We start from the raw sequence: 230,686 nt of genomic DNA, 5'->3' as shown, positions 1-230,686 counted from the left end.
TCCTAAAATAACTTGTAAATCAAAGCGTTCTTGTAGTGATTGCAGTTTGTCATGATCTTCATCAACGACAGTAACATCGTTTTGTTTTTCGGTAACCAGATACTCAGCTAATGCACTGCCGGTTTGTCCTGCACCTAGAATAATAATTTTCATAACAGACCTATCATCGTTAAATGACTTTACTACGCTTGCTATCTTGTGACAAGCGTACTTATGTCAATTAATATTGTTTAAGTTTACCCTTAATTTGCGCTATTTATTCGACTCGCTATTAAACAAAACCGATTACATCGTATACTTTTTTCAAGGTCGGCTCGGCTTTAGCGCGCGCTTTTTCAGCGCCTTCACGCATAATAGAAAATAGATAATTTTCATCGTTGCGATACTCATGATAACGGGCTTGTAATGTTGTTAACATATCGATCACTTGCGTTGCTACTTCCGTTTTCAAATGACCATACATCTTTCCTTCAAACTCTTTTTCAAGCTCTGCTATCGGTTTACCTGTAACGCCAGTTAAAATATCTAACAAATTAGAAACGCCGACTTTATTTTTTAAGTCATAGCGAACTACTGGTGGTTCGTCAGAATCGGTCATCGCTCGTTTGATCTTTTTCTCCACATCTTTTGGATTTTCAAGTAGACCGATCACGTTATTGCGGTTTTCATCAGATTTAGACATTTTTTTAGTTGGTTCTTGTAATGACATCACTCTTGCACCAACTTTAGCAATAAATGGCTCTGGTACAGTAAAAACATCACCATAAAGTGCATTAAATCGCATAGCAATATCACGTGTTAGCTCAAGGTGTTGTTTTTGATCATCGCCAACCGGTACTAAATTGGCTTGATATAGCAAAATATCAGCAGCCATAAGCACAGGATAATCAAATAGACCAGCATTAATGTTTTCTGAATGACGTGATGATTTATCCTTAAATTGCGTCATGCGGCTAAGTTCACCAAAATAGGTATAGCAGTTTAACGCCCAACCTAATTCTGCATGGGCAGGAACATGAGATTGTACAAATATAGTGCTTTTTTGTGGATCGATACCGCATGCCAAATATAATGCCATTGTATCTAGCGTTGCTTTGCGTAATTTTTGTGGATCTTGTCTTACGGTTATCGCATGTTGATTGACAATACAGTAAATGCAGTCATATTCGTTTTGTAGCGCAACCCAATTTTTTAAAGCACCTAAATAGTTGCCAAGTGTTAGTTCTCCTGAAGGTTGTGCACCACTAAATACAATCGGTTTACTCATAATTTATTCCTAATTTATTTATGCTCTGTTTTTTGCTAATTATTTTTTTGCATCAGCTTTGGGATGAGGTAATAACGTTAATATATCTTTAAAATCATCAAATAAGAAATCGGGATCACTTGTTGCAATCGATATTCCATAATTATAACCATAGCTCAATGCTACAGTAGGGCAATGTGCGTTTTTAGCTGCCATAATGTCATTTTGAGAATCACCCACAAATAATAATTGATCACTAAATAGACCGAAGGCCGCCATCACTTGATAAAGTCCAGCTGGATGAGGTTTTAATTTGATCACATCACCACCACCTAAGACTAACGAAAAGTATTCTTTTATTCCTAAAGAAGTCAGTAAATCAGGCAAAAATTGTGCAGGTTTATTGGTGACTAAAGCAAGTGGATAGTGGTTGTCATGTAATGCTTTTAAGGTTTGTTTGACGTGTGGAAATAACTTAGTTTCTACATCCATAACCTTATCGTAATGTCGATTAAAGAGTGCCTTGGCTTGTGAAAACATTTCATTAGAAGGTTGGACATTGATAGCTTTAAATATGCGTTCTAACATCACATCAATGCCATTACCTACAAAGTTTTTTACTTGCTCATTGGTTATCGTATTTAATTTTAAATCGGCAAGCATATGTTGGGCTGCAAGCGCAAGTCCAGGAACACTATCCACTAGTGTTCCATCCAGATCAAAGGCGATGGCTTGAATATCGTCGAGTTTAGGCATGAGTTACTCCTGATAGCGCTTTACGCATTGCATCAATCACTGTTTTATAATCTGGTTGACTAAATATTGCTGAACCTGCAACAAACATATCTGCACCAGCTTTAGCAATTTCGGCAATGTTATCAACTTTTACACCACCATCAATTTCTAAACGAATATTTTGTTTAGATTGATTAATACGCTCTCTTACTTGTTGTAGTTTTTTCAATGTTGATGGAATAAATGATTGTCCACCAAAACCAGGATTTACGCCCATTACTAAAATAATATCGACTTTATCCATCACATAATCTAAGTAGCTTAAAGGTGTAGCAGGATTAAGCACAATACCCGCTGTGCAGCCATGATCTTTGATTAATTGTAAAGAACGATCTAAGTGGATGGTCGCTTCAGGATGAATAGAAATATTCGTTGCACCTGCTTTAGCAAATGAAATAATCAGCTCCTCAACTGGGGTAACCATTAAATGGACATCTATCGGTGCTGTTATACCAAAATCACGCAGTGCCTTACAAAACATACTGCCCATGGTAAGATTGGGAACAAAGTGATTGTCCATTACATCAAAATGGACAACATCTGCTCCTGCATCAAGTACTTTTTGAGTATCCTCACCAAGGCGAGCAAAGTCAGCAGATAATATTGATGGTGCTATAATAAATTCTTTCATGATAAAACCTCTTGTGCTAAAAGCTCATCCCTGTCGTTTAAGATTTTTGATATAGTGCTAAAATCTCGTCAATTTTTTTTCGCCCTTCACCAGCGCAGCTAATCGAACGACGCATTTCGGCCCGATAAAGATGGCGTGCTTTTTTATATAAGCTTCTTGTATAAGAAGTATCATGATTAGATACAAGAACCGGAATATCATTTTGATAGGCGATATTTTCAGCAAGTTGCGATAACTTTTTATGTTCTTCAAAACCAAAATTATTCGAATAATAGGCTGTAAAACCCGCCGAATTACCCGCTGAAAGGTAAGGGGGATCACAATAAATTACTGAATTTTGTTTAGCTTTTTTCATTACTTCATAATAAGGAGCACAAATAAATTGGGCATTTTGAGCTTTTTTAGCAAAAAAATAGAGTTCTCTTTCTGGAAAATAGATAGTTTTATAACGACCAAATGGCACATTAAAAAAACCACTATTATTATAACGACATAAGCCGTTGTAACCATGTCGATTTAAATAGACAAATAATAGTGAACGTATATATTGATCTTTACTATGATTAAATACATCGCGCAGTTGATAAAAGGCATCAGACTGGTTGTTCTGATGAGTAAATAATAATTTAAGATCATTAATAAATTGATCTGGGCTGGATTTTAACAAGTTAAATAATGCAATCAGATCATGATTGATGTCAGCTAAAATATAGCTTTTATAATGTGTATTTAAAAATACTGATCCAGCACCAACAAAAGGTTCAATTAATTGATCACCTTCAGGGAGATATCGCCTAATTGTGTCCACAAGCTCATATTTTCCTCCTGCCCATTTTAAAAAGGCTCGTTGCTTTTTCAACGGTTACTCCTAGTTTTTCTTTGTAGTCGGATAAATGAACGATATCCTTTAGTTGTTTGCAATTTTCTCTTTGTTAATAGCGGCTCCAGATTTAACCCATGGTTTATCTTTTTGGAGTACTGCTGGTAAAGATTTCATCGCTTTATGAGCTTCATCTCTTGATGAATAATTGCCTTTGATTAAAATGAACCACGTACCATTTTTATGCTTAGTTTCATAAATATGATAATCAGTAATATTATTTTGTTTTACAAGTTTCCTTAAACCTTCAGCCGATTTAGAAGCGCTAAGCTGAATTGCGTAACGATCGTTTCCTATCTTAGCGTTTTTAGCTGTATTGGTTTTTTCGTCTTTTTTATTAGTTGATTTTCGATTATGACTATCTGTTTGGTGTGAAACATGGGTTCTACCGTTAGTGTCATTAATTGTTGTCGTTCTATTCGTTGACGTTGTTATATCACGATTAACTGAAGGAGCAGTTGGCGTATTTGTATTTGCTAAGTCGCTACCTGTATCGCTAGGAATATCCAGTTGTTGTTGCGTATTTGTTTGATTTAACGCACTTTCAGTTGGTGTCTGATTTGCAACGCCAGCGCTTTCTGTTGGCATTGCATTTGTCGCTGGACTGTTTAGTCCGTCAGTTATAGGCGTAGTATTGGCGTCAGCTGAACTTACACTATTTACTTCAGGTGGCGTTACAAGCGTTGGTTCATTTTTACGTGAAGAAGATCGAAAGATAATTAAACTAAGCAATAACAGAATAATAACGATTGCCAAACCAAGAATAATTAATTTTTTTCTTGGAAAATCTTGTAAAAAACTTGGCAATGTCAACGAGGGCTTAGCGTCCTTACTAGGTTGTTCTGTTATATAACGGTCATCTCTATCTACACGCATACTTGCTCCTTAACCTATCCAAAAGGTTTATTGCTTTATGACTAACCATTATTGTTAAAATAAATGGCTTAAATTTGCTCTATTTTTTCAATGATATAACCCGCAACACCTTTGGCACTTTGTTCATCTGTTTTAATTGTGATATCCGCAATTTCTTCATAAAGAGGTTCACGTTCTCCCGCTAACTCTTCATAAAGTTCTCTTGGAGTATTACCACCTTGTAATAATGGGCGACGTTTGTCTTTTTGCGTCCTTGCCATTTGTTTTTCAATAGTTGTTTCTAAATAAACAACAATACCACGTGCTGATAATCGATTACGGGTCTCTTTTGATAATACTGAACCACCACCGGTAGCTAATACTACACCTTGTTTTTCAGTTAATTCATTAATAACTTTTTCTTCTCTGGCTCTGAATCCGTCTTCACCCTCTAAATCAAAAATCCATGCAATATCAGCACCAGTACGTTTTTCAATCTCTTGATCAGAGTCGAAAAATTCCATGCCCAACTGTTGTGCAATTTGTCGGCCTATAGTGCTTTTTCCAGCCCCCATTGGGCCAATTAGAAAGATATTTCGCTTTTCTGCCATTGTAGTTTCATCATCTATTAATTTTGGTTAAAATATACAACACAATGTTAATGTTTATGACTGATTGAATCATTTACCTCATTAACTGTGTAACTTTTCTTGGATCTCCGTCTAACGACAAAAATTTAGGTCGGTAATTATCTCAATAGATAGTACCTTTTTGCAATAAGTATTTGTAATAGTTTTCTAGCTTATTCCTGCTTGGTGTAAATCATGAATATTTAACGCACCGACTAATTCACCTTCGCTATTTACAACGGGTGCAGCTGTAATATTGTGGTCATTAAATGATTTTAAAGCCTCTACTGCTTTCCAATTTTCAGGTATTTGATATCCTGGGCTGGTCATCACGTCTGTAATGCTGTCTTGCAATGTCCCATTTTTGAGTAATAAACGGCGTAAATCCCCATCAGTAAATACACCAACAATTTTATTATTATTTTTGCAGATTGCAACTATACCCACACCAGTTCGGCTTAATTCTAACATAGCATCAAATACGGTAGCCGTTTGTGGTACTTTGGGAATTAAATCGCCCTGTCGCATAACATCTTTCACATGATTGAGTAATTTAGCGCCTAAACTCCCCGCAGGATGAGAGCGCGCAAAATCTTCTTCTTTAAAACCCCGAGCACGCATAACAGCTATGGCAAGCGCATCGCCCATTAATAAAGTATTGGTCGAACTCGAAGTCGGTGCAAGTCCCATAGGGCAGGCCTCTTTTTCAATTGAAATATCAAGCACAGCCTGAGCAGATTTAGCTAATGGTGAATCTAATCCACCTGTAATTGCAATAATAGGCACATTCATTGCTGTAAGGATAGGGATAATAAAATTAAATTCTTTTGCCCGACCAGAATAAGAAATCAAGATAACAACATCGTTTTCGGTCACCATGCCTAGATCACCATGTAATGCTTCGGAAGGATGCATGAAAAAAGCTGGACTACCAGTGCTGGCAAGTGAGGCCGCAATTTTTTTACCAATATGCCCAGATTTACCAATACCTGATACAACAACTTTGCCTTTTGTTGTTAAAATCAGCTGACAAGCTTTGATAAAATCTTGCCCGAGTCGGTTTGGTAGTTTTTGAGCTTCGTGAAGTTCTAATTCAAGTAACTCACGACCATATTGTAATAATTTGTCCATTTTCAACAAGCCTAACGCATTTAATATGAATAAAATGAATTTATAATCGGTGATAACAACGTAAAATGATTATAAAGAGTCGGATTACTGATATTTTATCAATTAACGATCGAATATTCAAAAAAGAAAGGTGTGACATTAAAGCATTTGTGGTATTTCAAGCCTTTAAACATCAATACATAATAATTTATAACCCAAAAGCCACTTTTATGCCCAATGTGATTAAAATTACCCCCAATAATTTATCGATAATTAATTGCATTTTAAAATAGTGTCGTTGAACTGCTTGTGTTTGAAAGATGAAAACCACAAATGGCCACCATAATACGGCTTCTATCCAAATGATGAATGCAACTAACAATTTGTCGGTGGTTGACGAGTTAGCATTTAATACTTGGGTAAAAATAGCTAGAAAAAATAAGGTTGCTTTAGGATTAAGTAAGTTACACAATAACCCTTGTATAAACGCGGATTTAGCGGACATTTGTTTGTCAATTAATTGTTGACTGACATAAGTAGTATTGGTCTGTTTAGCAAGTAATGCTTTAATGCCAAGCCATAATAAGTAAGCGGCACCTGCATAACGTAATACATTATACAGTAATGGTGTAGCAGCAATCAGTACTGCCACACCGGCTACACAATAACTCATATGGATTAATATTGCAGTGATGACTCCCAAACACGTCAACAGCGCTATTTTTCGGCTATAAGTTAAGCTGTTTTTCAAAACCAAAAAAAAGTCAGGACCAGGCGAAATCATGCCAAGACAACTGATGGTTGACACTAAAAGTACGGTATCAAGAGTCATAATTATGCCTAATTCAACAAGTGAGCAGCTTGATTTAAACTAGCAATGCCGGAATTTTGCTTAAATAATGAAGCGAAAATAAAATTAAGTCGCAAAAGAGGTAAAATAACAAAGGTAGATAAAGGCATAAAAACGCGTTACTTGGCAATCAATATTTCCATAGTATATATGTATTCTTGAAAAAATAAAAAAGTTATCCCAACAAGTTTATCATTTTCTTTACATAATAATCAAAATAGAGTTTATTGAGGTACTTATTACAAGTGAAGTATCCGCTCGAAAATGCTTAATAGATAACGTTGATAGTTATTTCGTTGCGCAACGTCAAATTAATTATATCGATGATGGTAATTAATTTTCTTAATAGATTGGCTTTATGTGAAACGATTTCATTCTTATGATCTCACACAATTAATTGGGGTGATAAATGGTTTAGAGCTTTATCATTTAAGTTAAATAATAAGCTTGATAAGTATACAGTATGTATCGACCTTTTTGAGTTCAAACAACAAACCTGCAAATTATTATCAGCTATCATTAAAGTAGACTTTACAATTATTAACTATTTTATCATTGATGAGTTTGATTGTTTTTTTTATACTGCTTTCCATATAATATTATTGAAAGCATATGGTATTTGTTCAAAATTTAGTATAAAAAACAAAGGACTATTTAAAAAGGATTAAAAATATGTTAAAATACAGTTGTTTACGGAGCCAGCCAGCCAGCCAGCCAGCCAGCCAGCCAGCCAGCCAGCCAGCCAGCCAGCCAGCCAGCCAGCCAGCCAGCCAGCCACATATAGAATAATTCACTTTTTTAGCGCGTTCGTTAGCGTTATTATTCCCGCCAGAAATTCCTTTTTATTATTTTATTTTTTCATTAATCAATTTGTTGGTCGGTTAAAATTAGCCGTTTTATCCAAATTAGACTTATTATTAAAATTATTTATAAAACGACGTTTATTGTTAGTGTTTTTGTTATGTCCGGTGCTGTTTAGTATGCCCGTTTATGGATTAAGTTCACAAACAGCAAAGTCGATTAATGGTAGTAGTCCGTATTTAAGTTTTGACAATGGTAAGAGTGCTTCATCAACAATAATGCCGTTGTTATCTATTACGCTACCGAATAAAGTAGTCATTTCGGCATTGCAAGACAATTCAAGTGCGACAAACCCTATTGTGATAGATAAGGCGCCATCGACATTTAGTGATATTGTGACAAATATGCCGTTTGCAAATTATCCATCAACGACCTTAGCCAATGTGGTTGTGACAAATAATTATTGGCGCGATCCGGATGGTGATAAATTATTTACGATAACGGGTAATATGCAAATAAAGTGGGAAAATGCGGCAGGAGAAGATATCACCAATTATGTAAAGTCAAATCCGAATAGTGAATTAGATGCGTGTAAATCTCCCTATAAATTAACACTCAGTGCTGATGATGGTGCTTTAGTAACCAGTTATGGTATACCGGATATAGGTCAATTTACCGGAGGCAGTCATAGTTATTATTTTTATCCAAGTCCGCCTAAAGTATGTTATGTACAACCTAATGTAGCAATGGATTCAAGCTCCTACCCCTATCCAGGTGTTAATCTTAGTGATTTAGATGGCCCTGATTGGGTTGGAGGGAAAGGGTTTGTGCCTAAAAATCCAGCATCATCGAGTAGTAATTTTCCTTCAACTGGTGCAAATAATATGGAATTTTATTTAATTTTGGGTGGTATAACGCCTGAAACAGTACTGTCAATCAATGGTTCAACAGTAACCTACGACGGTAGTAGCACCTCAATGAATGCCTATGCTCGATTATCTGTACAAGACACGCCAGGTTGGGGCAATAGTGCCAAGCAAAAAGCAATAAAAGTGGTACTAAAATCTCCGGGTACTAATGGAGCCGTGTTAAAGGATGGTGTACGACCACCATCATTTCCTATCTTTAAAATTTATTCTGATACGGCAAAGAAAAATATATTGTACAGTTTTTATTTGCGACGTTGGTATGTACCTTTAACCCCAAGAACATATAGTTCTGCCTATTCAACTTGTAAAAGTTTAGCTGGGCCTTATCGTTTAGCTCGAATGGAAGATTACACAAATGCAAATAATGTTGATATAAATTGGAATGGTGGCATACCTGGTCGAAGCGTTAATATTTATCGTCGACAATTGAGTTATAAAGTCAATGGTAAATGGATTGGCGGTATATTTAATGAATGGGGTAGAACAGATAATGCGCCTGAAAATTACCCAAATAGTGCCTGGTTACCTACTTATTATTGGGCTGCATCTGATGATGGCGTTACAACTTCGCCTTATGATGTATGGTCTGGGGCTGGGAATGTACACTATTGGGATCAAACTATTAATTCACGTAGAGCAGCATGTGTTTTAGATTTTTACTAAAAAATGTATTAATTTTCAATATACTGATACGTTTTTTACAATGTTAGTCCAAGGATGGATGAATCTTTTACTAGCTGAATACAAAATGAGCATTACTGATTTGATTAAAATTCATAATCACTATTGATTAGATAAAGGTTAAATGTAGTATGGATATAATTGATAAATTAGAGAAAAGTAATAGTCGCACTAGTATTTATTTTTTCAAGCAAGGAATATTTGCGCAATTGTATGGCATGTCGCTTTATTTGGCTAGAATTGAATTAAATCTTTTGGTGAAAGTATGCGGTGTTCGTCATAAAAAAAGTGGTGGCGATCTTATTCTACGAGGTGGATTACCGGTTTCAACCTTAGAAAAACATTTTGGTCGTAGATTAATTCATCATGAATATGGTTATGAAATAAAGTTAACACATGAAATAGAGGATTTGACAGATTATAACAGTTGGTATCTCAAGCAAAAAAATTATCTACTAAAGAAGGAAGAAATCGAGCGAAAAAATGAAACAGAGCTAGTAGAGGCTGAAAAAAACTTAGAAGTATCGGCTTTGAGCAGAAAGTTAGCAGCCAGCAGGCAGCTAACACTCAGCGAGCAAGAGTATTATTTTTTAATGAATTGGCGACAGGATAAATATCCATCATCAATAGAATCGGGTTTTATCCGAGGTTTGAAGGAAAAAATTTTATCACAGGGGCGAAGCCGTCTGAGATAAAATTTCTAGTATAAAAAACATGCATTTTTATTTTTTAAAATAATGTAAAATCTCAACACACTTTTTTGAGAAAAAGTTATTCACACAATAATGAAATAGCCGATATCAAGTCGGCTAAGTATCTAACCAATCAACAAGTTAATTTAATACCTGTGTAAAAATAGCTAGAAGAAATAACGTTGCTTTAGGATTAAGTAAGTTACACAATAACCCTTGCATAAACGCGGATTTAGCTGACATTTGTTTGTCAATTAATTGCTGATTTACATAAGTGATATTGGTCTTTTTTGCAAGTAATGCTTTAATGCCAAGCCATAATAAGTAAACGGCACACGCATAGCGTAATGCATTATACAGTAATGGCGTAGCAGCAATCAGTACTGCCACACCGGCTACACAATAACTCATATGGATTAATATTGCAGTGATGACTCCTAAACACGTCAACAGCACTATTTTTCGGCTATAAGTTAAGCTGTTTTTCAAAACCAAAAAAGTCAGGGCCAGGCGAAATCATGCCAAGACAACTGATGGTTGACACTAAAAAGTACGGTATCAAGAGTCATAATTATGCCTAATTCAATAATTGAGCAGCTTGATTCAAACTAGCAATATTCGGTTTATTTTGTTCAATATACTGTTTTTTATCTAAATTTGGTTGAGTTAAATAATCGGTTAAAAATTTAACATTACTGTTAATTTGAGCACCATTTAAAATGAGCCTTGGCAAATCAATCTGATAAATGGTTTGATCGGGTGTTTTTTGTAAATCAGCTGTTTGTGCATTTGTGAGCAAATAAAGCTTACGTTCTTTTTCTGCAAGATGTTTTATCGTTGGGGTTGCCGCACCCATCATTAAGTGATCGGGAAAGATATAAAACACGGTGTTTTCAAGTAGTCCTTGATCTTTTAACTGCTTAATAAACTGACCAACATTATAGTCTAACGAAGCAGCAACAAATGACATATTATCGTCTTTCGGTGCAATCACCGATCGCATTCGTTCGTCATAAAAACCATTTGGCGCATGCGTTGAAATGGTTGAAATAAATAGCGCGAAGGGTTTACCTGAGCTATGCAAACTCGTTACCTGTTTGTGGGCTATATCTAATATATCTTTATCATATAAACCAAAAGGCGCATTAGGATATTGACCAGCATAGTTTTTCTCAGAAACGACTTGCATGCCTAACAGCTCGGCTATGTGTCCAATACCCGCAAATTCAGGGCCAGCCATAACATAGCGCGTTTCATAGCCTGCTTGTTTGAGTACGTCCCCCAAACTGACTAACTGTGTTTTATTTGCGCTGGCCAGCGGTGATGTCGAATATTCACCAATTAAAAATGGCATACCAGTCATATAAGTATACATTGAAGCTGTTGTCCAACTGCTACCAGCGCTCATTGGCATATTAGCAAAGAAGGTATAGTCTTGCCGTAGTTGGCGTAAATGTGGCGTAATATCAGTAAAATCAAAAAAACCTTGTTCAAACGATTCTAAAGATAGAACAATAATATTTTTACCTTTTTCACTAGTGATTTGTTGCTTAGTTGGATAATTGTCCATGTTTAATGCGTGTAGTGCCTGCTCAAATGATCGTTTAGGTGCACAGGTCACTTGATAGATCTCGTATATTCGGCTAAATGGACCGTTTTGATAACTTAATGAGATAATTGCTATTACACCAATTAATATTCGGATCGATAATCGACATTTATGTTGGCACAAATTAGCTAACTTTGTCAGCAAATATATCAATATAAAAAATACCGCAATCACAAGTACGGCTTGTAATTTAAAGATAAACAGCCCTTCAATAATATCATTAACATTTAAATTAACGTAAAACTGATAATCGATAAATCCACCACTAAAATAGATCGAGGTCAGTTCCATCACAATAAAAACTGTCATTAATACTATGATCAATAGTTGCCATTTTTTTTGTTTAAATAATGAAGCGAAAAGAATAGTTAGTAGCAAAAAAGGTAAAATAACAAGGGTAGATAAAGGCATAAAAACGTGTTACTCAGCAATTAACTTTGCCACAGTATATACGTATTCTTGAAAAAATAAAAAAGTAACCAAGGGTGGTATAACGAACATTATATTCCATTATTGTTGGCCACTCAGCATTGGCGGTTAAAGTTATTAAAAAAATTAACAATCTTTTTTTTATTTTTTTGATATTAAATTAATAGGTTAATAAAAAAAGCAAAAATAATATGAAGAATTTCACTGTTTTGTTGCTATTGGTTTTTTTACTTACTTCTGTTACCAAAGATTCTGACTATTATGCGTGACCTATAAATTTGACAAACATGTGGATGAAAATAACATTGTCTATTAGAGGTTAGATGTATCGAAAACTAAAATAACTTAACTTGTTTTTGAATAAATAAAAAAAGATTATATAAACACAGTTATCATTCTGTTATTTTCTGAAAATAAAATAAAGCTTATGAAGTGATTGCTACTGGTGAAGCATCTTTCCGATCTGATCTATACAGTTTAATTTAAGCAATAAGATCGATAACGATACGGTATGTATTCACTTTTTTAATAAACAACAAACCTGCAAATTATTATCAGCTATTATTAAAGTAGACTTTACAATTATTAACTATTTTATCATTGATGAGTTTGATTGTTTTTTTTTATACTGCTTTCCATATAATATTATTGAAAGCATATGGTATTTGTTCAAAATTTAGTATAAAAGAACAACGGATTATTTAAAAAGGATTAAAAATATGTTAAAATACAGTTGTTTACGGGGCCAGCCAGCCAGCCAGCCAGCCAGCCAGCCAGCCAGCCAGCCAGCCAGCCACATATAGAATAATTCACTTTTTTAGCACGTTTGTTAGCGTTATTATTCCAGCCAGAAAATCCTCTTTATTATTTTATTTTTTCATTAATCAATTTGTTGGTCGGTTAAAATTAGCCGTTTTATCCAAATTAGACTTATTATTAAAATTATTTATAAAACGACGTTTATTGTTAGTGTTTTTGTTATGTCCGGTGCTGTTTAGTATGCCCGTTTATGGATTAAGTTCACAGACAGCAAAGTCGATTAATGGTAGTAGTCCGTATTTAAGTTTTGACAATGGTAAGAGTGCTTCATCGACAATACTACCGTTGTTATCAATCACTTTACCAAAAAATAAGGTGATTTCGGCATTGGAAGACAATTCAAGTGCGACAGATCCTATTATGATAGATAAGGTGTCGTCGACATTTAGTGATATTGTGACAAATATGCCGTTTGCAAATTATCCATCAACGACCTTAGCCAATGTGGTTGTGACAAATAATTATTGGCACGATCCGGATGGTGATAAATTATTTACGATAACGGGTAATATGCAAATAAAGTGGGAAAATGCGGCAGGAGAAGATGTCACCAATTATGTAAAGTCAAATCCAAATAGTGAGTTAGACACCTGTAAATCGCCTTATAAATTGACACTCAGTGCAGATGCAGGTTCGTTAGCAACAAATTATGGGATCCCCTCAATAGGAAGCTTTACGGGAGGCAGTCATAGTTATTATCTTTACCCAAGTACGCCTAAAGTATGTTATGTTAAACCAAGCCTTGCATATGGTCGTCATTTCAATGATGAGGGTCTAGGTGGAGAGATTGCCGGTCCACCTAATATTTGGAATCCAGACCATGGTTTTCTTGTTCAATCTATCACGCCCGAGTCATATGGCATTAACTTTCCGACTACGGGTGCTGACAATTTATATTTTGATCTTGATATAAGCGGGACAGGAGCATTAAATTGGCCTGTAGTAACACATGGGGGGATCACAGCCACAATGATTCCAAATAGTAGTGGTACCAGTGTGCGAGTGACACTGACTGGACCTGTTGCAAGTGAGGCTCAAAAGCAAGCACTTACCCCTGGTATTATTCCAAAACCGAACTTACCTGCAACATTTGAATTAGTGGGTAAAGATAATCAAGGTAAAGAAGTAATAAAATATGGGTTTGTGTTAAAGCAGTGGTTTGTTAATAGGGGACAAAATAAAGTTAATTACGATAACGCAAAAACTTGGTGTGATAGCATAGGTTATCAGCTTCCAACAGTAAAAGATCTTACTAACGGCTATTGTCCATTTCCAGATGATCCAACTTGTCAATCAGCTGTACCAACATCGGATTTCTCACCTTATCAGCGTTACATTGGGGCAAGTTTTTTAGCTGAGTGGGGCAAAATGGGAAATTATCCAAATGCAGATTTTAATAATAGCGAAACATGTCTATATTGGACAAGAGATCGTGGACAAAGTGATAGTTATTATCGTGTTTTCTTCGACGATGGAGTTATCTACGCTTTTGGTGGACATCTTTCTGTCTATTCAGTATGTGTAGCTCCTTAGCAATCATTTATGTCGAGCATGTGTTTTAGATTTTTAAAAATTTGGGTTTAAAAAAGCAATAAAATTTAGGATGATAATACTGTTTTTTTATAATGTCTGTTTAATGAACAATAGTGTTTTCATTGAAATAAGGCTTATGTTATGGCATACACATGTGCGTATTATTTAGTGAATAAATATATCAAGTAACTTTATGGATGGATGAATTTTTTACTAGCAGAATACAAAATGAGCATTACTGATTTGATTAAAATTCATAATCACTATTGATTAGATAAAGGTGAAATGTAGTATGGATATAATTACTAAATTAGAGAAAAGTAATAGTCGCACTAGTATTTATTTTTTCAAACAAGGAATATTTGCGCAGTTGTATGGCATGTCGCTTTATTTGGCTAGAATAGAGTTAAATCTTTTAGTGAAAGTATGCGGTGTTCGTCATAAAAAAAGTGGTGGCGATCTTATTCTACGAGGTGGATTACCGGTTTCAACCTTAGAAAAACATTTTGGTCGTAGATTAATTCATCATGAATATGGTTATGAAATAAAGTTAACACATGAAATAGAGGATTTAGCAGATTATAACAGTTGGTATCTCAAGCAAAAAAATTATCTACTAAAGAAAGAAGCAATCGAGCGAAATAATAAAACAGAGCTAGTAGAGGCTGAAAAAAACTTAGAAGTATCGGCTTTGAGCAGAGAGTTAGCAGCCAGCAGGCAGCTAACACTCAGCGAGCAAGAGTATTATTTTTTAATGAATTGGCGACAGGATAAATATCCATCATCAATAGAATCGGGTTTTATCCGAGGTTTGAAGGAAAAAATTTTATCACAGGGGCGAAGCCGTCTGAGATAAAATTTTTAGTATAAAAAACATGCATTTTTATTATTTAAAATAATGTAAAATCTCAACACACTTTTTTTGAGAGAAAGTTATTCACACAATAATGAAATAGCCGATATCAAATCGGATAAGCATGAAAACAATCCGCTAGTTAATTAACGATTTCACTCAACCAATCACTATTTATTCACATTTTTACTTATTATTTTATCAACGAGTTAATACCTAAGCGAAACTGACCTATCAATTCCTTTAGTGAGTGAATAATTAAAACTGTAGACCAAAATAGCAAATCTCTTTTTCAGCATTTTTCATATAAATATTACTTATAATGATTAAAAAAAGATTGAAATTGCTGGTTAATTAAGTAACGATAATCGAACACGATTTTTTTTGAACATATTAATACAACAATTAGCCGCAAGGTCAATGTGATTGACAACAAGGAGCCAACATGTTTAGTAAAGAAATGACAATTGCCGATTATGATAAGGATTTGTGGGATGCGATTAAAGGTGAAGAACAACGACAAGAAGATCATCTCGAACTTATCGCATCAGAAAATTACACCAGCCCTCGTGTTATGCAGGCTCAAGGCTCTCAACTGACCAATAAATATGCGGAAGGTTATCCCGGTAAACGATATTATGGCGGTTGTGAATATGTTGATATTGTTGAGCAATTAGCCATAGATCGTGCTAAAGCATTATTTGGCGCCGATTATGCTAATGTACAGCCCCATTCTGGATCACAAGCTAACTTTGCTGTTTATACCGCACTTTTACAGCCCGGTGATACTGTTTTAGGCATGAATTTATCTGAAGGCGGTCACTTGACGCACGGCGCACCTGTTAGTTTTTCAGGTAAACTTTATAATATTGTTGCCTACGGTGTTGATGCTACCGGTCATATCGATTATGAGCAATTAGCTAAAATCGCTAAAGAGTCGCAACCTAAAATGATTATTGGTGGTTTTTCAGCTTATTCAGGTATTGTTGATTGGAAACGTATGCGTGAAATAGCTGATAGCGTAGGGGCATACTTTTTTGTTGATATGGCCCATGTTGCAGGTTTAGTTGCCGCAGGTGTTTACCCAAATCCAGTGCCTTATGCGCACGTTGTAACAACAACGACACACAAAACGCTTGGCGGTCCACGTGGTGGATTAATTTTAGCTAAAAATGGTAGTGAAGATCTTTATAAAAAATTAAACTCATCGGTCTTTCCTGGCGCGCAAGGTGGCCCTTTAATGCATGTTATTGCAGCAAAAGCAGTTGCACTGAAAGAAGCGATGGAGCCAGAATATAAAATTTACCAACAACAAGTCGTGAAAAATGCACAGGCTATGGTTGAAGTTATTTTAAAACGTGGTTATAAAGTAGTTTCTGGCGAAACTAAAAACCACCTATTTTTAATTGATTTGGTTGATAAAAATATCACAGGTAAAGAAGCGGATGCTGCTTTAGGTAGTGCAAATATTACAGTGAATAAAAATAGTGTTCCTAAAGATCCACAAAGCCCATTTGTTACCTCTGGTGTGCGTATTGGTACGCCGGCAATTACCCGACGTGGTTTTAAAGAAGCCGAATCACGAGAACTCGCGAATTGGATGTGTGATGTGCTAGATAATATTGATGATGAGCAAACTATACAAGCAGTAAAAGAAAAAGTGCTAGCTATTTGTAAGCGACTACCGGTTTATCAACATTAATTTTAAATGATATTCGCCGACCGCTAAGTCGGCGAAATTAATCATCATAAATATATTTTATTTATGCTTTTATTTTTCTGAAGTTGTTGTGGTATTTTTTTGAACTGAAGACTTTTCCGGTTCTAAATATTGATTGAAATACCCTTTATACCAAAGCCATCCTCCACTTATAGCTATGCCAAGTACAATGGCTAACCAAAATGCTATAGTTAATTTTTTATTTCTTCTTTTTAATGGATCGCGTAAATTTCGTTTAGCGTTATCCGGTAGTTCTGCTTTGCTGGTAAGTAATCTTCCTAATAATAGATTGATTTTTACTTGCCCGTTAATTGCCCAGCCGGATGCTTCAAGTAAAGGACCAAGTGTTCTACGCCTTAATTTTAACCAAGCTAAAACAACAGAAGGACCTGAAATAATTAAAAACAGACCGATAAAAACCAGTGGAAATTGCCACCAAGTAAGTGAAAAAATAGCTTGAAATAGTGTGGCTAGTGCAGTACCTATGGCGCCGACAGCTAAGCCTATAGCAGCAAAAATTCCGACACTTTTACCAATATCAAATTTTGTTTCTGGCTGTTGGATGACTTTTTCACTGGATTTTTCGATATCAGCATCTTTGCTTGTTGCCCATTTGTTAATTTGTTCCGTAATTAAACGCCCTATACGTTGATAAGGTGCCCATATTGCTTGTTGAATACTAATGGGTTTAGTTATCATTTTAACTACATTGGCATCCCAGTCATTGCCATCGTTGTCGATAAATACACCATTACGCCCCTCTATTAATAGATCACCTTGCCCCGCTGTGATTGCTGCTGCAATAGTCTGTTTTTCGCCTAGTCTGGTACATTCACAATAAAGTAGACATAACTCGGAGTAATTGGCCATCGTTGAGTGTTTAGCTATATTTTCTACCGCAACACATAATGTGGCACAACGACCGTCAATATAAAGTTTTCCTAATTGAAATGCGGCTCTTTTTTCCAGTGAAAAGAAATCAGCAAATGAAGCAAAGTTAACTAATAAACGATAAAGGTGTTTTTGAAAAAGCACCAGTTTTTCTAACACTAATACATCTGATGCTGAAATTGGTGTTTTACTGTCTTGTTCAATCATTTTTTCAAATTCAAGCAATAAATGATCGATTGTCGAATCATTGATGAGTTGATTTGGTATATCCTCTATACTTTCCGTTGGGTTGGTTGTGACATTTAATTTCACCATTTCCGGTTTAGAATTAATCAATGTAGCGTAGCCTTCCAAGCTATGTTGTATCGCTTTCCATTCTGATTGACTAAGTTGATTTGGATTAGTCAATGAAGTTGCAACTAATGTTTTAAAACGGCTAATTTTGTCTTTCCAAAGCGGATTAAGACCATTGACTAAGTCAAGCGTTAGGCTGTTATCAATTTTAGATAAAGGTAATTGAGCGAGTGCTTCATTTGATAACAGTCCATTTTGATTTGGTACAATATACTTCTCATCAACATTAAGTACTGATTGTGCTTGGGGCGCATATTGCGCCAGTTCAACACGTAAAAAATAATCATCAATTTTAGGTTTAAGTAATTGGATTAATTTCCATATTTCTGCACTATTTGCACCAAAAGGTGTTTGGGTATTACTAATATCTGTTTGCCATTGTTGCCATATCTTGATATTGCTTACAAAAGTTTTAGCGATGTCGAGCGTTATACCATCTTGTCCACTCATATCTTTTTCTGCACCAACAGTTTTAATGGCAGATTCAATAAAAGATTGCATTTGAGTTGGTAATTGAGCAGATGCAGGAAAAATCAAATCGCCATTATAGAGTTTACTTGCATTTATTTTAAACGATTGTTGTACATCATCTTGCGTCAAAGACTCCGCTTGATTTTTACCTAGATTGGCTAAGATACTACGAGCGGTTATTAATAATTTTTTACCTTGTTCGGTCGATGTGTTGATCTCTGATAAAGGTAAGGTCGGCCGGCTTGTTAAAATATTATCAAAAGATACTATTTTGTCTTTTATCCAATTAATTGCATTTAAAATGTCAGGAATACGAATTCGCCCATCTTTATCATCATCTAATAACGCAAGTGTTCTTTCGTCAAAATCTAACCCTGTTGTAGGGCAACTTAATGCCACCCATAATTTGGGATCTAATTGTGGTAAATCAATAATATCGTCAGCACTTTTAAAAACGACTTGATCTAATCCACCTACACGTTGAAATGTCCACATATGGCTCATCATAACCTCCATAATGAAATATCATTGATAGTGATAAATAGTAAAAATATCGCAGTATTTATTTTTTAAAAGAAGAGCATTGAATGCTCACCATAGTGAAGCCTTTAACTACAACTTTGAAAATTGAATTTAGTTGCCTATTACAACTTTGTGATAGAATAACGCTTTATTATTTAATATCCAAATAAAACCAAAAATATGTCATTAATTAACCTTACAAATGCTTATCTTTCATTTAGTGATGCACCACTGCTTGATCATATTGATCTGTCGATTGAAGCAAATGAACGAGTTTGTCTTGTTGGACGTAATGGGGCAGGTAAATCGACGTTACTTAAAGTCCTTAATAAAGAAGTGCCTTTAGATGAAGGACAAATTATTTATGAAAATAATGTTATTGTTTCACGCCTTCAACAAGATCCTCCTAGAGATATTCAAGGTAATGTATTTGATTTTGTGGCAGAAGGATTAAAAGATCAGGCGCAATTATTACGAGATTATTATGATTTATCTCATCAAATTGAGCAAAATCCAACAGAAAGTAATTTAACTAAGTTGGCAAAAATTCAAGAGCAACTCGATCATCAAAATGGTTGGCAACTAGATAATCGTATTCGTAATGTGATTTCATCACTTTCTTTAGATGGTGATGCATTATTATCATCATTGTCGGGTGGATGGTTACGTAAAGCCGCTTTAGCCAAAGCGCTGGTTTGTCAACCAACAGTTTTATTACTTGATGAGCCTACCAATCATTTGGATATTGAAACGATTAAATGGTTAGAAGAGTTTTTAAAAAGTTTTAATGGCAGTATTGTTTTTATTTCTCATGACCGATCTTTTATTCGACAAATGGCGACGCGTATTATTGATTTGGATCGCGGTAAGGTTGCATCATGGGGTTGTGATTATGATAGTTATTTAATTGGCAAAGAAGAAGCATTACGGGTTGAAGAACTACAAAATGCGGAATTTGATAAAAAATTAGCTCAAGAAGAGGTTTGGATTCGTCAAGGTATTAAAGCACGCCGAACACGTAACGAAGGCAGAGTACGCGCCTTAAAAGCAATGCGGCAAGAGCATCGCGAGCGCCGTCAAGTGATGGGCAGTGCTAAGATGCAAATCGAAGAAGCATTAAGATCAGGTAAAATTGTTTTTGAACTTGATGATGTCAGTTATCAAATTGAGAATAAACAATTAATTAAAGATTTTACCGTGCAAGTCTTAAGAGGTGATAAGATCGCCTTAATTGGACCTAACGGAGTGGGTAAAACGACATTACTAAAATTAATGTTAGGTGATTTAATCCCAACATCCGGTCATGTTCATTGTGGAACCAAGTTAGAAGTTGCGTACTTTGATCAGTATCGATTAGAACTCGATCCCGAAAAAACCGTAATGGATAATCTTGCTGAAGGTAAGCAAGAAGTGATGGTAAATGGGCGCTCAAGGCATGTTTTAGGCTATTTACAGGATTTTCTATTTCCACCCAAACGAGCACGTACACCAGTAAGAGCATTATCCGGTGGTGAGCGTAATCGTCTGTTATTAGCAAAACTCTTTTTAAAACCAAGTAATTTATTGGTACTTGATGAACCAACCAATGATCTTGATATTGATACGTTAGAATTACTAGAAGAACTTGTTAATGATTATCAAGGAACGGTTTTACTTGTTAGCCACGATAGGCAATTTGTGGATAATGTTGTCACACAATGCTGGTTTTTTGAAGATCATGGTCATATTGGTATTTATGCAGGTGGTTATAACGATGCTTTACAACAACAGCAACAAGCCAACCCCGTTAAAGCACAAATACCCCTTAATCAGTCGAGTAAATCAACTAACAATGAAGCTAATCTAGTTGTTGATAACAAAGATCAAACCACTAAAAAGAGAGGCAAACTGAGTTATAACGAGCAACGTGAATTGACTCAATTACCAATTAAGATTGAGCAACTAGAAGTGGCTATTAGTGATTTACAAACACAAATAGGTCATAGTGACTTTTTTAACCAACCTCATGACGTTACTAGCAAAATATTACAAGATTTGGCCGATAAAGAAGCTGAATTAGAAACTGTATTTACACGCTGGGAACAACTTGAATCGTTAAGCCAATAAGCGCTTGTTTAGCGCTTATTTTGCTAATAACCAAATTCGTTTGGATAATAAAAAGAATAAAAGTAATGCAATAACAACAAAAATTGAGCCAACAAAGCCAATGTAATGGGTTGAGAGTACAACTAAAACTTGGCTACCGACAAATGCGCCGCCACCAATTCCGATATTGTATATACCTGAATAGACCGATGTGGCAATATCTGCGGCATCAGGTGCAGCGTCAATCACTTTGCTTTGCATTACCATACCAATAATAGTTATCGAAAGACCCCATAACATACTTTGCATAATTGCAGTATAAAGACTTAAAGCACAAACATATAAAGACAATAAACAAATTATTAGCCCTATCATGGGTAAGACGAGAATCGCAATAGGGTATTTGTCAGCATAGCGAGCAAAAAGTATGCTACCTATCATGCCTGAAAATCCAACAGCTAATAATATAATGACAATAACATGTTGACTAAAACCGCCCACTTTCATCATAAATGGTGTGATATACGTGTAAGCAGTAAAATGACCCGTGATAATTATCGCCGTCAATAAATAGATATTCAAAAGAACAGGGCGTTTTAACACTTTTGGAATGTCTTTAAGTGAAATAACATTTAAGCTGGGTACTTGAGGCAATAAGTAGAGTAATAACACCATAATTGAAAATGCAATGATACTGATGCATAAAAAGGTTGCTCGCCAGCCCACGAGTTGTCCTATCATTGTACCAATTGGAATACCTAAAACGGTAGCCATTGATGTACCTACAACAATAAAACTCATTGCCTGTGCCCGTTTGCCATTTGGCGCTAATCGAACTGCTAATGGCGTAGTGATAGCCCAGAAAACGGCATGCGCACAAGCAATACCAATTCTAGCCACCATCAAACTATAAAAATTCCAAGCAAAACCCGCTAAAATGTGACTACAAATAAACAAACAAAAAAGTCCTGCTAATAATTTTCGTCTTTCCATTTTTGAGGTCAATACCGTCAATGGCAAAGACAATAACGATACCGCCCAAGCATAAATGGTTAATAAAAGCCCGGCATGAGCAACATCCATCGAAAAACTTTCAGCAATGTTGGGTAGTAATCCAACGGGAACAAATTCAGTGGTGTTGAAAATGAATCCAGCAAAAGCCAGACAAAGTATCGACGACCAAATTCGAGACCGTTTATTGGCATTATTCATGATATAACTTTATTGAAGGGATAAATTGATTTTGAATAATTATAACTGAATATTGTTAGTTATTAAACGGATAGGTAGCATAAATCTTGCTTAGCTATGCCATCTATGATCTTTAGATGACATAGCTTTCATAATGGGTAAAATTAGTTTGTTAACGCTGTGACTGCGGCTAACACTTTATCGTAATTAGGTTCGTCCGACGTTTCTTTAACATATTCAACATAAGCGATTTTATCATCTTTATCAACGACAAACACAGCCCTTGTAAGTAATCGTTTTTCTTCTATAACAACACCATATTTTAAACCAAAATCCAGATTTTTATGATCTGATGTCACTTTTACTGCATCAATTCCTTCAGCCGCGCAGTATCGATTTAATGCAAATGGCAGATCGACACTGACAGAGAATATTACGACATCTTTTAATTTTGCAGCTTCAACATTAAAACGGTGAACTTGCGCACTGCACACAGAAGTATCAATTGATGGTACCGAATTAATTATTCTAATCTTGCCTTTAAAATCCGATAATTTTATCGGCTCCATTTTACTATTTTCAACAGTAAAATCTGGCGCAGTATCACCAATTGTTATTTTTGGTCCTAGCAAAGTAACAGGCGTTCCTTTCATCGTGACTTCATTAACTCGTTTTTGCATAACTTTCTCCTAATTTTTAGTGTCACATTAACTTAACAGTAGTAGAAATAAGATGGAAAGGTGAGGATAGAAAAACTTTCTTTACTATAAAGCTAGATTAAATAATCATCAATAGTATCACAGGGTGAATAATGATGATTTACCCAATTAATAAAATTGCTAAAAACATTGCGATTTAAACGCAATGGTTATTTATCCATTTTGCAGCTTTATTAGGTGTAGGTATATAATGTTATTTCCTTTTCTAATACTTTATTGATCATTATGAGCCAACTTCTTATCACTGTGTGTTTACTTACTTTTAGTAATATTTTTATGACTTTTGCTTGGTATGGACATTTACGTTTTTTACATAATCAAGCTTGGATAGTTGCTGTTTTTATAAGTTGGGGTATTGCATTATTTGAATATTTATTACAAGTCCCTGCTAATCGAATTGGTTTTCAAGTCGCGACCGCGGGTCAGTTAAAAATTATTCAAGAAGTGATTAGTTTGTCTGTGTTTATTCCATTTTCAATTTACATTTTAAAAGAACCATTCAAAACCGATTATATTTGGGCCGGTTTATGTTTGCTTGGCGCTGTATTTTTTATGTTTCGAGATAAACTCTTTGCTTAATAGACTTTCACAACCTGAATAAATATTGATAAATACGATTTGGTTAAAGATAAAGCAAATAGGTTTGTTAAAAAATTTTCTGCTCAACACAAACAAAATCGCATTTATCAATATGTGACACTTATCACATAACAAAAATCCGACTGTTTATTCCAAAAATAATTCCATTTAAGATTGGCTGACTGTGAAGTAGTCAATCTGATCAAATAGCGTTTTAGCAACGCATTATCAAAATTTTTTATTACTTAAAGGAACTAACAAGGCAATTTGTTTCACAGACTATATTGATAGTGTAATGCCAAGTTTAGTAAGGAGATGTATATGAAACAACTTTTTGTCAAAAGTATTATCATTGGTTGTTTATTTTGTGCAAATGCTTTTGCGGCAGGCGTGAAAGATGTCACTACCGATCCGCAAGATTTTTATCTTAAAGAAGATCAAGCACCTGATAGTCTATTATTGCTACCACCCCCACCATCTTATAATAGTATTGATTTTTTAAGAGATAAAGCTCAATATGATTGGGGAAAATCTATGCGTAATACTGAGCGAGGCCATCAAGCCTATTTAGATGCTGACTCCAGTAAAGATAATGTTACTAAACAGTTTTCGCCATCTTTTGGTCACGAAATATCAATCAAAACAACTCCTGAGATTTATAAACTAATTACCACGATGAAAGAAGATGCGGGGGATCTCGCCACACGTTCAGCGAAAAACCATTATAATCGCGTTAGGCCGTTCTCTTTTTTTAACGAACCAACTTGTCGACCAGAGGATGAAAAAACATTATCCACTAATGGTTCATATCCGTCAGGCCACACCACAATGGGGTTTGCTATTTCACTAGTGTTGGCTGAGATAAATCCTGAGCGTCAAAATGAAATTTTAAAACGTGGTTATGAGATTGGTGAAAGTCGGGTAATTTGTGGCTATCATTGGCAAAGTGATGTGGATGCCGCTAAAGTGATGGCAGCAGCAGTTGTCGCGCAATTACATACTAACCCTGCATTTAATCAGCAATTAGCTAAAGCTAAAGCGGAATTTAGTCATTTAAAAAATCATTGATCTAAAATTTAACTTAGCGTTATTAAGTTGTAATTTATAATTAGCATTGAAATTGGCTTTTCATCATAAAAAGCCAATTGATTAACTCTTATACTGCTTTGAATGATATATCTGGCAAAATAGTTTCCCCTTGCCAATAAAGTTCACTAGCAATTAAGCTGGCTATTTGACAATAAAGTTGTGTAAATTCACTTTCGGGGTGACTAATTACAGTTGGTTTGCCAGAATCAAGATCTTGCCGTAGCATTTTATGTAGGGGTATTTGGCCCAATAATTTAGTGTGATATTGCTCGGCTAAATGCTTAGCACCACCTTCTCCAAAAATAGCTTCATGATGACCACAATTTTCACAGATGTGATAACTCATATTTTCAACAATTCCCAGCGTTGGAATGTTGACTTTGTTGAACATGGTAATGCCTTTTTTAGCATCAATTAAAGCAATATCTTGCGGAGTTGTAACAATAACCGCTGCTGTCACAGGAATACTTTGTGCAAGTGTTAATTGTATATCGCCAGTGCCTGGTGGCATATCGATAACTAAATAATCGAGCTCGGGCCAAAGTGTATCTTGTAAAATTTGTAACAATGCTTTACTTGCCATTGGGCCTCGCCATACCATAGCACCATCAGCATCAACTAAATAACCAATAGAGTTACTCACCAGTCCATATGCCATAATAGGGCTCATATGTTTATTATCTGGGGTTAATGGTTGCTGTTTTTCTGTGCCTAACATTGTTGGAATAGAAGGACCATAGATATCAGCATCTAAAATGCCAACTTTAGCGCCTTGCGCTTGTAATGCAAGGGCTAGATTAATTGCTGTTGACGATTTACCAACCCCGCCTTTTCCTGAGCTAACAGCAATGATATTTTTAATATTTTTAACAGCATGTTGACTATTGGCGCGTTTTAAAGTGGCTATGTTATAGTCAAGCTGCCAATTCACATTTTTAACATTATCTAACTTAAGTAACTCAGGCGTTAACTTAGCTTTTAATTCTTCAAAAGCAAGTCCCCAAGCAAATGGCATGGTTAAATGAATTGTGAGGGACTCATCAACATATTCACATCGCTTAACCGCACCAAGTGCAACTAAATTTTTTTGTAAAGTAGGATGCGTAAATGTTTCAAGAATCTGTTTTGCTTCCATGTTTTTTTGACCTTAAATTTTGTGTACCAGCTTTCTACTTATATTGTTTTAAATTATTAGTATTTCAAGTACGATGACAAACAGTTATCTAATCGATAAATTAAGTATTGCCATTTTATATGATTAATTATGCCTATTACACTTTGAATTCATGTTGAATTTGAGAGAAATGTTATTAAATTATGGCATAAATCTAGCGATAATCCCACGATTGATGTACTATTTCCGCCATTATGTAATAAAAGGTAATTAATCGACATGACAACAAAACGCAAAATATTGGTGACTTGTGCGCTTCCTTACGCAAATGGTTCAATTCACTTAGGGCATATGCTTGAGCATATTCAAGCTGATGTTTGGGTACGTTATCAACGTATGCGTGGTAATGAGATCTATTTTATTTGTGCTGACGATGCGCATGGTACGCCAATCATGCTTAAAGCTCAGCAATTAGGTATGACACCAGAGCAAATGATTGCAGACGTTAACATCGAGCACCAACGAGATTTTGCTGGTTTTAATATTAGTTACGATAATTACCACTCAACGCATAGTCCTGAAAATCGTGAAATATCAGAGCAAATTTATAAAAAGCTAAAAGCCAATGGCTATATTAAAACTAAAGTTATTTCACAATTATTCGATCCTGAAAAAAAGATGTTTTTACCAGATCGTTTTGTGAAAGGGACTTGCCCACGTTGTAAATCACCAGACCAATATGGTGATAACTGTGAAGTTTGTGGCGCAACCTATAATCCGATTGATTTAATCAATCCGCAATCAGTGGTGTCAGGTGCGACGCCGATCATGAAAGATTCTGAGCACTTCTTTTTTGACTTGCCTGCGTTTTCAGATATGTTACAAGCGTGGATTCGTTCAGGTACATTACAAGATCAAGTAGCTAATAAAATGCAGGAGTGGTTTGAAGCAGGATTACAACCATGGGATATCAGCCGTGATGCGCCTTATTTTGGCTTTGAAATTCCAGACGCACCAGGTAAATATTTTTATGTTTGGTTAGATGCACCAATCGGTTATATGGGCTCTTTCCTCAATTACTGCAATAAACATAATAAACCGATTTTTGATGAGTTTTGGAACAAAGACTCAACAACTGAACTTTACCATTTTATCGGTAAAGATATTGTTTATTTCCATAGCTTGTTTTGGCCGGCAATGTTAGACGGTAGCGAACATCGTAAACCTTCCAATATTTTTGTACATGGTTATGTGACAGTCGATGGCGCTAAAATGTCTAAATCACGTGGCACCTTTATCCAAGCAAGCACCTATTTGAAACATTTAGATCCTGACTGTTTGCGTTACTATTATGCAGCGAAATTATCGCCACATATCGATGATATCGATTTAAACTTAGAAGATTTTGTGCAACGTGTAAATAGTGATTTAGTTAATAAAGTGGTGAATATTGCCTCGCGTTCGGCAGGTTTTATCAGCAAACGTTTTGACGGTAAATTGTCTGATAATCTTGCTGAACCCGAACTTTATGCGTTATTTGTCGAAAAATCAATCGTGATTGCTGACTACTTTGAACAACGTGAATCAGGGAAAGCAATACGTGAAATCATGGCACTGGCTGATGAAGCCAATCGCTATATTGATGAAAAAGCGCCATGGGTAGTTGCTAAACAAGAGGGGCAGGAGCAAACTCTACAAGATATTTGCTCAATGGGTATTCATCTATTCCGTATTTTGATGACTTATTTAAAACCAATCGTGCCGTCATTAGCACAGCGCACCGAAGAATTTTTAGGTAGCCAATTAGCGTGGGATTCGATTAATCAACCTTTAATTGGACACACTATTAACCGATTTAAAGCCCTATTTAACCGTATCGATATGGATAAAATTACTGCTATGATTGACGAAACAAAACAACAAGCTGCATTAGCGACGCCAGCTAAAGAAAAAGTTGCCGAACCTATTGCTGAAACTATCAATTTTGATGATTTTGCCAAAGTTGATATGCGCGTTGCCTTAATAAAAAATGCAACTGTAGTTGACGGCTCTGATAAGTTATTGCAGTTAACACTTGATATTGGTGACGAAACTCGCAACGTATTTTCGGGCATTAAACAGTTCTATCCTGATCCATCGGTTTTAGTTGGTAGATTAACTATTATGATCGCCAACTTGGCTCCGCGTAAGATGCGCTTTGGTATCTCAGAAGGGATGGTACTTTGTGCAAGTGGTAAAGACGATAGCGAAGGTGTTTACTTATTATCACCAGATAGCGGAGCAAAACCGGGTATGCGAATTTCGTAACTGTTTATATTATTCACATCTTAACAAGTTAAACGTAAAAGCTTGTTAAGATGTTTTTAAGTAGATATTTAAATGAAATTGCACCTCACTACGATGGTTAGTTGAATTATAAGTTTTTACTTAACCAGCTATCGTGCAACCATTTTTGTGTTTGACGACCCGCACGAATAAAGTCCCATTCAACATCCCTTTCAAAAACCATTACTGTTTCGTCTGGTGCAATAATTGTCCAAAAGTAAAGACCTGTATTTAAATCACGGCATTTTACCTTCATACCTGTCAACGTCACTTTTTTTCCGTCAACGATGATTTGTTCATCATGCGTATCTATCCAATTATTGTTAAAGTTGTTTAATAAATCGGGTGCATAAGTTTCTAGAAATTTAAGTGTTATTGATAATGCTTTATCTTTATCTACTTGCGTTTTAGATGATTGATATTTCGGCAATAATCTAACAAATCCTTCTAATTTCCCAGTATTATTATCCAATAAAAATGAGATATGCTGGTTATTAAGTTGCATGGTTTCTTGCGGTTCAAAACGATATAGTGTCACTGGTTGTTTGTTGTGCTTTGCTTCAATAGTTAAAACTAACTTAAAATCACGTTCATTATTATCTAATAATTGTTGTAAATTGGGTGCAGCTTGGGTACTAATGTTTGTTAACTCGGTTAAGGCCATCGTATTTTCCTTTGTTTGGTGCAATTGTTGAGCATAGCATGTTGAATAACAAAAACTAAAAATTAGTGTCAGTTTGATTAATCGTTTTATCATAAATCAATTCCTAATGATGAGGGTTAAATTGATGATGAGTTGGATTGCGCAGAGTAAAAGTAAAAGAGAAAGCGCGGTTATTAGTATAAAAGGGTTAATTAAAGACGGTAAAAATGCCCCAAGACTTACACCAATAAACAAAATACAAGTATATAGTGATGTTGCAATACCTCTATCTTTAATCTCTGATTGTGTTGCTACATATACAATCATAGAAGGAATAGCATAAGCAAGACCAATGATGAATATGAAATGAGAGAGATAGAGGAAAAATAACGTGTTAATTTGATCATTTATAAAAAATGCCTGTATCAATAATGTTAATGCCATTAAGCAAAGCGCTATTGCTAGCACATATGCGGGTTTGATCACTTTAAATAGATAACTTGCGGTTAAACTAAATAGCATAGCAACAATACCAATGCTTCTTAAAGTTGGAATATGGCTGATAAGCGAGCTACGATATAATACGGAATAAAGTGCAACAAAACCGAGTAAAACGAATAATGAGCAAAGATATACTGGAAACAATTTTTTATTGATCAGTATAGTTGGTAACTTAGACAATATTGAAATAAGCGTTGTACTTGGTACGGCCAGATTATTTTTTTCGCTTTTTAAGTGATAGACGTAAAAAATAGTGGCACCACATGCATAAATACCGCCTAAAAACCACATTGCATAGAACAGTGAGTTTGAAATCAATAACGACCCTAACCATTGCCCAATTGTTGCTGCAAGTAAAAATGCACAACTAATTATTGATATCGCTTTAGATTTTGAGCTGTCAGGCAAGTTAATCGAAATCCACGCTAAAGCAACAGGCGGAAACGAGGCGGCGCAAAATCCCTGAGCTGAACGAGCAAGCAGTAGTAAATAGTAGTTTGGTAACAGTGGTAAGATAAAACTAACGCAGGCAAGTAATAGCAGACCAATGATTAAAGTGAGATCCTTGCCGATTTTGTCTGATAAACTTCCCCAGACAATCAGTCCGATAGCGTAGAAAATGCCAAAAAAGGTGGTTAATAATCCAATATTATCGGCACTTGCGTGAGTAACAAAAAGTAGTAGATTGGTTGAGACAGGCATTAATATATAAAGTTGACTCACAACGGCCAGTGCAATAAGAGGAATGTAAAAGGTACCTATAATTAATTTATATTTCATGTTAAGCTCTAAATATTCAATAATTGTAGTTAAAGTACAATTATTGAATTATAGAGTCATTTTTATCTTAAATGCAACATTATTTGTTGTTTAAAGAAATTGTGCCTTATAATAAGCGTTTATTTTGAATATAAGCAGGTTTTCGACATGGGTGATAATTCATTAAAAAATACGTATGATGACTTTTTATCAACTGTGATTGTTGGTATTGGGGAAGTTTCTGAAATGACTAAAATTCCAGTAAGGAAATTACGTTATTGGGAAGAAAAAGGCATCATTAAAACAGTTGACCCGCAATCTAAATCTCGCCAATTTGATTTAGCCAATATTAAAAAGATAATTCTTATTCAAGAATTGATTGATGATGGATATTCATTAGATGGCGCAGCTAAGAAAGTTGAAGAAAGGTTTGCTAAAATTGGCTCACTGATGAATTTAATTCAGATGTAACAATAGGTTTTTTAGGCATTAGCTGTTTAAGATACCATTTATTTAAATTAGATTTAAAAAAACTCAAAACGATAACAATGTTATGGTTTTGAGTTAGTTTTTATTCAAATATCATTCAATAGTAATATGGCATCATCTTACTATTTTTGATTTTCAGCTGGATTGCCTGAATATGGGAATATGCTATCTTTAAGTGAAAATGAAAAGTCTTTAGTGCTAATTTCACCAACGACTTTATCACTATCGTATAACGCCAACAAAAATTGTGCCATTTGTTCGGCTGAATGATATTTTGCAAAGCTTTTATTGTAGTCATAATCGGTGACATTGTTAGCTTTTTGTCCAAACTCTGTTTTGGTTGCAGCAGGCGCAAGGACTTTAGCTTGTAATGGCGCTTTAGCTTGTTTTAATTCGTGAGCTAAACCTTCAGTGAATGCACTAACATAAAATTTAGTTGCACAGTATGTGACTGCATTTGGTACTATTGTGTATCCGCCTCTTGATGAAAGATTAATTATTTGAGTATTCGCTTGATCTTGGTATTTACGCACATAAAGTGTTGATAGAATTGTTAATGCTTCAATATTTAAATGTAGCATTGATTCTATTTTATTTAAGTCCTGCTCTTTAACACTTCCATAATTGCCAAAACCCGCATTGTTAATCCAAGTCTCGATAAAATATTGATCAAGATCTTGAAAAAGTGAATGTACATTACTGGCTACGGATAAATCACATAATTTTATAATGACATCGACCGCTGGGTTGGTCTCTGCAATTTTGTTTTTAAGATCAATTAATTGTTCTTCCCTTCTTGCAATAAGAATAAGGGATTTATTGCGTTTAGCAAATTCAAGTGCTGTTGCATAACCTATACCAGAACTCGCACCTGTTATAGCTGTGTATCTTTTATCTGTCATATTCATATTTTATTTCCATTAAAACGATTATTAAATTTAATTTGTCTAGTAATTAAATAAAACGGTTAATTGCCATTTTTTTTAATATTAAAGCATTAAAGATAATTGAATTGTATCCCTTAATTTAAGATTTCCATGAATTATGTGGTAATTCACCTTCTTTGGTCGCTTTTGCTAAAGCTTCTTTTAATTGTTCACGATTAAGTGAAATGCAATAAGCAGGTTTAGCTCGTTCAAATCGCCAGCTTTCTGATAAATTGCCAACATCAATATAATCATAGCCAATTTGGTCAAGCAACTGACAAACTACCTGTTTGCTTGGCATATCATTACCAGCGACAGGCAGCGCTCTTCTGTTAACTTTATCATTTGGTTTAGCATCTTTAACGATATCTTTTGCAAGAATAGCATTAAATGCTTTGACTACTTTCGATTGGTTAAGGTGTTGAGCGACAAGTTCGCTGGTTGTTATTTGATGATTATCCAATAACTCAAAATGACCATCCCTATCAGGATAGTAGTTCATGGTATCAATAATAATTTTGTTACTTAGCAAATCTGTTGGTAACTGTTTATAGTTAGCAAAAGGTATTGCAGTTACGATAATATCACTAAATTCTATGGCTTCTTGTTGGCTGCCGATTTGACAACCTATCGAGCTTGCTACGCTGAAAAGTGTATTTTTTCCTCTTGAGTTGCTTAGCATAACTTGATACCCAGATTCTATAAATAATTTTGCACAAGCTTGACCAATAAAGCCCGCGCCAATAATTGATATTTTTTTCATTTTATATTTCCTCTGAATAAATAAAGTAGTTGTATTATCTTTATAAAATAATAGATAATAAATACGATAATAATTGATTTATTAACAACTAGGAGTTGATAATTGGATTTGTTAAAGTGCATGGAAGCGTTTGTTGTGACAGTAAAAACAGGATCTTTTGTTGCTACATCTGTTTCGTTAAATACTTCACCTCAAATGGTCACTAAATATATTTCTTACCTAGAAAAATACATTGGTTTAAAGCTACTTAATCGAACAACACGTTCACAGCATTTAACTGAATTTGGCAAACAGTATTATGAGCGGTGTTTGTTTATTCTTGATGAAGTTAAAGCAACAAAAAATCTTGCCCAGCAATTTAGTGAAGAACCTAATGGTCGATTAAGGATCAGTGCGCCAGTCAGTTTTGGTCATTTCAATTTAATTCCAGTTATTAGCTGTTTTATGAAGCGTTATCCCAAAGTAAATATTGATCTTCAATTAAGTGATCGCTATGTTGATTTAGTGCAGGATGATTTTGATGCTGTATTTCGTATCGGGGTATTAGATGATTCAAGCCTAATTGCTCGTAAACTCAAATCTTTTCAACTTATTTTTGCTGCTGCGCCAAGTTATTTGGCTCAATATGGAATACCATCAGTACCCAATGATATAAAAAAACACCAATGTTTAATTTATCAATATGTTAATCCAACAAGAAAAGATCATCTTTGGTCTTTTAAAGTCAATGGTCAAGTGATTAATCTTCCTATATCCGGAATGTTACAAAGTAATGATACCTTTGCGTTAGCACAAGCCGCAATTCAAGGATTGGGAGTAACGATGTTACCTGAGTCAATGCTAAGTGAAGCAATTAAACAACATAAATTATTACCCATTCTACAGGAGTATTTACCACCACCTAGAGAAGTTCATCTACTTTATACAGCGGATAAACGCCAGTTGTTGAAATTAAAGATGTTTATTGAATTTATAGTGGATAAGATGGCTTAGCTTATTCGATGTTGTTTACTATATGTATATTGGTCGATATAACTGAATCTAAGTGGGATAATATAATCACTAGTTAAAATATTGATAACAAAAAAAGGCGACTTAGTCGCCTTTTTAGTTAATAGTTTAAACGGATTTAAACTACTATTTATTTGATTGTCACTGTTGTGCTTAATTCTTTTCCTAACATATTGTTAAGGTAAACTAAGTCATCAGCAGTTAATGTTCCAACTGCATACTTCAACTGCAATAAACTCGTTAAATAAGTATATTTAGCATCAGATAAGTTGCGCTTAGAACTATAAAGCTGAGTTGTGGCATTTAATACATCAACAATAGTACGTGTTCCAACTTGGTATCCTGATGTGGTTGCTTCTAATGAACTTTCCGCAGAGACAACCGCTTGTTGGTAAGCTTTGATTGCACTGATAGATGACGAAATATTGTTATAAGAAGAACGAACTTGATTGATCACGCTACGATTGGTGCTTTCAAGTTTTTCACTAAAACTGACAAAGTTGTGTTGCGCTTGTTCAACTTGAGACATGGTTGCACCGCCCGAGAAGATTGGCATACTAACACTCACGCCAACATAGTTACTGCCTGAATAACTTTTACCATTACGGGCAGCAGGTGTGCCAGCAGAACTATAATTACCATATCGGTCGGTTTTATTGAGATTTGTCGATGCATCAACACTTGCTGTTGGCATATAACCAGATTGTGCTAACTTGATTTGATCGCGCGCGATATCTTGATTTAATTTCATTGTTAATAAATTCAGATTTGATGTTTCTGATTGTTTTAACAATGCGCCGATTTGAGTTGGCATTTCAGTTTTAAACGTATTGGTATTAATACTTGCTAACTGGGAATAAAAACGACCGCTGACTTGCCGTAAGTCTTCAATGGCGTTATTTAAATCATTTAAAGCATTAACTTGTTGTGCAACGGTTAAATCATAATTAGCTTTAGCATTTTGTACATCTGTAATAGCTACTAAACCCACTTGATGTTGTTGCTGGGTTTGTTCTAATTGACGACCAATGGCTTTTTTCTGAGCTTCGATAAAGCTTAATGCATCAAGCGCTTTTAACACATTAAAATAAGCAACTGAAGTATTTAAAATTAATGTTTGCCCTTGGTATTGATAGGTGATATCCGCAATACTCGCTTGTTTTTTTGTAATATCTAAATTTTTCCAATTAGCAAAATTGAATATACTTTGTGATAAAGTGACTTGATATAAATTACCACTTTTGCTTTTTTGTCCACTAGTATCACGGCGACCATGTGTTACACCGTAAGAAGCACTTAACCCAACTTGTGGTAATAAACTTGCTCGAGAGCCAGAAATTGCTGAATAAGCTTTGTCTTTATCGGCTAATGAACTTCGTAGATCTGGGTTCGTTTCTTTGGCTTGTTCATAAACCTGAACCAAATTTTCAGCAAAAACTGCTTGGCTTAATGTTAAGCCGATTAGAAAAGTTAGCGTTTTTTTCATCAATTATCTCTTTTAAGAAACATTAAAATATAATAGTACGTTGATTTAAGTGATTTTAACAGATAATTAGCATATAGTAAGCATAGTTTATGTAACATTCGCACTTTTTATTAAAATTTAGCTTAAAATTGAGAAACAATATGAAAATTATCAATAATCCTGTCCATTTCAACAAAAACGATGTGTTCAATCTAACCAAACGAGTTTTGTATAAGGGTTTTTTTTCATTACTTGAATATCGTTTTCAATACCGCAAATTCGATGGTTCTGTTAGTGAATTTGTCACTAGAGAAATTTTAGAACGTGGTCACGCTGTCGTGTTATTAGCTTATGATGTTAAACGTGATGAAGTTGTTTTAATTGAACAAATTCGTATTGCTGCTATTGAAACTCAAGATACACCATGGATGTTAGAGCTGATTGCCGGCATGATGGATCATGAAAATGAATCTTGTGAAGATGTTGCAAGGCGCGAAGCTATGGAAGAAGCCGGGATTGAAGTTGGTCGTTGTATGCCAATTACAAGTTATCTGGCTTCACCTGGTGGTCTAACTGAAAAATTGCATATTTTGGTTGGTGAGGTTGATTCAACGACAGCAAAAGGCGTTCATGGATTAGCTGAAGAAAACGAAGATATTAAAGTCCATGTAGTGAGCAGAGAACAAGCTTACCAATGGGTAGAAGATGGTTTAATTAATAATGCGGCTTCGATTATTGCACTACAGTGGTTACAACTTAATCATCATCGATTAAAAAATGAGTGGATGTAATGAGTATTGTTGATCACATTTAATTATTTCTTTCATTAAAATGTGATCTATTTTACACTTTAATATAACGCTAGGATTTATAATAAAAATTATATCACTCGCTACACCCCTAGGTTTTACTATTTCCGTCATTAACTGTAATGTATTAATGAATAATTGAGGTGAATTTTGGAATCACTTTTACAGCTTCCAACACAAAATAAACAACACGCCAAAATATTACAAATTACCGATATGCATCTTTTTTCAGATGATAATAGTGCATTACTTGGCGTAAATTCAAATGCCAGTTTTTTAGCGGTGTTAGATGAAATAAAAAGTACGAAAAGAAAGTATGATTTAATTGTAGCAACTGGTGATTTTGTACAAGATGGATCAAAAACTGCTTATCAACGTTTTGCAGAGCAAATTATAAGTTTAAAAACGCCTTGTGTATGGTTAGCTGGCAATCATGATAACTATGGCTATATGCAGTCTGTTTTTGCCGATTATAATTTAGCTGATAATAAGGTTGTATCACTTGGTGATAAATGGATAATCATTCTTCTTAATAGCCAAGTTGAAGGGCAAGCTTATGGCTTTTTAAGCAATATAGAGCTTGAATTTTTACAACATACTTTAGCCCAATACCCAGATAAGAATGCATTGGTTTTTTTGCATCATCATCCTATATCCTCCAGTTGTCATTGGCTTGATCAACATATATTAAAAAATAGTCATCAATTGGAACAAATTATCCAATGTTACCAACAAATAAAAGGGGTGGGATGGGGGCATATTCATCAAGAGCAAGATCATTTATGGCATCACTGCTTAGCGTTTTCAACACCATCAACTTGTGTTCAATTTAAACCAAATAGCTATGATTTTCAGTTAGCAGATAAAGATGCGCCAGGCTGGCGCGAAATTAAATTAAAAGATGATGGCTCAATTAGCACGTCTGTTTTTCGGATTGGCGACAATCGATTTGTACCTGATTTATCACAAAATGGCTATTAAATTACTGTAATTAAATATAACCAATTACAGTAATGGAGCAAAAAAGTAAAAGAGCCGTTCAACTACGTGCTGCCAAATTGGTCGTTGTTTCCACGTTTCGATATTTACTTCGTCTGATTGCGCTAAATATTTTTGTAAAAGGTTAGATAACGATTGGGCAAATTCAGCATCATCAATGACGGTGGTAATTTCAAAATTTAACCATAAACTGCGCATATCTAAATTTACAGTACCAACTAAGCTTAACTGGTTATCAATTAACACACTTTTTGTGTGCAATAAGTTATTATTAAACTGATATAGCTTTACACCACCATCGAGCAGTTCTGAAAAGAAAGCTCGACTTGCCCATTTGACCATTAATGAATCATTCTTTTTAGGAACAATGATAATTACTTCAACACCTCTTTGTGCAGCAGTACAAACTGCATGTAAAATATCATCGCTTGGTACTAAATAAGGTGTGGTGAAAATAATTTGCTCTTGTGCTGAATAAATAGCAGTAAGTAGCACCTGATGGATCATGTTTTCCGTATAACCAGGGCCAGAAGCAATAAGTTGCATGATATGCTTTTTCTCTTCTGGCGGCTCTGCAAAGTCGGTAATTTGCGGTAAAGCTAAATCTGTACCGGTTTCTAATTCCCAATCACTAGCATAAATTGCGCCCATTAAGGTCGTTACAGGTCCACGCATTCTTACCATGACATCGACCCATTCACCAACATGTTTATTTTGTTTAAAAAAGCGTGGATCAACAATATTCATACTACCTGTGTATGAAATATAATTGTCAATGATAGCCACTTTACGATGTTGGCGAAGATCGAGCCGTCTAAACATAAAGCGCAGTAAATTAACTTTAAGCGCTTCAACAATTATAATACCAGCAGCTCGCATTCTTTTGCTTGCATTAGTTTTAAGAAAATGGCGGCTACCAGCTGAATCAACCATTAAACGACATGTTACACCTCGTTTTGTGGCAGAAATCAGTGCGCTTTCAACATCATCTGCTCGACCGCCTTCGTTCCAAATATAAAAAACCATTTCAATATTAGAAGTGGCTTGATTAATGTCTTCAATGAGTTTATCAAATATGGTATCGGTGTCACTAAGCAGTTCGATATGGTTACCGTTTATACCATCAAGTCCGGTTTGATGTTTACAAAGTTGGAAAATGGGTTTACTTACTTGGCTAACTTTGGTGGTAAAAATATCAGAAAATACACTAATTCGATTGATAAAATTAGCAATGATTGGTCGCATTTTTTGCGCACGTTTAACGCGTTGTTGGCCTAAATGTGCTTCACCAAGTGAAAAATAAAGAATAATTCCAACGATAGGTAAGATGTAAATGACCAGCATCCAAGCAATGACATAAGTTGTTGGCCTACGCTTAAACACTATCCGTAAAGTTACTGCAACGATTATCAACCAATAAACGAAGAAGATTAATGAACTAATTAAGGCATGAAATGAAGTATATTGCATATTAGTTAACTATTGCTTAAGTTTAATTGACTAATGGGATCTTTGCTACAATCATAATGCTGAAAAATTTCAGGTAATGGCTTAGGATTGTTATGTTTATCAACTGATACATAAGTAAATACTGCGTCAGTAATACAAAAACGTTGAGGGGTGTCTGATGTGTCGAGTACTTTTTTTACCCAAACCTCAATGCCTATAGTGATTGAGGTTTTACCTGTTTTAATACAATGAGCATAACAACAGACAACATCGCCTACCATTGCCGGTTTATAAAATGTGATACTACTTGCATTGACTGTTACTACACGGTTTCTGGCGATCTCTTTTGATAAAATTCCGCCAGCTAGATCCATTTGTGACATAATCCAACCACCAAAAATATGGCCATGTGGGTTTGTGTCAGCAGGCATCGCAAGTGTTCTTAATACCAATTGTCCTTTAGGATTAGTTGTGTCTTGTTTCATGATGAAAGCCTTAGTTATAACATTTTACTCGGTACTAGCGTTTTTATTTAAATTTCGATAAATATAGATACCAGATATTAATGATAATAGTAAAGAGGCACCGGGTAAAATAAATACTTTGAAAATCCAAAAAAATTCATCAGGAGCATAATAAGTTGTGATTAAACTGATGACTCCACACGAAATGAAAAATACTATCCATAACAAATTTAGTCTGTTCCAGACAGCTAAATTTAATTGCAACTCTTTACCAAGCATTTTCTGTAAAAGATTTTTTTTAAAAATAAATTGGCTAATTAATAAAGCAGAAGCAAAGATAAAATTAATGATTGTCACTTTCCATTTAATGATATTGGGTTCACGAGTATATAATGTAAAACCACCAAAAATCATGATCATCAGGTATGATAACAACTCTACTTTATCTATTTTTCGATAAATAACGAGAATAATAAGAAAAGCAATGGTTGCTGAGATCATGAGTGCTTGAACGCCAGCAAAAATATCATACATTGTTAAAAAGACAAAAAAGAAAATCAGTGGAATAAAATTCAAAAGTTGTTTCATGTAATTATTAACCTGATAGATGAGATACTTATTAAGAGTTAAATAAGAAAAAAAGCCTATTAATAATAGGCCTTATTTTTTGGTATGAAGTTCGGGATGTGCTTTACAATTTCCTGATTGGCAATGACCGTAAAGATACAAACTATGGAACGTTAATTTAACGCCATATTGTTCGGCAATTTCTTTTTGCCTAGTATTAATAATTTCATCACGAAATTCAAATACTTCGCCACAATCTAAACATATTAAATGATCATGGTGTTTTTGAGTTGCGAGCTCAAAAACCGCTCGTCCACCTTCAAAATTATGACGTGTAACAATACCCGCATCATCAAATTGATTTAAAACACGGTAAACTGTGGCAAGTCCAATTTCTTCACCCATATCAAGTAACTTTTTATAAAGATCTTCGACTGTGATATGTTGACATGAAGGATCACGCAATAGCTCTAAAATTTTTAATCTTGGTAAAGTAACTTTCAAACCTGCGCTTTTTAGCGCAGCGTTATTATCGTTATCATGATTTGTCATATTGCATTCCAGTTTAGTTAGTTAATCAGTTGTATTATAAGATTAAGTACGGAAAATAAAATAAATCACTTTGATAGGTTAAATGTTCATTTCACTTTTTACTTGATTTACCCAAGTTGAAATACGTTGCTCAGTCAATTCAGGTTGACGATCTTCATCAATCGCTAATCCAACAAAATGGTTGTCGTCAACTAAACTTTTAGACGCTTCAAAGTTGTATCCGTCAGTTGGCCAATGCCCAACAATTTTGGCGCCTTTAGGTTCAATAATATCGCGTATTGTTCCCATTGCATCACAAAAATATTCAGCATAATCTTCTTGATCACCACAACCAAAAATAGCAACGGTTTTACCATTAAAATCAATTTGTTCTAGATTAGGAAAAAAATCATCCCAATCTGCTTGTGATTCACCATAATACCAAGTCGGAATGCCGAAAAAAAGATAATCATATTTTTCTATATGTTCTTTGGTGGTTTTTGCAATATCAAAAAGATCTGCTTGTTCACTTCCTAAAATGAGTTGGATTTGTTTAGCTACATTCTCTGTATTACCTGTATCACTACCAAAAAAAATACCGACGTTTGCCATATTTGTACCTTCACTGTTTTACAATATAAAAAATATTTTTTGAGTATATCATTGTCACCTGTTATCAGCAATAATTCTCAATTACAATCATCATACCATATTATTTTTCTACACAATTGATTGATCTTGGATTAGAATTGTTGAAAATTTAATAATAACTTAAGTTATGGAATTTATTTATGAACCTGCACGAGTATCAATCAAAATATCTTTTTAAGCAATTTAATTTACCTGTTCCAGAAGGTTATGTTTGTAACTCAATTGATGAAGTACAAGATACCTTAGCTAAATTGGCGTCTCAAGCAGATATTCAAGCTTGGGTGGCTAAGTGTCAGGTTCATGCTGGTGGTCGTGGTAAAGCAGGTGGCGTGATTTGTACACAAAATTTTAGTGAGATAAAACAGTTTGCTGAAAAGTGGCTGGGTAAGCATTTGGTGACTTATCAAACTACCTCTACAGGTCAACCGGTTAATCAAATTCTCATTGAAAAAGCATCGAATATAGATAAAGAACTGTATTTAGGTGCAGTAATTGATAGAAGTTCTAAACGAGTAGTTATTATGGCCTCTACAGAGGGCGGGGTTGATATTGAAAGTGTCGCTGAAAAATCACCCCATCTAATTCATAAAATTTCACTTGATCCTTTAACCGGACCTTGTGCGTATCAAGGTCGTGAACTTGCATTTAAATTGGGTTTATCAGGTAAGCTGATTAATCAATTTGCTAAATTATTTGTCAATTTAGCTACACTTTTTTTAGAAAACGATGTGTCTTTAGCTGAAGTGAATCCTTTAGTGATTACTGATTCTCAAGAGTTGATTTGTTTAGATGCAAAAATTGTTATTGATGATAATGCGCTTTTTAGACATCCAAATTTAAATGTGCTAAGAGATACCACACAAGAAGATGAACGCGAATCAATTGCAGCCAAACAGGGAATTAGCTATGTATCTTTAGAAGGTAATATTGGCTGTATGGTTAATGGTGCTGGTCTTGCCATGGCTACTATGGATATAATCAAATTATATGGCGGTGAACCGGCTAACTTTTTAGATGTCGGTGGTGGCACGACTAAAGAGCGTGTATCTGAAGCATTCAAATTAATTTTATCTGATAAAAATGTTAAAGCAATTTTAGTCAATATCTTTGGTGGTATTGTTCGATGTGATTTAATTGCTGATGGAATTATTAGCGCAATAAAAGAAATAGGTCTTGCGGTTCCCGTTGTTGTCCGCCTTGAAGGTAATAATGCAGAGATTGCTCGAGATATATTAGCTGAAAGTCAGCTAAATATTATTACTGCAAAAAGTTTAATAGATGCTGCACAAAAAATAGTTGCTGTTGCATAATAAGAAAGAGTGGAGAACGGAAATTATGTCAATTTTAGTTAATAAAGATACCAAAGTTATTTGCCAAGGATTTACTGGCAGCCAAGGAACCTTTCATTCACAGCAAGCACTAGCCTATGGCACTAAATTAGTTGGTGGTGTAACACCAGGGAAAGGCGGAACTCAGCATTTAGGTTTACCCGTTTTTAATACCGTAAAAGAAGCAGTTGCAACCACGGGAGCTACTGCAAGTGTTATTTATGTACCAGCCGCATTTGGTAAAGATTCAATTTTAGAAGCAATTGATGCCGGCATTAAATTAATTGTCTGTATTACAGAAGGTATTCCAACCTTAGACATGTTAATAGTTAAAGAAAAACTAAAACAAACCGATACTGTCATGATTGGACCTAACTGCCCGGGAATTATTGTTCCTGATGAATGTAAAATAGGTATTATGCCGGGGCACATTCATTTAGCCGGTAAAATAGGCATTGTTTCCCGTTCGGGTACTTTAACTTATGAAGCAGTTAAACAAACTACCGACATCGGGTTAGGTCAATCAGTTTGTGTCGGGATTGGTGGTGACCCTATTCCGGGTAGTGATTTTATTTCAATTTTAAAATTACTTGAGCAAGACCCTAAAACAGAAGCTATTGTTATGATTGGTGAGATTGGTGGTAGCGCCGAAGAGGAAGCCGCTGAGTATATTAAAAAACATGTCTCTAAACCTGTTATTGGTTATATTGCAGGGGTATCTGCACCATCAGGTAAACGTATGGGGCATGCTGGTGCAATTATTTCGGGTAATAAAGGCACTGCTGAAGAAAAAACCAGAACGCTACAAGCTGCCGGTATAACTGTTGTTAGTAGTTTGGCTGATATCGGTGATGTTGTAAAAAAACAATTTAATATGTAGTTTTTTGATATCCGTCAAATTATATTTTAAAATATTGATGTACAATATCGAACAATAACGATATTAATTTAGTGAGCATTTATGGAGTAGGGAGCAAATATGTTTGATATAGTTGAACTATCACGCCTCCAATTTGCACTTACTGCAATGTATCATTTCATCTTTGTACCATTAACGCTTGGTTTAGCGTTTTTGTTAGCAATTATGGAAACAGTATACGTTGTAAGTGGTAAGCAAGTTTGGAAAGATATGACCAAATTCTGGGGAAAACTCTTTGGTATTAATTTTGCCGTTGGTGTTGCCACAGGTTTGACAATGGAATTTCAGTTCGGCACGAACTGGTCATATTACTCACACTATGTGGGGGATATTTTTGGTGCGCCACTAGCTATTGAAGGTTTAATGGCATTTTTCCTAGAATCAACAATGGTTGGTCTATTCTTTTTTGGTTGGGATAGATTAAGTCGAGGTAAGCACTTATTGGTTACTTGGTGCGTTGCTTTTGGTTCAAATCTTTCTGCATTGTGGATATTAGTGGCTAATGGTTGGATGCAATTCCCTGTTGGTTCTGAATTTAATCCTATCAATGCTAGAATGGAAATGGCGAACTTTTTTGAGTTAATTACCAATTCTGTTGCGCAATATAAATTTGTTCATACTGTTGCAGCAGGTTATTTAACTGGTGCTATTTTTGTTTTAAGTATTAGTTCATACTATCTACTTAGAAAACGTGATGTTGCTTTTGCCAAACGTTCTTTTGCTGTGGCGGCAATGTTTGGTTTTATCATGTCGATTTTAGTTGCGTTTATGGGTGATGAAGCTGGTCACGAAATGACTACTGTTCAACCAACTAAACTCGCTGCGATTGAAGGTGAGTGGGAAACTCAACCTGCACCAGCATCATTTAATGTTATAGCTTTTCCTTCTCAAAAAAATAAAGAAAATTTATTCGCTATTGAGATCCCATATGTTATGGGCATTATGACGACACGTTCATTAGATACTCAAGTTATTGGTTTGAAAGACATCTTAAATACCAATGAAACTAAGATTCGTAATGGTGTTTTGGCCTATACAAACTTGGAAAAAATTCAAAAAGGTGATCAAGATCCTGCCGTATTAAAAGCTTTTGAAGATAATAAAGCTGATTTAGGTTATGGCTATTTGGTTAAACGCTTTACTGATCGTGATAATTTAACTATTCCTGAAGCAACAGAACAACATATTAAAGCTGCTGCTGAGGATTCTATTCCTACCGTTTGGCCGCTATTTTGGGCATTCCGTGGTATGGTTGGTCTAGGATTATTGATGATTCTTGGTACTGGTTTTGCTTTGTGGACCACTTATAAAAATAAAATTACAGAAAGACGCTGGTTACATCGCTTATTAATGTTGTTTTTACCATTTCCATGGCTTGCTTGTGAGTGTGGTTGGTTTGTTGCTGAATACGGTCGTCAACCTTGGGCTATTCAAGATATTTTACCAACAGGTGTAGCAAATTCGTCATTAACTCCAGGTGAAGTATTATTTACAATGATATTGATTTGTGGTCTTTATACCTTATTTTTAGTTGCTGAAATGTTCTTAATGTTTAAATTTGCACGTTTGGGACCGAGTTCTTTAGGTACAGGCAACTATCATTATGAAAAAACACAACCGGTAACAGAATAGGGCATAGGGAGTATACACAATGATTGATTACGAAATTGTACGCTTCATCTGGTGGGTGCTGATTAGTGTTGTTTTAATCGGTTTTGTTGTCACAGATGGATTCGATATGGGGGTGGGTATTTTGCTACCATTTATCGGAAAAACTGATACAGAACGCCGTATTATGATAAATGCCATTGCACCTCACTGGGATGGTAACCAAGTATGGTTAATTACTGGTGGAGCAGGTATATTTGCAGCTTGGCCAATGGCTTATGCTGCTTCATTTTCTGGCTTTTATATTGCGATGATTTTAGTGTTATGTGCGCTATTTTTTAGACCAATTGGTTTTGATTATCGTAGTAAATTAGAAAATTCAAAATGGCGTAACTTATGGGATGGCGGTATCTTTGTTGGGAGTTTTGTTCCTGCATTGGTATTTGGCGTTGCATTTGGAAACTTACTAGAAGGTGTTCCGTTTAGATACGACAATACTTATCGTGTATTTTATGATGGTAACTTTTTCGGTTTGCTTAACCCATTTGCTCTATTAACTGGCGTCGTTAGTTTAATGTTAATAGTTGCTCATGGCGGAGCATGGTTGCAAATGAAAACCTCTGGTGAGCTTTATTTGCGCGCAAGAAAAGCGACTCAAATTGCGAGTTTGATTTTAGTCATTGCTTTTGTTTTAGCTGGAGTTTGGGTGGCTTTTGGTATTCATGGATATGAAGTGACAAGTGTTATTGATCACAATGCAGCCTCTAATCCATTAGCGAAGACTGTATCTACCGATACATCATGGTTAACAAATTATATGAATTATCCAATTTTATGGTTAGTGCCTGTTTTAGGTGTAGTTTTGCCATTGTTAACTATCCTTTGTTCTGGTTTAAATAAAAACGCATTAGTTTTCATTTTATCGTCATTAACAATTGCATGTGTATTATTTACTTATGCTATCGCGACATTCCCATTTATTATGCCATCAAGCATTATGCCAAATGCAAGTCTAACTATATGGGATGCAACATCAAGTCAATTAACACTTAATATTATGTTTGTAGTGGTATTAATCTTCTTACCAATAGTGCTTTTATATACTATCTGGTCATATATTAAAATGTTTGGACGACTTGATAAAAATCATATTGAAAATAATAAACATTCTCTTTATTAAGGAACAGATATGTATTATGTATTATGGTTTGTAGGCATTATTGCAGCTTGTATGTTATCTGCCGTTACTGGATTATGGGTAGAACATATTAGTAGTGATAAAGAGTCAAATAATCAGTAAGTTAGTAGTATAAAGTTAATTAAAAAGGTGGCTTATCGTCACCTTTTTTTAATTTAAAAATTGTCACTATAATCGAATTAGTCACAAATGATAATTGTTTTCATTTAAGTAATTTTATATCATAGTGCGGCGAATTTTATATTTAGATATAATAGTAACAAATTTTTTTACGTGATATTTGGATATGAAACAATTTAATTGGAATGCAAGGGTTTATTATGAAGATACCGATGCAGGTGGAGTTGTCTATCATGCTCGGTATCTTGCTTTTTTCGAACGAGCTAGAACCGAAATGCTAAGACAACTTGATATTAGTCAACAAAAGTTATTACAAGAAGGTATTGCTTTTGTTGTAAAAAAGATGGATATTAGCTACCTCTTTCCAGCTCGTTTAGATGATATGCTAACAATTAGCAGTAGCATTGAGCAAGTTCGCAAGGCGTCTATTATCTTTAAACAGACTATTTTTAATCAAAACAAGCAAGCTATCAGTACTGCTGATGTGATTATTGCATGTGTAGATATGACTAAAATGAAGCCATGTGGGCTTCCTAAGTTATTAGTTTCGGAGTTTATATAAGTGGAAAATCTTAATATTATTGATTTGTTTTTACAAGCAGGTTTATTAGTACAATGTGTGATGATATTGCTACTGAGCTTTTCTGTTATGTCTTGGGCTATTATTTTTCAACGTAGTAAAATTTTAGGAAAAGCTAAAAAACAAGTTGATCAATTTGAAAATAGTTTTTGGGCATCTGATGAATTAAATGTTTTATTTGATAAAGCAAAATTCAATAAAGAAGATATTAGTGGTACAGAACATATTTTTTATTCGGGTTTTAAAGAGTTTTCTCGACTATATCAAATTAATCCAAATATGCCAGAAGCGGCATTAGATGGTGCATCTCGCTCAATGCGATTGGCCATGAATCGTGAACTTGATAATTTAGAATTACATATTCCTTTTTTAGGAACGGTTGGTTCTATCAGTCCATATATTGGTTTATTTGGTACTGTTTGGGGGATAATGCACGCATTTATTTCATTAGGTGCAGTTAAACAAGCAACACTTCAAATGGTTGCACCAGGTATTGCAGAAGCATTGATTGCAACCGCTATAGGGCTATTTGCTGCTATTCCTGCGGTGTTGGCATACAATCGTTTATCATTAAGCGTCAGTAGAATAGAGCAAAGTTATTTAAACTTTATTGATGAATTTTCAGCTATTTTACAACGTCAAGCTGTTGCTGTTAGGAAGTAATTAATTATGAGCAGACGTTCACGTTATTCCACAAAATCCGAAATCAATATAGTTCCATTATTGGATGTACTATTGGTATTGGTATTGATTTTTATGGCAACTGCACCCATTATCAGTCAAAGTGTTGAAGTTGATTTACCTGAAGCGTCGGAATCAAAAACAGTTTCACCTTCAGATAATAAACCAATCATCATTGAAGTGTCTGATGTTGGCGTTTACGCATTGATCATTGATCAAGATCGTCAATCAAATTTACCTCAAGAGCAAATTGTTGCCGAGGTTAAGCATCAAATTTCACTTAACGAAAAAGCTGTTTTTTTAGTTGGTGGTGCTAAAAATGTTCCTTACGAAGAAATTATAAAGGCGTTGAATTTATTACAATCTGCAGGCGTTAAATCTGTTGGATTGATGACTCAACCAATTTAATTAAACATAATAATACGTTAAAAATGTCAGCAATGTCTTATAAGCCAAATTCTCAATTAAGCGTACCAATTGTAATATCTATTTTATTGCATTTAATATTAATTATCATTCTTGGCTATAGAGCTATACAGGATGATAATGCTAATTATGGTAGTATTAATGGCCAATCAATTGATGCGATTATGGTTGATCCATCGGTTATGACTGAACAATATCAAAGGCAATTACAAGCTCAAACCAGTCAACAAAAGGCGGATAAACAAAAACAACAACAATTAGAAAATCAAGCTAAAGAGTTACAAGAAAAGCAATTAGCTGAACAGCAACGGTTAAAGGATCTTGAGAAAGAGCGTTTAAAAATTGCTGAACAACAAAAACAGCAAGAGGCAGAAAAAGCCGCTGCTGAAAAAGCTGCAGCAGAGAAAGCTGCCGCTGAAAAGGCTGCAGCAGAAAAAGCCGCTGCTGAAAAGGCTGCAGCAGAAAAAGCTGCCGCTGAAAAGGCTGCAGCAGAAAAAGCCGCCGCTGAAAAGGCTGCAGCAGAGAAAGCCGCCGCTGAAAAGGCTGCAGCAGAGAAAGCCGCCGCTGAAAAGGCCGCAGCCGAGAAAGCTGCCGCTGAAAAGGCCGCAGCAGAGAAAGCTGCTGCTCAAAAAGCTGCGGCAGAGAAAGCCGCTGCTGAAAAGGCTGCAGCAGAAAAAGCCGCCGCTGAAAAGGCCGCAGCCGAGAAAGCTGCCGCTCAAAAAGCTGCGGCAGAGAAAGCCGCTGCTGAAAAAGCCGCAGCCGAGAAAGCTGCCGCTGAAAAGGCCGCAGCAGAAAAAGCCGCCGCCCAAAAAGCTGCGGCAGAAAAAGCTAAACAAGCTAAAAATGATAAAGCATTAAATGATCTGTTAGGTGGATTAACTTCATCAGGTGCGCCAAGTACTTCAAATGCTCAGGGATCAACCGCTAGTCGTAAAGGCGTATCGGATGGTGAATTAGACAAATATAAGTCATTAGTACAAAATGCAATAAGTAATAAATTTATTAATCCTCCTAATGTTTATAGTGGTCAACACTGTGTTTTGCAGATTCAAATTGCCCCCGATGGATTATTACTTAATGTAATTTCAAAAGGTGGGGATGATGCTTTATGCCGCGAAGCGCTTGCCGCTACCAAACTTGCGGTGATACCAAGACCTGCCAATAATCTGTATAATGAAGTAAAAAATATGACTCTTGAATTCCAACCAAAATAACTTAATGCTCAAATTTTGTTCTTCATAAAATAAATTTTCAACATCTTTCACTGAAAGATGTTGAAAACGAATTAAACGTCCCAATATATTCTCTATTCATTCCAAATTTAGTTATTGTAAGTAAGAGAAGGAGCAGAATATGACAACAATAGTCAGTGTTCGCCGTGAAGGGCAAGTGGTTATTGGTGGTGATGGGCAAGTGACACTTGGTGAACGTATAATTATGAAAGGCAATGCCCGTAAAGTTCGTCGATTATATAATAACAAAGTAATTGCAGGATTTGCAGGTGGTACTGCTGATGCGTTTACGCTTTTTGAGTTATTCGAGCGAAAACTTGAGATGCATCAAGGTCACTTAACTAAATCAGCAGTAGAATTAGCTAAGGATTGGCGAACCGATAGAATGTTACGTAAATTGGAAGCATTGCTTGCTGTTGCCGATGAAAGTGCCTCATTAATTATTACTGGTACAGGTGATGTTATTCAACCAGAAGACGATTTGATTGCTATTGGTTCGGGAGGACCTTATGCTCAAGCGGCAGCACGTGCGCTACTGGATAATACTTCATTATCTGCACATGATATTGTGCAAAAGTCATTATCAATAGCGGGAGATATTTGTGTATATACCAATAACTTCCAAACAATTGAAGAACTTAATTATTAATTAATCCGATTTAAGAGAAATTTATTATGTCTGAAATGACTCCTCGCGAAATAGTAAGCGAATTAAACCAACATATCATTGGTCAAGATAAAGCAAAACGTTCTGTTGCTATTGCATTGCGTAATCGTTGGCGTCGTATGCAGCTTGATGAAGCGTTACGCCATGAAGTAACACCCAAAAATATATTAATGATTGGACCAACAGGGGTAGGTAAAACCGAAATTGCTAGAAGGCTAGCGAAATTAGCCCATGCTCCATTTATTAAAGTCGAAGCGACAAAATTTACAGAGGTCGGTTATGTTGGTAAAGAGGTTGATTCCATTATTCGTGATTTAACCGATTCTGCTGTCAAAATGATTCGCCAAGAAGCGATAGAAAAAAATCGCAATCGTGCACAAGAGTTAGCTGAAGAACGTATTTTAGATGTACTGGTTCCACCAGCGAAAGATGGATGGGGACAGGTTGAAAATAATAACGATTCAACAGCTAGACAAGCTTTTCGAAAAAAACTGCGTGAAGGTGCACTTGATGATAAAGAGATTGAAATTGAAGTGGCAGGCGTAAATATTGGTGTCGAAATCATGGCGCCTCCTGGCATGGAAGAAATGACAAATCAATTACAATCGATGTTTCAGAATTTAGGTGGTCAAAAAACTAAACCACGTAAAATGAAAATTAAAGATGCATTTAAACAGTTAATTGAAGAAGAAGCAGCTAAATTAGTTAATCCTGAAGAACTCAAACATCAAGCCATAGAAGCTGTTGAACAAAATGGTATTGTGTTTATTGATGAAATTGATAAAGTTTGTAAGCGTGGTAACTCTTCTGGTCCAGATGTGTCTCGTGAAGGGGTGCAGCGTGATTTATTACCTTTAGTTGAAGGATGCACGGTATCAACTAAGCATGGTTCAGTAAAAACTGATCATATTTTATTTATTGCTTCTGGTGCATTCCAAACAGCAAGCCCATCAGACTTAATACCGGAACTTCAAGGGCGTTTACCAATTCGAGTTGAATTACAAGCATTAACCAGTGAAGATTTTGAGCGTATTTTAACTGAGCCAAATGCATCACTCACTGTACAATATAAAGCACTTATGGCAACAGAAGGTGTAAATATTGATTTTACGACAGATGGTATACGTAAAATAGCTGAGTCTGCTTGGCAAGTAAATGAGCAAAATGAAAATATTGGTGCTCGTCGATTACATACCGTGCTCGAACGTTTAATGGAAGAAGTTTCGTTTGAAGCGAGTGAACTTAATGGGCAAACAGTTACAATTGATGCTAAGTATGTCGGTGAGCATTTAGATAAACTCGTTGCAGATGAAGATCTTAGCAAGTTTATTTTGTAGCTTTATTTTTAATTGCTAAACAAAAAAGGTGAGTATAATACTCACCTTTTTTGTTATTCATTTGTCTTATTTTTTATTTAGTTAGTAAACCTTCTAAAAGATCTACTGCTTTTTGTTTAGAATTTGATTTAGAGTCATCTTTTGAATTACGTCCTTCAAGTTTATTGCGTAGCTTATCTAACTTGTCTTGCAACTTATCACTGAATAAATCCTTAATGACTTGTTCTAAATCAATTTGGTAATGCAGATTAGCAAATTGCCCATAAATATGTAACGGTATAGTTAGCTTTTGTAGTTTTGCAATGGTTTCATTTTTACCATTCCAGCCACCTAAGAGTTTAATATTCATGTTAACATCTAAATCTTTTTTAGTCATACCAACTCTGCCTGATCCAGAGGTGACATCAAGTGTTTGAGAATTAGCGCCTAACGTTGTTAGTTCTAAATTACCATTACTTAAATATCCATTAGCTGTGATATTAGAAAATTCAGTATAGTTTTTTTGATTTTCTGGATTAGAGATATCTTTGGTATATTTTGCCGCTGCATTTTGAATAATATTATTGATATTAATATTATTTAACCTGGCATTGGTCACATTGATTGCTACGTTACCCTTGATACTTTCTAATAGTCGATTACCGATTAATGTGTTCGCTTCTAAATCACCATTTGCATTAAATGATCCTTGCAAATCATTAGGTGTTTCTATTTGGGTAAAGAAAGTATTCAGATCAACATTACTAATTTTAGGACTTAATTTAATTAGTGTATTTTTTTGCTTACCATTTGCGATACCTGTTGCCATTACATGGCCTTTAGCAAAGTCAAAATTGATATCATTAAAGGTGGCAACACCATCATTATTGACCATATTTACATTGATATTATTCAATATGATTTTATTAGCATCTAATTGTTTTAAATTGAGTTTAAGTTTAGCATTAAAGCTATTAAGAAAATTGAGCTCATTCTCAATTTTTTCAACGTTTGATACAACAGGTGGGGTTTGTTGTATAGTGATATTGTCGTTTACTTTTTTATCATTGGTTAAAAAAGTCGATAGGTTTAGTTTATCTGAGTTAAGCTGTAGATCAATATCAGGTTTGTTGTCTAAAATAGCAGTAAATGCACCATTAAAATTGTTTTCATTGATTGAAAAAGATAAATTTTTACTACTTATTTGCATTGGATTTGTTTGTTGATAATTAAATAGTCCATTTATATTGCCTTTTAGAGCTTTGAACGATGAGGTAATGCCTTTATAAGTATATTCAAACTTCTTCAAGTCAATCAGTGCGCTATTAGGATATTGCGTTAAATCCACATCAGCATTAGCAGCATAATAAAGATCTTGTTGATTACGATCAACATTGCCCTTTACATCAATTGTCATTTTTCTATCTGATTTTTGCTCGATCGCTAAGTTAATATTGCGAAAGTTAATCAAATCATCTTTATGTTGAATAACAACAGTACTATCAGTTACTTCAAGCTTATTAAATGTAAACGCCCAGCTCGATGGTTTTGCTGGTTGTTTAGTTTGTGATATTTCACCGTTAGAAGTGTTTGGCTTGTTAGCTTCTTTGTTCTCAAAAACTAATCCTTTACTTTCATCGGTAATATTAATAATAGCCGATTTTATAAATACATTTTTGACAGTCAATTTTTTAGAAAACAGTGGGAATAATTCCACATCTAAACGCATATTATCTGCTGTTAGGATAGGTTTTTTGGCATCCTGATCAGAAAGCTTAACCGAATCAGTCAAGATACTGACTTGTGGCCAAATGTGCCAACGTAAATTTCCCTCGATAGTTAATTCATAGCCTGTTTTATCTTTGACGGTATCGGTTATAAATCCTCGAAAATTATTTGGGTCAACAAAAACGATTAATGAGACAATGCCGATTGAAATAATGAGGATTAAAATTAAAAGCGTAACCAATATTTTTTTGATCATATTAATGTTCCTTTAGAATATAAGCTACTAAGCGTGCTAGTCTTTATCAATACGACTGGCAACTGCACCTTGTTGATCTTTATATTTTGCATCTTTTCTGCTGTTGTAAGGTCTTGCTGCTTTTCCAGTTAATGTTTCAAAACTTAATGCACCAATTGTCATTCCTGGTCTAAGCGCTAATGGAATTTTTCCAGAATTGTAAAACTCTAATACAATTTGTCCTTGCCAACCAGGATCGATACGGTGAGCGGTCACATGTACCATCAATCCTAATCTTGCCAGTGATGAACGGCCATCTAGCCAGCCAACTAAGTCGTCAGGAATAGTGACGGACTCTAACGTGACGGCTAAAGCTAACTCACCGGGATGAAGATAAAAAGCATCGCCTTCTGCAAGGACCATTTCTTCACTCATTACGCGTTCAAGAACCGCTGATACTTGTTCTTTAGGACCACTTAAGTCTATATAAGGTGTAGTATGTTCCCGAAAGGTACGAAATTTATTACCCAATCTAACATCGACGGTTGCACCATTGATGCAATGAGTTGTTGGTTGCGGTGTAATTTTTAGTTTACCACTTTGTAAATACGCTTCGATATCTCGATCGCATAATCTCATGAGTTATCCTTAAATATACTGTTATTTGCTTATTCTAACAGGTTCTAACGATGCCGTCGATGTTGATAATTTAGGGTTTGATGACCCATGCGCGGCCATAATGATTATAGTATCCGGCTAATTTTCCTGGTTTATCACCAATTCCTAAATAAAGATCAAAATGTTGTCCTTTAATTGCGCCACCAACATCCAACGCGACCATCAACCGCGTTTCACGGCGACCTCGATATTGACCATCGTTATCAAGTAAGGGAACATCCACTAACACAACTGAGCCAATAGGAATAAGTGATTTATCTGATGCTACCGATGCATTGGCAACCAGTGGTACCGCTGCTGCACCTTTTACCTCAGCATTAGGTTGAGGTTTGAAAAAAACAAATGAACGATTTTGAATTAATAACGCTTTGACTTGTTTTTCACTTTTGTTTTTAGCCCAATCTTTAATGGCTTGAATCGACATTTTGTCTTTATCGATTTCGCCTTGTTCGACTAATAAGCGTCCTATGCTTGAATAACCATGACCATTTTTACCACCATAACAGAAGAAAACTAAAGGGGTACCATCTTCAAAATCAATGTAAGCACTTCCTTGTACTTCCATAATAAAATTATCCATTAAGGAATTACTGTAAGCAATTTCAAGGCCCTTTCCGGACAGAGCGCCATTATAAATTTGTTCGCGATTTGGTAATCTTCCAGTACTTTTTGCAGGCATTTTATAAATAGGGTATTTGAACTCTGCATTTGGTTGGTGTCTTGCTTTGATGACAGGGGTATAGTACCCCGTTAAATGGACATTACCATAACCATCTTGACCTGCCATTTCATAACTATTTAGCCCAACTTTGTTAAATTCATCCGCCCCTAACGAACGGTTAATCCAGTTATCTATTGCTTTATAAATATGTTCATTTTTTCGATATAAAGATGGGGATGTAGATTTAATTTTGTTAACCTGAAGCACATAATCGGTAATATTGACTGGGATCCCGAGATCTGGATGACTAACATTCAGTGGTGAACTCAGTTTACCATCTTTGTACAGTTGTCCTTGTTTAAATTGACGTTTTGCATTACTTTGACATCCAGTTAAAACGGTAAGTACAAATAAAATGCATACAATATATGTTCGATAATAGCGGTTATTTTCTTTCATCTTAATTAATCATTATAATACGTTATAAAATTATAGGTGGTTATGCTACACAATTCTATTATAAGAAACTACCACTAAATGTGATGTTACCATAAAAAGTTTTCATAACAATTAAGCTTGCGGTTTGACGGTATAAACTTTATAGTCCTACACTACGGATAGTAGTGTGAAATTTTGAAACTTAAAGGTAATCAATGCGATGAGCGATACATCTTCAAACAGTGATCTTAAACGAAATCTTTCCAATCGACATATTCAACTAATCGCAATCAGTGGTGCTATTGGTACCGGCTTATTTATGGGGTCAGGTAAAACGATCAGTCTTGCAGGACCATCGATTATTTTTGTGTATATGATAATTGGCTTTATTTTATTTTTTGTTATGCGAGCCATGGGTGAAATCCTTTTGTCTAACTTAAAATATAAATCCTTTAGTGATTTTGCCAATGATCTGTTAGGCCCTTGGGCGGGGTTTTTTACAGGATGGACTTATTGGTTTTGCTGGGTAATCACTGGAATAGCTGATGTTGTTGCTATTGCTGGTTATGCGCAGCATTGGTTTCCTCAATTACACGCATGGATCCCAATGCTATTGACGGTAATTGTGTTATTAACGTTGAATTTATTAACAGTGAAAATGTTTGGTGAAACCGAATTCTGGTTTTCAATGATTAAAATTGTTGCAATTTTAGCATTGATTGTTGTTGGGCTTGTTTTGATTTTGACAGCCTTTCACTCAGAACAGACCAATACTACAGCTTCTTTTGCCAATTTATGGAATTATGGTGGGTTTTTCCCTCATGGTTCAATGGGCTTTTTTGCTGGTTTTCAAATTGCAATCTTTGCTTTTGTTGGTATTGAATTGGTGGGTACTACAGCCGCTGAAACTGTTGATCCAAATAAAAATCTACCTCGAGCAATCAATTCGGTACCCGCTCGTATTATTTTCTTTTACGTTTTTGCGTTAATTATTATTATGAGTGTCACACCTTGGATTTTAATTTCGCCAAATAAAAGCCCGTTTGTTGAGTTATTTACCTTAATTGGTTTACCCGCCGCCGCCAGTGTTATTAATTTTGTAGTTTTAACTTCAGCTGCATCTTCTGCCAATAGTGGAATTTACTCTACCAGCCGAATGTTATTTGGGTTAGCCAAAAAACAAGATGCTCCAGAACCTTTTGGAAAATTATCGCGTAGATCTGTCCCTGCCAATGGTTTACTGTTTTCATGTACCTGTTTATTTGGTGGTGTAGTTTTAATTTATTTAGTGCCTGACGTAATGGCAGCTTTTACCATTGTTACTACCATTTCCGCTATTTTATTTATGTTTATTTGGTCGATGATTCTGATTTCTTATATTGCCTATTATCGAAAAAAAGCGGATTTACATCAGCAATCTAAATTTAAAATGCCTGGTGGCGTTTTAATGTGTTATGTATGCTTGGCATTTTTTGCTTTCGTAATTGTATTATTGACGTTTGAAACAGATACCCGCCAAGCGCTTATAGCAACACCAATTTGGTTTGTTATTTTAGCGGTAAGTTATTGTGTTCGTGGTTTAAAAAGACAGTAAAATCTAACATTTAGGCAGGTTTTTCACCTGCCTAATATTATGAATTGTTTGCGGGTTTATTCTTTTTAGGCCAGATAAAACTTGCAATAATACCTAAAGCTAATAGACCTAACACAATATATAAACTCATTGTTGGGGTTATGTCGATTCCGTATCCGAACAAATGGTTGCTAGCATTCAGAGCCAATTTGATAGCGATAAAAAATAATAAGCAAATAACAGCTTTACCTAAATGTACTAGATATTGTTGCATCGCTTCTAATACAAAGTACATTGTTCTTAAACCTAAAATAGCAAATATCATTGCACTATAGACAATTAAAGGTTCTTGGCTCACCGCGATAACTGCTGGCACGGAGTCAAAAGCAAACATGACATCACTTAGCTCAATAACGACAATACATAAAAAAAGCGGTGTTGCATATAACGCTTTATTCGTATTGATATTGCTTAAATTTTTATTTTCTGGTTTAGTCAATTCATTTTGCACTTGTTTTCGTGACAAAAAAAAGTGATGGCCAACCAGTTTGGGATAGGTTGGAAACAGACGATTAGCAATTCGGTAAGCGATATGGTGTGAGTAATCTTTGATAGTTTGGTCATGATTTTGATTTTTTAACATCATTATGCCACTGTAGGCAACAGCGACGGAGAAAACCAATTCCATCCAAGGCCCTAGGGCTAATAATTCTGTACCAATGATGACAAAAATAGCTCGGAAAATAATTGCGCCTATCACGCCTAAGTAAAGTAATCGATGACGATAATTTTCAGGAATGCTGAACCACGAAAACAGTGCCATAATGACAAATAAATTATCGATTGAAAGCGCCTTTTCAAGCACATAACCTGTTAAAAATAAGCTTGCTATTTCAGCGCCGTGATGAATATATAAAAATAGCGCAAAACATAATGCAATAACAATCCAAAAAATAGACCAGATTATAGCATTGGTTAGACTAATAGGCTTATCATTATGATGAGCATATAAATCAATACTTATTGCTACAATTGCTAGTATAATAAAAACTAAAATGGTTTCTATAGGGAAACCTAATGAGTTGTGAATCATAGTGACATTACCTAATATTCAGATTGATTTATGACATAATGTAAGTATTGTTTTGAGTTGCATCAAACATCATCATAAAAATGATTGAGTATATATTGATAGCAAAACCAAAAAAAGATATATTTATCAAATTCTTTAAACTGTCTTTGTTTATTAAACTTTCGAGCAAACTTCCATGCTAAATTTTCGGCTATTTATCTTATTTATTATCGCTTTTTTTTCCAGTCTACTCCAAGCACAATCTGTTGAACCTTATATTTCTACTTTACCCAAGGGCAGTGATATATCAATTTTAGTACAGACGGTTGAGAATAATCCTAAACTTTTAGCTAAATATAAAAGTGATCAATTCAAGCAACCGGCTAGTACGCAAAAAGTGATTACTGCTTTAGCAGCCGAACTTGAGTTAGGTAGCGATTTTCGGTTTATTACGCGAATGCAAACTAATGGAACAATAAGCAATAAGCAATTAAATGGTGATTTAATTATCCAATTAAGTGGTGATCCAACGTTTTCGCGTGAAAAATTACGCAGTATGCTTATTGCTTTACGCCAAAAAGGGATTGAAAAGATTGCAGGTAATATAATTTTAGATACCTCGATTTTTACCAGTCATGATAAAGCACCAGGCTGGTCATGGAATAACTTAACGGCTTGCTATAGCGCACCTTCATCAGCCGCAACAATTGATGATAACTGTTTTTACGCAACAATTACACCGAGTAAAGTTGGGGCAATTGCATCTGCTTCTGTTGCCGCTAGTACTCCAGTGATAATTACCAGTGATGTGCGGACTGTTGCTGCAAATAGTAAAGATTTAAATGATAAATATTGCGAACTTGATGTGAGCTATTCAGATAAAAATCGATATTATTTGTCTGGGTGTATCTCAGCTAGTGCCGATAAAACACCATTAAAGTTTGCCGTTCTTGATAGTATTGAATATTTTTCAACGATTTTAAAGAATGAACTGAAAACACAAAAAATAAGTTATACCGGTGGCATAATAGAAAAAAACAAAAAAATTAACTCACAACTTACCTTGTTAACCTCAAGTCAGTCAGCTCCTTTGTCTGATTTATTAACAGTGATGTTGAAAAAGTCTAATAACTTGTATGCTGATGCTATATTTAGAACTCTGGGTGCTCACTATTTTAATATCTCTGGCACCTGGCGTAATGGAAGTGATGCGGTAAAGCAAATTTTACGCAAAAAGGCAGGAATTAATTTAGAGAATCTTGTCATTGCGGATGGTTCAGGATTGTCTAGATTAAATTTAGTTAGTGCCGATAAATTAATGGAAGTATTACAATATATTGCAGCTAATAATGCACGGTTAGGAATAATTGAAAAACTGCCCATTGCAGGAATAGATGGCACTTTGCAGTATCGTAAAAGCTTTAGCCAACCACCGTTTAAAGAAGCTATCATTGCGAAAACTGGTTATATACAAGGTAGTTATAATTTAGCTGGATTTATTCAAAAATCAGATGGTCGTTATATTGCCTTTGTTCAGTTACTGTCAGGATATCAAGCTGAAAGCCAAAATGAGCCTAAAAGTGCAATTATGAAATTTGAATCTGAATTTTATAAGAATTTTGTTAACTAATGTGTATTACAGGAAGATTATACTTGCGCGTATATTCTTCCTTTTTTAATCGATAATTCGCTAAAGGTTATCACCCAAAAAGCCGCCACTTTGATGTTTCCAAAGCTGCGCATATAAGCCATTTTTATTTAATAACTGTTGGTGGGTACCTTGCTCAATAATTTTACCTTGATCTAATACCACTAATCTATCCATTGCTGCAATGGTGGATAAACGATGGGCTATCGCAATAACGGTTTTTCCTTCCATTAAGGTATATAAACTTTCTTGAATGGCTTGCTCTATTTCAGAATCAAGTGCACTTGTTGCTTCATCCAAAAGTAAAATAGGGGCATTTTTTAAAATGACTCTAGCAATTGCGATACGTTGTCTTTGCCCTCCTGATAATTTTATACCTCGCTCGCCTACATAGGCGTTATAACCTGTTCTTCCTTTAGCATCGACTAATGTTTGAATAAAGTCATCGGCATGGGCTTTTTTCGCCGCTATGATCATCTCTTGATCACTGGCTTGATTATTACCATAAAGTAAATTTTCTTTTACTGAACGATGCAGTAGTGAGGTATCTTGGGTGACCATACCAATTTTGGCACGTAAGCTTTCTTGGGTAACATTGGTAATATCTTGACCATCAATAATAATTTTACCACTTTGTAAATCATAAAAACGTAGCAGCAAGTTAATTAGTGTCGATTTACCAGCACCAGAACGACCAACTAATCCAATTTTTTCACCAGGATTGATAGTAAGATCTAAATTCTCGATTACCGCATTCAACCGTTTTTTATCATAATTAAAATCTATATGCTGAAATTCAATTTTACCTTGATTGACTTTAAGCTCAGTTGCATCCGGTTTATCTGTGACAGCTTGAGTCGCTGAAAAAGTTTTTATTCCATCTTTAACAACACCAATGTTTTCAAATAAGGAGGCTATTTCCCACATGATCCAATGTGAAAAACCATTTAATCGTAGTGCAACTGCGGTTGTTGTGGCAATCGCACCCACTCCGACTAATTGCTGGCTCCATAGCCATAGTGAAATCGCTGTCGTACTTAAAATCAGTGAAATAGAAAGCAAATGATTCACAATTTCAAAACTGCTCACTAGGCGCATTTGTTTATTAACTGTAATTAAAAATTCATCCATCGACTCTTGGGCATATTTAGCTTCATTGCCAGCATGTGAAAAAAGTTTTACTGTCATAATATTGGTATAAGCATCTGTCACCCGACCTGTCATGGTTGATCTGGCGTCTGCCTGCATACTCGCCACTTTACTTAAGCGTGGAATGAAATAGTACATAGCTATGCCAAAAAGGACACACCAGCCAAAAAAAGGTAATAAGAACCAAGGATCGAGTTGTCCAATAATTGCTGCCATAGTGATAAATGAGATAAGCACATAAACTAAAATATCTGCTACTAAAAAACAGGTATCTCGAACGGCAAGAGCTGTTTGCATGACTTTTGCTGATATTCTGCCTGCAAATTCGTCTTGAAAAAATCGCATACTTTGATTTAGGACTAAGCGATGTAGATTCCAACGTAATCTCATTGGAAAATTACCAGCTAGTGATTGATGCTTAATAATGGTTTGTAAGCCAATAATCAACGTGCTTGCTAGAATGATTAAGCTAAATAAAATTAAGGTACTTTTTTCTTGTTGCCAAAATTTACTTGGCTCAATGACAGCCAGCCAATCAACTACTTTACCTAGAGCTGCAAATAAGAAAGCTTCAAAAGCGCCACTTAAACCACTAAGTATAATAAGTGATAATATAAATATGCGAATTCCCTTTGTGGATTGCCAAATAAATTTAAAAAAGTTTTTAGCGGTAGGTTGTGCGTCATCTTTAGGATAAGCTGACACCAATTTTTCAAAAAATCGATACATAATTGACCCAATAATTAGTAAGGTTAGCCATTGATTTTTTATCAATGATCAATAGAAATATGCGGGTAATAGTTATAGATATAAATTATCTAAACACTAAATTGTTGAGTGATATTTTTAGATGAACATTATTTAGCTTTCTACCTGATGTAGGAAAATTATACCTATTAGTAAATTAATGAGGAAATTACAGGTTGTAAATTTCCTCATGTTTAAATTATAGCCTGAACTAATTTGGATTGCTACTTATGGTGTTAAAAAACATCTTTAATAATTTGTACTGCACGACCCACAATATTGTATTTTTCGAAATGAGCTTTCGGAACCTCAATAGTGGGATATTGGTTATTGTTACAAATTAAGATCCAACTGCCCAGTGTTAATCGTATTTTTCTAAGCAAGGTAAAATTTTCATATTCGATTAAATAAATGGCACCATCAATAAGTTCACTTTCTTGTGTGTTGATGATAACCCCATTATTATTTTCAATGTCTGGCGCCATTAGATCGCCTTTAGCCCAATAAATTATTAATTTTCGGATATCTAGGCCTCGATGAGCTGCCCAACCCTCAACAATAGGATAATTCATCACTGGTGGGGTTTCACGAACATAACGCTGAGTTTGCGCTTCTTCTTTAGTGGGTAACTGTTTTTTATAAACAGGAATTCGATAAATATTTTCGTTATAAATACCATCATCTTCGTCTTTAGGATCGAAAACTTCTAATTTATAACCGGTAGCAAGCCAGTTGAAAGATACATTACATTTTTCTGCAATGACTTCTAAGCGTGTAAGAGATGGATATGTTTTACCTGATAAGTAGTCTCTGATAACAGTCTCTGACATATCACATTTTTTAGCAAAGGCAGAAACAGATAAACCTTGCATAGAGCTATATAATCTATCTTTAAATGTTTTAACATTTTTATTTTTAATCATATTTATTTCTGTCTACTTTTTATTTTCATCCGTTTACTAATTATAGAGCATATTTTTTTAGTTTTATACATATGATTATCAGAATAGTTTGTATTTAAAAATGTTTTTTCTTAATTTTGGTTAAATTATTCGTTTTATATTCTGATTTTTTTTTAATTTTACGTTTTAAAATTAGAGTTTTTAAAAAAATGATGATGTGTTTTTTTCTGTTTTAAAAAAGTTATTTTATACGAAAAATAAAGTATTTTTATAATTTAATATGTTTTTTTTAATAATTTTTGATTTAAGTTAAAATATTTAAAATGAAATAATTAAGTGGTTATTATATTGTATTTTACTGATTTTATTTGTTTTATTTTTAATTTTGCACCCTTTCTTTAAATAAACAAGAAAGCAAAGAAAAAACGTTGACTAAAACGAAAAAAAATGGATAATAAGCAGGGTAAGGATTTTTCATTGTTTTCTTTCCTTATATTCCTTATATTTCATGTTGGCCTGTATATTTATATACAGGTCTTTTTTTTATTCTGAAATAACTTGTTGTGAAATCCCTTAATAAAAAGAGTATAATTGAGCCAATACTATAAGCGCTGTTTTGTTGTTTTGGATCAAGCATAGCAGTAATACTTTTTAAAAGAGGATTTTCATATGTCATTTAGCATTCCACACCTTTTAGTGTTTCTTGCTGTAGTCATTTTATTATTTGGCACAAAAAAACTACGTAATTTAGGGTCTGATTTGGGTTCAGCTTTAAAAGGGTTTAAAAAAGCGATGAATGATGATGACACTGAAGTCAAAAACGATAATAAACTTGATAATAAGTAGCGATATTTGTTGGTATGAATAAAAATTTTGATATTGCTATTGTTGGTGGCGGATTAGTTGGTTTAGCAACTGCTTGCGCACTTAGTCAACATGGTTTAAACATTGCGCTTATCGATGTTAACATTCATCAGCATCAACAATTATTTTATGATGAGATAGGTATTCGAGCGTCTGCAATAAATAATGCTAGTCAGCGTTATTTTGCGCAAATTGGGATATGGGATGATTTATTAGCAAGTAAACGAGTACAAGATTTTTCTGAAATAGGTGTTTGGGAAAAAAATGGTCAAGCACATTTAGCTGCTCATGCCAAAGATTATGGTTATACTAATCTTGGTTATATCATTGAAAATGATGTAATATCTCACTATCTTTATCAATACGCATTATCACGTACTAACATCACCATTTATCATGATCAAGCAATTAATAGTGAGTTTAGCCAAGATTACGCTTGTCTAACATTATCTAATGAAACTGTATTATATGCTAAATTAGTTATTGGTGCCGATGGTGCTCACTCTTGGATTCGCAAGCAAGAAAACATTTCTGTTTTTGAGCGTAATTATATTCATCATGCTGTAATAACGACAGTTGAAACGAGTTACCCACATCAATCTTGTGCAAGACAGATTTTTTATCCGAACGGTATTGTCGCTTTTTTGCCTCTTTGGCAACAAAATAAAAGTTGTTTGGTTTGGTCAACCAAGCCTGATAATGCGGCAATGCTATCTTCAATGTCAGAATCAGATTTCTGCAATGAATTATTTCATTTAACGGGTGATAAAGTCGGTCAATGTCAGTTAATCAATCCAAGAATGGTTTTTCCGTTGAAAGCGCGTTTAGCAAGACAATTTATTAAACATCGTTTAGTGTTAATTGGTGATGCTGCTCATACCATTCACCCTTTAGCAGGGCAAGGCGTCAATTTAGGATTTCAAGATTCAGCATTACTGGTTACAACAATTAAAAAATTAATTAATCAACAAAAAGATTTTGGATTAGTTGATAATTTAAAATTGTTTCAATTTATGCGTCGAAAAGATACCTTAGTGATGTTAACTGCTATGCGAACCATACAGGATATGTTTAACGGTGATAACCTTGTTAAAAAATTAATAAGAACAGTTGGTATGAATACTATTGATCATTGCTCTCCTATCAAAAAACAGTTAATTAAATATGCTATGCATATTTAAGTGAAATTTATTACTTCATTACCCTTAAGCATGACTTGATGGATAATGAAGTATAAAACTGAGTTATTTAAAAGCTACAGCATAAGAGCTTGGTATAAATGGTGAGGATGGGATATGTAAAGCCCAATATGGATCGCGTAATAACCCTCGTCCAATGCCAATAAGATCAGCATCTTTAGTACTTAATACATAATCAGCTACATAAGGATCTTCGAGCATACCTACAGCGATAATCGGCAAATTTGTTATTTTGCGAATGCTTTGCGCTAAATAAACTTGATAACCAGCATGAAATTCAGGGGTATGTGCTGGATCTAACTGCCCATCACCCCCACCACTGACATCTAATACGTCTGCTCCAGCATCAGCAAAGCATTTGGCCAACTTACGCCCATACTCAACATCATAGCCGTCCTTTCCATATTCTTGGGCTGAAAAACGAACAATTAAAGGCATATCCGATGGCATTACTGATTTGACGGCTTTGATAACTTGCTTAGCAAATAATAATTTATCTTGGCCATATTCATCAGTCCGGTGATTACTTTTTGGTGAGCAAAATTGATGGATCAAATAGCCATGTGCCGCATGTATTTCAATCGCGTCAAACCCAGCTGCAATTGCTCTTTGGGTCGATTGTTTGAATTTTTCAATTATCTCGATGATTTCATCTTTCGACAATTCGCGAGGTGTTTGGTATTGCCATTTTTCCATGGCTTCGTTAGCGCCATCATATTTAATTGGTGAGCAGGAAACAACATCAGATGTACCTAATGCTTTGCGTCCGGCATGGGCAATTTGGATAGCGATTTTGCCATTTTGTGCATGTACCGCATCAACAATTCGTTTGAATTGATCTTTTTGCTCATCATTCCATAAACCCAGACAATTTGGCGAGATTCGACCATTTGGTGCGATATTAGTCATTTCTACAATAATTAATCCAACACCCCCTACCGCACGCGATACATAGTGAACAAAGTGCCAATCATTAGGCACGCCATCCGTTGCTTGATATTGACACATTGGCGGCATCACAATACGATTTTTTAGTGTTAATTTTTTTACAGTAAATGGCGTATTAAGATATGAAATTTTTGCCATAAATGACTCCTTAAGTATTGAGTAATTGGATCATTAAACCGTTTTTTATTTAAAAATATTGATGGTATCTTTATGATTATTAACTATTAATGAAAGCATTTTAGTGATGATTACGACCATAATGGTTGCTTTAATTTATAGAACAACGATGTACTTTTCAATATTAACTGCTATTGAGCTGTTGTATTATAAATAATCTTATTCTAAGCAAGAAGAGGATTATTTAGTTTCACCTTGTTATGTGCAAAAGGGTATAGTATTAGTTTTTACTCTATTTAATGATATGAACGATATCAATTTTTATTATTTTCAATTCGGATTAATCCTTGTGCCAAGAATCTTAATTAGGCCAATCTATAATAAAATCAAGAGTTAATTATGGTTATTTAATCGATCATCTTAAACAATCAACAATTCGGTTTGTTTAAGCAGAAGAAAAAATAAGATTATAAACAATGCGTAAAACTTTATTAACTAAAGCTCAAATATTTTTATTAAAAAATAGGGTTGAGCTATTTTATGATATTAATGAGTTAGATCTAAATGATTGAACTATTTTTTATTATTGTAAATATACCAACTGATGATACCAAACAAACCCAATAGCGTTCCGGTAATGGCTATCGATACCCAACCGTAGTGGCTAAATAAGTAGGTTGAGGTAACCGAGCCCAGCATGCCACCTATAAAATAGCAAACCATATAACCCGTGTTCATTCGACTGCGGGCTTCAGGTCTAATTTGATAAATAGCACTCATATTAGAAACATGGGTAACTTGTACCGAAAAATCGAGCAATATTACGCCTAAAATTAGCGCTATGATTGAATACTGCGCTAGTGAAAGTGGTAGCCAAGATAGTAGTAATAAACATAAACCAATGGTTGTCGCTAGTGTGCCTTTACCTATATCGGATAATTTTCCGACAATGGGTGAGCCAAGAGCACCAGCTGCTCCTGCTAAGCCAAACAGGCCAATAATAAAATCAGAATAATGGTAGGGCGCGTCAGTCAATAAAAACGCAAGTGGCGTCCATAATAGTGAAAATAGGGCAAAAGAAATAATTGCCAGTAGCGAACGAATTCTTAGTATTGGTTCTTGCTTATAGAGTGTGCCGATTGATAATAATAGTTTGAAATAATTAATATTAATGGTATTGCGATAGGTAGGTAAATAAAAACCAAGTAACACAGTGACAGTGATCATAATAGTTGCCGCAATCCAATAGACATAATGCCAGTCGGCATTTGACGAAATAGCCCCTGCAAAAGTTCGACCTAATAATATACCTAATAACATACCGCTCATTAATGTACCAACCACCTTTCCTCGATGCTCAGGTTTTGATAAGGTCGCAGCGAATGGAATTAATACCTGGGCGACAGTTGAAAAGAGTCCTGTCAAAGCGGTTCCTAGTATTAGCATCCATAAATTAATCGATAAAGCGCTAATAATAAGACCACATGTTGATAAGATCATTAAAATTAGTATCAATTTTTTACGTTCGAGTTTATCACCTAGCGGCGTAATAAATAATAAGCCGACAGCATAACTAAACTGTGCAGTCATAATGATCGCCCCTGAGTGTTCAACTGCAATGTTTAAATCATTGGTAATAGAGTGTAACAGAGGTTGTGCATAGTAATTACTAGCAATAGTAATACCTATTGCAAATGCCATTAAAAAGATTAACCATTTAGACAAAGCTTGATTTTGTGTATTGTTCATTAGCTATTTTAAATAAAAATAATCGGCAATTATATACGAAAAATATAGGTAGAAAAACTTGGCTTGAAATTAAACGAATTGTTTTAGTAAATTATAAATTGGCGTTGCCAAGCCAATTTTTGCATTCTCAGTTTTTAAATTATACCAATAACCATTGCTCTCATCTAAACACTTTTTATGATTAGTGATAATACATTTCATCGGTATAATATCTAAGTGAAAATGGCTAAAAGTATGTCGAAACGAAACTAATTGCTCTAGCGGCGTGGTTTCAATTCCCCTTTGGATTAACCAATCTTGTAATGCTTGTTGATTTGCAAATTCGGGTAAGCAATATAAGCCTCCCCAAATTCCTGATGGCGGTCTTTTTTCTAACCATATTGCGTGTTGATATTCTAGTATCAAAAAATAAGCGGTTTTTTCAGGAAGCGTTGATTTTGGTTTTTTAGTTGGAAAATGTTGCCAACTTTCGGTTTTGTAAGCTATACACCCATCATTGAGTGGACATAAGCTACACTTTGGTTTAGAACGCGTACAAACTGTCGCGCCTATATCCATCATAGCTTGATTAAATTTTGCCACATCGTGTTTTGGCGTAACTTGTTCACTCAACTGCCATAGCCTATTTTCGATAGTTTTGTTGCCAGGCCAGCCATCTACAGCAAAATAACGAGTCAGTACTCGTTTAACATTACCATCTAAGATAGCAAAACGTTGATTTTGTGATAATGACAAAATAGCACCGGCAGTAGAGCGCCCGACTCCTGGTAATGCTACAACATCATCAAAACGAGTTGGAAATATACCTTTAAATTTGTCATTTACAATTTGTGCGGCTTTATGCAAATTACGCGCACGAGCATAATAACCAAGTCCAGTCCAAAGATGTAGAACATCGTCAATAGGTGCATGAGCAAGATCAGAAATCTTAGGAAAATGCGCAATGAATCGTTTAAAGTAGGGAATAACTGTGGCAACTTGGGTTTGTTGCAACATAACTTCCGACAACCAGACATGATAGGGGCTTTTTTCTATTTGCCATGGCAGCGTCTTTCTACCAAATTGCTCATACCAGCGAATGACCGCTTGAGAAAAATGTTGCATCATTTTCACTAGTTAGACTATAGCCGCAACCGAGTCACTTGGGTAGCAACCTAATACTTTAGTATAGAGTGTTATGGATGCTAACTCTTTTAGTGCTGTTTGCATTTCATCTGAATGGATGTTGCCTTGTAAATCGATGTAAAACATCTCTTCCCATGGGGTACCATGAATAGGTCGTGACTCAAGTTTAGTCATCACAATATTATGATTACGTAGTACTAATAGTGCATCAACTAACGCCCCTGCTTGTTGACCAGTCTTCATTAAAATTGTCGTTTTAGCCGGAATTTGATCGGATACGTCAATCGGTTCTCGTGCAAGTACAATAAAGCGAGTGATATTTTGCTTTTGGTTGGCAAAATTATGTTCAAGCATTTTAAGTCCATATAACTCTCCACCATCTTTATTGCCTATCGCTGCAACATTAGGCTTATTTAATTTAGCAACGGTTTCCATTGCTGATGACGTACTATCACAGTAAACGATTTTCCAATGCGGATAATTTTCTAGAAAATTACTGCATTGTTGAAAAGGTTGTGGATGGCTGTATATGGTATCAATTTTATCAAGCTCAGTATTTGGTATAGCAAGGATGCAGTGATCTATAGGTAATGACAATTCTGCAATAATATGTAAATGTGTTTTTTGCAGTAGATCATAAACTTCATTTATTGATCCTGAACTCGAGTTTTCAATCGGAAGTATGCCATAATCTACCAAATTATGTTCAATTTTTTCAAAGACATCTTTAAACGTTGAGCAACTTGATTCAACCATCTGCTCTAAATTAGCGCTAGCATAACGACGAGCAGCGGAATGCGAATAGGAACCTTTAGGTCCTAAAAAAGCCACTTTTGCACTAGTAACACAATTTTGGTTTAGATTCTCTTGTAAGATTTTTTGTTGCAGTAAAACTGAATCTTCAATAATGATTTGGTATAAACGCCTGATCAGTAAATCATCAAGGTTATGGTTTTTTCCTTGATTTATCAACGCTTTTACTAGCGAACGTTCACGTTCTAAATCACGTACTGGAATATTCGCTGCAATTTTAGTTTGAATAACGTTGGTTGAAAGTTCGCGTCGTTTAGCAATGAGTTCAAGAAGGTTTCGATCAATTTCGTTAATTTGGTCACGTAAAGGCAACAAAGGATTTACAGTCATATTTATTCATTATATAAAAAAAGTTAGTTATATTATAACAAGCAAAAAAATAAAGGCACTATCAAAGTGCCTTTTTCTTATATTTCAATAAATAATTAATTACAACTCTTCTTCAATAACAGCGCCTTTTATACTATCACAAGCACGTCTAGATTCACTTTTATGTTGAATTTTATTAAGTTGTTTTTCAAGTTTTTCAATAAGGGCATTAATTGCTGCATACATATCGCTATGTTTTGCCGAAGCAACTAAAGGGGAACCTTTAGTTGCAATAGTTGCATCAATTATAAATCCATCGGGTTCTTTCGATAAAATAAAATGAGGGTTGATTAACAGTGCTCTCCATTTATCTAATTTCGAAAACTTATCTTCAAGATAGCTACGAATTGCTGGAGTAATGTCCATTTGCTTACTGGTAATACTTAAAGTCATGATTGACCTCCACTTTGATTACTTACAAATTGAGCAAACACTACTATGTGTTTATTTATCTACATTGGCAAATTATTTTTATTTCGTCAATAGGTTATTTGTACTCAAAACAAATTTTTGTGATTATTGTCCAGAAAAATCTTATATTTGTATAAAATCAAACAATAGTCAAACTGCAATTTGTAACATTTTTACTATATACTAATTGTTAATATGATCTAACAATAGTTTTATTTTTTACGAGGATGATGTGAACATTTTAGATAAAGTAAAAATTGTGCTAGTCGAAACTTCTCATACCGGTAATATGGGATCTGCGGCTAGAGCAATGAAAACCATGGGACTATCGAATCTTTGTTTAGTCAATCCAGTGATAAAACCCGATTCGCAATCAATTTCGTTAGCGGCTGGTGCTAGCGATATTATTAAAAATGCGCAAATTTTTACATCACTTGAGCAAGCGATAGCCGATTGTCGTTTAGTTATTGGTACGAGTGCCCGTCCACGTAGCTTACAGTGGCCCAATTTAACGCCTAAAGAGTGTGGCGATAAAATAATTCAAGAAGCAACCGAGAATGCAGATGTCGCATTAGTTTTTGGACGTGAGCGTGTTGGATTGACCAATGATGAACTGCAAAAATGTCATTATCATGTTGGTATTCCTGCCAATCCCGATTACAGTTCATTAAACTTAGCAATGTCAGTGCAAGTGTTATGTTATGAGATTCGCATGTCGCTGTTAAATAGCCAAACGGATTTAACTAACCAAAGTGATGATTCAATTATACAATTCCCAAAGGATGAAGATATTGAACGGTTTTATCAGCACTTAGAACAAACTTTATTACAAACAGGTTTTATTAATGCAAATCATCCTGGGCAAATTATGGGGCGTTTGCGTCGATTATTTACTCGTGCGCGAATTGAGCAATCAGAGTTGAATATTTTGAGGGGAATTTTAACTTCCATTGATAAAAAGTTATAAAGCCTAAAGATACCTCATACAAGGATATGGGGTATCTTTAGATGAACTACATTATTTAACTCTTTTTACGCCAAGTGGTTCCTGTGGCGCCATCTTCGAGCACAATATTCATGGCATTTAGCTTATCTCGGGCTTCGTCGGCTAGAGCCCAATTTTTAGTGGCACGGGCTTCATTACGTTGTTTAATTAACGATTCAATTAATTCAACATCTACTGCGTCTTGATTATCGCCTTGTAAAAATTTTATTGGATCTTGTTCTAACAAACCAAGTACTTTGGCTAAATAACGCAATTGAGCTGCTAATTGATTAGCCAATGTCGTATCATTTTCAGCCTTAGCTTTATTAATTTCGCGAGCTAAATCAAATAAAGTTGAATAAGCTTCTGGCGTATTAAAATCATCATTCATGGCATCGCAAAATTGACCATAATATTGGCTATCTGTTGATAATGTATAAGGATAATTGATATCAGTATCGCGTAAAGCTGTATATAATCGCTCTAAAGCCATTCTTGCTTGTTTTAAATTTTCTTCGCTATAGTTTAGCTGGCTACGATAGTGACCTGAAAGTAGAAAATAACGTACAGTTTCCGGATCATAATGCTTTAAAACATCACGAATGGTAAAAAAGTTATTAAGTGATTTTGACATTTTTTCTTGGTCGATCATCACCATACCGGAATGCATCCAGTAATTAACATATTCACCATTGTGTGCACAAGTTGATTGAGCAATCTCATTTTCATGGTGTGGGAACATTAAATCAGAACCGCCACCATGGATATCAAAATGATGACCTAATTGATAACTATTCATTGCTGAACATTCAATGTGCCAACCTGGGCGGCCTTTACCCCAAGGGGAATCCCAACTAGGTTCGTTAGGTTTGGACATTTTCCAAAGTACAAAATCCATTGGATTTCGTTTGACATCAACAACATCTACTCGAGCACCAGCTTGTAATTGTTCAAGATTTTGACGTGATAAAATACCATAATTAGCATCACTTTCGACCGAGAACATAACATCACCATTATCAGCAATATAAGCATGATCTTTTTTAATTAGCTCTTGCACTAAATCGATAATTTGTGGCATATGATGAGTAGCGCGAGGTTCAACATCAGGACGTTTAATATTAAGTGCATCAAAATCGGCGTACATTTCTTTCAACATTCGTTCAGTTAGCTGATCACAGGTTTCGCCATTTTCGAGTGCTCGTTTTATAATTTTATCATCAACGTCGGTAATATTACGAACATAAGTTAAATCATAACCTAAAAAACGTAAATAACGGGTGACCACATCAAACGCGACAAAAGTACGACCATGACCAATATGGCATAGATCATAGATAGTAACACCACAAACATATAGCCCAACTTTATTTGGTGTAATTGGTTTAAATATTTCTTTCTCACGAGATAATGTATTAAATATTTTGAGCATTTGATCCTGCAGAATAAATTTGATAAATTTTAGTGTTTAATATAACAAAAAACTAGAAGTGGCGAAATTATTTCTTATTATCTCATTAAATAAATTAAATGGAATTAATTGATGATATCACAAATTTGGGGAATAACTTTTTTGTATAGTTTTATTGTAATATTAATGGCTATTGAAGTTATTAGTTTTGTAATGGAAATTGAATTTAATAATCGCTTTAAAAAATTACTATTTTGGCTTGCGTGGATTTTTTTAGCAATATTATTATTTGTGGAGGCTGTTAACAGGAGGTTAGGTGGCTTTGGCGATATAGGATTTTATAAGTTTATTGCACTTTTTGTTATTTTTTTAGTATGCCTTTTAGGGGCTTTGGGTGCTTTACTAAGCATTATCTTATGTGTATATATATTAATTTGGGTACTTAAAAAGCTACTAAAATTAATAGGTTTTAAACATTAATATAAATGAAAGAACTTTAGTTGGATAGATAAGTGAAAATTGGCGAGTTAACTCGCCAATTTAGATTTAAGTAAGAATATTATTTCAGTAAACGATAAATATAAATAAGCAATATTGCCCCTAATACTGAAATTAACAGACTATAGAAGTTAAAACCATTGACGCTTCCTAGACCGAAGAAAGTACTGATGTAGCCGCCAACTAGCGCGCCTGCAATACCCAGAATAATCGTTTTAATGACACCCACTTTACCTAGTGGCATAAAAAATTTGGCGATCCAACCAGCAAGTAATCCTAAAATAATCCAACTTAATAGACCCATAATGAATTTCCTTTGTTTGATTAAGTTTAAATGTATGATGACTATCAGTGTATAAAAAAATTAATAAATAACGTTTGTAATTTAATAAATTAATTTAATTGATTGAACTTAACATCTTATTAATAGTAAGAATATGTAGATAAAAGAAATAGCAAGTAGATACATTAGTAACAAATGATTAAATAAGTTGTTATATTGAAGAGGGTTATTCATCTAATCATTTGTAATATAGTTTACAATTATTTTTAGTTAGATACTAGGTTTTTATACCGTTTGTTTTATGAGCTAATTTATCGATGTGATAGGTTTGAAGCAGGTTAATAGAAACAAGGAAGGCTATGAACCTTCCCTTGCTAGCGGTATCTATTCAAAAATTGTTTTATGTAAAATTTTTATGATGGATTCAGCATCGTGACTTCTGGCTAAGAGACATAAGTTATGTGTACTTGCACCATAACAACACAGTCGAATAATATAGTCATCTAAAGCACCAAAGACTTCTTTAGCTATCCCTTTGGTTGAGGTTAATTGATTACCAATAATTGCAATAAGCGCTAAATCTTCTTCAACATCTACATGACATAAACCAGAAAGCTCATCAAACAACTCTTTAGTTAATAAACTGCCACCGTTGGTGTTGGTGCCGGTAGTATCAATCGTTAAGGCAATACTTACTTCAGATGTTGTGACTAAATCAACCGAAATATTGTGTTTAGCCAAAATAGTAAAGACATTAGCCAAAAAACCTTGAGCATGTAACATATTTAAACTTGTTAATGTTACAAGGGTTTGTTTTCGACGAAGTGCTAATGCTCTAAAGGAAGGTAGATTTGATTCGATGCTATGGGTATTGTAAACAATAGTTCCCCCTTCTTGTGGCGCTTTACTCGAACCAACAAATACCGGAATATTACTTCGAACAGCTGGTACCAACGTTGCTGGGTGCAAAACTTTGGCACCAAAGGTTGCCATTTCAGCGGCTTCGGCAAACGATATTTCATCAATACGTTTGGCTGTTGGTGTAATTCGTGGATCTGTTGTATAAATACCGGCAACATCCGTCCAAATATCAATTTGACTCGCATTTAATGCTTCACCAAGTAACGCTGCTGTATAATCACTTCCTCCTCGTCCTAATGTCGTTGTTTTACCGCTAGCTTCACTACCAATAAAACCTTGTGTGACAATCAATGCATTACCATTTAAGGATTTAAGATGAGCGCAACAAAGTTGCTTAATTTCGTCAATTTTAGGTTGAGCTTTACCAAAATTATCATCAGTGCGCATAACTTTGCGAACATCAAACCACATGGCATTTTTTTGTTTTTCTCGTAATATTTCGACAAATAATTTTGACGACATAATTTCGCCATGACTGACTAGTTCGTCGGTTAAAGCCGCTGAGGTTGCAAGGCTAGCTGCTTCTGATAAAGAGGCAATATTTGCGATGATTTGATCTATTTCAGCTCTTAAGGTTTGGTTTTCGGGTAGATTTTCTAAAATGTTATATTGAATAGATTGGATCTTTGCAATGTGCTGTGCTCTAACTTCTGCATCACGACCTTCGGCTAAAGCGACCAGTAAGTTTGTAATTCCAGCCGATGCTGATAACACAACAACTTTTACATTAGGGTTAGCAATAACAATGTTAGCGCTATTTACCATTGCTGAATAATCAGCAACACTAGTACCACCAAATTTGGCAATGACAAATGATGTTTCCATGAATTCCTCATATTAAAAATTTAATTTTTAACAGAGATAGAGCGAGGGTATGTGCTATTTACATTCTCGTTAAAAAAGTACAGACCGGGAAGCGCTCCACCTGCTTAGGTGACAACCCAAGGGATTCAGCCCTTGTAGTCGATCTGGTTAATTTCTGGAAGCTTAACCAAACCTCGGCATTACATCCCCTCAATTATTTATAACAGGTTCCAGAACCTAAAATAATTTACCTGAGTAATGCGCCTCTTCTTTATATGTAACTCGAGTTACAATAGTGTCGCTATATAGAATTAACGATTCTGTCATATCTGTCAATAGGTTAAGTGCGAAATATTAATATAGTAATGTTTAATCATTGATTATAATTCTTGTTCAAATAGTTGAATAATAGTTTGATATAAATGTTTAACAGAACAAGATTTAGTTGGTGTACTAAAGATAGTATCATCACCAGCTATTGAACCTAAAATGCCTTCTGACTTGCCAATGGAATCAAGTAATCTGGCAATAAGTTGAGCGGCTCCAGGGCTGGTACGAATCACCACCATCGAACTATTATAATCAATATCAACGACTAAATTTTTTAAAGGACTGCTGGTTGTTGGAACGCTCATTTCAGCAGGTAGACAATAAACCATTTCGGATTTGGCATTACGAGTTCTAACTGCGCCAAATTTGGTTAACATTCTGGAAACTTTGGATTGGTTAATATTATCAAATCCTTGTTCTTGTAACGCTTGCACAATACTAATTTGAGAACTAAATTTTTCTTGCAGCAGCATTTCTTTAAAAGTTTTAGTCAGATCGTCTTGTTTCATAATTCTCCTTAGGAATTCATTTATGACGGTTGTTTTATTGAAAATAACGGTAATGTTTTTGTGCTGCTTTTATTTTAACATTATTCACATAAACTTATTGGTAAATATGTTGAAAACCGTTATATCAAAGGTTGTTTCAGCACCTCATATTCAATGAGTGTAAAGCATATTGTTCATAATTATGCATAATCTTTGCATAAAATCAATTATCTGATTTTATGCTGCTTTTGGGTCTAAACGATTTGACGATGTGTTCATGCGTTTCAATATAAGGCCCTTCAAGAAGATCTATACAGTAAGGAACACTGGCAAAAATTCCATCAACTAGGCTATTGCCATCACTATCTTTAACGCCTTGTAGTGTTTCTTGGATGGATTTTGGTCTACCGGGCAGATTTAATATTAAGCATTTTTTACGAATAACGCCGACTTGTCTTGATAAAATCGCTGTTGGCACAAAATGCAAACTAATTTGACGCATTTGTTCACCAAAGCCCGGCATGATGCGATCGGCAATGGCTAATGTTGCATCCGGCGTGACATCCCTTAAAGCCGGACCAGTACCGCCAGTGGTTAAAATTAAGTGACAACGAAAATTATCAACTAAGTCACATAATGTGTTTTCAATCAAAGGTTGTTCATCAGGAATAACGCGTGTTTCGGTTTCAAACGGGGTTATCAGTGCGGTTTTGAGCCATGATAACAAAGCCGGTATCCCTTCATCTGCATAAATACCTTGCGATGCCCGATCTGATACTGAAACCAGTCCAATTTTAATCATATTCTTTATTCCTTCAAATTTAAAACTCACCTATCAAATCTTAGTATTTAAGCAATTTGCGTTAGATCTGGTGTCATTTGTTCTTTGTTATATCCTAAATAATACTAAAAAGACCTTTACAACTAAAGATTAAATTGTCAATATTTCCCCCTCTAATAAATGCAATAGCATAATGTAAATAATAATCTATTTATTTAGGATATTTTCATGTCATCAATACCTGCACTAGAGTTAATTGAACTTAAAAAGATTTATAAAAATGGTGTGCAAGCGTTAAAAGGCATTAATTTGACAGTACAAGCCGGTGATTTTTATGCATTACTCGGTCCTAATGGTGCGGGTAAGTCAACTACTATAGGCATCATTAGCTCACTGGTCACTAAGACATCGGGCCAAGTTAAAATATTTGGTTATGACTTAGATAATGATATCGTTAATGCAAAAAGACAATTGGGGCTAGTACCCCAAGAGTTTAATTTTAATCAATTTGAAGAAGTACTACAAATAATAACTAACCAAGGTGGTTATTATGGATTGCCGCGTAAATTGGCATTAGAACGTGCTGAAAAATATTTACGGATTTTAGATTTGTGGGATAAACGCCATAGCCGCGCTTGCATGTTATCAGGCGGGATGAAAAGGCGATTGATGATAGCTAGAGCATTAGTGCACGAACCTAAACTTTTAATTTTAGATGAACCCACCGCCGGCGTTGATATTGAATTAAGACGTTCAATGTGGGATTTTTTACGCGAGATTAATCGCCAAGGCATTACAATTATTTTGACCACTCACTACCTAGAAGAAGCGGAAATGCTATGTCGGCATATCGGTATTATTCAACATGGTCAATTGATTGCCAACTCTTCTATGCGGGATTTGCTCGCTAATAGTCAATCTGAAACAATTATTATTGATTATATTCCAACCAAAGAACCAATTACCTTAGAGGGTTATCAATTTTCAAATATTGAATCAGGCATGTTAGAAGTAAAAGTTAATAAACAGCTTGGTTTAAATCAATTATTTGAACAGCTTAATCAACAACACATCAAGGTGATAAGTGTGCGAAATAAAGCAAATCGATTAGAAGAGTTATTTGTCGATCTTTTGCATCATAGTGAGCAGGGATAGGGGAAAGCTAAATGAATCATTTATATTGGATTGCATTAAAAAGTATTTGGCGTAAAGAAGTCACTCGGTTTTTAAGAATATGGGTTCAAACTTTAATTCCGCCGGTTATTACAATGTCGCTTTATTTTATTATTTTTGGTAACTTAATTGGTTCGCGTGTTGGTGATATGGGCGGATTTAATTATATGGCATTTATTGTGCCGGGACTTATTATGATGTCTGTCATTACTAATTCATATACTAATGTCTGCTCGTCATTTTTCAGTGCCAAATTTCAACGAAATATCGAAGAGTTATTAGTTGCCCCTGTGCCCACCCATATTTTAATTTGGGGATACGTTGGTGGGGGCGTTATGCGTGGGATTTTAACTGGCATATTAGTGACAATCGTATCGTTATTTTTTGTTCGCTATCAAGTTCATTCTTGGCTTTTTGTTGTATGTACGTTGCTGTTAACGTCAATTTTATTTTCACTTGCAGGACTATTAAATGCCGTGTATGCAAAAACCTTCGATGATATTAGTATTATTCCTACTTTTGTGTTAACACCATTAACTTATCTTGGCGGCGTATTTTACTCAATCAGCATGCTACCTATTTTTTGGCAATGGGTATCAAAACTAAATCCTATTGTTTATATGATTAATGGTTTTCGCTACGGCTTTTTAGGGGTGACAGATGTATCATTATGGATCACCTTTTCAATGCTAATCTTATTTGTAACAGTACTTTATATCATGGTATGGAATTTGATTGAAAAAGGAAAAGGATTACGGAGTTAGTTTGATTGTCTTTATTAATTAACCGCCGACAATTTGTCGGCGGATTAGTATCTTATTGTGCACCAGCAACTGCTTGTTGTGCCATTTCAGTAATTTTAGCAAATTCACCTTTTGCTATTGCATCAGTTGGAATAAACCATGTTCCACCAACACACAGTACATTATCAAGGGCTAAATAATCACGATAATTTTTCGGATTAACGCCACCGGTTGGACAAAACTTCATATATCCACAAGGTCCAGCAAAAGCTTTTAATGCCGCTACGCCGCCATTGATTTCAGCTGGGAAAAACTTCAATGCAGTTAATCCATACTCTTGAGCAGTCAGTAGTTCAGAAATGGTTGCAATACCTGGAATAACTGGAATTGGTCCTTCGACTGCGGCTTTTAAAATAGCGTCGGTAATACCGGGTGTAATGACAAACTCAACACCTGCATCGGTAACTTGTTTGAGTTGTTCAACTGTTGTAACCGTACCTGCACCAACGACCGCTTCGGGTACTTCTTTGATTATTTTCTTAATGGCATCAAGAGCACAAGCCGTTCTTAATGTTACCTCAAGCACTTTTACCCCACCAGCAATTAATGCTTTGGCTAGTGGTACCGCATCTTCTAAGCGCTCGATAACAATAACAGGTACAACCGGACCGAGTGTTAAAATATCTTCGGCGCTTTTTTTCCAGTTTTTCATTTACTTCACCAATTCTTTATCAATATAAAATATGACACTAATCGCTAAGAAGTTAGCGATTAGTGTTTACTACTCATAAATACCTAATTTTTTTTCTAAATAATGAATATTAGTGCCACCTTTCAAGAAGCCTTTATCATTCATAATTTCGATATGCAAATCAATATTGGTTTTTATGCCATCAATAACTAATTCAGCTAAGGCGTTTTTCATACGTGCAATTGCAACTTCACGCGTTTCACCATAAGCGATTAATTTACCGATCATTGAGTCATAATAAGGTGGGACAGTGTAGCCAGCGTAAATATGAGATTCCCAACGAATACCAAAACCACCTGGTGCATGAAAACGCGTAATTTTACCTGGTGAAGGCATAAAGGTTTTTGGATCTTCAGCATTGATACGGCATTCAATGGCATGACCAGTAATATGAATATCACTCTGTTTTAATGATAGTGGCTGACCTGCTGCAATTGAAATTTGCTCTTTAATCAAATCTATACCCGTAACCATTTCGGTAACAGGATGTTCAACTTGAATACGAGTGTTCATTTCAATGAAATAGAATTCACCATTTTCAAATAAAAACTCAAATGTACCCGCACCACGATAGCCAATTTCAATACAGGCATTAACGCAACGTTCACCAATGAATTTGCGCATTTTAGGCGTAATACCTACAGCTGGCGCTTCTTCAACAACTTTTTGATGGCGTCTTTGCATTGAACAATCTCGTTCACCCAAGTAAACAGCGTTACCTTGACCATCAGATAGCACTTGTATTTCAATATGGCGTGGATTTTCTAGGAATTTTTCCATATAAACCATATCGTTATTAAAAGCTGTTTTTGCTTCTAATTTGGTCATTTTAATTGATTGTTCAAGATCTTTCTCTTCTCTAACAATGCGCATACCACGACCACCGCCGCCACCTGATGCTTTAATAATGACAGGATAACCAATTTTTTTAGCAATTTGTTTATTGGTATTCATATCATTACCTAGTGGTCCATCAGAACCTGGCACACAAGGTACACCTGCTTTTTTCATAGCATGAATTGCCGACACTTTATCACCCATTAAACGAATGGTATCAGCTTTAGGTCCTATAAAAATAAAGCCTGAACGCTCAACTTGTTCAGCAAAGTCGGCATTTTCTGATAAAAAACCATATCCAGGATGGATAGCTGCCGCACCCGTTACTTCAGCGGCAGAAATCAATGCTGGAATGTTAAGATAGCTTTTAGCAGAAGCTGCAGGACCAATGCAAACGGTTTCGTCTGCAAGCAAAACATGTTTTAAATCTTTATCTGCTGACGAGTGAACTGCAACAGTTTTAATGCCCAGCTCTTTACAGGCTCTTAAGATACGTAGAGCGATTTCGCCACGATTAGCTATAAGAATTTTATCAAGCATATTCAATCTCTTAATTTTTTTAATGAATATTATTCAATGATGAATAGTGGCTGATCAAATTCAACTGGTTGACCGTTTTCAACTAAAATAGCTTTAATTGTGCCTGCTTTTTCTGATTCAATTTGGTTCATCATTTTCATCGCTTCAACAATACAAAGTACATCACCAACATTTACAGTTTGACCCACTTCAACAAACGCTTTCGATTCTGGGCTTGGTGTGCGATAAAAAGTGCCTACCATTGGCGATTTTATAGTCGTGCCAGTAGGAGTAATAGGATCAGCTTCAGTAACAACATCCGCTGCTGCACTAGGAGCAACAACAACTGGAGCTGCTTGAGGAATTTGAATATTTTGTATTGGCGCAGAATAGTTTGTAGCGGGAACAGAACGACTAATTCGTACTGACTCTTCACCTTCAGAAATTTCAAGCTCTGAAATACCTGATTCTTCAACTAATTCAATTAATTTTTTAATTTTGCGTATATCCATGAATTACACCGTGTTTATTTGATATAAGTAACAATTATTTTAATGCATCCTTAATATCTTAAAAGAGATCTTTTAAGTCGATAATAAGGCAGTAACTCAACATTAACGCGGAAGCATACACTGTAAAACCGATTTTGTCATTATATATCTCCTTTACGATCTGTTGTTATACTATTTTCTAGGTATTATTTTATAATTGCGATACAATAGTAACACTTAATTATTATTGAAGCTGGTGGTGTTTTAAAAGCATCAAATAGTATATTATTTAGCCTAATGTTGCTTTAAAAATATATAATTTATACAATGCGTTGCTTCAAATACTCACTAACATTTAAACACGATTAATTCTAGGAAGAGTTTTCATTATGTTCAAAAAAGTTCGCGGCATGTTTTCAAATGATCTATCGATCGATTTAGGTACAGCTAATACTCTTATTTATGTAAAAGGTCAAGGTATTGTATTAAACGAGCCTTCAGTTGTTGCTATTCGCCAAGATCATCGTACTGGCACACCTAAAAGTGTTGCTGCTGTTGGGCATGCTGCGAAACAAATGTTAGGACGTACGCCTGGCAATATAGCAGCGATTAGACCAATGAAAGATGGCGTAATTGCAGACTTTTCTGTGACTGAAAAAATGTTACAGTATTTTATTCGCCAAGTGCATAGCCATAGTTTCTTACGACCAAGCCCGCGCGTGCTTGTTTGTGTTCCAGTTGGCGCAACGCAAGTTGAACGTCGTGCTATTCGTGAATCAGCTTTGGGTGCTGGTGCGCGTGAAGTCTATTTAATTGAAGAGCCAATGGCAGCAGCAATAGGTGCTGATTTACCAGTTTCTGCACCAACCGGTTCAATGGTGGTTGATATCGGTGGTGGTACAACCGAAGTTGCGGTTATTTCATTAAATGGCGTTGTTTATTCTGCATCTGCACGAATTGGTGGTGACCGCTTTGATGAAGCAATCATTAATTATGTTCGACGTAATTATGGTGCACTAATTGGTGAAGCAACTGCTGAACGTATTAAACATGTTATTGGTAGTGCTTATCCAGGTGATGAAGTGCTTGAAATTGAAGTTCGTGGCCGTAATCTTGCTGAAGGGGTGCCGCGTAGCTTTACATTAAATTCTAATGAGATTTTAGAAGCACTACAAGAACCATTGAGTGGCATTGTTAGCGCGGTTAAAGTTGCCTTAGAGCAATGTCCTCCAGAACTAGCGTCTGATATTTCTGAGCACGGTATGGTATTAACCGGTGGTGGGGCATTATTACGTAATATCGATAAACTATTATCAGCTGAAACAGGCATTCATGTTGTTGTGGCTGAAGACCCACTAACATGCGTTGCGCGAGGTGGTGGTAAAGCATTAGATATGGTTGATATGCATGGTGGTGATCTATTTAGTGAAGAGTAAAAGTTCAAACAATGTTAACTCACTCTTAACTAATGAAATGATTAGTAAATATACCTCTCATTTTTCCGCCGACATTGTCGGCGGAGTCATATATTAAAATAATTAGATTTTGAGTCTATTACAGGTAAGTACTGAACAATGAAATTGCTTTTTTCTAAACGTTCGCCTCTTAGTGTACAATTATTTATGTCTTTGGCTATGTCGTTAGCTTTAATTGCATTGGATATAAATTATCGTCCTTTTAAAGAAGTTCGTTATTATTTAGATACAATTATCTCCCCTTTATATTACATTTCAAATGCACCCCAAGCTACGCTTGATGGGTTTTATGAAATGTCAAAAACACGAGAAACATTAGAAGCAGAAAATGTAAAACTGAATAATTTGTTGCTTGAAAAAAAGGCAGATTTATTATTATTTGATCATCTAAGACATGAAAATAATCGACTGAGAGAATTACTGGGATCTCCGCTCAGACATGATGAACATAAAATGGCGGCACAAGTTTTATTAGCAGACACAGATCCATATGTTTATCAAGTCGTTGTAAATAAAGGTCAAAATGATGGGGTTTATGTAGGTCAACCGGTAGTTGATGAAAAAGGGATTGTTGGTCAAATTTATCAGACCGCGCAGACGACTAGCCGAGCGATTTTAGTGTGTGATTATCAACATGCCATTCCGGTACAAGTATTAAGAAACGATATATCTATGGTGGCGGTAGGTAATGGTTGTAGCAATGATCTAACGCTCGATTTTTTACCTAACAATGTTGATATTAAAGTTGGCGATGTACTTGTCACTTCAGGACTTGACGGTCGCTTTCCTGAGGGATATCCCGTGGCTGTGGTGAGTTCTGTTAAACTCGATATTAATGATTCAACGCCAATTATTTCGGCAACACCAACAGCGGATTTAAAACGATTACGTTATCTACTATTATTATGGGGAGATCAAGGAGTAAAACATGAGGGGTCATAATGGCATATTATTTATTTGGCTAACATTATTTATTGGATTATGTTTACAAATTATACCATGGCCACCAGCATACAACATGTTCAAACCCCATTGGTTTATGTTAATTTTAGCTTATTGGTTAATTGCACAACCTTACCAAGTCGGTATTGGCACCGCTTTTTTATTTGGTCTAATGATAGATTTATGTTCGGGTACTTTTTTAGGTGTACACGCGTTTATTTATTCATTTATAGCTTATTTGCTTGTTTTTAAATATCAGTTACTTCGTAATTTAGCATTGTGGCAACAATCCTTTATAATAATTGCGGTTTCTGTTTGCTATAATGGATTAGTGTTTATATTTCAAGTCAGTATTTATCATATAATTTCTATGTCACCTTATATCTTATTATCGAGTTGTGTGGATGGCTTTTTATGGATATGGATATATCTACTCTTACGACGAATAGCACGGAACTTTGCAATTAATTAAAGGAAACTCTCTTTATGTCTGTTGAATTATTAATGAATGTGACACCGTCAGAAACTCGTGTAGCTTATATTGAAGATGGTGTTTTGCAAGAAATTCATGTCGATCGTGAATCACGCCGTGGTATTGTCGGTAATATATATAAAGGTAAAGTCATTCGAATTTTGCCAGGTATGCAAGCTGCATTTGTTGATATTGGTTTAGAAAAAGCTGCTTTTCTACATGCTTCAGATATTATGCCGCATACTGAATGTGTTTCTTATTCTGAGCAAGAACAATTTCAAGTTAAGGATATTTCTGAGCTGGTTCGCCAAGGTCAAGACTTAATGGTACAAGTCGTCAAAGACCCGTTAGGTACAAAAGGGGCAAGACTGACAACTGATATTACATTACCTTCGCGTTATTTGGTATTAATGCCGGGGCAAAATTCAGCGCATGTTGCCACTTCACAGCGTATTGAAAGTGAAACAGAGCGAGAAAGACTTAAGCATATTGTAGAACAATATGTTACGCCAGAAGGGGGCTTTATTGTTCGCACCGCAGCTGAAGGCGCTAACGCACATGAACTAGAACAAGATGCTAATTTTCTAAAACGGTTGTGGAAAAAAATTCAAGAACGAATGGCTCGCCCGATTAGTAAAAATTTAGTGTATGGTGAACTTGAACTATCACAACGGGTATTGCGTGATTTTGTCGGTGATCCAATAGAGCGAATATTGGTCGATTCAAAGCAAACCTATGATTTACTTATTGAGTTTACTCAGGAGTTTATGCCCGAAGTGACAGATAAATTATCTCACTATCGTGGCAGTATCCCGATTTTCGATCTTTATGATACTGAAAACGAAATACAACGAGCATTAGATCGCAAAGTTAAATTAAAATCGGGTGGTTATTTAATTATTGACCAAACTGAAGCCATGACAACCATTGATATCAATACAGGTGCATTTGTTGGTCATCGTAATTTAGAAGAAACGATTTTTAATACTAATATTGAAGCAACTATTGCCATAGCTCGACAGTTACGCTTACGTAATTTAGGCGGAATTATTATCATTGATTTTATTGATATGCAAGAAGACTTGCACCGTGAGCGCGTATTACAATCTTTACAAGATTTTTTATCGAAAGACAGGGCAAGAACAACAATTAATTCGTTTTCGGCATTGGGTTTGGTTGAGATGACACGTAAACGGACTCGTGAAAGCATCGGTCACATTTTATGTGAGGAGTGTCCAGCATGTAAAGGCAGAGGCATGGTCAAGTCTGTTGAAACCGTCTGCAATGAAATTTTACGTGAAATTGTTCGTGTCTATAAAGCTCATCGTTCTGAATACTTTTTGGTTTATGCATCATCGGCTGTCGCGAATGCTTTAACTACAGATGAATCACATGCTCTAGCCGAAGTTGAAATATTTGTTGGTAAGCGAGTGGAAGTTAAAGTTGAACCGCTTTATATTCAAGAGCAGTATGATGTGGTATTGATGTAATAATTGATATTTCATCACAATACTAACAGTCATCATTCTTGTGTTTTAAGATAACGATTTGAAATGTGCAATAATAGCCCCATTATAAACAAAGATGAAAAACAATTAGCTAAATAACTAATGTGATAAAGTACAGATAAAGGAATTTATGATAATTACTCAAGTGAGTGAACGGTTACTCAATCCCAATAACCTAAGCCACCAAGATCTTTTGAATTTGCTTGATATATTAAGTTCAAGACAAATAGATTTTGGTGATTTATATTTTTTGTCTGGTTACTATGAAAGTTGGTCGCTTGAAGATCGAATTATTAAAAATGCTTCTTTTCATCGCGATCAGGGAGTCGGCGTTCGTGCAATCGTAGGTGAAAAAACTGGATTTGCTTATACAGATCAACTCTCTTTAAACCGCCTAGAGCAAAGTGCTTTAGCCGCTAATTCAATCACTAAACAGCAGACTCCAATTGTTGTAACGCCGTTTAAACAAGCAGAAACCGTTGCGATCTACCCAGCTATTAATCCAATTAACTCCTTTTCACAAGAACAAAAAATAGCGCTATTAAAGCAAATTGATGCATTAGCACGTTCAATCGATCCAAGGGTTATTGAAGTTTCCGCGAGTCTAATTGGTAGTTATGAAGATATTTTAATTGCAGCAACAGATGGATCGTTGTGCGCTGATGTTCGGCCGTTAGTGCGTTTATCTGTTTCAGTAATAGTTGAAAAAGATGGTAAACGAGAGCATGGCAGCAGTGGTGGTGGAGGGCGTTTTGGTTATGAATATTTTTTAACAACCAATCCTCAAACCGGTGAAAGTATTGCCGATAGCTACACTCGCGAAGCTGTTAGACTTGCGTTAGTGTCGCTTTCGGCAAAAGCTGCGCCAGCAGGTACAATGCCTGTTATTTTAGGTGCCGGTTGGCCTGGCGTGTTGCTACATGAAGCGGTAGGGCATGGTTTAGAAGGTGACTTTAATCGTAAAAATAGCTCCGTGTTTTCTGGTAAGATAGGTGAGCAGGTCACTTCAGAACTTTGTACGATTGTTGACGATGGTACAATCGAAAACCGACGTGGTTCACTTTCGATTGATGATGAAGGTACACCAACTCAAAAAACGGTTTTAATTGAAAATGGTGTTTTGAAAGGTTATATGTTTGACAAACTAAATGCTAAGTTAATGGGATGCCATTCTACCGGCAACGGTCGCCGTGAAAATTATGCTTGCTTACCTATGCCAAGAATGACCAATACTTACATGCTAGCGGGTAATTCAACATTTGATGAAATCATTAGTAGTGTAGATTATGGGCTTTATGCACCTAACTTTGCTGGTGGACAGGTTGATATTACATCAGGCAAATTTGTATTTTCAGCATCAGAAGCATACCTCATTGAAAAAGGCAAAATTACGCATCCAGTTAAAGGCGCGACACTAATTGGATCGGGCATTGAAACCATGCAGCAAATTTCAATGGTAGGTAATGATTTATCACTTGATTCCGGTGTTGGTGTTTGTGGTAAAGCTGGGCAAAGCGTACCTGTCGGTGTTGGACAACCCACTTTAAAAGTGGATAATTTAACGGTTGGTGGTACTATAAATTAGTCATAACTAAATCAGTGAGATATAAAAATAGATGGAAACAATCATTACACTTTATCAAGCATTTGTTCATATGGACATTGCAACACTTTCAAATCCCAACGTGTTATGGATATTATATGGCATGCTGTTTGTCATCATCTTATTAGAAAACGGTGTTTTACCCGCGGCATTTTTACCGGGTGATAGTTTACTGTTTTTAACCGGTGTATTGATAAGTCTTGATGTTTTTCATTTTGGTCTTATAAATTTAATTTTGATTGCTGGCGCCGCTTTTGGCACATGGCTTGGTTATGCACAAGGACGTTGGTTGGGTAATACCAAAATTGTGCAAAATTGGATGGCGCATTTGCCAGAAAAATATCACCATAAATCAGAAGTACTATTCCATAAATATGGTTTACAAGCTTTATTTATCGGTCGATTTATTGCTTTTGTTCGAACACTATTACCAATGATGGCTGGTTTATCGGGTTTACATAGCCGTAAATTCCATATCTACAATTGGATTAGTGCAACATTATGGATATTTTTGATTGTCACATTAGGTTATTTATTTGGATTATCACCAATTTTTAAAACCTATGAAAAGCAGTTCATGTCTTTATTAATGCTAATACCAGTATTTTTATTGGTGCTTGGTTTAGTCTTTTCGATTTGGTTAGCGGTAAAACGTTGGTTAAGCAATAAAAAACAAGCAAAGCAAGACTGCAAAAAATAAAAGTTGAAATTAACCGATAAGCCGGGTTCTGTCGTGGACAATCATTCCTCTAGGCTAATACTCACGCATTAGCTCAAGCAGTCTACCCGGATTCAACGCGGGCCGCGCCAATGAATCCCTATTTGACCTTGCTCCGAGTGGAGTTTACCGTGCCACAACTGTTACCAGTTGCGCGGTGTGCTCTTACCACACCCTTTCACCCTTACCTGATCTTATTTAAACAATAAGCCATCGGCGGTATACTCTCTGTTGCACTAGTCGTGAATGTTCGCTCTCGCCAACATCCCCCAGGTGTTACCTGGCACTCTGCCCTATGGAGCCCGGACTTTCCTCCCCTCTGTTTGTCTCCTTTAAAAAGGACTACAACAAAGCAGCGATTGTCTGGTTAATTTCGTCCATGAGTATAGCCTAATGCATAATTTTGTCCAGCTCTGTCTTGGACTTGATTAAATAGATGTTGAATGTTTAGGCATTTAAAAATGTTTAACGAATAAACAGGCCTAATAACAAGGCGTTAATCAATAGAAGATAGCGTGTGGAATATTGGAATTACTAGCACATCAAAAAGATGCACTAGTTTTTGTATAAAGGTAAATTAATTACCATTTTTTCTGTCTTTCATTTTCGTCGTAATTAAACCAACTTACAACACCGTTAGAAATTAGCACATCAAGTGTTCCTTCAAGAATATTATATTGGGTTTCGCCAATGAGCATATGACTGGTAGAGCTTTTTTTAGTATATTTATAGGTCCACTGAGTCTCATTAGCATTAATTACCTTTCTACTCGTTGGTTCGCCAAATAATGAAATTATCTGTGATTCGGTGGTTGCACCTTCAACGATGTGACTGACTTTTTCTTTACTTAATGGTGTGCCTTGTTCGACAAAATTCTTTTGACTACAGCTTGAAAGGATAATAATTGAAAATAGTGCGATAATGAATTTACTTATATTTTTCATGGTATTGTTACCTGACAACTAACATAATTTTTGAAGTGTCAATAATAACACATGCTCGTCAACGTTCAAGATGAGCGCATTTTTTAATTTTGAAAAAATCAAATTATCATTAATCAAAGAAATTGGTCGATTTTATGTAAATATGGAAACTATATGTGTTTAACTGTTTCCATATTTTCCACGTATTTGTTATTAATGTACAATAATTATTATTTTTAGTCTTTATTTTGTCTTAGGACGCGTTTTATTGGTTGGTTTGTATTTGAATTAATATAACGACTAGGCCAGATCTCATGAGGTTGTAAATTGAGAGCTTGAGCTATAATAACTTCGCCTTTAGTCCAGGGTCTAACTAACGCATTACTCAATGTTGATGAACTCAAACCCGATTGTCGGGATAGATTTGCCAGGGTCGTTCCTTGTTTTTTTAAGGCGGCAATAATGTCTGCAGGGTGCCAATCACTAGACTTTATTTTCATTTTTTATTTCCTCTTAGTTTATAACCTTGTGCATCTATGTTATGCTTTGATGTTACTAAAACAAGTAAGTTTATAATTGAACTTTAGTTATTAATAATTATGTTTCTTAATTTATTGTATCAAAGTTTCTTTAATTTCTGTAATTTTTTCTTATTGTGCTAAAATAGGATAGTGAAAATGAAAGAATGGTTCTCGTCAAAAGAGCTATCAAGCATTGCAGGGATGCCATCAACGATACAAGGCGTCAATCGAAAAGCTAGAGCTGAAAAATGGACTTCACGAAAAAGAACGGGTGTTCGTGGTAAAGCGCTAGAGTATCATATTGCCAGTTTACCGTTAGTTGTCAAAAAAGCACTATATGCAGAAGAAGAAAGTGCAAGCTACGTCGTATCGCCTATCGAACCTTTTCAACTATGGATGATTGCATTTGAACAATTATCGGATGATGAAAAATCTATCGTTGCATCTTGGTTGATGCGTAATGGTATTAAAGATTTTATTACTTTTATTAATAAACAGAAAAAAGATAATTAGTGTTATTGTTTAAGCTGAGATATACTTTAACGCTAGTAAAATTCAATTTAGTTGCGAATGGAATTACCAATGGAAAGTCAGTTTCAATTAACAAATAGTAAAGAGATTATTGCATATTTAGTCGAACAATTCCCTAATTGTTTTACGCTTGAAGGCGAAGCTAAACCACTCAAAATTGGGATATTTCAAGATATCCTTTCTCGTTTGAGCGAAAGTGACGTTCTTAGTAAAACCAAACTTCGTGTGGCACTGCGTGCTTACACGATGAGCTGGCGTTATTTATATAGTATTAAAGAGGGCGCTAATCGAGTTGATTTAGATGGAAATCCTGATGATACTATTAATAAAGAACAAGAACAATACGCCCAACAACAGCTAAAAGAAAGTAAACAAAAAGCCAAAGAAAGAGCAAAAGAAAAACGTAAAAATTCTCGCCCACCAATCAAAAAACCGAAGGCTTTAAAAGTGGGTGACTTTGTTAAAGTATTATTAGGCAATAAACCATTAAGAGTTCAAATCATTAATATTGAAAAAGAACATATTAAGGTGAATGTCGGCTCTGGCATGGAATTAACTGTTAAACCTGAGCATATTATTACCAAATAGAGAATTTGCATGAATAAATTACTCAAAGTTGTTATCAAATTAAGCCTTGTTTTATGTATCGTTAGCCAAAGTACGCAGGCTAAGCAGGTTAATAACGAGCAAATACCTGCTCTTAAACAAGATGATATACATCAAGTTGTGGCGAGAAGAGTTACTAACTATTTCACTCAATCGCATTATCGTAATTTTGCTTTAGATGGTGCTTTTTCAGCTAAAATTTTTGATCGCTATTTCAAAATGCTTGATGGTAGCAAAGCAATATTTATTCAAAGTGATGTGGATAGTTTTCGAAATAGGCAAGATTCGCTTGGACAAGAATTATTAGATGGTAATTTGAAAACTGCTTACGATATTTATAATCTCGCTTTGCAAAAGCGTTATGACCGTTATAAATATGCTCTTGAGGTTTTGCAGCGCCCAATGGATTTCACCAATAATGACGAAATTGATTTTAAACGTGAAGATATTGCCTGGCCAACTTCTGAAAAAGAACTTGATACCTATTGGGATAAACGTGTTAAATATGACGAACTCAGTTTATCTTTATCTGGTAAAAATGAAACACAAATCCGTGAAGCACTAACCAAACGATATAATCGTGTGATAAAAACCATTTTACAATCCAATAATGAAGATGCATTTCAAGTGTTTATGAATGCATTTGCGCGTGAAATTGATCCTCATACCAGTTATCTAGCACCGCGTTCAAAACGTGATTTTGATTCTGAAATGAGTTTATCTTTTGAAGGTATTGGAGCAACGCTCAGCCAACAAGATGATTATACGGTCATCATGTCTTTTGTCACCGGTGGGCCTGCTGAAAAAAGTAAGTTGCTCGCTGTTGGTGATAAAATTATCGGTGTTGGTCAAAAGAATTCAGCTATCGAAGATGTTATCGGCTGGCGCTTAGACGATATTGTCGATAAAATCCGTGGTCCAAAAGGTACAGTAGTTAGATTAGAAATTTTACCAGCCGGTAACAATAGCAAATCTAAAATTATTGAACTAACCCGAGATAAAATTCATTTTGAAGATCGCGAAGCCAAATTAAAAATCATCAATAATGAACGAGGCAAAGTAGGTGTTCTTGAAATACCAAGCTTTTATATGGGATTAACTGATAAAGTTCACGATCTATTATTGCAAGCTAAAAACGAACAATTGCAAGGGTTAGTTATTGATTTACGTGATAATGGCGGCGGTTCATTAGCTGAAGTAATTACCCTAACCGGATTATTTATTGACAATGGACCTGTAGTACAAGTTCGTGATAATTTACAAAAAGTTGCCGTTTATGACGATAAAAATAAAGGCGTTGACTATGCAGGCCCTATCGTTGTAATGGTTAATCGATATAGTGCTTCGGCTTCTGAAATTTTTGCCGCAGCAATGCAAGATTATGGACGCGCTGTAATTGTTGGTGAAACAACTTATGGTAAAGGCACGGTACAGACTTCTCGTAATATTGCTTATCCTTCTGATTCAAGATTACATCCAAATTGGCCTGAACTTGGTGGTGTGCAATATACTGTACAAAAATTTTACCGTATAAACGGTGGTAGTACCCAACTCAAAGGGGTTGAGCCTGACATTGAAATGAGTAAAACCAAATATATGGACGAAACAGGTGAGCGTTTCTTAGATAATGCTATGCCATGGGATAAAATTCCTTCGTCTGAATATTTGACTGTTGCTAATGTTAAACCGCTTTTACCTGATTTAACAGCTAAGCATTTAACCCGAATAGCTAAAAATCCTGAATTTATCTATCTTGAACAAGATATCAGTGATTTTAATAACAAAAAGGATCGTCAGTACATTGTTTCATTAAACAAAAAATCGCGTGAAGCAGAGCGAAAAGTTAATGATGAGCGTGATTTAAAAAGAATGAATGAACGTTTAGCTCGTGAAGGAAAACCAGCTATAGCTAAATTAGAAGATTTACCAAAAGACTATAAAATACCCGATGCTTATTTAAATGAAGCGGTTGAAATTCTATTGGATTTAGCCCCTAAGTATCCAAAAATTGATGCTAGCCAAAGTATTAGTAAGGTTATTTCATTAAATGAATCAATTAAATAAAGCTGAATTTGAAAGAAAATAATTGGAGATAATAAAAAATGTGTACAAATTTAAAATTTGCTTTAGTTACTGTTGTAGCAATATTAGCTGTTTTAGCCACATTTGGTACCATTGTTATAATGAACTAAAAAGCTTGATTAATTAGCTTGTGATCATTATAGTATGCAACCTGCTTTAATTAGCGGGTTGAGAAATTTTGGTGAGGTGTCCGAGTGGTTGAAGGAGCACGCCTGGAAAGTGTGTATACGGCAACGTATCAAGGGTTCGAATCCCTTCCTCACCGCCATAAATTTTATTATTTAGTCATTGAAGGATAAAAGCCGTCAGGTTTTAACTGTCAGGAGTGACTTTCAATGTTACTTTGACAATATGCATTCACGTTAACAAGACCGAAAGTGACGAGTAAAACCTTCCTCCTCCTAGAATATTTGGAGCCATTATGGAAAACTTACGCACTGTTCAGGACTTTATACGCTGGACAACCTCCCAATTTAGCCAGTCTGAAATCTATTTAGGTCATGGAACTGATAACCCGATTGATGAAGCCAAGCAGCTTATTTTAACGACACTAGGTTTATCATTATTTATTCCGCCAGAATTTTATGCCAGCAGTCTTACTGAGTCTGAAAAACAACAATTACTTGAACTGATTCAAAAACGGATTGAAGATCGTGTTCCAACGCCTTATTTAACTAATCAAGCTTGGTTTTGTGGTCACCAATTTTACGTTGATGAGCGGGTGTTAATACCGCGCTCACCAATTGGTGAATTAATTGATAATCACTTTTCCAACTTGTTAACAACTGAGCCAAACTCAATATTAGATATGTGTACAGGTAGCGGTTGTATTGGTATTGCCTGTGCTTATGCATTTCCTGATGCGCAAGTTGATATTTCTGACATATCATTAGAAGCGTTAGATGTTGCGCAAACGAATATTGAATTACATGAGATGCAATTTCAAGTAACGCCGATATTATCGGATTTATTTGATAATCTGCCGGTTAAAAAATATGATGTTATTGTCTCAAATCCTCCGTATGTTGATGACGAAGACATGAGTGATCTCCCTGATGAGTTTTTATATGAACCTAAATTGGCATTAGAAGCAGGCGTTGATGGCTTAGATTTGGTTAAAAGAATTTTACGTGATGCTGTCAATTATCTAACACCAAATGGTGTTTTAATATGTGAAGTAGGAAATAGTTGGATCAGTTTGCAAGAACAATATCCTGATATTCCATTCAATTGGATAACGTTCGAACATGGTGGACTTGGCGTGTTTTCAATATCGTGTCAAACCTTAATAGAATTTCATCACTATTTTAAATAATGTGTTATTAATCATTGGAAATAAAATTTATGTCTGGAAACTCGATCGGTAAGTTATTTAAAGTCACCACTTTTGGCGAATCACATGGCATAGCATTAGGATGTGTTGTAGATGGCGTACCGCCGGGACTTGCTTTAACTGAATCAGATATGCAGCACGATCTCGATCGACGCCGTCCTGGTTCTTCTCGTTATACCACGCAGCGCCGCGAAGCAGATCAAGTTAAAATATTATCAGGTGTTTTTGATGGTGTCACAACCGGCACCAGTATCGGTTTGTTGATTGAAAATACCGATCAACGTTCACAAGATTATAGCAAAATTAAAGATATCTTCCGCCCTAGTCATGCTGACTACACTTACCAAAAAAAATATGGCATACGTGATTACCGAGGTGGCGGTCGATCATCGGCGCGTGAAACGGCAATGCGTGTTGCGGCAGGTGCTATAGCAAAAAAATATTTAAACGAAAAACTGGGCATTACTATTCGTGGTTATTTAGCTCAAATGGGTGATATAGAATGTCAATTAAGAGATTGGCAACAAGTTGAACAAAATTCCTTTTTTTGTGCTGATGAAAGTAAACTTGAGCAACTTGATGAATTATTAAGAAAATTAAAAAAAGAGGGTGATTCAATTGGTGCGAAAGTCACTGTTGTCGCTGAAAATGTACCGGTTGGGCTGGGTGAACCAGTTTTTGATAAGTTAGATGCTGAATTGGCCCATGCATTAATGAGTATTAATGCAGTTAAAGGGGTCGAAATAGGTGATGGCTTTGCTGTTATTACTAAACGTGGTAGCGAAAATCGCGACGAGATCAGCCCACAAGGATTTTTATCCAACCACGCCGGTGGCATCTTAGGTGGTATCAGCTCTGGTCAAACCATTTTAGCCAACATTGCCTTAAAACCTACCCCAAGCATTGAAATTGCAGGTCGATCGATTAATGTACAAGGTGAAGCCGTTGAAGTATCGACGCATGGTCGGCATGATCCATGCGTGGGTATAAGAGCAGTTCCCATCGCTGAAGCAATGGTTGCTATTGTTTTAATGGATCACTACCTTCGTTATCGTGCTCAATGCAGTGATGTGGATCCGCGATGAATTACGAACTTCTTATTCTGCTATTTGCCATAGCAGTTTTAGCGGGATTTATCGACTCAATTGCCGGTGGAGGAGGGTTACTTACCGTGCCGGCACTATTGGCAGTCGGTTTACCGCCGGCTAGTGCCTTAGCGACTAATAAGTTACAAAGTTGTGGTGGATCATTCTCGGCTAGTCTCTACTTTATCCGTGAGCGCATGGTCAACCTTAGAGAACAAAAAATCGCAATTATCTTCGCCTTTATCGGCTCCGCAGTTGGTACTGTTTCGGTGATGCATATCCAAGCCGATTTTCTAAGACTATTATTACCGATATTAACGATCAGTGTTGGGTTGTATTTCCTACTCTCACCAACAATCGGAGAACAAGACCGCAAAAGCCGCCTGACCACCCTACAATTTGCCCTTATTCCGGCGTTAGCAATTGGTTTTTATGACGGCTTTTTTGGACCCGGTGCCGGTTCCTTCTATGCTTTAGCCTATATTACCCTTGCCGGATTTAATCTGACAAAAGCAACTGCTCATACCAAAGTCCTAAACTTTACCTCAAACTTAGCGGGATTGTTATTTTTTATTATGGGTGGACAAGTGGTCTGGTCGATAGGTTTAGTCATGTTAGTCGGACAATTCATCGGCGCAAGATTAGGCGCTAAAATGGTTATTGCGAAAGGAAGAAAATTAATAAGACCGATGTTGATTATTGTTTCTACAGTTATGAGCATTAAGTTGATTTATGAGAACTTCTTCTGATGATTAGATTTTGCTTTTGATTGTTAGCTAACCGTAATTGATGATAAATTTTGTTTTAATATATTTAGCTAATAAAGCGTGGAACACAAAAGATTCAGAATATTAATCATAATAACATAAATATATTTAAGCTAAACTAATAGAACGACTTCAACAATTTCAATACTTTTGCAGTAAGCGATCTTAATATACCTAATGCACTGTTTCAATGTAATGGTCATAATGTGCAGCTATCCATATAAACTCAAAGCTAACAAGAATATTTGACACACTCCCTTAACGTTGCGATTTAAAGTATATTTTTGTTTATCAATGGTAGTTGTTACTGTTTTGAATAAAAAGCAATTGATGTATTTTTAATATTGTTAAATAAATTGTCGAGCAGAGTAATTATAAATTGTAATTTGTTCGCATTAGATTTCAAACAGCCTGTTTCAAGTCAATATCATTGAAACATTATCAATAATTACCTACTTATTTTTACCCTTTTTTTTCGCTAGATTTAAAGATTAATAAAATCAAAGTATTAAAAAACAGTTAAAAAAAAGGGTTTTTAAGTAATAAAACAATATTTACCTTTATGCCAAAGGCGATTATAGTATGTGCTGTTCTAGCTCAATACCGTGTAGGTAGTTTAGAAACGAAGCAGAAACCAAAAACTAATCTTTTAACTGCTCAATACCGTGTAGGTAGTTTAGAAAATTTGACATGAAAGGAAAAGAGTTACACGAGAGCTCAATACCGTGTAGGTAGTTTAGAAAATCCGCCGATTTATAGCTAATAAAGAACTGATGCTCAATACCGTGTAGGTAGTTTAGAAAATTTATGCCGGGTAAACGAATTGTGGCAACCAGCTCAATACCGTGTAGGTAGTTTAGAAACAAGATCCTCGGATCTGTTCTAGCATCCACTCGCTCAATACCGTGTAGGTAGTTTAGATAGTTCATTATAACCCGTCTTTTAAAAATAAAAGGCTCAATACTGTGTAGGTAGTCAAAAAAAGCAAAAATTTGAGGAAGTAGATTTTTACAGTTTAATAGCCTATCCGCAGGAAGCCTTTAGTTTAAGCATATAAAAATGCCCTAAAGTATTTTATTAAGATAAATGGGTTAAGTATGAAATTGTAATTATGTGCCTTTATTTCAACTTTATATCAACTATCACCTAGCTTGTTTCAGCTAATAGCCACACATAAACAGACATTTTGATGTGCTTTAAGCAACACACAATTAATACATAGGCCCTTAACATTCGCGGCATATATTCTTTTTTTGTATTCAGACAACTCAATCTTGTTAAGTTCAATATAGTAAAATATCTGCTCAAAAATTCTGTTTAGACTGATTATTAAATACCTTTACCACAGCTTATTTTTACAATTTATAAAAACAAGAAAGATTAAGCTTTATTAACAATGAAGGTAAAATTTTTGTCTGTTTGTTAAGTATTGCTAAAATGTCTTAGGTAGTTGAATGATAAAAATCAACAGTTAATTGATTAACCATATGTTATATTGTCAGTAAGCTATAGTGATACATAGCGTGGTTCAATAATACCAATAGAGGCTAATTAACTTACGGATATAAGTATCGAATAAGGTGAGCATAAAATGAAAATAATTGTACTTGCTATAAAGTTTGAATATAACGGTATTGAGCAGATAATTAATCCTGTAATTATACAAGATGATAGTCATATGATATTAATTGATGCGGGGTATCCTTGTCAGTTTGAGTTATTTGAAGCAGCAGCAAAAAAGAGTGATCTTGATTTAAATAAGTTATCTCATATTATCATTACGCACCATGATTTTGATCATATAGGTTCGTTAGCAGAATTTAAGAAAAGATTTCCTCATATTCAAATATTGTCATCAAGTATAGAAAAAGCCTATATAGAAAAGCATAAAAAACCATTGCGTTTAGAGCAAGCAGAAAAAAGATATCCTTTCTTGTCGGATAATGATAAGCAACAAGCACTGATCTTCCATAAAATATTAGAAAATATAGAAGGTGTTGAGGTAGATGATATTTTGCACAACCATCAAGTTTTACCTATTGGTAAAGGGGTAGAGGTTATTTTTACGCCTGGGCATACCCAAGGTCACATATCATTATATATAAAGGAAAATAAAACCCTGATAGCGGGTGATGCACTTGTTCTGGCTAATGGTAAATTAGTTATACCTTTTCCAGAGTTTGCTTATGATTTAGCTCAAGCCCAAAGTTCTATAAAAAATCTAATGAATTATGAGATTGATGAGATGATTTGTTATCATGGGGGCAGTTATAAAGGTAACTGGCAAGATATACTGATTTTAGACAATGAGTTAATCGAAAATTCATAAACACAAGCATAATGTTTAATATTGATACCTAGATTCTAAATATAAAATACGCGGTGTTAGCTAGTACTTTTTAATTAAAATGTGAATGATGAGTTGCCAAAGTCTGCTATGCATTATGTGGATGAAAAAATTAATGGTAGGTAATTTATTGCGTGTTTTTCATTAGTAGGATGATGTTTTAAGAACATTTTAGATAAAAATGAACTAATAATTATTTGATTTAATTTTTTAAGTTTGTCTATCTTATAATCATTAATATCTGTTATATTCTAAATCATATCAAGGCAAATGATGTGCTGAAAAAACTTAATTAATTCACGTTATGAAATTACAACAATTACGCTATATTTTAGAAATTGCTCGATCAGGGTCTATTAATGAAGCGGCTAAAAATTTATATATTACCCAACCTAGCTTGTCGACAGCGGTTAAAGAGTTAGAGGCCGAATTTGGCATTGAAATTTTTGTACGTACTTCAAAGGGAGTATCTTTATCAACCGATGGTGTAGAGTTCTTGGGGTATGCCAAACAAGTATTGGATCAAGCTGAGTTATTAGAACAGCACTATGCTAAAAAGGCGCCATCAAAGCAACTATGTAGCATTTCGACCCAACACTATGCGTTTGCTGTGAATGCATTTGTTAATTTAATCAAGAAGAATCATACTGACGAATATGAATTTACCTTACGTGAAACGCGAACTTACGACATTATTACCGATGTGGCTAATTTACGTAGTGAAGTGGGTATACTCTATTTAACTGATTTTAATCAAAAAGTCATATTGCGGTTACTTAAAGAGCATCGTTTAACGTTTAATCCTCTGTTTGAAGCTGATCCACATGTGTTTATTAGTACCCATCATCCTTTAGCTGCGATGAAATCCTTAACCTTACATGATCTGGAAGATTATCCGTATTTATCATTTGAGCAAGGTGAATATAATTCGTTTTATTTTTCTGAAGAGATTTTAAGTACGGTCTATCATAAAAAAAGCATTCATGTGAGTGATAGGGCAACACTATTTAATTTATTGCATGGGTTAAATGGTTACACAATTAGCACAGGGGTTTTAAGTACCGATTTGAATGGTTCGGATATTTTATCAATTCCCCTTAATGTTAATGAAAAAATATTGATTGGTTGGATCACCTCTCAAAAAGTGCAATTGAGTATGTCGGCACAAAACTATATAGAAGCACTAAAAAAACTGATACAAGAAGAATATGGTTTTAAGCTTAAATAGCAGGGGATTATTACCATAATTCAAATTGCTATTTTGATAAATTTGAGTATAATTGCGCACAATTCATATATTGATTATATGAATATCGAGGAGTGTCTGAATTAGAGATCGGTCATTCCATCATTAATATTAATTTTAAGAGGTTTATTATGTCTCTAACTGTAGAAGCGAAAGCGAAAATTGTTGCCGAATATGGTCGTGGTACTAATGACACAGGTTCAACTGAAGTTCAAGTTGCTCTTTTAACTGCACGTATTAATGACTTACAAGGTCATTTTTCAGCGCATAAAAAAGATCACCACAGCCGTCGTGGTTTATTACGTATGGTTTCTAGCCGTCGTAAATTATTAGATTATTTACGTCGTAAAGATATCGAACGTTACAACCAATTAATTCAAAAATTAGGCTTACGTCGCTAATAACTTATCTACTTGGAAAGAGGCTTAGGCCTCTTTTTCGTTGTGAAAAATTAGGACTCTGATATAATATCGAGCTCGGAAAAATAAAAGATTGTATCTCATGTTTCGCGCGACTAATGAGAGCTCTATAGTTTATAGATTTGTCATTAGTCGTGACAGTGAAATAATCTTTTGTTTGATATCCCCACACTGTTGAAGTGAGTAGCGTAATTCGTGTTATGTTACTTTTTGTTCAAATTCAAACTTCAACACACAAAATACAAGAGGAAATTGTTTTGTTTAATCCGACACATCAAAAATTTCAATATGGTCGTCATACCGTAACTTTAGAAACAGGTATAATGGCTCGCCAAGCAACAGCTGCAGTAATGGTTAATATGGATGATACGGCTGTTTTTGTTACCGTTGTTGCTGATAAAAAAGTGAAAGAAGGTCAAGACTTTTTTCCTTTAACTGTTAATTATCAAGAGCGTAGTTATGCAGCGGGTCGTATTCCTGGTGGCTTTTTTAAACGTGAAGGTCGACCTAGCGAAGGTGAAACACTCATTGCTCGTTTAATTGACCGACCACTTCGTCCACTATTTCCAGAAGGATTTGTTAACGAAATTCAAATTATCGCAACAGTTGTTTCTGTGAATCCTGACGTGAGTCCTGATTTAGTTGCCATGATTGGTGCTTCAGCTGCACTTTGTTTATCTGGCGTGCCATTTCATGGTCCTATTGGTGCGGCTCGAGTTGGTTTTATCAATGATGAGTTTGTTCTTAATCCATCAGTTAAAGAATTGGCACATAGCCGTTTAGACCTAGTAGTAGCTGGGACAAAAAGTGCAGTATTAATGGTTGAGTCTGAAGCGGATCTTCTTTCAGAAGATCAGATGCTAGCAGCTGTGGTATTTGGCCATGATCAACAACAAGTTGTCATTGATAATATTAATGAATTTGTTGCTAAAGCAAATTGTGAAAAATGGGATTGGGTTGCGCCAGCTAAGAACGAAGCTTTATATAATGCTGTTGTCGAATTGGCTAAAGATCGTTTAGGTGAAGCTTATCGAATTACTGAAAAGCAAGCACGTTATGCACAAATTGATCTAATTAAAGACGATGTGTTAGCAACCTTAAAAGCACAAAATGAAGAGCTTGATGAAAACCAAGTCATTAACATTATTGTTGACTTAGAAAGTCAAATTGTTCGCCAACGTGTTATTGCTGGCGAACCGCGTATTGATGGTCGTGAAAAAGATATGATCCGTGCGCTAGATATTCGTACTAATGTGTTACCAAGAACCCATGGTAGTGCATTGTTTACTCGTGGTGAAACGCAAGCACTCGTTACTGCAACATTAGGAACAGAGCGTGATGCGCAGATTATCGATGAGTTAACAGGTGAATATACAGAACGTTTTTTACTCCATTATAACTTCCCGCCATATTCAGTTGGTGAAACAGGTATGGTCGGTTCACCAAAACGTCGTGAAATTGGTCATGGGCGCTTAGCTAAGCGTGGTGTTGCAGCTGTAATGCCAAGTAAAGAAGAGTTTCCATATACTGTGCGCGTAGTGTCTGAAATTACTGAATCTAATGGTTCATCTTCAATGGCTTCTGTGTGTGGTGCTTCACTTGCATTAATGGATGCAGGTGTGCCAATTAAATCCTCAGTCGCTGGTATCGCGATGGGACTCGTGAAAGAAGGTGATAATTTTGTTGTTCTTTCGGATATTTTGGGTGATGAAGATCATCTTGGTGATATGGATTTTAAAGTTGCAGGTACACGTGAAGGTGTAAGTGCGCTGCAAATGGATATCAAAATTGAGGGTATTACTAAAGAAATAATGCAAATTGCACTCAATCAAGCTAAAGGTGCACGTTTACATATTTTAGGTGTGATGGAACAAGCAATTAATAAACCTCGTCAAGAGATTTCTGAATTTGCACCTCGCATTTATACCATGAATGTCAATCCAGATAAAATTCGCGATATCATTGGTAAAGGTGGAGCAACGATTCGTGCCTTAACCGAAGAAACGGGTACTACAATTGAAATCGCTGATGATGGTACTGTAAAAATTGCCGCTTCTGATGGTAATAAAGCTAAAGATGCAATGAATCGTATCAATAATTTAGTTGCTGATGTTGAATTGGGTAAAATTTATACTGGCAAAGTGACACGAATTGTTGATTTTGGTGCTTTTGTATCAATCATCGGTGGTAAAGAAGGTCTTGTGCATGTTTCTCAAATTGCTGATCATCGCGTTGAGAAAGTTTCTGATTACTTGAAAGTTGGACAAGAAGTGAATGTTAAAGTATTAGAAATAGATCGTCAGGGTAGAATTCGTTTAAGCATGAAAGATGCTGTTGAGCCTGCTGCTGATGTAGCACCAGTTACTGAATAAAATATCATTCACTAGGAGTTAAAATGAGACTATACAACCTGAGAATTATCTGCTTTTTGCTAGCTGTTATTCTTTTATCAGGTTGTTCTAACTCTTTACCTGTACTGGCTGTTCCTGAGCAAGTTTCTTATGAAGATGAATTGAAAATTGCTCAGCTCAGTCAACAGTTATCACAAAATGATATTGATACCATTACGCGTATGCAGCTCATTTTTGAGCGAGGTATTGTCTACGATTCATTAGGTTTTAAAGCTTTTGCATACAGTGATTTTACACATTTGTTAAGCTTTAATCCTGAAATTCCAGATTTGTATAATTTTTTAGGTAATTATGCACTTCGCGATGGTGACTTCGATTCGGCTTTAGCATCGTTTAATACTACCTTAGAGCTCGATCCAGCTTATGCTTTTGCCTACTTAAATCGTGCAATTACGTTGTACCGTACTGGGCATTATGAATCAGCAGATCGTGATGCGTTGCAATTTTATCAATATGATGTGAATGAACCAATTCGAATTTTGTGGCTTTATTTGATCGAAAAAGAAATCGATAATAAAGTTGCACAGCATGAGCTACAAAAACGTTATGATCTACTCAACGATAAAACGATTTATAGTAGCGATATTGTTGCATTTTATTTAGGTAAAATTAATGAATCTAAATTAATGCAAAATCTTCAACAAGGTGTAGAAAGTAATCGGCAATTAGCTGAGCGCCTATGTGAAGCCTACTTTTACTTAGGTAAATATTATCAAAGTAAAGGTGATAATGAGCGTGCCAAAATGTTATTTAAATATGCTTTAGCGAATAATATTTATAACTTTGTTGAACATCAACAGGCACTCTATGAAATGAAGTTACTTGAAGAAAAAGAAAAGTAACAAGGGTCATGCCAGTTTAAAAGTGAAAATATTGTTATAGCGTAGTTCTGATTTGCCAATAATATACTCCTGAATTTTAATGATTTGATTATTTTGCTTTATCTATTTTATGATAAAGCACTAATCATCTTTAAATTTTGCTGATTAATTATCGATAGTATTAATATTGGCAGTTAGTTATTGGGGTGAGTTGTAAATTTTCAATTTAGTGAGCTGGCATAAATTTATCTATTCTTGGTTTTATTAAATTAGCCATGGCACATTGCCAATATTAAGTTGTGCTTAATATTGTTAACAGTGCAAAGACCTGTCTAGATATACTAAAATTTATAAGCGAGTTTACATGACAAAAGAAGTTTCTTTTATTGACCTTGGTTTATCCGAGGATATCCTTAATGCATTAAATGATCTTGGTTTTAGCAAACCATCACCGATTCAAGCTGAATGTATTCCTTTATTGTTAGCAGGTAACGATGTATTAGGAATGGCACAAACAGGCAGTGGTAAAACCGCAGCGTTCTCTATCCCATTTTTAATGAATATTGATGCTAATTTAAAAGCACCACAACTGTTGGTTTTAGCACCAACACGCGAGTTGGCTATTCAAGTTGCCGATGCATGTGCTGAATATGCAAAATATATGAAAGGCGTAAAAGTTTTAGCATTATATGGTGGACAACGTTACGATGTACAATTACGCGCTTTAAAACAAGGCCCGCAAATTGTAGTTGGAACACCAGGTCGATTACTTGATCATTTAAACCGTAAAACGTTGGATCTGTCTAACCTTAAAGGTTTGGTGCTTGATGAAGCTGACGAAATGTTAAGAATGGGCTTTATTGATGATGTTGAAAGTATTATGGCAACGATACCTGAAAATCATCAAACAGCACTATTTTCAGCAACAATGCCAGCACCTATTCGTCGCATTACTAAACGTTTTATGCAAAATCCTAAAGAAGTGCAAATTAAAGGTACTAATCAAACCGCACCTGATATTGATCAGAGTTATTGGTTAGTCAGAGGGATGCGTAAAAACGAAGCAATCATTCGTTTTCTAGAAGCTGAAGATTTTGATGCTGCAATCATTTTTGTTAGAACCAAAACAGCGACGTTAGATGTTGCCGACGTTCTTGAAAAACATGGTTATAGCTGCGCAGCATTAAATGGTGATATGACACAGCAATTACGAGAGCAAACTCTTGATCGTTTAAGAAATGGTCGTTTAGATATTCTTATTGCAACCGATGTTGCAGCACGTGGTTTAGATGTTGAACGTATTAGTTTAGTAATTAACTATGATATTACGCTAGATTCTGAATCTTATGTTCATCGAATAGGGCGAACCGGTCGAGCAGGTCGTGCTGGACGGGCGATTTTATTTGTCGATAGCCGTGAGCGCCGTTTACTTAAAAACATTGAACAAACGATTAAAAAACCAATTCCAGAAGTCGCATTACCTTCAAAAGAATTGATTGAAAAACGTCGTTTAGCAAAATTTACTGAGCAAGTACAAAAGCAGTTAGAAAGTTCAGATCTTAACCAATATCAAGCACTTTTATCACAAATTCAAGCTAGCTGTGATACAGATTTAGAAACGATTGCTACTGCGATTTTAAAAATGGCTCAAGGCGAGCGCCCGTTAATATTACCACCAGATCCAGTGATAAAACCATCTCGTGACAGTCGCGATCGTGATAATCGCAGTGGTGAGCGTCGTTTGCGCGGTGACAATCGTGAAACACCAAAACGTCGAGAACGCCGTGATGTTGGCGATATGGATATGTATCGAATCGAAATTGGTAAAGAGAATGGCGTTGAAGTTCGACATATTGTTGGTGCTATTGCTAATGAAGCTGATATAAGTAGTCGTTATATTGGTAATATCAAACTTTATGAAACTTATTCAACTGTTGAATTACCTAAAGGTATGCCTCAAGACATTCTTAAACACTTCGAAAAGGTAAGAGTGCTTAATCAACCGATGAAAATGAGTTTAGTAAGTAATGCTTCATCTGATAATAGACGTGGTGGACGTAGAAATAGTAAATCTGAGTCGAATGATAAAGGATTTTCGAAAAAACGAGGCCGTTCGTCAGCACCAAAATTTTAATTAAATCAACCTCTGCCTTAAGGCAGAGGCTTTTCTTGGTTATTTTATTCCTCGCACATTATCACCAGCATTTTTAGGTAGTGTAATAAAATCAATCATAGCAATGATTGTCAGCCCTGCAACCATCAATAAAGCAAATTGAAAGTCTTCAACACTTAACACTGTTTTATTATGATCATGGTAACAAGATGCAATAAATAAGAATAATGCTCCTAGTACAATTCCAAGAACATTATTGAGTTGCTGTGCTAAAGTAGATAAAATATTGGCACTTTGAACTTCACTTTTTTCGATTTCAGAAAAGCCTAGCGTATTTAAGGTAGTAAATTGGATTGATCGTGCCCCTCCTGATAGGAAAAGAACGATAATCATAGTAATAATCGAGGTTTGCTCTGTAAAAAATGCACATAAAATAAAACTCGCTGATAAAACTATTCCGTTAATAATGAGTATATTTCGGAAACCAAATCGTTGAATTAACGGTGTATTGATCAATTTAAAAAGAATATTACCAACAAATAGCGCCAGCAATAAAGCACCTGCTGTTAATGGTGAGTATCCAAATCCAACTTGAAACATCAAAGGTAAAAGAAATGGGGCACTGCTTAAAGCGATTCGGATTAAGGATCCCCCAAAAAACATGGTTCTAAATGTACGTTTAGAAAACGCCTGTAAGCTAATAAGAGGATTTGTGATGTGAGTTAAGTGATAACATGCCATTGTTAAAATTACGCAGCCAAGCAAAACAATTGAAAGGCTTATCCATATACTCTTTTGTGAATGTGAAATCATTTCAAGTCCATAAACAAAGAGCAATAAACCTAATCCACACAAAACAAAACCAATGCCATCAAATGCACGTATTTGCGGTAGTTCTTTTGGTAAAAGTTTGAATGCATAAAAAAGGGCAATAAATCCAAGTGGAATATTCAAAACGAAAATCCAATGCCATGTTAGATATTGCGCAAAAAATCCGCCAATCACAGGTCCCATGACCGGAGCGATTAATCCTGGCCATACCAGTATTGATATAGTATTGACTAAATTTTGTTTTTCGGTCCGGCTAAGTACTACCGTGCGGCCAACAGGGACCATTAACGATCCTGCCAATCCTTGGCATAATCTTGCCAGAGTAAACATGGTTAGATTAGTTGAAAGTGCACATAGTAAAGATGCTAACATAAACAAAACAATCGACATTGAAAAAATTCGATGCGCAGTAAAACGATTAGCCAACCAACCGCTTGCAGGTAAACCTATAGTAAGGGCTAACATATAGGCACTAATTCCAACTGAGATATCTTGAGGATTAACTGAAAATGATTTTGCGATATTCGGAATAGCGGTAGTAATAACTGTCGCGTCTAAATTTTCCATAAAAAATGTTGCGGCGACTAAAATTGCCATTTTCTGGACTTTATTACTTTGCTGCATAAAAAACACCAATAAAAATAAATACTGCAAATATTATATATTACAAAGAGAAAATGCTAACACAATAATTATTTTGATAAATAACCATTAATTACAAAGGTTACTTTAAATAAACTTCTATTTTTGATTGATAAAAAACGTTTTTTTACGTTAGTTATTAGGTTGTTAAAAAAATGTTAGAACTTTGCCCTTAAGTTTGATTGAGAGTATACTATGTCAAAACTAAATGATTAATAGAGGTACAGGATGACAGATTCACTAAATAAATGTAAAGCAAATGAAACGCCAGCATGTTGTTGTGTTGATGTTGGAACAATTATCGATAATGAGGATTGCACAGCAGAATACGAACACGTTTTTGCGACAGAATCAGAAGCTCAAGCTAAATTAGTATCATTAACACAAGCTGCAAAAGATGCAGCAACTGAGCCATGTGAAATTAATAGCAGTATCGACAAAGTTGCAAATGGTTTCAAATTAACTGCCAAATTTACTTTTTGTTGTGGCGCTGAGTGCTTAATTTTCCAATTAAAATTACGTTAATTGTCATTAATGAAAATTTGTATTATGAGACATGGTGAAGCAGGGTTTTCTGCTTCATCTGATGCAAGTCGACCGCTTACTGCTTATGGCATCGAACAAGCGAATCAAGTAGGTCAATGGCTTCAACAGCAACACTTTAAATTTGACTTAGGTTTAGTGAGTCCTTATTTACGAGCAGAACAAACTTTTGCCCAACTATCCTCTCATATCCCTATTTTAAAAGTAAAAACAGAAAAGCTTTTGGTACCAGGTGGAAGTGCTGCTTCTATTGCTGATTTTTTAATGACACTCATATCACAAGATGTTAAGCAAGTGATTATAGTTTCACACCTTCCATTAGTCGGCTATTTAGTCAATGAGCTTTGTCCTCATATTTCGCCACCGATGTTTCCAACAGCTGCAATTGCATGTATTAACTACTCAATTGGCACCGCAGGAAATCTTGAATGGTTTCATCAAGCGGAGTAAAAAAACTTAATCTTTTTGATTTACCGTTAACCGGACGTACCTTAATTGAAGCCTCGGCCGGAACAGGTAAAACCTATTCACTTGCCTTTATCTATTTGCGATTGTTATTAGGCATAGGAAAAAACAGTTATCCCAAGCCACTTAGTATTAATCAAATTTTAGTTGTCACCTTTACTAAAGCGGCAACGCAAGAGCTGCGTTCACGTATTAGAGCAACTATACAAGAATTAAGAATAGGGTTATTGCAAGGTAAACATTCAGATCCGATATATCAACAATTGATTGAATTAATTGATGATCCTCAGGCTGCGATTCAAAAATTGACTGAAGCCCAACAATCAATGGATGATGCTGCTATTTATACTATTCATAGTTTCTGTCAACGGATCTTGACTAGTCATGCATTTGAATCGGGTGTACTTTTTGAACAAAAATTAATTACTGATGAGCAGCAATTACACTTACAAGTTACTCAAGATTTTTGGCGTCATTATTTTATTCCTTTAAATAAACCGCTTGCTCAGATAGTTTTTGCAACTTGGCAAGATCCAGACGCCTTATTAGCTAGTATTAAACCTTATTTGGGTTTTGATTTTAACCAAAACACAGATGACAATATCGATCTTGTGAATATTATTAATGATTTTTATCAGCAAAATTTTCACAACATCGAAATGTTAAAAAAGGCTTGGTTAGAATCAGTAAATGAATTAACCGATATTATTATTCAGTCAGGCGTCAGTAAACAATCTTATAGTAATCGTTATTTACCTAATTGGATTGCCAAAGTTTCTGCTTGGTGCCAAACACCAACAACGACGTTTAAGTTACCAGCTGAACTTGAAAAGTTTAGTCAAGTTGTATTGATTGAAAAAACAAAAGCCGATAAAACGGCCCCCCGACATTTAGTTTTTGAGCAAATAGCAGAACTTTATACAAGCCAACTGGATTTACGCAATGAAATTTTGATGCACATTGTTAAAATTATACAAAAAGGCATTTATTATCAAAAGATTAAACGTGCCGAGATGAGTTTTAATGATCTTATCTGGCAACTTAATAGGGCCTTGCAAGCTAAAAATGGTCATCGATTAGCACAAAGTATTGCAAAAAAATATTGTGTTGCTTTAATCGATGAATTTCAAGACACCGATCCAGCACAATATCAAATTTTTGATCGTATTTATAATAAACAGCGAGTAGATACAGGTTTATTGTTTATTGGTGATCCCAAACAAGCAATTTATAGCTTTCGTGGCGCTGATATATTTACTTATTTAAAAGCAAAACAATCCGCAGGTGAAAACAATTTTACCATGTATGTTAATCATCGATCTTCTTCTGAAATGGTAAAGGCTGTAAATCAGTTATTCGCTAATCGTCAACATCCTTTTATTTTTGATCGCATTCCCTTTTTACCTATGGAAAGTGCAACAAGAAATAATCAAAAAACGTTGATAATCAATGATCAAGAGGCAAATGCTTTAACGACTTATTTATTACCTGAAACTATAACAACAATTACAGATTATCAAGAACATATGGCGAATTGTTGTGCCAAAGAAATTGTTTCATGGTTAACGGATAGTTCAATATTCATCTGTGATAAAGATGGCAAACGCCCTGTGACTACTAGCGATATTGCAATTTTAGTGCGCACTGGACAAGAGGCTGAAATAATTCAACAAAAACTGGCGATTTATGGGGTTAAAAGCGTTTATTTATCCAGTCGAAATAGCGTATTTTCGTCAAACGAAGCACAGGATGTACTTTCTCTATTGCAAGCTGTACTCATGCCAGAAAATGAGGCCGCATTACGTTTAGCGTTAATGACTAGGTTATTAGGTCAAACCATGACAGAACTTGAGCAATTGATTGATGATCAAGATCAGTGGGAAAATTTAGTAGAGGAATTTAAACAATATCAGATTATTTGGCAACACTATGGGGTATTAGTGATGTTACGTCGTTTGATGAAACGGCGACACTTAGCTGAAAATCTTTTAGCTTGCCAGAATGGAGAACGAATATTAACTAACTTCATGCATTTAGGGGAATTACTACAAGCAGCTGCTGATGAGTTAGATAGTTTACCAGCTTTAGTTCGTTGGTTGACTAAGCAAATAGTTAATCCTGATTTAAATTTAGAAAATCACGAACAACGTTTAGAAAGCGATGAAAATTTAGTCAAAATTATCACAATACATAAATCTAAAGGGTTAGAGTTTCCAATAGTTTGGTTGCCATTTGCGGCTAAATATCGCCTTGCTAATAGCCAATTTTATCACGATAAAAATAATGATTATCAGCCAAGCTATGCGTGGTTATTAACCGATGAAATCAAGCAACAAATTGAAGATGAACATCTGGCAGAAGATTTACGTTTGCTGTATGTGGCAATGACTCGCTCCGTTTATCACTGTAGTATTGGTTTAGCTTCTTTGAAAAAAAATCAATCAGCGATTAATTATCTTTTAAATGATGATTTAAGGTCGATAGCCAAATTTTCAAACTTAATTGAGGTTGAATTACCTATAGTCGGTGAACAGTATATTTCACCAAAAACAGCAAACAGCACGTTGTCTGCGAATGTATTTAAGCGTAAGCTTTCGAATTGTTGGCGTGTTACAAGTTATACTGAACTTCAAAAGCATAATGGTAGTTCAATATTTAATTATGATATCTTCGATGATTGGGATGAATCTCAATCAAATAATCAAGAGCAACAGTTAGAGCAATTATATGATATTCATCATTTTCCAAAAGGTGCTTATGTGGGTACGCTTATGCATAAAATGATGGAAAATGTTGCAGCGAATAATATTGCTCAATTATGTGATGAGATGATAAAAAAACTCAATTTAGAGGCAGTCTGGACCGATGTTGTAAGTAATTGGATGCAACACGTGCTTAGCACAAAACTTAATCAGCAAGGGCTTACATTAGCGCAACTATTAAGTGGAAAATGTATTCACGAGCTTCAATTTTATTTACCTATTCGTCAAGCGGTGTCTAGCTTGCAATTGGACTCTTTATGTAAACAATATGACCCTTTATCTAAACAATGCCCAGAATTAGATTTTGAAACAGTACAAGGTATGTTGAAAGGTTTTATTGATTTAGTGTTTGAATTTGAAGGTAAATATTATATTGTTGATTATAAATCGAATTGGTTAGGTGATTCTGCCGCTTATTATCAAAAGCCTGCATTAGAGCAGGTAATGTGTGAACATCGTTATGAATTACAATATCAACTCTATTGTTTAGCATTACATCGATTTTTAAAAAGTCGTTTAGCCAATTATCAATATCAAGACCATTTTGGTGGTGTTTATTATCTTTTCTTACGGGGTATGCCCGAACACGGGATTTTTTATTGCCAACCAGCAAAGCAGTTCATAGAGCAACTTGATGAGTTATTTGACGGTGATAATAATCTCAAAATTTAATCTGTTAATCTTAGCACTTGATGGTTTAAGCTATTTTTTCCCTTAGAATTTGACAGATTTTTATGTTGACATGTGGATATCTAAACGAAATACAGAAGGTATCGAATAATACCTTCTGTATGACTTATTGGTTAGTAATAGTTAAATTTTATGAACATTTAAAAACCAATTGATAACTGTAATGCTTTTTGGTCAGTAAAAATTCTTTATGGACATTTGGGGTCCAAGAATCATCACCACCAATTCCCATATGAAATGCATCAATGCTGACATAAGCGCTGTGTTCTGGTTGCAATAAATGCCGATGTGATTTTTCCATTAACTGTTTTGTACCATATTGATTAATATTAAATTTAAATTCATGGCCAGTAACGGTTAATTGATTGAGTTGTAATTTTTTTACATCGCAACGTAAACCATTTTCACAAGGAAAAATATATGGCGTGTAAAGTTGGGAGAAAGGTAAACACCAGTCACTAAAGATTGCCGACGTTTTACGATCTGGATAATTTTCGTGTGGGCCTAAACCCAACCATTTTACCTTTTTTGGTATCTGTTTTAATTGAAATGTTAACCCTATACGTGCAGGCGGTGGCATATTATTCGCAATATCAATTTGTACAGATAATGTTAGTTGTCCTTGCTGATCAAATTGGTATAACCATTTACTTTGAATCACTTTTTGGTTGTTGACAAAATAACCATGTAAAACTTCGATGATAATTTTATTAATTGATTGGCTCACCTCAATGCCTAAGCATTGATGCGTTAAATCGTAGTAACCAGCTGACCTCCATTTTTCTACCCAAGCATAAGGGTTATTGTCAAGACCACTACTAATACCAATATCATTATCAATTGGTGCACGAATAAATTGATCAGCAAAAGCCGATTCTAATAATGGCTTATTGCCTTTAAACCATTGTTCTAATCGACCCGTTGCTTTAGTTAATTGCCAACGTTGATTTTTATAATTTATGAGATAATTATTCTGATTTTCGGTTAATTTAAGCGAACTTTTATCTTGATTAAAAGTCAGTGATGGAATAAAAGCGTTGGTTAACTTCCACTGTTCCCATGCGACAAGATGTCCGGCAGCGGACCATGGCGTAGCTTTGCTTTGAATAATTTTGACTAATAAATGCAAATCTTCACAGTTAAAATCATTACCGACATCATCACACAAAACCATTTTTATTGTGCTATTGGCTTTAATGTCCAGTTTGGTTTTGCTGTATTTCCTTTTTTTACCCTCGACTAATAACTCCCATTGTAAAACCTCATGATTGGTATGATGAAATAAATACTCGCTGGTTATCTCAATCACTAATGGTTTTTGACTGATTAATTTAAATTGATAGGGTTGCTGTAATTTTTTAGCTTCGATTAAACTAGGATGAGGTTTGCGGTCGGGAAACACTAATCCATCTAAGCAAAATTGTCTATCATGATATGCTTCACCAAAATCTCCACCATAGGCCCAATAACTTTCACCCGTTTGAGTTTGACAGCGAATACCATGATCTGCCCATTCCCAAATAAATCCACCTTGCAAACGAGGGTATTGCCTAAATGCTTGCCAATACTTATAAAACGCACCTAAACTATTACCCATGGCATGAGCATATTCACATAAAATCAGTGGCCTGTGTTCATCAGGCATTGAAATCCATTTTGTTATTGCCCATTTAGGGACTGTTGGATGCGGTTGATCTTGTTCAACACGTGCATACATAGGGCAAATGATATCGGTAGCAGCTGTATTAGCACCACCACCTTCGTATTGTACAGGTCGCGTTGGATCATTGCTTTTAATCCAAGCATAAAGTGCATCATGATTAGCACCATGACCGGATTCATTTCCTAATGACCAGATTATAATTGAGGGATGATTTCGATCACGTTGTACCATGCGCGTGACGCGTTCGCTATACGCTGCAAACCAACGAGGATCATCCGATAAACGGGACATAGGAAACATACCATGTGACTCAATATTGGCTTCATCCACTAAATACAGCCCATATTGGTCACAAAGTTCATACCATCTTGGATCATTAGGATAATGACTACATCTAACTGCATTAAAATTGTGTTGTTTGATGAGTTTTATATCATGCAACATCGCTTGTTCTGTTACGGCATACCCCATATCAGGATAAAATTCATGCCGGTTCGTCCCTTTTATGAGTAGAGCTTTACCATTTAAGCAAAGCTGACCATGTTTGATTTCGACTGTCCGAAAACCGACATTGTAGGCTTCTGATTCTATCAACCCTGTTTGTTTATGATATAAACTGATAACCACACGATAAAGATTCGGCGTTTCCGCGCTCCATAATTTGGGGCTGGTGACTGGTATATGGCAGTCTAAGCGATCGTGATATCCGCCTTTTTCGTCAACAGCATCAGTACCAATGCTTTGAGAATGCTTAGTCATTAATTTATTTTGTTGCCATAATTCAATATCAACATTGAATAAATCTGTGTCACCATCAAGATTGACATCAATCTGTAGTGAAAGCGTGGCATTTTGATAAAGTGCATCGAGTTGGGTTTGAATTTTTATGTCACGTAAATGTGATTTCGGTTTATTTAATAACCAGACTTGGCGAAAGATACCGCTCAATCGCCACATATCTTGATCTTCAAGATAACTACCATCGCACCACTTTAATACTAATACAGCAATGCGATTTTCACCGGCCTTTAAAAAAGGGGTTAAATCAAATTCTGCCGCAATACGACTATCTTGAGAGTAACCAACCCATTGACCATTACACCAAAGATGAAACGCTGAGCTGACACCATCGAATATAATTCTGGTATTTCCTTGCGCCAGCCATTGTTGAGTAATATTGACATAGCGAGAATAACAGCCTGTGGGATTTTGCTCAGGTACAAAAGGTGGATTATAAGGAAAGGGATAGCGTATATTGGTATAAACCGGTTTATCATAACCCTGCAATTGCCAATTAGATGGAACAGCAATAGTTGTTTTGGCTAACTCATTTTTTAACCATGATTCTGGTACTTGATCTGGGCTATTGTAATAGCTAAAAAACCAATCGCCATTTAGTGACATAATGGTGTCTGATTTCAGATTGTTTTTAGCGCTCTGTTTATCTCGCCAACTGTGAAATTTAGCATGCGTATCGAGTCTATTCATACTTAACACAGATAAGTTATTCCAATCATGGCGGTTAATTATTTCATTGAAAGAAGGGGTCATATATTCTCCATTTACTGTTCTGTTAACCACTATTTTTTATTGATCGTAGTTAATGGCATGAGCATTAATTGTTATAGATTATAAGTAACAGGTGATTTAAAACAGTGATCTAGGTAACATTCATGTAACCGAATACATCTTTTTTTTAAATGGATAGATTTGTGTGTATTTTTTGTTTGTGATTTTCGATTACATCCCCTTTTGCATATAAATAGATGAATATTACTGTGATATAGGTCACAGCTTAGACATTTAATTTATTTATCATTATTTTTATTTGTTATATTAAAAAACGATAATTATTCTTCAAAGGATTGTTACCGCTGTATAACGGGCAAAACCTAAAGAATAGCCATAAAAAGCTATTCTTTAGGTTTTTTTTTGCCTCGAATTTACGAGGCTTCATTATGTTTTATAAAATAATGAGTAGGTAAAAATGAAATATTTAACAAATAAGGTTGTAAAAGTCATATCCAAACTAAAACGAATTGCGTTAATTGCGATGTTAAGTTTATGTTATTTGCCAAATGTTATGGCCGCAACGTCAGAAGAGTTAGAAGCAAGGATAACAATTTTAGAGCAGAAGTTACTGGAGATCAGTAAAGACTCAGCGGATTTAAAAAAGCAAGTTGTTGAGTCAAACAAGCAAATTGCTCAATTAAATAATAATATTCAAAAACAACAAGTCGTTATTAACAATCAACAAAGACAATTAAAAAATCAGACAGCCTCACTCACCAATTCTAAAAAATCGGCTAGTTCACCACAAATTAATACAAATAATAACGTAAGTGATAATCAAATCGTGTTAGTTAATGATGCTAAAACTTCTTCCTCATCAGACGAAGGTAGTTCTGCAAAAAAATCTTTTACCCTATCTGAATTTAAAGATTATATTAAAGATGAAATTGGGTTTTCTTATAACGGTTATTTCCGTGGTGGATGGTCAACATCAAATAATGGTAAACCTAAAAATTATGCTGAAGGTGCGTTAGGTCGATTCGGTAATGAATATGGCGGTTGGTATGATCTTATTTTTAAACAAAAAGTTTATGATCAAGATGGGCGTAGAGTCGATGCTATTGTCATGATTGATGGGAATGTGGCAACCAATAAGGCTGCGGGTTTATTTAATATCCAAGATGATAATATTATGCAATTCTCTGATATTTATTTAGCTACTAAAGGATTTGTACCTCGTTTCCCTGATGCAACATTATGGATTGGTAAGCACTCATTACCTTACAACGAAATTCAGATGCTTGACTGGAAAACGCAAAAAACACCTGCTGGTGGTGGGGTAGGGATTGAAAATCTTGCCGTTGGTGTTGGTGTGCTTGATTTAGCTTTAGTTCGAGCTGATGTGAATGTAAAAAGTAAAAAAGCTGATGTGGTTGGTGTTGATGAAAATGGTAATCAGATTACCCGACATAAAAAAGAGGACGTTGATCTTAATGAAATCGAATTACGTTATCATAACATTCCATTGTGGAAAGATGCTCTGTTTGGCATAAATGCACGTTATTCAGCACCGAATAAATCCAAAATTCAAGACAATGTAGAAGTCAAAAATGCATGGCTTGGTAGTTTTGTCTTACGTCAGAATGAATTTTTTGGTGGATTTAATCAGTTTACACTACAAGCAGCGACAAATTCAGTTGCTTCACAATTAGCCAACATTAATACTAATAATCCAGAGTTTGCAGCTAATGCTGATAATGATTATATTGGTGAACATACTGGTGGTAAAGCTTATCGCTTGGTTTCTGAAGGTGAAGCTTATTTAGCTGATAATGTTATTGTTGCCCATGCATTGGCGCTAACTACGGGTAATGATGTTTATTCTTATGATCTACATCGTGCTCATACTGATTTTTCTAGTTTTAAATCAGCGGTAAGACCTGCATATATATGGGATACCTATAATCAGAGTGGTGTTGAGCTAGGCTATTTTAGACAGAAAAATAAAACCAATAGTAAAACTTATGTTGAGGAAGGTTATAAAACAACGCTTTATCATTCTTTCAAAGTCGGACAAAGTATTTTATCTTCTAGACCTGATATTCGTTTCTATGTTTCATATATTGAATCATTGCAAAATGATATTAGTAAGTTTGATTTTAATGGTAAGAATCACCAAATTAGTTTTGGGGTACAAACAGAGGTGTGGTTTTAGCTAATATCTTTTAATCTAGAGGGATAATACAATACGATTATCTGAGCTAATATTATGCATTAAAAATCATTAATTAAGCTCAGATAAGTAGTGATTATCCTCTATTTTTGATAGTTTTAATAAACAAAGATGTTATTGGTCGTTAATAATCATGTTATTTGATTAAATTGACAGAATAACGTTTAGTTAGCGTAGGTATAAATATATTAACTAAATTAGCGGGTGGCGCTTCACCTTTAGCTAGTTTTAATGCTAGTTCAGCAGCTTGTTCTGCCATAGTTTGTAATGGATAACGTATAGTTGTTAATTTAGGGTGTAAGTACCGAGCAAGAAGTAAATCATCAAAACCTATAATAGAAATGTCGGTTGGAATTTTTATATCATTATCATATAACACTGACATTGCACCAGCCGCCATAGAGTCATTATAACAAGCTATTGCGGTAATTTGACGATTGCGTTCGAGTAATGTCATCATTGCTTGTTCGCCGCCGATTTCGTTAGGTGAGGCAAAAGCTATAAGTTTTTCATCAAGCTCGATATTATATTCAGCTAAAGCATCTTTATAGCCTTGCAAACGGTCAGATGCATCTGAGATATCATGGTTTGAACATAAATAACCAATTTTAAGATGTCCATGTTGAATTAAATGTTTCACCGCTAAGTAGGAGCCATAACGATCGTCGAGTGCAATACACCGTTTTTCAAAGCCGCTAACTACGCGATTGATTAATACCATTCCTGGTACTTGTTGCATTAATTTTTTTAATATACTGTCGGGCAAAACCTTAGCATGAACAACTAATGATGAGCAGCGATGTTCGATGAGTTGGGTTATTGCATTATATTCTTGATCATGTTGATGATAGCCATTTCCGATTAATAAAAAATTGCCTGTTCGATGAGCTACTTTGTCAACGGTACTTACCATCTCACCAAAAAAAGGGTCGGAAACATCGGCAACAACAATGCCTATGGTATTTGAATTTTGTTGGGATAACGCGCGAGCATTGGCATCAGGATAGTAATTTAATTTTTCCATAGCTTTTTTTACAATTTCACGTGTATTTTCGCTAACATTGTTTGCATTATTAATAACACGAGATACTGTTGCCACTGAAACTTTGGCTAATCGTGCAACATCTTTTATTGTCGCCATAAAACTACCTTTTAATTGATTACTACTAATTATTTATATCCATATTTGATACTTTATGTTTGTCCATATAGAGTTTTGTAAGATTACCAATGATTCAAGCAAAAGGGCTCGCAGTTTGGGAGGAATCCTGTACTTAAAATCTTTAAGTGAATTCAGTATGTAATACTCTGAATATATGAGCCAACGCATTATAATACGAGAAAATTTTGCTTTTGCCAATTGCTCTCTGGTTTGTCGAATCGATTCAGTTTAAATATATTAACTAAGAGGGATTTATGCTGTTGAAATCCCTCCTGAGTCGCTAAAAAATTCAGTCTCTTTGCTAAACAATTTATACCGATGTGATCTTGATCAGCATTGCAGTTGCGGGATCTAGTACTGGTAGGGGTAACCCAATATTCATTAACCAATCACCCGATAACGTTGTGCTTTTTACCATCCAATTAGGTAGGGCTTTCATGACATGTCCATTCACTTTAGGATCAATATTATTGGGCATGTCGAGAATTTCAATCTGATAATCCTTATCTGTTAATAAACCCTCTAAACGTAAATTACCACTCAAAGCATAAGTCGGTAAAATAAGTTGTGCGACTATAAAAGCGGCCTCAGTTTGGTCTTGGCTAACAACACCATAACTCTGCATGGCTTGACTATCATCAACATCTAAACGAATAAAATTGCCTGAATGGAGCAATGGACGTAATTGTTTATGTAATTTTATGTAATTAGCAAATGATAGTTTTTCTTGTTGTGATTCTTTTACCGGATCGAGTTCTACCCCCATATGGCCAAATAGTGCAGTTAAACCACGTAAATTCATATTAATTTGCCTATATGTGGTATGGCATAGTGCTCCACCAATATGGGCTCCCATTACTTCAGGTGGGAAAAAATAACTCATGCCGCGTTGAATGATTTGTCTATCTAAAGCATCGTTGGAATCCGATGCCCAAAAACGTTGTGTACGTTTTAAGATTTCATAATCAATGCGACCACCGCCAGATGAGCAAGATTCAATTTCGACATTCGGGAATTTTTTTTGCAAAATATCGAGTAATCGATAAACAGCTTTAGTTTGGCTAACTATAGCTGGATGACCATTATGACCAGCTTGTACGATTTCTCTATTCATATCCCATTTTATATAGTCTATATCGTAACTTCCAAGTAACCAGGTTAATCTTTCGAGCAAATAGTCAAAAACATTTGGATTTTGTAAGTCTAGTACATATTGATGACGACCTTCAGGTTGTTGATAACCTTGTAGTTCTAATAGCCAGTCAGGATGGGCACGATATAGATTAGAGTTTTTGTTAATCATTTCAGGTTCAACCCAGATACCAAATTCCATACCAAGGTCTTTAACATGTTTAATTATTGGTTCTAAACCATTTGGATATTTGCGCTCATCAAGATACCAATCCCCTAAGCCTTGATAGTCATCATCGCGATGGCCAAACCAGCCATCATCAATAATAAATCGTTCAACACCAATTTGAGCAGCTTGTGTCGCCATTTTCATAATATAATCGGGATTATGATCAAAAAAGATGCCTTCCCAAGTATTAAGATGAACAGGGCGTGGTTTATGAGCAGGGAACTTAATAATAGTAGTCCTTAAAAATTGATGAAAGTGCTGACTCATTTTATTTAAACCTTGATCACTATAGGTTGCATATAACCATGGTGTACTTACTGTTTCTCCTTTAGCTAAAGATATTTCACCCGCAAGGTAAAGTGCTTCGGCTTGAATAAAACGTTTTCCATTACTTTTGACGGCTACTTGTATGCGGTGGTTTCCGCTCCAACCTAAATGGATTCCCCATACTTCTCCTGTTTGTTCCTTAAAACCGCTTGTACCTACAATCATTCCAGGAAAATATTCATGTGAAGTTCTTCCTCGGCGATTTTCTTGTAAGTATCCGCAATGTTCAATTTTAGTTCGATGTGGAAAAAATTCTTTAATCCACCGACCATTAAATGCCATTAACTCTTGCGCACGTTCAGGTATAGGTAAGGTTACTGACAAACGATTAACTTGATAAGGTTGCTCTGCTAAATTGGTGAGGCTATTTTGACATTGCAAAACACCACTTTCATCTAATATGAGTTGGCTAGTTAAACGGAGCTTGGCAATCTCATCTTCACTAATAATAGTGATATTGTTATTGTCTTTTTTGACTTCTTTAGTGATAAATACTGGAGACCAATCTTTGCCATTTCGATGACCCTCAAGACCCGGTGTGCTGAAGTTGCCTAAACCCTCTTCAGGACAAAGTGTGAATGGTACATTAATATCTAGACGTGAATTAGGCACGGCAGGGTTAAGCATATCGATAGAGTCGATATTTAAAGTTTGTAATCGTTTTCCAAAATAACAGATTTCAGCATAAGGTTGCGTGCGTAAAATTATATCTAATTTGCTGTTGCCAAGATGGTAATTCATGTGTTCTCCAATATTGATTACTAAAACAATTCTTATACAGTAATGATAATTTAACTAGAAGGATATCATTAATTTTTTATTTTGTGATTAAGATCTCATAAAATGTAATCGTTTTCATTTTTTGAAAATTATTGACTCCGCGTAAGTAAGATATATTATGAAATGATTATGCGAAAAATTCATTTTTTATGCTATTATGAACTAATTGTGGGTGAATAGATTAAATATCATGAAAAAACATAATATTATTGCTGTAGTTTCTTTCTTAAGTTGTATTTTCAACGCTTATGGTGTAGACAAATATGTCACTGATGATGTTGATGTTTACTTACGTCGAGGGCCGGGAGCGCAATATGCTTATTCAAATTCAGCAAAAGCGGGCGAAAAAGTCATTGAACTTGAAAAAAATAGTGATGGTAAATATACCAAGATTCAAGTCAGCAATGGTAGTGTTGCATGGATTGAAACAAGTAAACTTAATGATCAACCGAGTTGCAAAGAGCGACTGCCATCTCTAGAATCTGAACTTGCTCAGTACAAAAGTAAAGCTGATAATGCCGATCAGTCCCAACAAGATGTGGCTAATCAATATGTGCAAAAATTGCAAGATGCAAATACATTAATTGAGTCTTTACAAAATAAAAATACTGAGCTTGAAAACAAACTTAAACAGCAAAATAGTCAACTTGAGTCAATGCTCAATCAAGTGGATGACAAACGCCGTGATCTGATTATTACTTGGTTCACCTATGGCGGTCTTGTGGCTGGTGGTGGTTTAATTTTAGGTTTAATTTTACCGTTAATTATGCCACGCCGTAGAAAAGACCGTTGGATGCGTTAAATGTCTAAGATCTATCTTGTTGGCGGCAGTGTTCGGGATAGATTATTAGGATTACCTGTCGTCGACCATGATTGGGTTGTTGTTGGTGCAACACCCGATCAGCTCCTTGCTTTAGGTTACCAACAAGTTGGTAAAGATTTTCCTGTATTTTTACATCCCACAACTAAAGAAGAATATGCACTAGCGCGTACTGAACGTAAGTCAGGTAACGGTTATACTGGTTTTATTTGTGATTTTGGGGCAAATATTACCTTAGAGCAAGATCTTATTCGTCGCGACTTAACAATCAATGCGATAGCGATGGATGAGCAAGGACATATTGTCGATCCCTATAATGGTGTGAGTGATCTTCATAATAAAATACTACGTCATGTGTCTTTGGCTTTTAGGGAAGATCCATTAAGGATATTACGCATTGCTCGCTTTGCTGCTCGCTATCACCATTTAGGATTTAAAATAGCGCCGGAAACGTTAATTTTGATGAAAGAAATGGTGGCTGCTGGTGAGGTGTCATATTTAACGCCTGAACGCATTTGGAAAGAGACAGAAAAAGCATTATCGACACAGCATCCACAAGTCTATTTTCAAGTACTCAACCAATGTGGTGCGCTTGCTGTATTATTTCCGCAATTAATATTGTCACAAAATGTTATTGATGCATTAGCTAGATCTGTTGAATTAACTGAGCTATTAACGGTTCGCTTTGCAATATTATGTGCTCAGATGCCAACGAAGCAAAGTGTTGAATTGTTATGTCAAAAAATAAAATCCCCCACAAGTTTTTTGAAGATAGCTGTTATGGCTCAGCAATATGGTAAAGTTGTTGAAGATATAAAGCAGTTGACGGCAGAGCAGATTATTCATTTACTAAACAGTATTGACGTATGGCGTAATCCACAACATCTTGAACAATTAATTATTGCAAGCCATGCATATTGTTCAAAAGAGCCATTTTTGCAAGCTCATTACTTAAATGAAGCTTATAATGTTGCCAATAGTGTTAATGTGCAAAATATTATTGCAGATGGTTTTACCGGTAAAGCTATTAATAATGAATTACAAAAAAGGCGAATTGAAGCGTTATTAGACTGCTTTTGATTGCATCTTAATCAATCGTCATTTTTTTTCAAAATATCTAAAAAAAAGGGTTGACGATTTGGCTTAAGACAAGCATAATGCGCCTCGCAGTGTTGGTTATGACGTTGCGAATGAGATGGCTACGTAGCTCAGTTGGTTAGAGCACATCACTCATAATGATGGGGTCACAGGTTCGAATCCCGTCGTAGCCACCATTAAGATTAAGTTGTACTTTTACCGGAAGTATACAGTGCGGGTGTGGCGAAATTGGTAGACGCACCAGATTTAGGTTCTGGCGCCGCAAGGTGTGTGAGTTCAAGTCTCTCCACCCGCACCATTTTAATCTTAGTATCTATCCTTTATTGGGGTATAGCCAAGCGGTAAGGCAGCGGGTTTTGATCCCGCCACTCCCAGGTTCGAATCCTGGTACCCCAGCCATTCCAATCTGCATATTTTTGATATCTCACTCTTTTATATTTTATTGTTAATCATATCGATTGCTAAATTATTCATATGCGGGTATGGCGGAATTGGTAGACGCGCTAGATTCAGGTTCTAGTTCCGAAAGGTGTGCGAGTTCAAATCTCACTACCCGTACCAGATATAATTTTTCACATTATAGTGGGGTATAGCCAAGCGGTAAGGCAGCGGATTCTGATTCCGCCATTCCAAGGTTCGAATCCTTGTACCCCAGCCACTAAATTTTTTATAAAACACTGAGTTAAACGTATATAATTGCATGGTTAATTATAGCAACTATAGCTTATGGCGGTAAAATGGCTGTGGGCTTTCTTGGTCAGAAAAAAGACCGGAATAACCGGCCTTGTTTATTAGCTTTTAAAGAAAGTCAATTCCACACATTGAAGCCGCATGTAAAAAAGGAATAATACCTCTATCGGGAATACACGGCAATTTTCATACCATCTTTTTCCGCAACTAGCTTATGAATTGATTCATCTTTATTACAATATACCGCGATTAAAATACCGTTAAGAGCCATTCTTGAAATGTAATGTGAAAATTTAAATTTTTTATAATTGTTTACCTTTTTACACCCCAGAATCTGCCGAGTCAGTCGAGTTGTTTCTTAACTCTGGATATAAAATATAATGGCGCGCCGCTAGTCAACAATTATTTTACTTTTTTAATTTTTCTTTTAAAAGTTTTAGACCTTCAAATATTGCCGCTTTCTGAGTACCACAAATTGCCGCCAACTCTTTTAATAGTGCGCTCTCATCTTCTGTTAAATATGTACCAGCCAGTCGAGGACGTCCCGCATTCCTGTCTCTATATGCTTGCTCATTTTTGCGTTGTCTTTCTCTATTCATAATTTAACTCCGAATCTATATTGATATAGCAATCGTCCCCCACTTTTGATTGAAAGCGATATACATTAATTTTTTTACTATTACACGTCATTAGTAGCAAATGTTTGTTATCAAAATCTTGATTGTATAATTGCCAAAATGCCATTTTTGCAACATCAAAATTAGTCGTATTTGTACGAGTGTGAAGGAGTATTTCACTCCCGCCTTTTCGTTGTTTTATCACATAAACTCTATATGTTTTTAAATTGTCAGGTGATGCCATCCTCTGCCCCTTAAATCATTGTATAAACGGTTGTGCTACGATATTTGTGCCCCACCAGCAATACTTGTGTTGTATTAACTTCCTGATCTCGGTATAATCGTTCAGCTAGTGAGCATATTTCAAAAAAATTGGCGGGTCATAGTCTTCCCAATATTTTGCGGGGAAAATTGTATCACATAATTGACAAAAATTACGATTAAGCCGCCAGTATTGGACCGGCTTACCATTTACTTCGATAAAGCATTCATTGCCGCCACAATTCAAAATCGCATCTTCAATGCTCATATTAACTTCATTTAAAGTTAGATTCGGCGGTAACGCAATTTTTGCTCCGTGTTTGACCATTTTTTTTGCCATATGTAGTAGTCACATATTTACACCCTTTCGTTTGATGAATAAATAAATGATTATTTCGAACGAAAAAATCTTTTTTATTATTCCCCAGCTCAAAGCGCAGTATGTGCGAATTGTCAGTTTAAGCCGAAAGTTAACTGTGTAACTTAATAAGTTGTAGTTAGTCTGGGGGGCATTTTTATAAATTGGTTATAGTATCGTTTATACTGGGCTATAGAGCTTGATATTTGAATGTCTGAATTTTATTTTCTATCTTGTGTAATCATTAAAAATGTTATTTATTGGCTAACTATTGCAAGCTTGATTGGTTACTTGGTAAGGTGAATCAATAGTAAATCAGTTATCCATTAAAGTTCTTATGGTTGCCGGCAACAATTTTCTGTCGAATTAGAGAGTTTTCAAGCAAATTGCTGGAGTATCACTTGGATAAGTTACAGTGAAATTTCAATTATCAATTGTTTGTTAGGATAAACGGTTGGATGACGTTCAAACAAAATTAACATAGTTATTCTTTCGATTGAATTTTTAATAATTGATAATATTGATTTATTATCATGGTGTATCAAAATAAATAAAGTTTCTTTTATTATGGTTGAGTCCTGTATTAAATTAGCATGGTTCAAGAGTGGTAAAAGTAGGGCGTATCTCGTTAAATAAATGGTTTGTTTGAACATCTAAAGTTTAAGTGAAATTAAACAATATATAAATTAACCTATGAATCTAACTGTATTGTCTTATCTTTAAATTAAAAAGCTAAATAAGAGATTGTGTAATACGCTCAAATCAATTGAATATTTAGACTGTGCAATAAAGTGGCAATAAAATCTGTTGATAAAAAATAAGTTTTCGATTTGTTAGAATATAAAGATATTGAAATTTTGATAGTTATTTTTTGTGTTAGACGTATCCCACATGCATAATTTATATAGCATGTGGAAAACGTATGGACTATAACTTATTATTTATATAAGTTTACATATACAGTTTGTGAAGTGCCTTTTGCATTTGCTGATACTTCTTTCACATAATAGAAATGTGCACCATTAGCAATTGCTTGTTTTTGAGCTGCAGCACTGATTTCAGCTGTATTGTTGAATGAACCGTGGAAACTAATAGTGTCATATGGTTTCATTTTTTTGAATGCATCGCTGCTGATTTCGTAAGCGTCTTCACCTTCAATTGCTTTAGTCACGATGAAATCTCTTGCTACAGCATCTTTTTTGTATAATGCAACATCAATATCTTGTGCTTGATTTTTTACATCAGCAGGTGCAATTGAATACACATAGAAAGCATAAGCATTTTTTTCTGCTGCTAATTTACTTGCTGCATTCATAATATCTGAAGTGTTATTGTAATTACCTTTAAATTTAATCACTTCAAATGGTAAGTAGTAAAGCGCTTTCGCACGAGGATAAACAACAACACCATTTTGAGTCACTTCTTCTTTTTTAACTGCAACAGGTTCTTTTGATTGATAAATATCAGCATAAACGATTGCTTGATCAGCTGAATCACTAGTTGTAGCACTTTCAATTGATTTAATATGATAGTATTTAGCGCCTGCTTCATCAGCTGCACGAGAAATATCACTAGCCGCATTATCTGCTTGTAAATATTTACCTGTTACTGAGATTTCTTTAAGTGGGATTAAATTACTACTTTCTTTAGCTGTTAGTGGTTCTGCTGCATACAAGCTTGCAACTGGTAATGATAGCAATAGTGCTAATGCAACAGATGATTTTTTTAAACGTTTCATGATAATTTCCTTCATTTTTATTTATTGAAATTAGAATTAAATTTAACGCTTTTTTTAATTTGCAGATTCATGACATCACTTATAGAGCAAATGAAATATCAGGTACTCTATAGAATTATGTCTCAATCTACTTATTACTAAATGCGTTTAGACATAAAGCTTTTTCACTTAATAATTATAAAATAGCTTTTTTCTTTCCTATATATGTATGAATTTTATGATAATTCTCAAGAGATTTATAGTGGAAAATAAAACTTCATAGCACTTTTTGCTAAAAATGCAACAAATTGCTAACGATAGTTAATTTTAACGATATAACAACTTTTTGAATTACTTGGTTATTTTTGAAATTTAAACAACTACATGAATTTGATGAATAAAATTATTCAATATTTGAGCTGTTAATCCCCAAATAATATAATTTTTATATTGATAAAAGTAAACTAAATGTTCTGATCTTTTCTGCCATTTTTGAGGACGATTAGGCAATAAATGAAAAGGAAAGTCGTTGCCAAATTTATGACCAACTTCGATGGTAGCTTGACTAGGTCTGTTGTTCATAAACCAATTAAGCGGTACGGTAAAAACTTCTTCAACTTCATCAGGATTAAGGATCAAGTTATCTATTGATTTGATTTCACCGACAAAAGGGTAAATAGTCATAGCAAAATTTGCGATAAATTTAGGTAATTTTCCTAAAATAGTTATTTGTGTGGGTAAAATACCTAATTCTTCGCAAGTTTCACGTTTTGCTGTATATTCCGGATTAATATCGCCTAGCTCTACTCGCCCACCTGGAAAGCAGATATCACCAGGTTGCCATTTTAATGTTTTCGATCGGACTTGGAACAGTAAATGCAATTGATTATTGACCTTAACAAGCGGTATCAAAACTGCTGCTTTTTGATTAATTTTGTTTGCTATCTTACCTGTTTTCAATAAGTTAGCTATCTGTTCAGTTGTGATCATAATATTTATTTAGTTTTGTTTTTAAATTTACGCTGTATTTACGTTATAATAAGAACATGATAGATTGAAGTTGTTTGTTAGTAGTACACGTGGTTCACCTTAATAATGTCATGCAATATTATATTAACAACATAAAAAAAGAACTTAAAGATCTTGCTTTACTAAAACATAAAAGAGCACTCGATGGTATGTCCTTAGAGTTCCAACGTGTTTTTACATTGTTGCCAGCGCTTTTTCATTTTCATCATCCTGCTTTGCCTGGCTATTTAAATGAAGACACTCCGATGGGCATTGCTTGTTATCAAGGTTCTGATGAAGTTTTTGCTCAGTTAAAAAATGAATTTAATTTTAATCTTCCACAAACATTAAATAAAGCAGATATTTCCGCATTATATTCAATGGGCAGTACTTGCTCTATCGGCCAGTCAGTAACGTCAGATCTTGATATCTGGATTTGTATTGAAAATAATTTATCAGCAGTTAGAAAATCGTCATTACAAAAAAAATGCCGATTGATTGAACAATGGGCAAAAGAGCTTGGGATAAAATTAACATTATTTGTTGTTGATGTAGATCGTTTTATTAATCAACATCATGAATGTTTAATGGGCGAAAACTGTGGTTCAGCTCAACATATATTATTATTGGAAGAGTTTTATCGATCAGCTAATTTACTTGCTGGAAAACTATTATTATGGTTCGCTGTGCCCGCAAATTTAACCGTGAATAATACAACCTATCCTAGCTATGAAAAATGTATTGAAGCATTAGTTGAACAAAAAATAATTGAACGCGATCAATGGATCGATTTTGGCCCTTTAACAGGATTATCGGCAGAGGAATATTTTGGCGCCAGCTTGTGGCAACTTTATAAAAGTATTGATTCACCTTTTAAAGCGGTATTAAAGACATTATTACTTGAAGCATATTCGTGGATATATCCAGAAAATAAACCTATTGCTTATCAAATGCGCGATTTTATACAAACATTTAAAAGCGATGAAGGGTGTTATCTTGATTCTTACTATATGTTATTGCAACGCATCAGCAACTATCTAATTGAAATTAAAGATTTTCCAAGATTAAAATTAGTAAGAACGTGCTTTTACCTCAAAGTTAATGAAAAGTTATCTATTGCAAATTCTACGCCATCGTGGCGTCGTAAAGTGCTTGAAGATTTGGTGAAGCAATGGAAATGGGATAAACAATGTTTTGCTAAACTCGATACCAGCCATACTTGGAAAATAGAACAAGTTCGTGAAATACACGAAGTTTTACTACAAACTATGATGACGGGGTATCGTAACTTACTTAATTTTGGTCGCCGTAATAATTTGGATTCCTTAATTAGTCCTCAAGACTTAGCAATATTAACACGTAAATTGTATGCTTCATTTGAAGTATTACCGGGAAAAATAACCACATTAAAGCTTAATATTTCGCATAATTTACAAGAAGAGGCGTTAACCTTTATTCATGTTAAAGAAGATAGAATAAATCGAGCTGGATGGTATGTTTATAAGCAAAAACCAATATTGGATCAAATTATTGGTCACCAATACTTAGAATATAGTAAGTATTTAGTTAAGTTAGTGAGTTGGTGTTACTTTAATCGTTTAATCTCGGACTCTACTGAGTTTTATTATCACGATGGCGAGGATCGGGATAAAGCAAAAATAACCAAATTTATTGATGACCTAAAACAATATTTTCCTATTGATGTGCCAGCAGCAACTGAAGAGCAATTGTATGGCCCATGTGAAATCCGACATTTAGCGATCATCTTAAATTTAGAAAACGATCCAACTACCCAATGTGAATTAGATCACGAAATTAATACTAATATATTAAATTACGGTAAAAAAGAGTTAAGTTTAGTAGGTTCGGTTGATTTGCTTTATCGCAACTCATGGAATGAAATTCGCGTTTTGCACTTTAGTGGTACATTATGTGTCCTTGAAGCCATAAAAGCATTACTAAACCGAATGCATAAAGATGCTGATTTACCCAATTCAATGGAAATTTTTTGTTATAGTAAATATTTTAGTGTTGAAATTAAAAAACAGATCAAAAAATTAATGGATGATTGTGTCGAATTACGTTTAACAACCACTATCAATAATTCGACTCAAGTTAAACCATTAAGAATTGATGGGGCATCTTGGTATTTATTCTTTGAACGTTTAGGTGTTTCATTCCATCAGTTTGAAAATGCTATCGACTTCTATGGTGCGGTATCGAATAACAAAGTTCAAGGTAGACCTTTAAACATTCTAGATGAAACCAATGAACTCCCAAAAGAAATTGACAGTGTAGCTTATCAAGGCATCATACAATTCTTTTTTGAAGATACCCAAACAGGTTTTGATCTGTATATTTTAAATGAACATAATCAGATCGAGATCTATCGCAATTGTAATGGTAATAAAGAAAATATGGTCAAAGCAATCAACGATTTTTATGTTTTATCTGATGATCGCTTTACTTTTACTACAAGCAGCTCTGTTAATTTTAACCTTCCGCAATTTTATCAAATTACCTATAACGAAAATGGGGATCGTGAGATCTTTTTATTAAATTAATTGATCCCAATTAAAAATTAATGTAAAAAAAATTGAGATATACATTACGTTTTAGTATAAGAAAGAGTAAAAAAGTAATTTTAATAGGTAAATTTTTAAAATTTCTATTAAAATGTGGGAACTTTTTTAAAATTTAAGAATCTAACTGTTTGTAAGCGCAATTTTGGGCCACATAGCAGTTATTAACATAATGAGGAATGGCCTTTAATGGGGGAGAAAGTAACAGACCAAGTATTAGTTGATCGTGTATTAAACGGAGATAAAAATGCGTTCAATTTGCTTGTACTACGTTATCAAAATAAGCTCGCTCATTTGGTTTCTCGCTATGTTTTAGCTTCTGAAATACCTGATGTTGTGCAAGAAACTTTTATTAAGGCTTATCGATCGTTAAGTCTATTTAAAGGTGAAAGTATATTTTATACGTGGTTGTATCGAATAGCGGTTAATACAGCAAAAAATTATTTAATTTCTCAAGGGCGACGTCCTCCATCTTCAGATATCGATGCAAGTGAAGCTGAAGGATATGAAGGTGCAGATTCTTTAAGAGATCTGGACAATCCAGAAAGTTTAGTCCTGTCAAAAGAGGTTGAAAAAGTTGTATTTGAAGCTATTGAAGCTTTGCCTGATGATTTAAGAACGGCTATTACTCTGCGCGAAATAGACGGTTTAAGTTATGAGGAAATTGCTGAAATTATGGATACACCAGTAGGAACAGTGAGATCACGTATTTTTAGAGCGCGTGATATTATTGATGAAAAGATCAAACCATTATTAAATGGTTGAAATGAATTAATAATAAGCAGTGATAAATTTAAGGTATCTATTATGCAAATAGAACAAAAAGAGCAACTTTCATTACTCATGGATGACGAGTTAAACGATGATCACTTCATTGATGCTGTATCAAAAGATGAAAGTTTACAAGCATGTTGGCATCGTTATCACATTGTAAGATCTGCAATGCGTGGTGAATTGCACGATAGTTCATTAACGTTGGATATTTCAAATCAAGTCGCAAAAGCAATCGCTGCTGATAATTTATATTCACCTCTACCAAATCAACCTGATCAAAATAACGTTGATATTCCAAATGCGAAAAATCTTATTTGGATTCGAGTTAAAGATTGCTTAGGTAAAGTAAGTCAGGTTGGACTAGCAGCCTGTGTGACCTTAGCGATTATTGCAGGCGTTCAATATCACCAAGGGCAATCTGATGATTCAAATGGTTCGCCTGTCCTAAATACTGTACCCATTGGGGTAAATGTCGCGCCAGTTGGTGGTATACAACAGCACAATGATCAACAATTAATTGAAAAAAGACAGTATGATAAAATTCGATTGTTGGTCCAAGATTATGAATTGCAAAAAAGGCTCAATGCGTATTAATTTTATATGAATTTTTCATTCTATTTAACTAAGTGCAAAATCAAACAGAGTATAATGATTATTATTACTCTGTTTTTTATGTTGTTTGCATTATCTGTTTTTGCTGCTGATAATGATAAAGCAGTAAATTTGTTAAATAAAATGAGCAAATCTGTCCAAACAAATAGTTATCAAATCCATTTTCTCTCACAAGATAAAGATCAGTATGTCACTACCTTTGAATATAGCCATTTAGGGGCTTTACAAAAAGAGGAGGTCAAAGCGCAATTGCTTTATCTTGAAGGTCCTGCAAAAGAGATTATTTTACACAATAATATTACCAGTTATTTTCAACCTGATAGTGCATCTTTTTCTATTACCAGCCCTCGTATAACCGAAGCATTCCCTGATGTAATTTATAATGATTTTACTAAGCTTACTGATGCATACGAATTTGTGAAGTTAGGTAAAACTAGAACGGCCAATCGCAGTGTTCAGCTAATAAAAATGATTGCTAAAGATAAAGATCGCTATAGCTATATTATTTGGATAGATGACAAGAATTTTTTACCGATACGAATCGATTTACTTGATCAAGATGGTGAGATTATCAATCAACTCAAAGTAGTAGATATAGATGAAGACTTTGATCAGAAAAAAATGAAAGATTATATCGATAGCCGTACTTATCCTATATTATTGTCTATTGAAAAACAGAACAATATGTTAGATGCATGGCGATTAGCTTGGTTACCAAAAGGATTTAAAGAAGTTGCTGCTTATAATGTCAATTTTTACAATTCTGATATTGCAACGAAACTTTTTTCGGATGGCGTATTTTCGTTCACAGTAAATGTTTCTTCTGATTTATCAAATCAATCAAACCAGCTTATCCAACAAGGTGGACGTACAATTTTTTCAACAAATATTGGTAACAAAAATATTATTATTATTGGTAACTTGCCTAAAACTACCATTGAACGAATTGCTCAAAATATTGTTGAGAAATAGCTGCAAACCTTTCGATAAGACTATGCTTAGTGGCTATTAATGTGTAGAATGTTGCTTTTCTATTTTCCGTGATTATCTAATTGCTCTATTATTTGTCAAAACCATTATTGGATAATCAACAGTATATAACTAAAATATAAACTATAATTTATTGATATGAATAAAAATATCCGCAATTTTTCAATTATTGCTCATATTGATCATGGTAAATCGACACTTTCAGATCGTATTATTCAAATTTGTGGTGGTCTTTCTGATCGAGAAATGGCAGCACAAGTTTTGGATTCGATGGATCTTGAGCGTGAACGAGGTATCACAATTAAAGCACAAAGTGTGACATTAGATTATCATGCTAAAGATGGTCAAACCTATCAGCTTAATTTTATCGATACACCTGGACATGTTGACTTTTCGTATGAGGTTTCTCGTTCGCTAGCCGCCTGCGAAGGTGCATTGTTGGTTGTCGATGCAGGTCAAGGGGTAGAAGCACAAACTCTTGCTAACTGTTATACGGCTTTAGACATGAATCTGGAAGTTGTTCCGGTACTGAATAAAATTGATTTGCCAGCAGCAGAACCAGAGCGCGTTGCCGCTGAAATTGAAGATATTGTTGGTATTGATGCAAGTAATGCTGTTCGATGTTCAGCCAAAACCGGGGTAGGTGTTGTTGATGTACTTGAACAATTAGTAAAAGATATTCCCCCTCCTGAAGGTGATTCTAATGCGCCATTGCAAGCATTAATTATTGACTCATGGTTTGATAACTATTTAGGTGTAGTGTCGTTAATTCGTATTAAAAATGGCGAACTGCACAAAGGTGATAAAATCAAAGTGATGAGTACTGGCATGACATATAATGTCGATCGCCTTGGTATTTTTACACCGAAACAGGTTGATAAAGATTCACTAAACTGTGGTGAGGTTGGCTGGGTTGTTTGTGCAATTAAAGATATTTTAGGTGCCCCTGTTGGTGATACCTTAACCTCAGCCAGGGCTCCAGCGGATAAACCATTACCTGGGTTTAAAAAAGTAAAACCACAAGTTTATGCTGGTTTATTCCCGACAAGTTCTGACGATTACGAAGCATTTCGTGATGCATTAGGTAAATTAAGCTTAAATGATGCGTCATTATTTTATGAGCCAGAAAATTCAGGTGCCTTAGGATTTGGTTTTCGTTGTGGTTTCCTTGGGTTATTACACATGGAAATCATTCAAGAACGCTTAGAGCGCGAGTACAACCTTGATTTAATTACGACTGCGCCAACTGTTGTTTATGAAGTTTTAACCACATCAAATGAAATTGTCTATGTTGATAGCCCAGCTAAGCTACCAGCGGTAAATAATATTCAAGAACTTCGTGAACCGATTGCTGAATGTAATATTTTAGTGCCGCAAACTTACTTAGGAAATGTTATTACCTTATGTGTAGAAAAGCGTGGTGTACAAACTAATATGGTTTACCATGGTAATCAAGTTGCATTGACTTATGAAATCCCAATGACTGAAGTTGTATTAGATTTCTTTGATAAATTGAAATCAACTTCGCGTGGTTATGCATCATTAGATTATAGTTTTAAACGTTTTCAGGTTGCTGATATGGTCAGACTAGATGTACTGATTAATGGTGAGCGAGTTGATGCGTTAGCGCTGATTACACATAAAGATAATGCGCCTTATCGCGGGCGTGAATTAGTTGAAAAGATGAAAGATCTTATTCCTCGTCAGCAATTTGATATTGCTATTCAGGCAGCTATAGGTAATCATGTTATTGCTCGATCAACAGTCAAACAGTTACGCAAAAACGTATTAGCCAAATGTTATGGCGGTGATGTAAGCCGTAAGAAGAAACTTTTACAGAAGCAAAAAGAAGGTAAAAAACGCATGAAGCAGGTAGGTAACGTAGAACTACCGCAAGAAGCATTTTTAGCTATTTTGCATGTAGGAAAAGATTAATTAGTTGAAGAGGTAAAAAAATGGCTGGAATATTTGCCATCATATTAACGTTAGCAACATTTATAACTGGAATCTTTTGGTTTTTAGAAAAATTTAAATGGAAACCAGCTAGACAAAGAAAAGTTGAAGAAGTTCGTCAACAATGCAATGGTGAAGTTGATGGCAAAATACTTGCTGAAGTTGGAAAACCAAATGGCTGGATAGAAACGTTATCCTCATTTTTTCCAGTTTTATTTATTGTATTTGTGATTCGTTCATTTTTATTTGAACCTTTCCAAATACCGTCTGGTTCAATGATGCAAACTTTACTGGTCGGCGATTTTATTGCAGTCCAAAAGTACTCCTATGGACTTAGAGATCCCATTACAAATACAGTATTGATTCCAACTGGCCACCCAAAGCGAGGTGATGTAGCGGTATTTAAACATCCAAATGTTCCACAAATGGATTTAATTAAACGTGTTGTGGGTTTGCCTGGTGATAAAATTGTCTATTCAGTTAATGACAAAAAAATATTTATTTATCCTGCTTGTCAAACAAGTGATTCCAATTGTGTTGGACAAAAAGCTCAGCCGTTAGATTTACATTACACTGAACCAAAACCTAGCGATTGGAAAGAAGTGCACAGAGAAATGAAAGCCAACCCGAATTTTTATACGCTAGAACAATATGCAAAGCAAGATATTGTCAATTCACGATCGGTGGTATCGCTTGATATGAAAATACAACAAGAAACGTTGGGCGAGCAACCTCACGATATTTTAACAACGCAAGGTTCGCAAGAAGATCCAAATTATTTTTACCATCAAGATGGTCAACCTATTGCGACATGGGTTGTCCCTCAAGGACACTATTTTATGATGGGTGATAACCGTGATAACAGTGGTGATAGCCGTTACTTTGGTTTTGTACCCGAAGAAAACTTTGTTGGACGAGCAACCGCAATTTGGATTAGTTTTGAAAAACAACCTAATGAATGGCCTACCGGTATAAGATTCAGCCGGATTGGTGGTATACATTAATAATAATGATGATGAAAAAATTTAGTCAAATACAACAATCAATTGGTTACCAATTTAACGATTTATCTTTACTTGAATTAGCACTTACTCATCGTAGTGCTAATAAATTACATAATGAACGTTTAGAGTTTCTTGGTGATTCTATTTTAAGTTTTGTTATTGCTGATGAGCTTTATCACCGATTTATCAAACAAGACGAAGGTGATTTAAGTCAAATGCGAGCAAGTTTAGTCTGTGGTCAAACTTTAGCGGAAATTGGTAAAGACTTTAAGTTAGGTGATCATCTTATTTTAGGACAAGGTGAATTAAAAAGCGGTGGATTTCGCCGCGAATCCATCATTTCTGATGCTGTAGAAGCCATAATTGGTGCAATTTATTTAGATAGCAATATTGAAAATATACGTCAATTAATTTTGGCCTGGTACCAAACTCGTTTAACTGAAATTAAACCAGGCATTAAACAAAAAGATGCTAAAACGCGTTTGCAAGAATATTTACAAGGTATTCATCATGAAAGACCATGTTATTTAATACTTGAAGTGACTGGTGACAATCATGAACAAGAGTTTTTAATTCAGTGTAAAATTGAAAACGATGAAAATCAATATTTAGGGCGTGGTTTAAGTCGACGTAAGGCTGAACAATCCGCAGCACAACAAGCACTCAATCAATTAGGTATAAAATGACAGAAACGATAGCACATTGTGGTTTTGTTGCCATTGTTGGTCGACCAAATGTAGGTAAATCAACTTTATTAAATCAATTACTTGGTCAAAAAGTCTCAATTACTTCGCGTAAAGCGCAAACTACACGCCATCGAATTATTGGCATTGATACGCAAGGCAATGATCAAGTTATTTACATTGATACACCAGGACTACACATAGAAGAAAAACGCGCAATTAATCGCTTAATGAATCGTGCAGCAAGTAGCTCAATAGGTGATGTTGAATTAGTTATTTTTGTCGTTGAAGGTACGCATTGGAATGATGACGATGAGATGGTTGCTAATAAGTTAAAAGGGTGTAAATGCCCGGTTTTACTTGTCATTAATAAAATTGACAATGTTATGGATAAAACGCAACTTTTACCCCATATTCAAGCAATCAGTCAAAAACTTGATTTTCTCGATGTGGTGCCTATTAGTGCTGAAAAAGGGGAAGGTATTGACATTATTAAAAGTATTGTCAAAAAACACCTGCCTGAAGGTGAACACCATTTTCCTGAAGACTATATTACTGATCGTTCTCAACGATTTATGGCATCAGAAATTATTCGTGAAAAATTAATGCGCTTCTTAGGTGATGAGTTACCTTACTCTGTTACTGTTGAAATTGAGCAATTTAAAGTTGATGAACGCAACGGTATGTATCGTATCAATGGCTTAATTTTAGTGGAACGAGATGGTCAAAAGAAAATGGTTATTGGTAATAAGGGCGAAAAAATTAAAAAAATTGGCATTGAAGCGCGCAAAGATATGCAGTCCTTCTTTGATAACAAAGTTCATTTAGAACTGTGGGTAAAAGTCAAAGCGGGTTGGGCTGATGATGAACGGGCACTGCGAAGCTTAGGTTATAGTGATGATTAATTATCATCACTTCAAATTAAGTAATTAAACTATTTTTGTTGTTTGATTACTTAATTTATTTAACTTTTTTATATTGTTTGTCCTTTTTCTATTTTATACGCTAAACAAGTACTGTTTTTGACTTGTTCTCCATCTAACCTTTTTAATAAAAGCTCAATTGCAACTTTTCCAATTTCAAAACGGGGTGTGATAACGGTTGCTATTTTTTGTTGATTAGCGCGACCGATTTCTAAACCATGAAAGCCTGCAATAGCAATTTGTTCAGGCACTGCAATATTATAATTTTGACATTCAAGTAACACACCAATTGCCATATCATCATTAGTACAAAATATTCCATCAAGGTCGGGATATTGTTCGATAGCTTGGTTAAACAAACTTTTACCTAAATTAATTGATGATATTGCATCAGGAATAATCTGCTTCGCCATCAATCCTGATTGTTTCATGGCGCGTTGATAACCATTGTAACGTTGGCTATCACGGGCACTTGCGATAGAATTAAAATAGATAATATTTTTTTTGCCTGAAGCTAACATTTGCATTGTCATATCAAAGGCGGCTTGTTCGTTATCAAACCCAACTTGGATATCAAAAAATTGCTGAGTCACATCCATCAATTCAACAACAGGAATATTGGCCGTTTTTAAGTACTGCAAAGTTGTTTTAGTATGGTTTTTTTCCATTAGTACCAAGGCATCAATATTATAGGATAGCAAATTGATAATTTTTTCTTCTTCGATTTTTTTATCATAATTATAATTGGTAATAATGGTTTGATAATGGTGCTTTGAGGTAACAGACTCAATTCCTGCTAACACTTCTAAAAATATGTGATTTTTAAATGAAGGAATAACAATACCAATACACCTACTGCGTGAGCCCAACATGATTTGCGGTGCAAGATTAGGAATGTAATTAATTTCTTTTAAAACTTTTGCTATTTTTTCTTTGTTTTTTTCAGAGACTTGTTCTGGATTTCTCAAATAGCGACTAATAGTCATTTTAGTCACGCCGGTCAAATCTGCGATATCTTGTAAACTAATGCGTTTATCTTTCATAACCCTTTATTTTTATAGGTAAACAAGCCAGTTGAATTTAGCCATTTTACCAGTAAAAATAAAAATAAAAAATAAATCCCATTATTGCTGTACTAAATAAGAAGATAATCGTTACTATTATCTTCCTATTTTTTAATGGATAACTACTGTTTAGGAGCTTTCACACTCGCCATTAATATTACTGATAAAATCAATGCAGCTCCCATAAAAACATATGAGGCTCCAGCACTGCCAGTTGCTGAGTTTATCACGCCAACAAGCCAAGCGCCAATAAATGCACCAAGTGCGCCGAAACTGTTAATTAAACCTATAGAAACCCCTGACACATTACTTGGTAATAATTCAGGGATTAATGCAAAAAAAGGACCATAAGGTGCGTACATACACCCAGCAGCAATTGATAATAATATAAAGCAGATCCAAAATTGATCACTTCCTAATATATAAGCGGTAAAAAAAGCGATCGTTGCAATTAATAATAAAGGCCAAACAAAAAGTTTTCGGTTTTGCAATTTATCTGAATAATAAGAGACAATTAACATCATTGTAATTGCAACAAGATATGGAATGGCTGAAAGCCAACCAACAGAGACAATATCGACATTACCGGCAGATTTAATAATTGATGGCATCCACATCATAAAACCGTAAACACCAATGCTCCATAGCGCGTGTACAGCACAAAGCTTAATGACATTTCCAGAACGTAAAGCCTCGCCATAATTGCGCATAGGTTTAATATTTTGTTGTTCTTTGTCCATCACCGCTTTAAAATCTGCTTTTTCTTGATCGGTTAACCAGTTTACTTGTGAAGGTTTATCTCGGACGACTATCCACCAAATTAGCGCCCAAAGGACGGCAGGAAGTCCTTCAATAATAAACATTTCACGCCAACCATAAAGATCGATTAAGTGAGCAGATACAATTGACATCCAAAGCACAGTAACCGGATTACCTAATATTAAAAACGTATTGGCTTTTGAACGCTCAGCTTTAGTAAACCAAGTACTAATGTAGATTAACATAGAAGGCATAACGGCAGCTTCAACAATACCTAAAACAAATCGGATGATCATTAAAGATGCAATATTAGTAACCATACCAGTTAATGCAGCACAACCTCCCCATAAAATTAGGCAAATAAAAATCAATTTTCGTACACTGCGTTTGACTGCGTAAATTGATCCGGGTACTTGAAAGAAAAAATACCCTAAGAAAAATAGGGCACCAATCAGTGATGAGGTACTTTTAGTGATACCAAGATCATTATTAATACCGGCTGCTGCGGCAAAACCATAATTGGCTCGATCTAAGTAAGCTAAACTATAGGTAATAAAAATAATAGGCATCAATCGCCACCAACGAGAGGGGGCTAGTTTGTTAGTGATATTCATATTGGTTCTCGTGATTTAATAATTAAGCAAATTGTTCAGTAGGTAAGGAGATATCGAAACCAAATACACGCATTGAATTGATAAAAAAGTGATTTGATAACGATCTCACCGTAAAAAACATCACACCGCAGATAACATACCGCCATCCACATAAAGAATATGTCCGTTGACAAAGTTCGATGCTGCTGACGATAAAAATACTGCTGAACCAATAAGCTCTTCAGGTTTTCCCCAGCGGGCAGCAGGTGTTCGTTGGCATAGCCATTTGGTAAATTCTGCATTTTCAACTAATGCTTTACACATTTCAGTATCAAAGTAGCCTGGACCAATACCATTAACTTGAATGTTGTAACGAGCAAGCTCAACACACATACCTTTTACCAGCATTTTTACCGCACCTTTCGATGCGGCATAAGGCGTAATTGTGTCGCGCCCTAATTCGCTTTGCATTGAACAAATATGAATAATTTTGCCTTGCTTGCGAGTAATCATATGTTTGGCAACCTGCTGTGATACTAAAAACACCGCTTTTTGATTAACATTGATAATGGCGTCCCAATCCGCTTCAGGAAATTCTGTAAATGGATGACGTCGTTGAATACCAGCATTATTGATTAAGATATCGATTGGTCCGATGTCTTGTTCAATATGCTCAATTGCTTGTTTAACTGAACTTGAGTTCGTCACATCAAAACCAATACCGACGGCATCAATACCTTGTTGGACTAATTGTGTTGCAGCATTTTTTGCTCTTTCATCGGTAATATCATTGATGATGATACTGGCACCATATTGTCCTAACCCTTTGGCTAATAAATTGCCAATACCTTGAGCCGAACCAGTAATTAAAGCGCGTTTGCCTTTTAAATCGAATAAAGATTGCATGTTTTTCTCCCTTTTCATAATAATGTTATGCATAACAGTTACGCATAACATTATTACTAAAAATAAAAAAAATAAAGTGAGCAAAGTCGTAATTGGCAGGAAAATCTCAGTTATGTGATCAAGTTCAAATATTATGGTCATCAATTTTTGATGGCTTTTTAGAAACTTAGTACTAAACATCTACCCTTGTTTTATATATAATAACCACTTCACTGACTTGGATGTAGAATATCAACTTCGGAGCCTTTCATGCAGCAGTATCGTCCTATCCGTCGCGCTTTATTAAGCGTTTCTGACAAAACCGGAATCATTGAATTTGCCAAAGCGCTATCAGCTAGAAAAATAGAACTCCTTTCCACTGGTGGTACCGCTAAATTGCTAATCGAAAATCAAATACCGGTAACTGAAGTATCTGACTATACGGGTTTTCCTGAAATGATGGATGGGCGAGTTAAAACCTTACACCCCAAAATTCATGGTGGAATTTTAGGTCGACGTGGCATAGATGATCAAATCATGCAAAATCATCACATCGAACCTATCGATATGGTTGTGGTTAACTTATATCCTTTTGCTCAAACCGTGGCTAAAGCCGATTGTACCTTGCAAGATGCGGTTGAAAATATTGATATTGGTGGACCAACTATGGTGCGATCTGCTGCTAAAAATCACAAAGATGTGGCTATTGTTGTTGATTGTGGTGATTATGCGACAATTATTGATATGCTCGATAAACAGCAAAATTCACTGACTTTCGAATACCGGTTTAATTTGGCGATTAAAGCTTTTGAACATACCGCTAAATATGATGGCATGATTGCTAATTATTTTGGAAGACTAGTGCCACCTTATTATGGTGAAACCGATAAACCTTCTGGTGAATTTTCTCGAACCCTTAATCTGCAATTTATTAAGAAACAAGACATGCGTTATGGCGAAAATGCCCATCAAAAAGCGGCTTTTTATATTGAAGAAGATCTTCAAGAGTCTTCAATTGCAACGGCTAAACAACTACAAGGTAAAGCACTTTCTTATAACAATATTGCAGATACAGATGCAGCACTTGAATGTGTAAAATCATTTGCTGAACCAGCTTGTGTGATTGTAAAACACGCTAATCCTTGCGGGGTTGCTGTAAGTGATAATATCTTAACCGCGTATTTAAATGCATTTAAAACTGATCCGACTTCGGCATTTGGTGGCATTATCGCTTTTAATCGAACATTAGATGCTAAAACAGCACAAGCTATTGTTGATAAACAATTTGTTGAAGTCATTATTGCGCCATCTGTGACGCCAGAGGCGTTAGCGATTACGCAAACTAAGAAAAATGTGCGTGTACTAGAATGCGGAAAATTATCAACATCGTCTAAAGCCAGCTTAGATTTTAAACGAGTAAACGGTGGACTTTTGGTGCAAGAGCGTGATTTAGGCACAGTTGATGAAACTCAATTGACTGTAGTAACTAAACGAAAACCAACAGCTAAAGAACTTTCAGATGCACTGTTTTGTTGGAAAGTGGCCAAATTTGTTAAATCAAATGCGATAGTTTATGCCAAGGATAATATGACAATTGGTATTGGTGCGGGGCAAATGAGTCGAGTATACTCAGCAAAAATTGCTGGAATTAAAGCACAAGATGAAAATTTACAAGTTGCAGGTTCAGTTGTTGCCTCTGATGCTTTTTTCCCATTTCGAGATGGTGTTGATGCAGCCGCAGCGGTGGGCGTCACCTGTGTGATTCAGCCGGGAGGATCGATTCGTGACGACGAAGTTATACAGGCAGCAGATGAACATAATATTGCGATGATTTTTACCCATATGCGTCATTTTAGGCATTAATAATTATTAATTTAGTGAATATTGAATTGATTAAATAAGCAGATTGTTATATTTAGCTTAGTTAGAACTCAAAATTCAACTTCCTTTTTAGGTTGAAGTATTTAAAGGATCTTTTATGAAAGTTTTAGTCATTGGTAATGGTGGGCGTGAACATGCTCTAGCTTGGAAAGTCGCACAATCACCATTAGTTTCAAAAGTCTTTGTTGCACCCGGCAATGCAGGTACTGCGCTTGAACCGAATTTAGAAAATATTAACATTAAAGCAACGGACGTTGGGGGATTGTTAAATTTTGCACAGCAAGAACAAATCGATTTAACCATTGTCGGACCTGAAGCCCCATTAGTCATAGGTGTGGTAGATAGTTTTCAAAAAGCAGGATTAAAAATTTTTGGTCCGACAAAATCTGCCGCACAATTAGAAGGATCTAAAGCATTTACTAAAGATTTTCTAGCCAGACATCATATACCTACTGCAGAGTATCAAAATTTTACCGAAGTTACTCCGGCCATTGAATATATTCGTCAAAAAGGCGCGCCAATTGTTATTAAAGCCGATGGTCTTGCGGCAGGTAAAGGGGTGATTGTTGCAATGACTATAAAAGAAGCTGAAGATGCAGTGCGCGATATGTTAGCGGGTAATGCCTTTGGTGATGCTGGGCACCGAGTTGTCATTGAAGAGTTTTTAGAAGGTGAAGAGGCCAGCTTTATTGTCATGGTTGATGGTAAAAATGTCGAACCTATGGCAACGAGCCAAGATCATAAACGTGTTGGTGATGGTGATGTTGGTTTAAATACTGGTGGTATGGGCGCTTATTCGCCAGCCCCTGTTGTTACTGATGAAGTTTTCAGGCGAGTGATGGATCAAATTATTTACCCGACAATCAATGGTATGGCTGAGGAAGGTAATGTTTATGTTGGCTTTTTATATGCTGGGTTAATGATTGACAAAGAAGGTAATCCTAAAGTCATTGAATTTAATTGTCGATTTGGTGATCCTGAAACGCAACCTATTATGATGAGACTGCAATCTGATTTAGTGAAACTTTGCCTTGCAGCTGTGGATGGTAAATTAGATACCGTCAAATCGAAATGGGATCCAAGACCTGCCTTAGGTGTCGTATTGGCCGCCGGTGGTTATCCTGGTGAATATAATACCCAAGATGTCATTCTTGGTTTACCAACAGAATCAACTCAAGATTGTAAAATATTTCACGCTGGCACCAGTTTAGAAAAAGGACGCGTTTATACCAATGGTGGTCGAGTTCTTTGCGTAACAGCTTTAGGTAATACAGTGCTTGAAGCACAGAAGCGCGCTTATGAACAAATTAAAGATATTTATTGGCATGGTTGTTTTTATCGTAAAGATATTGGTTATCGGGCAATAGAACGAGAAAAGCTCAATCAATAAATGACACTATACAATGATGGCGCTAATAACAGCGCCATATTTTTAATGTAGGCGAAATAAAAAAACATAATAAAAAAATCATAGTAATAACTTTAAAAAAATTAAATAAAATCAATAGAAATACTTCTATTTTTAATCAGTAAGGTAGGTAAAGATTATTCCTGCCAGATCAATAATGTTCGTTTTAAGTTATACCACTCTATGTTATGCTAACAGCAATATTAGATCACCGGATATCCCTTATGATAAAAGATCCCTTCTTTGATCGAGAAGCAGAAAAATATGAATCTCCCATAGCGAGCCGCGAACTTATTTTGGATTATTTAACTAAAGAAGCCAAACCCGCAAGTTTAGAGAAAATTGCGCAGGCTGTTGCAATTAAAAATGAAGAGCAAAAAGTTGCATTACATCGTCGTTTGCGCGCAATGGAGCGTGATGGGCAAGTGGTATTTACACGCCGTAAATGCTACGCCTTGCCAGAAAAATTTGCGATGGTTAAAGGCAGTGTCATTGCGCATCGTGATGGGTTTGGTTTTTTGCGTGTAGAAGGTCAACCTGAAGATTACTTTTTATCGCCAGATCAGATGAAAAAGGTACTGCAAGGTGATGTCATTTTAGCTCAACCAATGGGTAATCAATATCGTGGAAAAACAGAAGCGCGTGTTGTTCGTATTTTAGAACCTCGTAGTAATCAAATTGTTGGGCGTTATTTTATTGAACAAGGTGTTGGGTTTGTGGTACCGGATGATAGCCGTTTAAACTTCGATATTTTAATTGCTGGCAAACCTAATCTCACTGTGCGTATGGGCGCAGTGGTGGTGGTTGAGTTGCAAAAGCGCCCTGAACGCCGCCAAAAAGCAGTCGGTATTATTAAAGAGGTTCTTGGTGAAATCATGGGGACCAATTTAGCTATCGATATTGCACTACGTAATCATGAAATTCCTTATGAATTACCTAAACCTGTCGAAAAAGAAGTGAGCAAATTTAGCGATCACGTTCCAGAAAGTGCGAAAAAAGGTCGTAAAGACTTACGAGACCTTCCTTTAGTGACTATTGATGGTGAAGATGCTCGTGATTTTGATGATGCGGTGTATTGTCAAAAAAATCGAGGTGGAGGCTATCGATTATGGGTCGCCATTGCAGATGTTAGTTACTATGTTCGTCCCGGTAAACCGCTTGATAAAGAAGCGTGCTTACGTGGTACCTCGGTTTATTTCCCGTCACGCGTTGTGCCAATGTTACCAGAAGAGCTATCTAATGGGCTTTGTTCACTCAATCCACAAGTTGATCGGTTATGTTTAGTTTGTGAAATGACGGTATCAAACAAAGGTCGATTAACAAGTTATCAATTTTATGAAGCGGTAATGAATTCGCATGCTCGGCTAACCTATACTAAAGTGGCTAAAATTTTAGAGGGTGATCGCGAGTTACAAGAACATTATCATGATTTAGTCCCTCATCTAGAAAATCTTTATGGATTATATAAGGTGCTCGATAATTCAAGAGTCTTGCGTGGTGCGATAGGTTTTGAGTCAGAAGAACCAAAATTTATTTTTAATGCCGATAAGCGCATTGAAAGTATTGAGCTCGTACAGCGTAATGTTGCCCATAAAATTATTGAAGAGTGCATGATTTTAGCTAATGTGGCAGCGGCCAAATTGGTTATTAAGGCAAACGTGCCTTCACTGTTTCGCGTCCATGATAAACCAGATGAAGATCGCATGAATAATTTGCGAAGTATTTTGAGCGAATTAGGCGTATCACTAGGTGGCGGAACTAATCCTAAATCTAAAGATATTGCTCAATTGATGTTAGCAATTGAAGAACGCCCTGATCACGAAATGCTACAAACGGTGATACTTCGTTCCATGAAGCAGGCTATCTATGATCCAGAAAATCGAGGCCATTTTGGTTTAGCGTTAGATGAATATGCGCACTTTACTTCGCCAATTCGTCGCTATCCTGACTTATTATTGCATCGTACGATTAAATGGATTTTAGCCAACGAGCTTGATAAAACCAGTAAAACAGGTGGACACCTTTATACTATGAATGAAATGCTCTATTTTGGCGAGCATTGCTCAATGACTGAAAGGCGAGCTGATGAAGCAGTACGCGATGTTGTCGATTGGCTTAAATGCGATTATATGCAAGATCATGTTGGTGAAGTATTTAATGGCACTATTTCAAGTGTGGTTAATTTTGGCTTTTTTGTCCGTTTAGATGATCTGTTTATTGATGGTTTGGTTCATGTATCCTCGCTAGAAAACGATTATTATATTTTTGATCCATCACGTAATCGTTTAATTGGTGAAAATACTCGTTACAGTTATCGTCTGGGTGATAAAGTCCAAGTTAAAGTGGACAATGTTAATCCAGAAGAGCGTAAAATTGATTTTTCATTGGTGGGCAGCAATAATAAACCAATGCGTCAAGGTAAAACAGCGAAGACTAAATCGAAACAAGAACAGAAAAAGCCAAAAATTGATGGACCTGTTAAGCGCAAAAGTAAAAAATCTACCAGCAAAAATAGTGAAAAATCTAAAAGTAAAATTGAAAGTAAACCTAAAAGTAAAAACAGTAACCGAGCAAAGTCAAAAACCAGTAATAAACGAAAAAAGAGTAGCAAATAGATGAGTGAAACAGTTTATGGCATTCATGCCATTGAAGCACTGCTTAACCGTGCGCCCGAAAGAATTATTGAAGTATTTATTATTAAAGGTCGAGAAGATAAACGCCTTATTTCACTGGTTCATCAACTTGAACAGTTAGGTTTACCGGTGAAAATAACCAACCGTCAATGGCTTGATGAAAAATCTAAAAACGGTGTTCATCAAGGTATTTTAGCTATGGTAAAACCTTGTCGAAGTTATCAAGAAAATGATATTCCATTGTTGATGGAGCAACAATCGAATCCCGTTATATTGATTTTAGATGGTGTCACTGATCCGCATAATTTAGGTGCCTGTATACGAACGGCTGATGCTGCTGGTGTTAATTTTATTATTGTGCCTAAAGATCGCTCCGCTTCGCTAAACTCTACAGCACAAAAAGTTGCTTGTGGTGCGGCTGAAAGTGTGCCGGTGGTTAGAGTGACCAATTTAGCGCGTACAATGCGTATGTTGCAAGATGAATATCAAGTTTGGATTGTGGGTACTGCTGGTGAAGCAGATAAAACACTTTATCAAACCAATTTTTTTACTAAACCAACCTCTCTTGCTTTAGTCATGGGCGCAGAAGGAGAAGGCATGCGTCGATTGACGAAAGAACATTGTGATGAACTTGTGAGTATACCGATGGCAGGAATTGTCTCATCGCTTAATGTATCGGTAGCTACAGGCGTTTGCTTATTTGAAATTGTTCGGCAAAAAGGACAATCACAAGGATAACAATATGTTAGGATTGTTAAAAAAACTCTTGCCCAAAAAACAACAAAAACCGCTGTCTGAGCGGGATCTTAATGGACGTAACAGGGTTGGTTATCCAACCCTGCAAATTTCACATGAAATTGATAAGTTAGTTAAAACACAGTATCGTCCAATTAAAACGATCGTAAATATGTACAAAGATACGCTGTTTTTTAAGTGGGGTCCAAGTGTTATCAATAAGGTTTTAACTAACGAGCAGTTAGCAAATCTATCGGGACGTAATGTTCAAATGGTCTATTTGCTACTGTTTCGTGACATGCTAAGACATATTTCTGATTTTGTGAAAATGAAAAATGTTGCAGAAAATTGGCCAGATATCTTCGCACAGCAAGTACTGGATAATTGCAAAATGCTCAGTGATGAAGATGATAATGATATCGCTAAAAAACAACCGTTATTTGCCAATACGCAGCGTTATGCTATTGAGACTCCAATAGATGATAAGCATTCAGACAATACCGACATACCCGATTGGACAGTGCCACTTGCCGAGTTGATCATGGTTTCACCTGATATGATATATAAATGCCATAGGCCATTAGTGTCGATTATTTTAAAAAAATTTAATAAAAAAAATAAAGCTAAATAATTTTAATCAAGTTAATTAATTTTTTATAGATATTTATAACAACGCTTTTTTAAATAATATTCATGTTGTTTTAAAAAAATAAAAAAGCCGACGTTATTAAGTCGGCTTTTCTTGTTTATGAGTTAATCTTTGATTAAATTCACATCAATACCGAGACCTTTAGCGACACCTTGTCCATAGTCTGGGTGAGCTTTATAGAAGTGTTTTAATTGACGAATTTGTATATTGCGATCAACATTCTTCATCGATCCAACAATATTATCAATTAATAGTTGTTTTTGTTCTGGACTCATTAATTTAAATAATGCACCTGGTTGCGAATAGTAATCACCATCAACACGGTGGTTATGCTTATCCATTGTACCGGCTGGCACATGCATTGGCGGTTCGGCATATTGAGGTTGCTCTTTAGGTGCACTGTCAACGCTATTGGGTTCATAGTTAGGTGCGTTATCAGGACTATAAAAGCGCATTGAACCATCACGTTGGTAATTATGCACAGGACATTTAGGCGCATTGATCGGTAGTTGCTGATAATTCGTACCAATTCGATAACGGTGAGCATCGGCATAGGCAAAAACACGTCCTTGCAACATTTTATCTGGTGATAAGCCTGTTCCAGGTACCACATTACTTGGTTCAAAAGCGGATTGTTCAACTTCTGCAAAGTAGTTTTCTGGATTGCGATTAAGCTCCATCACACCGACTTCGATTAATGGGAATTGTTTTTGTGACCAAACTTTAGTGACATCAAAAGGGTTTTCTGGGTGTTGATTGGCTTGTTCTTCAGTCATCACTTGCATATAAAGCCGCCATTTTGGATAGTCGCCACGTTCAATCGCTTTGAATAGATCTTCTTGAGCTGAATCAGGATTCGTTCCATCCATTTCTGAGGCTTTTTTAGGATCTATATTTTTGATTCCTTGTTCCGTTCTGAAATGCCATTTCACCCAAGTTCTTACCCCATCTTTATTGATAAGGCTATAAGTATGACTACCATACCCATGCATATGGCGATAACCGTCAGGAATACCTCTATCAGAAAATAAAATGGTCACTTGATGAAGTGATTCTGGTGATAAGGACCAAAAATCCCACATCATTTGCGGATCTTTTAGATTTGTTTTGGGATCACGCTTTTGGGTATGAATAAAATCAGGGAATTTAATTGCATCACGAATAAAAAATACTGGCGTATTGTTGCCAACGATATCCCAATTTCCTTGATCTGTATAAAATTTTACTGAAAAACCACGTGGATCACGAGCTGTATCAGAAGAACCGCGTTCACCACCTACGGTTGAAAATCGCACAAAAACGGGTGTTTGTTTTCCAACATTGGCAAATATACTAGCAAATGAATATTTTGTTATATCATTTGTTACTGTAAAAGTACCGTGTGCTCCAGAACCCTTGGCGTGGACTCGACGTTCAGGAATATTTTCGCGATTGAATTGAGCGAGTTTTTCGATAAGTTGGTAATCATCGAGTAATACAGGGCCTCGAGGACCAGCAGTGCGAGAATTTTGATTATCGGCAATTGGTGCGCCGTTGTTGGTGGTTAATACTTTATTTTCTGACATTGCAATACTCCTTTTTGAATATTTATAAAGTACTTTCAAGAATATTCATCTCCATTTGGAATTAAATATTGACTCAAAAGACAAAAGAATAGGGCGGTAGTGCATGATAAAAAGTTAACGCTAAATTATTATATCGCTAAATTTGGTTTTTATCATAGATAAATAAAATAAATTGATGTTTTTTGAGGGTAATAATGCGAATGATTCGTATTTATTCTTTGGGGTTGGTTATCAGTTAAGCATAAATAATTTCTGGCAATCGAACATCCCAAGGTTGATTATTGATTCTTTCGACTTTTTGACAGGCAAAAGCGAGTCCAATAGGTTTAATATTATATATTCGATAGTTTTCAAGTAGCCTATCATAATAGCCACCGCCCATTCCCATTCGGTATCCTCGTTCATCAAATGCAACCAATGGCGTGAAGATAATATCAAGTTTTTGATACGGTATGACAGTTAAAACATTTAGAGCCGGTTGTGAAATACCAAACTGATTTTTTGATAAAGGTGTATTTGGGGTATAGTGTAAAAATAGTAAATGTTTTGTATCAAATGGATGAATAACCGGTAAATAAACAGATTTGTTTTGTTGCCAAAGGTATTCAATTATAGGTATCGTATCGATTTCACCATCAAATGGTAGAAATATTGCTATATTTTGGGCTGAATTAACATCGGCATGGTGGGTAATTTTACGATAAATATCTTGCTGAGCAACTTGGCGTTCATGGTGGGATAATTGTCGTCTTTTTTGACGGATAATCTGTCTAATGTTCATCAATTACCACTACAAAGTCAAAACAATGAAAGGCACTCCAAGATGTCGTTAGGGTCGTAACCCTTGAACCCAAGGTTCAAGGTGAACAGCATGTTCCAATTTTTAGGTTTCCTTATAAATAAGGCATACACACCAATTGAAAATCACACCGTTCTAAAGTAAAGAATATCGGCTCAGGGGACTAACCCATATCGCGAACATCTCAGAGATGGGTATAATATTACTAAAATTAACAAATGATACAAGATCGTTTTGATTAAATTTACAATTAAAACCGTTAATTGTTGCTATTTAAAGCTGAATCAAGTAATTGTTGTAACATTTTTAATCTATCGCTGAATTCATTACTTTTTTCTTTTTCTTTTGTTAGTTCGTAAGAAATATTCAGTGCTGCGGTCATAATGAGTTGTTCACTACTTATTTGTGATGACTTTTCACGTAAATTATTTAAGCGCGCATCTAAGTCTTTTGCGGCATTAGCGAGTGCGTCAACTTCATCAACCGGACAATTAAATTTTAAAGTACGTCCAAAAATTTGAATAGTGACAGCTTTAGTTTCCATATTTAACCTATTGTTTTATAAAATTATTAATTTTTTTGATAATATGTTCACAGTTTAAACCCAGTTCATTGCGAACCTCAGTTTGTGATCCTTGCGCAATAAACTTATCAGGTAACCCAATATTTAAAATATCACATTTTATTTTTTTCGATAATAAAAATTCACAGACGCCACTGCCAGCTCCGCCTTTGATACTGTTTTCTTCAACAGTGACCAGTATATTATGTGTTTGGCTAATGTGCAAAAGGACTTTTTCATCCAATGGCTTTACAAAACGCATGTCTATGACTGTAGCATTAATTTGATTGGCCGCCTGTAAAACTTCAGGCAGTAATGTGCCAAAATTGAGTAAAGCTATGTTTTGCCCTTCACGGCACAATTTTGACTGACCTAACGGTATTGTCTGTAACGGTTTTAATACAGCACCAATACCTTCACCACGAGGATAACGCACAGCAGCAGGGCCATGATGTAAATAACCAGTATAGAGCATTTGTCGACATTCGTTTTCATCGCTTGGTGTCATAATAACAAAATTGGGTATACAGCGTAAAAAGCTTAGATCAAACGCACCTTGATGCGTTTCACCATCAGCGCCAACAATCCCAGCTCGATCAATAGCAAATAGCACAGGTAAATTTTGAATGGCAACATCATGAATAACTTGATCATAAGCGCGTTGTAAAAATGTTGAGTATATGGCAACTACAGGTTTAAAACCGCTGATTGCAAATCCTGTTGCCAGCGTGACAGCATGTTGTTCTGCAATGGCGACATCAAAAAACTGATCGGGATATTGATCAGCAAATTTTGTCATGCCTGATCCTTCACCCATCGCTGGCGTTATTGCAACTAGCTGTTTATCATGTTGTGCCATTTCACATAACCAATCACCAAAAACTTGTGAATAAGTTGGGGCAACTTTGTTGGCTTTGGGCAAAATTCCGTCAACGGGATTAAATTTAGGGACACCATGCCATAATGTTGGATCTTGTTCAGCTGGCGCATATCCTTTGCCTTTTTTGGTAATAATATGGAGTAGTTGTGGTCCTTTTAGTTGGCGCACTTTTTGCAATGTTAGAACCAAATTTTCAACATCATGTCCATCAACGGGGCCTATATAGTTAAAGCCAAGTTCTTCAAATAAAATAGCTGGTGTGACTAATCCTTTTAAATGTTCTTCCGTTTTTTTAAATAACTCTTTAAGTGGTGGAATATTGGCAAGTACTCGCTTACCACTTTCACGAAAAGAGGCATAAGCTTTACTCGATAAAATTTGGGTTAGATGTTGATTAAGCGCACCTGTATTTTCAGAAATTGACATGTCGTTATCATTAACAATCACTAACATATCTGGCTTGATATGCCCGGCATGGTTCATGGCTTCAAACGCCATGCCTGCAGTTAATGCTCCATCACCAATGACTGCGGCGACTTTTTGCCCTGATTGTTTTTTTTGTTCGCTAATAGCTATTCCAAGCGCAACACTAATCGATGTAGATGAGTGACCGGTTGTTAACACGTCATATTGACTCTCTTCACGATGAGGGAATGGATGTAATCCATCTTTTTGTCGAATCGTGAGCATCTTATCACGGCGGCCAGTTAAAATTTTATGTGGATAAGCTTGATGCCCAACATCCCATATAACCTTATCAAAGGGTGTATAATAAACATAATGTAATGCAACAGTTAATTCAATAACACCTAATCCGGATGCAAGATGACCACTTGATTTGCTAACGCTATCAAGTAAAAATTGTCTTAACTCGCGACAAATTTCGGGTAATTGAGACAAAGGATATCGTCTTAAATCTTCTGGCGAGTTAATGGTTTTTAGTAACGGATAATTATCCAAATTTATTGTCATCATTGAGCTATTGTTTAACTTTTACGATTAATAATAAAATCAGCCAGATTTTGTAATGGTTGGCTATCATAAGGTATTTGGCGAAGACTATCGATAGCTTGGTCATACAATGTTTGGGTCATTTTTATTGCTGATTGTAGTCCAATTAAGGCGGGATACGTGCTCTTTTCTTGCGCGATATCTGAACCTTGGGGTTTGCCCATAATTGCTTGATCACCGATTATATCTAAAATATCATCCTGAATTTGAAACGCTAACCCAATTGCTTGAGCATAACTGTCTAACATGGCATAGTAAGGTTTACTTTCTTCTCCACATGCCAAAGCACCAAGTCGGACGGCTGCTTTGATTAGTGCACCCGTTTTATAATTGTGTATTTGTTGTAAATGCTCAAGCGTGACAGTTTGATGTTCAGCTTGTAAATCCAGTGACTGCCCAATGCACATGCCATTTAATCCACTAGCTTTGGCAAGTTCAGCAATCATTGAAATTTTAGTTTGGTCATTAATGTGTTGGCTTTCAGAGAGTATAGTGAATGCTAACGTTTGTAAGGCATCGCCGGCTAATATTGCCTGTGCTTGCCCAAATTTTATGTGACAAGTTGGTTTGCCTCGACGTAAATCATCATTATCCATAGCGGGTAAATCGTCATGGATTAACGAATAGGTATGTATTGCTTCAATGGCTGCCGCAGCATCATCAAGCTTAGAGAGTGAACAATTAAACATCTGTCCTGTTAAATAAACCAGAATAGGCCTAATTCGCTTGCCCCCTGCTAACAAGCTATAACGCATTGCTTGTTGTAATTCGGAACAAGTAAACTGCGAAATATAGGTTGCTAAAAACGAATTAATCCGTTCTTGTAATACATTGAGACTATTCATCATGATTAATCGAGAATTCAGACAACTGCGCATCACTATTTTCAGATAATAATATCTGAATACGTTGTTCTGCTTGTTGTAATTGTTTTTGTCCTGTTCGGGCTAATTTAACCCCTTTTTCAAACTCATTTAATGCTTCATCTAATGGTAAATCACCATTTTCCAGTTGTGAAACAATCGCTTCAAGTTGCTTAAGTGTTTGTTCAAAACTTGGTTCTGTCACTGGTTTTTTTGCCATATGCGCTTCCTTTTTTGCGTAAATGAGTGTACACATAATTTCAATAAGGGTAAATAATATTATTTTGATGCTGAAATATGTGTTTCCTCTAAAAATTTAACAACATAGTAACTAGTGGTATTAACAATTTAAGATTATTAGACAATAACAGTTAATCTTCGTTTTCACTATCAACTTCATCTTTCGATATTAAAGCTAGATCAGGATTGATCGGTTTTTTAACTTCGATGCCCATTTCACGAAAACGTTCAATTTGTCCAATTATATTACCACGTCCTTTAGATAGTTTATTTAACGAATTTTGATAAGTTTGCTGGGCTTTATCAAGGCAATTGCCTAAGTTTTCCATATCTTCAATAAAACCACGAACTTTATCATATAATTTACTTGCTTTGTCGGCAATTAATTCAGCATTGCGATTTTGGTATTCATAGCGCCATAAGTTATGAATCGTACGTAAAGCAACTAATAATGTGGTTGGACTTACTATCATAATATTATTTTTTAAAGCATCGTTAATCAATGCAGGATCATGATCAATGGCGGATAAAAACGCTGGCTCAACAGGAATAAACATTAAAATATAATCTAACGAATTAATTCCATTAAGTTTATGATAATCTTTTTGGCTTAGTTGTTTTAAGTGATTACGTACAGCTGCTAAATGTTCAGTCATGGATTTACTTTTAATCGTATCATCATCACTATTAAAATAACGTTCATAAGCAACGAGGGTTACTTTCGAGTCAATGACCACATCACCACCTTGCGGTAAGTGAACAATAACATCTGGTTGCAATCGCAGATTGTTTTCATTGGTTAAATTAACTTGGGTATCATACTCATAACCTTCTCTTAGCCCTGAATTATCGAGTATTTGACTTAAAATAAATTCACCCCAATTACCTTGGGTTTTATTATTACCTTTTAAAGCGTTAGTTAGGTTGTTAGCCTCTTTTGTCATCTGCTCATTAAGTTGTTGCAAATTACGGATTTCATGCGTCAAGGTATGGCGTTCTTTTGCCTCTTGACCAAAGCTATCTTGTACCTGCTTTTTAAATCCTTCTAATTGCTCTTTTAGCGGAGAAAGTAAATAATCAAGGCTTTGCTTATTTTGTTGTTCTATTCTTTTACCACTTTGTTCAAAAATGCGATTAGCTAAATTTTCAAACTGAGTTGTTAGCCGCTGCTCACTTTGCTCAAGTATTGATTGTTTTTCATAAGCAGAGCTTCTTGTTTCTTCCAAACGGGTTTTTAGCTCAGTAATAGTTGCATTTTGTGTCACATATTGTAGACGATATTGATTGAGTTCATTTTCTAATTGTTGTAACTTTTCAGTCAAAGATTGATTTTCATGATTTTTTTGAGAAAGTTGCAATTCAACTAACTGATTTATATTATTTATAGTGAGTTTAGATTTAATCACTACAATTAATAATATCAATGCTATCACCGTCATGATGATAGCAAACCATTGCGTTAAACCTAAAGCTCCGAACATGGTTTAAGCCCTATCAAAAGTGAACGATATAACGTCATCTAAGGTCACTGAATTGAGGGCTAACATAATTAAGCGATCTAGACCTATAGCAACACCTGCACAATCCGGCAAACCTGACTCCATGGCGGCAAGTAATTCAATGTCAATATTTTGTTCTGGTAGATTTTGTTTAGAACGTTCTAAATTATTTTGCTCAAAGCGCTGTCTTTGCTCTTGTGAATTTGTTAACTCTTTAAAACCATTAGCAAGCTCAACCCCTTTGTAGTAAAACTCGAAGCGACCAGCTACGCGATGATCTTCGCTACTAATTGCAGCTAATGCGGCTTGGGAAGCTGGAAAGTGATACACTGCAATCGGTTTTTCAAGTCCAATATGCGGTTCTACGCCAAAAGTAAATAAGCATTGTAATAGCCCATCTTTGTCATAATCATCAACATTAATACCAATATCAAGTTGGTTAATGGCTTTTACTAATGTCGCGTGATCGGCTTCTAGTGGATCAATATTAAGATGACGTTGAAACGCCTTCTGGTACGAGACTCGTTCAGCAGGCTCACAGTCTAAAATAGTTTGTAATAGGTCATCGACTTCGTTAATCATTTGCATCATATCATACTGTATACGATACCATTCGAGCATGGTAAATTCCGGATTATGAAAACGACCAACTTCTTCATGATTACGAAAGCATTTGCATATTTGAAAGATTGGACCACTACCAGCGGCAAGTAGACGTTTCATATGATATTCAGGGCTGGTGATTAAAGACATCTTTCGTCCAAGTTGTTCGTCAAATTCACCTGGTTTAAAAAATGTTGTCGTAAATGAACTTAAATGCACATCTGTAACAGCATATTGGCTTAATGTCGGCGTTTCGACTTCTAATATACAGCGATCAGCAAAAAATTGTCGTACTTGTGAAATGATTTTTGCGCGCTTAAGTAAATTATTGATAGATGAGGAAGGTTGCCAAGTCATAAAAAAATATCCATGGATTTTGATTAGTTACTAAAAAAAAGAAAATAGGGCTAAAGCCCTATTTTTAATTACTGGCGTTCATTTTGCCACAAAGTGAATAAATTGTCGTATTTTTCTTGCTGTTGCCAAATATGACGATGAAGTGCAGAAAGAATAATTGGGTCTTCTAAAATTGCTAGTTGTTGTTCTTTCTTGATTTTTGTTAAGTCAACCTGTTCAAATTGTTCAATCAGTTCACTACGTTTTTGCTGATTTTTTACATTAGATATATGACGCGATGTAGATAATGCACAGGCTAATGCATTATATAAAGGGTCAACTAATGCCATTATAAAACCATGATCAACAATATTTGCTTCAGTTTTTACCAAATACTCACCTGTAAGCGTTATCGCTCTTGCTGGGTGGGTCTCTTCAGGAGTTAAAAACAAACCTGCTTTTTGCGCTTTGATACCAATACTTGATAAACCCGATACCCTAATGACCAGTGGTGAAATGGTTAATGGGATAAGTATGGCGATATACCATAATGTAAATTGCGGATTTAACCAAATAATAATACATAGCCAAACTATACCTAATAATGAAAGAGGCCAGCAAAAATAGAACGATTCTCCCCACGTTAAGGTATCATCGTTTCTCGATGGTGATTTCCATTGTACTTTACTCCCTAACCAGGCTTTTATCACAAATTTACTGTGAAAGATCATCCGTATTGGCGCTAAAATCATTGACCATATCATTTCAATAAATATTGATAGTGTTAATTTAAAGATCCCCCCCACCTCTTTAGCGCCTGTTTTAGCAATAATAATGCCGTAACTGAAAAATTTTGGCGCAAATAATAACACCATAGTGGTAGATAATAGTTGAATCGCTAAATTTTCATCCCATTTTGGCCAGGTAGGATAAAATTGGTTTGGCTGGAAAAAATATTGTTGATCTGACAAATTAAAAACTAATAGCAGTAATGTTGAGAAGATCAAAAATATCAACCATAACAGAGATGAGATATATGCCATACCACTGGTTAAAAACATAACACGGTGGGTTAGTGTAATACCACTTTTAAAAATTAAGCGTAAATTGATTAAATTCCCCATACACCAACGATTATCTCGTTTAAGGTCTTCAATCATATTTCCAGGTAACTCTTCATAGCTACCATTCATGTTATATGCAATCCAAACACCATAACCTGCTCGTCGCATTAATGAAGCTTCGACTAAGTCATGCGATAAAATATGAATAGAGCCTTTACGTTTTTGTAGTGGCGATAAAATACAGTGCTCAATAAATGGCTTTAAGCGAATCATCGCATTATGTCCCCAGTATTGGGCTTCACTGAGTTGCCAAAAGTGGGTTCCAGCACAGAAAATATCACTATAAATTTGGTTAGCAAATTGCTGAATTCGACCGTAAAGGGTTTTCATTCTGACTGATTTAGGCGGAGATTGTAAAATACCCGCTTTAGGTGTCATTTCCATCATGGCAATCATATTAAGTATGCAGTCACCTGTCATAATGCTATCAGCATCAAGAATTAGCATATATTCATATAGGTGTCCCCAACGTCGGCAAAAGTCATCAATGTTGCCACTTTTGCGCTTAACACGACGCTTACGATGGCGGTAAAAAACATTACAACCATTATTCTGTTTTTGGGCATTAAAATCAGCCCAAGCTTTTAGTTCATTGACATAAAGATCAGGATCATTGGTATCACTCAAAATATAGAAATCACAGCAAGCAGCGTTTCCAGTCTCGACTAATGATTGATAAGTTGCTTGTAATCCAGCAAACACACGAGCGACATCTTCATTACAAATTGGCATAACAAGGGCTGTGCGATGTTTGGGATCAATATGTGCTGCAGCATCTTTTGGAATCTCAATGGTATAACGATCTTTCCCCATAACAGCTAAAATAAGCCCCATAATACTGGTCCAAAATCCAATTGAGATCCAGGCAAATAAAATTGCAAAAAGAGCGATAATAAACCATTGTATAATATAAGGAATAATACTATATATTGCCAATTCAGGATTAATTGCCCAATTGGCCATAAAATTAATTTTTTGCCAGCTTTGATAAGGTAATAGTGTTGATAAATAGCTGGTACCAAAATAGGTTTGAACCACAATAAGCGCAAACATGATTAATCGGCGTATCAACGCTAAAATATTCAAGCCTGACTTCATTTTGGCGTGATAACGCTTATTCCATATTTGTGGTTGAATGGATACCCGTTCAACTTCCGGATAACTCGGCTGCTGCTTTCTTTCAGCGTTATAAGTTGAGGTATCACCAATTTGATTTAGACGATATTTTAAAAACTCACTATCATCTGAAGGGATATCATTGTTTTTTAAATTCTGGCGCCAACCATCTGCGCCAGAAAGAGTTGAAAAGTAATTGTTTTTCATATTATTGGCTTATTGTTATAGTTTTATTGTCCAGGATATTGACCGCTCCATGTTTCAGATAAAACTTCATTCGTTTTTTCTGATGCTAATTGGATGCGGATATCCGTTGGTTTTTTATTATCTTCAACATTAAATCGTACCAGTACTCGCCAACCTTTGATAACCGGATTGTACTGGACATCACAACTGACAATAGAACCATTATTGATGCTTGATATGACTTTCACCGGAACTTGTTCTGATAGTTGAGGCCCTGCAAAATCAATAACATAAGCATTAGAACCATCAAGTTTACGAATTAAGTTAGCCTGTTTAATGTCGCCAAGTGATAATCGCGTGCTAATTGCTCTTGCTATATTATCTGGATAGCGTTGTTGTTCATCCAATGAATAATGTAGGCGATATTTAAAACTAATACTGTCACCGGCTTTGTATTGTTTTTCTGGCACCCAATAAGAAACAATATTATCGTTGGTTTCATCTGCGGTCGGGATTTCAACTAATTCAACTCGCCCTTTGTGCCAGTCATCCAAAATTTCTGTCCAAACACTCGGACGTTGTTCATAGTGATCATCAAGATCTTGATAATCATCAAAGCCTTTATCTCGCTGAATTAACCCAAATCCTTTAGGATTATCTAAACTATATGATGAAAAAGACAAACGTTTTGGATTATTGAGTGGTCGCCAAATCCATTCGTTATTATTTGATAAAATTGATAATCCATTTGAATCATGCATCGCCGGACGATAATTAAGTAATGGCGAAGGTTGATTTGGTCCATATAAATACATGCTGGTTAATGGTGCAACACCGAGTTTTTTTACGCCATCTCGGAAAAATACTTTAGCTTCAACGGTAATTGTTGTATCGACACTCGGTACCAAAGTAAGTTTGTAAGCACCAGCGACGCGAGGAGAGTCAAGTAGTGCATAAATCACTAAATGTTTTTGATTAGGAAGCGGTCTTTCAATCCAAAACTCTTTAAATCGAGGGAACTCTTCACCAGACATTTCACCCGTATCAATGGCTAAACCTCTTGCTGAAAGCCCATAACGCTGATTTTTACCTACAGCTCTAAAGTAACTACCACCAAGTGCAGTGAAAATTTCGTCATCTGTTTTAGCCGGATTATTAATTGGATAATGGACTTTAAATCCAGCAAAACCAAGATGTTTTGTGTCTAACTTATCAAGATTAATTTTGCTTAAATCGAAGTAACTTGGATCAAATTTAATCTCGTTAACTTGGTTATTTACAATTTCATTGATTTTTACAGGTGTATCAAAATACATACCTTCATGATAAAACTCGAGTTTGAAACGGCTTTTTCGATCACTCCAATAAGCTTTTTGGTGATTAAATTGAATTTTCTGATAATCAGCGAATTGCAGCGATGATAGTTCGTTTGGAATATTTTTAGTTGGTTGTACATAAGCTTGTTTTGATAGATTTTCAGCTTGCGTTACCACATCATTAAACGAAAAAGCCCATGAAGAAAAACTGATACAAGAAGCCGACACTATGCAAAGCATCTTGCCAGTGAATGTTTTACTAAACTGACTAATTGGTAATAAATTGTGCATAAAAAACTCGCGTTAGGATTATCTAAAAATATTGATATAATTAATAATGTTATCTTTTGGATCGTCTAAACATTTTTCAAGAAAGTCACTTTTCATTTCTTGCAAAATACTTGGATTTTCATCAATTAAGAAGTGTGAATAATTATCTTTGATGATTTTAGCATGTAATGAAGACATCTCTTCTTCTGACATTTTGAATAAAGGTTGAAAGTAGCTAGAAACTTTCTGATTGTCATTGGTATAAACAGCAGCAAGAAAATCTGCCGAAAGGTCACAATAATTTTTTATATTAGCAGACGTTGCTTTTATTTTGCTTAATTCAATTTTATGTTCGGTCTGGTTTTCTTCAATAACTTTCTTAATTTGTTGGTTATATTTTAACTTGTAATATTCAGTCAGATAAAAATTCAACACGCAAGATGATTGGTTTTCATCATTTTGGCAACTTAATATGCCGGTTTTTTTAATGTAATTATCGAAGTTTTTTGTGCCAATAAGTTGCTGTAATTGTGTTTTTGCATTAACAACATATGGATTATTTAATTCGGTTTTTTGTTTTATTAATGTTAACTCATCTGATTCAATAGGCTGTTCAATTTTTTTCACCGGTGCAGCCGATCTATGTACACAACTGGCGACAAGAATAGGAACAATTGCGCAGATTAAAATGTTACTAATTTTCATATTAAATTCCATGAATATTTTTTAGAGTTGTAATTTGAGGGCTGGCTATTAATCTTTGCCCGAAATTATATACTCATATTCTATTAAATACACTATACGATTAATTTAAATTTATAACAGTCTCAAAACACTTAAACATATTTTGAAACTTAATGACGACAAATTTTTGTTTCATTGACCGTAAATTCAACATCAGTAACGGGTTTAAATTTACCTTTTAATTTTAAAAAACAGATAAGTTGTGTTGAATCCATATCAGTTTGAGAGCAAGTATGAAATTTAGCATGTTTTCCAAACTGTTTTTCGATAGCTTCCTTTAGAGATGATTCTGTATAGCTATTTCCAGCCATCATATGTAAGACTTCATGCCCATGAATTGATAACATAGTACCCTCTGCATCTTGCCTATCTAATTATAATAATTATTTTAATGAGTGAAGAAAGATATCAGATATTATCAAGAAAAAAAAGAGGTTAAGCGTTAAAATATCATTAATTATTAGTCAGTATTCCCCTGATTGATTTCAGGGGATAAATGACAAATTATTACTGCTTATCATGATAAAAAAATGTGCATTAGTGACTATCCGCTAATTTAACTATAATCGATTGATTTTCTTTTTTAACTTGATGGATAACCACTGAAATAGTATCGGTTAGTTTATAGCAAATTTCGTCTTTAATTTTGATAACGCCTTCTTCCGGAAGTGAGCAAATTTCTTCACGTATAGGATGAATCATTGACAGCGGTAAGAATGCAAAAGCGCCAATATCCGTTAAGCGTACCCGAGCACCACCGCGATTAATATCAATAATTTCAGCGGTAAAACAATTGCTAATTTTATCCGATAAATATTGTGCATAAAGATTTTCAGCCATATCACGCTCGGCTAAGCGTAATGTTTTACGCTTTTCACCCATTATTTTGAGTAGTTCTATGCTAGGTGACGTTAATGGAAGCTGGCGCAGGGAAGCTTTAATTAAACGATGGTTTATCATATCCCCATATTTTCGAATTGGCGAAGTCCATGTTGCATAAGCGTTAAATCCGAGTCCAAAATGTGGTCTTGGCTCAAGGGAAAAATCGGCAGGACTTTGAAATTTTCGCAGGCGCGAGGCTAAAAAGGTATTGTTATTGATGATACGGCGCAGCTGGATATACCCCTCAAACGATAATAAAGCATCTTTATCAAATTGCGTTAAGCCATGTTCATTTAAGATCTTTAAAATTTGCTCCATAAATTTAGGGTCAAAACCCGCATGGACGTTAAAAATACCAAAACCAATTTTGTCAGTTAAGTGCATGGTTAAAGCTTGATTGGCTATTATCATCACTTCTTCAACGATTTGGTTAGCAATACCGCGTGTTTCTTTAATAATTGATTTTACTTGTCGGTTCTCATCGAGTATAAAACGATAGTCGGTTATATCTTTAAATACCAAAGCATGACTTTGTCGCCACGCTGTTCTTAGTGTTGCTAGACTAGCTAACCAATTAAGTTGCTCCGGTATCGTTAAATTATCAGACAATAGTAAACTACCGTTTTCTAAAAAATCAGAAACATTGTGGTAACAAAGTTTCGCTTTCGATTCGATAAATGCAGGAATAAATGCAATTGCATTGTCATCAATATTACCATTGGCATCGATTTTTACTTCACACACCATTGCTGGTCTTTTTTGATTGGCTTTTAGTGAACAAAGCTCATCAGCAAGCTCTTTTGGCAGCATCGGGATATTAAAATCAGGCAAATACGTGGTAAAGCTTCTTTGTTTAGCGATATTATCGAGTTCACTATTTTCGGTTACATAAGCGGTAGGGTCTGCAATAGCTACTTTGAGTAGATAATTACCGTGCGCATCTTTTTCGATCGATATGGCATCATCCATATCTTCAGTATCTTCACTATCAATCGTAAAAAAGTTGATATAGGTTAAATCTTGACGATCGGTTAGCTCATTTGCTGCAATTGCCAATGTGTTAGCTGTTGGCGCTTTATCTTCTAAATTATAACGGGCTAACGTTTTTAACCAAGGAAGGTATGTAGAGTTATCTTCAGCAATGAAATGGATGACTTCGGCAAAAAAGCCGTTTTTACCTTCTTGCAACGGATGGGCAATCAGTGTTGCAGTTACCCAATCACCTTCTTTAATTTTTTCGGTAACGTGTTTATTAACTTTACAGCGAATAACAAGATTTTCTGGCATATTTTCAGCATGAATAATCATTGTGTTATCTTGAAAACCAATTTTTCCAATGAATTTTTGCAACGCACTTTCTATTAATATTTCTGGATCAAAAAACTCTTTATCATTATTGGCGATGATGGTTCCTGATACTTTATCGCCATGACACACCGTTTTCATTTTAGCAACAGGGATAAAATAGCTTGTTTTATTATCAACATCTAAAAATCCAAATCCTTTTTCGTGGGCTCTTACAACACCTTCAACGCGCGGTGTTTGTTGATGAAGTTCTTGTTTTAATTGGGCTAATAGTGGGTTATTTTGAAACATATGCCTTAACATTATTTGAAAAAATTAGTCTGGGATTTTATCATAGTTATTGCAATTTTTGTTATTGAATTGATTAATCATCTTAATGAAATTAGGCTTATAATAGTTAAGTTTTGATATGAAGGATTACGTAAAAATGAATTTACACTATAAATTACAAGGTGAAGGACAACCAATAATTTTTTTACACGGTGTGTTTGGCAGTTTGGATAATTCAAATATGTTAGCTAAGCACTTTGTATCTGATTATCAGACCATTCAAGTTGATTTGCGTAATCACGGCCAATCGCCATGGTCAAATGAGATGAATTTAAATGTTATGGCAGAAGATATTGCAGAGCTTTGTCATCATTTGCAATTAGATCAAATCATTTTAATTGGTCATTCAATGGGGGGCAAGGTTGCGTTGCGACTAACCCAAATTATTTCTGAAAAAATCAAAAAAATTGTCGCCCTTGATATTGCGCCGGTTAAATACCCGACTACGGATAATGCGCAGGTTTTAGAGTCGTTAAGTACTTGCCTTGCTGAAAACCTGACCGATAAAAAACAAATTATTGACCTTATGCAAAGTCAAGGACTATCAGAGGGAACAATCCAATTTTTGCTTAAATCTTTTAAAAATGGACATTGGTTATTTAATGCGAATGTGATTGTAAGTCAATATAGTCATTTACGTGATTGGCAACCTATTTCTCCTTGGACTAAGCCAACTTTGTTTATACGCGGGAGCAATTCCAATTATGTAATGCAACAATATTATGAAGCAATATTGCGTCAATTTCCCAATGCTGTGATAGAAACAATTGAAGGAGCCGGGCACAATGTTCATGCAGAAAAAACTCAGCAAGTTTTGCAACTTTTAAAACAGTGGCTTTAAGATAACTTATCCATTGGTCAATACGCTACTCATTTATCACATGACAAAATAATCGTTGCTGATTAATTTGCTTACTAGGCGTAGTTGTTATTGTGACTGATACGAGTTGGCACTGGCTTGTATAAGACTCACTTTGAATATTATATTGCCAATTATTAGGTACAATGTGCCTCGCTATATTAGGGTAACTATCAAGTAATGAAAACGCAATTTGCTGTGCCTTTTGTTGATCTGAAAGATAATGATAAAAATAGGTTAATGTGTGTTGATAATTACTAAAACTGACAATGACAATGGCAAATATCAAACAGGCTAGCATCACTTCGATTATACTAAACCCCGTCATATCATTGTTATTCACAATATGCTCTCCTTTTTTCTGGACAATAATCAAGCCAATGACCTTTTTGTACAATGAGTTTACTGCCTTGATGATGTGCCAAACTATAAACAAATAAACCTTCTGATTCACCACGTATCAGTACGTAGTTGTCGATTTGTAATAATGAATTTTTGATACACACTTTCCATTGATATTTTGTTTCAAATAAACATTGCCAATTATCTGTTGGTCTTTGCCAATTTTGGGTTAGTGCCCAATTTAATGCGGAATTTGCTTGATTAAAACGGTGATAATATTGATTTTCTCTGGCTAGTGTTTTATGCCATGAGATCATTAGTAAGTTAGTACTTGTTAATAATATAGCACCAATAATGGTTAAAATAATAACCATGATAATTGTACTAAAACCCTTTTCATGGTTGGTTTGATCAATAAAAATTTTCATTTTTCACTATTTTGCTTATTTGATATTTTACTTGTTGATGTTGTTTGAGTTCAGCTGCTAATACTATTTCGATAGTATTAGCCTGTTGCTTCAGATGGAATGTTGTCACTTTAATCTCAGCTGGATCGAATAATTTTTCCCACTTGGACTCATTACAAGTAGTCGCACCCGTTTTATATTCAATATTATTATTAACAAAGCGATACACAAAACTATCTGCGTTATTCATGGCTGAAGTATCATCGATCCAATCATGTCGAATTTGACTATCGTAACGAATGATAATGCAATTTTTTTCGTTAATAATGGCTAATGCAGTTTTATTTTGCTTACTCGGATCGTTGGCAATAAACCCTGCGCGCTTTATATCTTTGGCTATGCCAAATAGTGCTTGTTGAACAGTTTGTTGCAGATGAATGGCTCGATAATATTGTAAAGTATGTGCTTGTATCTGAAAGTAATAATCTGTCACTGCAATAAAAATTAAACTTGAAAGTGTTATTGATAACAACATTTCAAGTAGTGAAAATCCTGCTTGTTTTAACATGCTGGTAAACTTGGCAAATAGCTGTTGATGCGACAAAATCGAATTCGTCCACGAAATGATATTAACACTCTGGTTGCACCAATTGCGTTACTGAGTTCAAATGAACCTGTTTGAGCCATATTCCGTCTTCCCCAAAATGTAATAATTTTTTGTTCGTTTAATAATTTAATCTCAACCGAATTGTTGGGTTTGATAAACTGTAATAGTCCAGTTTGACAACTTGTTGGTGGCTCACCGGATGTAATTGTTAAACACCAAGGGGATAAAAATAAATGAAGACTATAATTTTCATTTTCAGTATTAGCTTTGACTTGGACTTCATTTAAAAAATAGGCTAATTGATGTGTTGTTGAGACTAATTCGTTACGGAGCTGTATCTCTTTCCATTGTTGCATGCCAATAGCGGCGCAAATTGCACTTATGCAAATAACAATCAATAATTCTAACAATGAAAATCCAAAATTTTGCATTTATCTTTTGTCTAGTAAACTTTCAATATGGATAAGTATAGAAAATTTTGGTTTTGGTATTTTATGGGTGTGAGGTATTTGTGAACTTAATTCCAAATAAATGTTGTTTATTACCAAGAAAGCTAGTTTGATACGACAAACCGCTTAAAAAGCGTGGCATATTATATTATACTGTGCATCTATTTAAATTTGCTAACGGACTTAAAGTTAAAGGAAACGAGAAATGCAACAATTACAAACTATTATTGAGGCAGCATTTGAACGTCGTGCTGAAATTACGCCTTCAAATATTGATACAGTAACGCGTGATGCAATTAATCAATGTATCGCTCTATTAGACAGCGGTAAAATGCGTGTCGCCGAAAAGATTAATGGCGATTGGGTGACTCATCAATGGTTAAAAAAAGCGGTGTTGCTCTCTTTCCGTATTAATGAAAATCAACTTATTGATGGTGGCGCAACAAATTACTATGACAAAGTGCCATTAAAATTTGCTGATTATGATGAAGCACGCTTCCAACAAGAAGGCTTCCGTGTCGTTCCATCTGCAATTGCACGTAAAGGTGCGTATGTGGCTCGTAATACCGTATTAATGCCATCTTATGTAAATATTGGTGCTTATGTTGATGAAGGTACAATGGTTGATACTTGGGTAACTGTTGGTTCTTGTGCGCAAATTGGTAAAAATGTTCATTTATCGGGTGGCGTTGGTATTGGTGGTGTGTTAGAACCGTTGCAAGCAAATCCAACGATTATTGAAGATAACTGCTTTATTGGTGCACGTAGTGAAATCGTTGAAGGTGTGATTGTTGAAGAAGGCAGTGTGATCTCAATGGGTGTTTTCATCGGTCAAAGTACTAAAATTTATGATCGCGCAACAGGTGAAGTCCATTACGGCCGCGTGCCAGCCGGTTCAGTTGTGGTATCAGGTAACTTACCAACTAAAGATGGTAAATACAGTTTGTATTGTGCAGTAATTGTTAAAAAAGTCGATGCTAAAACGTTAGGAAAAGTAGGGATTAACGAATTACTTCGTACCATCGATTAATCGCAATCAATTACCATAAATTAATTGACTGTCTTTGTTTTTAATATAGAGACAGTCAATATATTCTTATAATATTCATCAAGTTAATTTTATTTTTAATTATTCGCAAAGGAGAATTTATGCCTTCTTTTGATATTGTTTCTGAAATTCAAATGCCAGAAGTGAAAAATGGTGTTGAAAATGCAACCCGTGAACTAACTACGCGTTGGGATTTTAAAAATGTCGAAGCCTCATTTGAGCTTAATGAAAAAAATGAAACGATTAAAGCGACCAGTCAATCTGACTTCCAAGTACAACAGCTATTAGATATTTTACGTGATAAGTTAGCCAAACGTGGTATTGATGGTGGGGCACTAGAAATTCCGGAAGAGATGGAACATAGTGGAAAACTATATAGTATTACAGTAAAACTAAAACAAGGTATTGATAAAGAGTTAGCTAAAAAAATAGTTAAGTTGATTAAAGACAGCAAAATTAAAGTTCAAGCCCAAGTACAAGGGGAGCAGGTTCGCGTTACGGGTAAATCACGTGATGATTTACAAGCAACGATGGCATTAGTTAAAAACGGAGAATTAGGGCAACCGTTTCAATTTACTAATTTTAGAGACTAATTAGTGTAATCTTCATGAACGTCGTCTGGCAATAACTCACGCTAAACGATTAGCCCTCATTTATTATGTAAAAAAGCTTAAGGTTAAATAATATTAACGTCAATTTTTTTATATAATAAATGCGATCTTGTTTTAAACATAAATGAAAACAATGTAAATAACGAGATTTTTATGCGCGAATAAGTTATGCTATCTTCATGTCTATCCTCTAAATTATAACAATATTTATCATGATGAAAAAATTAATAGTTGTTTTGGTTTTTTTTCTGTTTTCAGGCTCTTTGTTCGCACAAGATTCTAATAACGAAGAAAAAAAAGCTTTTATTGATAATTTATTATCAAAAATGACCATAAAAGAAAAAGTGGGTCAGTTAAGATTAATTAGTGTAGGTGGCGATCTCACTTTACCAAAAGTATTAGATCAAATCGAGGCTGGAGAAATTGGTGGTATTTTTAATACTGTCGTTGAGCCAGATTTGACAAATATGCAAGACCGCGCTTTAAAGTCCCCGAATAAAATTCCTCTATTTTTTGGATTTGATATTATTCATGGTCATCGTACGGTATTCCCAATTAATTTAGGTGTTGCATCGAGTTGGGATCGTAATGTTATAGGTAAAGTTGCTGAAGTTTCTGCCGACGAAGCCACTTCAGATGGATTAAATATTACTTGGGCCCCAATGGTTGATATTACCCGAGATCCTAGATGGGGACGCGTTTCTGAAGGCTTTGGTGAAGATCCCTATTTAACATCTGAAGCAGGACGTATTTTTGTCGAAAAAATGCAAAAACAGTCTCTTGATGATAAAAAATCGTTAGTGACAACCGTTAAGCATTTTGCGCTATATGGTGCGGTCGAAGCGGGTCGCGAATATAACAGCACCGATATGAGTGAACGTAAAATGTTCCAAGAGTATCTTGTACCTTATAAAGCCGCTATTGATGCCGGTAGTCGTGCTGTAATGGTATCTTTAGTCAGTGTTAACGGTATTCCAGCGACAGCTAATCATTGGCTACTGACTGAAGTATTACGTGACCAATGGCATTTTAATGGTGTGGTTGTGAGTGATCATGGTGCGATTCGTGAATTGATTAATCATGGTGTGGCAAGCGATGCTAAAGATGCTGTTCGCGTGGCGATAAAAGCAGGTATTGATATCAGTATGAATGATGAATATTTTCTTCAATTTTTACCTGAACTTGTTAATGAAGGTGTCCTCACAGAAGAGGATATTAACAAAGCTTGTCGACATGTATTAGAACTTAAATACGACATGGGACTGTTTAATGACCCTCATCGTAATTTAGATCCTAAATTAGATATCGATACGATGTTTGCCGACAACCGACTACATCGGGAAGAAGCCCGAGATGTAGCGCGTCGAAGTATTGTGTTATTAAAAAATAAAAATAGCATTTTACCTTTAGCCAAAAATAAGAAAATAGCCGTGATTGGACCACTTGCCGATTCTAAGCGCGATATTTTAGGTAGTTGGTCAGGTGCCGGACGCGCTAATCTAGCTGTCACGCCTTTAGAAGGAATCAAAAATGCAGTAAAAGATCCTAAAACAATTAGTTACGCATTTGGTGCTAATCTTTCCGATGATTCTAATTTATATAAATTTTTAAATTTATATGAAGAAACCACCAAATTTGATCCTCGTCCTGCTGATAAAATGATTGCTGAAGCAGTTGCTAAAGCCAAAAAAGCTGATGTTGTTGTGCTGTTTGTGGGTGAAGCGGAAGGAATGGCGCATGAGTCATCTAGTCGCACCGATCTTTCATTGCAAGCTAGTCAAAAACGGTTAATCAAAGCTTTAAAGGCAACAGGTAAACCTTTAGTTATAGCATTAATGAATGGCCGCCCATTAACGGTAAAAGAAGAGTATGAACAAGCTGATGCTATGCTCGAAACTTGGTTTTTAGGCACAGAAGGGGGCAATGCTATTGCTGATGTTTTATTTGGTGATTATAACCCGTCAGCTAAACTACCAATGTCATTTCCTGATAATGTAGGGCAAATTCCTGTCTATTATAGTCATTTAAATACTGGTCGCCCTCATGGTACTGAAAATATGGGGAAATATACAACATCGTATTTTGATAGCCCTAATGAACCGCTATTCCCGTTTGGATTTGGTTTAAGTTATACCCATTTTACGATAGATTTTGCCTTATCAAGTACTGAAATGCCGCAAAATGGTGAAATTGTGGTGACTGCAAATGTTGAGAATATTGGTGAGAAAGAAGGTAGCCAAACGGTACAGTTTTACCTCCAAGATGTCACAGCTTCGGTCAGTCGACCCGTTAAACAGTTGATAGGTTTTGAAAATATTACTTTAAAACCTCATGAAAAAGGTGAAGTGAAATTAGTGATCAAACCAGATATGCTAAAATTCTGGAATGACAAAATGCAATATGTTGCAGAACCAGGTAAATTCAATATCTACGTTGGCTCTGATTCGACAACGCAAGATAAACAGTCCTTTACCTTATTAGATAAATAAATTAATTATATTAACCGTCGACATCTGTCGACGGTTTTATTTTGTGGTCAAAATTATGTTTGAATTTGATCTTGTTTTACAACTTCTTCAACAAATGTGTATTTATTTAGTTATCGCTTATCTACTAAGTAAAACACCTATTGTTATTCCATTAATGCAAGTGACTGTGCATTTACCTCATAAGTTAGTCTGCTATTGCATCTTTTCTCTATTTTGTATTATGGGCAGTTATTTTGGTTTACACATTGAAGACACAATAGCCAACACCCGAGCCATTGGTGCTATTTTAGGCGGCCTGCTTGGCGGTCCCATGGTCGGGCTATTAGTTGGGATAACTGGAGGAATTCATCGTTATACGTTAGGTGGAATTACCGCTGAAAGTTGTATGTTTTCAACTATTTTAACAGGATTGATTAGTGGTCTATTGCATTATGGCTTAATGAAAAAAGGTCGAGTTGATCTTATCTATAATCCGTTGTTAGTCGGGGTTTTAGGCTTATTAGTCGAATCGCTTGAAATGATAATGGTGCTCTTAATTTCACGTCCTTTTGACGTGGTTTTACATGCAGTTAAAAGTATTGCTGCGCCTATGATTGTGGCTAATAGTATTGGCGCTGCTATGTTTATGCGAATTTTACTCGACAGGCGCGCTATTTTTGAACGATATACGTCTGCCTTTTCCGCAAAGGCACTTAAGATTGCCGCAAGTACCGAAGGGTTGCTTCGTGATGGTTTTAATCAAAGTAATAGTACTAAAGTTGCACAAATTATTTATCAAGAGTTAGATATTGGTGCAGTTTCGATCACTGATAGAGAAAAAATCTTAGCATTTATTGGTGTTGGTGATGACCATCATCTACCCGGCACACCAATTACTTCTAATGTTACTTTAGAAGCGATTGAACAAAATGATGTTAAATATCTTGATGGCATTCATCAACCTTATCAATGTTCAATTAATAAATATTGCCGCTTAGGTTCAACGTTAGTTATTCCGCTGAGAGGTGAAAACAATACTGTTGTTGGCACAATTAAACTTTATGAAGCCAAAAATACATTGTTTAGTTCGATCAATCGTACGCTTGGTGAAGGCATCGCCAGTTTACTGTCCGCACAAATTTTAGCTGGGCAAAATGAGCACTACAAACAATTATTATCTAAAACTGAGATTAAATTATTGCACGCTCAAGTTAATCCTCATTTTTTATTTAATGCGCTCAATACGCTATTGGCCGTTATTCGTCGAGATAAACAACAAGCATCACAATTAGTGCAGAATCTTTCGACTTTCTTTCGCAAAAATCTTAAGCGAACCGATGAAATTGTTACGCTTAAAGACGAAATTGAGCATGTTAATGCTTATTTGCAAATTGAAAAAATGCGCTTTATGGAACAATTGACTGTCGAAATAACTATTCCCCCACATTTAGAATCGGCTCAGTTACCGGCTTTTTCACTACAACCGATAGTGGAAAATGCGATTAAACATGGTACTTCGCAATTAATTGGTAAAGGAAAAGTGGCGATTTATGCCTATGAACAAAATCAAACATTAGTTTTAGAGGTTATGGATAACGCTGGTAACTACTGCGAAAATAAAAAAGACACAAAAGGATTAGGTCTAAATTTGGTTGATAAACGAATTAATATTCGTTATGGTGAGCAATACGGAATAAAAATAGAATGTGAACCTGATACTTATACTAAAGTAGTATTAACATTGCCTTTACAAAAGGAAAGCTGTATCCAATGTTAGATGTAATTATTGTAGATGATGAATTGCTTGCCCGTGAAAATTTACGTTGCTTGCTTGAAAGTGATCCTGAAATTAATATTGTTGCTGAATGTAATAATGCAATGGAAGCGATTCGAGAGATTCATCGTTTGCAACCTGATGTGGTTTTTTTAGATATTCAAATGCCGAAAATAAATGGTATTGAAATGTTATCTATGTTAGATCCTAAAACCATGCCACATATAGTGTTTTTAACTGCTTATAGTGAGTTTGCGGTCAAAGCCTTTGAAGAGCAAGCTTTTGATTACTTATTGAAACCTGTTGAATCAGAGCGCTTACATAAAACGCTAAATCGATTGCATCATCACTGTATTCCTTGTGATATTTGCCAATTAAAAGGAATCAAGCAGGATTTTGAGTATATTCCATGTGTTGGGCATAATCGTATTTATCTGTTGAATATTGAGGATGTCTATTATGTGTCATCTAAAATTAGCGGCATTTATGTTTTTAACCAAACCAATCAAGAATACTTTACCGAATTAACCTTAAAAACTCTAGAAGATAAAACTCCATTGATCCGCTGTCATCGTCAATATTTGGTTAATTTAAAAAAGCTTAAAGAAATTCGTTTCAATGATACAAATGGCGTTGATATTATTTTAAATAATGATATTTCAGTTCCTGTTAGCCGTCGTTATTTAAAACAACTCAAAGAGATGTTGGGATTATAGTTTTTGTTGTAATTCGTAAAAACCACTCATCCGTTAAATTTAACCACTCATCTTTTCTATTTAACCTATAACTTAAATATCGATACCTCTATATTCATTAAAAAATTACTATATGCTTGGATGTAAAGGAACTTTTAGTTGATATTTTAGGCTATAACAATACAGACAAGCTATTTTAATGAAATTAAAAATGATGGTTTTTTTAATATCAAAACATAGTAAGTCTATATCTGTTTTAAATGGTGTTAAATTTCGAACTAATTAAATTTAAAACCCATGAAGAGAGTTATTATGAATAATAAAGTCTTTAAGCATATTCCATGGCTGATCTTAGCCTTTATTGGTGCATGTTGTTTAGCCGTAATTGCATTACGGCGAGGTGAACATGTCAGCGCACTATGGATTGTTGCTGCTGCTGTTTCAATTTATCTTGTCGCGTACCGATATTACAGTTTGTATATCGCTAAAAAGGTCATGCAATTAGACCCGACGCGTGCAACCCCTGCTGTCATTAATAATGACGGTTTAAACTTTGTACCGACTAATAAATATGTATTATTTGGTCACCATTTTGCTGCCATTGCCGGTGCAGGTCCGTTGGTTGGGCCGGTACTTGCCGCTCAAGTAGGGTACTTACCAGGCACACTTTGGTTACTTGCAGGTGTCGTGTTTGCCGGTGCGGTACAAGACTTTATGGTTCTATTTTTATCTTCTAGACGTAATGGCTCATCTTTGGGCGAAATGATTAAAGAAGAGATGGGGGCCATTCCTGGCACCATAGCGCTATTTGGTTGCTTCCTTATCATGCTTATAATACTTGCGGTTTTAGCATTGATTGTGGTTAAAGCGCTAGCTGAAAGCCCTTGGGGTGTATTTACTGTTTGCTCAACAGTACCTATTGCCTTATTTATGGGTATTTATATGCGATTTTTAAGACCAGGACGGGTATTAGAAGTATCTGTTATTGGTATTGTGTTATTAGTGTTATCAATATGGTTTGGTGGCGTAATTGCACATGATGCATATTGGGGACCAGCTTTAACTTTCAAAGCAACGACTATTACTTATGTATTAGTGGGCTATGCTTTAGTTTCAGCAATGTTACCTGTTTGGTTAATCCTAGCACCTCGTGATTATTTAGCGACATTTTTAAAAATCGGCGTAATTGTTGGTTTAGCTATTGGTATTGTGATCTTAAATCCTGATTTAAAAATGCCAGATGTGACCCAATATGTTGATGGTACCGGTCCAGTTTGGAAAGGTTCACTTTTCCCATTCTTATTTATTACGATTGCTTGTGGTGCTGTTTCTGGCTTCCATGCATTAATTTCATCAGGTACAACGCCAAAATTACTTGCTAACGAAACGGATGCTCGCTTCATCGGTTATGGTGCAATGTTAATGGAGTCATTCGTTGCCATGATGGCATTAGTCGCTGCTTCAATTATTGAACCAGGTCTTTATTTTGCTATGAATACTCCACCGGCAGCTTTAGGGATTACTATGCCTGATTTGCATAAATTAGGTACTGATCAAGCGCCAATAATAATGGAACAACTTAAAGATGTGACAGCCCATGCTGCTGCAACTGTTAGTTCGTGGGGATTTGTCATTTCACCTGACGAAATTTTACAAACAGCCAAAGATATTGGTGAACCGTCAGTGCTTAATCGTGCCGGTGGTGCGCCAACGCTAGCGGTAGGTATTGCTCACGTGTTCCATCAGATTATTCCTGGTGCCAATATGGGCTTTTGGTATCACTTTGGTATTTTATTTGAAGCCTTATTTATCTTAACTGCACTTGATGCCGGTACTCGTTCTGGTCGTTTTATGTTACAAGATCTTTTAGGTAACTTTGTCCCATTCTTGAAAAAAACCGATTCACTTATTGCCGGTTTTATTGGTACAGTGGGTTGTGTTGGTTTATGGGGCTACTTACTCTATCAAGGCGTTGTTGATCCATTAGGTGGTGTTAAGAGCTTATGGCCATTATTCGGTATCTCAAATCAAATGTTAGCTGCGGTTGCGTTAGTTTTAGCAACGGTTGTGTTAATTAAAATGAAACGTGCTCAATATATTTGGGTGACAATTATTCCAGCAATATGGTTACTCATCTGTACAACATGGGCATTAGCATTGAAATTATTCAGTAATGATCCGCAATTAGAAGGTTTCTTCTATTTAGCCAATGAATATAAACGTCGCATTGCTGAAGGTAGTGAATTAACCGCGCAACAAATTGATAATATGCACCATATCGTTATTAACAATTATACTAATGCGGGTTTAAGTATTCTATTTTTAGTGGTTGTTTACAGTATTATTTTCTTTGGTATTAAAACTGCATTAAAAGTACGTAATAATAAACAAAGAACAGATAAAGAAACAGCTTATGTGCCAATTCCTGAAGGTGGTGTAAAAACTTCAATGTCACATTAAGTCTGTATTATTAACGACGTTAGTTATCAAGTCGTCAAGAAATATTGATGGTTGTCTATCTCATACCCAATAATATTGTTATATTGTTGGGTATTTTTATATCATTTAATATTATCTTATTGCGAGTTGTGATTATAAATGAACGATGCTTTTAACGTATCAGTCATTTTATTTTCGTATAGGGAAGATTATTTGTTTGTCGAGTTTTAAAGGAGCTTAAAATGTTACTCAATAAAAGATTGTTATCATTATTCACGATTATCGCCTTATCTAGTCCCTTGCCACTGTTGGCTAAACAGGTAAATGTCGCTATTTTAGCAACTTCCGATGTTCATGGACGAATGTTACCTTGGGATTATGGCACTGATAAGGCCGATTTATCCGGTTCTTACGCACAAATATCTACCTTTGTTAATCAGTTTCGTGAGCATCACCCTAATGTCATTTTAGTTGATGCGGGTGATATTATTCAAGATAACCAAATTGAACGTTTTCACGATGTGAAAAATCATCCAGCTATTGAGGCTCTTAATACTATGAAATATGACATTATGGTATTAGGTAACCATGAATTTAATTTTGGCATGCCAGTTGTCGATAAAATTGTTGCTGAATTTAAAGGTAAAACATTGGCAGCGAATATCTTTTATAAAGACTCTGGTAAAGCCTATTTACCCGCTACATCTATTATTGAAAAAGATGGCGTAAAAATTGGTTTTATTGGGGCAACGACACCATTTGTACCTGAATATGAAGATAAAACAGGTTATGTGAAACAAATGGAATTCACTATGCCAATTCCAGAAATACAAAAACAAGTTGAAAATTTAAAACAACAACATGTTGATGCTATTGTTTTAGTTACTCATATGGGAGTGGATAATGAAAATAATAAACCAGGTACAGGTGTTGCTGATGTGGCTAACCAAGTGCCCGATATCGATGTGATTATAGCCGGGCACAATCATCAAAATATAAGTGAAAAAGTGATAAATAATGTTTTGATTACTGAACCACATCGTTATGGTACCGTGGTTTCGGTGGTTGATTTAACCTTTGATCTTGAAAAAAACAAAACCTCTTTAGTTAATAAAAAAGCCGAAACACAGCCAGTTAAATCGTATGCCGCCGATCCGGCAATTGAAAAAATCTATGCGCCTTATCATGAACAATTAAGGGAAATAGCCAATCAGGTTATTGGTGAAACCGATCGTGATTTGGTTCCCCAGCAAATGATTCATGGTATTCCTGCGATTTACCTTGAAGAAACAGGGCTAACTCATTTACTCAATGCCGTTCAATTATATTATAGTGGTGCGGATGTGACATCTGTGTTGGTTGATAATAAAAAAGCAATACTAAATAAAGGTCCAATCACGCGTAAAGATATCGCCAATAATTATCAATATACCGCTGGTGAAACCAGTATATTCGAAGTCACCGGTCAAGATCTAAAAGACTATATGGAATGGTCGGCTGCTTATTTTGCACAAGTACAACCCGGCGATAAAAATTATCAATATGATCCGATTCGTGGCGCGTCAAAATATATGACTTACGATATGTTTGGTGGGGTCAAATATACTATTGATTTAACTCAACCGGTTGGTGAGCGAATTAAAAATTTAACATTGCTTAATGGTCAGGCTATCACTGCGGATATGAAGCTAAAATTAGGTATGAACGCTTATCGTTACGAAATGTTAGTCAAAAAAGGTGGGCCATTAGAAGGAAGACGTGTTCAACCAACTTGGGACTCGCGAACCGCTTTTGGTGATGAACAAGGCACCATCCGTAATATGACGATAAAATATATTACAGACGTCAAAAAAGGTAAAATTACTGATGAATCTAACCATAATTGGCAAGTGATCGGTATCAAACCTTAACTTTTTTTGTAATAAAAAGGATGATCGTTGTGAAAAATGATATAACGTTTTACCAACGTTTTAAATCAGATATTTTGGCAGGTTTAAAAACGATTACTATTCGTGATAAAAGTGAATCACATTTTAACGTTGGTGATGTGTTGCGAGTAGGCGTTTTTGAAACGGATTCATATTTTTGTAGTATAAAAATTACTAATGTGACGCCTGTAACACTCAATCAATTGACTGAAGAACACGCTAAGCAAGAAAATATGAGCTTAACTGAACTGAAAAAAATCATTAGTGATATTTACCCTAACGAACAACAGTTTGTTATTATTGCTTTTCAACTATTATCAATCTAAAAAAACGCGCCTAAAGCGCGTTTTTTACTGGTAAAAAGCAAAATGTGACTAGTTTTTTATTGGTTGTACCGTTAAAACTAGACCATTAACCGCGATAACTTCAACAGCATGACCAACCGGTAAATTAATATCACATTGTGCTGGCCAAGTGCCGTCTTTGATTTTGACTCGGCCTGAGCCATTGATAATGGCGTCGGTAACAAGGGTTTTAATACCAATTAAATCTTGTTGTGGTTGATTAATTTCGTTGCTATTCGGTTTGCTTTGCCCAGACTTTTTAAGCCATAGCCACCATAAATATGCTGAAACCAAGGTAAATATAGCAAATAAAATCCATAGAACAGGCCAAGACAGAGGCAAAATCCAAGCAATAAGACCAACAACAATTGCAGCGATACCGCTCCAAAGTGAGTAGCCACCAGTACCAAGCAATTCTGCAATTAATAATGTTCCCCCTAAAATAAAAAATACCCAATGAGGGGAATTATAAATAACGGTTAAAATATCAGTCATCGTTTAATTTACCTAATTACCTAATTGAAATTGCAAAAGTATTTATTTAATTCCAAAATAACTTGTTTTAAAGTACCTTGGAAAATATATACAACCAGTTCGGAAACTACCTTGTGACATCATTTAGAGTTTTTAATTAGCTCCGCAATGCCACCAATACTGCCCATTAAACTTGATGCATCTAAAGGCATCATAATGACTTTACTGTTATTTGCCGATCCAATTTGTTGTAGCGCTTCAGTATATTTTTGTGCAACAAAGTAATTAACCGCATTAATATTACCTGCTGCGATTGCATCAGACACCATTTGTGTGGCTTTTGCTTCGGCTTCGGCCGCACGTTCACGGGCTTCGGCTTGTAAAAATGCGGCTTGTCGTTCACCTTCGGCCTTTAATATTTCGGACTGTTTTTCACCTTCTGAACGTAGTATTGCTGCCTGACGAACACCTTCAGCTTCCAGAATTTCCGCACGTTTATTACGTTCTGCTTTCATTTGTGCATTCATCGCGGCAATAAGTTCTGCCGGCGGGCGAACATCTCGAATTTCAATACGGGTGATTTTAATGCCCCAAGGGTTTGTTGCATCATCAACAATGCTAAGTAATTTTGAGTTGATATGATCACGTTGTGATAGCATTTCATCAAGTTCCATGCTGCCGAGTACCGTACGAATATTGGTCATCATTAAATTAATCACAGCACGTTCAAGTTGATTAACTTGATAAGCTGCTCTAGCTGCGTCTTGCACTTGAATAAAGCAAACGGCATCAATTTGTACGTTGGCATTATCTTTTGATATAACTTCTTGTGATGGAATATCAAGCACTTGTTCCATCATATTAATTTTACGACCAATCCCATCCATAAAAGGAATAATGATATTCAATCCCGGTTCAAGTGTGTGGGTGTATTTACCAAAACGCTCAATGGTGTATTGATAACCTTGCGGAACAATGGTAATGCATTTTAAAACGGTGATTAGTGCGAGTAACACGATGATACCGATAAAAATATAAAATATAGGCATAGATTAATTTCTCTTAGTAATATGAATTTAAGCGGTATAAGCATTCTAATGGCTATGAGATTTTTTGACCAGTTATTAATAAATAATCTTTATGTTATTTATTATTGATTTTATGAAGCTAATTTATTTTTAGTCATATTTTTGCTCTATCCCTTGTTAAATTTTTGGTGATTTTTTAACTTAACGCTAAACTGTGTATATTAATTTAAACGATGCGCTAATTTTAACCAACAAGAATCATTCCAGCCCAGCACATACTGGCTGTCGTTTAATTGTTTACTACGATTAAATATGACAAGAAAAACAGAATAGGAATAATAATGGAAGAGAAAATAGTTGAACAAAATATTAAACAACAAACGATCGAGCAGAGAATTGCAGATTTAAAAAAAATCACCAAAAACGATGGCGATGAAGCATATTCAGAGGCTCAATTTGAATTAGCCAAAATTTATTTTTTGGATAAAAAAAATAGTGAAGCCGCAATCAAACATTTATTAAAGGTTAAAAAGCTAGGTAATTCGACATTATATGCCGAAGCTCAGTTCAAATTAGCCCAGATCTATCAAGATGAAAAAAATAACATAGCGCAGGCAGAACACCATTATTTACAGGTACAAAGGCAGGATAATGCCGATGCTTATGCTAAGGCACAATACAATTTAGCGCTTATTTACGAAGAAGAAAAACAGGATATCGAGCAGGCAGAACACCATTATTTACAGGTACAAAGGGAGGATAATGCCGATGCTTATGCTAGGGCACAATGTAATTTAGCACTTATTTACCAATTTAAAAAACAGGATATCGAAAAGGCAGAACGCCATTATTTACGGGTGAAAAGGGAGGGTAATGCCGATGCTTATGCTAAGGCACAATTTAATTTAGCGGGTATTTACGAAGAAGAAAAACAGGATATCGAGCAGGCAGAATACCATTATTTACAGGTGAAAAAGCAGGATAATGCTGATGTTTATGCCGAGGCTCAATGGAATTTAGCACTTATTTACCAAGTTGAAAAACAGGATATTGAGCAGGCAGAACACTATTATTTACAGGTACAAAGGCAGGATAATGCCGATGCTTATGCTAAGGCACAATTGAATTTAGCGGGTATTTACCAAGAAGAAAAACAGGATATCGAGCAGGCAGAACACCATTATTTACAGGTACAAAGGCAGGATAATGCCGATGCTTATGCTAAAGCACAATTGAATTTAGCGGGTATTTACCAAGAAGAAAAACAGGATATCGAGCAGGCAGAATACCATTATTTACAGGTACAAAGAGAAGATAATGCCGATGCTTATGCTAGGGCACAATGGAATTTAGCCCTTATCTACCAATTTAAAAAACAGGATATCGAAAAGGCAGAACGCCATTATTTACGGGTGAAAAAACAGGATAATGCCGATGTTTATGTTAGGGCTCAATGGAATTTAGGTCTTATCTATCAAATTGAAAAACAGCTTTATAACAAAGCCAGTCAATGTTTCTTACAATGTTATAAGAGCTCTGATCTTAAAATTTCAAATATGGCAAATATTTATTTAGGGGATAATATCTATTTTAATCAAACAAAAGGTAGTTTAAAAAAAGCAGAAGAATATTATCTGAATGTATCTTATTCCAATGATTTATTTATGCTTTATACTATTGCTCAAATCATGTTATCAGTCATTGATAATAATAATGAAGCTTCTACATTATTTGCCGATGCCAATAAACGCGAGCAATCAGTTACTCAGTACATTTGTGATATCAGAACATTAGCAGAAAATATTCAGAAGCAGTTACTGGTTACATTTAAATTAAATAAAAAGTTAAAAAGTCAAAACAAACAATATGAACGGCAGGTTGCGCATTATACCAGACCGGGCGTGTTATTTAGTCTTTTAAAAAATGAGCCTAGCGATTTCCGTTTAAATGTGGTTGATTTTATGAATGATCCCACTGAAAATCAGGTACTCACTAGTTGGCTTAATATTAAAACAGATAGGGATAGTGAAATTAAAAGCTTTTTAGCCAGTTTTTCATTTAATCACAATTCGTTAAATCAATTTCGTTTATATGGCAATGAAAACAATATTGTCGGCTCCAGTGTCAGTGTAGTATTTAATCAAAATTTTTTTGGCGACGATGTTGAACACAGCATCAATCCTGATGGTATTAATCATTTAAATAAATTCACATCAGTTAAAACACCAAAACAAGATTTTATTGATAATAAAACTGATGCTAATGAGAAGAACGAACCGTTAACACAACCCTCCTTTCATGATTTATCTTTGTTCCGTTGTTTGTATTTTGATCCAAATAATGAATATATTAGTCTTGCCAAACGTAATAAATTTTCTTTTTATCTGGAGCACCGAGAAAGTTCTGCATCTGAAATTGAAGAAAAATGGAATGACTACCTAACCCAATTAGATGAAGAGCATAAAATTAAAACAATTAAAAAGATATTAAATCAAATAAAACAAAAAATAAAAAAATTAAAGGTAAACGGAAAGGTAAAAAATCTTTCTATTCTCGATCAATTAATTACCTTAGCCGTCATGCCTATCTCGTGCTTAATTAAACATGCTGCATTTGAAGATGAAGATGAATGTCGAATGATTTATATCACAAATATTGCCGATGAAAAAATTCAAGCGCCGACAGATTATGTTCAAGCCAGCAGTTTATTTATTAATTACAAAACGGTGGAAGATTATATTGAGAAGATTTATTTAGGTCCGCAATGTGAAGCACATCATAAATTATGGATTACTAACCACTTTCGTATTTCGTCAAAACCAAGATCTAAGTTGGTTAAAGTGATTCAATCCGAAATGCCGTTGCGCTAATTTTTACAAAGGATGCTTTATAACAAATAGCATCCTTTGGTTGAACTTGCTATTGATATACTAAAATAAATTTTATTTCTGCACACAAAATATTCACTTGACATTGCATCAATGAACTAGTTTAATAGTACAACATTCATTTTACATTAATAATAATCATGAAATCACAATACTTTTATTTGATTGCTTGCAAATTCGCTAATTTTGGTTGGTGGCGTATCACTTTGGGCGGGTGATTTGATAAAGCATTGTCTTTGTTTATAAAACCCGCTTAGCGCGGGTTTTTAGTTTTTCATAATCAAATGCATAGTTTAAATAAAAATTTAAAAATAGAGAGTCAACAATGAATAAGCCAACATTATCGCAGATAACCAAAACCATTGGTTATTATCAAGATCCGACTCAGGTATTTTATCAATTATGTCATGACAAGCCAGCTACATTGCTGCTTGAATCAGCCGAAATCGATAACAAGCAAGGCATAAAAAGTGTGATGATTGTGGATAGTGCGTTACGCATTTCGGCAATCGATCAACAGGTGATATTTGAAGCTTTAACTTCAAATGGGCAAACGTTGTTACCTTTACTTGCCGATGCATTTTCAACAAGTACTGTGAAAGTTGAAGCTGAAACGTCAAAGTTGACATTGGTGTTTCCTCAAGTTGATGCCATGCAAGATGAGGATTCTCGATTAAAATCGCTATCCGTTTTTGATGCGTTAAGAACGCTACTTAGTCTTGTGAATTATTCGAAACAAGCAAGCCATGATGCGATTTTTGTTGGCGGGCTATTTAGTTATGATTTGGTGGCTGGTTTTGAAAATTTACCTAAACTCCCTACTGATATGCGCTGCCAAGATTTTTGTTTTTATTTAGCTGAAACGTTATTAGAAATTAATCATCAAAATCACGTTTCAATATTAAAAGCGACCGCTTTCACAGCTGAACCCAACGAAGTGGAACGTTTAGCCAAACGTATTGATGAGCTGCAAACTTTGTTAAACCAACCGATAAAGCCAATTCCTACTCAATCCCTTGCCAATATTATTGTTGATTGTAATAAAAGTGATGATGACTTTAATACCATAGTTAAAAAGATGCAAGATGCGATTCAACAAGGCGAAATATTTCAAGCAGTGCCATCTCGTCGTTTTATACTGCCTTGTCCTAAGCCTTTGTCTGCCTATCAACTTCTTAAAACTAATAATCCAAGCCCTTATATGTTTTATATGCAAGATAAGGATTTTGTGTTATTTGGTGCTTCACCAGAAAGCGCACTTAAATATAGTAAAGCCACCAATCAAGTTGAAATCTATCCTATTGCCGGAACGCGTCCTCGAGGCTTAACCGCTAATGGCGACATTGATTATGATTTAGATAGTCGTTTAGAGTTAGATATGCGTACCGACAAGAAAGAACTGGCAGAACATTTAATGTTAGTGGATTTAGCTCGTAATGATTTAGCACGTATTTGTCAGCCAGGTACACGATATACTAAAGATTTACTCAAAGTTGATCGCTATTCGTTTGTGATGCATTTGGTGTCTAAAGTCATTGGTCAATTACGTGAAGATTTAGATGCACTTCATGCTTATCAAGCGACCATGAATATGGGGACATTAACCGGTGCGCCCAAAATTCGTGCAATGCAATTGATTGCCGAATCAGAAAAAGTTAAACGAGGTAGCTATGGTGGGGCAGTAGGGTATTTTACTGCCAATGGTGACCTTGATACGTGTATTGTGATTCGTAGTGCTTATGTTGAAAACGGCATAGCGACTGTTCAAGCAGGAGGCGGCGTGGTTTTAGATTCTGAACCACAATTTGAATCCGACGAATCACGTAATAAAGCGCGCGCTGTGGTTAGAGCAATTATGGCAGCACATAATGTAGAAGGTGTATTCTAATGGCTAATATTTTATTTATTGATAATATTGATTCTTTTACTTATAACCTCGTCGATCAACTACGTAATAGCCAACATAATGTGACGATTTACCGTAATACGATCCCGGCTGATGTTATAGTTGAAAAACTATCACAAATGCAAAATCCGATTTTGATGTTATCGCCAGGACCCGGCGCACCAAGTGAAGCAGGTTGTATGCCAGAATTACTTAAACGCCTAAAAGGTAAATTACCGATTATAGGTATCTGCCTTGGTCATCAGGCGATTGTTGAGTCTTATGGTGGAAGCATTGTACCGGCGGGTGATATTTTACATGGCAAAGCTTCACTTATTGAACACGATGAACAAGCTATGTTCAAAGGCTTACCTAATCCATTACCGGTCGCGCGGTATCATTCATTAAAAGGCGAAAATATTCCTAAAACTCTAACCATTAATGCCTTGTGTAATAATATTGTGATGGCGGTGCGTAATGATGAGGATCGGGTGTGTGGTTTTCAGTTTCATCCCGAATCAATTTTAACTATTCAAGGGGTAAAACTGCTTGAGCAAACCATTGAGTGGGCGCTTAATCCATCACAACAAACAGCGCAACCAAAACAAGAAGCCATTATTGATAAGCAAGAGTATAATGTTCAACCTATTCTCAATAAATTATATTTAGGACAGGTATTAAGCCAACAAGAAAGTAAAATACTGTTCAACTTAATTATTCAAGGTAAAATCGAACCGACGGTATTGGCAACTGCAATAATTAGTATGAAAGTTCGCGGTGAAAAGCCCGATGAAATCGCAGGAGCCGCGCAAGCGTTGCTTGAAAATGCCGATAGTTTTGCTATTCCAGATTATGCGTTTACCGATATTGTCGGAACAGGCGGTGATGGTACCAACAGTATTAATATTTCAACCGCCAGTGCCTTTGTGGCTGCTGCGTTAGGTTATAAGGTGGCTAAACATGGTAACCGTGGGGTGTCGAGTAAATCAGGTTCATCAGACGTGTTGTCTGCTTTAGGCATTAAGTTAAATATGCCGGCTGAAGATTCGCGTAAGGCGTTAGATGAACTTGGTGTATGTTTTTTATTTGCTCAGCAATATCATTCAGGTTTTCGTCATGCCGCGCCGGTTCGTCAGCAGTTAAAGACTCGAACTATTTTTAATGTACTAGGGCCGCTCATTAATCCGTCTCGTCCTAAACGAATTTTATTAGGGGTATATCACCCAGATTTAATCAAACCGATTGCTGAAACGTTAACTATGTTAGGTTATACCCATGCCTATGTGGTACATGGTTCAGGAATGGATGAAGTTGCGATTCATGGTGAAACGCAAGTGGCTGAAGTGCATAATGGCAAAATTCGTTACTTTACGTTAACACCGCAAGATTTTGGCTTACAGCAATATACATTAAAAGATATTGAAGGTGGCACGCCAGAGATGAATCGTGATATGTTAATTGCGATTTTACAAGGACATGGCAAACCGGCTCATGAAGCAGCGATTGCCGCTAACGTTGCGATGTTAATGAGTTTGTTTGGTCAGTCCGACTTAAAACAAAATGCTAAACAAGCGATTGAAATGATGCGTAGTGGTAAAGCTTATCAACTATTACAGCAATTAGCGGCAAGATAACAGTGGAGAAAGATATGGCAATTGCAGCATTAACGGAAAATGTTGAAATGGCAACCGTATTGAAAAAAATTATCGAAGATAAACAAAGTTGGTTAGTCTCACAGCAAGCATCAAAACCGCTTGAAACATTTAAAATGGATGTGAAGCCTAGTGATCGTGATTTTTATCAATCATTAAATCAAACTAAAACAGCATTTATTTTAGAATGTAAAAAAGCCTCACCGTCAAAAGGGTTAATTCGGGATGATTTTGATCCTGCAACTATTGCCAAAGTGTATAAAGATTATGCTTCGGCTATTTCGGTGTTGACCGACGAAAAATATTTTCAAGGACGTTTTGAGTTTTTGCCTATCGTACGTAATGAGGTAACTCAGCCTGTTCTTTGCAAAGACTTTATTATTGATGAATATCAAATTTACTTAGCGCGTTATTATCAAGCCGATGCCATTTTATTAATGCTATCAGTCGTCAATGATGATGAGTATCGTCACTTAAGCCATATCGCTCATCAACTTAATATGGGCATATTAACCGAGGCAAGCACACAAGCCGAAGTGGAACGAGCAATTGCACTTGGTGCTAAAGTGATAGGTATTAATAATCGTAATTTGCGTGATTTGAGTGTCGATTTAAATCGCGTTAAAAATCTATCAAAAACCATTCCTGATGATCGCATTATTATCAGCGAATCGGGGATTTACACACATAATCAGGTTAAAGAATTAAGTCAGTTTGCTAATGGTTTTTTAATTGGTAGCGCGCTGATGTCAGAACCTAATTTAACCTTAGCGATTCGTAAAGTCATGCTGGGTGAAAATAAAGTTTGTGGTTTAACTCGTGCTGAAGATGCGATAGCTGCTTACCAAGCGGGTGCGGTATATGGTGGATTGATATTTGCACCAAAATCACCTCGTTATATCTCGCCAATAAATGCCCGTAGAGTCATTTCAGCTGCGCCGCTAAATTGGGTAGGTGTGTTTAAAAATGAAACGATAGATCAAGTTTGTCAAATAGCTGAACAACTTTCACTTTATGCTGTTCAATTGCATGGTGATGAAGATAACCAATATATCCAATTATTACGTGAAAAATTACCTAAAAATTGTCAGATTTGGAAAGCATTAAGTATCAGCAATACCATCCCCGAACACAATAATCCGTTAGTCAATCGTTACATATTCGATCATGGTGCTGGGGGAACGGGTAAAAGCTTTGATTGGTCACTACTTGCTGGGCAAGATTTAACTAATGTGATTTTAGCCGGCGGCATTAATCCGCAAAATATAAAAAATGCTTTAGCTACAAATGTGATTGGGGTGGATTTAAATTCTGGTGTCGAAATTTCGCCGGGTATTAAAGATAAACACAAAATTCAAGCTGTATTTGAACAAATTTAATTAATGTTAAAAGGAATAGTTATGTCAAAATTAAATCCTTATTTTGGTGAGTTTGGCGGGCAGTATGTCCCTCAAATATTGATGCCTGTGCTTGAGCAACTTGAGGATGCTTTTTTATCAGCGATTCATGATCCAAGTTTTCAAAAAGAGTTTAATGATTTATTAGTCAATTATGCCGGCCGACCAACTGCGCTTACTTTATGTAAAAACTTAACAGCAGGTACTAAAACTAAACTCTATTTAAAACGTGAAGATCTTGTACATGGCGGTGCACACAAGACCAATCAAGTATTAGGGCAAGCGTTACTAGCCAAACGTATGGGCAAAACCGAAATTATTGCCGAAACCGGTGCAGGGCAGCATGGCGTTGCATCAGCACTGGCCTGTGCGTTACTTGGCTTAAAATGCCGTATTTATATGGGCGCAAAAGATGTTAAACGGCAAGCGCCTAATGTGTTTAGAATGCGATTAATGGGAGCGACTGTGATTCCGGTTGAAACAGGATCTGCTACTTTAAAAGATGCTTGTAACGAAGCATTGCGTGACTGGTCAGGAAGTTATGAAAAAGCTCACTATATGCTTGGTACCGCAGCAGGTCCGCATCCTTTCCCGACTATTGTACGTGAATTTCAGCAGATGATTAGCCGCGAAGCCAAACAGCAAATATTAGAAAAAGAGGGACGTTTGCCTGATGCCGTGATTGCTTGTGTTGGCGGTGGATCTAATGCAATTGGTATGTTTGCGAATTTCATTGAAGAAAAATCAGTACGCTTAATTGGTGTTGAACCGGGTGGACACGGCATTGAAAGCGGTGAACATGGTGCATCATTAAAACATGGTAAATTGGGTATCTACTTTGGTATGAAATCACCAATGATGCAAACTGATGAAGGGCAAATTGAAGAGTCGTATTCGATATCAGCGGGCCTTGATTTTCCATCGGTTGGACCTCAACATGCTTATTTAGATAGTATCGGCCGTGCGCAATATGTTTCTATTACTGATGATGAAGCGTTAGATGCCTTCAAAGCGTTGTCGCGTCATGAGGGTATCATTCCTGCGTTAGAATCATCGCATGCTTTAGCTTATGCACTAAAGATGATCAAAGAAAATCCTAATAAAGAACAGTTGTTGATTGTCAATCTATCCGGTCGTGGAGATAAAGATATCTTTACTGTTTATGATATTTTAAAAGCAAAAGGAGAAATTGAATGAACCGTTATCAAAAATTATTTGATAAATTAAATCAAGAAAAGCGGGGCGCATTTGTTCCTTTTGTTCCTGTTGGGGATCCTAATCCAGAACTCTCTTTACGAATAATTCAAACTTTAATTGATGCCGGTGCGGATGCGTTAGAGCTGGGTATTCCATTTTCTGACCCAATGGCAGATGGCCCAACTATACAAAATGCTAATATTCGCGCTTTTAAAGGTGGTATTAGTGTTGAAAAATGTTTTGAGATATTAACTCAAATCAGAAGTTATCATACTGATATTCCTATTGGCTTACTCATCTATGCTAATTTAGTTTTTAAAAATGGTATTGATAACTTCTATGCGAAATGTGCAAAAGCTGGCGTAGATTCAGTATTAATTGCTGATTTACCGGTTGAGTATGCACAAGAATTTACCAAACATGCAGAAAAATATAAGATTGCGCCAATCTTTATTTGCCCACCAAATGCCGATGACGAAGTTATTAAAAAAATAGCTGAATTGGGTAAAGGTTACACCTATCTTGTGTCACGTGCTGGCGTAACCGGTACTGAAAATCGCGCCAACAAACCTTTAACGCATTTAATCCAAAAATTGACTCAGTATGGCGCGCCACCAGCTATTCAAGGATTTGGTATCTCAGAACCCTCACAAGTGAGTGAAGCAATTAAATCAGGTGCAGCTGGTGCGATCGCAGGATCAGCTACAGTCAAAATTATCGAGAAAAATCTAGATGAACCTGAAAAAATGCTCAGTGAATTGAACAATTTTGTCAAAAAGATGAAATTAGCGACGTCTAAATAATTTTTTTCCGCTGATAATTCAGCGGAATATTTTATTTTTTTATTGATTTGATTATGCCGTTTTGCTTACTTATTTTACATTTGTTTTGTAAAAAAGACTGAAATTTATTCTGTTAGATTAATCAATTACTTCAGCTATATTTGCTAAAATTAACATTATTACACGTTGCACTTTATTTAAAATAAGGTATAATCTTCAACCATCTATCGCGGGGTGGAGCAGCTTGGTAGCTCGTCGGGCTCATAACCCGAAGGTCGTTGGTTCAAATCCAGCCCCCGCAACCACTTAGATTTTCATTCATAAATCAATTTACCCTTTTTATTGCGTGAAAGTTCGAATCAAGTGGCTTCATTATAGTTAGTTTTAAATGTAGCCTCGCATGTCGAGGTTTTTTTTCGTGTTTTGATTTAAGCGTAAGTTTAAAAGGAATGTTGGGCTATATGCCCTTTTTTTATTTTTTGCAGTGGAGGTTTGTTTGGCTAATATAGAACAGCAATTGACGGATATCATACAAGAACCTGTGAATGCCCTTGGTTTTGAGTTAGTTGGCGTTGAATACATTCGTGGCCGTTACCCAGTGTTACGAGTTTATATAGATAGTGAAAACGGTATAACTGTTGATGATTGTGCTGATGTTAGCCGACAAATTAGCGCTGTGCTTGATGTGGAAGATCCTATCAAAGATGCCTATAACCTTGAAGTTTCATCACCTGGTATGGACAGACCACTGTTTACGTTAGAGCACTATCAACGTTTTGTTGGTGAAGAAGTCACAATTAGTCTGCGTATTCCTGTTGCTAATCGTCGCAAATGGAAAGGACAGATAAAATCCATTGATAATGAGATGATTACACTAACGGTGGATAATAACGATGAAGTGTTTGCTTTTAGCAATATTCAAAAAGCAAATATAGTACCTAATTTTAACCTTAAATAGAGTACGGGTGTAAAGGATGAATAAAGAAATTTTAGCTGTTGTTGAAGCAGTATCAAATGAAAAAGCACTAACGCGTGACAAAATTTTTGAAGCGTTAGAAACCGCATTAGCAACAGCCACTAAAAAGAAACATAATGTTGATATTGATGTTGTGGTAAAAATTGATCATAAAACTGGGGATTATGATACATTTCGCCGTTGGTTGGTGGTTAATGAAGTTACGCAACCAACTAAAGAAATAACCCTAGAAGCAGCGCAATATGAAGATCCAACATTAAAAATTGGTGACTATGTTCAAGAACAAATTGAATCTGTTGCTTTTGACCGAATTACAACGCAAACGGCGAAACAAGTTATTGTGCAAAAAGTGCGCGAAGCTGAGCGTGCAATGGTCATTGACATGTTTAGAAACCGAATTGGTGAAATCGTAACGGGTATCGTCAAAAAAACCAATCGCGATAGCGTGATTTTAGATTTAGGTAACAATGCCGATGCAATGATGTCACGTCATGATATGTTGCCACGTGAAAACTTCCGTATTGGCGATCGTGTACGCGGTATTCTATATCTGGTTGAACAAGACAATAAGCCCGCACAGCTATGCATTAGCCGGTCTAACCCAGAGATGATGGAAGAGCTATTCCGTATTGAAGTTCCTGAAATTGGTGAAGAGATGATCGACATCAAAGGTGTTGCTCGTGATCCGGGTTCTCGCGCTAAAATTGCTGTTAGCAGTAACGACCGTCGTATCGATCCAGTTGGTGCATGTGTTGGTATGCGAGGCGCTCGAGTCCAAGCAGTTTCGAATGAGTTTGGCGGTGAACGTATTGATATCGTATTGTGGGATGATAACCCTGCACAGTACGTGATTAATGCTATGGCACCTGCTGACGTTGTGTCAATTGTTGTTGATGAAGATAAACATACAATGGATGTGGCTGTCAATGCTGATACTTTACCACAGGCTATTGGTCGTAATGGTCAAAATATCCGTTTAGCGTCGCAACTTACGGGTTGGACATTAAATGTAATGAGTACCGAAGATTTACAAGAAAAACATCATGCCGAATCGTTCGCTGCAATCAGTAACTTAATGAAGCATTTAGACATTGAAGAAGATCTTGCACAACTATTAGTTGAAGAAGGTTTTACTTCGCTAGAAGAACTTGCTTATGTACCGGTTGATGAATTACTTGAAATTGAAGAGCTTGATGAAGAACTGGTTGAAGCATTAAGAAATCGCGCAAAAGATGCTTTAACAACCTTAGCTCTTGCTCATAGTGGTGATAAAAGACCGGCGCAAGATTTATTAGATTTACCGGGTATGACACAAGAATTAGCCTACCAATTAGCCCAACATGACGTTATTACTTTGGAAGATTTAGCAGAACAAGGTACCGATGATCTCGTGGATATTGAAGGTTTAACAAGTAAACAAGCTGGCGATTTTATTATGGCTGCACGTAATATTTGTTGGTTTGCAAATGAATAATTGAGGGAAAGTAATACATGACCAAAGTATCAATCGAAACACTGGCTCAAGAGATAAATACTCCAGTGCAAACACTTTTGCAACAGTTTGCCGATGCTGGGATGAAAAAAACCGCGTCTGACACTGTTACACAAAAGGAAAAAGAAGCTTTGCTTGCGCACTTAAATCCTCAGCAAGGTCCAACAAAATTAACACTACAACGTAAAACTCATTCAACGTTGAATGTGTCAAGTGCGGGTGGCAAAAGCAAAGAAATTAAAGTCGAAGTCCGTAAAAAACGTACTTTTGTAAAACGCGATCCGGCTGAAATTGCTGCCGAGCAAGAAAAAGCACGTCTAGAAGCTGAAAAAGCTAAACAAGAAGCAGAATTAGCAGAATTACAAGCACGTAAAGAAGCTGAAGAGAAAGCGAAGTTAGCCGCAGAGCAAGAAGCTAAAAAACGCGAAGAAGAGGCTAAAAAACGTGCTCAAGAAGAGAAAGCTAAACAGCAAGCCGCTAAACCTGTGCAAGAGCCGACAACGGATCCTAAAGTAAAAAAAGCACAAGAAGAAAAAGCGCGTTTAGAAGCAGAAGCCAACGAAATAAAACGTAAAGCTGAAGAAGAAAATCGTCGAAAATTAGAAGAAGATGCTAAACGTATGGCCGAAGAAGCTCGTAAACTAGCAGAGCAATATAGTGATACTGATGATAACGACAATAGTGAAGATGATGATTATCATGTCACCACATCTAAATATGCACGCGCTGCTGAAGATGATACCGACCGTGAAGTCGAAGGTGGTCGAGGCCGAGGTCGTGGCGGTAAACAAACTAAACAGAAAAAAGCTAGTAAATTATCTGAAGGTAAAGCTGAACGAGAAGAAGCCCGCGCAGTTACGCGTAGTGGTCACAAAAAGAAAGGTAAAAGTGCATTGCAACAAAGCTTTACTAAACCTGTTCAAGCCGTTAACCGTGATGTAGTCATTGGTGAAACGATTACTGTTGCTGAACTTGCTAATAAAATGGCTGTTAAAGGTTCAGAAGTGATTAAAACCATGATGAAGATGGGCGCAATGGCAACCATTAATCAGGTTATCGATCAGGAAACTGCACAACTTGTTGCCGAAGAAATGGGACACAAAGTGGTACTTCGTCGTGAAAACGAACTTGAAGAATCCCTAATGAGCGACCGTGATACTGGTGCAGAAAAAGTTGCTCGTGCACCTGTCGTCACTATCATGGGGCATGTTGATCATGGTAAAACTTCATTACTTGACTACATTCGTAAAGCAAAAGTGGCATCGGGTGAAGCTGGTGGTATTACTCAGCACATCGGTGCTTACCATGTAAAAACACCAAATGGCGAAATCACCTTTTTAGATACACCAGGCCATGCTGCATTTACGTCAATGCGTGCTCGTGGTGCTAAAGCAACCGATATCGTGGTATTAGTTGTAGCGGCTGATGATGGTGTGATGCCACAAACTATTGAAGCTATTCAACATGCGAAAGCGGCAAATGTGCCAATCGTTGTTGCAGTGAATAAAATTGACAAACCAGAGGCCGATCCTGAGCGTGTAAAAGGTGAACTTGCCCAATATGGCGTAATGTCAGAAGATTGGGGCGGTGATACGCAATTTGTACACGTATCAGCTAAAGCAGGTACAGGTATCGATCAATTACTTGAAGCGATTTTATTACAAGCCGAAGTACTTGAACTTACTGCTTATGAAACAGGAATGGCAAGCGGAGTGGTTATTGAATCATTCTTAGATAAAGGACGTGGTTCAGTTGCAACAGTGCTAGTTCAATCAGGTACTTTACGAAAAGGCGATATCGTACTATGTGGTTTTGAATATGGTCGTATTCGTGCAATGCGTAACGAATTAGGTAAGGAAGTTACCGAAGCCGGTCCATCAATTCCGGTTGAGATTTTAGGTCTTTCTGGCGTACCATCAGCAGGTGATGAAGCAACAGTTGTTCGTGATGAAAAGAAAGCGCGTGAAGTTGCGCTCTATCGTCAAGGTAAATTCCGTGATGTGAAACTTGCACGTCAACAAAAAGCGAAACTTGAAAACATGTTTACTAACATGACAGAAGGTGATGTTTCTGAACTTAATATCGTTCTTAAAGCTGACGTACAAGGTTCGGTTGAAGCAATTTCTGATTCATTACTTAAACTATCAACAGATGAAGTTAAAGTTAAAATCATTGGTTCAGGCGTGGGTGGAATTACCGAAACTGATGCATCACTTGCGGCGGCATCTAATGCAATTATTTTAGGCTTTAATGTTCGTGCTGATGCATCGGCTCGTAAGGTTATTGAATCTGAAAACTTAGATCTTCGTTACTATTCTGTTATTTATGACTTAATTGACGAAGTTAAACAAGCCATGAGCGGTATGCTTGCACCTGAATACAAACAAGAAATTATTGGTCTTGCTGAAGTGCGTGATGTATTTAAATCACCAAAATTTGGTGCAATCGCTGGTTGTATGGTTACAGAAGGTGTGGTTAAACGCCATAATCCAATTCGCGTACTTCGTGATAACGTTGTTATCTATGAAGGTGAACTTGAATCCTTACGACGCTTCAAAGATGATGTTAATGAAGTACGTAATGGTATGGAATGCGGTATTGGTGTACGTAACTACAATGATGTTCGTGTTGGTGACAGCATCGAAGTGTTCGAAACCATCGAAATCAAGCGTACCATTTAATCATTACCAAACATGTTATAAGCAAGGTTTAATCCTTGCTTATTCATTTTTTAAGGAAAATAGATATGGCAAAAACATTTAGCCGCTCATCACGAGTTGGGCATGAATTACAAAAAGAGATTGCGATCATCTTACAACGAGAAATCAAAGATCCACGATTAGGAATGGTCACTGTTTCTGGCGTAGATATTTCGCGCGATCTTTCCTATGCCAAAGTATTTGTAACTTTTCTTAATGATGATGATCCACAAGTTATTGAGCAAGGATTAACGGTGCTTAATGATGCAAAAGGATATATTCGAACCTTAATTGGTAAAGCGATGCGTTTACGCATTATTCCTGAAATCAAATTCTTTTATGATGAGTCACTGGTTAAAGGAATGCAAATGTCTAATTTAGTGTCTGATGTGATTAGACAAGACAATGAACGGCATAAAGATTAGCTAAAAAGTTAAAATTATACTTAGCAAATAATTATTAAAAAACTTAAACATTGAATATAAAGCACCAATGATGAATACAAAAAAAATTCGCCGTGACATTCACGGCGTTTTATTGTTAGATAAACCGCAAGGTATGACTTCCAATGATGCATTGCAAAAAGTAAAAAGGTTGTTTAATGCAAAAAAAGCAGGGCATACAGGTGCACTCGATCCTTTAGCAACAGGCATGTTACCGATTTGTTTTGGTGAGGCAACCAAATTTTCGCAATACCTTTTAGATTCAGATAAACGCTATCGAGTGATTGCCAAGTTAGGCGAACGAACTGATACTTCAGATGCTGATGGTCAAATTATTTGTTCTAAAGTTGTTAATATTTCTCAATCACAAATTGATGAAGCATTAACGCACTTTCGTGGCGATATTTTACAAGTACCAACCATGTTTTCAGCATTAAAATATCAAGGTAAACCCTTATATGAATATGCCCGTCAAGGTATTGTGATTGAACGTGAAGCAAGGCCTATCACTGTCTACCAAAATCAATTTATTCAATTTAATCCCGATAATAACCAATTAACATTAGAAATACATTGCTCGAAGGGCACTTATATTCGAACCATTATTGATGATTTGGGCGAACTACTTGGCTGTGGCGCGCATGTTATTTATTTAAGACGTTTGCAAGTATCAAATTATCCGATTGATAAAATGATAAGCTTGGATGAATTACAACACATTAACGATAAACAAGCTTTACTCATGCCAGTAGATAGTCCTGTGCAAGATTATCCAAAAGTTACTTTAACTGATATTCAAGGAAAAGATATATTGTTAGGTCGAAATATTGTACTTGATACATCAGTATCAAGCGAAACATTAGTTCGAATTTATCAAGAACAACAGTTTATCGGTATTGGTATACAAAAATTTAATCAACTATCACCAAAACGCCTGATATCAGTTTGATTATTGAACATTATTACCTAGATAATTTATGTTATTTATTGCTCGCAATATCGAGTTAAATTTAAAGTGGATGTTAATCATTAGTAAAAACGGGGTTCTGCTTCTATAATGTGATAGCTTTTAACGTTTTTTATATCATTATCAATATGTTGACAAAGCAAATTAGCGGAATCTTGGCCCATTTTATACAATGGTTTATTTATTCGACTTAACTTGTCTAGTTCGTTGTATTGTCTTGTAGTTGCATGTCCCACATAGGTTATAGTAAGCGGACGAACTAGCTGAGCTTGACTTTCATTGGCTTGATGTAATGCACCTAAAACAACATGATAATCGGAAAGATGACATTGCAAATTATGATGATTCTTCTCGAGATAGCTCAAACTACTGTTATCACCACAAATAATCGCTGAAGGTGGATTATTGCTATTGACTAGTTTTTTTATGGCAGCTCTGCCATGTTCATAACTAATGCAATGCTCAACAAGATAGTGAGGATTGAATTCTATATTTGCTCTGAGTAATGCTTGTTGATACCCTTGCAAAAAAAGTGTGGAACAAATTTTATTGTTATCATTCATCAAAATTGCGATTTTTTGATGTGCGTTTTCTAACAAATATTGCGTTATTTGATAACCGATCATCAAATGATCAAAATAAACACACGTAAAATTACGCGAAAAATGATTTATTAAAACAATTGGTGGCAATGCTTTTTTAAATTGCTCAAGCTCACTTAAGTAAGGTGCATCATTAATCACTAAAATTCCGGTAAAGGTGTTCTGGTTGATAAATTGAATTAAGTGATGAATATCCGTTCTCGATTGGTATGGAAAGCGAAAATAAAATAGTGTAAAACCTGCTTGCCTTAATGTCTGCTCTAATCCATAGTTAATTAATGTGTATGGCGTAAATTGATTATCCAAAACTAAAATGTAATTAGATTTATTAGAATGGCTATGAGGCTTTAAATTACAACTTATATCAATATTTAACGCTTCAATCGCTTGGTAAACTTTAGATTGCGTAGAAACAGAGGTTAAATGAGGTTTTTTAAGCACCCTAGATACCGATGCAATCGATAAATTTGCCTGTTTGGCAATCACAGACAGTGTGGTTTTTTTCATAATAAATAAAGTCGTCTATTAAAATTACAATTACATTAATCAGGTTACTGAGTTTTGTAATTGATTTTGATCGAATTTAGCGATCTGGCTTCCAAATAATTTTGACTATGTAGTAACTAAAGATTATTTTGTTAATTTAATATATACTATTTAGATAATCTGTTTTTCGGTTAGGAAAACTAGTTTGATTAAAGTAGTAAAAAGACCTGTTTTTTTAGCAATTCAACTAGATAAAAAATTAGTTTTATCATATTGTTATATTTCTGTGGAAGCATGAATATTTATAGCTATAAGGAATACGACCGAATATGTGCTACGCAAAATATGACGGCAAAGATACCATTTATAAAGATAAAGAACAGGTGTTAAAAAAAACAGGACTCAAAATTGAAGATCCAACGTTGCCACCTAAAAATTTAGTAAAATTAACAGGTACATTATCTGATTTTAAAGGGCTTTTTTGTTATGCTCAACTTGGTGATGGCGCTTATTTAAGTGAAGCACAAAAAGAAAGACAGAAAGCCAAACTTCAAAAAGGTGCTCTACTTGCTACGTTAAATGGCAATACCGCAGCGGGACTTGCAGCATTGGGGCGTGCTAATGGTGGCGACCGCAGTAATTATTTTCGAGCACAATACATTACTGCCCAACTTAATAATAATATTACCCTCAAAGGTTGGCTGGGTTTTTATAAATTTAATGAGGGTGATCAAGTTGAAGTGATAGCCGAGAAACGTGATGATTTTTATGAAGTCTATGCCATGTTAAAACCTAGCGAGCAAATTATTTCACTTATTCCATTATGTTTTGCAGGTCGCAATCAAGCTTTAAAAATGTATTTTTGGCCAATGTTTATTTTTTACATTGTGTTAACTTTATTGATGACTTACCTTATTTTAGGCTTTTCTTTTGAGAATCTTTTCATCGGTTTTACTGTTACTGGTTTATTATTTGGATCGGCTTGTTTACTTGTAAACAAAAACTCAATCGCCACTCATATAAAACTTGCCGAAAGAATTTTTAAATTATTAGGTTGGAAAGATATTGAGAATATAAATTTAACTAAAATAAGTAAACAATATGTTGTTAAATTGACGATGCTAGGTAAATACTCAAGTGCATATAATTATAATACAGATCCATATATTAGACCGCCTAAATCAGGAGCAGGTTGGAGTTTTTATTATTACGATCCAGAAGTGCTTTGTAAGGAAGAAGGTAAACCTCTATCAGATAATAATAAAAAGACACAACATGAAGATGGTCAATAATGGTTTAAAAATGAGTCGGTTGTTTTTCGGGTGTTGAAATAGCAATAAGGAAGAAGGACCAATATGCTCTATGCAAAAAATAGGGTAACAATTAGTAATTTTCTATCAATTTTGAAAAAATAAAAAGTTCGAACTTTTTTAAAAAGATATATGACGTTTACTAATAGAAGTTTTTCCGAATAATTTGAAAATAAGGTAATAGTAATAAAAAAATAATCAATTCTAAAATTCTATTTTAGAATTAAAAACTATTAATTTTAATCAATGTTGGCGAATGATAACTACATTACCCTATAGTTTATATAGACTATTTTGGTAAACATAAATGGGTTAGAGATACTACATCATGTTTGTTATGATCTTTTGCGCTATCTTGGATAAGATAATGGTATAATAGCCTATACTTTTTTTAATTAGGTTTAAGATATGTCTGCATGGAATATTGCGATTGTTGGTGCGACAGGACAAGTTGGTTCTGCATTAGTTGAATTGTTACAACAAGATAACTTAGCACAAGCTAATCGATTCGAAATTGAAAATCTTTATTTAGTTGGCAGTGATAATAGTGAAGGCGAAATTGTACGTTTTTCAGGTAAAAATTTAACGGTTGTTGATAGTAGTCAAATGGATTGGGGACAATGCCATTTTGCTTTTTTTGTTGCGGGCGTTAAAACCAGTGAAACGTATGCGCAGATAGCAGCACAATCGGGCTGCATTGTGATTGATGCAAGTGGTTATTTTGTTGATGAAGATCATATTCCTTTAGTCGTTCCTAAGGTAAATAATAATGTATTAACTGAGTATCGTAATGAAAATATCATTGCTGTTGCTAGTGCGACAGTCTGCCAATTATTGCGTTGTATTGCACCTTTGACAGATATTGAATTACTTACCAATTTGCATGTTACTAATTTTATTCCATCCTCTTTATATGGTAAATCAGGGGTTGATGAATTAGCGGGGCAGAGTGCTCGGTTGTTAAATGGTATGCCAGTTGAAAATGCCATATTTGATAATCAATTAGCCTTTAATTTGTTACCGATTTCTCATCAAACTGAGCATTTGACACTCAGCGAAAAATCACAAGTAAATCAAATTCGCAAAGTAATGAATAATTATCAATTGCCGGTATCAATTGAATCGGTCATTGTTCCAGTTTTTTATGGGCTTGCGCAATCAGTCAATGTGTCAAGTAGTTTACCCATTGAATTAGACATGACACGTTTTAATGACTATGGCGTCGAAGTGCAAAATGATGATTTACCTACACCTGTTACCGAGGTCAATACTGAATCTGAAGATAAATTAACCATAAAATTAGCTAATCTAAGGCACAGCTATGGTAATTATGAGCAAATTCAATATTGGTCAGTTGCAGATAATATTCGTTATTTAGGCGCATTGATGCTGATAGAGACCCTCGAGATACTCATTAATGACTATTTGTAAAATTGCACTGGGTATTGAGTACGATGGTAGTGACTATTTTGGTTGGCAAAAGCAGCAGTCGCACGACTCTGTTCAAGAAAGGTTAGAAACGGCCTTATCGATTGTCGCTAATGAACCTATTACCGTTTTTTGCGCAGGCAGAACCGATGCCGGTGTGCATGCTACTGGGCAGGTGGTTCATTTTGAAACCCAAGCCCAACGTTCACACGGTGCCTGGACGATGGGGGTGAATTCGCATTTACCAACTAATATTGCGGTGCGGTGGTCACACTCAGTCGATGATAGTTTTCATGCGCGATTTAGTGCAACGGCAAGGCGGTATCGTTATGTGATTTATAATCATCGTTATCGACCGGCAATTTTAGCTAAGGGTGTTTCTCATTATTATTTGCCATTGAATGAAACATTAATGCATCAAGCTGCGCAATATTTATTAGGTGAAAATGATTTTACATCATTTAGAGCGGCTCAGTGTCAGTCATTAACCCCTTGGCGTAATATTCATCATATTGAAGTGACAAGGCAAGCTGAATATATTATTGTGGATATCAAAGCGAATGCTTTTGTGCATCATATGGTACGTAATATTGTAGGCAGTTTAATCGAGGTCGGTGCAGGCAATCAGCAGCCGCAATGGATTCTTGATTTGCTCAAAGCTAAAGATCGAACACTCGCTGCTGCAACAGCAAAACCGGAAGGGTTGTATTTGGTTCAAGTGGACTATCCATCGGAATATCAGATCCCCAATTCTTTTTTAGGTCCATTATTTTTACATTAAGCATAATTGCTTATAACTAATCCAATTTAACTAAAAAGATGAATGCAATGAATACTGATGATATCAACTCCAGTAAAGATGATAAAAATAAAGAAACAAAAAAATCAAAACTGCATAATATCAAATTGCCACCACACTCTATTGAAGCAGAACAAGCCGTGCTTGGCAGTTTAATGCTTGATAATCAACGATGGGATGTTGTGGCTGAAATGATTACTGAGCGCGATTTTTATTCTCGTCATCATCAATTAATTTTTTCAGAAATGCATACCTTGGTCGGTAAAGGTACGCCGATTGATTTAATTACACTATCGGAAAGTTTAGAAAGTAAGGATATTCTTGCTGATGTTGGCGGATTTGCCTATTTGGCTGAGCTTTCTAAAAATACCCCAAGTGCAATTAATGTCGTTGCTTATAGTGATATTATTCGTCAGCAAGCGATTTTACGTGAACTGATTAGCGCATCAAATGATATTGCTGATAACTGTTATGCAACTGAAGGGCGAGATAGTAGCGAAATTTTAGATCTAGCCGAAAGTAAAATATTCCAAATAGCAGAAAGCCGAACAAAACAGGGTGAAGGACCAAAGAGTATTACCGATGTGCTCGAGGCAACGGTTGCCAAAATTGAAGAGCTCTTTCAGCGTCCACACGACGGAGTGACAGGTGTTTCAACCGGATTTATTGATTTAGATAAGAAAACAGCTGGTTTACAACGTTCAGATCTTATTATTATTGCAGCAAGACCATCGATGGGTAAAACGACTTTTGCTATGAATTTGTGTGAAAATGCAGCAATGATGCAAGAAAAACCTGTGCTGATTTTCAGTTTAGAAATGCCTTCAGAACAGATTATGATGCGTATGTTGGCATCACTTTCCCGGGTTGATCAAACACGTATTCGAACAGGTCAACTGAAAGATGATGATTGGGCCAGAATATCGAGTACGATGGGATTGCTTTTAGAGAAAAAAAATATCTATATTGATGATTCATCGGGACTAACCCCTATGGAATTACGTTCAAGAGCAAGACGTATTTATCGTGAACATAAAGGTTTGAGTATGATTATGGTCGACTATTTACAGCTTATGCGTGTTCCTAATATGTCAGAAAATCGAACCTTAGAAATCGCTGAAATTTCACGTTCTTTAAAAGCATTAGCGAAAGAATTACAGATTCCTGTTGTTGCTTTATCACAGCTTAATCGTAGTTTGGAACAGCGAGCAGACAAAAGACCAGTTAACTCGGACTTACGTGAGTCAGGTTCCATTGAACAAGATGCCGATGTGATTATGTTTATCTATCGTGATGAAGTTTATAATGAGGCTTCAGAGCATAAAGGTATTGCCGAAATTATTTTAGGTAAGCAACGTAATGGTCCTATTGGTAAAGTCAGATTAAAGTTCCAAGGCCAGTTTTCACGCTTTGATAATTACGCCGATTCAAGTAAATATTTGGATGACGAGTAATGACTTTTATATTGCTGATATAGATGCGCAAATGGTTGATTTTAAACATTTGCGCAAGTTCAGTTAGTTTTATGTTCTTTTATTAACGACATATTGATAAACCTGTGCTATAACAAAAATAATTGCTTGTAAAATAACTATGCAGGCACTGGTAGATGCATCTGAATAGTAGCTAATCAATGTGCCTGTCAATGTTGAAAATACCGAAACGATTACAGCAATAATCAACATCAGATCAAAACGTTTAGTGAGTAAAAATGCAGTAATGCCAGGGGAAATTAACATGGCAATCACTAAAATCACCCCAGCAGCTTTGAGTGAACCGACTATGGTTAAAGCAAGCACACTGAGCAAACCATAATGTAATAAGCGAACGGGTAACCCGATCACTTGAGCCTGTATTGCATCAAAGCAATATAGCATAAGATCTCGACGTTTTATAATGATTAAAATTGAAACGGTGGCAGCAATTAAGATGATTTGTTTTAATTCATCGTAACTTGTCCCAAGCACACTACCAAATAAGATATGATTTAGATGTTGTGATGTGTCGACTTTTGAAAAGAGCACTAAGCCAAAGGCAAACATGCCTGAAAAGACAATACCCATTACCGTATCTTCTTTAATTCGGCTATGTTCTTTAATGTAGCCAGTTGCCACAGAGCAACATAAGCCAGAAACAAATGCTCCAATGATAATTGGAATGCCAGCTAAATAAGCTAACACAATTCCAGGTAATACCGCATGCGAGATGGCATCGCCCATCAATGACCAACCTTTTAAAACCAAAAAGCAAGAAAGTAGTGCACAAACTATACCTGTTGCCATGGCGGCTAAAATAGCACGCTGGATAAGGGGCAAGGTTAATGGATAATAGATAAAATCCCATAATTCTGTCATACATTTGCCCCTTTATTTAACTTTGATTGTTTTATTCTTCGCTTGTTAGAAATTAAGCCTTGTTTAGGTGCAAATAAAAACGCAGTAATAAAGACTAAGGTTTGTAGTGTAACAATTACACCACCGGTTTCACCATTGAGGAAATAGCTAACCCAAGCACCTATTGCACTGGTTGATGCACCAATCACGACCGAAATAATCAATAGACGTGAAAAGCGATTCGTTAATAGGTAAGCCGTTGCGCCAGGGGTGACGACCATTGCGATAACTAAAATTGCCCCCACCGTTTGCAAAGCGGCCACTGTGCAAGCACTTAAAATGGTGAAAAAAAGAATTTTAAGTGGTAAGGGGTTTAAGCCAATTGATCTAGCATGGGTTTCATCAAAGAAAACGACTAATAAATCTTTCCAAAAAAATAGTAAAAGTATAAATGACACTAAGATGATAATTTGTACTTGCCACATATCACTATCGTCAATGCCAAGAATATTACCAAAAATGATAGTTTGCACATTAACGGAAGTTGGATTGAGTGAAATAATTAGTAGACCGACAGCAAAAAAAGTAGAAAAGATAAAACCAATAATTGCATCTTCTTTTAATCGAGTAATGGTGCGCACCATAATAATGGCCAATGCGGCAAGTAATCCTGTAAAAAAGGCGCCGACAGAATAGGGTAGCCCAAGTGCATAGGCACCGGCAACACCTGGTACTACTGAGTGGGAAAGTGCATCCCCCATTAATGACCAGCCTTTTAGCATTAAAAAAGCCGATAAAAACGCACAGGCGGCCCCTACAATGCTACTGACCCAAATGGCTTTAAACATAAAGCTATAATTAAAAGGTTCAAGTAGGAATTCCATTTATTGTTGTCCTTTTGGTTCATTACCTTGCTGTTCAACAAGTAAATTTTTATGAGGTGAATCATCTTTACCTTCACCATAAAAAATCGCTGCGCGTTCGTCATCAGTTAGTATCGACACTTTACGCGGATCTTCGTCCTCATGTAATTGAGCACCAGATAGACTTAAATAACGTAATGCACCACCAAAGGTTGTCATTAAATTTTGAGGGGTAAATGTGGTTTTAGTTGGACCAAATGCCAGAACAGTTTGATTAATCAACACCACTTGATCACAAAATTCAGGCACACTGCCTAAATTATGGGTTGAAACTAAAATTAAATGCCCTTCTTTACGTAGTGCTTTGAGCAAATCAATGATTGCATTTTCTGTTTTAACATCAACACCGGTAAAGGGTTCATCTAATAACAATACTTTTCCTTGCTGAGCCAATGCTCGAGCTAAAAAAACACGTTTTTTTTGCCCACCTGAAAGTTCACCAATCTGTCGATGTTTAAAATCAAGCATATTGACGCGTTCAAGTGCGATATCAACTTGTTTTTTATCTTCCTGACTCGGAATACGAAAAAAAGACATATGCCCGTATCGCCCCATCATCACAACATCAGAAACTAAAACGGGGAAGTCCCAATCAACTTCTTCAGTCTGTGGAACGTAAGCAATGATATTTTGCTTTAATGCCTGCCTTACTGGAATATTATTAAGTGTTACGCGCCCTTGAGTTGGTTTGATCATTCCCATAATACTTTTGAACAGCGTCGATTTACCGCTTCCATTTACGCCAACAAGGGCACATATGGTGCCGCCATTGAGTTTAAAACTTGCATCATGAATTGCGGTGTGACCGTTATTATAAGTCACGGTAATATCATCAACATTTAGGCAAATTTGAGTCATTATTTTTCAAATCCTTTAGCTATTGTTTCAACAGTAACTTTTAATAAATCAATATATGTAGGTACAGGCCCATCTTTTGTTGATAAAGAATCGACGTATAAAACGCCTCCATATTTGGCACCGGTTTCCTTGCTTACTTGTTTTGCTGGTTTATCTGAAATGGTACTTTCGCTAAATAATACAGGAATGTTTTTTGCTTTGACTAAGTCGATAAGATTTTTAACTTGTTTTGGTGTTCCTTGTTGTTCTGCATTAATGGGCCATAAGTAAGCTTCTTTTAAATTATAATCTCGAGCTAGATAGCTAAAAGCCCCTTCACTGGTTACTAACCAACGTTGAGCATCAGGAATTTTAGTTAAACGTTCACGTAGTGGGGCATCAAGCGCTTTTATCTTGGCAATATAGTCAGCTGCATTTTTGTTATAAGTATCAGCATGTTTAGGATCATATTTAACAAAAGCTGCGCGAATATTTTCTATATAAGTTAAAGCAAGTGTCGGAGACATCCAAGCATGAGGATTTGGGTTACCTTTATAACTACCCTCTTGAATTGGCATCGGTTCAATCCCTTCAGTAACTACAACAGAAGGCACATCTTTAATATCTTCAAAAAAACGTTTAAACCATAATTCTAAGTTAAGGCCATTCCATAATACTAAATCAGCAGAAAGGGCTTTAGTAATATCTTGTGGTGTCGGATCGTATTCGTGGATTTCGGCCCCCACTTTAGTAATCGATTCAACATCAGCGGCATCACCGGCGACGTTTTTGGCCATATCTTGGATCACGGTAAAAGTTGTCACGACTTTAAATTTTTTTTCGGCTGCTTGGGCTGAACAAAATAGTCCAGCAATTATAATTAACGATGACAGTATCGTCCTAAATACTGTTTTATTGTTATTGAACAAATTAAGTTTCATTATCAGCTCCTGTTGTATAACATACTATAAATCAATTAAATAGTAACAAAGTCGTGAGTTGTTATATCTGATATAATTGTTAGAAATAGTTATCTTTTTTTTACATAAGTATTATTATTTAAATGTTAATGAGAATTATTATCATTTAAATAATAAATGTCAAATTATTTTCACTTAGCGGGAATAAATATTTCACCATTTATCTATATGAATTCATTCTAAATAAAAACATTGTAAAATAGCAGACTATGTTCTCTATTTGATCAATAGATGATACGGTAAGAAAATTGCTGATTTATTGAGATAAAAATCACATTCATATGATTTAGAATGTGATTTTTAGTTTTTATATTATAATGCGGCTTTATGGTCTGGTTAGATTAGAAAGAATAACGGTAACCACCATTCACTTGTAGTAAATTAAATCGATTACCCGTAGAGCTTTCAACATCAAGGTAGATAGTATGTGCTTTATTAACTTGAGCACTTACACCTATGCTGTTATTCCACCAGTTTCCTTCAAATGAATGGCTCTCTTTATTTCCATTTAGTTTGTAATAAGTGTCGCCATCAAATTCCCGAACAATGCCTGTTTTAGCATAAAGATTAATGTTGCTATTTTCGGTATTGACTTGATAACCAAACAATGCAGAAGCACGACCAATTAATGAGTTATAGTTACCTAATTTGACGTTAAGCCCGTTGGTTGCATTAATTGATGTACCATTTTGGTGGCTATAAGCTATTTGCGTTTGTGGTTCAATATAAAAATCGTTAATTTGATATTTTTTACCTAGCTCTAATGATACGCCAAGTCCATTGGTATGACCGGTACCCTGAACGCGATTATCAGCAGTATCCCTGACTTTGAAATGATTTTTTTGACGTGCATATTTTGCTACACCATCTAGGTAGAAACCACTTTCATCTAAATACGTTGTATAAAGCCCTGTATTAAATGATCTTAAAGAACCATCGCCTTTACGGTAGTCAGGATCACCATAAGTTTGGCCAACAAAGGCACCAATAACAAACGGTGTGTTTTCTGATAACTGTTTATCGGCACCGAACTGGAATCCATGATAATTCATGTCAAACTTACTTAATTTACCGCTCGAAAATGAATCTAATTTTCCAGAAAAGCCCCTTAACCAAACATCGCCAAACGTACCACTATTCCGCATATCACCTAAACGTTTTAATAATGTTTGTGTTTCAACATAACTCATTAAATAGTTGGCATTTAAGAATCCAGCACTGGCATTTGCTGTTGTTGTAATTTGTGGTTTTGAGCTTGTGTTATTATCATTTTTATCTGTATTAGTAACAGTGCCATTACTCACTAATACCCAATTATTTCCATCTTTAGTTAAATGGTATTTATATCCACCTAACTCAACTTGATGATCGGTTTTAAATTCAGCGGTGCTGGTCGCATTTTCATTAATGTCTACCAATGTTAATTTTTCTTGTCCTGTGGTTTTTGAAGAGCCATTATTAATTAAATTAAGGGTATGATGACCTTCAGCCGACTTTGTGATAATGAGTTTATCACTTTTTTCAGCAACGATATCGGTACTCATTGTGAAAGTTAATGCACCTTTTAGGTTTTCAACAGTTAAATTTTTGAAAGATGGCGATCGAGTTTGAGTATTGTGATCAAATGTAACCGAACCAGCACCTGATAATTGCGTGATATAGGAATTAAAATCTTGGTCTTCGTCTTCATCTACCTCTCTATCAAGTATATTCCAAAGGGCGCCTTTACTTAGATCAATATTGATAAATCCGGGGTGAGCTTTATCATCTATATCTGAGTCAAAAAATTGATCTCTGCTGTCTGCTATACCGATAAATATTGAATCTGAAGCCAATTTTAAGTTAATTATTCCGTTATCCTCAGCAATTAAATCGGCCTGTATTTTTGAGCCTTCTGCCAAATCAAGATTAATATTACCACTATCATAAGCTTCGATTGTTCCATAAATATTTGATTTATTTTTTATTATTAGATTTGTTTTAAGTCCTGTTAAATCTTCATTATGCCCAGTAACATGAATACCATTATTAATCCAGGATTCCCCACTTAGTACTAATGTTCCAGTTTCCATGTCAATAGAATATCCTGAATAATAGTCGTCATCTCCGGCATCATCAAAGCTATTTAAAATAGTTTTTCCTTTGACCTCTACATAAATATCGCCATGATCCGCTTTATTTTGTGAAAAATGATCTGGGCTGATTGAGATAGCGCTGGGATGATAACCTTTTACATTGATAACTAGATCTTTTTCAAAGATTGTACGAGAATTTGTATTATTATTTGAATCAATAATATTTAATCCTGTTAAACTGATATGATCAGCTTCTCCTACGGAAGGATTAACTGTTTCAGATAAATTAATATTCACATTTTCATTAAAAGTAGCTTCACTATTTTTATTAATTATAATACCTGATTTAAGTAAAGAGTTATTTTCCGTAGAATCATCTATTTTATTAATATTGACTTCTTCGGTAAAAACTTGTTTACCATTTATATCTAAAGCCATTGCAGCTAATGGTGTGAACAATCCTAAACCTAACGCTATTTTTATGTTTTGTCTTAAATTCATTGTTCTATTCCTTATAGTCATAATACAGAATCAAATGGTGAAAATTTACTCAAACGCGTCAAATAATACACGATTATTCAAGTTTATAAAGACATTTTGTGCTTTACTTTTCTTTACAAAAGATAGAGGTAATATGAAGAGTAAAAACTGATTTATCGATTTCAATAATTAGGCATACTAACTCCTATGAAAGGATTTAGTATGTTTTATAACATCAATTTTCTGTTTAGCCATGTTAAGCAGCTTATAATTATTGAGAAAATAATAAAAAAATCACATTCATATGATTTAGAATGTGATTTTTAGTTTTTATATTTATAATGCGGCTTTATGGTCTGGTTAGATTAGAAAGAATAACGGTAACCACCATTCACTTGTAGTAAATTAAATCGATTACCCGTAGAGCTTTCAACATCTAGGTAAATAGTATGTGCTTTATTAACTTGAGCACTTACACCTATGCTGTTATTCCACCAGTTTCCTTCAAATGAATGGCTCTCTTTATTTCCATTTAGTTTGTAATAAGTATCGCCATCAAATTCCCGAACAATGCCTGTTTTAGCATAAAGGTTAATGTTGCTATTTTCGGTATTGACTTGATAACCAAACAATGCAGAAGCACGACCAATTAATGAGTTATAGTTACCTAATTTGACGTTAAGCCCGTTGGTTGCATTAATTGATGTACCATTTTGGTGGCTATAAGCTATTTGCGTTTGTGGTTCAATATAAAAATCGTTAATTTGATATTTTTTACCTAGCTCTAATGATACGCCAAGTCCATTGGTATGACCGGTACCCTGAACGCGATTATCAGCAGTATCCCTGACTTTGAAATGATTTTTTTGACGTGCATATTTTGCTACACCATCTAGGTAGAAACCACTTTCATCTAAATACGTTGTATAAAGCCCTGTATTAAATGATCTTAAAGAACCGTCGCCTTTACGGTAGTCAGGATCACCATAAGTTTGGCCAACAAAGGCACCAATAACAAACGGTGTGTTTTCTAATAACTGTTTATCGGCACCGAACTGGAATCCATGATAATTCATGTCAAACTTACTTAATTTTCCGCTCGAAAATGAATCTAATTTTCCAGAAAAGCCCCTTAACCAAACATCGCCAAACGTACCACTATTCCGCATATCACCTAAACGTTTTAATAATGTTTGTGTTTCAACATAACTCATTAAATAGTTGGCATTTAAGAATCCAGCACTGGCATTTGCTGTTGTTGTAATTTGTGGTTTTGAGCTTGTGTTATTATCATTTTTATCCGGATTTTTATTATTATCAGTATTAGTAACAGCAGTGCCATTACTCACTAATACCCAATTATTTCCATCTTTAGTTAAATGGTATTTATATCCACCTAACTCAACTTGATGATCGGTTTTAAATTCAGCGGTGCTGGTCGCATTTTCATCAATGTCAACCAATGTTAATTTTTCTTTACCATTAGTATTTGCTGCGCCATTATTAATCAAATTAAGAGTATGATGACCTTCAGCTGAGTTTTTGATAATGAGTTTATCACTTTTTTCAGCAGCGATATCGGTACTCATTGTGAAAGTTAATGCACCTTTTAGGTTTTCAACAGTTAAATTTTTGAAAGAAGGCGATCGAGTTTGAGTATTGTGATCAAATGTAACCGATCCCGCACCTGATAATTGCGTGATATAGGAATTAAAATCTTGGTCTTCGTCTTCATCTACCTCTCTATCAAGTATATTCCAAAGGGCGCCTTTACTTAGATCAATATTGATAAATCCGGGGTGAGCTTTATCATCTATATCTGAGTCAAAAAATTGATCTCTGCTGTCTGCTGTACCAATAAATTGTGAATTTTCTGCTAATTTCAAATTGAGGATTCCATTGCTATAAGCATCCAATTTACCTTCAATTCGAGAACCTGATATTAACTCAATGTCTATTAAACTATTTTCATCAGCAAAAATATCTCCATTAATGATTGATCTATTTTTGATGGTTATTGTACCAAAATCATTGGCATAAATATCACCAATAATATGAGATTCTCCATTAAGTACAATTGATCCACTATCAACATAAATAGCAGAACCTCTCTCATCTGGATCTTGGCTGTTGGTCATACTTAATCTTGTTGTACCATTAAATATAATTGTACTAGAATTTAGTGCAACTACAGCGTCATCATAATGTGTACTTTCTAAATTAACAGTAACATCATTATTAAATATAGTTAACGTAGGTTGTTGAGGTTCTCCAGTATCAGATAAGCCTACTAAAATACCCGCGAAATTATTGTGATCTACATTATTAATATCTTTTTCAGAAAGATTTACCATTACTTTGTTATCAAAAGTAACATTGCTCCCTTCTGAAATTGCAATCCCAAAAAACGAATCTCTGTATAGGTCACCGTTATGTTTACTCACGGAATTAATTGTTGGAACATTTATTTCTTCGGTAACGACTTGATTTCCATTTACATCTAAACCCCATGTGGTCAATGGCGTAAATAATCCTACACCTAACGCTATCTTGATTCTTTGTTTCAGATTCATTGTTCTATTCCTTATAATTATATAAAAGATTAATAACACCAAAAGGTGAAAATTTATTCAAAGGGCTAAAATCATACATGAATATTTAGTCTTATAACAATAATTTATGTTTTATTTTTGTTACTATATTCAATGTAATATGTTGAATAAAATCCACCCTTCAACGTTAATCATCGATTTTAAGAAGCTTTGTTCAGCAAAAAAATTATTTTTAGTTGGAGGTAATATTATAAAAATAAATTAAGCAGTCATTTTCATAGATATTTTTTATAAGATTGGAGTTTTTGGGATACTAACTACGATCTACAATCATTTGCACTATAATTAATCAAATCTTGAATCTTAAAAAAACAGGAGTATAACTAAATCTAATTGTGAAATTTTTAAACTAAAATTAGGTAGGTTAAAGATGAAACTTCGTAAAGTGATGATTATTGGTGTTGGCAATGTCGGTTCTACAACCGCTTATACTTTTGTTAATCGTGGCATATGTGAAGAGATAGCGCTGGTCGATCTTAATAAAGATTTAGCCTATGGTCATGCACAAGATCTTTTGGATGCGGCAGCTTATCGGCAGAATATGATCAAAGTGACTTTACGTGAATCGACCGATTGTGCTGATATTGATATTGCAATTATTACAGTAACTTCAGGATTAGCGCAAAAAAGCCGTGATGAGGAGCTTGCAGGCACATCTAAAATTGTGGCAGGTATTGTGCCGAATATGATGAAAAATGGTTTCAAGGGCATTTTTTTGATAGCAACCAATCCTTGTGATGCAATTACTTATCAAGTTTGGAAATTATCAGGTTTACCTCGTCATCGAGTTATTGGTACAGGCGTTTGGCTTGATACCGTGCGATTACGTCGCTTACTAGGTGAGCAAATGGATATTGGCCCACAAAGCATCGATGCCTTTATAGTTGGTGAGCACGGTGATTCACAATTTCCGGTTTGGTCTCATTCTTCAGTTTATGGTATTAATCTTAATCAACTTGAAAAAAATAAAATTGATTTTGTTGATATTGGGACTAAAGCAAAAAACAAAGGTTTTGAAATCGTTAAATATAAGCATTGTACTGAATATGGTATCGCCAGTACCATTACTGAAATTTGTCAGCATATTTTTACTAATAGCCATCGAGCTTTAGCGCTTAGTTGTGTTTTAGATGGGGAATATGGCTATAAGGACGTCGCTATAGGGGTACCGGCAATTTTGGATCAACATGGTATTAAAAAAGTGATTCAACTTGACTTTAACGATCATGAAAAACAGCTGTTTGATAAAAGCATTAATATTGTGAAAGGTTATATTCAACATATTAATTAATTTTATTAGGTTTCTAATTTATGTCATGCTTTTATCAGCAACGGAGCGATATCGATAAGTCTTCTGTTTGATTCTATTTTAAGCCGATTGATAAATCGGCTTCATCGTTTTGTACCATTTGATTTTTGATGATTGGGTAAATTAACTTCATGAAAATGGTGTGTAGTTATGTTCGTTAGTTACAATCAATATGCAATCTTTTCTTACCACATTGAATACACTCAAATAGATAACCAGTCATTGAGCCATCTTTAGATAATGACGTTCTTAATAACTCCTCTGGGTAATCAATATCATTTTTAATCTCATCAAAATAGGGGATAATTTCTGCAAATCCTACATAACCGATAAATGCACAAGGCTCATTACAATGCGTTAACCATACTTCTTGCTGCCATGATGAATAACTTGGTGTTTTTAATATGAGCTCTTCAAGCTTTTCAGGCGATAGCTCATCTATACCGTAACCATCATTGAATTGACCGTGATATTTTTTTGCCGCAGAACCATCAGCAATACACCATGGGCAGATATATTTAGGCTCTTCTTGGCTATAAAGGGGTAAGTCATATTTTATTGAACGAATTTTATGACAAACCGAGCAAATCCCATCTTTTTGACTAAAAATGTCTAGCTGATAAGCGTTGGGATGATATTTAAAAGTAGGTAAACACATACTTAATCCTCAATAATACCAATTCTTTTTTGCAATGTTTTCAATTCAGCAGAACTTAGAAAATAATGAATAGAATTTTTAATATAATTAGCTATTTGTTTATATGTTTGCAAATTTTCGGATACCGGATAACAATCAATATAGTTGCTAAAAGCCACGATATCAGCAACATCGGCAAACTGTTGTTTGGTAAGTTTATTCAAATATTGCTTTAAATTTTTAGTTTGACAGTTAACAGGAGGGGCTTGTAAGTAAAATTGATTGTCATGAAATTGATAAGTTAAATTAATCGTTTGTTTATATTGATAGATATTGTCTTTAACTTCTGCTACATAACCAAGTTCATAAACTGCGTCTAGTTTAATATGAAATAGTTGATCTTTAATCGTGGATGAAAAGAAAAACAAGTGATCTTCATGTCCAGTTTTTCCCGCTATCATTAATTCATCTAGATATTTTCCATTTTTGTCAAAAGCATTAATTAATTTGATATCTTCGTTGATACCTTCGCCTATACTATCAAAAGTTAACTCATAGAGTATAAATTTGATATCACCCATTTCAAAGCGACCAATCGCTTTTAGATCTGTTAGCGTAAAATAATTGTCGGTTTGAACAGTTGGTTTATCATAATAGCGATAATCATCATCATCGAAATGAAAAAATTTGCTATCAACATATATTCCATTGGCAGTGTTATTGCTATCAATAGGCATAGATAAAACAGGTAAACTTTGATAGAAGTCATCGAAGGAATCAAAATGCTTTCTATGATTAAATGAGTTATCATCGGCAAACACTACATGAGTGTTAAACAGAGTAAAACAATAAAACATCGCTAAATATAAGATTGAAACTATTTTTTTCATTTCCCTATAAAATCCATTTTTATCCGTGAAGATTTCAAATTCATGCTGTAAAGTCTATATCATTATAACGTAATAAGTTTATCTTTCTGCAATGACATATTTGAATTACTATTCATTTATTCAAACAAATTATGACATTACTTTTAGCAAAAAATTCATATTTATTTTATTGATCAAGACTAAAGCATTTAGCAATGGGAGAATTGTTTAAAATTATAGAAATAATTGAAAATAGATTTTGTGATAGCGGCAATTTCGCCAATCAGTCTCGGAAAAGGTCTGTGTTTTAATTAAATAGAACAGTTTGATTAGACTGTTTATATTTAATAGAATCATTGTTATCTTATTTTATCTGCCATTATATCGATGAAACTATACGATATAATGGCAGTTATCATGAAGCTAAAACTATTTTAGCTAACAACTATTTTTTATCAGGTAAAGCATAAGCAATAACATAATCGCCACGAACTGGTGATTGTCTTGCTCCACTTGCTGAGATGACAATATATTGTTTACCTGTTTTAGGTGATACATAGGTCATTGGTGTACCTTGACTACCGACGGGTAAACGTGCTTTCCAAATTTCTTCTCCTGTCACAGAATCAAATGCACGAAGATAGAAGTCTTGCGTTGCAGCAAAGAATAAAAGACCCGATTTAGTTGCCATTGGTCCACCAATGGTTGGCATACCAATTGGCGCAGGTAAATGCATTGGGATGCCTAAAATACCTGTATCCATAACTGTACCTAAAGGTTTTTGCCATACAATTTGTCGAGATTTAAGATCGATGGCTGTCATGGTTCCGTAAGGTGGTTTTTGACATGGAACACCTAACGCAGAGGTAAATCTTAAACGCATCGCCCCAAATGGTGTCCCTTTTTGTGGCACAATACCCATTTCAATACCGCTAGCATTTTTAGGGATATTATCTTGAGGGATCATCCAGTTAGTTAAACCAATTCGCATATCATTAACGAACATTAAGTTGGTTTGTGGATCAACCGCGACACTGCCCCAGTTCATGCCACCTAATGATCCCGGATATTGCAAAGTTTTGGTCATATTTGGTGGTGTAAATAAACCATGATAGACAGAACCGGCAAAGTCAATTCGGCAGAGTAATTGATCATAAGGTGTGGCACCCCACATATCAAATTCAGTCAAGGTTTCGTTACCAATTGATGGCATACCTACTGAGAATGGCTGAGTAGGGGAGTAATATTCACCTGCTACATCACCTTTTGCTACAGGTTTTTCTTGAACTTCAGCAACAGGTTCACCGGTCTGACGATCTAACATGAAGATCTGACCTGATTTTGTTGTTTGGACGATAACTTTTGTAACGCCACCTTTTCCATCAGGAATATCGTAGAGTAAAGGTTGTGATGGTAAGTCATAGTCCCATAAATCATGATGAGCTGTTCTAAATTTCCAGCGAATTTGTCCCGTTTTACGGTCTAGCGCAACAATTGATGAGTTATATTCATCATCGTATTTTGTTCTATAGCCACCGAAAAAATCAGGTGTTGCATTACCTGTTGGTGCATAAACAAGATCAAGTTCTGGATCGTAAGCTGTCGTCGCCCAGACGTTTACTGTGCCGCGTGTATAGGTTTCATTAGCTGGCGGAACATCTGTTATGTTTGGATTGCCTGGATCCCATGCCCAAACTAATTTACCTGAATGGACATCAAAAGCACGAACAACACCACCAGGTTCATTAACTGAGAAGTTATCAGCAACGCGGCCCCCCACAACAATGACATCTTTCGCCACTAAAGGTGCAGCAGTTGGCTCATAATAACCCGGAGGAATATCACCCATATCTTTTTTCAGATCAACAACGCCTTGTTCGCCAAAGTCTTCACACAATTTACCGGTATTTGCATCAATAGCCATTAACCTAGCATCAATTGTGTTCATGATGATACGTGCTGAACATGCCTTTGCATTATTACTCGCATCATCTAACGTTTTTTGGTCTTCATAGTAGGCTAATCCACGGCAACGTTGCCAGTTAGGTGAAGTCGCTTTAGGATCATAACGCCATTTTTGCTCTCCACTATCGGCATCTAAAGCGATGACAACATTTGTTGGTGTACATAAATAGACATTATCGCCAATTTGTAAAGGTGTCTCTTGGTCTTCTGGACCTGAACCACTATTAGAAGGAATATAACCTGTGTGATAAGTCCAAGCAACTTGGAGATCTTTAACATTTTGTTTAGTGATTTGATCTGCACCTGAAAAACGTGTGCCTTTAGTCGTATTAGCATATTGCTTCCAATCTATAGGCGCATCACTTGGATCGAGTTTATTATTGGCTAAAGGGACGGGATTTGTAATAACATTATGTTCTTTGAACATAAAGCCAAGGGCAATGCCCATTAAGACTAAAATAAATATACCCAATTTATAACCGCCATTACCAGCAGTCGTATCGCCAGTTTCTTTTTTCTCAAGCATTGGATAGGCAAATGCAATAAGCATTGCAAAACCAGTAAATACCATTAAACGTGAGAAAAGCGGCCAAAATTGTAAGCCAACTTCATATAAAGCCCAAATTAGAGTTAGTGCGTAAGCTAAACCATATAGCCAAGCCCCTTTGGTGCTTTGTCTAAATAATAAAAGCGACGTGATTATTTGTACTAACCCCATAATCGCAAAATACCAGCTACCGCCTAGTGCGATCAATTTAAATCCATAAATTGTACAAAATAAACCGCTCGCTAATAAAATAATGGCAACTAGCCATAAATAAAATTTACGGGCACCTGCAATTTTTATCATGAATCATCCTTATGTTGTTAAGTGTTACTTTCTTAACTCATCTTTTTGCATAAACATTAGATGAAAATAACTATTTTCCATCTATAATAATTAACAAAATTGAGTTATATCCTATTGATTAATAATAATGAATTAGAAGACAAACATCCCTATTCACATCCTAACTAGACTTGAAAATTGTTGCATAAACATTCTACTAATATGCACTGAATAATTATGGGAATCAATAGGTAACAGATGATATTTTTACTTTAAAATAGACAATTAAAATTTAGCTAAATTTTTCATTTGTTGTTGTTAAAATGAGTTAAATTCAAGCAAATATACTTTAATGTTATCTTAATAGGATTACCCAATAATTTTTTGGGTAATCCATATTTTTATTAAAAATTACGATTGATTTGTAAGGAAAAGTTTAAGTGATGGATTGTGCGTTTCATTATGAAAATCGTAACCGAGTTCGGTTAAATGTTGATTAAACTGATTATAGCTACTTTCATCGATTTCAAAAGCGGCAAGTACTCTTCCATAATCCGTGCCATGGCTGCGATAATGGAACATTGAAATATTCCAATTTGTGCCCAATGTTTGCAAGAATTTAAGAAGTGCACCTTGTGATTCAGGAAATTCGAAACTGTATACTTGCTCTTCAATATGTTTGCATGGTTTGCCACCAATCATATATCGAACATGTAATTTAGCCATTTCATCTTCAGTCAAGTCAACCACAGCATAACCAGCTGAAATTAATTCCTGCATAATTTCATCTTTTTCGTCACTTTTGGTAATTTTTACGCCGACAAAAACGCATGCTGATTGCTCATCATGATAACGGTAATTAAATTCAGTGACTGAACGCCCACCTAGCAGTTGGCAAAATTTCAAAAAACTACCTTTCTTTTCTGGAATCGTCACAGCTAAAAGGACTTCGCGTTTTTCACCTAGTTCACAGCGTTCTGATACGTAACGTAAACTATGAAAGTTTAAATTAGCCCCAGATAAAATATGAGCCAGGTTTTCGCCACAAATATTGTGCTTAGCAACATACTTTTTCAGACCTGCTAAGGCTACTGCACCTGATGGTTCGGCAATTGCTCGCACATCGTCAAATAAATCTTTTACTGCCGCGCAAATTTCGTCACTATCAACAGTGATAATATCATCAATGTACTGTTGACAAAGTCTAAATGTTTCATCACCTATTCGTTTAACAGCAACCCCTTCAGCAAATAAGCCTACTCGATTTAAATCGACAGGTTTACCCGCATCAAGAGCAGCTTTTAAACATGCGGCATCTTCTGGTTCAACCGCAATCACTTTGATTGATGGCATAATTTGCTTAATTAATACTGCAATGCCCGCAGCAAGCCCGCCGCCCCCAACAGGGACAAATATGCGATCGAGTTTAGCATTTTGCTGTAGTAACTCCATAGCAATACTTCCTTGCCCGGCAATCACTAAGGGGTGATCAAAAGGCGGGATAAAGACGCGATTTTGTTCTTCAACCAGCTCTATTGCTTTGGCTTTTGCTTCATCAAAATTGGCGCCATAAAGTAATACCTCACCACCAAAACCTTTTACCGCTTCCACCTTAATGTCAGCGGTGGTTAATGGCATCACAATTAGGGAGTTTATCCCTAATTTACTCGCCGATAGTGCAACACCTTGCGCATGGTTACCAGCCGATGCCGCAATTACACCTCGTTTGCGCTGTTCTTCGGTAAGGCTTGCTATCATCGCTTGAGCACCACGAATTTTAAAACTGTGTACTAATTGGCGATCTTCCCGTTTAACAAAAATTTGGTTATGTAACCTTAAAGAAATCTTTTCCATTTTTTCAAGCGGGGTCACTTGTGCAACATCATATACGGCTGAACAAAGTGTCGCTTTTAGATAATCTGCACCAGTGAGCTTATTCTCTTCTTTTTTCACATTAGCCACCTAATTTACTTTTATCACGAACCGCGCCTTTGTCGGCACTTGTTGCTAAACTGGCATAGGCTTTAAGGGCAAATGATACATAGCGATCGCGATCATGAGGCGTAAAGGCTTTATCGCCACGTTCCATTTCAGCCACTCGACGTCTTTCAAGTTCAGATACAGGAACATCTAACACTAATTTACGGTTTGGAATATCAATATCGATAATGTCTCCATCACGGACTAATCCTATTAATCCACCATTAGCCGCTTCAGGTGAAATATGACCAATGGATAGACCAGAAGAACCACCAGAAAAACGACCATCAGTAATAAGTGCACATTTTTTGCCTAATCCCATTGATTTTAAATAGCTGGTAGGGTAAAGCATTTCTTGCATACCAGGTCCACCTTTTGGTCCTTCATAGATGATTACAACTACATCACCTTCAACAACTCGCCCTCCCAAGATTGCATCAACCGCATCTTCTTGGCTTTCGTAAACTTTAGCAGGGCCGCGGAATACTAAGTTTTCAGCCGCAACGCCAGCTGTTTTAACAATTGCGCCATCTTCTGCAAGGTTACCATACAGTGTGGCAAGACCTCCATCTTGGCTATAAGCGTGTTCTTTGTCGCGAATACAGCCATTTACTCGGTCATCATCTAAGCTATCCCAATAGCAATCTTGTGAAAATGCTTTTGTTGTACGAATACCGGCAGGACCGCTTCGATACATTTTTTTCACTGATTCATCTTTGGTTTGGGTGATATCATATTGTGCAAAGGTTTCGTGTAAAGAGAGTCCCAACACATTGTGAACATCACGATTAAGTAATCCAGCTTTATCAAGTTCAGACAAGATAGAAACCACACCACCCGCTCTATGTACATCTTCCATATGATACAGCGCTGTACTTGGCGCAACCTTACATAAATGAGGGACTTTACGTGATAATCTATCAATATCAGACATAGTAAAGTCGATTTCACCTTCTTGCGCTGTGGCGAGTAAGTGTAACACCGTGTTGGTTGACCCCCCCATGGCGATATCTAAAGACATGGCATTTTCATAAGCAGCTTTAGTTGCAATAGAACGCGGAAGGTAAGATTCATCATCATGTTCATAATAACGTTTCGTGATTTCAACTATGCGTTTAGCTGCTTTTAAAAATAGCTGTTCGCGCTGTTTGTGCGTTGCAACTAATGATCCATTACCTGGTAATGAAAGGCCCAAAGCTTCAGTTAAGCAGTTCATTGAATTTGCGGTAAACATACCCGAGCATGAACCACAAGTTGGACATGCTGATTCCTCAATAGCTTTGCTGTCAGAATCACTGACATTTGGGTTTGCGCTTTGAATCATGGCATCAACTAAATCCAACTTAATAATTTGATCTGAAAGTTTAGTTTTACCTGCTTCCATTGGACCACCAGACACAAATACCGTTGGAATATTTAAACGGAGTGATGCCATTAACATGCCTGGTGTGATTTTGTCACAGTTTGAAATACAGATCATGGCGTCAGCACAATGGGCATTAACCATGTATTCTACAGAGTCAGCGATTAATTCTCGTGATGGTAATGAATAAAGCATACCACCATGCCCCATGGCGATACCGTCATCGACAGCAATTGTATTAAATTCTTTGGCAATGCCACCACATGCTTCAATTTCTTTTGCTACCAGCTGACCTATATCTTTTAAATGAACATGGCCAGGTACAAATTGTGTGAATGAGTTAACCACCGCAATAATGGGTTTACCAAAGTCTTCATTTTTTACGCCTGTTGCACGCCATAAAGCGCGGGCACCCGCCATGTTGCGACCTTCTATAGAGGTGGCTGAACGATATTTAGGCATTTCTTGCTCCCAATTTTTTATGTAGCGACCGATTCCTATCGGTTGATAATTTTGTATCGTAATTTTAAATAGCCAATCCACTAAAATGAATTAGTGGATTAGAAAAATAACGTTTATTTAACTGGATCTAACCAACCATATTTATCTTCGGTTTTACCGTTGAATAAACCAAAGAAAGTTTGTTGGATTTGTTTTGTGATTGGGCCACAACGACCAATACCAACTTGAATTCGGTCAACACTACGTACTGGTGTGATTTCGGCCGCGGTACCTGTCATAAATACTTCGTCAGCAAGGTATAGTGATTCACGTGAAAGTGTTTGTTCACGTACTTCAATTCCTAGATCACGTGCAAGTGTGATGATAGCATCACGGGTGATTCCCGGAAGTGCTGATGATGATAGTAATGGAGTAAATAATATGCCGTCTTTTACGATAAATAGGTTTTCGCCTGAACCTTCAGAAAGCTGACCATTTACATCTAACGCAATCCCTTCTTGGAAGCCATTAGCTCGAGCTTCTGATCCAATTAGTAGTGACGATAAGTAGTTCCCTCCCGCTTTAGCCGCTGCTGGGATAGTATTTGGTGCAAAACGGTTCCATGATGATACCATTGCATCAATACCTTGTTCTAAGGCATCTTCACCAAGATAAGCTCCCCATGGGAATGCCGCGATCATCACATCGGTTTTGTAGCCGGCTGGTGGAATAACGCCCATGCCAACATCACCAATAAAGACTAAAGGGCGGATGTATGCACTTTCAAGATTATTTTTTTTGATGACTTGGCGTGTTGCTTCCATGATCTCTTCTAACGTATAAGGGACAGGAAAACGATAAATCTTGGCTGAATTTAATAATCGTTGAGCATGCTCTTTATGACGAAAGATAACCGGGCCTTTATGTGTGTTATAACAACGCACACCTTCAAAAACAGAGGTACCATAATGCAAAGCATGAGACATGACATGTATTTTTGCATCAGCCCATGGAACCATTTCACCATTCAACCAAATATAATCAGATTTCGCTGTAGTACCCATTTTGTTTTCCTCTCAATTTTACTTTTTGTTAAGCAAGTATGTTGCTTTATCTTTATTCTTTTAAAGGTCAAGCATTATACTATTAACTTTGTTTAACTTTCTAAATATATCTATATTATTTTTAATTATTCTTTCATCGACAGTTATCGATGAAACAAATTCATATTTCAACTGAAATCACATCCACTAATTTGTTAATTTGATTGCATAAAGCTGAAACGCTGCGTTCTGTGGTGCATGTCAACACTAAGGCAAAAATATGTTGATCTTCAATTTGCATTGTTAAGTTTTCAATATGCGCACCACGATGACGAATGACACGTAAAATACGCTCTAGCGCCCCTAAATTGTCATAAGCTTTTATGCATATTTGCTGTTTCGTTCTTTCATTCATCATTTATTGTTTCCCTTTTTATCTAACATATTTTCATTAGATGCACCAGGTGGTACTAATGGCCAAACGTTTTCTAATTCATCAATGCAAACATGCAATAAATAAGCATTAGGCGAATTGAGCATGTTAGTTATTGCTGGTTCAATTTCAGATTTTTTTGTTATTTTTTCACCCTCTATATCAAATGCTTTGGCTAGCATTAAAAAATCGGGGTTATCAGATAAATTAGTCTCACTATAGCGTTGGTTAAAAAATAACTCTTGCCATTGCCTAACCATACCTAAACGTTGATTATCAATTAAAACAATCTTTATCGGTAACTTTTTACGTTTAATTGTAGTGAGTTCTTGAATATTCATCATGATAGAACCATCACCAGAAATACAAATTACACAGTCATTAGGTCTGGCGAGTTGAGCGCCAATTGCCGCAGGTAATCCAAATCCCATGGTGCCGAGTCCACTTGAGGTAATAAAATTTTTGGGATCATTAAATTGCATATGTTGTGCCGTCCACATTTGGTGTTGACCGACATCGGTTGTTACAATTGTAGTGGGTGATTTTCGCTCAGATAGTATTTTTAATAATGCTGGTGCATAAATTGGATCGCCAGGATGATCATAACGAGTTGGATATAGGTTTTTCAATTCTTGAATTTTGTTATGCCAGTCATCTATCGTAACAGTTTGATGAATCAGTGGTAAAACGTTTTTAATATCACCTTGTAATCCTAAATGGGTTTGCTTTAATTTATTAATTTCAGCTTGATCAATATCGATGTGAATCACTTTGGCATGTCGAGCAAATTCATTTAAATTGCCAGTGACCCGGTCATCAAACCTTACACCTAAAGCAATTAATAGATCACACTCTTGCACAGCTAAATTAGCTGCTTTTGAACCATGCATACCAATTAGCCCTAGATAATAAGGGTTATTAATATCAGCAGCGCCCAAACCTTTAAGTGTTGATACACTTGGTATTTGAGTAAAATTCATAAACTGTCTAAGCTCATCAATCGCGCCAGATAAGCCAACCCCACCGCCAATATATAGCATGGGTTTTTTAGCTTGGGATATCATGGTTTTAGCAAGTTCAATGTCAGCAGGGGAGATATTTGATTTTGAAGTATTAGTAAGATTACGTTGAGTTGTGATTGGCGATAAATATTTTTGATAATTAAGATCTGCAAGCTGAATATCTTTAGGAACATCAATAAGTATTGGTCCTGGCCTGCCTGAATTAGCTAAATAAAAAGCCTCTTCTAAAATGTTGGGTAAGTTTTCTGCTTGATCAATTAAATAACTGTGTTTAGTGCAAGCTAATGATAATCCCAAAACATCCACTTCTTGAAATGCATCGGTACCAATTAATTTATTTGGAACTTGCCCTGTTATGGCAACAATCGGAACCGAATCAATCAACGCATCAGCAAGTCCGGTAATAATATTGGTTGCCCCGGGTCCAGAAGTTGCAATACAAACGCCAATTTTGCCGGTGGCCCTAGCATAGCCTATGGCTGCCATAGCCGCACCTTGTTCGTGGCGGCATAAAACATGTTCAATACCACCATCATAAAGAGCGTCATAAAGAGGCATAATTTGTCCACCAGGATATCCAAAAACGGTGGTGACGCCTTTTTCTTTTAAGGTTTTTACTATCCACTGTGTTCCTAACATTTCTTCCTCACTTATTTTATTCAGCTCATTTATTATTCATAAAAAAACCCCCGCTTTTGGGGGCGGGGGTTTTAATTCTATGTATAAACATATTTTTACATCGAAAAACGCCCCCGCGCAGGAATAATGACCACGCTGACTAGGATATTAATGAGGACGTTTTTACGTAAAAAGTTCATAAGCTTATATATTAAAATTATGTCATTTTCAAAAAGTTATTTTTAACAAAATACTCGTTTTTAAAAAAAGTGCAACTTTTTTTTAATTAATGAGTATAGCTTGTGAAAATTTTTGGTAAAACGAGGTAACAATAACGTCATCGAATACGATCAATTAATTGAATTGTTGTCTCTATTCAATAAAATAAAAATAGATTAATATAAGATCAGTTTAAACAGTAAAAATTTTTTGTCACACATCAATAATAGTCGTTTATAGTTAACTTTTAGCTTAGTCACAAATTATAAAGCAGCGATTTTATCGATTAGCGATACAGTGTTAAATGTTATTATTAATTAAACATTATTTCAGAACCAAAACTAAGTAATTCTAATAATTATTTTTCAATCAGATTAATGCGCTATTTTAGCGATGTTTTATCGCTGTTTTATTAACAATATTTTCTAACGTTCTTCATTATCTTTTCAAAGAAGACTGCATAAAATTTATATACAAAAGTATCGGTTATTCAGTAATTAAAAGGGAAAGACAAATATGACGAATTTTAAGATAATTGCTTTGCTATTAATGTGTTGTTTGTTAATTAATTGTGATAATAAGAAAAATGATTCACCTTCAAATGAGAATAATAATACTAGTTCATCATCAAAGGAAAATAGCACAGTTGATGATTTAGTCATTAATCCTGTTAAAAAAAAATTACCCATATTTGTTGATGCGCTTACCACTTTGGTCGATATTTACAAAAAAGATAACGTTATTAATTATAAATACGAAGTAAAAAATATCTCTAAATATGCTCTCTTATTGCCAACAACTCAAGATACGATTCGTGATAAATTGCTTAAAACTTATTGTAGTGATAATGATGAAGTGAAACAGCTAAAGCATTTTTTTCCAAATGGCGCAAACTATCATTATTATATTGATGATCAAGAAATAATCATAGTTGAAATACAACCTGATGACTGTGATGAAGATTAAATCGGTCACGTCTAATTACTACACAGAAAGACAGATAGTATATTTATGCTTAATATACAACATTTCAGTTTTAATAAACTGACGAATTCAAATCATAACAAGGTAATGTAATTGGTTATATCTGGCTTAATATTAATTTATTTGCTAGACTAAAAAAGAATAATATTTAGCCAATAAATAATTCAACGTTTAATATTATTCACGGTCCTATTAACCTGCCAAGGATAGCTATCTGTAACAATTCACCCAATATTCCCATTCCTACATAAGGGTGATGATATAAAAACAAATAGTAAGTTTTCCATCACATATATTTAATTTATTTACTGCATAATTTTTCGAAATAGTATTTTGTTTTATTTTAATAATTTTATTTAAGTTATTTTGGTTTTTATATAAACGTATTTAACTTAGGAGAAAAAACGATGAGTGAACAAATTTGTAATCCAACAACAAAATATCATCATACAAAATTTCAAAAGCAGAAACAAACCGCTCCCGCGCTTCAATGTGAGATGAAACCCATTCCTGACTGTGGTGAAAAAAGTTACCAAGGACACCAACGTTTAGCCGGTCGAAAAATGTTAGTAACCGGTGGGGATTCTGGCATAGGTCGTGCTGCGGCAATCGCGTATGCTAAAGAGGGCGCTGATGTAGCAATAAACTATCTTCCGTTTGAACAAAAGGATGCTGAGGATGTAGCTAAAGTAATTGAATCTGTTGGCCGCAAAGCGGTATTGATTCCAGGTGATTTAAGTGATGAATCTTTTTGTAAAAAACTGGTTAAACAAGCGCATGATAAGCTTGGTGGATTAGATAACTTAACATTGGTTGCTGGTAAACAAACTGCAGTCGAAGATATTGCGAAATTGACCACTGAGCAAATTGTAAAAACGTTTGAAATAAACGTATTTTCATTATTTTGGGTAGTTAAAGAGGCGTTAAATTATTTAAAACCAGGCTCAACAATCATTACTACCTCATCAGTTCAAGCATTCCAACCGAGTGGAAATCTTCTTGATTATGCTTCAACCAAGTCTGCTATTATTGCCTTCTCTCGCGGATTGGCTAAACAATTGGCTAGTAAAGGCATTCGCGTAAATTGTGTTGCTCCCGGACCTGTTTGGACGCCATTACAAATTTGCGGCGGACAACCAAGTGAAGCCATTCCAGAATTTGGTAAACAAACACCTTTACAACGCGCTGGACAACCTGTTGAACTGTGTGGCGTTTATGTACATTTGGCAAGCGAAGAATCTAGTTATACTACAGCCGAAACTTATGGTGTAACAGGTGGTTATCACACTAATTAATCCATAACAGCCATGATTAGCGGATTGGTTTATCAACCACTAACAATTGAAGTTTAATCAATGAGTTTTATGAACATTAAATTATTTAGATGCCGCCATTTTTAGGCATTAGAAATATTCAACAATTCACCATATTTAAAAGGGTTTTATAATGAAAACATACAAAGTAATCGTTTTATCAATAATGGGGTTATTTTTAGTTAATTGTGATGATTCAAAATCTAAGATGGATGATATTAAGCAACAAGTGGTAGACACGAGTTCGGCCGTGGGTGACAAAGCTCAAGATCTATATGAAAAAACGAAGTTAGAAACAGAAAATATTTTAAATCAAATAAAGGACGGTAATTATAATCTTGCTCAAGATCTTATTATCAAAGCAGTAAAACAAAAATTACCTTCAGATGTCGATCAAAATGTCACTTTAGTCGATGTTGCGAAAGACGATAATAGTATTAGTTATAAATATTCGGTAAACAACCTCACTAAAGATGCATTACAAGCTCAGGCTAATCAAAATGCAATGTTGGCTAAATTGAAAACTTTCTATTGCAGTAAAGATATTGGCATTAGCGCAATAAGATCTGCTTTTACTCAAGGGGAGACTCATAATTATTACATCAATAACGATAAAGCATTAACGTTAACGTTAAAACCAAGTGAGTGCGATAATAAATAATGCTTTCAATGGTTGCAAATCATTGTAAAGTTATGGGTAATTTTATGTTAAAAGGGCGAATTAAAGCCCTTTTTATGTAGATAGTTAATTGAAAAAATCGCTCAACAGTGCAAGTTACGCTTTAATTTTTAAAAAATGGCTATGAGAAAAAATTAGTTATGTTTTTCATAGATGAATCGATGGGGTAACTATCACTAGTAAAAGCCTGTTAGCTTTTTGTCGCTTTTTTCAATTAATGTGTTACAAGTTTTATGTGTTGGCGAAGAATATTCAATAACTTTATTGTCTGTACATAAATTTAGTGGCAATAATATAAAAAATGCGCTATATACGTTTATAGAACTATCTAATTTATAATCAACTAAATAATAACTAAGGAATATATTATATGAAATTCTTAAAAATCACTTCAATGGCATTAATGTGTGTTGTTTTGTTCGGTTGTGATAATAGTAATAAGGTAAAAACGCCTGATAAAGCTGATCTTACTAAATTACAAGATTTAGTTATTAGTGAGGCAAAAAAAGTACTCCCAGCTAAAGTTGATTCAAATACTAGCTTAGTTGATATCTTTAAAGATAATGATGTAATTAATTATCGTTATACCATTAATGTATCTAAAGATTCATTGCAAATCCCTGAAACTGAAAAAATGACAACTGAAAGCTTGAAAAAGGTTTACTGTTCGAATAATCAACAAATTAAAGAGTTCAGAGATGCATTTCCTAATGGTGCCGTTCATAGCTATTATATTAATGATGAAAAGGTATTTAGCGTAACATTAACCCCTGCTTCATGTAACACTAATTAATATTTTTTTGATTAATCTTATAAGTTATTTAAACAGGGCAATAGCCCTGTTTTTTGTATTATTCTAATGTTTTACCTTTTGTTTCGGGGATTAAAAAGATAAATGCAGCTGCAGAAAGTAAATAAGCGGTGGAAAGTAACGCTAAGGCATAGCTTATAGAATAAACAGTAGCTAAATAAGCAATCAAAACTTGCGATATGCCAGCAATTCCTCGTCCAACATTAAAAATAATGTTTTCGGCACTTGACCTTGCATCTGTTGGGTAGTGTTCAGCAAGCAATGCGCCATAACCGCCCATCATTCCATTGACAAAAAAGCCAATTACAGAACCAAATATAATCAGGATCACCATATCTGTTTGATGAAAGTAAAACCAAATCGATATTGCAGAAACCAGTAAAAAAACAATATAAGAAGGGCGTCGACCAAATTTGTCACATAGCCAACCAAAGATTAAAATCCCTAATGACATCCCAATCGTTGTTGAGATGGTCCAAAACATAGTGTTTTTGAACGGTAATTTTAATTCAGTTGCAATCATGTTTGGCATCCAAACCATCAGTCCATAAAAGCCAAAATTCTGTACCGCGCAGGCTATGGTTAAACCAATAGTAGTGGCTGTCGTTTTTGGTGTTTTAAATAACTTGTTAATTGCGATTTTATTTTTATTTTGATCTTTTAAATTTTGCCAAATTTCGGGTTCTTTTAGTCCTTTACGGGTCCAAGCAACAAATAATGCAGGCAATACTCCCATCGCAAAAGCCCAGCGCCAACCATAAATTTCACCAATAAAGTTGACTGTTAGTGCTGCTAAGATAATACCTAATTGGAAGCCTAATGCGACAATAGAGGTTGCTCTTGAGCGTTTGCTTTTAGGCCAACTTTCTGAAACAAGCGTCATACCAATGCCAAATTCACCACCAAGACCGAGCCCACTTAAAAATCGAAAAATTAAAAAGCATTCGTAATTAGGGGCGAGTGCACAAAGTCCAGTAAATAAAGAGAAAATTAAAATAGTCCAAGAAAAAACCCTTACCCGACCAAATTTATCAGCGAGTATGCCAAATAAAATACCGCCGATTACCGCGCCTAAAAGCGTGAATGAGGTTAAAGTACCAAGGTCTGCTTTTGTCAGATTATAGGTCGCAGCGATGAGACTAAAACAAACACCTAAAATCATCATGTCTAGACCATCTAATGCATAACCAACTGTAGATGCGAAAAGCGTCTTTTTTTGATATGGGGTTATTTTCTGGTTTTCACTTTCGGCTTGCTTGACTAGGATTGTTTCATTATTCATGTGTACCTCTAGTTGTTAAAAAGATCGTTCACTAATAAAAAGCATTTATGATGTAATTCATCATTAAACAGGCGGGTATTAAAAAGCGGGGCAAGTATATACTTAAAAGTAATAAAAATCCAAATGAAAAGCCGAAATTAGTCGGTTTTATTTTGTTTATTTTTATTAAGGCGAAATTATTTGGTTAAATTTTATAACTATCTAATTTTTTAGACAAATTAGCCGATAATTTCGCCATTTTGCAGTTTTTTCGGGTGGCTTTTTTTAGCCAATAGTTTTTGAACAAAACTTACTCTTCGTCAAAATACCAGTAACCAAGATTAACCAATTTTAACATGACATTTAGGGTCTGTTCATCTTGTAATTGTTCGTAGTGAAGTACATCGGTTTCACATAATCGGTCGATGGTTTCCATTGGTAAGGGTATTTTTTCACCATTGATATAAGCCATATCCTCTATTTTTACAATACGTATACTCGGTACACGATGTAGTTCAGCACCAGATTTTAGAATTTCTTCAAATTCATCTAGCTCATAGGCGGGATCAGCTGGGATGATATTGAGATCATGCATAGGCATTGTGATGTGCTTACCAAACCAGTCATTGAATAAGTCTGGGTTTTTGATGAGGTCGATCATTTGCCCTTGTAGTTTTTCTAGCTCATATGGCTCGATACGATAAGGATCGCTTGGTAATTTTAAGTCTGGATCTTGATAAAAAATCCCATTTGGTAAATTATCAATAACGTAATCAGCAAAGCCACTTAATAATTCTTGTGAAGTTTGCGTCCTAAAGCCGACTGAATAACTTAGTGATTCGCCAATTGATACACCATTATGTGGAAAGCCGATTGGAATATATAAAATATCACCGGCAGTGATTTCTTCATCAATAATCGGCTGATAAGCTTCTACATGTAATAGCGCTTTGTGAGCACTAAACTGTTTGTAGTTAGGATTACGCTCGCCAACTTGCCAACGTCGACGTCCCATACCTTGAATGATAAAAACATCATAGTTATCAATATGCGGCCCAACGCCAGCCCCTTTTGTTGCATAAGAAATCATAAGATCTTCAAATTGCCAGTGAGGAATACACTTAAATGGTTCAACTAAAGTTGCTGCCTGTTCATGCCAATGATCTACCGCTTGCACTAATAAACTCCAGTGATCTTCACCGAGATCATTGTAATGCGTAAAAGGACCAAATTTAGCATCCCATTTTCCATTTTTATTCGTCACAATCCGGCTATCTAGCTCTTCTTCCATTGCAAGTCCAGCAAGTTCATCGGGTGTTATTGGATCAACAAACTCAGCAAAGGCTTTTCGTAAAATAACGGGTTTTTTTTGCCAATAGTTTGTTAAAAAATCATCCCAATCAATAGCTAATTTATATTTCATTTAACTTCCCTCGAAGATTGAATAATTGACAAAAATTATCGGTAGTTTGTTGTGCTATTTCTTCTAAAGAAACACCTTTCAATGCAGATAAATATTGCGCGACTTCCCGAACATAAGCCGGTTGGTTTTCTTTACCACGATAAGGTACTGGAGCTAAATAGGGGGAATCAGTTTCGATTAAGATACGATCCAATGGCACAAATTTTGCCACTTCTCTTAACGCTTCGGCATTTTTGAAGGTAATAATTCCTGAAAAAGAGATATAAAAACCTAAATCTAATAGTTTTTTTGCCGTATCAATATCTTCGGTGAAACAATGTAACACACCTGAATGGACGTGTTGTTCTTTTAAGATTGTTAATGTATCTTGTCTGGCATTTCGGGTATGGACGATGATTGGCTTGCCAAGCTTTCTACCAAGACGTATATGTTCAATAAAATTATGTTGTTGAAGCTCTAGATTATCTTGCTGATAATAGTAATCAAGTCCTGTTTCACCTAATGCGACAACATTCTCTTCTTTGGCTAAATTTTCGAAGCGGTTAGCGTCATAAGGTTCGTCATCAAGATTAAGGGGATGAATACCACACGAAAAAGAACATTGATTAATATAAGGTGTCAGTAAGCGCTTCATTGATTCATAACCAGATAAGGTTGTTGCTACGCTTAAGCAGTGTTTAACGTCATTTTCAGTTGCTTTTTGTAGTACTTGCTCAATTGACTTAGTATTAAAGTCTAAACTATCTAAATGACAGTGCGAATCGATTAAAAACATAAAAAACTCTTTATTTTTCAGAATGCTGTTCAAAATCACGAACAGGTTTGATGGTAGACCATGAACGACAACCAGGGCATAACCAGTAAATTGAATTAACCGTAAATCCACATTTTTGACAACGATAATTCGGTACGATTTTTATTTGCTCACCTACCATATTACGTAACAATAATAGGCTCTCTTTTGCTCGACCTTGTTCGGCATCGGCAACATGGTAATCCATTAAACGATAAAACCCTTTTAAATTAGGGTGTTTTAATAATTCTCGATACATATAGTTCTGGGCTGCATCAAGACCTCTCTTTTTTTCAATGATATCGGCAAGCATTAGTTCAGCAACATTGCCTGAATCTTGATCAACACATAATTGCAAAAATTGCTCAAATTCATCTGCTTTATTTAATTTAAGATAACACTCTTTTAATAAAGGTAAAGCTTCACCAATAAAGGCTTTATCTTGTTCAAGTATCTGTTTGAATGATTCAATTGCTTGTTCAATTTTATTTTGCACAATCAATACACGGCCTAACATCAGTGAGGTTCGAGCACACTTAGCATCGGCTGCTGCCGATTTTTGTAATAAACTATACGCTTTTTCAAGGTCTTCATTGGCAATAGCTAGCGAAGCTAACTCACAATAAAATTGAGCTATATCTGTTTTGTATTTTGTATTGCCAAGCTTAACCAACTTGGTGGCAGTATTAATTGCATTAATCCATTCACTGGTTGATTGATAAATAAAAATAAGTTGTTGTAAAGCATGTTGTTGAAAATCTTCTTCATCAATGAGTTGTAAAAACATCTCTTCAGCGCGGTCATAAAGACCTGCAACCATATAATCACGCCCAAGTTGTTGAATGGCTAGTAATCGTTGTTCAAAAGAGAGGGATGAACTTTCCATTAATGCTTGATGGATTCGTATCGCTCTATCTACTTCACCACGAGAACGAAATAAATTGCCTAAAGTCAGATGCGCTTCTAACGTGCCTTCATCTTCTTTAAGCATATCGAGGAACAGATCGACAGCTTTATCTTTTTGGTTAGATAAAAGAAAGTTAAGACCATCTACATATTCTCGAGATAGTCGATTTGATTGATTTGCATATTTTTGTTTAGCATTTCTATCGCCCATATACCAACCATAAGCGGCAGCAATAGGTAATAATAGAAATAACAATTCAAACATAATATTTTATTCTTGATGATGTTTAATTAAATTATCTTTTTGATGATCAGCTATACTATCATCATATTTTTTTTGTAATTTACTTAATTTACGTTTTGTTGAAGAATGTTGTAGTTTTAATTTAATAAAGAAAATTCCTGTTAATATCATTCCAACGATAAAGCCAGAGCCAAAAAATAGAGCCAATAAAACTGATAATCTTAATTCGGTTTTAGCAAATAAATAGTTAAATGTTACCACTTCATCATTGAATGCACCTATCGAAATAGATAGGGTAAAAATAATAATTATCAATAGAATGGATATAATAAATTTCATAATAATAACCTTTTTATTATTTTAACGTTATTTAAAATGAGCGTTATTCTCAAATATTTTTTCAACACTGTTTACGCTAATTATCAGTTATCTACTATATGATATTTTTGTGCATAAAAATAGCAAATTAATGAAATGATCCAAGCAACTAAAATACCACACAACAGATCAATTGGGCTGTGCATACCCAAACATAATCGACTAATTTCAATTAATAATGCCCAAATAATCAACATATAGACCACAATATAATGGCGTTTAAAGCCTAATAATGTCACTGCTAAAAAGGCCCATGTTACTGCAAATAAAGTATGTCCTGATGGAAATGAATAACCTGTTTCGTTTTGCCAATGTTGACGTAACCATGTTGGGATTATGTTGGAATTAGTCAATAACTGATCAATGAGTTGTTTTTTTTCCGATTTAGCCAACGAATAAAATTTATCATCACTCAATTGATATTGTTTATTCATCCATAATACATAGGGCCGAGATTCTGCTGTTTGAGATTTAATAACAGCTTTAATCATTTGCCCAGTTAATATTGCACCCACAAGAAGTATTCCTATTAATACTATTTTTTTTGTCGTTTTAATGTTTAATAATAAGCAAAACAGGATAAAAAAAACGAATGATGTTATTATTGCCCAAGGAAAACTTGCCGTTTCTGTTATGACGAAAAAAAATTGGGATGTATTATTTAATGATTCTGGTTGCCAATGCCAATTTATAGCTATAATGACTAAAGGTATAACTAAGAAAATAGCCAGTGTGGCTATTGTTTTTTTTATTATTAACCCCATTTAAAAACTCAATTAAGCACAAATTGCTATATATTTTAGCATGGAAGAGAGTTTTTTAAAAAATTCTATTTAAGTTTTATTCAATACGGAGATAATGATGCAATTAAAACTTGTTGCACAAGCAAAACTGCCAACCCCATGGGGATGTTTCACTATTGTGGGATTTGAAGAAATTGCAACTGGCAAGGATCATGTGGCGTTAGTTTTGGGTGATATTGCAAATAAACAGCCTGTATTAACAAGAATTCATTCAGAATGCCTTACTGGCGATGCGCTATTTAGTTTACGTTGTGATTGTGGTTTTCAGCTAGAGGCGGCTTTAAAACAGATCGCACAAGCAGGACGGGGTATTTTACTTTATCATCGTCAAGAAGGTCGAAATATTGGTTTGCTTAATAAAATTCGCGCTTACGCACTGCAAGATCAAGGACTAGATACAGTAGAAGCTAATGAACAACTGGGTTTTGCTGCTGACGAACGTGACTTTACGCTTTGCGCAGACATGCTAACATTACTTGGT

At 35.4% G+C, this 230,686-nt stretch carries 198 protein-coding genes, 7 tRNA genes, 2 other RNA genes, 1 pseudogene, 1 CRISPR repeat array and 1 riboswitch (2 of these 210 cut by a window edge); of the genes and pseudogenes, 107 read left to right on the top strand and 101 right to left on the bottom strand.

The window, feature by feature from the left end; translation table 11 throughout:
• The 9 genes from trkA to A9G03_RS07595 form a co-directional block, all read right to left on the bottom strand.
• A protein-coding gene (trkA, locus tag A9G03_RS07635; protein WP_255307739.1) for a Trk system potassium transporter TrkA crosses the window boundary here: on the bottom strand, positions 1–195 show its 5' portion. Its footprint begins 1,209 nt before the window's first position; only the first 195 of its 1,404 coding nucleotides appear in the window; it begins with the start codon at positions 193–195; its stop codon lies off the left edge, out of view.
• Between the two features lie 76 nt (positions 196–271).
• The gene (gene trpS / locus A9G03_RS07630; RefSeq protein WP_065634793.1) at positions 272–1,267 is read right to left on the bottom strand and encodes a tryptophan--tRNA ligase; all 996 of its coding nucleotides are present in this window, start codon (positions 1,265–1,267) and stop codon (positions 272–274) included.
• 39 nt (positions 1,268–1,306) lie between these two features.
• Positions 1,307–2,002, bottom strand: coding sequence for a phosphoglycolate phosphatase (locus tag A9G03_RS07625; protein WP_065798846.1), 696 nt, complete (start codon positions 2,000–2,002; stop codon positions 1,307–1,309).
• Positions 1,995–2,672, bottom strand: a complete 678-nt coding sequence (rpe, locus tag A9G03_RS07620; RefSeq protein ID WP_065634795.1) for a ribulose-phosphate 3-epimerase — start codon at positions 2,670–2,672, stop codon at positions 1,995–1,997. Before rpe ends, A9G03_RS07625 begins: the two co-directional genes overlap by 8 nt.
• Positions 2,673–2,709: 37 nt before the next feature.
• Positions 2,710–3,531, bottom strand: coding sequence for a Dam family site-specific DNA-(adenine-N6)-methyltransferase (locus A9G03_RS07615; protein WP_065634796.1), 822 nt, complete (start codon positions 3,529–3,531; stop codon positions 2,710–2,712).
• 48 nt (positions 3,532–3,579) lie between these two features.
• A complete protein-coding gene (locus A9G03_RS07610) occupies positions 3,580–4,428 on the bottom strand; it encodes an SPOR domain-containing protein (RefSeq protein WP_065798845.1) in 849 nt (282 codons plus the stop codon).
• Between the two features lie 68 nt (positions 4,429–4,496).
• The gene (gene aroK, locus A9G03_RS07605; protein ID WP_065634798.1) at positions 4,497–5,018 is read right to left on the bottom strand and encodes a shikimate kinase AroK; all 522 of its coding nucleotides are present in this window, start codon (positions 5,016–5,018) and stop codon (positions 4,497–4,499) included.
• A 186-nt stretch (positions 5,019–5,204) separates the two neighbouring features.
• Positions 5,205–6,167, bottom strand: a complete 963-nt coding sequence (gene gutQ, locus A9G03_RS07600) for an arabinose-5-phosphate isomerase GutQ (protein ID WP_065634799.1) — start codon at positions 6,165–6,167, stop codon at positions 5,205–5,207.
• A 187-nt stretch (positions 6,168–6,354) separates the two neighbouring features.
• Positions 6,355–6,978 (bottom strand): LysE family transporter, encoded by a 624-nt coding sequence (locus A9G03_RS07595; protein WP_065634800.1) that lies wholly within the window; start codon positions 6,976–6,978, stop codon positions 6,355–6,357.
• A 998-nt stretch (positions 6,979–7,976) separates the two neighbouring features.
• Here A9G03_RS07595 and A9G03_RS12560 point away from each other — a divergent pair.
• Both A9G03_RS12560 and A9G03_RS07585 read left to right on the top strand, forming a co-directional pair.
• Positions 7,977–9,389, top strand: a complete 1,413-nt coding sequence (locus A9G03_RS12560) for a hypothetical protein (RefSeq protein WP_179854745.1) — start codon at positions 7,977–7,979, stop codon at positions 9,387–9,389.
• 149 nt (positions 9,390–9,538) lie between these two features.
• Entirely contained in the window at positions 9,539–10,102 is a 564-nt protein-coding gene (locus tag A9G03_RS07585; RefSeq protein WP_065798843.1) for a hypothetical protein, read from the top strand.
• 144 nt (positions 10,103–10,246) lie between these two features.
• Here A9G03_RS07585 and A9G03_RS07580 read toward each other — a convergent pair.
• A pseudogene (locus A9G03_RS07580) lies at positions 10,247–10,619 on the bottom strand (LysE family transporter); the annotation flags it as partial.
• A 57-nt stretch (positions 10,620–10,676) separates the two neighbouring features.
• Entirely contained in the window at positions 10,677–12,119 is a 1,443-nt protein-coding gene (locus tag A9G03_RS07575) for an LTA synthase family protein (protein ID WP_065634284.1), read from the bottom strand.
• 1,017 nt (positions 12,120–13,136) lie between these two features.
• Between A9G03_RS07575 and A9G03_RS07570 the strand changes: the two genes are divergently transcribed.
• From A9G03_RS07570 to glyA, 3 genes are all read left to right on the top strand, one after another.
• Positions 13,137–14,489, top strand: coding sequence for a hypothetical protein (locus A9G03_RS07570; protein WP_065798841.1), 1,353 nt, complete (start codon positions 13,137–13,139; stop codon positions 14,487–14,489).
• A gap of 292 nt (positions 14,490–14,781) precedes the next feature.
• Complete coding sequence (locus A9G03_RS07565) at positions 14,782–15,345, top strand: hypothetical protein (protein WP_065798840.1); 564 nt, start codon at positions 14,782–14,784, stop codon at positions 15,343–15,345.
• Between the two features lie 442 nt (positions 15,346–15,787).
• Positions 15,788–17,044 (top strand): serine hydroxymethyltransferase, encoded by a 1,257-nt coding sequence (gene glyA / locus A9G03_RS07560; protein ID WP_065634287.1) that lies wholly within the window; start codon positions 15,788–15,790, stop codon positions 17,042–17,044.
• A 69-nt stretch (positions 17,045–17,113) separates the two neighbouring features.
• Here glyA and A9G03_RS07555 read toward each other — a convergent pair whose 3' ends face one another.
• Entirely contained in the window at positions 17,114–19,282 is a 2,169-nt protein-coding gene (locus A9G03_RS07555) for a phage holin family protein (RefSeq protein WP_065798839.1), read from the bottom strand.
• Between the two features lie 198 nt (positions 19,283–19,480).
• Between A9G03_RS07555 and A9G03_RS07550 the strand changes: the two genes are divergently transcribed.
• Positions 19,481–21,406, top strand: coding sequence for an ABC transporter ATP-binding protein (locus tag A9G03_RS07550; protein ID WP_065798838.1), 1,926 nt, complete (start codon positions 19,481–19,483; stop codon positions 21,404–21,406).
• A gap of 15 nt (positions 21,407–21,421) precedes the next feature.
• On the opposite strand, the gene A9G03_RS07545 is transcribed toward A9G03_RS07550, so the two are convergent.
• Both A9G03_RS07545 and tpx read right to left on the bottom strand, forming a co-directional pair.
• Positions 21,422–22,600 (bottom strand): sugar transporter, encoded by a 1,179-nt coding sequence (locus tag A9G03_RS07545; protein ID WP_442903111.1) that lies wholly within the window; start codon positions 22,598–22,600, stop codon positions 21,422–21,424.
• 140 nt (positions 22,601–22,740) lie between these two features.
• Positions 22,741–23,256, bottom strand: a complete 516-nt coding sequence (gene tpx / locus A9G03_RS07540; RefSeq protein WP_065798837.1) for a thiol peroxidase — start codon at positions 23,254–23,256, stop codon at positions 22,741–22,743.
• A gap of 264 nt (positions 23,257–23,520) precedes the next feature.
• On the opposite strand from tpx, the gene A9G03_RS07535 reads away from it, so the two are divergent.
• Both A9G03_RS07535 and A9G03_RS07530 read left to right on the top strand, forming a co-directional pair.
• Complete coding sequence (locus A9G03_RS07535) at positions 23,521–23,874, top strand: DMT family protein (RefSeq protein WP_065634292.1); 354 nt, start codon at positions 23,521–23,523, stop codon at positions 23,872–23,874.
• A 321-nt stretch (positions 23,875–24,195) separates the two neighbouring features.
• Positions 24,196–24,942, top strand: coding sequence for an acid phosphatase (locus A9G03_RS07530; protein ID WP_065634293.1), 747 nt, complete (start codon positions 24,196–24,198; stop codon positions 24,940–24,942).
• An 88-nt stretch (positions 24,943–25,030) separates the two neighbouring features.
• Here the strand turns inward: A9G03_RS07530 and apbC are convergent, their stop codons facing one another.
• Complete coding sequence (gene apbC, locus A9G03_RS07525) at positions 25,031–26,098, bottom strand: iron-sulfur cluster carrier protein ApbC (RefSeq protein WP_065798836.1); 1,068 nt, start codon at positions 26,096–26,098, stop codon at positions 25,031–25,033.
• Between the two features lie 258 nt (positions 26,099–26,356).
• On the opposite strand from apbC, the gene metG reads away from it, so the two are divergent.
• Positions 26,357–28,384 carry a methionine--tRNA ligase gene (metG, locus tag A9G03_RS07520; protein ID WP_065798835.1) on the top strand — a complete coding sequence of 676 codons (2,028 nt, stop codon included), beginning with the start codon at positions 26,357–26,359 and terminating at the stop codon, positions 28,382–28,384.
• Between the two features lie 106 nt (positions 28,385–28,490).
• Here the strand turns inward: metG and A9G03_RS07515 are convergent, their stop codons facing one another.
• Positions 28,491–29,159: a YcdB/YcdC domain-containing protein gene (locus tag A9G03_RS07515; RefSeq protein WP_143425830.1), complete on the bottom strand. Its 669-nt coding sequence runs from the start codon at positions 29,157–29,159 to the stop codon at positions 28,491–28,493.
• 3 nt (positions 29,160–29,162) lie between these two features.
• On the bottom strand, positions 29,163–30,326 hold the full coding sequence (locus A9G03_RS07510) for an MFS transporter (RefSeq protein ID WP_065798834.1): 1,164 nt from the start codon (positions 30,324–30,326) through the stop codon (positions 29,163–29,165).
• Positions 30,327–30,473: 147 nt separating this feature from the next.
• Here A9G03_RS07510 and A9G03_RS07505 point away from each other — a divergent pair, with 147 nt between their 5' ends.
• Positions 30,474–30,776: a MerR family transcriptional regulator gene (locus A9G03_RS07505; RefSeq protein WP_065634297.1), complete on the top strand. Its 303-nt coding sequence runs from the start codon at positions 30,474–30,476 to the stop codon at positions 30,774–30,776.
• Positions 30,777–30,916: 140 nt separating this feature from the next.
• Here the strand turns inward: A9G03_RS07505 and A9G03_RS07500 are convergent, their stop codons facing one another.
• Together A9G03_RS07500 and A9G03_RS07495 are read right to left on the bottom strand one after the other, a co-directional pair.
• Positions 30,917–31,696 carry an SDR family NAD(P)-dependent oxidoreductase gene (locus tag A9G03_RS07500; protein WP_065634374.1) on the bottom strand — a complete coding sequence of 260 codons (780 nt, stop codon included), beginning with the start codon at positions 31,694–31,696 and terminating at the stop codon, positions 30,917–30,919.
• Between the two features lie 124 nt (positions 31,697–31,820).
• Positions 31,821–32,501: an NADPH-dependent F420 reductase gene (locus tag A9G03_RS07495; RefSeq protein WP_255307699.1), complete on the bottom strand. Its 681-nt coding sequence runs from the start codon at positions 32,499–32,501 to the stop codon at positions 31,821–31,823.
• An 84-nt stretch (positions 32,502–32,585) separates the two neighbouring features.
• Here A9G03_RS07495 and A9G03_RS07490 point away from each other — a divergent pair, with 84 nt between their 5' ends.
• Complete coding sequence (locus tag A9G03_RS07490; protein WP_065634299.1) at positions 32,586–33,476, top strand: LysR family transcriptional regulator; 891 nt, start codon at positions 32,586–32,588, stop codon at positions 33,474–33,476.
• Positions 33,477–33,624: 148 nt separating this feature from the next.
• On the opposite strand, the gene tolC is transcribed toward A9G03_RS07490, so the two are convergent.
• Positions 33,625–34,980 carry an outer membrane channel protein TolC gene (gene tolC, locus A9G03_RS07485; protein WP_065634300.1) on the bottom strand — a complete coding sequence of 452 codons (1,356 nt, stop codon included), beginning with the start codon at positions 34,978–34,980 and terminating at the stop codon, positions 33,625–33,627.
• Between the two features lie 140 nt (positions 34,981–35,120).
• Between tolC and nudF the strand changes: the two genes are divergently transcribed.
• Together nudF and cpdA are read left to right on the top strand one after the other, a co-directional pair.
• Positions 35,121–35,750 carry an ADP-ribose diphosphatase gene (gene nudF, locus A9G03_RS07480; RefSeq protein ID WP_065798833.1) on the top strand — a complete coding sequence of 210 codons (630 nt, stop codon included), beginning with the start codon at positions 35,121–35,123 and terminating at the stop codon, positions 35,748–35,750.
• Positions 35,751–35,918: 168 nt separating this feature from the next.
• Positions 35,919–36,749: a 3',5'-cyclic-AMP phosphodiesterase gene (cpdA, locus tag A9G03_RS07475; protein WP_065798832.1), complete on the top strand. Its 831-nt coding sequence runs from the start codon at positions 35,919–35,921 to the stop codon at positions 36,747–36,749.
• 24 nt (positions 36,750–36,773) lie between these two features.
• Here cpdA and cls read toward each other — a convergent pair whose 3' ends face one another.
• The 5 genes from cls to fldA form a co-directional block, all read right to left on the bottom strand.
• Complete coding sequence (gene cls, locus A9G03_RS07470) at positions 36,774–38,237, bottom strand: cardiolipin synthase (RefSeq protein ID WP_065634303.1); 1,464 nt, start codon at positions 38,235–38,237, stop codon at positions 36,774–36,776.
• A gap of 5 nt (positions 38,238–38,242) precedes the next feature.
• Complete coding sequence (yciA, locus tag A9G03_RS07465) at positions 38,243–38,701, bottom strand: acyl-CoA thioester hydrolase YciA (protein WP_065634304.1); 459 nt, start codon at positions 38,699–38,701, stop codon at positions 38,243–38,245.
• A 24-nt stretch (positions 38,702–38,725) separates the two neighbouring features.
• Positions 38,726–39,268 carry an inner membrane-spanning protein YciB gene (locus A9G03_RS07460; RefSeq protein ID WP_065634305.1) on the bottom strand — a complete coding sequence of 181 codons (543 nt, stop codon included), beginning with the start codon at positions 39,266–39,268 and terminating at the stop codon, positions 38,726–38,728.
• Positions 39,269–39,340: 72 nt separating this feature from the next.
• Positions 39,341–39,799 (bottom strand): ferric iron uptake transcriptional regulator, encoded by a 459-nt coding sequence (fur, locus tag A9G03_RS07455; RefSeq protein WP_065634306.1) that lies wholly within the window; start codon positions 39,797–39,799, stop codon positions 39,341–39,343.
• A 78-nt stretch (positions 39,800–39,877) separates the two neighbouring features.
• The gene (gene fldA / locus A9G03_RS07450; protein ID WP_065634307.1) at positions 39,878–40,390 is read right to left on the bottom strand and encodes a flavodoxin FldA; all 513 of its coding nucleotides are present in this window, start codon (positions 40,388–40,390) and stop codon (positions 39,878–39,880) included.
• A gap of 179 nt (positions 40,391–40,569) precedes the next feature.
• Here fldA and sucC point away from each other — a divergent pair, with 179 nt between their 5' ends.
• The 11 genes from sucC (at position 40,570) to hslU (ending at position 50,525) form a co-directional block, all read left to right on the top strand.
• Entirely contained in the window at positions 40,570–41,739 is a 1,170-nt protein-coding gene (gene sucC, locus A9G03_RS07445; protein ID WP_065798831.1) for an ADP-forming succinate--CoA ligase subunit beta, read from the top strand.
• Between the two features lie 25 nt (positions 41,740–41,764).
• Positions 41,765–42,637, top strand: a complete 873-nt coding sequence (gene sucD, locus A9G03_RS07440) for a succinate--CoA ligase subunit alpha (protein ID WP_065634309.1) — start codon at positions 41,765–41,767, stop codon at positions 42,635–42,637.
• Positions 42,638–42,736: 99 nt separating this feature from the next.
• A complete protein-coding gene (locus tag A9G03_RS07435; protein ID WP_065634310.1) occupies positions 42,737–44,308 on the top strand; it encodes a cytochrome ubiquinol oxidase subunit I in 1,572 nt (523 codons plus the stop codon).
• A gap of 19 nt (positions 44,309–44,327) precedes the next feature.
• Positions 44,328–45,464, top strand: a complete 1,137-nt coding sequence (gene cydB, locus A9G03_RS07430; RefSeq protein ID WP_065634311.1) for a cytochrome d ubiquinol oxidase subunit II — start codon at positions 44,328–44,330, stop codon at positions 45,462–45,464.
• A 9-nt stretch (positions 45,465–45,473) separates the two neighbouring features.
• On the top strand, positions 45,474–45,584 hold the full coding sequence (locus A9G03_RS12440; protein ID WP_141671549.1) for a cytochrome bd oxidase small subunit, CydX/CbdX family: 111 nt from the start codon (positions 45,474–45,476) through the stop codon (positions 45,582–45,584).
• 184 nt (positions 45,585–45,768) lie between these two features.
• Complete coding sequence (gene ybgC / locus A9G03_RS07425) at positions 45,769–46,164, top strand: tol-pal system-associated acyl-CoA thioesterase (protein ID WP_065634312.1); 396 nt, start codon at positions 45,769–45,771, stop codon at positions 46,162–46,164.
• Positions 46,165–46,845 carry a protein TolQ gene (tolQ, locus tag A9G03_RS07420; protein WP_065634313.1) on the top strand — a complete coding sequence of 227 codons (681 nt, stop codon included), beginning with the start codon at positions 46,165–46,167 and terminating at the stop codon, positions 46,843–46,845.
• Between the two features lie 6 nt (positions 46,846–46,851).
• A complete protein-coding gene (gene tolR, locus A9G03_RS07415; protein WP_065634314.1) occupies positions 46,852–47,271 on the top strand; it encodes a colicin uptake protein TolR in 420 nt (139 codons plus the stop codon).
• 23 nt (positions 47,272–47,294) lie between these two features.
• Positions 47,295–48,503 (top strand): cell envelope integrity protein TolA, encoded by a 1,209-nt coding sequence (gene tolA / locus A9G03_RS07410; protein WP_065798830.1) that lies wholly within the window; start codon positions 47,295–47,297, stop codon positions 48,501–48,503.
• Between the two features lie 139 nt (positions 48,504–48,642).
• Positions 48,643–49,170, top strand: coding sequence for an ATP-dependent protease subunit HslV (gene hslV, locus A9G03_RS07405; protein ID WP_065556332.1), 528 nt, complete (start codon positions 48,643–48,645; stop codon positions 49,168–49,170).
• Positions 49,171–49,196: 26 nt separating this feature from the next.
• Positions 49,197–50,525 (top strand): HslU--HslV peptidase ATPase subunit, encoded by a 1,329-nt coding sequence (hslU, locus tag A9G03_RS07400; protein ID WP_065634316.1) that lies wholly within the window; start codon positions 49,197–49,199, stop codon positions 50,523–50,525.
• A 73-nt stretch (positions 50,526–50,598) separates the two neighbouring features.
• On the opposite strand, the gene asmA is transcribed toward hslU, so the two are convergent.
• From asmA to mltA, 3 genes are all read right to left on the bottom strand, one after another.
• Positions 50,599–52,488, bottom strand: a complete 1,890-nt coding sequence (gene asmA / locus A9G03_RS07395; protein WP_065798829.1) for an outer membrane assembly protein AsmA — start codon at positions 52,486–52,488, stop codon at positions 50,599–50,601.
• 36 nt (positions 52,489–52,524) lie between these two features.
• Positions 52,525–53,106 carry a dCTP deaminase gene (gene dcd, locus A9G03_RS07390; RefSeq protein WP_065634318.1) on the bottom strand — a complete coding sequence of 194 codons (582 nt, stop codon included), beginning with the start codon at positions 53,104–53,106 and terminating at the stop codon, positions 52,525–52,527.
• 70 nt (positions 53,107–53,176) lie between these two features.
• Positions 53,177–54,265, bottom strand: coding sequence for a murein transglycosylase A (gene mltA, locus A9G03_RS07385; RefSeq protein ID WP_065634319.1), 1,089 nt, complete (start codon positions 54,263–54,265; stop codon positions 53,177–53,179).
• 199 nt (positions 54,266–54,464) lie between these two features.
• On the opposite strand from mltA, the gene cycA reads away from it, so the two are divergent.
• Complete coding sequence (cycA, locus tag A9G03_RS07380; RefSeq protein ID WP_065634320.1) at positions 54,465–55,838, top strand: D-serine/D-alanine/glycine transporter; 1,374 nt, start codon at positions 54,465–54,467, stop codon at positions 55,836–55,838.
• A 37-nt stretch (positions 55,839–55,875) separates the two neighbouring features.
• Here cycA and A9G03_RS07375 read toward each other — a convergent pair whose 3' ends face one another.
• Positions 55,876–56,910 carry a TerC/Alx family metal homeostasis membrane protein gene (locus tag A9G03_RS07375; protein WP_065798828.1) on the bottom strand — a complete coding sequence of 345 codons (1,035 nt, stop codon included), beginning with the start codon at positions 56,908–56,910 and terminating at the stop codon, positions 55,876–55,878.
• 175 nt (positions 56,911–57,085) lie between these two features.
• Here A9G03_RS07375 and dacB point away from each other — a divergent pair, with 175 nt between their 5' ends.
• Positions 57,086–58,519, top strand: a complete 1,434-nt coding sequence (gene dacB, locus A9G03_RS07370; protein ID WP_065798827.1) for a serine-type D-Ala-D-Ala carboxypeptidase — start codon at positions 57,086–57,088, stop codon at positions 58,517–58,519.
• A 60-nt stretch (positions 58,520–58,579) separates the two neighbouring features.
• Here the strand turns inward: dacB and A9G03_RS07365 are convergent, their stop codons facing one another.
• The 3 genes from A9G03_RS07365 to A9G03_RS12555 all read right to left on the bottom strand — a co-directional run bounded on the left by A9G03_RS07365 (position 58,580) and on the right by A9G03_RS12555 (position 62,011).
• The gene (locus A9G03_RS07365; protein ID WP_065798826.1) at positions 58,580–60,415 is read right to left on the bottom strand and encodes an ABC transporter ATP-binding protein; all 1,836 of its coding nucleotides are present in this window, start codon (positions 60,413–60,415) and stop codon (positions 58,580–58,582) included.
• Between the two features lie 254 nt (positions 60,416–60,669).
• Positions 60,670–61,356 (bottom strand): LexA family transcriptional regulator, encoded by a 687-nt coding sequence (locus A9G03_RS07360; RefSeq protein ID WP_065634324.1) that lies wholly within the window; start codon positions 61,354–61,356, stop codon positions 60,670–60,672.
• A gap of 478 nt (positions 61,357–61,834) precedes the next feature.
• Positions 61,835–62,011 (bottom strand): hypothetical protein, encoded by a 177-nt coding sequence (locus A9G03_RS12555; RefSeq protein WP_176700967.1) that lies wholly within the window; start codon positions 62,009–62,011, stop codon positions 61,835–61,837.
• Here A9G03_RS12555 and A9G03_RS07355 point away from each other — a divergent pair.
• Both A9G03_RS07355 and A9G03_RS07350 read left to right on the top strand, forming a co-directional pair.
• On the top strand, positions 62,005–62,181 hold the full coding sequence (locus A9G03_RS07355; RefSeq protein WP_065634325.1) for a Sec-independent protein translocase subunit TatA: 177 nt from the start codon (positions 62,005–62,007) through the stop codon (positions 62,179–62,181). The two genes, A9G03_RS12555 and A9G03_RS07355, sit on opposite strands and share 7 nt — an antisense overlap.
• A 14-nt stretch (positions 62,182–62,195) precedes the next feature.
• Positions 62,196–63,380, top strand: a complete 1,185-nt coding sequence (locus A9G03_RS07350) for an FAD-dependent monooxygenase (RefSeq protein ID WP_065634326.1) — start codon at positions 62,196–62,198, stop codon at positions 63,378–63,380.
• A 63-nt stretch (positions 63,381–63,443) separates the two neighbouring features.
• Here the strand turns inward: A9G03_RS07350 and A9G03_RS07345 are convergent, their stop codons facing one another.
• From A9G03_RS07345 to raiA, 5 genes are all read right to left on the bottom strand, one after another.
• The gene (locus A9G03_RS07345) at positions 63,444–64,484 is read right to left on the bottom strand and encodes an NADH:flavin oxidoreductase/NADH oxidase (protein WP_065798825.1); all 1,041 of its coding nucleotides are present in this window, start codon (positions 64,482–64,484) and stop codon (positions 63,444–63,446) included.
• Between the two features lie 552 nt (positions 64,485–65,036).
• Positions 65,037–66,212 carry an MFS transporter gene (locus A9G03_RS07340; RefSeq protein WP_065634328.1) on the bottom strand — a complete coding sequence of 392 codons (1,176 nt, stop codon included), beginning with the start codon at positions 66,210–66,212 and terminating at the stop codon, positions 65,037–65,039.
• Between the two features lie 69 nt (positions 66,213–66,281).
• A complete protein-coding gene (gene mutY / locus A9G03_RS07335; RefSeq protein WP_065634329.1) occupies positions 66,282–67,319 on the bottom strand; it encodes an A/G-specific adenine glycosylase in 1,038 nt (345 codons plus the stop codon).
• A 9-nt stretch (positions 67,320–67,328) separates the two neighbouring features.
• Positions 67,329–68,480 carry a bifunctional chorismate mutase/prephenate dehydratase gene (gene pheA / locus A9G03_RS07330; RefSeq protein ID WP_065634330.1) on the bottom strand — a complete coding sequence of 384 codons (1,152 nt, stop codon included), beginning with the start codon at positions 68,478–68,480 and terminating at the stop codon, positions 67,329–67,331.
• Positions 68,481–68,579: 99 nt separating this feature from the next.
• Positions 68,580–68,912, bottom strand: coding sequence for a ribosome-associated translation inhibitor RaiA (gene raiA / locus A9G03_RS07325; RefSeq protein ID WP_065634331.1), 333 nt, complete (start codon positions 68,910–68,912; stop codon positions 68,580–68,582).
• Positions 68,913–69,219: 307 nt separating this feature from the next.
• Between raiA and trmJ the strand changes: the two genes are divergently transcribed.
• Complete coding sequence (gene trmJ / locus A9G03_RS07320) at positions 69,220–69,897, top strand: tRNA (cytosine(32)/uridine(32)-2'-O)-methyltransferase TrmJ (RefSeq protein WP_442903110.1); 678 nt, start codon at positions 69,220–69,222, stop codon at positions 69,895–69,897.
• 55 nt (positions 69,898–69,952) lie between these two features.
• Here the strand turns inward: trmJ and cysS are convergent, their stop codons facing one another.
• A complete protein-coding gene (cysS, locus tag A9G03_RS07315; RefSeq protein WP_065634332.1) occupies positions 69,953–71,347 on the bottom strand; it encodes a cysteine--tRNA ligase in 1,395 nt (464 codons plus the stop codon).
• A gap of 111 nt (positions 71,348–71,458) precedes the next feature.
• On the opposite strand from cysS, the gene A9G03_RS07310 reads away from it, so the two are divergent.
• Positions 71,459–71,806, top strand: coding sequence for a hypothetical protein (locus A9G03_RS07310; protein ID WP_065634333.1), 348 nt, complete (start codon positions 71,459–71,461; stop codon positions 71,804–71,806).
• Between the two features lie 79 nt (positions 71,807–71,885).
• Here the strand turns inward: A9G03_RS07310 and A9G03_RS07305 are convergent, their stop codons facing one another.
• The 4 genes from A9G03_RS07305 to mog all read right to left on the bottom strand — a co-directional run bounded on the left by A9G03_RS07305 (position 71,886) and on the right by mog (position 75,452).
• A complete protein-coding gene (locus tag A9G03_RS07305; protein WP_065634334.1) occupies positions 71,886–72,128 on the bottom strand; it encodes a GlsB/YeaQ/YmgE family stress response membrane protein in 243 nt (80 codons plus the stop codon).
• A gap of 363 nt (positions 72,129–72,491) precedes the next feature.
• Positions 72,492–73,853, bottom strand: a complete 1,362-nt coding sequence (lysC, locus tag A9G03_RS07300; protein ID WP_065798824.1) for a lysine-sensitive aspartokinase 3 — start codon at positions 73,851–73,853, stop codon at positions 72,492–72,494.
• A gap of 81 nt (positions 73,854–73,934) precedes the next feature.
• Positions 73,935–74,109, bottom strand: a riboswitch (Lysine riboswitch).
• Positions 74,110–74,212: 103 nt separating this feature from the next.
• The gene (argR, locus tag A9G03_RS07295; RefSeq protein ID WP_065634336.1) at positions 74,213–74,671 is read right to left on the bottom strand and encodes a transcriptional regulator ArgR; all 459 of its coding nucleotides are present in this window, start codon (positions 74,669–74,671) and stop codon (positions 74,213–74,215) included.
• 202 nt (positions 74,672–74,873) lie between these two features.
• Positions 74,874–75,452, bottom strand: a complete 579-nt coding sequence (gene mog, locus A9G03_RS07290) for a molybdopterin adenylyltransferase (protein WP_065798823.1) — start codon at positions 75,450–75,452, stop codon at positions 74,874–74,876.
• A 207-nt stretch (positions 75,453–75,659) separates the two neighbouring features.
• Between mog and A9G03_RS07285 the strand changes: the two genes are divergently transcribed.
• Both A9G03_RS07285 and A9G03_RS07280 read left to right on the top strand, forming a co-directional pair.
• Positions 75,660–76,586, top strand: coding sequence for an ABC transporter ATP-binding protein (locus A9G03_RS07285; RefSeq protein WP_065634338.1), 927 nt, complete (start codon positions 75,660–75,662; stop codon positions 76,584–76,586).
• 11 nt (positions 76,587–76,597) lie between these two features.
• Complete coding sequence (locus A9G03_RS07280) at positions 76,598–77,368, top strand: ABC transporter permease (RefSeq protein WP_065634339.1); 771 nt, start codon at positions 76,598–76,600, stop codon at positions 77,366–77,368.
• A 52-nt stretch (positions 77,369–77,420) separates the two neighbouring features.
• Here A9G03_RS07280 and A9G03_RS07275 read toward each other — a convergent pair whose 3' ends face one another.
• The 3 genes from A9G03_RS07275 to accB form a co-directional block, all read right to left on the bottom strand.
• Positions 77,421–78,059 carry a bifunctional 4-hydroxy-2-oxoglutarate aldolase/2-dehydro-3-deoxy-phosphogluconate aldolase gene (locus A9G03_RS07275; RefSeq protein WP_065798822.1) on the bottom strand — a complete coding sequence of 213 codons (639 nt, stop codon included), beginning with the start codon at positions 78,057–78,059 and terminating at the stop codon, positions 77,421–77,423.
• A gap of 69 nt (positions 78,060–78,128) precedes the next feature.
• Positions 78,129–79,475 (bottom strand): acetyl-CoA carboxylase biotin carboxylase subunit, encoded by a 1,347-nt coding sequence (gene accC, locus A9G03_RS07270; protein WP_065634341.1) that lies wholly within the window; start codon positions 79,473–79,475, stop codon positions 78,129–78,131.
• A gap of 29 nt (positions 79,476–79,504) precedes the next feature.
• Entirely contained in the window at positions 79,505–79,966 is a 462-nt protein-coding gene (gene accB, locus A9G03_RS07265) for an acetyl-CoA carboxylase biotin carboxyl carrier protein (protein WP_065634342.1), read from the bottom strand.
• Between the two features lie 368 nt (positions 79,967–80,334).
• Between accB and A9G03_RS07260 the strand changes: the two genes are divergently transcribed.
• The 6 genes from A9G03_RS07260 to A9G03_RS07235 all read left to right on the top strand — a co-directional run bounded on the left by A9G03_RS07260 (position 80,335) and on the right by A9G03_RS07235 (position 86,645).
• On the top strand, positions 80,335–81,381 hold the full coding sequence (locus tag A9G03_RS07260; protein WP_065634343.1) for a rod shape-determining protein: 1,047 nt from the start codon (positions 80,335–80,337) through the stop codon (positions 81,379–81,381).
• A gap of 138 nt (positions 81,382–81,519) precedes the next feature.
• Positions 81,520–82,362, top strand: coding sequence for a rod shape-determining protein MreC (gene mreC, locus A9G03_RS07255; RefSeq protein ID WP_065798821.1), 843 nt, complete (start codon positions 81,520–81,522; stop codon positions 82,360–82,362).
• Positions 82,349–82,834, top strand: coding sequence for a rod shape-determining protein MreD (gene mreD, locus A9G03_RS07250; protein WP_065634345.1), 486 nt, complete (start codon positions 82,349–82,351; stop codon positions 82,832–82,834). Before mreC ends, mreD begins: the two co-directional genes overlap by 14 nt.
• Before the next feature lie 14 nt (positions 82,835–82,848).
• Entirely contained in the window at positions 82,849–84,324 is a 1,476-nt protein-coding gene (gene rng / locus A9G03_RS07245; protein WP_065634346.1) for a ribonuclease G, read from the top strand.
• Between the two features lie 148 nt (positions 84,325–84,472).
• Positions 84,473–85,927, top strand: coding sequence for a metalloprotease TldD (gene tldD, locus A9G03_RS07240; RefSeq protein ID WP_065798820.1), 1,455 nt, complete (start codon positions 84,473–84,475; stop codon positions 85,925–85,927).
• Between the two features lie 31 nt (positions 85,928–85,958).
• Entirely contained in the window at positions 85,959–86,645 is a 687-nt protein-coding gene (locus tag A9G03_RS07235) for a DedA family protein (RefSeq protein WP_065798819.1), read from the top strand.
• Between the two features lies 1 nt (position 86,646).
• On the opposite strand, the gene rnpB is transcribed toward A9G03_RS07235, so the two are convergent.
• The 3 genes from rnpB to A9G03_RS07220 all read right to left on the bottom strand — a co-directional run bounded on the left by rnpB (position 86,647) and on the right by A9G03_RS07220 (position 88,086).
• An RNA gene (rnpB, locus tag A9G03_RS07230) (RNase P RNA component class A) lies at positions 86,647–87,038 on the bottom strand.
• Positions 87,039–87,244: 206 nt separating this feature from the next.
• On the bottom strand, positions 87,245–87,607 hold the full coding sequence (gene bamE, locus A9G03_RS07225) for an outer membrane protein assembly factor BamE domain-containing protein (protein WP_065634349.1): 363 nt from the start codon (positions 87,605–87,607) through the stop codon (positions 87,245–87,247).
• A 215-nt stretch (positions 87,608–87,822) separates the two neighbouring features.
• Complete coding sequence (locus tag A9G03_RS07220) at positions 87,823–88,086, bottom strand: helix-turn-helix domain-containing protein (protein WP_065634350.1); 264 nt, start codon at positions 88,084–88,086, stop codon at positions 87,823–87,825.
• A 177-nt stretch (positions 88,087–88,263) separates the two neighbouring features.
• Here A9G03_RS07220 and A9G03_RS07215 point away from each other — a divergent pair, with 177 nt between their 5' ends.
• The 14 genes from A9G03_RS07215 (at position 88,264) to A9G03_RS07155 (ending at position 103,889) form a co-directional block, all read left to right on the top strand.
• A complete protein-coding gene (locus tag A9G03_RS07215) occupies positions 88,264–88,620 on the top strand; it encodes a DNA-binding protein (protein WP_065634351.1) in 357 nt (118 codons plus the stop codon).
• A 69-nt stretch (positions 88,621–88,689) separates the two neighbouring features.
• The gene (gene proQ, locus A9G03_RS07210; protein WP_065634352.1) at positions 88,690–89,226 is read left to right on the top strand and encodes an RNA chaperone ProQ; all 537 of its coding nucleotides are present in this window, start codon (positions 88,690–88,692) and stop codon (positions 89,224–89,226) included.
• Between the two features lie 9 nt (positions 89,227–89,235).
• Positions 89,236–91,308, top strand: coding sequence for a carboxy terminal-processing peptidase (prc, locus tag A9G03_RS07205; RefSeq protein WP_065798818.1), 2,073 nt, complete (start codon positions 89,236–89,238; stop codon positions 91,306–91,308).
• 38 nt (positions 91,309–91,346) lie between these two features.
• Positions 91,347–91,436: a cytochrome bd-I oxidase subunit CydH gene (gene cydH, locus A9G03_RS12855; protein WP_141671550.1), complete on the top strand. Its 90-nt coding sequence runs from the start codon at positions 91,347–91,349 to the stop codon at positions 91,434–91,436.
• Between the two features lie 70 nt (positions 91,437–91,506).
• Positions 91,507–91,594 (top strand) — tRNA-Ser (locus A9G03_RS07200).
• 153 nt (positions 91,595–91,747) lie between these two features.
• Positions 91,748–92,641 carry a 50S ribosomal protein L3 N(5)-glutamine methyltransferase gene (gene prmB / locus A9G03_RS07195; RefSeq protein ID WP_065798817.1) on the top strand — a complete coding sequence of 298 codons (894 nt, stop codon included), beginning with the start codon at positions 91,748–91,750 and terminating at the stop codon, positions 92,639–92,641.
• Positions 92,642–92,670: 29 nt separating this feature from the next.
• Positions 92,671–93,744: a chorismate synthase gene (aroC, locus tag A9G03_RS07190; RefSeq protein ID WP_065634355.1), complete on the top strand. Its 1,074-nt coding sequence runs from the start codon at positions 92,671–92,673 to the stop codon at positions 93,742–93,744.
• Positions 93,741–94,493, top strand: a complete 753-nt coding sequence (locus A9G03_RS07185) for a TSUP family transporter (RefSeq protein ID WP_065634356.1) — start codon at positions 93,741–93,743, stop codon at positions 94,491–94,493. Before aroC ends, A9G03_RS07185 begins: the two co-directional genes overlap by 4 nt.
• A 613-nt stretch (positions 94,494–95,106) precedes the next feature.
• A CRISPR array of direct repeats spans positions 95,107–95,494; the repeat unit is 28 nt; unit sequence GCTCAATACCGTGTAGGTAGTTTAGAAA.
• A gap of 608 nt (positions 95,495–96,102) precedes the next feature.
• Positions 96,103–96,840 (top strand): MBL fold metallo-hydrolase, encoded by a 738-nt coding sequence (locus A9G03_RS07180; protein WP_065798816.1) that lies wholly within the window; start codon positions 96,103–96,105, stop codon positions 96,838–96,840.
• Positions 96,841–97,162: 322 nt separating this feature from the next.
• The gene (locus tag A9G03_RS07175; RefSeq protein ID WP_065634358.1) at positions 97,163–98,086 is read left to right on the top strand and encodes a LysR family transcriptional regulator; all 924 of its coding nucleotides are present in this window, start codon (positions 97,163–97,165) and stop codon (positions 98,084–98,086) included.
• A 149-nt stretch (positions 98,087–98,235) separates the two neighbouring features.
• A complete protein-coding gene (gene rpsO / locus A9G03_RS07170; protein WP_065634359.1) occupies positions 98,236–98,505 on the top strand; it encodes a 30S ribosomal protein S15 in 270 nt (89 codons plus the stop codon).
• A 275-nt stretch (positions 98,506–98,780) separates the two neighbouring features.
• Positions 98,781–100,895: a polyribonucleotide nucleotidyltransferase gene (gene pnp, locus A9G03_RS07165; protein WP_065798986.1), complete on the top strand. Its 2,115-nt coding sequence runs from the start codon at positions 98,781–98,783 to the stop codon at positions 100,893–100,895.
• A gap of 23 nt (positions 100,896–100,918) precedes the next feature.
• Positions 100,919–101,776 (top strand): lipoprotein NlpI, encoded by an 858-nt coding sequence (nlpI, locus tag A9G03_RS07160; protein WP_065634360.1) that lies wholly within the window; start codon positions 100,919–100,921, stop codon positions 101,774–101,776.
• Positions 101,777–102,119: 343 nt separating this feature from the next.
• Positions 102,120–103,889 (top strand): DEAD/DEAH family ATP-dependent RNA helicase, encoded by a 1,770-nt coding sequence (locus A9G03_RS07155; protein ID WP_065798815.1) that lies wholly within the window; start codon positions 102,120–102,122, stop codon positions 103,887–103,889.
• 39 nt (positions 103,890–103,928) lie between these two features.
• Here the strand turns inward: A9G03_RS07155 and A9G03_RS07150 are convergent, their stop codons facing one another.
• Positions 103,929–105,323, bottom strand: coding sequence for an MFS transporter (locus tag A9G03_RS07150; RefSeq protein ID WP_065798814.1), 1,395 nt, complete (start codon positions 105,321–105,323; stop codon positions 103,929–103,931).
• A gap of 246 nt (positions 105,324–105,569) precedes the next feature.
• Between A9G03_RS07150 and A9G03_RS07145 the strand changes: the two genes are divergently transcribed.
• Genes A9G03_RS07145 through recB form a run of 3 tightly spaced genes read left to right on the top strand, consistent with a single transcriptional unit; the run spans position 105,570 to position 109,783 of the window.
• Positions 105,570–105,866 carry a YfcZ/YiiS family protein gene (locus A9G03_RS07145; RefSeq protein ID WP_065634362.1) on the top strand — a complete coding sequence of 99 codons (297 nt, stop codon included), beginning with the start codon at positions 105,570–105,572 and terminating at the stop codon, positions 105,864–105,866.
• 24 nt (positions 105,867–105,890) lie between these two features.
• Positions 105,891–106,334, top strand: a complete 444-nt coding sequence (gene sixA, locus A9G03_RS07140) for a phosphohistidine phosphatase SixA (protein WP_179854749.1) — start codon at positions 105,891–105,893, stop codon at positions 106,332–106,334.
• Positions 106,313–109,783 carry an exodeoxyribonuclease V subunit beta gene (gene recB / locus A9G03_RS07135; RefSeq protein ID WP_065798812.1) on the top strand — a complete coding sequence of 1,157 codons (3,471 nt, stop codon included), beginning with the start codon at positions 106,313–106,315 and terminating at the stop codon, positions 109,781–109,783. Before sixA ends, recB begins: the two co-directional genes overlap by 22 nt.
• 148 nt (positions 109,784–109,931) lie before the next feature.
• Here recB and A9G03_RS07130 read toward each other — a convergent pair whose 3' ends face one another.
• Positions 109,932–113,015, bottom strand: a complete 3,084-nt coding sequence (locus A9G03_RS07130) for a beta-galactosidase (protein WP_065798811.1) — start codon at positions 113,013–113,015, stop codon at positions 109,932–109,934.
• 436 nt (positions 113,016–113,451) lie between these two features.
• Here A9G03_RS07130 and A9G03_RS07125 point away from each other — a divergent pair, with 436 nt between their 5' ends.
• The gene (locus A9G03_RS07125; RefSeq protein WP_081297520.1) at positions 113,452–115,191 is read left to right on the top strand and encodes a carbohydrate porin; all 1,740 of its coding nucleotides are present in this window, start codon (positions 113,452–113,454) and stop codon (positions 115,189–115,191) included.
• 154 nt (positions 115,192–115,345) lie between these two features.
• Here the strand turns inward: A9G03_RS07125 and A9G03_RS07120 are convergent, their stop codons facing one another.
• Positions 115,346–116,350, bottom strand: a complete 1,005-nt coding sequence (locus tag A9G03_RS07120; RefSeq protein ID WP_065634366.1) for a substrate-binding domain-containing protein — start codon at positions 116,348–116,350, stop codon at positions 115,346–115,348.
• Positions 116,351–116,681: 331 nt separating this feature from the next.
• Positions 116,682–118,799, bottom strand: coding sequence for an alpha-galactosidase (locus A9G03_RS07115; RefSeq protein ID WP_065798810.1), 2,118 nt, complete (start codon positions 118,797–118,799; stop codon positions 116,682–116,684).
• A 229-nt stretch (positions 118,800–119,028) separates the two neighbouring features.
• Between A9G03_RS07115 and A9G03_RS07110 the strand changes: the two genes are divergently transcribed.
• The 7 genes from A9G03_RS07110 to A9G03_RS07080 all read left to right on the top strand — a co-directional run bounded on the left by A9G03_RS07110 (position 119,029) and on the right by A9G03_RS07080 (position 121,414).
• Entirely contained in the window at positions 119,029–119,640 is a 612-nt protein-coding gene (locus A9G03_RS07110; protein WP_065634368.1) for a TIGR04211 family SH3 domain-containing protein, read from the top strand.
• Complete coding sequence (locus A9G03_RS07105) at positions 119,641–120,738, top strand: multifunctional CCA addition/repair protein (RefSeq protein WP_065798809.1); 1,098 nt, start codon at positions 119,641–119,643, stop codon at positions 120,736–120,738.
• Between the two features lie 117 nt (positions 120,739–120,855).
• Positions 120,856–120,932 (top strand) — tRNA-Met (locus A9G03_RS07100).
• 37 nt (positions 120,933–120,969) lie between these two features.
• Positions 120,970–121,054: transfer RNA gene (locus A9G03_RS07095), tRNA-Leu, on the top strand.
• A 26-nt stretch (positions 121,055–121,080) separates the two neighbouring features.
• Positions 121,081–121,155: transfer RNA gene (locus A9G03_RS07090), tRNA-Gln, on the top strand.
• A 77-nt stretch (positions 121,156–121,232) separates the two neighbouring features.
• Positions 121,233–121,317: transfer RNA gene (locus A9G03_RS07085), tRNA-Leu, on the top strand.
• A 22-nt stretch (positions 121,318–121,339) separates the two neighbouring features.
• Positions 121,340–121,414: transfer RNA gene (locus A9G03_RS07080), tRNA-Gln, on the top strand.
• A 439-nt stretch (positions 121,415–121,853) separates the two neighbouring features.
• Here A9G03_RS07080 and A9G03_RS07075 read toward each other — a convergent pair.
• From A9G03_RS07075 to A9G03_RS07055, 5 genes are all read right to left on the bottom strand, one after another.
• The gene (locus A9G03_RS07075; RefSeq protein ID WP_065798808.1) at positions 121,854–122,045 is read right to left on the bottom strand and encodes a hypothetical protein; all 192 of its coding nucleotides are present in this window, start codon (positions 122,043–122,045) and stop codon (positions 121,854–121,856) included.
• Complete coding sequence (locus A9G03_RS07070; RefSeq protein ID WP_065798807.1) at positions 122,038–122,307, bottom strand: hypothetical protein; 270 nt, start codon at positions 122,305–122,307, stop codon at positions 122,038–122,040. The genes A9G03_RS07075 and A9G03_RS07070 overlap by 8 nt, the downstream gene beginning before the upstream one ends.
• A gap of 105 nt (positions 122,308–122,412) precedes the next feature.
• The gene (locus A9G03_RS07065; RefSeq protein WP_065798806.1) at positions 122,413–122,652 is read right to left on the bottom strand and encodes a hypothetical protein; all 240 of its coding nucleotides are present in this window, start codon (positions 122,650–122,652) and stop codon (positions 122,413–122,415) included.
• A 967-nt stretch (positions 122,653–123,619) separates the two neighbouring features.
• On the bottom strand, positions 123,620–124,420 hold the full coding sequence (locus A9G03_RS07060) for a YdgH/BhsA/McbA-like domain containing protein (protein ID WP_065634370.1): 801 nt from the start codon (positions 124,418–124,420) through the stop codon (positions 123,620–123,622).
• A gap of 351 nt (positions 124,421–124,771) precedes the next feature.
• Positions 124,772–125,389, bottom strand: coding sequence for an NUDIX hydrolase (locus A9G03_RS07055; RefSeq protein ID WP_065798805.1), 618 nt, complete (start codon positions 125,387–125,389; stop codon positions 124,772–124,774).
• Between the two features lie 89 nt (positions 125,390–125,478).
• Here A9G03_RS07055 and A9G03_RS07050 point away from each other — a divergent pair, with 89 nt between their 5' ends.
• The 8 genes from A9G03_RS07050 to era all read left to right on the top strand — a co-directional run bounded on the left by A9G03_RS07050 (position 125,479) and on the right by era (position 134,910).
• On the top strand, positions 125,479–127,971 hold the full coding sequence (locus A9G03_RS07050; protein WP_143425829.1) for a class I adenylate cyclase: 2,493 nt from the start codon (positions 125,479–125,481) through the stop codon (positions 127,969–127,971).
• 207 nt (positions 127,972–128,178) lie between these two features.
• A complete protein-coding gene (gene rpoE / locus A9G03_RS07045; RefSeq protein ID WP_065633322.1) occupies positions 128,179–128,754 on the top strand; it encodes an RNA polymerase sigma factor RpoE in 576 nt (191 codons plus the stop codon).
• A gap of 42 nt (positions 128,755–128,796) precedes the next feature.
• Positions 128,797–129,357 (top strand): RseA family anti-sigma factor, encoded by a 561-nt coding sequence (locus A9G03_RS07040; protein WP_065633323.1) that lies wholly within the window; start codon positions 128,797–128,799, stop codon positions 129,355–129,357.
• 54 nt (positions 129,358–129,411) lie between these two features.
• A complete protein-coding gene (locus A9G03_RS07035) occupies positions 129,412–130,347 on the top strand; it encodes a MucB/RseB C-terminal domain-containing protein (protein ID WP_065798803.1) in 936 nt (311 codons plus the stop codon).
• Between the two features lie 156 nt (positions 130,348–130,503).
• Complete coding sequence (gene lepA, locus A9G03_RS07030; RefSeq protein ID WP_065633325.1) at positions 130,504–132,300, top strand: translation elongation factor 4; 1,797 nt, start codon at positions 130,504–130,506, stop codon at positions 132,298–132,300.
• Between the two features lie 20 nt (positions 132,301–132,320).
• Positions 132,321–133,322 carry a signal peptidase I gene (gene lepB, locus A9G03_RS07025; RefSeq protein WP_065633326.1) on the top strand — a complete coding sequence of 334 codons (1,002 nt, stop codon included), beginning with the start codon at positions 132,321–132,323 and terminating at the stop codon, positions 133,320–133,322.
• A gap of 8 nt (positions 133,323–133,330) precedes the next feature.
• Positions 133,331–134,008 carry a ribonuclease III gene (gene rnc, locus A9G03_RS07020; RefSeq protein WP_065633372.1) on the top strand — a complete coding sequence of 226 codons (678 nt, stop codon included), beginning with the start codon at positions 133,331–133,333 and terminating at the stop codon, positions 134,006–134,008.
• Positions 134,005–134,910: a GTPase Era gene (gene era, locus A9G03_RS07015; protein ID WP_065633327.1), complete on the top strand. Its 906-nt coding sequence runs from the start codon at positions 134,005–134,007 to the stop codon at positions 134,908–134,910. Before rnc ends, era begins: the two co-directional genes overlap by 4 nt.
• 68 nt (positions 134,911–134,978) lie before the next feature.
• Here the strand turns inward: era and idnR are convergent, their stop codons facing one another.
• The 3 genes from idnR to idnO form a co-directional block, all read right to left on the bottom strand.
• Positions 134,979–135,971 carry a DNA-binding transcriptional regulator IdnR gene (gene idnR / locus A9G03_RS07010; RefSeq protein ID WP_065798802.1) on the bottom strand — a complete coding sequence of 331 codons (993 nt, stop codon included), beginning with the start codon at positions 135,969–135,971 and terminating at the stop codon, positions 134,979–134,981.
• Positions 135,972–136,114: 143 nt separating this feature from the next.
• Positions 136,115–137,365, bottom strand: a complete 1,251-nt coding sequence (locus tag A9G03_RS07005; RefSeq protein ID WP_065798801.1) for an MFS transporter — start codon at positions 137,363–137,365, stop codon at positions 136,115–136,117.
• 120 nt (positions 137,366–137,485) lie between these two features.
• Positions 137,486–138,250 (bottom strand): gluconate 5-dehydrogenase, encoded by a 765-nt coding sequence (idnO, locus tag A9G03_RS07000; RefSeq protein WP_065633330.1) that lies wholly within the window; start codon positions 138,248–138,250, stop codon positions 137,486–137,488.
• Positions 138,251–138,499: 249 nt separating this feature from the next.
• Here idnO and purH point away from each other — a divergent pair, with 249 nt between their 5' ends.
• The 5 genes from purH to A9G03_RS06975 all read left to right on the top strand — a co-directional run bounded on the left by purH (position 138,500) and on the right by A9G03_RS06975 (position 145,517).
• Positions 138,500–140,092, top strand: a complete 1,593-nt coding sequence (purH, locus tag A9G03_RS06995; RefSeq protein WP_065633331.1) for a bifunctional phosphoribosylaminoimidazolecarboxamide formyltransferase/IMP cyclohydrolase — start codon at positions 138,500–138,502, stop codon at positions 140,090–140,092.
• 115 nt (positions 140,093–140,207) lie between these two features.
• The gene (gene purD, locus A9G03_RS06990; RefSeq protein ID WP_065633332.1) at positions 140,208–141,500 is read left to right on the top strand and encodes a phosphoribosylamine--glycine ligase; all 1,293 of its coding nucleotides are present in this window, start codon (positions 140,208–140,210) and stop codon (positions 141,498–141,500) included.
• A gap of 242 nt (positions 141,501–141,742) precedes the next feature.
• On the top strand, positions 141,743–144,133 hold the full coding sequence (gene rnr, locus A9G03_RS06985; RefSeq protein ID WP_065633333.1) for a ribonuclease R: 2,391 nt from the start codon (positions 141,743–141,745) through the stop codon (positions 144,131–144,133).
• Positions 144,134–144,889: a 23S rRNA (guanosine(2251)-2'-O)-methyltransferase RlmB gene (rlmB, locus tag A9G03_RS06980; RefSeq protein WP_065798800.1), complete on the top strand. Its 756-nt coding sequence runs from the start codon at positions 144,134–144,136 to the stop codon at positions 144,887–144,889. It begins immediately after the preceding gene.
• Between the two features lie 4 nt (positions 144,890–144,893).
• Positions 144,894–145,517, top strand: coding sequence for a hypothetical protein (locus A9G03_RS06975; protein WP_065798799.1), 624 nt, complete (start codon positions 144,894–144,896; stop codon positions 145,515–145,517).
• Positions 145,518–145,639: 122 nt separating this feature from the next.
• On the opposite strand, the gene A9G03_RS06970 is transcribed toward A9G03_RS06975, so the two are convergent.
• The 14 genes from A9G03_RS06970 to A9G03_RS06905 form a co-directional block, all read right to left on the bottom strand.
• Positions 145,640–147,100, bottom strand: coding sequence for a catalase (locus tag A9G03_RS06970; protein WP_065798798.1), 1,461 nt, complete (start codon positions 147,098–147,100; stop codon positions 145,640–145,642).
• Positions 147,101–147,335: 235 nt separating this feature from the next.
• A complete protein-coding gene (locus A9G03_RS06965) occupies positions 147,336–147,881 on the bottom strand; it encodes a 5-formyltetrahydrofolate cyclo-ligase (protein ID WP_065798797.1) in 546 nt (181 codons plus the stop codon).
• Between the two features lie 31 nt (positions 147,882–147,912).
• A non-coding RNA gene (ssrS, locus tag A9G03_RS06960) (6S RNA) lies at positions 147,913–148,093 on the bottom strand.
• Positions 148,094–148,158: 65 nt separating this feature from the next.
• Positions 148,159–148,443 (bottom strand): cell division protein ZapA, encoded by a 285-nt coding sequence (gene zapA / locus A9G03_RS06955; RefSeq protein WP_065633338.1) that lies wholly within the window; start codon positions 148,441–148,443, stop codon positions 148,159–148,161.
• 7 nt (positions 148,444–148,450) lie between these two features.
• Positions 148,451–150,313: a 1-deoxy-D-xylulose-5-phosphate synthase gene (gene dxs / locus A9G03_RS06950; protein WP_065798985.1), complete on the bottom strand. Its 1,863-nt coding sequence runs from the start codon at positions 150,311–150,313 to the stop codon at positions 148,451–148,453.
• A gap of 14 nt (positions 150,314–150,327) precedes the next feature.
• Positions 150,328–151,200 (bottom strand): (2E,6E)-farnesyl diphosphate synthase, encoded by an 873-nt coding sequence (gene ispA, locus A9G03_RS06945; protein WP_065798796.1) that lies wholly within the window; start codon positions 151,198–151,200, stop codon positions 150,328–150,330.
• Entirely contained in the window at positions 151,190–151,435 is a 246-nt protein-coding gene (gene xseB, locus A9G03_RS06940; protein ID WP_065633340.1) for an exodeoxyribonuclease VII small subunit, read from the bottom strand. Before xseB ends, ispA begins: the two co-directional genes overlap by 11 nt.
• 151 nt (positions 151,436–151,586) lie before the next feature.
• Positions 151,587–152,936 carry a DNA recombination protein RmuC gene (rmuC, locus tag A9G03_RS06935; protein ID WP_065798795.1) on the bottom strand — a complete coding sequence of 450 codons (1,350 nt, stop codon included), beginning with the start codon at positions 152,934–152,936 and terminating at the stop codon, positions 151,587–151,589.
• Between the two features lie 3 nt (positions 152,937–152,939).
• Complete coding sequence (gene epmA / locus A9G03_RS06930; RefSeq protein WP_065633342.1) at positions 152,940–153,914, bottom strand: elongation factor P--(R)-beta-lysine ligase; 975 nt, start codon at positions 153,912–153,914, stop codon at positions 152,940–152,942.
• Between the two features lie 68 nt (positions 153,915–153,982).
• The gene (gene mdoH / locus A9G03_RS06925) at positions 153,983–156,340 is read right to left on the bottom strand and encodes a glucans biosynthesis glucosyltransferase MdoH (protein ID WP_065798794.1); all 2,358 of its coding nucleotides are present in this window, start codon (positions 156,338–156,340) and stop codon (positions 153,983–153,985) included.
• Between the two features lie 23 nt (positions 156,341–156,363).
• On the bottom strand, positions 156,364–157,875 hold the full coding sequence (locus A9G03_RS06920) for a glucan biosynthesis protein G (protein ID WP_065633374.1): 1,512 nt from the start codon (positions 157,873–157,875) through the stop codon (positions 156,364–156,366).
• 69 nt (positions 157,876–157,944) lie between these two features.
• Positions 157,945–158,610: a hypothetical protein gene (locus A9G03_RS06915; protein ID WP_065798793.1), complete on the bottom strand. Its 666-nt coding sequence runs from the start codon at positions 158,608–158,610 to the stop codon at positions 157,945–157,947.
• A gap of 149 nt (positions 158,611–158,759) precedes the next feature.
• Positions 158,760–158,996 carry a YecH family metal-binding protein gene (locus A9G03_RS06910; RefSeq protein WP_065633345.1) on the bottom strand — a complete coding sequence of 79 codons (237 nt, stop codon included), beginning with the start codon at positions 158,994–158,996 and terminating at the stop codon, positions 158,760–158,762.
• A 190-nt stretch (positions 158,997–159,186) separates the two neighbouring features.
• Positions 159,187–161,127 carry an exoribonuclease II gene (locus tag A9G03_RS06905; RefSeq protein ID WP_065798792.1) on the bottom strand — a complete coding sequence of 647 codons (1,941 nt, stop codon included), beginning with the start codon at positions 161,125–161,127 and terminating at the stop codon, positions 159,187–159,189.
• Positions 161,128–161,263: 136 nt separating this feature from the next.
• On the opposite strand from A9G03_RS06905, the gene A9G03_RS06900 reads away from it, so the two are divergent.
• Positions 161,264–162,007: an alpha/beta fold hydrolase gene (locus A9G03_RS06900; protein ID WP_065798791.1), complete on the top strand. Its 744-nt coding sequence runs from the start codon at positions 161,264–161,266 to the stop codon at positions 162,005–162,007.
• Between the two features lie 25 nt (positions 162,008–162,032).
• Here A9G03_RS06900 and A9G03_RS06895 read toward each other — a convergent pair whose 3' ends face one another.
• Genes A9G03_RS06895 through A9G03_RS06880 form a run of 4 tightly spaced genes read right to left on the bottom strand, consistent with a single transcriptional unit; the run spans position 162,033 to position 163,812 of the window.
• Entirely contained in the window at positions 162,033–162,368 is a 336-nt protein-coding gene (locus tag A9G03_RS06895) for a type IV pilus modification PilV family protein (protein WP_065633348.1), read from the bottom strand.
• Positions 162,361–162,795, bottom strand: a complete 435-nt coding sequence (locus tag A9G03_RS06890) for a DUF2509 family protein (RefSeq protein ID WP_065798790.1) — start codon at positions 162,793–162,795, stop codon at positions 162,361–162,363. Before A9G03_RS06890 ends, A9G03_RS06895 begins: the two co-directional genes overlap by 8 nt.
• Positions 162,779–163,342 (bottom strand): prepilin peptidase-dependent protein, encoded by a 564-nt coding sequence (locus tag A9G03_RS06885; RefSeq protein WP_065798789.1) that lies wholly within the window; start codon positions 163,340–163,342, stop codon positions 162,779–162,781. The genes A9G03_RS06890 and A9G03_RS06885 overlap by 17 nt, the downstream gene beginning before the upstream one ends.
• The gene (locus A9G03_RS06880; RefSeq protein ID WP_065798788.1) at positions 163,336–163,812 is read right to left on the bottom strand and encodes a prepilin-type N-terminal cleavage/methylation domain-containing protein; all 477 of its coding nucleotides are present in this window, start codon (positions 163,810–163,812) and stop codon (positions 163,336–163,338) included. The genes A9G03_RS06885 and A9G03_RS06880 overlap by 7 nt, the downstream gene beginning before the upstream one ends.
• Positions 163,813–164,035: 223 nt before the next feature.
• Here A9G03_RS06880 and dapD point away from each other — a divergent pair, with 223 nt between their 5' ends.
• The 8 genes from dapD (at position 164,036) to yqfB (ending at position 175,119) form a co-directional block, all read left to right on the top strand.
• Positions 164,036–164,860 carry a 2,3,4,5-tetrahydropyridine-2,6-dicarboxylate N-succinyltransferase gene (gene dapD, locus A9G03_RS06875; protein WP_065798787.1) on the top strand — a complete coding sequence of 275 codons (825 nt, stop codon included), beginning with the start codon at positions 164,036–164,038 and terminating at the stop codon, positions 164,858–164,860.
• A 119-nt stretch (positions 164,861–164,979) separates the two neighbouring features.
• Positions 164,980–165,471 carry a YajQ family cyclic di-GMP-binding protein gene (locus tag A9G03_RS06870; protein WP_065633352.1) on the top strand — a complete coding sequence of 164 codons (492 nt, stop codon included), beginning with the start codon at positions 164,980–164,982 and terminating at the stop codon, positions 165,469–165,471.
• 233 nt (positions 165,472–165,704) lie between these two features.
• Positions 165,705–167,978: a beta-glucosidase BglX gene (gene bglX, locus A9G03_RS06865; protein WP_081297454.1), complete on the top strand. Its 2,274-nt coding sequence runs from the start codon at positions 165,705–165,707 to the stop codon at positions 167,976–167,978.
• 55 nt (positions 167,979–168,033) lie between these two features.
• A complete protein-coding gene (locus A9G03_RS06860; protein WP_065633353.1) occupies positions 168,034–169,734 on the top strand; it encodes a sensor histidine kinase in 1,701 nt (566 codons plus the stop codon).
• Entirely contained in the window at positions 169,728–170,447 is a 720-nt protein-coding gene (btsR, locus tag A9G03_RS06855) for a two-component system response regulator BtsR (protein WP_065798786.1), read from the top strand. The genes A9G03_RS06860 and btsR overlap by 7 nt, the downstream gene beginning before the upstream one ends.
• Before the next feature lie 291 nt (positions 170,448–170,738).
• Positions 170,739–172,886, top strand: coding sequence for a carbon starvation CstA family protein (locus tag A9G03_RS06850; RefSeq protein ID WP_065798785.1), 2,148 nt, complete (start codon positions 170,739–170,741; stop codon positions 172,884–172,886).
• Positions 172,887–173,107: 221 nt separating this feature from the next.
• Complete coding sequence (locus A9G03_RS06845; RefSeq protein ID WP_065798784.1) at positions 173,108–174,775, top strand: bifunctional metallophosphatase/5'-nucleotidase; 1,668 nt, start codon at positions 173,108–173,110, stop codon at positions 174,773–174,775.
• A gap of 29 nt (positions 174,776–174,804) precedes the next feature.
• Positions 174,805–175,119, top strand: a complete 315-nt coding sequence (yqfB, locus tag A9G03_RS06840) for a N(4)-acetylcytidine aminohydrolase (RefSeq protein ID WP_335340459.1) — start codon at positions 174,805–174,807, stop codon at positions 175,117–175,119.
• Positions 175,120–175,167: 48 nt separating this feature from the next.
• On the opposite strand, the gene A9G03_RS06835 is transcribed toward yqfB, so the two are convergent.
• Both A9G03_RS06835 and A9G03_RS06830 read right to left on the bottom strand, forming a co-directional pair.
• Positions 175,168–175,632 carry an NfeD family protein gene (locus A9G03_RS06835; protein ID WP_065633358.1) on the bottom strand — a complete coding sequence of 155 codons (465 nt, stop codon included), beginning with the start codon at positions 175,630–175,632 and terminating at the stop codon, positions 175,168–175,170.
• A 119-nt stretch (positions 175,633–175,751) separates the two neighbouring features.
• Positions 175,752–176,660: an SPFH domain-containing protein gene (locus A9G03_RS06830; RefSeq protein WP_065633359.1), complete on the bottom strand. Its 909-nt coding sequence runs from the start codon at positions 176,658–176,660 to the stop codon at positions 175,752–175,754.
• A 320-nt stretch (positions 176,661–176,980) separates the two neighbouring features.
• Between A9G03_RS06830 and A9G03_RS06825 the strand changes: the two genes are divergently transcribed.
• The 12 genes from A9G03_RS06825 to truB all read left to right on the top strand — a co-directional run bounded on the left by A9G03_RS06825 (position 176,981) and on the right by truB (position 192,999).
• Positions 176,981–179,509 carry an SEL1-like repeat protein gene (locus A9G03_RS06825; RefSeq protein ID WP_065798782.1) on the top strand — a complete coding sequence of 843 codons (2,529 nt, stop codon included), beginning with the start codon at positions 176,981–176,983 and terminating at the stop codon, positions 179,507–179,509.
• A 343-nt stretch (positions 179,510–179,852) separates the two neighbouring features.
• Positions 179,853–181,415: an anthranilate synthase component 1 gene (locus A9G03_RS06820; protein ID WP_065798781.1), complete on the top strand. Its 1,563-nt coding sequence runs from the start codon at positions 179,853–179,855 to the stop codon at positions 181,413–181,415.
• Positions 181,415–183,046 carry a bifunctional anthranilate synthase glutamate amidotransferase component TrpG/anthranilate phosphoribosyltransferase TrpD gene (gene trpD / locus A9G03_RS06815; protein ID WP_065633362.1) on the top strand — a complete coding sequence of 544 codons (1,632 nt, stop codon included), beginning with the start codon at positions 181,415–181,417 and terminating at the stop codon, positions 183,044–183,046. Before A9G03_RS06820 ends, trpD begins: the two co-directional genes overlap by 1 nt.
• A 14-nt stretch (positions 183,047–183,060) precedes the next feature.
• Entirely contained in the window at positions 183,061–184,443 is a 1,383-nt protein-coding gene (gene trpCF / locus A9G03_RS06810) for a bifunctional indole-3-glycerol-phosphate synthase TrpC/phosphoribosylanthranilate isomerase TrpF (protein ID WP_065798780.1), read from the top strand.
• Between the two features lie 21 nt (positions 184,444–184,464).
• Complete coding sequence (gene trpB / locus A9G03_RS06805) at positions 184,465–185,658, top strand: tryptophan synthase subunit beta (RefSeq protein ID WP_065633364.1); 1,194 nt, start codon at positions 184,465–184,467, stop codon at positions 185,656–185,658.
• Positions 185,655–186,461 carry a tryptophan synthase subunit alpha gene (gene trpA, locus A9G03_RS06800; RefSeq protein WP_065798779.1) on the top strand — a complete coding sequence of 269 codons (807 nt, stop codon included), beginning with the start codon at positions 185,655–185,657 and terminating at the stop codon, positions 186,459–186,461. The genes trpB and trpA overlap by 4 nt, the downstream gene beginning before the upstream one ends.
• A 207-nt stretch (positions 186,462–186,668) precedes the next feature.
• Positions 186,669–186,745 (top strand) — tRNA-Met (locus A9G03_RS06795).
• A 191-nt stretch (positions 186,746–186,936) separates the two neighbouring features.
• A complete protein-coding gene (gene rimP / locus A9G03_RS06790) occupies positions 186,937–187,398 on the top strand; it encodes a ribosome maturation factor RimP (protein ID WP_065633366.1) in 462 nt (153 codons plus the stop codon).
• Between the two features lie 16 nt (positions 187,399–187,414).
• Positions 187,415–188,890 carry a transcription termination factor NusA gene (gene nusA, locus A9G03_RS06785; protein ID WP_065798778.1) on the top strand — a complete coding sequence of 492 codons (1,476 nt, stop codon included), beginning with the start codon at positions 187,415–187,417 and terminating at the stop codon, positions 188,888–188,890.
• A 17-nt stretch (positions 188,891–188,907) separates the two neighbouring features.
• Positions 188,908–191,589 carry a translation initiation factor IF-2 gene (gene infB / locus A9G03_RS06780; RefSeq protein WP_065798777.1) on the top strand — a complete coding sequence of 894 codons (2,682 nt, stop codon included), beginning with the start codon at positions 188,908–188,910 and terminating at the stop codon, positions 191,587–191,589.
• A 65-nt stretch (positions 191,590–191,654) separates the two neighbouring features.
• Entirely contained in the window at positions 191,655–192,032 is a 378-nt protein-coding gene (gene rbfA / locus A9G03_RS06775) for a 30S ribosome-binding factor RbfA (RefSeq protein WP_065798776.1), read from the top strand.
• A 67-nt stretch (positions 192,033–192,099) separates the two neighbouring features.
• Positions 192,100–192,999, top strand: coding sequence for a tRNA pseudouridine(55) synthase TruB (gene truB, locus A9G03_RS06770; protein ID WP_065633370.1), 900 nt, complete (start codon positions 192,100–192,102; stop codon positions 192,997–192,999).
• A gap of 80 nt (positions 193,000–193,079) precedes the next feature.
• Here the strand turns inward: truB and A9G03_RS06765 are convergent, their stop codons facing one another.
• Complete coding sequence (locus A9G03_RS06765; protein WP_065798775.1) at positions 193,080–194,126, bottom strand: LacI family DNA-binding transcriptional regulator; 1,047 nt, start codon at positions 194,124–194,126, stop codon at positions 193,080–193,082.
• Between the two features lie 308 nt (positions 194,127–194,434).
• Here A9G03_RS06765 and A9G03_RS06760 point away from each other — a divergent pair, with 308 nt between their 5' ends.
• The 4 genes from A9G03_RS06760 to dnaB all read left to right on the top strand — a co-directional run bounded on the left by A9G03_RS06760 (position 194,435) and on the right by dnaB (position 199,096).
• Positions 194,435–195,397: a putative type VI secretion system effector gene (locus A9G03_RS06760; protein ID WP_065798774.1), complete on the top strand. Its 963-nt coding sequence runs from the start codon at positions 194,435–194,437 to the stop codon at positions 195,395–195,397.
• A gap of 426 nt (positions 195,398–195,823) precedes the next feature.
• Entirely contained in the window at positions 195,824–196,846 is a 1,023-nt protein-coding gene (locus tag A9G03_RS06755) for an aspartate-semialdehyde dehydrogenase (RefSeq protein WP_065798773.1), read from the top strand.
• Entirely contained in the window at positions 196,833–197,624 is a 792-nt protein-coding gene (gene truA / locus A9G03_RS06750) for a tRNA pseudouridine(38-40) synthase TruA (RefSeq protein WP_065798772.1), read from the top strand. Before A9G03_RS06755 ends, truA begins: the two co-directional genes overlap by 14 nt.
• 47 nt (positions 197,625–197,671) lie before the next feature.
• Positions 197,672–199,096 carry a replicative DNA helicase gene (gene dnaB, locus A9G03_RS06745; RefSeq protein ID WP_065798771.1) on the top strand — a complete coding sequence of 475 codons (1,425 nt, stop codon included), beginning with the start codon at positions 197,672–197,674 and terminating at the stop codon, positions 199,094–199,096.
• Positions 199,097–199,165: 69 nt separating this feature from the next.
• Here dnaB and A9G03_RS06740 read toward each other — a convergent pair whose 3' ends face one another.
• From A9G03_RS06740 to A9G03_RS06715, 6 genes are all read right to left on the bottom strand, one after another.
• On the bottom strand, positions 199,166–199,996 hold the full coding sequence (locus A9G03_RS06740) for a metal ABC transporter permease (protein WP_065798770.1): 831 nt from the start codon (positions 199,994–199,996) through the stop codon (positions 199,166–199,168).
• Positions 199,993–200,859, bottom strand: coding sequence for a metal ABC transporter permease (locus A9G03_RS06735; protein WP_065798769.1), 867 nt, complete (start codon positions 200,857–200,859; stop codon positions 199,993–199,995). Before A9G03_RS06735 ends, A9G03_RS06740 begins: the two co-directional genes overlap by 4 nt.
• Positions 200,860–201,756, bottom strand: a complete 897-nt coding sequence (locus A9G03_RS06730) for a manganese/iron ABC transporter ATP-binding protein (RefSeq protein ID WP_065798768.1) — start codon at positions 201,754–201,756, stop codon at positions 200,860–200,862. It lies immediately after the preceding gene.
• Complete coding sequence (locus A9G03_RS06725) at positions 201,756–202,676, bottom strand: metal ABC transporter substrate-binding protein (RefSeq protein ID WP_065798767.1); 921 nt, start codon at positions 202,674–202,676, stop codon at positions 201,756–201,758. Before A9G03_RS06725 ends, A9G03_RS06730 begins: the two co-directional genes overlap by 1 nt.
• A 380-nt stretch (positions 202,677–203,056) precedes the next feature.
• The gene (locus A9G03_RS06720) at positions 203,057–205,291 is read right to left on the bottom strand and encodes an autotransporter outer membrane beta-barrel domain-containing protein (RefSeq protein WP_065634922.1); all 2,235 of its coding nucleotides are present in this window, start codon (positions 205,289–205,291) and stop codon (positions 203,057–203,059) included.
• 344 nt (positions 205,292–205,635) lie between these two features.
• Positions 205,636–207,843 (bottom strand): autotransporter outer membrane beta-barrel domain-containing protein, encoded by a 2,208-nt coding sequence (locus A9G03_RS06715; protein ID WP_065798766.1) that lies wholly within the window; start codon positions 207,841–207,843, stop codon positions 205,636–205,638.
• A 409-nt stretch (positions 207,844–208,252) separates the two neighbouring features.
• Between A9G03_RS06715 and A9G03_RS06710 the strand changes: the two genes are divergently transcribed.
• Positions 208,253–209,173, top strand: coding sequence for an L-lactate dehydrogenase (locus tag A9G03_RS06710; RefSeq protein ID WP_065634920.1), 921 nt, complete (start codon positions 208,253–208,255; stop codon positions 209,171–209,173).
• A 175-nt stretch (positions 209,174–209,348) separates the two neighbouring features.
• Here the strand turns inward: A9G03_RS06710 and A9G03_RS06705 are convergent, their stop codons facing one another.
• The 8 genes from A9G03_RS06705 to ilvG form a co-directional block, all read right to left on the bottom strand.
• A complete protein-coding gene (locus tag A9G03_RS06705; protein WP_065634919.1) occupies positions 209,349–209,849 on the bottom strand; it encodes a CbrC family protein in 501 nt (166 codons plus the stop codon).
• Between the two features lie 2 nt (positions 209,850–209,851).
• A complete protein-coding gene (locus tag A9G03_RS06700) occupies positions 209,852–210,718 on the bottom strand; it encodes a hypothetical protein (protein WP_065634918.1) in 867 nt (288 codons plus the stop codon).
• Between the two features lie 424 nt (positions 210,719–211,142).
• Positions 211,143–213,512 (bottom strand): membrane-bound PQQ-dependent dehydrogenase, glucose/quinate/shikimate family, encoded by a 2,370-nt coding sequence (locus tag A9G03_RS06695; protein WP_065798765.1) that lies wholly within the window; start codon positions 213,510–213,512, stop codon positions 211,143–211,145.
• 390 nt (positions 213,513–213,902) lie between these two features.
• Entirely contained in the window at positions 213,903–215,444 is a 1,542-nt protein-coding gene (gene ilvA / locus A9G03_RS06690) for a threonine ammonia-lyase, biosynthetic (protein WP_255307745.1), read from the bottom strand.
• Between the two features lies 1 nt (position 215,445).
• A complete protein-coding gene (gene ilvD / locus A9G03_RS06685; protein WP_065634915.1) occupies positions 215,446–217,296 on the bottom strand; it encodes a dihydroxy-acid dehydratase in 1,851 nt (616 codons plus the stop codon).
• 113 nt (positions 217,297–217,409) lie between these two features.
• Positions 217,410–218,339 (bottom strand): branched-chain amino acid transaminase, encoded by a 930-nt coding sequence (locus tag A9G03_RS06680; RefSeq protein WP_065634914.1) that lies wholly within the window; start codon positions 218,337–218,339, stop codon positions 217,410–217,412.
• A gap of 160 nt (positions 218,340–218,499) precedes the next feature.
• Positions 218,500–218,736: an acetolactate synthase 2 small subunit gene (gene ilvM, locus A9G03_RS06675; RefSeq protein ID WP_065634913.1), complete on the bottom strand. Its 237-nt coding sequence runs from the start codon at positions 218,734–218,736 to the stop codon at positions 218,500–218,502.
• Positions 218,733–220,412 carry an acetolactate synthase 2 catalytic subunit gene (gene ilvG / locus A9G03_RS06670; protein ID WP_065798764.1) on the bottom strand — a complete coding sequence of 560 codons (1,680 nt, stop codon included), beginning with the start codon at positions 220,410–220,412 and terminating at the stop codon, positions 218,733–218,735. Before ilvG ends, ilvM begins: the two co-directional genes overlap by 4 nt.
• Before the next feature lie 714 nt (positions 220,413–221,126).
• On the opposite strand from ilvG, the gene A9G03_RS06665 reads away from it, so the two are divergent.
• The 4 genes from A9G03_RS06665 to A9G03_RS06650 all read left to right on the top strand — a co-directional run bounded on the left by A9G03_RS06665 (position 221,127) and on the right by A9G03_RS06650 (position 224,379).
• Positions 221,127–221,576 carry a hypothetical protein gene (locus tag A9G03_RS06665; protein WP_065798763.1) on the top strand — a complete coding sequence of 150 codons (450 nt, stop codon included), beginning with the start codon at positions 221,127–221,129 and terminating at the stop codon, positions 221,574–221,576.
• Between the two features lie 425 nt (positions 221,577–222,001).
• Positions 222,002–222,889, top strand: coding sequence for an SDR family oxidoreductase (locus A9G03_RS06660; protein ID WP_065634910.1), 888 nt, complete (start codon positions 222,002–222,004; stop codon positions 222,887–222,889).
• Positions 222,890–223,040: 151 nt separating this feature from the next.
• Complete coding sequence (locus A9G03_RS06655; protein ID WP_065798762.1) at positions 223,041–223,568, top strand: hypothetical protein; 528 nt, start codon at positions 223,041–223,043, stop codon at positions 223,566–223,568.
• Positions 223,569–223,956: 388 nt separating this feature from the next.
• On the top strand, positions 223,957–224,379 hold the full coding sequence (locus A9G03_RS06650; protein ID WP_065798761.1) for a hypothetical protein: 423 nt from the start codon (positions 223,957–223,959) through the stop codon (positions 224,377–224,379).
• A 58-nt stretch (positions 224,380–224,437) separates the two neighbouring features.
• On the opposite strand, the gene A9G03_RS06645 is transcribed toward A9G03_RS06650, so the two are convergent.
• The 6 genes from A9G03_RS06645 to A9G03_RS06620 all read right to left on the bottom strand — a co-directional run bounded on the left by A9G03_RS06645 (position 224,438) and on the right by A9G03_RS06620 (position 229,917).
• Complete coding sequence (locus tag A9G03_RS06645) at positions 224,438–225,679, bottom strand: MFS transporter (protein ID WP_065634907.1); 1,242 nt, start codon at positions 225,677–225,679, stop codon at positions 224,438–224,440.
• A gap of 289 nt (positions 225,680–225,968) precedes the next feature.
• Positions 225,969–227,081: a ribosomal protein uL16 3-hydroxylase gene (locus A9G03_RS06640; RefSeq protein ID WP_065798760.1), complete on the bottom strand. Its 1,113-nt coding sequence runs from the start codon at positions 227,079–227,081 to the stop codon at positions 225,969–225,971.
• Complete coding sequence (locus tag A9G03_RS06635) at positions 227,071–227,856, bottom strand: YchF/TatD family DNA exonuclease (protein WP_065634905.1); 786 nt, start codon at positions 227,854–227,856, stop codon at positions 227,071–227,073. Before A9G03_RS06635 ends, A9G03_RS06640 begins: the two co-directional genes overlap by 11 nt.
• 10 nt (positions 227,857–227,866) lie before the next feature.
• A complete protein-coding gene (gene lapB, locus A9G03_RS06630; protein WP_065634904.1) occupies positions 227,867–229,045 on the bottom strand; it encodes a lipopolysaccharide assembly protein LapB in 1,179 nt (392 codons plus the stop codon).
• 6 nt (positions 229,046–229,051) lie between these two features.
• A complete protein-coding gene (locus tag A9G03_RS06625) occupies positions 229,052–229,363 on the bottom strand; it encodes a LapA family protein (RefSeq protein WP_065634903.1) in 312 nt (103 codons plus the stop codon).
• Positions 229,364–229,446: 83 nt separating this feature from the next.
• Positions 229,447–229,917, bottom strand: a complete 471-nt coding sequence (locus A9G03_RS06620; protein WP_065634902.1) for a phosphatase PAP2 family protein — start codon at positions 229,915–229,917, stop codon at positions 229,447–229,449.
• Positions 229,918–230,263: 346 nt separating this feature from the next.
• Between A9G03_RS06620 and ribA the strand changes: the two genes are divergently transcribed.
• Positions 230,264–230,686: the 5' portion of a GTP cyclohydrolase II gene (ribA, locus tag A9G03_RS06610; protein WP_065634900.1), read on the top strand. Its footprint extends 180 nt past the window's final position; the window shows 423 of its 603 coding nt (coding positions 1–423); it begins with the start codon at positions 230,264–230,266; the stop codon falls past the right edge of the window.

This window comes from Gilliamella sp. wkB171 (genome assembly GCF_001693755.1).
In the GTDB taxonomy this organism is placed as follows: domain Bacteria; phylum Pseudomonadota; class Gammaproteobacteria; order Enterobacterales; family Orbaceae; genus Gilliamella; species Gilliamella apicola_F.
Note: the sequence above shows the minus strand (reverse complement) of the source record. Positions and strands in the feature narration are given on the sequence as shown.

Bases quoted from the DNA above. Each gene is read 5' to 3' on its own strand.
- trpS (WP_065634793.1), bottom strand. From the start codon at position 1,267: ATGAGTAAACCGATTGTATTTAGTGGTGCACAACCTTCAGGAGAACTA.
- A9G03_RS07625 (WP_065798846.1), bottom strand. From the start codon at position 2,002: ATGCCTAAACTCGACGATATTCAAGCCATCGCCTTTGATCTGGATGGA.
- rpe (WP_065634795.1), bottom strand. From the start codon at position 2,672: ATGAAAGAATTTATTATAGCACCATCAATATTATCTGCTGACTTTGCT.
- A9G03_RS07610 (WP_065798845.1), bottom strand. From the start codon at position 4,428: ATGCGTGTAGATAGAGATGACCGTTATATAACAGAACAACCTAGTAAG.
- aroK (WP_065634798.1), bottom strand. From the start codon at position 5,018: ATGGCAGAAAAGCGAAATATCTTTCTAATTGGCCCAATGGGGGCTGGA.
- gutQ (WP_065634799.1), bottom strand. From the start codon at position 6,167: ATGGACAAATTATTACAATATGGTCGTGAGTTACTTGAATTAGAACTT.
- A9G03_RS07595 (WP_065634800.1), bottom strand. From the start codon at position 6,978: ATGACTCTTGATACCGTACTTTTAGTGTCAACCATCAGTTGTCTTGGC.
- A9G03_RS12560 (WP_179854745.1), top strand. From the start codon at position 7,977: ATGCCCGTTTATGGATTAAGTTCACAAACAGCAAAGTCGATTAATGGT.
- A9G03_RS07585 (WP_065798843.1), top strand. From the start codon at position 9,539: ATGGATATAATTGATAAATTAGAGAAAAGTAATAGTCGCACTAGTATT.
- A9G03_RS07575 (WP_065634284.1), bottom strand. From the start codon at position 12,119: ATGCCTTTATCTACCCTTGTTATTTTACCTTTTTTGCTACTAACTATT.
- A9G03_RS07570 (WP_065798841.1), top strand. From the start codon at position 13,137: ATGCCCGTTTATGGATTAAGTTCACAGACAGCAAAGTCGATTAATGGT.
- A9G03_RS07565 (WP_065798840.1), top strand. From the start codon at position 14,782: ATGGATATAATTACTAAATTAGAGAAAAGTAATAGTCGCACTAGTATT.
- glyA (WP_065634287.1), top strand. From the start codon at position 15,788: ATGTTTAGTAAAGAAATGACAATTGCCGATTATGATAAGGATTTGTGG.
- A9G03_RS07555 (WP_065798839.1), bottom strand. From the start codon at position 19,282: ATGAGCCATATGTGGACATTTCAACGTGTAGGTGGATTAGATCAAGTC.
- A9G03_RS07550 (WP_065798838.1), top strand. From the start codon at position 19,481: ATGTCATTAATTAACCTTACAAATGCTTATCTTTCATTTAGTGATGCA.
- tpx (WP_065798837.1), bottom strand. From the start codon at position 23,256: ATGCAAAAACGAGTTAATGAAGTCACGATGAAAGGAACGCCTGTTACT.
- A9G03_RS07535 (WP_065634292.1), top strand. From the start codon at position 23,521: ATGAGCCAACTTCTTATCACTGTGTGTTTACTTACTTTTAGTAATATT.
- A9G03_RS07530 (WP_065634293.1), top strand. From the start codon at position 24,196: ATGAAACAACTTTTTGTCAAAAGTATTATCATTGGTTGTTTATTTTGT.
- apbC (WP_065798836.1), bottom strand. From the start codon at position 26,098: ATGGAAGCAAAACAGATTCTTGAAACATTTACGCATCCTACTTTACAA.
- metG (WP_065798835.1), top strand. From the start codon at position 26,357: ATGACAACAAAACGCAAAATATTGGTGACTTGTGCGCTTCCTTACGCA.
- A9G03_RS07515 (WP_143425830.1), bottom strand. From the start codon at position 29,159: ATGATAAAACGATTAATCAAACTGACACTAATTTTTAGTTTTTGTTAT.
- A9G03_RS07510 (WP_065798834.1), bottom strand. From the start codon at position 30,326: ATGAAATATAAATTAATTATAGGTACCTTTTACATTCCTCTTATTGCA.
- A9G03_RS07505 (WP_065634297.1), top strand. From the start codon at position 30,474: ATGGGTGATAATTCATTAAAAAATACGTATGATGACTTTTTATCAACT.
- A9G03_RS07500 (WP_065634374.1), bottom strand. From the start codon at position 31,696: ATGACAGATAAAAGATACACAGCTATAACAGGTGCGAGTTCTGGTATA.
- tolC (WP_065634300.1), bottom strand. From the start codon at position 34,980: ATGAAAAAAACGCTAACTTTTCTAATCGGCTTAACATTAAGCCAAGCA.
- nudF (WP_065798833.1), top strand. From the start codon at position 35,121: ATGAAAATTATCAATAATCCTGTCCATTTCAACAAAAACGATGTGTTC.
- cls (WP_065634303.1), bottom strand. From the start codon at position 38,237: ATGCAATATACTTCATTTCATGCCTTAATTAGTTCATTAATCTTCTTC.
- yciA (WP_065634304.1), bottom strand. From the start codon at position 38,701: ATGAAACAAGACACAACTAATCCTAAAGGACAATTGGTATTAAGAACA.
- A9G03_RS07460 (WP_065634305.1), bottom strand. From the start codon at position 39,268: ATGAAACAACTTTTGAATTTTATTCCACTGATTTTCTTTTTTGTCTTT.
- fur (WP_065634306.1), bottom strand. From the start codon at position 39,799: ATGACAAATCATGATAACGATAATAACGCTGCGCTAAAAAGCGCAGGT.
- fldA (WP_065634307.1), bottom strand. From the start codon at position 40,390: ATGGCAAACGTCGGTATTTTTTTTGGTAGTGATACAGGTAATACAGAG.
- sucC (WP_065798831.1), top strand. From the start codon at position 40,570: ATGAACCTGCACGAGTATCAATCAAAATATCTTTTTAAGCAATTTAAT.
- sucD (WP_065634309.1), top strand. From the start codon at position 41,765: ATGTCAATTTTAGTTAATAAAGATACCAAAGTTATTTGCCAAGGATTT.
- A9G03_RS07435 (WP_065634310.1), top strand. From the start codon at position 42,737: ATGTTTGATATAGTTGAACTATCACGCCTCCAATTTGCACTTACTGCA.
- cydB (WP_065634311.1), top strand. From the start codon at position 44,328: ATGATTGATTACGAAATTGTACGCTTCATCTGGTGGGTGCTGATTAGT.
- A9G03_RS12440 (WP_141671549.1), top strand. From the start codon at position 45,474: ATGTATTATGTATTATGGTTTGTAGGCATTATTGCAGCTTGTATGTTA.
- ybgC (WP_065634312.1), top strand. From the start codon at position 45,769: ATGAAACAATTTAATTGGAATGCAAGGGTTTATTATGAAGATACCGAT.
- tolR (WP_065634314.1), top strand. From the start codon at position 46,852: ATGAGCAGACGTTCACGTTATTCCACAAAATCCGAAATCAATATAGTT.
- tolA (WP_065798830.1), top strand. From the start codon at position 47,295: ATGTCAGCAATGTCTTATAAGCCAAATTCTCAATTAAGCGTACCAATT.
- hslV (WP_065556332.1), top strand. From the start codon at position 48,643: ATGACAACAATAGTCAGTGTTCGCCGTGAAGGGCAAGTGGTTATTGGT.
- hslU (WP_065634316.1), top strand. From the start codon at position 49,197: ATGTCTGAAATGACTCCTCGCGAAATAGTAAGCGAATTAAACCAACAT.
- asmA (WP_065798829.1), bottom strand. From the start codon at position 52,488: ATGATCAAAAAAATATTGGTTACGCTTTTAATTTTAATCCTCATTATT.
- dcd (WP_065634318.1), bottom strand. From the start codon at position 53,106: ATGAGATTATGCGATCGAGATATCGAAGCGTATTTACAAAGTGGTAAA.
- mltA (WP_065634319.1), bottom strand. From the start codon at position 54,265: ATGAAAGAAAATAACCGCTATTATCGAACATATATTGTATGCATTTTA.
- cycA (WP_065634320.1), top strand. From the start codon at position 54,465: ATGAGCGATACATCTTCAAACAGTGATCTTAAACGAAATCTTTCCAAT.
- A9G03_RS07375 (WP_065798828.1), bottom strand. From the start codon at position 56,910: ATGATTCACAACTCATTAGGTTTCCCTATAGAAACCATTTTAGTTTTT.
- dacB (WP_065798827.1), top strand. From the start codon at position 57,086: ATGCTAAATTTTCGGCTATTTATCTTATTTATTATCGCTTTTTTTTCC.
- A9G03_RS07365 (WP_065798826.1), bottom strand. From the start codon at position 60,415: ATGTATCGATTTTTTGAAAAATTGGTGTCAGCTTATCCTAAAGATGAC.
- A9G03_RS07360 (WP_065634324.1), bottom strand. From the start codon at position 61,356: ATGATTAAAAATAAAAATGTTAAAACATTTAAAGATAGATTATATAGC.
- A9G03_RS07355 (WP_065634325.1), top strand. From the start codon at position 62,005: ATGTCATTTAGCATTCCACACCTTTTAGTGTTTCTTGCTGTAGTCATT.
- A9G03_RS12555 (WP_176700967.1), bottom strand. From the start codon at position 62,011: ATGACATATGAAAATCCTCTTTTAAAAAGTATTACTGCTATGCTTGAT.
- A9G03_RS07350 (WP_065634326.1), top strand. From the start codon at position 62,196: ATGAATAAAAATTTTGATATTGCTATTGTTGGTGGCGGATTAGTTGGT.
- A9G03_RS07345 (WP_065798825.1), bottom strand. From the start codon at position 64,484: ATGGCAAAAATTTCATATCTTAATACGCCATTTACTGTAAAAAAATTA.
- A9G03_RS07340 (WP_065634328.1), bottom strand. From the start codon at position 66,212: ATGAACAATACACAAAATCAAGCTTTGTCTAAATGGTTAATCTTTTTA.
- mutY (WP_065634329.1), bottom strand. From the start codon at position 67,319: ATGATGCAACATTTTTCTCAAGCGGTCATTCGCTGGTATGAGCAATTT.
- pheA (WP_065634330.1), bottom strand. From the start codon at position 68,480: ATGACTGTAAATCCTTTGTTGCCTTTACGTGACCAAATTAACGAAATT.
- raiA (WP_065634331.1), bottom strand. From the start codon at position 68,912: ATGACTTTAAGTATTACCAGTAAGCAAATGGACATTACTCCAGCAATT.
- trmJ (WP_442903110.1), top strand. From the start codon at position 69,220: ATGGGATCTGCGGCTAGAGCAATGAAAACCATGGGACTATCGAATCTT.
- cysS (WP_065634332.1), bottom strand. From the start codon at position 71,347: ATGCTCAAAATATTTAATACATTATCTCGTGAGAAAGAAATATTTAAA.
- A9G03_RS07310 (WP_065634333.1), top strand. From the start codon at position 71,459: ATGATATCACAAATTTGGGGAATAACTTTTTTGTATAGTTTTATTGTA.
- A9G03_RS07305 (WP_065634334.1), bottom strand. From the start codon at position 72,128: ATGGGTCTATTAAGTTGGATTATTTTAGGATTACTTGCTGGTTGGATC.
- lysC (WP_065798824.1), bottom strand. From the start codon at position 73,853: ATGGAAACATCATTTGTCATTGCCAAATTTGGTGGTACTAGTGTTGCT.
- argR (WP_065634336.1), bottom strand. From the start codon at position 74,671: ATGAAACAAGACGATCTGACTAAAACTTTTAAAGAAATGCTGCTGCAA.
- mog (WP_065798823.1), bottom strand. From the start codon at position 75,452: ATGATTAAAATTGGACTGGTTTCAGTATCAGATCGGGCATCGCAAGGT.
- A9G03_RS07285 (WP_065634338.1), top strand. From the start codon at position 75,660: ATGTCATCAATACCTGCACTAGAGTTAATTGAACTTAAAAAGATTTAT.
- A9G03_RS07280 (WP_065634339.1), top strand. From the start codon at position 76,598: ATGAATCATTTATATTGGATTGCATTAAAAAGTATTTGGCGTAAAGAA.
- A9G03_RS07275 (WP_065798822.1), bottom strand. From the start codon at position 78,059: ATGAAAAACTGGAAAAAAAGCGCCGAAGATATTTTAACACTCGGTCCG.
- accC (WP_065634341.1), bottom strand. From the start codon at position 79,475: ATGCTTGATAAAATTCTTATAGCTAATCGTGGCGAAATCGCTCTACGT.
- accB (WP_065634342.1), bottom strand. From the start codon at position 79,966: ATGGATATACGCAAAATTAAAAAATTAATTGAATTAGTTGAAGAATCA.
- A9G03_RS07260 (WP_065634343.1), top strand. From the start codon at position 80,335: ATGTTCAAAAAAGTTCGCGGCATGTTTTCAAATGATCTATCGATCGAT.
- mreC (WP_065798821.1), top strand. From the start codon at position 81,520: ATGAAATTGCTTTTTTCTAAACGTTCGCCTCTTAGTGTACAATTATTT.
- mreD (WP_065634345.1), top strand. From the start codon at position 82,349: ATGAGGGGTCATAATGGCATATTATTTATTTGGCTAACATTATTTATT.
- rng (WP_065634346.1), top strand. From the start codon at position 82,849: ATGTCTGTTGAATTATTAATGAATGTGACACCGTCAGAAACTCGTGTA.
- tldD (WP_065798820.1), top strand. From the start codon at position 84,473: ATGATAATTACTCAAGTGAGTGAACGGTTACTCAATCCCAATAACCTA.
- A9G03_RS07235 (WP_065798819.1), top strand. From the start codon at position 85,959: ATGGAAACAATCATTACACTTTATCAAGCATTTGTTCATATGGACATT.
- bamE (WP_065634349.1), bottom strand. From the start codon at position 87,607: ATGAAAAATATAAGTAAATTCATTATCGCACTATTTTCAATTATTATC.
- A9G03_RS07220 (WP_065634350.1), bottom strand. From the start codon at position 88,086: ATGAAAATAAAGTCTAGTGATTGGCACCCTGCAGACATTATTGCCGCC.
- A9G03_RS07215 (WP_065634351.1), top strand. From the start codon at position 88,264: ATGAAAGAATGGTTCTCGTCAAAAGAGCTATCAAGCATTGCAGGGATG.
- proQ (WP_065634352.1), top strand. From the start codon at position 88,690: ATGGAAAGTCAGTTTCAATTAACAAATAGTAAAGAGATTATTGCATAT.
- prc (WP_065798818.1), top strand. From the start codon at position 89,236: ATGAATAAATTACTCAAAGTTGTTATCAAATTAAGCCTTGTTTTATGT.
- cydH (WP_141671550.1), top strand. From the start codon at position 91,347: ATGTGTACAAATTTAAAATTTGCTTTAGTTACTGTTGTAGCAATATTA.
- prmB (WP_065798817.1), top strand. From the start codon at position 91,748: ATGGAAAACTTACGCACTGTTCAGGACTTTATACGCTGGACAACCTCC.
- aroC (WP_065634355.1), top strand. From the start codon at position 92,671: ATGTCTGGAAACTCGATCGGTAAGTTATTTAAAGTCACCACTTTTGGC.
- A9G03_RS07185 (WP_065634356.1), top strand. From the start codon at position 93,741: ATGAATTACGAACTTCTTATTCTGCTATTTGCCATAGCAGTTTTAGCG.
- A9G03_RS07180 (WP_065798816.1), top strand. From the start codon at position 96,103: ATGAAAATAATTGTACTTGCTATAAAGTTTGAATATAACGGTATTGAG.
- A9G03_RS07175 (WP_065634358.1), top strand. From the start codon at position 97,163: ATGAAATTACAACAATTACGCTATATTTTAGAAATTGCTCGATCAGGG.
- rpsO (WP_065634359.1), top strand. From the start codon at position 98,236: ATGTCTCTAACTGTAGAAGCGAAAGCGAAAATTGTTGCCGAATATGGT.
- nlpI (WP_065634360.1), top strand. From the start codon at position 100,919: ATGAGACTATACAACCTGAGAATTATCTGCTTTTTGCTAGCTGTTATT.
- A9G03_RS07155 (WP_065798815.1), top strand. From the start codon at position 102,120: ATGACAAAAGAAGTTTCTTTTATTGACCTTGGTTTATCCGAGGATATC.
- A9G03_RS07150 (WP_065798814.1), bottom strand. From the start codon at position 105,323: ATGCAGCAAAGTAATAAAGTCCAGAAAATGGCAATTTTAGTCGCCGCA.
- A9G03_RS07145 (WP_065634362.1), top strand. From the start codon at position 105,570: ATGACAGATTCACTAAATAAATGTAAAGCAAATGAAACGCCAGCATGT.
- sixA (WP_179854749.1), top strand. From the start codon at position 105,891: ATGAGACATGGTGAAGCAGGGTTTTCTGCTTCATCTGATGCAAGTCGA.
- recB (WP_065798812.1), top strand. From the start codon at position 106,313: ATGGTTTCATCAAGCGGAGTAAAAAAACTTAATCTTTTTGATTTACCG.
- A9G03_RS07130 (WP_065798811.1), bottom strand. From the start codon at position 113,015: ATGACCCCTTCTTTCAATGAAATAATTAACCGCCATGATTGGAATAAC.
- A9G03_RS07125 (WP_081297520.1), top strand. From the start codon at position 113,452: ATGAAATATTTAACAAATAAGGTTGTAAAAGTCATATCCAAACTAAAA.
- A9G03_RS07120 (WP_065634366.1), bottom strand. From the start codon at position 116,350: ATGGCGACAATAAAAGATGTTGCACGATTAGCCAAAGTTTCAGTGGCA.
- A9G03_RS07115 (WP_065798810.1), bottom strand. From the start codon at position 118,799: ATGAATTACCATCTTGGCAACAGCAAATTAGATATAATTTTACGCACG.
- A9G03_RS07110 (WP_065634368.1), top strand. From the start codon at position 119,029: ATGAAAAAACATAATATTATTGCTGTAGTTTCTTTCTTAAGTTGTATT.
- A9G03_RS07105 (WP_065798809.1), top strand. From the start codon at position 119,641: ATGTCTAAGATCTATCTTGTTGGCGGCAGTGTTCGGGATAGATTATTA.
- A9G03_RS07075 (WP_065798808.1), bottom strand. From the start codon at position 122,045: ATGAATAGAGAAAGACAACGCAAAAATGAGCAAGCATATAGAGACAGG.
- A9G03_RS07070 (WP_065798807.1), bottom strand. From the start codon at position 122,307: ATGGCATCACCTGACAATTTAAAAACATATAGAGTTTATGTGATAAAA.
- A9G03_RS07065 (WP_065798806.1), bottom strand. From the start codon at position 122,652: ATGGTCAAACACGGAGCAAAAATTGCGTTACCGCCGAATCTAACTTTA.
- A9G03_RS07060 (WP_065634370.1), bottom strand. From the start codon at position 124,420: ATGAAACGTTTAAAAAAATCATCTGTTGCATTAGCACTATTGCTATCA.
- A9G03_RS07055 (WP_065798805.1), bottom strand. From the start codon at position 125,389: ATGATCACAACTGAACAGATAGCTAACTTATTGAAAACAGGTAAGATA.
- rpoE (WP_065633322.1), top strand. From the start codon at position 128,179: ATGGGGGAGAAAGTAACAGACCAAGTATTAGTTGATCGTGTATTAAAC.
- A9G03_RS07040 (WP_065633323.1), top strand. From the start codon at position 128,797: ATGCAAATAGAACAAAAAGAGCAACTTTCATTACTCATGGATGACGAG.
- A9G03_RS07035 (WP_065798803.1), top strand. From the start codon at position 129,412: ATGATTATTATTACTCTGTTTTTTATGTTGTTTGCATTATCTGTTTTT.
- lepA (WP_065633325.1), top strand. From the start codon at position 130,504: ATGAATAAAAATATCCGCAATTTTTCAATTATTGCTCATATTGATCAT.
- lepB (WP_065633326.1), top strand. From the start codon at position 132,321: ATGGCTGGAATATTTGCCATCATATTAACGTTAGCAACATTTATAACT.
- rnc (WP_065633372.1), top strand. From the start codon at position 133,331: ATGATGAAAAAATTTAGTCAAATACAACAATCAATTGGTTACCAATTT.
- era (WP_065633327.1), top strand. From the start codon at position 134,005: ATGACAGAAACGATAGCACATTGTGGTTTTGTTGCCATTGTTGGTCGA.
- idnR (WP_065798802.1), bottom strand. From the start codon at position 135,971: ATGAAAGATAAACGCATTAGTTTACAAGATATCGCAGATTTGACCGGC.
- A9G03_RS07005 (WP_065798801.1), bottom strand. From the start codon at position 137,365: ATGAATATCACTAACAAACTAGCCCCCTCTCGTTGGTGGCGATTGATG.
- idnO (WP_065633330.1), bottom strand. From the start codon at position 138,250: ATGCAATCTTTATTCGATTTAAAAGGCAAACGCGCTTTAATTACTGGT.
- purH (WP_065633331.1), top strand. From the start codon at position 138,500: ATGCAGCAGTATCGTCCTATCCGTCGCGCTTTATTAAGCGTTTCTGAC.
- purD (WP_065633332.1), top strand. From the start codon at position 140,208: ATGAAAGTTTTAGTCATTGGTAATGGTGGGCGTGAACATGCTCTAGCT.
- rnr (WP_065633333.1), top strand. From the start codon at position 141,743: ATGATAAAAGATCCCTTCTTTGATCGAGAAGCAGAAAAATATGAATCT.
- rlmB (WP_065798800.1), top strand. From the start codon at position 144,134: ATGAGTGAAACAGTTTATGGCATTCATGCCATTGAAGCACTGCTTAAC.
- A9G03_RS06975 (WP_065798799.1), top strand. From the start codon at position 144,894: ATGTTAGGATTGTTAAAAAAACTCTTGCCCAAAAAACAACAAAAACCG.
- A9G03_RS06970 (WP_065798798.1), bottom strand. From the start codon at position 147,100: ATGTCAGAAAATAAAGTATTAACCACCAACAACGGCGCACCAATTGCC.
- A9G03_RS06965 (WP_065798797.1), bottom strand. From the start codon at position 147,881: ATGAACATTAGACAGATTATCCGTCAAAAAAGACGACAATTATCCCAC.
- zapA (WP_065633338.1), bottom strand. From the start codon at position 148,443: ATGGAAACTAAAGCTGTCACTATTCAAATTTTTGGACGTACTTTAAAA.
- dxs (WP_065798985.1), bottom strand. From the start codon at position 150,313: ATGACAATAAATTTGGATAATTATCCGTTACTAAAAACCATTAACTCG.
- ispA (WP_065798796.1), bottom strand. From the start codon at position 151,200: ATGATGAATAGTCTCAATGTATTACAAGAACGGATTAATTCGTTTTTA.
- xseB (WP_065633340.1), bottom strand. From the start codon at position 151,435: ATGGCAAAAAAACCAGTGACAGAACCAAGTTTTGAACAAACACTTAAG.
- rmuC (WP_065798795.1), bottom strand. From the start codon at position 152,936: ATGTTCGGAGCTTTAGGTTTAACGCAATGGTTTGCTATCATCATGACG.
- epmA (WP_065633342.1), bottom strand. From the start codon at position 153,914: ATGACTTGGCAACCTTCCTCATCTATCAATAATTTACTTAAGCGCGCA.
- mdoH (WP_065798794.1), bottom strand. From the start codon at position 156,340: ATGAAAAACAATTACTTTTCAACTCTTTCTGGCGCAGATGGTTGGCGC.
- A9G03_RS06920 (WP_065633374.1), bottom strand. From the start codon at position 157,875: ATGCTTTGCATAGTGTCGGCTTCTTGTATCAGTTTTTCTTCATGGGCT.
- A9G03_RS06915 (WP_065798793.1), bottom strand. From the start codon at position 158,610: ATGAAAATTAGTAACATTTTAATCTGCGCAATTGTTCCTATTCTTGTC.
- A9G03_RS06910 (WP_065633345.1), bottom strand. From the start codon at position 158,996: ATGTTATCAATTCATGGGCATGAAGTCTTACATATGATGGCTGGAAAT.
- A9G03_RS06905 (WP_065798792.1), bottom strand. From the start codon at position 161,127: ATGTTTCAAAATAACCCACTATTAGCCCAATTAAAACAAGAACTTCAT.
- A9G03_RS06900 (WP_065798791.1), top strand. From the start codon at position 161,264: ATGAATTTACACTATAAATTACAAGGTGAAGGACAACCAATAATTTTT.
- A9G03_RS06890 (WP_065798790.1), bottom strand. From the start codon at position 162,795: ATGAAAATTTTTATTGATCAAACCAACCATGAAAAGGGTTTTAGTACA.
- A9G03_RS06885 (WP_065798789.1), bottom strand. From the start codon at position 163,342: ATGTTAAAACAAGCAGGATTTTCACTACTTGAAATGTTGTTATCAATA.
- A9G03_RS06880 (WP_065798788.1), bottom strand. From the start codon at position 163,812: ATGCAAAATTTTGGATTTTCATTGTTAGAATTATTGATTGTTATTTGC.
- dapD (WP_065798787.1), top strand. From the start codon at position 164,036: ATGCAACAATTACAAACTATTATTGAGGCAGCATTTGAACGTCGTGCT.
- A9G03_RS06870 (WP_065633352.1), top strand. From the start codon at position 164,980: ATGCCTTCTTTTGATATTGTTTCTGAAATTCAAATGCCAGAAGTGAAA.
- bglX (WP_081297454.1), top strand. From the start codon at position 165,705: ATGAAAAAATTAATAGTTGTTTTGGTTTTTTTTCTGTTTTCAGGCTCT.
- A9G03_RS06860 (WP_065633353.1), top strand. From the start codon at position 168,034: ATGTTTGAATTTGATCTTGTTTTACAACTTCTTCAACAAATGTGTATT.
- btsR (WP_065798786.1), top strand. From the start codon at position 169,728: ATGTTAGATGTAATTATTGTAGATGATGAATTGCTTGCCCGTGAAAAT.
- A9G03_RS06850 (WP_065798785.1), top strand. From the start codon at position 170,739: ATGAATAATAAAGTCTTTAAGCATATTCCATGGCTGATCTTAGCCTTT.
- A9G03_RS06845 (WP_065798784.1), top strand. From the start codon at position 173,108: ATGTTACTCAATAAAAGATTGTTATCATTATTCACGATTATCGCCTTA.
- A9G03_RS06835 (WP_065633358.1), bottom strand. From the start codon at position 175,632: ATGACTGATATTTTAACCGTTATTTATAATTCCCCTCATTGGGTATTT.
- A9G03_RS06830 (WP_065633359.1), bottom strand. From the start codon at position 176,660: ATGCCTATATTTTATATTTTTATCGGTATCATCGTGTTACTCGCACTA.
- A9G03_RS06825 (WP_065798782.1), top strand. From the start codon at position 176,981: ATGGAAGAGAAAATAGTTGAACAAAATATTAAACAACAAACGATCGAG.
- A9G03_RS06820 (WP_065798781.1), top strand. From the start codon at position 179,853: ATGAATAAGCCAACATTATCGCAGATAACCAAAACCATTGGTTATTAT.
- trpD (WP_065633362.1), top strand. From the start codon at position 181,415: ATGGCTAATATTTTATTTATTGATAATATTGATTCTTTTACTTATAAC.
- trpCF (WP_065798780.1), top strand. From the start codon at position 183,061: ATGGCAATTGCAGCATTAACGGAAAATGTTGAAATGGCAACCGTATTG.
- trpB (WP_065633364.1), top strand. From the start codon at position 184,465: ATGTCAAAATTAAATCCTTATTTTGGTGAGTTTGGCGGGCAGTATGTC.
- trpA (WP_065798779.1), top strand. From the start codon at position 185,655: ATGAACCGTTATCAAAAATTATTTGATAAATTAAATCAAGAAAAGCGG.
- nusA (WP_065798778.1), top strand. From the start codon at position 187,415: ATGAATAAAGAAATTTTAGCTGTTGTTGAAGCAGTATCAAATGAAAAA.
- infB (WP_065798777.1), top strand. From the start codon at position 188,908: ATGACCAAAGTATCAATCGAAACACTGGCTCAAGAGATAAATACTCCA.
- rbfA (WP_065798776.1), top strand. From the start codon at position 191,655: ATGGCAAAAACATTTAGCCGCTCATCACGAGTTGGGCATGAATTACAA.
- truB (WP_065633370.1), top strand. From the start codon at position 192,100: ATGATGAATACAAAAAAAATTCGCCGTGACATTCACGGCGTTTTATTG.
- A9G03_RS06765 (WP_065798775.1), bottom strand. From the start codon at position 194,126: ATGAAAAAAACCACACTGTCTGTGATTGCCAAACAGGCAAATTTATCG.
- A9G03_RS06760 (WP_065798774.1), top strand. From the start codon at position 194,435: ATGTGCTACGCAAAATATGACGGCAAAGATACCATTTATAAAGATAAA.
- A9G03_RS06755 (WP_065798773.1), top strand. From the start codon at position 195,824: ATGTCTGCATGGAATATTGCGATTGTTGGTGCGACAGGACAAGTTGGT.
- truA (WP_065798772.1), top strand. From the start codon at position 196,833: ATGACTATTTGTAAAATTGCACTGGGTATTGAGTACGATGGTAGTGAC.
- dnaB (WP_065798771.1), top strand. From the start codon at position 197,672: ATGAATACTGATGATATCAACTCCAGTAAAGATGATAAAAATAAAGAA.
- A9G03_RS06740 (WP_065798770.1), bottom strand. From the start codon at position 199,996: ATGACAGAATTATGGGATTTTATCTATTATCCATTAACCTTGCCCCTT.
- A9G03_RS06735 (WP_065798769.1), bottom strand. From the start codon at position 200,859: ATGGAATTCCTACTTGAACCTTTTAATTATAGCTTTATGTTTAAAGCC.
- A9G03_RS06730 (WP_065798768.1), bottom strand. From the start codon at position 201,756: ATGACTCAAATTTGCCTAAATGTTGATGATATTACCGTGACTTATAAT.
- A9G03_RS06725 (WP_065798767.1), bottom strand. From the start codon at position 202,676: ATGAAACTTAATTTGTTCAATAACAATAAAACAGTATTTAGGACGATA.
- A9G03_RS06720 (WP_065634922.1), bottom strand. From the start codon at position 205,291: ATGAATTTAAGACAAAACATAAAAATAGCGTTAGGTTTAGGATTGTTC.
- A9G03_RS06715 (WP_065798766.1), bottom strand. From the start codon at position 207,843: ATGAATCTGAAACAAAGAATCAAGATAGCGTTAGGTGTAGGATTATTT.
- A9G03_RS06710 (WP_065634920.1), top strand. From the start codon at position 208,253: ATGAAACTTCGTAAAGTGATGATTATTGGTGTTGGCAATGTCGGTTCT.
- A9G03_RS06705 (WP_065634919.1), bottom strand. From the start codon at position 209,849: ATGTGTTTACCTACTTTTAAATATCATCCCAACGCTTATCAGCTAGAC.
- A9G03_RS06700 (WP_065634918.1), bottom strand. From the start codon at position 210,718: ATGAAAAAAATAGTTTCAATCTTATATTTAGCGATGTTTTATTGTTTT.
- A9G03_RS06695 (WP_065798765.1), bottom strand. From the start codon at position 213,512: ATGATAAAAATTGCAGGTGCCCGTAAATTTTATTTATGGCTAGTTGCC.
- ilvD (WP_065634915.1), bottom strand. From the start codon at position 217,296: ATGCCTAAATATCGTTCAGCCACCTCTATAGAAGGTCGCAACATGGCG.
- A9G03_RS06680 (WP_065634914.1), bottom strand. From the start codon at position 218,339: ATGGGTACTACAGCGAAATCTGATTATATTTGGTTGAATGGTGAAATG.
- ilvM (WP_065634913.1), bottom strand. From the start codon at position 218,736: ATGATGAATGAAAGAACGAAACAGCAAATATGCATAAAAGCTTATGAC.
- ilvG (WP_065798764.1), bottom strand. From the start codon at position 220,412: ATGTTAGGAACACAGTGGATAGTAAAAACCTTAAAAGAAAAAGGCGTC.
- A9G03_RS06665 (WP_065798763.1), top strand. From the start codon at position 221,127: ATGACGAATTTTAAGATAATTGCTTTGCTATTAATGTGTTGTTTGTTA.
- A9G03_RS06660 (WP_065634910.1), top strand. From the start codon at position 222,002: ATGAGTGAACAAATTTGTAATCCAACAACAAAATATCATCATACAAAA.
- A9G03_RS06655 (WP_065798762.1), top strand. From the start codon at position 223,041: ATGAAAACATACAAAGTAATCGTTTTATCAATAATGGGGTTATTTTTA.
- A9G03_RS06650 (WP_065798761.1), top strand. From the start codon at position 223,957: ATGAAATTCTTAAAAATCACTTCAATGGCATTAATGTGTGTTGTTTTG.
- A9G03_RS06645 (WP_065634907.1), bottom strand. From the start codon at position 225,679: ATGAATAATGAAACAATCCTAGTCAAGCAAGCCGAAAGTGAAAACCAG.
- A9G03_RS06640 (WP_065798760.1), bottom strand. From the start codon at position 227,081: ATGAAATATAAATTAGCTATTGATTGGGATGATTTTTTAACAAACTAT.
- A9G03_RS06635 (WP_065634905.1), bottom strand. From the start codon at position 227,856: ATGTTTTTAATCGATTCGCACTGTCATTTAGATAGTTTAGACTTTAAT.
- lapB (WP_065634904.1), bottom strand. From the start codon at position 229,045: ATGTTTGAATTGTTATTTCTATTATTACCTATTGCTGCCGCTTATGGT.
- A9G03_RS06625 (WP_065634903.1), bottom strand. From the start codon at position 229,363: ATGAAATTTATTATATCCATTCTATTGATAATTATTATTTTTACCCTA.